This is a genomic window from Streptomyces xanthophaeus (genome assembly GCF_000725805.1).
Classification (GTDB): domain Bacteria; phylum Actinomycetota; class Actinomycetes; order Streptomycetales; family Streptomycetaceae; genus Streptomyces; species Streptomyces xanthophaeus.
Genome location: NZ_JOFT01000014.1, coordinates 220,599 through 383,849, shown reverse-complemented (window position 1 = coordinate 383,849; position 163,251 = coordinate 220,599). Strand labels below are relative to the sequence as shown.

Genomic DNA, 163,251 nt, shown 5'->3' with positions numbered 1-163,251 from the left:
CTGTTGAGTTCTCAAGGAACGGACGCTTCCTTTGTACTCACCCTCTCGGGCTTTCCTCCGGGCTTCGTTCTTCGTTTCCGACTCTATCAGACTCTTTCGGGCCTGACCCCCAGTCAGCGGGGTTTGTCTTCCGGGCTGTTGGGCCCTTCCGACTCCTGAACTCTAGCGGATTTCCGCGGCGACCGATAATCGGCCTTCGGAAATGAATTCGGGCATGCCGAATTCGATCCCGGTGGGAGATCGCGCTGAGTTTGGATGCCGCAACGAGGCGGCGGGATTCGTTGTCGTCAAAACCTTCCGGCTCTGGGACAACTCGAAGAACCTTACGGACCCGCGGCGTCCGTGTCAAACCCGCGGGTCAGCTCGGCGATTGGAGGTCTTCCACGCGCTCCAGGAGGCGGGCGAGCATGTCGCCGAGCACCCCCCGCTCCGCAGTGGAGAGGTCCTGGAGCAGGTCCTCCTCGAAGACCGTTGCGGCGCGCATCGCGTCGAGCCACTTGCTGCGGCCCTCATCGGTGAGCTCCACGATCACCCGCACCCGGTTGTTCTCGTCCCGCTCGCGGGTGACCAGGCCCTCCGCGGTCATGCGGTCGATCCGGTGGGTCATCGCCGCCGGCGTGAGGCCCAGCTGCTTCGCGAGCTCGCTCGGGCCCATCCGGTACGGAGCGCCGGAGAGGACGAGGGCCTTGAGGACCTCCCACTCCGCGTTGCTGATGCCCAGGGCCGCGGTCTGGCGTCCGTACGCGACGTTCATGCGGCGGTTCAGCCGGCTCAGCGCCGAGACCACCTTCTCGACCTGGGGGTCGAGGTCCTGGAACTCGCGCTGGTAGACGGCGATCTGCTCATCGAGGCTCGGCTCGTGGACGGGCGTAGTGCCGTCGGGGGTGTCACCCATGCGTCGAAGTATGGCACGAGACCCATTGGCATCTAACTCCTTCGATGTGTAGAGTTAAGGATCGAAGTTTAGGTGTGAAGTTCTGAAGTCTTCAGTCTTCGGCTCTCAAAGGCAGGTGAGAAGTGACCAAGGTGATGGGCGCTGCGATGCGGCGGATCCAGGCCGGGAACGCGCTGACCGCGTTCGGCATCGGTTTCACGGTTCCGTTCCTCTACATCTATGTGGCGCAGGTGCGAGGTCTGGGTTCCATGGCCGCCACGAGTGCATTCGTGGCCTTCGCCCTGGGCGCTCTTGTCGCGCTGCCCCTCACCGGACGGGTGATCGACCGACGCGGTCCGGTCCCCGTGGTCATCGGCGCGGCCGTCGCCGCCTCGGTGGGTGCGCTTTCCCTCGGGCTCTCCAGCGGTGTCGTGCCGATCCTGCTGTCCGCCCTGGCGCTCGGCGCCGGGCAGGCCGTCATGCAGCCGGCGCTCGCCACGATGATCGTGTGGTGCTCCACGCCGTCCACCCGGACCCGTGCCTTCGCCCTCCAGTTCTTCATGCAGAACCTGGGCCTGGGCATCGGCGGCCTCATCGGCGGCCAGATCGTCGACGAGACCCGGCCGGGCAGCTTCACCCTGCTGTTCAGCATCGAGGCCGTGATGTTCCTGGTGCTGGCGGGGGTCATCCTCACCGTGCGGATGCCGCACGCGCCGGTCATCAAGGACGCCGTGCCCAAGGGCTCCGCGCAGGCGGGCGGCGGCTGGAAGCGGCTGCTCCAGCACCAGGCCATGGTCAAGCTGCTGGTCCTCGGCTTCGTGATCTTCTTCGCCTGCTACGGGCAGTTCGAGTCGGGGCTCGCCGCCTTCGGCACCGAGGCCGCCGGGATCTCCCCGTCCACGCTGGGCTTCGCGCTGGCCGCCAACACCGGTGCGATCGTCGTCGCGCAGTTCGTGGTGCTGCGGCTCGTCGAGAAGCGCCGTCGCTCCCGGGTGATCGCGCTGGTCGGGCTGATCTGGACCGTGGCCTGGGTCATCGCCGGGTTCTCGGGGCTGGGGCACGGCAGCGCGACGATGGCCGCCGCAGCGTTCGTCACCACGTACGCACTGTTCGGCATCGGCGAGGCCATGCTGTCTCCGACGCTGGCGCCGCTGGTGGCCGATCTGGCTCCCGAGGGCTCGGTGGGCCAGTACAACTCCGCTTTCGCGCTGGTCAAGCAGATGGCGCTGGCGCTGGGGCCGCTCGGCGTGCCGCTGGGTGCGGGCGTTCCGATGCTCTACATCGGGATCTTCGTCGTGGTCTCCCTCGGCATCGCCTGGCTGGCTCTGCGGCTCGGCAAGCAGCTGAGCCCGGAGCAGGACAACCCGTCGCTGTCCCGGGTCGTGGCCCAGGGCGGTCCGGCTGTCGCGGCCAAGGCGGCGGTCGCGGAGCCCGCGCACGTGTGAGGCTCGTACCGCAGGCATGCGGAAGGCCCCGGTCCTTTTGGACCGGGGCCTTCCGCATGTCCGGACGTCCGGACGGCTGTGTCTGAGCGTCCTGCTACTTCTCCGGCTGTTTGTCCGGCAGGGCGAACTCGCACCAGACGGCCTTGCCGCCGCCCGGGGTGCGGCGCGTGCCCCAGGAGGAGGCGATGGTGGCGACGATCGAGATGCCCCGGCCGGTCTCGTCGGCAGGTTCGGCGCGGCGGCGGCGCGGAAGGTGGTCGTCGCCGTCGGTGACCTCGATGATCAGGCGGCGGTCGGTGCGGCGCAGGCGCAGCCGCATCGGCGGGGTGCCGTGCTGGAGGGAGTTCGCGACGAGTTCGCTCGCGGCCAGCACGCCGAGGTCGCACAGCTCGACCGGGAAGCGCCAGGAGGCGAGGACTCCCTGGGCGAAGGCGCGGGCGCGCGGGGCCGCCTCGATGCCGCCGAGGAGTTCCAGGGCGGCGTTGTGGAACAGCTCCGCGTCCTGCCCGGTGCGGGCCGGCTGCTGGAGGACCATCACGGCGACGTCGTCGTCGTGGTCGGCGTCCACGCCGAGGGCGCGCATCAGGCGGTCGCAGATGACCGCCGGGGTGCCCTGCGCGCAGGACAGCGCGCGTTCGAGGGCGGCGACGCCCTCGTCGATGTCCTCGCCGCGGCGTTCGACCAGGCCGTCGGTGTAGAGGACGGCGGTCGAGCCGGGGCCGAGCGCGATGGTGCCGGAGGTGTGCAGCCAGCCGCCGGTGCCGAGCGGCGGGCCGGTGGGGTCGGCGGCGCGGCGGACGGTGCCGTCCTCGTCCCGGACCAGGATGGGGAGGTGGCCGGCGGAGGCGTAGGCGAGCAGGCCCTCGTTGGGGTCGTGGACGGCGTAGACGCAGGTGGCGATCTGGCTGGCGTCGATCTCGGCGGCGAGCCCGTCGAGCAGCTGGAGCACCTCGTGCGGGGGCAGGTCGAGGCGGGCGTACGCGCGGACGGCGGTGCGCAGCTGGCCCATGACGGCGGCGGCGCGGACCCCGCGGCCCATGACGTCACCGATGACGAGCGCGGTGCGGCCGGCGCCGAGGGTGATGACGTCGTACCAGTCGCCTCCGACGGCGGCCTCGGTGCCGCCGGGCTGGTAGGTGGCGGCGACGCGGAGGTCGTCGGGCTGTTCGAGCTCCTGGGGGAGGAGGGAGCGCTGGAGGGTGACGGCGGCCTCGCGCTGGCGGCGTTCGCTGGCCCGGAGGCGTTCGGCGGCCTCGGCGTGGTCGGTGACGTCGGCGAGGTGGACCAGGACGCCGGTGGGGTGCGGGTCGGGGGTGCCCCCGGTGTCGGTCTTGGGGAACTCGACCGGGGTGCAGGTGACGGTGTAGGAGCTGGTGCCGCCGGGAGCGCTGCGGTTCTTGGCGGTACGGGGCTTGCCGCTGCGCTGGACCTGGTCGAGGAGGGGGAGGAGGCCGAGTTCGCCGAGCTCGGGGAGCGCCTCGTGGGCGGGGGCGCCGGTGGTGCGGGTGCCGAAGCCTGCGGTGTAGGCGTCGTTCACGTAGGCGACGCGGTGCTCGGGGCCGTGGACGAGGGCGACCAGGGCCGGGAGCCGGTCGAGGACCTCCCGTACGGGGAGCTCGTCGAGGGAGGGCACCGCGGCCGGGTCTTCCGGCCGCGCGGCCCGGGAGCTTCCGGTGCCGGTCGCGGCGGTGGTTCCGCTGCCGCTGCCGGATCCGCTCCCGCTCCCGCTCCCGGACGCGGACCCGGTGCCGGAGACCGTGGGGTCGGCGGGGCAGCCGTCCTCGGCCCGCTCGGTTCCGGGGTCGGCTCGGCCGCCGCGGGCTGCCGGGACGGAGCCTTCGCCCCGCTTGGCCTGGGCTGCGGCGTGTTCGGTCCGGGCGGCTGCGCGGCGCTGCGTTCCGGGAAACCGGGCGCTCCAGCGCGTGAAGTTCACTGCGTTCAAGCCTCGTGGTGTCGCAAGTGGTCGCTGTGTCGCTCGTGGTCGGTCACTGGACGATGTCACTCTGTGCAGGTGTGAGCCCACCTATGGTCACACGTCCAGTGTGGCCGACCGCACTGACAAATCAGCCCTGGCTGTCCTTCGGGGGGTCGGGGGCGGGGTGGGGTGGGTGGGCCTTGTGGCCGCCGCCTGCGGCCAGTTCGAACTCTGCCCTGGGGTGTTCGAGGGAGCCCAGGGAGACGATCTCACGCTTGAAGAGGCCGGAGAGGGTCCATTCGGCGAGGACGCGCATCTTGCGGTTGAAGGTGGGGATCCGGCTGAGGTGGTATGCGCGGTGCATGAACCAGGCCGGGTAGCCCTTGATCTTGCGGCCGTAGATGTGCGCGACGCCCTTGTGCAGGCCGAGGGAGGCGACGGAGCCCACGTACTTGTGGGCGTACTCCGTGAGCACCTCGCCGCGGAGGGAGGCGATGAGGTTGTCGGCGAGGACCTTGGCCTGGCGGACGGCGTGCTGGGCGTTGGGGGCGCATTCGAGGCCGGGGCCCGTGGTGCCTTCGGCGGCGGTGATGTCGGGGACGGCCGCCGCGTCGCCGGCCGCGAAGGCGTGCTCGACGCCCTCCACGGTGAGGAAGGCGGTGCAGGCGAGGCGTCCGCGTTCGTTCCTGGGGAGGTCGGAGGCGGCCAGGACCGGGTGCGGTTTGACGCCGGCGGTCCACACGACGGTGCGGGTGGGGAAGCGGGCGCCGTCGCTGAGCACGGCCACCCGGTTCTCGCAGGAGTCGAGGCGGGTCTCCAGGCGGACGTCGATGTTGCGGCGGCGCAGTTCGCGGACCGTGTAGACGCCCATCTCGGGGCCGACCTCGGGGAGGATCCGGTCGCTGGCCTCGACCAGCACCCACTTCATGTCCTCGGGCTTGATGTTGTGGTAATACCGCGCCGCGTAGCGGGCCATGTCCTCGAGTTCGGCGAGGGCTTCGACGCCTGCGTACCCGCCGCCCACGAAGACGAAGGTCAGGGCGGCGTCACGGAGGCCCGGATCGCGGGTGGAGGAGGCGATGTCCATCTGCTCGATGACGTGGTTGCGCAGGCCGATGGCCTCTTCCACGGTCTTGAATCCGATGGCGTAGTCGGCGAGTCCCGGGACGGGGAGGGTGCGCGAGACGGAGCCGGGCGCGAGGACGAGTTCGTCGTAGGCGAGCTCGACCGGGCCGGCGCCCTCGTCCTCGGAGGCGAGGGTGGTGAGGGTGACCGTCCGTTTGGCGTGGTCGATGTGGTGGGCCTGGCCGATGACGATGCGGCAGCCCTTGAGGACGCGGCGCAGCGGGACCACGACGTGGCGCGGGGAGATCGAGCCGGCGGCCGCTTCCGGGAGGAAGGGCTGGTAGGTCATGTAGGGCTCGGGGGTGAGCACCGTGACCTCTGCCTCGTCGGCTCTGAGCTTCCGCTGGAGCCGGATGGCCGTGTACATGCCGACGTAGCCGCCGCCGACGATGAGGATGCGCGTCCGGGGCGGGGTGCCGGGGGCCGTGCCCCGGGGGTTAGCAGCCTTCACCACCCCATGACGCAACGTGGCTGGGAGTTTGTCCACAGGCCCGACAAATTGTGTGACCGGAGATGGTGCTGGGACGGGGCTGTCGCGGGGCTTGAGGCGGAGTCGAAATCCGCAGGTCAGGCGGTACGGAGGAGGTGATTCCGCGAGCATTGGACGGAAAAGTGAGGGTGAATGCTCCGATCGGGCGGTGGTCCGTCCGGGGCTGCCTCTTCTGAATTGACTCTGGCTCAACTATGTTCGTAACTCGTCGAGGAGTAGGACCAGGGCCCACATGACCGTGGCCCCCCTCGATACGAAGGCGGGGAGTGTCTCCGGGGGGAGACAAATGATTACCGGGGGAAACATATGAACATTTCCGATTTCCATGGTTCTGCGACCGCACTCTCGGTCGAGAGCAACGGTCGTGTGGTCGCGGGCGGCGCCACGACGCACGGGGTGGGTCGCTCCACTCCGCTGCGCGTCGATGCCCAGCGCAATCTCGAGCACGTACTGCGAGCTGCACGTGAGGTATTCGGAGAGCTGGGCTACGGGGCGCCCATGGAGGACGTGGCACGCCGCGCACGCGTCGGTGTCGGCACCGTCTACCGCCGCTTCCCGAGCAAGGACGTACTGGTCAGGCGGATAGCGGAAGAGGAGACCGCCCGACTGACCGAGCAGGCCAGGACCGCGCTCGGCCAGGAGGAGGAGCCCTGGGAGGCGCTCTCGTGCTTCCTGCGCACCTCCGTCGCCTCGGGGGCCGGACGGCTGCTGCCGCCCCAGGTGCTCCGGGTCGGCTCGGCGAGCGAGGACGGTGCCGAGGAGGCCGGGGAGGTGCGGGTCCCGCACCAGCGCCAGGCCGTTGCGGCCGGGGCTCCCGAGCTGCGGGTCGTGGGTACGCGGGCTCCGCTGGAGGACGAGCCTTCGGAGGACTCCGGGGCGGGTGCGCTGCTCGAGGTCGTCGGCCGGCTCGTCGACCGTGCCCGGGAGGCGGGTGAACTGCGCGCCGACGTCACGGTGGCCGATGTGCTGCTGGTGATAGCGACGGCAGCGCCCGCGCTGCCGGACCCTGCCCAGCAGGCGGCGGCCTCGACCCGGCTGCTCGACATCCTGCTCGAAGGGCTGCGCTCCAGGACCGCGTGACGGGAGGCCCTTCCGGTCCGTGTGGAGTGCCTTCACGGGCCGGAGGGCCGAAAGGCCGGGTGTGGGGACGCTCAGGTGTGGGGGCGGTCGGGTGTGAGGACGTCTGACGTCTGACGTGTCCCTGGGCTGCGTGCCTGAACCGCTGGGCTCTCGGGCGGTCGGCTTCTCGAAGGGCCGGTCGCCCGGGGTCCGGTTTCTCGAACGGGTGAGGGACGGTGCGGTGTTGCCGCCGCGCAGTCGAAAGCTGCCCGGATGAGTGGATGGTGGAGAGAGCGCCTCGGCATGCGCCCGCTGTGTGACACGCTGGATCGGTGTACCGGTTGAGTGTGTCGTGCGGGGGCTTCCGCGATGGGCGTTGACGGGCGGGACGAGTCATTCGGTGGCGCCGGCGGCGAGGTCGAGGCGGGCAGCCTGCCCGCCCGGCAGGTCCCGGCGCAGCGCGAGCCCGGTGGGCGGCACGCCCGCTCCTCGGCACCTTCCGGCTCCGGGCCCCTCGCGGGCACCGGCGGCGATGTGCCGCCCTCCGATGCGGACTTGATCGCCCGGATGCGCGGTGGTGACGACGGCGCGTACGAGGAACTGTTCCGTCGCCATGCCGATTCCGTACGACGCTACGCGCGGACCTGCTGCCGGGACGGGCACACGGCCGACGACCTCACCGCGGAAGTCTTCGCACGGACCCTCCAGGCCGTACGCGGCGGGGCCGGTCCGGACCAGTCGGTGCGGGCCTACCTGCTGACCACGGTACGAAGGGTCGCGGCGGCCTGGGCGAAGACCGCCAAGCGGGAGCATCTCGTCGAGGACTTCGCGGTCTTCGCGGAGCAGGCGGCCACGGGCGCGGACAGCGGCGCGGGCATCTCCGGACTGTCGGGGGACGACACCCTCGAACTGGGCGCGGACGTCCGGGCGATGCGCGAGGCCGAGCAGTCGCTGGCCATGCAGGCGTTCCGGAGCCTGCCCGAGCGGTGGCAGGCCGTGCTGTGGCACACCACCGTCGAGGAGGCCTCGCCCAGTGCGATCGCCCCGCTCTTCGGGCTGAGCGCCAACGCAACTGCGGTCCTGGCCAGTCGGGCGCGGGAAGGGCTCAAGCAGGCGTATCTCCAGGCCCATGTGAGTTCCGCGCTCAGCGAGGGCGGGGACTGTGCCCGGTACGCGGACCGGCTCGGCGCCTATGCGCGGGGCGGGCTGCGGATGCGGGCGGAGCGGGGGCTGCGCAAGCACCTGGAGGAGTGCGTGAAGTGCCGGCTGGCCGCCGGCGAGCTCAAGGACGTGAACGCGGGGATTCCCGCGCTGCTTCCGGTCGCCGTCATCGGGTGGTTCGCCGCAGGGTACGCGGCCAAGGCGGCCGGGGTGGTGGCCGGCGGTGCCGTCGCCGCGGGCGGTGCCGGGGCGGCCGCGGCCGCAGCCGGCGGGTCGACCGCGGGAGCCGGGGCCGGGGTCGCCGGTGGAACCGCCGGAGCCGGGGCCGCCGGTGGCGCCTCGGGGGCCGGGGCCGCCGGTGGGGCGGGCGGGGCCGGGTCGGGGGCCGGCGGAGCCGTGGTCTCCGAGGGGCTCGGGCTGCCCGCCAAGGCCGCCATCGCCGCCGGCATCGCCGTGGCCGCAGCGGCCGGGGTGGTGTTCGCCCTGGCCGGGGACGATCCCGAGCCACAGGCCCAGGCGAAGCCCGCGCCCAGTGCGGCGGCGCCCGTGGTGCCCGTGGAACCCGCCCCGCCTGCGCCCGAGCCGAGTCCGCCCGGGGAGGAACCGCTGCCCGCGCAGGGCTCCGTAGCACCGCCGCGCAAGACGTCCCCGACGCCCTCGAAGCCCGCGTCCGCCGCTCCCCCGCCGTCCTCCTCACCCTCGGCGTCGCCCTCCCCCTCGCCGTCGCCGAGCCGAGAGAAGCCCTCGCCGACGCCGTCCCCGGCCGGGCCCTCGCCGAAGCCGAGTCCGCCCAGGCCGCCGGAGGGCTTCCAGCTGGCCCGGCTCGGACATTCGGTCTACGGGAACCACAGCGGCCCCGAAGTGCAGACGTGGCGCAGCAGCTGGGTGTGGCAGCGCTGGGGGCTGGAGGTCGGGGACCGGCGGTTCGAGCAGGGCATCACCGTGAACTCCCGTTCCTCGGTGGAGATCACCCTGAACCGGCAGTGCACCTCCTTCTCCGCGCGGGCCGGGGTGGACGGGCTGTCGCTGCTGACCGACGGCACCGTGCGGTTCTCCGTCTACGCGGACGGGGAGCGCCTGTGGCAGTCCGGGGCCCTCGGGTACCGGGACCCGGCCGTGGCGGTGCAGGTCCCGCTGTCCGGGCGCTCCAGCCTGCGGCTGGTGGTGGAGCGGGCCGGACAGGGCAGCCTGCCGACGCTGGCGAGCTGGGCGGACGCCGTGATCAGCTGCCGCTGAGCGGCGCGGCCGGGCCTGCCGGGGTGAGATCTGCCCCGGCCGCCCCCGAGCAGGAACGCGGCGGAGAGCCGTCCGGCGGTCTCGGCCAGGGCGGCCATGCGCGCTCTGCGCAGGCGCGGTGACGGCGGGCTGGTGCTCCGGCAGGACCGGAGGCATGGGGCCCCAGGGCCCAAGGGGTCGGGACATGGCTGGGCGGGCGGGCCCGAAGAAGAGACGCGGAGCCCGCGGCCCGGAGTCGGAGCACGCGGCCCGGAGTCAGGGGACGCGGCCCGGAGTTGCGGCCCGGGTCAGGACAGGGCTGGGCGGGGGGTGGGGACGCCTGTGGGGACGGCTCGGCGGCGGGCGTTCGTGGTGCCCGTCCAGCAGGTGCCGCGGCGGGCGAGCAGGCGGCCCAGCCACAGTTCCATCGAGACGAGTTCCGCGAGACCGTCGAGCGGGACCGGGCGGCCGTCCGCGGCGTCGAGCAGGGCCTGTTGGACGACGCGGGCATCGATCAGGCCTGCGTCCGCGAGCAGCGGGGAGGCGAACAGCGCCAGCAGCTCGGTCAGGGCGGAGCGCAGCCCCAGCCGGGTCGCGGTCTCGTTCGGGGTGTTGGCGGTGGCGCCCCAGCCCGGCGGGAGCTCCCGTACCCCGGCCGAGGACAGGACGCTGCGCAGGATCGCCGCCCGGGCCCCGGGCTGTACCCGCAGGGATTCGGGGAGGGCGCGGGCGGCCCGTACGACCTGGTTGTCCAGGAACGGGGCGTGCAGGCGCTGGCTGCGGACCTCCACGGCCTGTTCGAAGACCCGGTGGTCGGCGGCGTGCCGGGCGAGGACCGAGCGGGCGCGGGCCTCCCCGGGCCGCAGCGACAGCGGCGGCCGCCCCGCGGCGGCGGTCAGGCGGATCGATACTTCCGCCAGTGCCTCCCCCGTCAGCCAGCCCGCCGCCGGACCCGGCCGCGACCAGGTCAGGGCGGCCAGGGAGGCGTCCACCGGGCCGAAGGACCCTGCGGTGACGCCCCCTTCGCGCAGCCGGGCCGCAGCCGCCTCCATGCCCGCGCGGTACGTCGTACGGGCGAGGCGGCGGGCGGCGGAGTAGACGGTGAGCGGGACCAGCAGGGACTCCCCGGACGCCGAGGCCGACCGGGCCAGGGCCGCGACCGGGCGCAGCAGGTGGCGCCGGCGGCGGTCGAGGAGGAGGTCGGCCAGGCGGGCCGGGTGCGCGTCGAGGACCTGCCGGGCGCCGTGGCCGGTGAAGTGGTCGGCGGATCCGGCCGCCAGGCGGCGCCGCTCGCGGGCGGCGGAGACCAGGGAGGGGCCGGGTTCGTCGGTGAGGGGGCCGTCGAGGTCGGCGTACGGGAGGGCTTCCTCGGCCGCGGCCACCACGACGTGGTGCAGTCGCGGGTCGGCCGCGATGGCGCGGGCCCGTTCCAGTTCGGCCTCGCGGCCCTGCGGGGTGGCCAGGTCGTTGAAGGTGACCGCCAGCAGCCGGGCTCCGGCGGGGCTCAGCAGGGTGCCGGGGGCTCCGGGCAGTCCGGCGGCGAGCAGTGCCAGGGTCGCGGAGGCGCTGCCTCCGGAGAGGTCGGCGCCGACTCCGGGGGCCGGGGCGCCGCGGGCCGCGCGCCGGTCGGCGGGGCCCATTCCGGGGACGGGGCCGGGATCGTACGGCGCCACCGGGTCGGGAGCATGCCGCGGCGCCGTGAGCCGGGCGCGCACCGCGTCGACGAGTGCTTCGCGCACGCCCTCCACCGCCCGGTCGGCGTCCGCTTCGGGCGCGGCCACCGCGAGTGAGGCCACCGGCTCGTACCCGGTGATCTCGCGGGAGCCCTCGCGCAGGATCAGTGCGTGCCCGGGCGGGATCCTGCGGACCCCGGCGTACGGTGTGCCGTCGCCCAGTGCCTCGGGGCTGTCGGGGCAGGCCAGCAGGGCGGCGAGGTGGCCGATGTCGAGCTGCGCCTCGATGAGGTCGGCGAGCGGGAGGGCGGCGGTGGCGTAGGCGGTGCCGCTGGCCCAGGGGGTGTAGAAGACGGGCCGGGCGCCCGCGAGGTCGCCGACGACGGTGATCCGGCGGCCGGCCTGGACGACGGCGGTGTAGCTGCCGGACCACTGGGTGAGGTGGCGCAGGGCGCCGCCGCGGGCGGCGTAGAGGGCGCGGCGCAGTTCGGCGTCGGTGGCGCCGCAGCAGCCGAGGACGGCGAGCCGGGTGAAGGGGTCGGCCGGGTCGGCAGTGAGGGTGCGGATCTCGTCGGGCCGCCAGTCACCGACGGCCCAGAGCGGGTCGGGGTCGCCCCAGAGCAGCTGGGCGCCTACGGGGTGGACGGTGCGTTCGGCGTCCGCGCCGCCGGGGTCGTCCGGGTGGGCCGCGTCGGCGATGCCGCCGCGCAGGGGTCCGCCGGGGTCCCCGTGTCCGCCGGGGCCGAAGCCCTGGCCAGGGCCTTGGCCGGAGATCCGGCCGGCCGTGCCGAAGCTCGCGGCGATACTGCTCCAACCCACCAACCAGCGCACCGCCGCCTCCCCAGCCTGTGGGCACATGACCGGGGCACGGGCAGCACGGACGGCGCTGAGGGCGCGGCCGGCGGGACCCCGGGTGGCTCGGGACCATGCTGCCACGGGACAGGCGTACGAGAGGCGTTAAGGGGGGCGCACATGCAAACGAACACGCTGCGGCCACACAGTATTTGGCGTTCCGTTCCCACCGTCCCATAGGTCGCTTTCGGCCATTCTTCGGCCGTGCCGGGCGGCGGTGCGGGCCGCCGGCCGTCCGTGGGCGTGCGCGGTCCGGGAGGCGGGATGCGCCCCCCGGACCGTTCCGCCACCCGCGGGGATTGAGGCAGCGGCATCCCCCGGCCCACCCGATCCGCGCAGCGGGCCGACCCACGCACCGCACATCGAATCGCCGGGCCCCGCGACCGGCCAGAGCGCACGGGCGGGCGCACGGCCACACGGCCGGAGCACGCGATGACACGTGCGCCCCGGAGGCGGGCCCGGGCCGGACTGTGCAAACGGACAACAATCCCGCCATACGGAAGTCGGGGCCTTAACGCTTGGGAGGCGGGGAACTACGCTGGGTTTACGAAATGCCGGGCGCCTATGCCCCGGCGGCGTCTGCGTTCCGCGTGTGACGAGGGGTGGCGCATGTCCAGGGAGCTCCGCGAGCCCAATGAGAAGCTCGGCGCCGTCCTCGCCCTCGCGGGCATCAGCAACGCAGGACTGGCCCGTCGGGTCAACGACCTCGGCGCGCAGCGCGGTCTGACGCTGCGCTACGACAAGACTTCCGTGGCCCGTTGGGTGTCGAAGGGGATGGTGCCGCAGGGCGCGGCCCCTCATCTGATCGCGGCCGCGATCGGGGCGAAGCTGGGGCGGCCGGTGCCGCTGCACGAGATCGGCCTGGCGGACGCGGATCCGGCCCCCGAGGTCGGGCTGGCCTTCCCGCGGGACGTGGGGGCGGCGGTGCGTTCGGCCACCGACCTCTACCGGCTCGACCTCGCCGGCCGCCGTGGCGGTGGCGGGATCTGGCAGTCGCTCGCGGGTTCCTTCTCCGTGTCGGCGTACGCGACGCCCGCTTCGCGGTGGCTGATATCTCCCGCGGACGGCTCCGTGGCGCGGGAACCGGCGGGCCCCGCGCAGGGCGGCCCGGGCCAGGGCGCAGCGGCTCGGCCTCCCTCGAATCAGGCGGCGGCCGCCCCTACGACACCGGCCCAGACCGTTCCGGCCGCCGACGGGCCGGCGGCTGACATGCCGGCGCGCGAGGCGACGGCTCCGGGCCAGGGGCCCCCGGCCTCCCCGCAGGGCCGTACAGCAGGACCGGCAACCGGATCGGCGGGCGGCCTGACGGCTCCGCCGTCCACCGTTGTGCCCGCGCCGCCCGCTCCCGAAACGCCGCGCGACCACGGCCAGCGGGTGGGCCACAGCGATGTGACGAAGCTGCGCGAGGCCGCGGAGGACGCGCGCCGCTGGGACTCCAAGTACGGCGGCGGTGACTGGCGTTCGTCGATGGTGCCGGAGTGCCTGCGGGTGGATGCGGCGCCGCTGCTCCTCGGCTGCTACACGGACGAGGTGGGCCGTGCGCTGTTCGGCGCGACCGCCGAACTGACCCGGCTGGCCGGGTGGATGGCCTTCGACACCGGCCAGCAGGAAGCCGCCCAGCGGTACTACATCCAGGCGCTGCGCCTGGCCCGCGCCGCCGCCGACGTACCGCTCGGCGGGTACGTGCTGGCCTCGATGTCCCTCCAGGCGACCTACCGGGACTTCCCCGACGAGGGGGTGGATCTCGCGCAGGCGGCCGTCGAACGCAACCGGGGCCTGGCCACCGCCCGCACCATGAGCTTCTTCCGGCTGGTCGAGGCGCGGGCGCACGCGAAGGCGGGCGACTCGGTGGCCGCCGGGGCGGCGCTGCGGGCGGCGGAGGGGTGGCTGGAGCGGGCGCGCGAAGGCGATCCGGATCCGACCTGGCTGGGTTTCTACTCGTACGACCGTTTCGCGGCGGATGCGGCGGAATGCTACCGGGACCTCAAACTCCCCCGGCAGGTGCGGCGCTTCACCGAGCAGGCCCTGTCCCGCCCCACCGAGGAGTACGTGCGCTCGCACGGGCTGCGCCTGGTGGTGAGCGCGGTCGCGGAGCTGGAGTCGGGCAACCTGGACGCGGCGTGCGCGGCGGGCACCCGGGCGGTGGAGGTGGCGGGCCGGATCTCCTCGGCGCGCACGACGGAGTACGTACGGGACCTGCTGCACCGGCTGGAGCCGTACGGGGACGAGCCGCGCGTCGCGGAGCTGCGCGAGCGGGCCAGGCCGCTGCTGGTGGCACCCGCGTAGCGGCGGACGGCCCCGCATGGCCGCTTTGTCGGTGCCGGGGTGCAGTATGCAGGGGTGGGAGGTGTCGGCTTGGGCGGCGGCAGGGGCAGGCTGGGCGGCGTGGGACGTGTGGGCGGCATCGGCGCGGGCGCCGTGGACTGCGACGTACTGGTGATCGGCGGCGGGATCGTCGGTCTGTCGACGGCGCATGCCCTGTCGCGCCTCGCCCCGGGCACGCGGGTGGTCGTCCTGGAGAAGGAGGCCGGCCCGGCCCGGCACCAGACGGGCCGCAACAGCGGGGTGATCCACAGCGGGATCTACTACCGCCCCGGATCGCTGAAGGCGCGGTTCGCGGTGCGCGGCGCGGCGGAGATGGTGAAGTTCTGCGCGGAGCACGGGATCGCGCACGAGGTGACGGGCAAGCTGATCGTCGCCACGGAGCGCGAGGAGCTGCCGCGGCTGCACGCCCTGGTCCAGCGCGGACGGGAGAACGGCATCCCGGTGAGCGAGCTGGGCCCGGCCCAGATCGCCGCGTACGAGCCGCAGGTGCGCGGCCTGGCCGCCATCCACGTCGGCACCACCGGGATCGTGGACTACGGCCGGGTCAGCGCCCAGCTGGCGGAGTCCTCGGGCGCGGAGATCGTCTACGGCGGCGCGGTGGACCTGATCTCGCGGCGCCCCGACGCGGTGGCCGTGCGCACCACGTCCGGCCTGGTCGTCCGGGCCCGGGTGCTGGTGAACTGCGCGGGCCTGCAGTGCGACCGCATCGCCCGGCTGGCCGGTGACGACCCGGGCATGCGGATCATCCCCTTCCGCGGCGAGTACTACGACCTGGCCCGGCCCGAGCTGGTGCGCGGGCTGGTCTACCCGGTGCCCGACCCCGCGTTCCCCTTCCTCGGGGTGCACCTGACCCGGGGCATCGGCGGCGGGGTCCACGTGGGCCCCAACGCCGTGCCCGCCCTGGCCCGCGAGGGGTACGGCTGGTCCACGGTGCGCCCGCGCGACATCGGCTCCGAGCTGGCCTGGCCGGGCTCCTGGCGGATGGCCGCGCGGCACTGGCGGTACGGGGCGGGCGAGATCCACCGCTCCCTGTCGAAGCAGGCCTTCACCCAGGCCGTGCGCCGCCTCCTGCCGGCCGTCACGGCGGCGGACCTGCGTCCCGCCGCGGCCGGGGTCCGGGCCCAGGCCGTGCTGCGGGACGGCACCCTGGTGGACGACTTCCTGATCCGGGAGGCCCCGCGCACGGTCCACGTCCTGAACGCGCCGTCCCCGGCGGCCACGGCCTCGCTCCCCATCGGGCGCGAGATCGCCGCCCGGGCCCTGCGCACCCTCGGCTCGGCCTGACCGAGCCGCCGCGGCACGACGGCACGGGCGGAACAGGCACCACGACGGCACGGGCGGAACCGGCACCGCGGCACGGGCGGCCGCGCCGGACCCCCCGTCGTAGAATCTGGGCATTGTGTCTGAGTCCCGAAACCCCCAGCCGCCCAGCCTCCCGGATGCCGCGCCGGAGGCGCATTCGTACGTGCCGCCCAAGTGGCGCACCGAGCCCCGGTTCCCCGACGGGCCCTCGCCCGACCCGGCCGGGTCGCACCACGAGCGGCGGATCCGGAGCTTCCAGCCCCGGCGCAGCCGGGTCACCACCGGCCAGGGCGAGGCCCTGAAGCGCCTGTGGGGCACCTGGGGCCTGGACATCGACGGCCACGAGGTCATCGACCTCAAGGCGCTCTTCGACGGCCTCCCCGTCGTCCTGGAGATCGGCTTCGGCATGGGCGAGGCCACCGCCCAGATGGCCGCCGCCGACCCGGACACGGGCATCCTCGCCGCCGACGTGCACACCCCCGGCCAGGGCAACCTGCTCGCCCTCGCCGAGCGCGGCGGGATGACCAACGTCCGCGTGGCCAACGGTGACGCCATCATCCTGCTGCGCGAGATGCTGCCGCCGGACTCGCTGGCCGGGATCCGCGTGTACTTCCCGGACCCCTGGCCCAAGGCCCGCCACCACAAGCGCCGCCTGATCCAGCCCGAGTTCCTCACCCTGGCCGCCACCCGGCTGGCGCCCGGAGCCGTGCTGCACTGCGCGACCGACTGGGAGCCGTACGCCGAGCAGATGCTCGAAGTGCTCACCGCGCACCCGGACTTCGAGAACACACAGCCCGACGGCGGGTACGCGCCGCGTCCCGACTTCCGGCCGCTGACCCGCTTCGAGGGTCAGGGACTCGACAAGGGCCACGTCGTACACGACTTGCTCTTCCGTCGCGTACAGAACTGACAACGTCACCGCGCGTGTCAGAGCCGCTCGGTAGGGTCATGACGTGTTCCGAGCGCTCCTTGGTGTGCTCGCACGTCCGTCGGGCACGGTCCGCGCGCGCGTGCCCGTCGTCCTGCTCGCCGTGCTGGCCGTCTCGGGCCTGTGGATCCTCGAGCTCGTACGGGAACAGACCGGCACCCCCGGCTTCTTCGTCGGCCTCGGTCTGGCCCTGCTGCCGGTGCCGCTCCTCATGGCGGCCTTCCGGTGGCTGGGCCGGGCCGTTCCCTCGCCCTGGCCCCAGCTGCTCTTCTGCTTCGGCTGGGGGGCCTGCACCGCGGCGCTGATCGCCATACTGGCCAACAGCTTCGCCACCGAGTGGATAGCCGCGGCCACCGCCGACCCCTCGAACGCCGACCAGCTCGGCTCGGTGGCGATCGCGCCGGTGGTCGAGGAGAGCGCCAAGGCGGCTGCCCTGCTGCTGGTGTTCACCTTCCGAAGAGGCCATTTCACCGGCCCCGCCGACGGATTCGTGCTGGCCGGTTTCACCGCCACCGGCTTCGCCTTCACCGAGAACATCCTCTACCTGGGCAACGCCTTCGGCGAGGACCTGGCCGAGGGGACGGGCGTCCTGGACTCGGTGACGGCCGCGACCTTCTTCGTACGGGTCGTGGTGTCCCCCTTCGCGCACCCGCTGTTCACCGTGCTCACCGGGCTGGGCCTCGGGGCGGCCGCGCTCAGCGCGCGCCGCTCGCGCCGCATCGGCCTGCCCCTGCTGGGCCTGGCGCTGGCCATGGGCATGCACGCGCTGTGGAACAGCTCCTCGCGGCTCGGGGAGTACGGCTTCTACGTGGTCTACGGCTCCGTGATGGTCCCGGTGTTCGGGCTGCTCGTGTACACGGCCGTACGGATACGGCGCGGCCGGCTGCGGGCCGTCGCCGCGGAGCTCGCGGTGTACGCGGCCGCGGGCTGGTTCACCCGGGCCGAGGTCCCGGCCCTGGCGTCGATGCCGGCCCGGTCACTGGCCCGGGCCCTGGCGCGGCGCAGCGGCGGCCGGGCCGCGGGCCGCACCGTCGGCCGGTACGCGGCGGACGCGGCCACGCTGGCGCTGCTCCGGCACCGGGCGCGCCGGGGCGGTCCGGCCCGGGAGCCCGATTTCGCGGGGCAGGAGCTGGAGTTGCTGCACCGGCTGCGTTCGAGCAGGGCCACGGCGGCGCCCGCGCTGGCGCGGGCCGCGGTCATGGAGGAGCTGCTGCCCCCGTGGTCCGACCCCTTGGAGCACGCCGCCGGGCGGGGTCCCGCGGGCGCACCGCCCGGCCTGCCGGCACCGAGGCACGCGCACACCTGGCGGGCGGGGCCCGGGCGGCCGTCCCCCGGAGCTGCGGCCCCCGGGCCGTCTAGACGTTCAGACCCTTGGACTCCAGCCACGCCAGCGGATCCAGCGTCGAACCGCCCTTGCGCACTTCCAGGTGGAGATGCGGGCCGGTGACGTTGCCGGTGGCGCCGACGCGGCCGATGGTGTCGCCCGCGGCGACCGGGCCGGAGGTCACCGACATGGAGGAGAGGTGGCAGTACCAGACCTCGGTACCGTCATCGAGCTCCAGCACGATCCGGTAGCCGTACGCGCCGGACCAGCCGGCCGAGGTGATCTTCCCGGAGCCCACGGCCTTGACCGGGGTGCCGGTCGGGGCGGCGAAGTCCAGGCCGGTGTGGTGGCCGGAGGACCACATGGAGCCGGAGACGCCGTAGTGCGAGGTGAGGGTGTAGGCGGAGGTGGGCAGCGCATAGGAGCCGGCGAGTTTGGCGAGGCGCTCCTGCTCGGCCTTGGCATCGGCGGCGTCCTGGGCCGCCTTGGCCTCCTGGGCGGCCTTGGCCTCGGCCTTCGCGGCGGCCTCCTCGGCCTCCTTGGCCGCGGCCTCGCGCTTGTCCTTGGCCTCCTTGGCCGCGGCCTCCCGGGCGCTCTGCTCGGCCTCCGCCCGGGCCTGGGCCTCGGCGGCGCCCTGCTGGGACTCGGCCTGCTGGAGGATGCGGCCCAGGAGCACCTCCCCGGCGTCGGCGCGCCGGTCGGCCTGCTGCGGGATGATCCCGGTCCGCGCGGGCGCCGCCTCGCCGTCCGCCTGCTGCGCCTTGCCGCCGGAGGGGTCGCCTCCGAGCACCTCGGGGAGGTCGGGCAGCGAGGGCATGGATATCGCGACCTGGGGGCGGTCCTGCGCAGTGGCGATGCCGCCCGCTCCGACCGCCGCGATGACGCCGACGCCGAGCACGGTGGAGCTGCGGGCCAGTCCGCCGCGCTGCTTGGCCACGCGGTGCTTGCCGCGGACCGGACGGACCGAATCCTCGGTGGGATTCCACTCGCCCCAGGCGCCGGCCGTGGGCGGCTCCTGGATCTCGGTGCCTTCAGGGGCAGGCAAGTTGGAGGCCACCGGGGCACACTCCTCATTGACGCGCACGCGCACGGTGCCGTCTCGTACGACGGCTGGGACGACCGCGCTGCGTTATCGAAAGGTAATAGACACGGGGGAGTGATTCCAAGCTGTTGCGATTGATCGTTCCCACCAATCGGCTACTCCCTGACCGGCTTTGGCCTGCACTTTTCGCCGCGAAAAGGAGCCAAGTCGGGCAAAACTCAGCCGACACCCCTACCTCTTCAGCCACACGCGAGAAATGACGGATCGTCAATCACCTTGCGGAGTGCTCCCTTTCGATCACCGAGTGTCACTCGGCCTCGCTCCGGCGCACCACCGGCACCGTACGGCGACGCTCCGGCTGCCCCTCCCCCGGCCTGCCGACCGCGAGCAGCGCCATGTCGTCCGTCGCCCCGCCGCCCGTGTGGCGGCGTACGTCGCTGCTGAGCGCACCGAGCAGCGCGTCCGGCCCGGGGAAGACCCGCCCGCGCAGCCGGTCGGCCGGATCGTAGAAGACCCCCGCCCGGTCCCGGGCCTCGGTCAGGCCGTCCGTGTACAGCAGCAGCGTGGACCCGGCGGGGAAGCCCCACTCCTCGACCCGGTCCGGCCAGCCGCCCAACTCGCCCATGCCGAGCGGCAGCGCGGGCTCGGCGGGGGCGAGGACGGCCAGGCGCCCGTCCCCGTGCAGCAGCAGCGGCTCGGGATGACCCCGGTTCACCAGCCGCAGCAGCCCCGCGTCCGGCGGGATCTCCCCGAGCACGCACGTCGTGAACCCCTCCACCGCGTCCAGGCTGTCGCGCCGTACGCCCTCCCGGGCCAGGGCCCGTTCCAGCCTGTGCGCGACGCCCTCCAGGGTGGGTTCGGTCTCCGCGGCCTCCCGGAAGGCCCCCAGGACCACGGCGACGGCCTCGACCGCCCCCAGGCCCTTGCCCCGCACGTCGCCCACCGCCAGCCGCACGCCGTAGGGGGTGTCCTGGACGGCGTACAGGTCCCCGCCGATGAACGCGTCGGCCTGCGCGGCCTCGTACCAGGCGGAGACGTGCAGCCCCGCGATGCGCTCGGCGGGGGTGGGCAGCACCGCCCGCTGCGCGGCTTCGGCGATCCCGCGGGCCGAGGCCAGCCGCTCCCCGCTGCGCCGGACCACGCGGTTGATCAGGAGGGCCAGCCCGGAGACGGTCAGGACGGTGACGAGTTCGGTCAGTGCCTCGACCTTCCAGGTGGTCCCGTTCACGGCGTGCAGCAGGACCACCGCGAGCGAGGCCTGCACGCCGGTCAGGGCGGTGCCCAGCAAGGTGAACAGCGGGGCGGCGATCAGCGGGGCCGCGGAGAAGAAGGGGGAGCCCGTGAAGCTCGGCGGGGTCAGCAGGTCGAAGCCCAGCCCGAGGACGATCAGCACGGCGGGCAGCACGCGGGCGATCTGCCGGGCCGCCCCGTTGCCCACGCCGCCACCGGCGTTCCCGCCGTCCCGCTGGCCCAGCCCCACCACGCTGCTCTCCTGCCGCCCGGCCCTCGTACGGTCCCTTGCGCGGGTGCGGGCCCGACGCCTCGCCTCCCCAGGCTGACGGCGCAGCGGCCACGGGGCGAGCCGGCCCGGTCCGACCGGGTGAGGAGCGGGCGGGAGCGGGGAACGACGAAGGCCCGGTTCTCCATCAGGAGAACCGGGCCTTCGTACTGAGTAGCGGGGGCAGGATTTGAACCTACGACCTCTGGGTTATGAGCCCAGCGAGCTACCGAGCTGCTCCACCCCGCGTCGGTAAACACAACTCTACGCCATCCGGGGGGAGCCCTCCGCCAATTAAGCTCCCCACACCCCCTCAGATCGCCATCGCCGCAGGTCAGAGCCGTACAACTGGCCCTGGACGCCCCGGTTCGGGGCGTTCGGACGGGGCGGTCCGGGGACAGCAGAACGCCCCGTCCGAAAGAATCGGACGGGGCGCCTGTGAGCTGTAGGCCATGTCGGACTCGAACCGACAACCAACGGATTAAAAGTCCGCTGCTCTGCCAATTGAGCTAATGGCCCTCCATGTGCTCACCCCAGAGCATAGCCGCAGAGCGCCCGCAAGCCGATCGGGTATCGAGCGACCCGCCTGTCGGCCTCAGTTCGGGCCCGCCGTCGGATCCCGGCCACCGGCGGACGACGCAGAAGGGCCCGTGCGACACGAGGTGTCGCACGGGCCCTTCTCAGTCAGCCTGTCAGCCGGTCAGCCGTGGCGGACCGTCAGCCGTTGCGCTTCCAGCGCGGCTTGTCGTCGCGGCGGCCGCCACCGAAGGAGCCGGTGGAGCCGGTGGAGCCGGAGCCGGACGGACGGTGGTCGTCGCGGCGGCCGTAGGGACGGTCACCGGCGCCGCCGGAGCGGAAGCCACCGGACGGACGGTCGTCGCGACGGAAGCCACCGGACGGACGGTCGCCACCGGAGCGGAAACCACCGGACGGACGGTCGTCACGGTTGAAGCCACCGGACGGGCGGTCGTCGCGACGGAAGCCGCCGGACGGACGGTCGCCGCCACGGTCGTCACGGTTGAAGCCATCGCCACGGAAGCCACCGGACGGACGGTCGCCACCGGAGCGGAAGCCACCGGACGGACGGTCGTCGCGACGGAAGCCGCCGGACGGACGGTCGCCACCGCGGTCGTCACGGTTGAAGCCACCCGAGGGACGGCCACCACGGTCGCCGCCACGGTCGTCGCGGCGGAAGCCGCCACGGTCACCACCGCGGTCGCCGCCGCGGTAACCGCCACGGTCGCCACCGCGGTCGCCACCGCGGTTGTCGCGACGCTCGAAGTTGCCACGGTCGTCACGCTGGGCGCGCTGCTCCTCGCGGCGCTCCTGCGCGGCCAGCTCGGCGGCAGCGGCGGCGGCAGCAGCCGCGACCTCGGCCTCGGCGGCCTCGGCCACCTCGGCGACAGCGGCCTCCGGGTCCTCGCCGCGCTCACGGGCGGAACGGGCGACGAGGCGGTCGGCCTCCTCGCGCAGCTCCACGGCACGGCGCGACAGGCGCTCCAGCTGCTTGGTGAGCTCGGCGACCTCGCGCTCGGCCTGCTTGGCGGCGTTGTTCGCGGAGTCGGCCTGAACCTCGGTCAGCGAACGGGCACCGGTGATCTCGGCGACCTCCGGGTCGAAGGCGCCGACGCCCTGGACGATGTGACGCGTGGCGTCGACGCCCGCGTCCTCCATCAGGCGGAAGATCTGGCGGCGCTGGTGCGGGAGCGCCAGCGACACGACGACACCGGACTTGCCGGCGCGGGCGGTACGGCCCGAGCGGTGCAGGTAGTCCTTGTGGTCGCCGGCCGGGTCCACGTTCAGGACCAGGTCGATGCCGTCGACGTGGATGCCGCGGGCGGCGACGTCGGTCGCGACGAGCGCGTTGACGTAGCCGTCCTTGAAGTCCGCGAGGACGCGGGTACGGGCGCCCTGCGTCATGCCGCCGTGCAGCGCGTCGGCCTTCACGCCGGACTCGATGAGCTGCTCGGCGATGCGGTCGGCGCCCAGCTGGGTGCGGACGAAGATGATGGTGCGGCCCTTGCGGGCGGCGATGGCGGCCGTGACCGGCGCCTTGTCCTTCGGCTTCACGACGAGGACGTGGTGCGTCATGGTCGTGACGTTGCCCTGGGCGCTGTCGACCTCGTGCGTGACGGGGTTGGTCAGGTAGCGCTTGACCAGGGTGCCGATCTCGTTCTCCATGGTGGCGGAGAAGAGCATGCGCTGGCCGCCGCCGGGGATCTGGTCGAGCAGCTCGGTGACCTCGGGCAGGAAGCCCAGGTCCGCCATCTGGTCGGCCTCGTCGAGGACCGCGACCTGGACGTTCGCCAGGGAGCAGGCGCCACGGTTGATGATGTCGCGCAGACGGCCCGGGGTGGCGACGAGGACGTCGACACCGCGCTCCAGAGCGAAGATCTGGTTGCTCATGGAGGTACCGCCGCAGACGACCTTCATCTTCAGGCCGAGCACGTCGCCGTAGGGCTGGAGGGCGTCCGCGACCTGCATCGCGAGCTCACGCGTCGGCGTGAGGATGATCGCGCGGGGCTTCTTCTTCTCGGTGTGGCCGCCGGCCAGCGAGGCCAGGGTCGGCAGACCGAAGGAGAGGGTCTTGCCGGAGCCGGTGCGGCCACGGCCGAGGATGTCCTTGCCGGCCAGGGCGTCCGGGATGGTCGCGGCCTGGATCGGGAAGGGGGCGGTGACGCCGTTCTGCGCGAGCTTGCGCACGATGCCGTCGGGCAGACCGAGGTCGCCGAAGGTGATCGTGGGCTCGGCGTCAGCGTCGGCGTCGCCGTCGAAGTCGGTGTCGTCGAGGGAGTCCTCAAGGGACTCGATGATCTCGTCCGTCTCGATGGCCTCGATCGCCTCGTCGACCACAAGGGTCTCGATGTCGGCGACGATCTCGTTGGAGTCGTTCTCGGGCATGACGGAACGGTCAGAACTGGAAATGGACATGCGAAATGCGAAACCTTCCGGAGTCTCGGCACGCGCCCAAACTCCGTGAATCGCAAATCGACCGCCTCAATGCGGTCAGCCACGGCTAGGGAGAGTACGCGCCACACGGCGCTCTTCGGATTCGGCGCCGGGCAATGGGATCAAACGATCTATAACCATACGCACCCTCCCCGGGGTCTGGCAAGTCACTCCGGGCACTAGGCCCCTGACCTGCGAAGATTCCCCGAGGATGAGCGCCTGGGGCCGCACCTGAGACCGCGGCCGAAGCGCCCGCAGCCCTACGGCTGGGGCTGCGGCTGGGTGCTCGGCTCGGGCTGCGGCGAGGACGGCTGCGGAGTGGGTTCCGTCACAGGCGTCGGCGGAATCGAGGGTTCCGGAGCCGGGCTGGAGGTCTGCTGGCCGCCGCTGGAGCCACCCGCCGCCCCGGAACCGCCCGGGCCCCCCGGACCCCCCGCCCCACCGGAGCCCCCGGCAGCGCCGCCGGAAGGCTGCTGCGGCCCCTGGCCGCCCGCCCCGCCACCCGGTCCCGCCGACGGCGAGGGCGCCCCCGGCTGACCGCTCGGCGCACCCGGACTGGGGGTGGCTCCGGTCGCCCCGGAGGCCTTGCCGTCCTCCTTGGGCCTGCCGCTGCCCGTCCCGTCCTTCGTCCCGTGCCCGTTGCCGTGGATCCCCGAGCCCCGCCCGGTGACCGAACCCCCGCCCGTCCCGGCCGAGCCCTTCTGGTCCGCCGAGGACGAGGGCCCCGGCTTCGCGGCGTCCTCGCCGACACTCATGCAGCCCGCCGTCGCCGCGACCGCGAGCGCGGTGACAGCGAGTCGGAGGGAAGCGGACAACTGGCGCACGGATGGCACCTCCGGAACCTGGAGACCTGGGAACGAGCAGTCCGCATGAGCGGGTCAATGTGCCCAACTCCCCGTGACCCGTAAGGGACACGCCCCGGCGCGGACCGGCTCCGCCCGCGCCGCAGCCCCTCAGCCCAGCAGCAGCCGCGCCGCCTCGGACCCCAGGTGCACGGCTCCCAGCCCGACCAGCACCGACGCCGCCACGTTCGCCGCCGCCAGGAAGGTCCAGCCGCGCTCGGCCAGCCGCAGCGTCTCGTACGAGAACGTGGAGTACGTGCTCAGCGCCCCGCAGAGCCCGGTGCCCAGCAGCAGGCCCAGCTGCGAGGGGAGCGCCCCCGCCAGCAGCGCTCCGCTGAGCACCCCCAGCACCAGGCAGGCGGCCGCGTTGACCGTGAAGGTGCCCCAGGGGAAGACCGCGTCGGCGCCGCCGCGGCGGGACTGCACCGCACGGTCCGTCAGGTAGCGCAGGGGCGCGCCGACGGCCGCGCCGGCCACCACCAGCAGCCAGTTCACCCGCGCCCCCGGACCGCGCGGCGGGTCGCCGAGGACCCCGCCCACACCGCGCCGAGCGCGGCGGCCACCGTGAGCCCTGCGTAGGCCAGCGCGGTCCCCGCCTCCCCCTCGTCCAGGAGCAGGGAGATGTCGAGCGCGTACGTCGAGAAGGTGGTGAAGCCGCCGAGCACCCCCACCCCGGCGAAGGGCCGCACCAGGGGGTGCGCCGACCGGCCGCCCTCGCTGATCAGCACCATCAGGACGCCGATCAGCGCGCAGCCGCCGACGTTGATCCAGAAGGTCGCCCACGGGAAGGCCCCGGGCCCGGCCGGCCACAGCAGCGAGATCCCGTACCGCGCCGAGGCCCCGGCCACGCCGCCCGCCGCCACCGCGGCCAGCACCCGGCCCTGCGGCTCGGCCCGGTGGGCCGGCACGCGGAGGTCGACGTCCGGGTCGATCGCCTCGGCGCCGCCGTCCGGGCCGTCCGGGCCGGGAGCGGGACCGGGTGGGCTCATCCGTAGCCCAGGGCGTGCAGCCGGTCGTCGTCGATCCCGAAGTGGTGGGCGATCTCGTGCACCACGGTGACCTCCGTCTCCGCGACCACGCTCTCCCGGTCCTCGCACATCCGCAACGTGGGGTTGCGGTAGATGGTGATCCGGTCCGGCAGCACCCCGGCGTACCACTCGCCACGGTCCGTCAGCGGGGTGCCCTCGTACAGACCGAGGAGTTCGGGGTCGTCGGCGGGCGGCTCGTCCTCGACGAACACCGCCACGTTGTCCATCAGCCGCGTCAGCTCCGGCGGGATGCGGTCCAGGGCCTCTGCGACGAGCTCTTCGAACTCCTCGCGCGTCATCTCCAGCACCCCGCCATTGTCCCTCCGGAGGAAACCGTTTTGGCGATAGCTCTCCGGATCCCATATGCTTCTCACGTCCCCGACGCGCTGAGAAGCGCCCGGCGGGCCTTTAGCCCTCATCGTCTAGTGGCCCAGGACGCCGCCCTTTCAAGGCGGTAGCACGGGTTCGAATCCCGTTGGGGGTACGCAACACCATGTGCGAGACTTGTTCTCGCACAATGCAAGGACCTGTGGAGCAGTTGGTTAGCTCGCCACCCTGTCAAGGTGGAGGTCGCGGGTTCAAGTCCCGTCAGGTTCGCTGAAGCCGGAAACGGTTTCGTGGCTGGGTAGCTCAGTTGGTACGAGCGATCGCCTGAAAAGCGATAGGTCGCCGGTTCGACCCCGGCCCCAGCCACCATCAAGAAGGCCCCGTCCATCGGACGGGGCCTTCTGTGGTTACTCCGCCTCCGCCGCCGGTCCGGCAGGTTCCGTGGACCGGGCCCGGCGCCGCCACTGCACCAGGCCGACGGCCGTGGCCCCCGCGGCGACCAGGCCCAGCAGCGCCCAGTCCGGCACCGCGTCCGCGAAGGACCGCACCCACTGCTCCACGGCGAACGAGTCGTCCACGTCCAGCAGCCCCGGCAGCGCGCTCGCCCCGTCGTAGACCAGGAACAGCACGCCCAGGGTGATGAAGAACAGCCCGGACAGCAGCGAGGTGGTGTGCAGTTCGAGGCGGCCCACCGTGAAGGCCCGGCCGCGCAGCCAGCGCCTGCGGCCCAGCCCGAACCGTTCCCACAGCAAGGCCAGCACGAACAGCGGTACGGCCATCCCCAGTGCGTAGACGGCCAGCAGCAGGCCGCCGTAGACCGGGCTGCCGCTGACCGCCGCCACCGTCAGGACGCTGCCCAGGATCGGGCCCGCGCAGAAGCCCGCCAGGCCGTAGACCGCGCCGAGCGCGTACACCGACAGGGCGGTCGTCGGCCGGATCCGGCCCGAGAGCTCCGCGATCCGCTTCGAGGCGAAGCCCAGGCCCAGTACCTGCGCGCAGCCGAGCACGATGATCAGCCAGCCGCCCGCCAGCACCAGCTCGTCGCGGTTGCTGTGGAAGAACCGCCCGGCGTACGAGCCGGCCGCCCCCAGCGGTACGAGGGTGCTGGCGAGGCCCGCGTAGAAGATCCCGGTCCGCGCCAGCAGGCGCGAGGCGGAGTCGATCGAGTACGCGAAGAAGGCGGGCAGCAGCAGTGCGCTGCACGGGCTGAGCAGTGCGAGCAGGCCGCCCATCAGGGCGGCCAGGTATCCGATGCCGTTCACCGCTGCGCCGCGGCCTTGGCCTGGGCGATGGCGGCCGTGAAGGCGCTGAGGGGCTGGGCGCCCGCGATGGGCTTGCCGTTGATCAGGAAGGAGGGGGTGGAAGTGACGCCGATCCGGTACCCCTCCTCCTGGTCCTTCTGCAGGGCCGCCGCGGCCTCTTCCCCGGCCATGTCGGCCTTGAAGCGCTCCAGGTCGGGCACGCCGGCCTGCTGGGCCAGCTCGGCCAGGCGCGCTTCGCCGAAGCCCTTCTCCTTGGCCCCGTCGGCGTATGCGGCCGCGTGGAACTGCGCGAAGCGGTCCTGGCGGCCCGCCGCCCAGGCGGCCTTGGCGGCGGCCTCGGACTCGGCGCCGAAGATCGGGAAGTTGCGCCACTCGATGCGCAGGGTGCCCTCGTCGACGTACTTCTTCACCAGTTCGGGTTCGGTGTCCCGGGCGAACTTGCCGCAGTAGCCGCACTTGAAGTCGGAGTACTCGATCAGGACGACGGGGGCGTCGGCGCGGCCGAGGGCGAGCTTGTCGCCGGGCTCGCGGCGGGCCAGCGCCTTGAGTTCGGCAGCGGGGTCGGTGCGCGGGGCGGCCGAGGAGGCGGGGCCGGAGCCGGAGCCGACGAAGCCGCCGGCGTCCTTGTCGGCGGGGGCGGTGGCCTGCCAGGAGACGAGGCCGAGGGTGACGGCCGCGACGGCCACCCCGGCGCAGATCAGGAAGGTCCGGCGGGGGGAGGAAGGGGACGGGGAAGAAGAAGGGGAGGGCGACATTCGGGTGCGTTCTCCAGAGGTTCCGTGGGGCCGCGGGTCCGGGTCCGGTGGGTCCGGTGGGTCCGGGGGATGCGGGAAGGGCGGGTCCGGCCGGTGGGTGAACCGGTTCTCCTAGACCCGCAGCACGGAGAGCTCCACCGGGCCGGGCGCGGGCCGGTCGGGCCCGCGCACGAGGACCCGTACGGGCGCGGTCCCCTGCGGGCGGACCCCCTCCGGCGCCGGCCGGGCGGGCGGGAGCTGCGCGTGCTCGCCCCCGGTGCGCGGCGGGACCGCGGGAGGCCCGTCGCGGTCCGGGGCGGCGGGGGCGCAGGAGGGACCACTGCCGTCGGAGAACGCGGACGGGGCGGACGCGACGGCCGGGGCGCCGGCCGGGGCGGCCGGGGTCACCGCGGCCGGAGTCACCGAGGTCAGCGCAGCCGGAGTCACGAGGGTCAGCGCGGCGGCCGGGGCCGCAGGCGCCACCGGGCCCTTCCCCGGAGCCGCCGCCTGGACCGGTGCGGCCAGCAGCACCGCGAGCAGTGCCAGCACGGCCGGAACCGCCGCCCGCAGCCACCGCAGACCGCTACGGCACGTGCTGCTGGGCATACGTGGGGCCTCTCACGGAAAGCGGTCGGGGGACTCGTCCCGAAATGGTACGGGTCCACCCCACTAATGCGTTCGCCACCCGGAGGGCCCAGGTGAGATCCTCGATCAGGTATGTCTAATTCCTTCGCTGCCCTGCAGACGCTTCTCGGTGAGCTCTCCCTCCGTGACGCGCACCGCCTCGGCCGCCGCCTCGAGGGCGCCCGCCGCATCCGCAAGCCCGAGGCCAAGCAGGCCGTGCTCGACGAGATCGCCGCGGAGGCCGAGAAGGCCGCCGCGCGACTGGCCGGCCGTGCCTCGCGGATGCCGGAGGTCACGTATCCCGAGAACCTGCCCGTCAGCCAGAAGAAGGACGAGATCGCCGAGGCGATACGCGACCACCAGGTCGTGATCGTCGCGGGCGAGACGGGTTCCGGCAAGACCACGCAGATCCCCAAGATCTGCATGGAGCTGGGCCGGGGCGTCCGGGGCATGATCGGGCACACCCAGCCCCGCCGGATCGCCGCCCGCACGGTCGCGGAGCGGATCGCCGAGGAGCTGAAGTCCGAGATCGGCCAGACCGTCGGCTGGAAGGTCCGGTTCACCGACCAGGTGGACCAGGACGCGACCTTCGTGAAGCTGATGACCGACGGCATCCTGCTCGCCGAGATCCAGACGGACCGCGAGCTGCGCGCCTACGACACGATCATCATCGACGAGGCCCACGAGCGGTCCCTGAACATCGACTTCCTGCTCGGCTACCTGGCCACGCTGCTGCCCAAGCGTCCCGACCTGAAGGTCGTCATCACCTCGGCGACGATCGACCCGCAGCGGTTCTCCCGGCACTTCGGCGACGCGCCGATCGTCGAGGTCAGCGGACGTACGTACCCGGTGGAGGTCCGCTACCGGCCGCTGCTGGAGGAGGACGGCGACGGCACGGACGCGGCGGACTCCGACCGGGACCAGATCACCGCGATCTGCGAGGCCGTGGACGAACTCCAGTCCGAGGGGCCGGGCGACATCCTGGTCTTCCTCTCCGGCGAGCGCGAGATCCGCGACACGGCGGACGCCCTGAACAAGCGCAACCTCCGCTTCACCGAGGTGCTCCCCCTGTACGCGCGGCTCTCGCACGCCGAGCAGCACCGGGTGTTCCAGCAGCACACCGGCCGTCGGATCGTCCTCGCGACCAACGTCGCCGAGACCTCCCTCACCGTCCCGGGCATCAAGTACGTGATCGACCCGGGCACCGCCCGGATCTCCCGCTACAGCCACCGCACCAAGGTGCAGCGGCTGCCCATCGAACGGATCTCCCAGGCCAGCGCCAACCAGCGCAAGGGCCGCTGCGGGCGCACCAGCGACGGCATCTGCATCCGGCTCTACTCCGAGGCCGACTTCACCACCCGGCCCGAGTTCACCGACGCGGAGATCCTGCGCACGAACCTGGCCTCCGTCATCCTCCAGATGACCGCGGCCGGCCTCGGCGAGATCGAGAAGTTCCCCTTCATCGACCCGCCGGACCACCGCAACATCCGCGACGGCGTGCAGCTGCTCCAGGAGCTCGGCGCCCTGGACCCGGCGGAGAAGGACCACAGCAAGCGGCTCACCCCGATGGGCCGCAAGCTCTCCCAGCTGCCCGTGGACCCGCGCCTGGCCCGCATGGTCGTGGAGGCCGACAAGAACAACTGCGTCCGCGAGGTCATGGTCATCGCAGCGGCCCTGTCCATCCAGGACCCGCGCGAGCGGCCCTCGGACAAGCAGACCCAGGCCGACCAGAACCACGCCCGCTTCAAGGACGAGACCAGCGACTTCCTGGCCTTCCTGAACATGTGGCGCTACGTCCGCGAGCAGCAGAAGGAGCGGGGCTCCTCCGCCTTCCGCCGGATGTGCAAGCAGGAGTACCTGAACTTCCTGCGGATCCGCGAGTGGCAGGACATCTACTCGCAGCTGCGCACGGTCGCCAAGACCATGGGCATCCACGTCAACGAGACCGACGCCCCCGAGCACAGCGTGCACGTCTCGCTGCTGGCCGGGCTGCTCTCGCACATCGGCCTGAAGGACACGGACAAGAACGAGTACCTGGGTGCCCGGTCGGCGAAGTTCGCGGTCTTCCCGGGCTCGGCGCTGTTCAAGAAGCAGCCGAAGTTCCTGATGTCGGCGGAGCTGGTGGAGACCTCGCGGCTGTGGGCCCGGGTCAACGCCAAGGTGGAGCCGGAGTGGGTGGAGCCGCTCGCGCAGCACCTGATCAAGCGCACCTACAGCGAGCCGCACTGGGAGAAGGACCAGGCCGCCGTGATGGCGTACGAGAAGGTCACGCTGTACGGCGTACCGATCGTCGCCCAGCGGAAGATCAACTACGGCCGGATCGACCCCGAGGTCTCGCGCGAGCTGTTCATCCGCAACGCGCTGGTCGAGGGCGACTGGCGGACCCACCACAAGTTCTACGCCGACAACCGCAAGCTCCTCACCGAGGTGGAGGAGCTGGAGAACCGGGCCCGGCGCCGCGACATCGTGGTGGACGACGAGACCCTGTTCGACTTCTACGACGAGAAGATCCCCGAGCACGTGGTCTCCGGGGCGCACTTCGACTCCTGGTGGAAGCACAAGAAGCGCGAGGAGCCCGAGCTCCTCGACTTCGAGCGGGAGATGCTGCTCACCGAGAAGGCGGCCGGGGTCACCAAGGCCGACTACCCGGACTCCTGGCAGCAGGGCCCGCTGAAGTTCCGGGTGACCTACCAGTTCGAGCCGGGTGCGGACGCGGACGGCGTGACCGTCCACATCCCGCTCCAGGTGCTCAACCAGGTCACCGACGAGGGCTTCGACTGGCAGATCCCCGGGCTGCGCGAAGAGGTGGTCACCGAGCTGATCCGCTCGCTGCCCAAGCCGATCCGCCGGCACTACGTGCCCGCGCCGAACTTCGCCTCCCGCTTCCTGGCCACGTCGCACCCGCTCCAGGAGCCCCTGCACGTCACCCTGGCGCGCGAGCTCCAGCGGATGGTCGGAGTGCCGGTGTCGGCCGAGGACTTCGACCTGACCCGCATCCCGGACCATCTGAAGATCACCTTCCGGATCGTCGACGAGCGGCGCAAGAACCTCGCCGAGGCCAAGGACCTGGAGGCCCTGCGCCTGCAGCTGAAGCCCAAGGCCCGCCAGGCCCTGTCGAAGGCCGCGGCGGCCACCGCCGAGCGGGCGGGCGGGGAGTCGGTGGAGCGGACCGGGCTGACCGACTGGACGATCGGCACGCTGGACAAGGTCTTCGAGACCCGGCGGGCCGGCCAGCCGGTGAAGGCGTACCCGGCGCTCGTGGACCAGGGCACGACCGTGTCCGTACGGCTCTTCGACACCGAGGCCGAGCAGCAGCAGGCGATGTGGCTGGGCACCCGGAAGCTGATCCTGCTGAACATCCCGGTGAACCCGGCGAAGTTCGCCTCGGACCACCTGAGCAACCAGCAGAAGCTGGCCCTGTCCAGGAACCCGCACGGCTCCATCCAGGCGCTGTTCGACGACTGCGCCACGGCGGCGGCCGACAAGCTGATCGCCGACCACGGCGGGCCGGCGTGGGACGAGGCGGGCTTCCGCAAGCTCTACGAGGCCGTACGGGCCGACCTGGTGGACGCCACCGTGCGCACGGTGCAGCAGGTGCAGCAGGTGCTGGCCGCCTGGCAGTCCTGCGAACGGCGGCTGAAGGCCACCAGCAGCCTCGCCCTGGTCGCGAACCTCCAGGACGTGAAGACGCAGCTCGCGGCGCTCGTACCGGCCGGGTTCGTCACCCTGACCGGCGTACGCAGGCTGGCGGACCTGATGCGCTACCTGGTGGCGGCCGACCGGCGGCTCCAGCAGATGCCCACGGGCGTCCAGCGCGACACCACGCGCATGGAGAAGGTCCACGAGATGCAGGACGAGTACGCCTGGCTGCTGGAGCAGCTCCCCAAGGGCCGGCCGGTCCCGTCCACGGTGACCGACATCCGCTGGATGATCGAGGAACTCCGGGTCAGCTACTTCGCCCACGCGCTCGGCACGGCGTACCCGATCTCGGACAAGCGGATCGTGAAGGCGGTGGATGCGGCGGCCCCGTGATCGGGTTCGACCGCACCCCCTGAGCTGCTGTACAGTGTGATTCGCAGCCAAGCAGTCGGCCGCAAATCGAGGACCTGTGGAGCAGTTGGTTAGCTCGCCACCCTGTCAAGGTGGAGGTCGCGGGTTCAAGTCCCGTCAGGTTCGCAGCAACATCAGGGCCCGCATCCCCAGGGATGCGGGCCCTGATGCGTTTCCCGGGGACGGGAGCAACCCGGTCGCCCGCCGTCCCCCGCCGCCCCCGTTCAGGGCCCGTTGGCCCCCCGGGCGCCGCGCGTTCGCCCTTCCGGGCTCCTCCCCGCCCCCGCCGCCCCCTCCCGCGCGAGGCTCCGGCATCCCTCCCCGCGCGCCCTGAGGGCCCGTCTGGAGCCCCTGGAGGGGCATCGGGTCGCCGTCCTGGGCGACCCCGGCCCCCGGACCGGAGGATCCCCCGTTCGCATGATGCGGTGCGGGCCGAAGGTCCCCATTACGGGGTGCATTGCCCTGCATACAAGAGTGATCATCTGTGACGGGAGTCACCGCATGAGTTTTTGAGACTCATACTTTTATCGCACTCATACGCACGCTCGATTTAATATGTGCAATTGTACCCCCTCATGACAGGGGACCCGGAACCAGCCCCACCGCTCTGACCTGGGCATAAAAAAGATCGCGCTGGACCCGGCGGAGTCCAGCGCGATCGAACGACTGAAGAGCCTGTTGGGGCAGACTCGGTCGTTTGAAGCTATGTAGGTTTCATCGGATTGGGGGACCCGACATAAACCCTTTAAAGCGGGGTGTTACGAGGCCTCAGGCCTCGCTGCGCTGCTGCGGAATTCCCGCGAGCAGTGCGCGAACCTCAGCCTCGCGGTAACGGCGGTGTCCACCCAGGGTGCGGATGGACGTGAGCTTGCCAGCCTTGGCCCAGCGGGTGACCGTCTTCGGGTCCACGCGGAACATCGTGGCAACCTCAGCCGGGGTCAGCAGCGGCTCGGCATCAGGGGTGCGAGCGGTCATGAGCGGCCTCCTCGGGAGAACCGAACCATCTCGGTTCTTTCCTCTAAATTCTGCACCTTGGCCCGCGGTGCCCGAAATGGACATACGCGGGCCGAGTCGGTTATAGGACGAACGGCTTGTCCTCGGCACTACAACTACACCATCCGTCCAGCCCCAAGGGCCAAACCGACGGAATTGCCCTCCGAGGTGTTCATCAGCGGCGGAAGCCGATGGACCGCCCCATAACGGACAGTCACCCCACTGTGACGATCAGTCACAGAGCGATCAGGAGTCGTCAGACCCCCCGTAGAGCGCAATGCCGAGCATTCCGCCCTTAGTTGGACGGAAGGAACCCTCCCCGGACTCCTTGTCCTATTTTGGCACGAGGGTAGGGGAAGGGCGCAAGGGTGTAGTTAGTGCGGTCCGTCACGCTTGGGCCAATGGCCCGTATCGGGACGTAGGTCCTGGTACTAGGGCCCAAATGTAGTGATCAAGGCGCTGATCAGCCAGTTGTGGCCGATCGACCGATACGCAACGGTACGTTCCGGGTAGCCGGGACCTTATCCGGGTGAGCTTCGCTACTCCGGCGAGATCACCCGGATCGGGTGCAAGCCGTCCCTAGTTCGCGAAGAGCCGCTCCCGGACCGCCCGCCAGCGCTCCGCCAGCTCCTCGTACGTCTCGGCCGCCCCCGCCGCGTCCCCGGACCGCAGGGCCGCGAGCCCCGTCGCCAGGTCCTTGGCCGAGCGGTCGGCCGCCAGCCGGTCCGCCGGGAGGGCGTGGAGCAGCCCGCCGTAGTCGAGCTCGACCATCGAACGCGGGTGGAACTCCTCCAGCCAGCTGCCGACCTCCACCAGCCCCTCGGCGAGCATCCCGTAGCCCTCCGCCTCCCGCAGCGTCCGCAGGCCCCGGGCCAGGCGCCGCCTCGCCTGCACCATCGGCGTCCGGTAGCGCAGGCGTTCGCCCGGCAGGTACTCCCGCTCCTCGTCCGCGAACAGCACGAACCAGCGCAGCGGCACCTGCCACACCCCCGTACGGATCCAGGGGCGCGCGTCCGGGTTCCGCTCGCGCCAGCGCTCGTAGTCCTCGGCCGCCTGCCGGCGCACCACCGGTGGGAGGGCGGCGTCCAGCACCGGGGCGGGGAACCACTCCACGAGCTCCTGGAGCGCGAGCCAGCCGCGCAGCCTGGTGCGCCACGGGCAGACCAGCAGCACCCCGCCCACCTCGGCGGTGAAGGCGTCCGCGCTCTCCTGGGCCGGCACCCCCACCACGGGCACCCGGACCAGGTCCGCCAGCGAGCGGCGCAGTTCGTCCTGGGCCGTCGGGGTCACCTCGCGCCGGGCGTAGTCGGCCCAGTGCGTGCGCTCCGGCTCCGGGAAGGCCGCCAGGGGCTCGTAGACGCGCAGGTAGGAGGCGTAGGGGACGGTCGGCGCCGAGCGTGCGGCGGGCAGCAGCGGGTCAGGGGATTCGCTCACGCTCTCGTACTGCCCCTTCGAAGGGCCGGGTTCACCTCCGGGGCCCTGTTGCCCGCCCGCGCCTTCGCCCCGGCCCGCCCGTGCGGGCCCCGGACGGGGCCCGGACGGGGCCCTCGTACTCCGGGAGGGTTCCGATCCCCGGACAGGTCAACCGCACGCGCCCCGCAGGTCTTACGCTGCTCCCAGCAACGCCCTCCCCCACCCGCAGGGCGGGCGTCATTCCGCCGCATCTCACCCATGGGAGTCACCACCGTGACCGAAATGACCGACGGCGTCCTGCACACCCTGTTCCGCACGGAACAGGGCGGCCACGAGCAAGTCGTGCTGTGCCAGGACCGCGCCACCGGACTGAAGGCCGTCATCGCGATCCACTCCACCGCCCTGGGCCCCGCCCTCGGCGGTACCCGCTTCCACGCGTACGCCTCGGACGAGGAAGCCGTCCTCGACGCGCTGAACCTCTCGCGCGGCATGTCGTACAAGAACGCGCTCGCCGGTCTCGACCTCGGCGGCGGCAAGGCCGTGATCATCGGCGACCCCGACGTCCTCAAGAGCGAGGAACTCCTGCTGGCCTACGGCCGGTTCGTGGAGTCCCTCGGGGGCCGCTACGTGACCGCCTGCGACGTCGGCACCTACGTGGCGGACATGGACATCGTGGCCCGCGAGACCCGCTGGGCGACCGGCCGCTCCCCCGAGAACGGCGGCGCCGGCGACTCCTCGGTCCTCACCGCCTTCGGCGTCTTCCAGGGCATGCGCGCCAGCGCCCAGCACATCTGGGGCGACCCGACCCTGCGCGGCCGCAAGGTCGCCGTGGCGGGCGTCGGCAAGGTCGGCCACTACCTGGTCGAGCACCTGCTGGAGGACGGCGCCGAGGTCGTCATCACCGACCCGCGCCACGAGTCCGTGCAGCGGATCCTCGACAAGCACCCGGGCAAGGTCACCGCGGTCGTCGACACGGACGCGCTGATCCGCGTGGAGGGGCTGGACATCTACGCCCCCTGCGCGCTCGGCGGCGCCCTGAACGACGAGACGGTCGCGGCCCTCACCGCCAAGGTCGTCTGCGGCGCGGCGAACAACCAGCTCGCCCACCCGGGCATCGAGAAGGACCTCGCCGACCGCGGGATCCTCTACGCCCCGGACTACGTCGTGAACGCGGGCGGCGTGATCCAGGTCGCCGACGAGCTCCACGGCTTCGACTTCGACCGCTGCAAGGCCAAGGCCTCGAAGATCTTCGACACCACCCTGGCCATATTCGCTCGCGCGAAGGCGGACGGGATCCCGCCCGCCGCGGCGGCCGACAGGATCGCCGAGCAGCGCATGGCGGACGCCCGCGCCGCGCGCGCGGTCTAGGCCCCGGGGCGACCCGCCGGGGCTGCGGCGAGACGGAACTCACTGCACTTCGGCGGGTCGCCCGCCAGGAAAGGGTTAAAATCGCAGCTGACCAGCGAGGACGGGGCGCCTCGTTGGTTCTGCACCGGGGCACGTCATGCGGGCGGCGTACCGTATGGCCGCGGAAGCAGGTACCGTTAAACCCCTACGGACGGTCTCTCCACGGAGAGCCCGCTCCGAACCATGAACGCGTGTCAGACTCTGGGGCCGTCGAGCCCCGTCACCGAGGGGGTCGAGCCATGGGGCGCGGCCGGGCCAAGGCCAAGCAGACAAAGGTCGCCCGCCAGCTGAAGTACAACAGCGGCGGGACTGACCTCTCGCGTCTGGCCAATGAGCTGGGCGCATCGCCGACAGAGCCGCTGCCTATCAGCGAGCCGGTCGAAGTCGATGACGATCTGGACGACGACGACCCGTACGCCAAGTACGCGGATCTGTACAACAGCGATGACGACGACGAGGACGAGGAGTCCGGTCCGTCGGCACAGCGCCGCGGCGCTTGACGCCCTGAGGCGTCTGCCACATCAGGTCAAAGAACTGAAACCCGGTCCAGGGCATTGCCCCGGGCCGGGTTTCAGTGCTGCTCAGCTCGCGTAGGTACCGGTGAGGGTGGCGCCCTCGGTGTGGTCCGCGCGGTCCAGGATCTCGCCGGCGACCCAGGCGTCCACGCCGCGGTCGGCCAGCGCGGTCAGGGCCACGTCCACCGACTCGGCGGGCACGACCGCCATCATGCCGACGCCCATGTTCAGCGTCTTCTCCAGTTCCAGCTGCTCGACCTGACCCGCCTTGCCGACCAGGTCGAAGATCGCGCCGGGGGCCCAGGTCGAACGGTCGACCGTGGCGTGCAGGTGGTCCGGGATGACCCGTGCCAGGTTGGCCGCGAGGCCGCCGCCCGTGATGTGCGAGTAGGCGTGCACCTCGGCCGTCCGGGTGAGGGCCAGGCAGTCCAGCGAGTAGATCTTCGTGGGCTCCAGCAGTTCCTCGCCGAGGGTGCGCCCGAGCTCCGCGATCTCCTGGTCCAGCGACATCCCTGCCCGGTCGAAGAGGACGTGCCGGACCAGCGAGTACCCGTTCGAGTGAAGGCCGGAGGACGCCATCGCGATGACGGCGTCACCCGTACGGATGCGATCCGCGCCCAGCAGCCGGTCGTACTCGACGACACCGGTACCGGCGCCTGCCACGTCGAAGTCGTCCGGCCCCAGCAGGCCCGGGTGCTCGGCGGTCTCGCCGCCCACCAGGGCGCAGCCGGCGAGGACGCAGCCCTCGGCGATGCCCTTGACGATGGCCGCGACACGCTCGGGGTGGACCTTGCCGACGCAGATGTAGTCGGTCATGAAGAGCGGCTCGGCGCCGCAGACGACGATGTCGTCCATGACCATCGCGACCAGGTCGTGGCCGATCGTGTCGTAGACGCCCATCTGACGGGCGATGTCCACCTTGGTGCCCACGCCGTCGGTGGCGGAGGCGAGCAGCGGGCGCTCGTAGCGCTTGAGGGCGGAGGCGTCGAAGAGGCCGGCGAAACCGCCGAGGCCGCCGAGGACCTCGGGGCGCTGCGTCTTCTTCACCCACTCCTTCATCAGCTCGACGGCGCGGTCTCCCGCTTCGATGTCCACGCCTGCGGCTGCGTAGCTGGCACCGGTGGTCTTCTCTGTCATGACAGGAGAGAGCTTTCGTGTCGTTACTGCGGGTGGTGCAGGGCCCTGGGAGAAGCTTGAAAGACAGGGCCCCGCGCAGGTTGAGCGGGCCGCGCGGGGATCCGGCTACGGGCGGCGCAGCGCGTCGGCGGCGTCCGTGCCGCCGGCGAGCTCGGATTCCAGGAGCTGCTTGCCCAGGAGCTGCGGGTCGGGCAGCTCCATGGGGTACACGCCGTCGAAGCAGGCACGGCACAGGTTCGGCTTCTGGATGGTCGTCGCCTCGATCATCGCGTCGAGCGAGATGTACGAGAGCGAGTCCGCGCCGAGCGACGTGGCGATCTCGTCGACCGTCATGCCGTTGGCGATCAGCTCGGCCCGGGTGGCGAAGTCGATGCCGAAGAAGCACGGCCACTTCACCGGCGGCGAGGAGATCCGGATGTGGACCTCCGCCGCGCCGGCCTCGCGGAGCATCTTGACCAGGGCGCGCTGGGTGTTGCCGCGGACGATCGAGTCGTCGACGACCACCAGGCGCTTGCCCCGGATGACTTCCTTGAGGGGGTTGAGCTTCAGACGGATGCCGAGCTGGCGGATCGTCTGCGAGGGCTGGATGAAGGTCCGGCCCACGTAGGCGTTCTTGACCAGGCCGGAGCCGTACGGGATCCCGCTGGCCTCGGCGTATCCGACGGCGGCGGGCGTGCCGGATTCCGGCGTCGCTATCACCAGGTCGGCGTCGACCGGGGCTTCCTTGGCGAGGCGCCTGCCCATCTCGACACGCGAGAGGTAGACGTTCCGGCCGGCGATGTCGGTGTCCGGGCGCGCCAGGTAGACGTACTCGAAGACACAGCCCTTGGGCTTTGCTTCCGCGAAGCGCGAGGTGCGCAGGCCGTTCTCGTCGATCGCGATGAGCTCGCCCGGCTCGACCTCGCGGACGAAGCTGGCGCCGCAGATGTCGAGGGCGGCGGTCTCACTCGCGACCACCCAGCCGCGCTCCAGGCGGCCGAGGACCAGCGGGCGGATGCCCTGCGGGTCACGGGCGGTGTAGAGGGTCCCCTCGTCCATGAAGACGAGCGAGAAGGCTCCCTTGACCTGAGGAAGGACCTTGGCGGCCGACTCCTCGATGGTCAGGGGCTTGCCGTCCTCGTCGGTCTGCCCTGCGAGCAGGGCGGTGACCAGGTCGGTGTCGTTGGTGGCCGCCACCTGGGTGGCGCGGCCGTCCTGACGGGGCAGGTCGGCGACCATCTCGGCAAGCTCGGCGGTGTTCACCAGGTTGCCGTTGTGACCCAGGGCGATGGAGCCGTGGGCGGTCGCGCGGAAGGTGGGCTGAGCGTTCTCCCAGACGGAGGCACCAGTGGTCGAATAGCGGGCGTGACCGACCGCGATATGACCTTGGAGCGAGCCGAGAGAGGTTTCGTCGAAGACCTGGGAAACGAGGCCCATGTCCTTGAAGACGAGGATCTGGGAACCGTTGCTCACAGCGATTCCCGCGGACTCTTGTCCGCGGTGCTGCAGTGCATACAGTCCGAAGTAGGTGAGCTTGGCGACCTCTTCACCCGGAGCCCAGACACCGAAGACGCCGCAAGCGTCCTGGGGGCCTTTCTCTCCGGGGAGCAGGTCGTGGTTGAGTCGTCCATCACCACGAGGCACGCTTCGAGTGTAGGCGAGATCGACCACTGGTCCGAATTGGGGACGGCCGGGAAATGTCACAGCACAGAGGGTGACGGGACGCCTCCGTCTCGGTATTCGGATCACCTTGTTGACATGCACGAAGGCATTCGTACAGGCTCTCGGTCCATGCAGCCTCTCGGTGACCGCACCGTCACCCTCGTCGAGCGCCGGCACGTGGACCTGGTCCGTGTCGCGAGCGCCATCTGTCGCTGTTCCGCGTAGCCACAACTCTGCATCCCCCTTTCACCTTTCCGCTCCGCCCCGCCCTGCCCTGCCGTGCCCGCGCGCCGTCCCGCGCCCGCCCGGGGCCGGGGGTCGGACCGCGCCTTGGAGTACCTGTGTCTTCGTACGAGAACAAGCTGTCCCGCCGCGCCTTCGGCGGGGCCGTCGGCGTCACCGCCGCGGCCACCGCCGTGGGGCTGGGCGCCGCCCCCGCGGCCGCCTCGGAACCCCGCGACGCACGGGTCGCGGGCCCCCAGGAGCAGGAGTTCCGGGCCGCCCGGGGGCGTCGTTCGCGCCGCCCGAACATCCTGTTCATCCTGGGCGACGACCTGGGCTGGGCGGACCTCTCCTCCTACGGCTCCCCGCACATCAAGACCCCGAACCTGGACCGGCTCGCCCGCCAGGGAGTGCGGTTCACCGACGCCTACTCGGGCTCCGCGACCTGCTCACCGACCCGGTTCAGCCTGTACACCGGCCGCTACCCGGGCCGTACCAAGGGCGGGCTGGCCGAGCCGATCGCCGACAAGTCGGTGGGACTGGACCCGACCCACCCGACGCTGGCCTCGCTGCTGCGCGACTCCGGCTACTCCACGGCCCTGATCGGCAAGTGGCACGCGGGCTACCTGCCCGACTACAGCCCGACCCGGTCCGGCTGGGACGAGTTCTTCGGGAACTTCGGCGGGGCCCTGGAGTACTACTCCAAGCTCGGGCTCGGCGGCGAGTACGACCTCTACGAGGGCGACGCCGAGTACAAGGACCTGCGCTACTACACGCGGATCATCACCGAGCGGGCGAGCGAGTACGTCTCCCGCGACCACCACGGCAAGCCGTGGCTGCTGAACCTCAACTTCACCACCCCGCACTGGCCCTGGATCGCCGACGGGGACACCGAGGCGAGCGCCGAGATCGTCCGCCGGATCAAGGCGGGCGACGGGCGCGCCCTGTGGCACCAGGACGGCGGCTCGGTCGAGAAGTACAAGGAGATGGTCGAGGACCTCGACCGCTCGATCGGCGAGGTGCTGAAGGCGCTGAAGCGCTCCGGCCAGGAGGACGACACCCTGGTCGTCTTCTCCAGCGACAACGGCGGCGAGCGCTTCTCGTACAACTGGCCGCTGTCGGGCAACAAGGCCTCCCTCCAGGAGGGCGGCATCCGGGTCCCGAACATCGCGCGCTGGCCCGCCCGGCTGGACGGCGGCCAGGTCAGCCGCGTGCCGGTGTTCAGCCCCGACTGGACGGCGACCCTCCTGGAGGTCGCCGGGGCCCGGCCGCACCGGGCGTACCCGCTCGACGGGACGAGCCTGGCCGGATACCTGCTGCGCGGCGAGAAGCCGGCCGGCCGGGACCTGTTCTGGCGGGTGCGCGGGGAGCGGGCGCTGCGCCGCGGCGACTGGAAGTACTACCGCGGCAAGGCGGGCCGGGACCAGCTGTTCAACCTGGCCGGGGACATCCGCGAACAGGCCGACAAGGCCGGGGCCGAACCGGCCCGGCTGGCGGAGCTGCGGGCTGCCTGGGAGTCCGTGGACGCCGGGCTGCTGCCCTACCCGGCCTGACCCGGCCCGCCCCGCGCGGGGCGGCGCTCACTCCGCGGCGGAGGCCGCCGTGGCGCCCAGGCCCTTGCCGTCCGCCGCGGTGAGGGTCAGGGTCCGGCCCTGGACCTGCCAGCTGAGCGGACCGCCGGCGAACAGCGCGGTCAGCGTGCGTTCCAGCTCGCCGGCCGCGCCCTCGCAGGCCATCCGCGTGGCGGTGAGGGGCCCGAAGGTGACCGAAGGCCCCTCGACGGTCACCGGGGCGCTGAACCGGTTGCAGCCGAGACTGCCGCTCGCCGTGCCGTCGGCGGCGAGGGTGAACCGGGCCCGCCCGGCCTCCGCCTCGGGGACGGAGGACGCGCTCCCGCCGCTGACCAGGGAGTCGACCTTCCACTCGGTCGCGGTGAGCGGGGCGTCCGGGACCGGGGGCTTCGTGGTCATGGCGATGGTGCTCCCGTCGGCGCTCTTCAGGGTGAGCCGGTCCGGGCCGCGGTCGACGGTGAGCCGGCCCTGGAACAGCTTGGCGAAGGCGTTCTCGAACTCCGTGTTCTCGCAGGCCATGTCCGTGTTGATGCCGGGGGTGACGGTCAGTGCGGAGTCCCCGTGCAGGGCTACCTTCGCGGTGAAGCCGTTGCAGCCGTAGTTGCCCGTGGCCTTCTCCTGACCGAGGTCGACGCGGGCCGCGTCGGGCGCGTGCAGGGTGCGGCCGCCGGTGGTCAGGGACTCCACGGCCCAGGAACCGAGGGGCCCGTCGAGCTGCGGGCCGCCTCCGCTGCTCGTGACCCGGCCGCAGCCGGTGAGGCCGAGGGTGAGGACGAGGGCGACCCCGAGGGGTGCGCCGAGGATTCGGACGTTCCGGTAGGTACGCATGGTCCTGGGACGGAGCCGCGGCCGAGCCGGTTCCGTCGGCCGCACCGAGCCCCGGCCGGGGCTCAGCTCATCACCGGCAGCAGCGCCGACAGGTCCGCCCGCTCCCCGCTGGCCCGCACCCGCGCCCCGGAGAGGGACTCCGCCCAGCCGGTACGGCCCGTGGCCAGCCGGATCCAGGTCAGCGGGTCGGTCTCCACCACGTTGGGCGGGGTGCCCCGGGTGTGGCGGGGCCCCTCGACGCACTGGACCACCGCGAACGGAGGCACCCGTACCTCCACCGAGGCACCCGGGGCCTTGACCGCCAGGGCGTCCGCGAGGACCCGCGTGCAGGCGGCGAGGGCCTGCCCGTCGAAGGGGATCTCCAGCCCCGCGGCCCGGTTCAGGTCATCGGTGTGAACGACGAGTTCCACGGTCCGGGTGACCAGGAAGTCGGCGACGGTCATGCCGCCGATCCACAGGGGCAGCACCCGGTCCCCGGGCAGCACGTCCAGCAGCTCGGCGAGCCGGGCGCCCGTCCGCTCGTACAGCACGCCGAGCGGCTCCGCGTCCTGGCCGCGGTGCGCCTCGGCGATCTTGCCCGCGATCGGCTCGGTGGCGAACGGCCAGGTCGCCACGGTCACCTCCACACGTCCCGCCGACGGCCGGGCGGCGGCCCCGGCCAGCGAGCCGACCGCCCAGGCCAGGTGCGCAGCCAGGTCCCGTACGGTCCACTCGCCCAGGTGCGCGGGCTGCGCCAGCCGCTCCTCCTCCAGACCCCGGACGGCATCGGCCACCAGGCCGAACTGGGCCAGGACGGCCGTGCGGATCTTCGCGGGGTCGTACGTACGGGTCTTGGGTGCCATGCGGCGAGTCTGCCCGATCAGTCGCCGCCGCAGCCCCCGCCGCAGCTGCTGCCGCAACCGCTGTCCGCGCCGCCGCAGCCGCCCCCGCCGTCGCCGCCGCCGGAACGCGCCCGCTGCGCGGCGCGGCGGGCGGCCGCGGCCTCCGCCTCCTCCCGGCGCCGCACCCGGTACGAGCTGCCTGCCGGCGACCACGGCTTCAGCCCGGACCGGCGGCGCGCGAGCAGCGGGGCCGCCGTGATCTCGGTCGTGATGCTCCGGCCGTCGGGCGCGAACACGGCGAACTCGACCAGGACCTCGGCCCCTTCGCAGGGCACTCCGTACAGGAGCGCCTCGAAGGGCTCGCGGTGCGGGTCGATGTCGTGGTGCCTGACGCGCAGCTGTTCCTCGGAACCGCCGACGAGGGTCGGCCCGTGGTACCGCAGGGTGTCCTCGAAGCTCGTGCGGTAGGCGATCAGGGGCCGGGCTCCGGTCGTCCGGGCGTCCGTGTGCAGCCAGTTGAAATAGGCCGCGTCGCGCCGGACACCGATGCGGACCACCGGCTGCGGCCCGCGGTGCAGCTGCCGGGCGGCGCGCCGCAGGGCGAGACCCCGTCCGAGCAGGGTCGTACCGGGGACGAGCAGCAGCAGGGCGATGATCTGCTGGCCGATGGCGTCGTACGGGGCGCCCGGCTCGGCCCGCAGGTCCAGGGCGAGCCCCCACGCCAGCAGGGCGGCGGCGCCGGCCAGGCAGAACACGGCCCCGGCCACGATCAGGGAACGGCCGCGCTTCACGTGGGCGTCCGCGAGGCGCCCGGGGACGGGCCGGCGCCGGGTCCCGGCGGCCTCGGCGAGGAAGAGGGACCGCTGGCGGCGCCGGGCACGTACCCGGAGCAGCGCACCGGTGAAGGCCCAGGAGGACAGGGTCAGGACCACCACGCCACCGGCCCGGGCCGCGGTGCCGCCCGGAGCGGGGCCGGTCAGCAGGGCAACCGTCTCCCCGGCGATCAGGGGCGCGGAGACGAGCGTCGCGACCGGCAGGAACCGGTACCAGAAGGGGAGGGCGATCAGGAGGACCGCCGCGGGATAGCCGATCCAGTCGGTGCCACGGCCCGTCGTACCCGGATCGTTCCAGGCGAGCAGGACGACCGCCGACACCACCAGCGGCGCGAGGACGAGGGCGCCCGCGAAGGGCGCGAACAGTGCGGGGACGCGCGCGTCGAACCAGCGCTCCGCCTCGTCGGCCTTCCATCTGCGGGCGCCGCCGGCGGGTATCGCCGCGTCCGGCAGGTACTTGACGATGTCACTCACGGCGCCAGTATGCGGAGCCCCCGTGGCCCTCAAATAGTCCTGCGGGGCACGGAATGGCTACGGCCGCTTCGACCCTGACCGCCTGCGCCCCACCCGCCCCACCTGCACCGGGCAGCACCGGGCAGCACCGAGGCCCCGACCCGGAGCGGGTCGGGGCCTCGGCCGGGCCGGGTGGAGGATCAGGCCAGCAGGGCCGGGATCGTCCCCTCGTGGGCGACGCGGAGCTCGGCCAGCGGGAGGGTGAACTCGCCCTGGATCTCGATCTCCTCGCCGTCGACCACGCCGATGCGGGTGGCCGGCAGGCCCCGCGCACCGCACATGTCGGTGAAGCGGAGCTCCTCGCTGCGCGGGACGGCCACGATGGCGCGGCCCGCGGACTCGGAGAAGAGGAACGTGAAGGCGTCCAGGCCCTCGGGGACCACGACGCGCGCGCCGTTGCCACCCTTGAGGCAGGACTCGGTCAGCGCCTGGATGACACCGCCGTCGGAGAGGTCGTGCGCGGCGTCGATCATGCCGTCGCGCGAGGCCGAGATCAGGATCTCGCCGAGCAGCTTCTCGCGGCCGAGGTCCACCTTGGGCGGCATGCCGCCCAGGTGGTCGTGGACGACCTGGGACCAGGCCGAGCCGCCGAACTCCTCGGCGGTGTCGCCCAGCAGGTACAGCAGCTGGCCGGCCTCCGCGAACGCCATCGGCGTACGGCGGTTGACGTCGTCGATGACACCGAGGACCGCCACGACCGGGGTCGGGTGGATGGCCACGTCACCGGTCTGGTTGTACAGCGAGACGTTGCCGCCGGTCACCGGGGTGCCCAGCTCCAGACAGCCGTCGGCAAGACCGCGGCAGGCCTCGGCGAACTGCCACATGACGTCCGGGTCCTCGGGGGAGCCGAAGTTCAGGCAGTCGGAGATGGCGAGGGGCTTCGCGCCGGTCGCGGCCACGTTGCGGTACGACTCCGCGAGCGCCAGCTGGGCGCCCGTGTACGGGTCGAGCTTGGCGAAGCGGCCGTTGCCGTCGGTGGCCATGGCCACGCCGAGGTTGGACTCCTCGTCGATGCGGACCATGCCCGCGTCCTCGGGCTGCGAGAGCACGGTGTTGCCCTGCACGAACCGGTCGTACTGGTCGGTGACCCACGACTTGGACGCCTGGTTCGGGGAGGAGACCAGCGCCAGGACCTGCGCGCGGAGCTCCTCGGAGGTCTGCGGGCGGGGCAGCTTGCCGGCGTCGTCGGCCTGCAGCGCGTCCTGCCAGGAGGGGCGCGCGTAGGGGCGGTTGTAGACGGGACCCTCGTGGGCGACGGTGCCCGGGGGCACGTCCACGATCTGCTCGCCGTGCCAGAAGATCTCCAGGCGCTCGCCCTCGGTCACCTCACCGATGACGGTGGCGATGACGTCCCACTTCTCGCAGATCTCCATGAAGCGCTCGACGTGCTGCGGCTCCACGATCGCGCACATGCGCTCCTGCGACTCGCTCATGAGGATCTCCTCGGGCGAGAGCGTCGCGTCGCGCAGCGGGACGGTGTCCAGCTCGACCCGCATGCCGCCGGAACCGGCCGAGGCCAGCTCGCTCGTGGCGCAGGAGAGCCCGGCGCCGCCGAGGTCCTGGATGCCGGCGACCAGCTTCTCCTTGAAGATCTCCAGGGTGCACTCGATGAGGAGCTTCTCCTGGAAGGGGTCGCCGACCTGCACCGCGGGGCGCTTGGTGGGCTTGGTGTCGTCGAAGGTCTCGGACGCGAGGACCGAGACGCCGCCGATGCCGTCGCCGCCGGTGCGGGCGCCGTAGAGGATGACCTTGTTGCCGGGGCCGGAGGCCTTGGCGAGGTGGATGTCCTCGTGCTTCATGACGCCGATGCAGCCGGCGTTGACCAGCGGGTTGCCCTGGTAGCAGGCGTCGAAGACGACCTCGCCGCCGATGTTCGGCAGGCCCAGGCAGTTGCCGTAGCCGCCGATGCCCGCGACGACGCCCGGCAGGACGCGCTTGGTGTCGGGGTGGTCGGCCGCACCGAAGCGCAGCGGGTCCACGACGGCGACCGGGCGGGCGCCCATGGCGAGGATGTCGCGGACGATGCCGCCGATGCCGGTGGCCGCGCCCTGGTAGGGCTCGATGTACGAGGGGTGGTTGTGCGACTCGACCTTGAAGGTGACCGCGTAGCCCTGGCCGACGTCGACGACGCCGGCGTTCTCGCCGATGCCGACGAGCATCGCGTCGTTCTCGGGGGCCTTCTCGCCGAACTGCTTCAGGTGGACCTTGCTGCTCTTGTACGAGCAGTGCTCGGACCACATGACCGAGTACATGGCGAGCTCGGCGCCGGTCGGGCGGCGGCCGAGGATCTCCCGGATGCGCGCGTACTCGTCCTCCTTGAGGCCGAGCTCCTTCCAGGGCTGCGCGGCTTCCGGGGTCTCGGTGGCGTTCTTGACGGTGTCGAGGCTCATGCGCTGACCAGCTTCTTCAGGACCGAGGTGAAGAACGGGAGGCCGTCGGTGCGACCGGTCCCGATCAGCGGCTCGACCGCGTGCTCGGGGTGCGGCATGAGGCCGACGACGTTGCCCGCGGCGTTGGTGATGCCGGCGATGTCGCGCAGCGAGCCGTTCGGGTTGACGTCGAGGTAGCGGAAGGCCACTCGGCCTTCGGCCTCCAGTTCGTCGAGCACGCGCTCGTCGGCGACGTAGCGGCCGTCCATGTTCTTGAGCGGTACGGAGATCTCCTGGCCGGCGGTGTAGTCGCCGGTCCACGCGGTCTCCGCGTTCTCCACCCGCAGCTTCTGGTCGCGGCAGATGAAGTGCAGGTGGTTGTTGCGGAGCATCGCCCCCGGCAGCAGGTGGGCCTCGGTGAGGACCTGGAAGCCGTTGCAGATGCCGAGGACGGGCATGCCCGCCTTGGCCTGCTCGATGATGGTGTCCATCACCGGCGAGAAGCGGGAGATGGCCCCGGCGCGCAGGTAGTCCCCGTAGGAGAAGCCGCCCGCGAGGACGACCGCGTCGACCTGGTGCAGGTCCTTGTCGCGGTGCCAGAGCGAGACCGGCTCGGCCCCCGCGAGGCGGATGGCGCGCAGCGAGTCACGGTCGTCGAGCGTTCCGGGGAACGTGACGACTCCGATGCGAGTGGTCACCGTCAGGCCTCGACCTTCACGGTGAAGTCTTCGATGACGGTGTTGGCGAGGAAGGTTTCGGCCATCTTGTGGATGCGGTCGAGGGCGGCCTGGTCGACCGGTCCCTCCACCTCCAGTTCGAAGCGCTTCCCCTGGCGGACGTCGGCGATTCCCTCGAAGCCCAGCCGCGGCAGTGCACGCTGCACCGCCTGGCCCTGGGGGTCGAGGATCTCCGGCTTGAGCATGACGTCGACTACGACGCGTGCCACTGGCACTCCCGTGTGGTGGTTGGTGCGAAGGCGGTTCCATCAGCGTACCCGGCCAAAATTTCTACGCGGGTAGATATCCTCTGACCTTGATCGCCGACCGGTTTCGACTTCACCAACGCTTCGCAAAATCCGCCGGAAAACCGCGTACCCGGCATTGCGGCGGGACACGCGGAGAGAATTAACTGGGCTTCGCAATGCAATGCGAATCGGGGTACAAAGGAATCACCCGAGGCGTTGGCATTTGTCGCTTCGCGACGGGGGCAGAAAGACGCATTGCTCCGAAACATCCACACAGGCGACATCACCGCACGTCAACGGGTGACGGCGTCTCACGAAGGGACCGATATCCGTGGCGCAGCGCGTAGTAGTCACGCTCTCCGATGACATCGACGGCGGAGAAGCAGCGGAAACGGTCGCGTTCTCTCTGGACGGTAAGTCGTACGAGATCGACCTCAATGTGGCCAACGCAAAGAAACTGCGGAAGGGCCTGGCCCCCTTCGTCGCCGCCGGACGCCGCCAGTCCCGCTCGGGGAAGGCCTTCAAGCACACCTCCATCGCCCCCGACCCGGCGGTCGTCCGGGCCTGGGCCCGGTCCAACCAGTACGAGGTCCCGCCGCGCGGGCGCATCCCCAAGAAGATCTACGAGGCCTACAACGCGGCCCACTGAGGGCCGATTTGCCATCCACCCCCCTGCGTCGGCTAGTGTGTGGATCACGCCGAGGGGCCAGACCGCAAGTCGAAGCCCCGAAGTCGTGCGGGTGTAGTTCAGTAGCAGAACATCCCTCTTCCAGGGGGAAGGCGCAGTGTGCGATCCCTGTCACCCGCTCTGCATCGTTTGACCGACCACCACGGTGGATCGGGTAGAGTGATGCTCGCATTGCTCAGCAGAGTGCATGCGGACGTAGCTCAGTTGGTAGAGCACCACCTTGCCAAGGTGGATGTCGCGCGTTCGAGTCGCGTCGTCCGCTCAGATTGAAGAAGGCCCCGGTCATTGCGACCGGGGCCTTCTTCGTGTTTAGCGGAAGGCCGCCCCGGCCGTTCCGGGAGCGGTCGGCCTGACAAATGTCATCCGGGGCCGTGACGACGCTCACTGCCGCGCCGGTCCGGGGTCCGTGAGACTCGGAGCAGGCACCGTCCTGGCCTGCGTCATGATCACCGTGTTTGCTGTCCAGCGGTGGCCGCACCGGGAATCGCGCGGCCTGTGCGCAGGAAGACCCAGGGGGGCGAGGTCCGTGTCGAAGCTGACGGGATGGTGGAAGAACCGCAGCAGCGCGGAAAAGGTGGAGGTGTACACCCGCTGGTCGTTCCACTTCTTCGTGCTCATGGAGATCGGGGCCTTCGCGCTGGGTCCGCTGCTCGGGGTGCCCGAGTGGTCCTCCCCGCTGCTGCCGGTCCTGCTCTTCGTGCTGATGTGCGCCCATGCGGTGCTGTGCGGAGTGCTCTCGTCCAGGGCGCTCGGCTGGGTGGCCGGCAAGCGCGAGCGCCCCGACCGGCTGGCCGCGGCAACGGTCGCCGTGACCGCCGCCGCGACCCTGGGCGTCCTCGCGCTGCGGGCCGCCGGCGAACTCGACCCGAGCGTGGCGCCGATGCTGGTCTCGGGGCTGACCTGCTTCGTCACCGGTTCGCTGGTGCTGTGCCTGCGGACCGTCCGGCGCATCCGGTACGTCCCCCCGATCGCGGCGCTCGCCACGGGCACGGCCGTGCTCGCCTTCGGACTCCACCCGGGGGAGGCCCTCGGGTACGCCGTCGGGGTGCTGATCGGCAGCGTGTTCTTCGGCGCCACCTGCGGGTTCTCGGCCTGGCTGCTGGACGCCGTCTACGAACTCGACCGCTCGCGGGAGGCCCTGGCCCAGCTGGCGGTCGCGGAGGAGCGGCTGCGCTTCGGCCGGGACCTGCACGACGTGATGGGCCGCAACCTGGCGGTGATCGCCCTCAAGAGCGAACTGGCGGTCCAGCTGGCACGGCGCGAACGCCCCGAGGCGGTGGACCAGATGATCGAGGTCCAGCGGATCGCGCGGGAGTCCCAGCGGGAGGTCCGCGACGTGGTGCGGGGCTACCGGGAGGCAGATCTCGCGGTGGAGCTGGAAGGCGCCCGCGGCGTGCTCAGCGCGGCCGGGATGGACTGCCGGGTCGACCTGCGGGGCCGGCGGGACCTGCCGTCCGAGGTCCAGTCCGCGCTCGGCTGGGTGGTGCGCGAGGCGACGACCAACGTCCTGCGGCACGGGGACGCGCAGAGCTGTGTGATCCGTCTCACGGTGCCGGAGGGCGGCGCCGTGACGCTGGTGGTGGAGAACGACGGGGCGCCCGAGGTGCCTGCCGGGCCTCCGGGTTCGGGGCTGGCCGGGCTGCGCGAGCGGCTCGCGGCCCTGGACGGAACCCTGCAGGCCGGGCCGGTGGAAGGCGGCCGGTTCCGGCTGCGCGCCGAGATCCCCGGCCGACAAGCACAACGACTGGAGGTGCGGGCGTGAGCCCCGTACGCGTACTGCTCGCCGACGACGAACACCTGATCCGCGGGGCGCTGGCCGCGCTGCTGGGACTGGAGGACGACCTGCTGGTGATAGCCGAGGCCGCTTCGGGGCCCGAGGCGCTGGCGATGGCCCGGGCGCACCGGCCGGACGTGGTGGTGCTGGACCTGCAGATGCCGGGGGCCGACGGTGTGAGTGTGGCCACAGCGCTGCGGGCCGAACTCCCCGACTGCAAGACCATGATCGTGACGAGCCACGGCCGCCCGGGACACCTCAAGAGGGCGCTGGCGGCGGGGGTGCGGGCCTTCGCGCCGAAGACGGTGTCGGCGCAGCGGCTGGCCGAGCTGATCCGGACCGTGCACGCCGGAGGACGTTATGTGGACCCGGAGTTGGCGGCCGACGCGATCAGCGCGGGGGACTCCCCGCTGACCGCGCGCGAGGCGGAGGTGCTGGAACTCGCGGCCGACGGGGCGCCGGTGGCGGAGATCGCGGAGCGGGCCTCGCTGTCGCAGGGGACCGTACGGAACTACCTGTCCTCGGCGGCCTCGAAGCTCGGGGCCGAGAACCGGCACACGGCAGTGCGTCTCGCACGCGAGCGGGGTTGGGTATAGTAGGTCTCGCGTTACGGCGCATGCGGACATAGCTCAGTTGGTAGAGCACCACCTTGCCAAGGTGGATGTCGCGCGTTCGAGTCGCGTTGTCCGCTCAGAACGAAGAAGCCCCCGGTCCTCGACCGGGGGCTTCTTCGTGTCTCAGGCCCCGCTCTGCCAGGCCAGGCCGGTGAGCCGCTCGTAGGCCTCGACGTACTTGGCGCGGGTGCGCTCGACGACCTCCTGCGGGAGGGCCGGCGGCGGCAGTTCGCCCTTCGGGTCCCAGCCGGAGGCCGGGGAGGACAGCCAGTCGCGGACGTACTGCTTGTCGAAGGACGGCTGGGCGTGGCCCGGCTCCCACAGGTCGGCGGGCCAGAAGCGGGAGGAGTCAGGGGTGAGCACCTCGTCGGCGGCGACGAGCGTGCCGTCCTTGGGGTCGAAGCCGAACTCGAACTTGGTGTCCGCCAGGATGATCCCGCGCTCGCGGGCGATGTCCCGGGCGCGGCCGTACACGGCGAGGGTGGTCTGGCGCAGCAGCGCCGCGGTCTCGGCGCCGGTCGTGCGCGCGACCTCCTCGTAGGAGACGTTCTCGTCGTGCTCGCCGACCGCGGCCTTGGCGGCCGGGGTGAAGATCGGGGCGGGCAGCTCGGAGCCGTCCACGAGCCCCTCGGGCAGGGCCAGTCCGCAGACGGTACGGGTCTGGCGGTACTCGGCGAGGCCGGAGCCGGTGAGGTAGCCGCGGGCCACGCACTCGACGGCGACCATGTCGAGGTTGTGGCAGATCAGCGTCCGGCCGGCCCAGTCGGCGGGGGCGCCGACGGGCAGCTCGGTCGAGATGACGTGGTTCGGGACGAGGTCCGCGAGCTGGTCGAACCACCACAGGGAGAGCTGGGTGAGGACGCGGCCCTTGTCCGGGATCTCCGTGGGCAGCACCCAGTCGAAGGCGGACATGCGGTCGCTGGCGACCATGACGAGGCGGTCTTCCTCGTCGCGGTAGAGGTCGCGCACCTTGCCGGTGTGGAGGTGGACGAGGCCGGGAACCTCGACCGGCTCGGGCTTTTCGACGAATCCGGACACGGGTTCTCCCTGTGGTTCTGTACGAGCGCGAACCCATTCTCCCGCACGCGGCCCGCTGCGCCGCCCGGCGGGGTCTCAGTCGCGCTTGCAGATCCGGTCGAGGAGATTGGCGGTGGCCCGCTGCACCCGCTCGTCCACATGGCCGGGCCGGTCGAGGGCCGGGGACCAGGCGAAGGTGCCGGAGGCGAAGACCAGGGCGCCGCTGGGGGCCCGGTAGAGCGAGGTCTCCTGGTGCCTGCGGTGGCCCGTGGTGTCGAGGTACGGGGAGTGCGCGAGCAGGATCCGGTCCTGGTGCTCGGGGAGCTGGGTGCGCGGGAAGTACCGGTCGGCCTCGCCCGCGACCAGGCCGGGGAGCTCGTCGTTCTCGCCGGCTCCGGTGGAGTCCCACAGCCAGTGCGTGGCGTTGCGCACGATCAGGGGTGCGGGCTCGGGGACCCGGCCCGCGTACTGGATGCCGAGCAGCTGCTGCTCAGGGCGGTCGACCTCGCGCCACAGGCTGGGGCGGCCGGGGCCGCGGCGTTTTCGGCAGGTCAGGAGGCGGTCTTCGACCCCGGAGGGGGACGGGCCCAGCTCGACCTGCCAGTACATGGTGTTGGCGGAGAGGAAGACCAGGGAGGTGCCGTGGCCGCGGGCGCGCTCGACGGTGCGGCGCATCGGGCCCGACCAGTACTCGTCGTGACCGGGGAAGACCAGGCCCCGGTAGCGGGTCGGGTCCACGCGGCCCGCGTGCAGGTCGCGGGTGTCGGCGTAGGCCAGGTCGTAGCCGTAGCGCTCGGCCCAGCGGATGAAGTCGTAGGCGTGGCCGACGTGCAGGGGCAGGCCCGCGCCCGCGTAGGGGCGGTCGAAGGAGACGGTGATGGCCGCGTCCTGTTCGCCGAGTAGCCGGCCGTCCTCGTCCCAGGCGTGGTAGAGGCTGGCGCCGGTGCGGCCGTCCTCCGGGTAGAGGTTGTACGCCTGCCAGGTGATGTCGGGGAGCAGGAGCAGGAGGTCCGCGGGGTGGTCGTCGCGGACGGTGAAGGGGATGTGGGAGCGGTAGCCGTCGGCCGTGGTCAGGACGGCCACGTACGCGCCGACGCTCCAGTAGGACGGGACCTGCAGGCGCCAGGACAGCCACCAGTGGTGGCAGGAGACGGTGCGGTCCGCGGCCAGGGGGGGCGGCTGGACGATCCCGGAGAGCCGGGGGCTGGTGGTGATCTTGGAGGCCCCGTCGCCGCCGTAGTGGCCGATCCGGTAGACGTCGACGGAGAACTGCTGGGGCGGGTCCACGGTGATGTGGAAGTCGATGGCCTCACCGGGGGTGACGGCTCCGGTCGAGGCGAAGCCCTTGATCTGGCGGTGCACGTCGTCGGCGCTGCGCGGGCCGCCGTTGCAGCGGGCGCGGGGGAGCCGGCCGGGGCCGGCGGTCGTGGCGGCAGGGTCCACGTACCAGGGGACGACCTGCCCGGTGTCGCCGAAGTAGAGCTCGCTGCCCCGGAACCAGGGCAGGGGTCCCTGCCCGAAGGGGTCGTTCACCGCGTGCGCGAGCGCACCTGACTCCCAACGCCGGATCTGGTCCGCACCCATACCGCTCCCCTCCCTCGCTCCCCCGGACGACGCTTTCAGGACACCTGGTCAGGACATCCAGCCGCGACCGGTCCCAGCACATCACATTACGCACGCAGTCCGTCACCGTTCGTCGTGAATTGACGTGACCGGAACATTCGGATCCGTTTGTCCGTACGAGGAGTAGCCCGGACGGATGGCTCCTGACCTGGGAGAACGAGGCCTACGCGGGCACCTTGCGGAGGATTCCCTCACGCAGGCCGACCGCCCCGGGCCGGCTCGGGGCGGCCGCCAGGAGTGGCCGCCCGGGATCGCCGCCCGGGGTGGCCGTCAGACCAGCCGGACCGGCTTCTCCGGGCGGACGCCGATCTCAGAGAGCCAGGCCCGCAAGGGCGCCGGGTCCCCGTCCTCGACCAGGCACAGCACGCGCGGCGCCAGATCGGACCGCCGCTCACCGCCGACCAGCAGGACCGGTCCGTCCAGCCAGTCCAGCCCGGGCTCGGCACCGGCCGAGTCCACGGCCGCACAGCACACCAGCGCCGTCACGTGGTCGGCCAGCAGGTCCCGCGCGCTGCGCGGCGGCTGGAGGGGGAACAGCGGTACGGCGTCCGCGCCGCGGGCCTTCCCCTCGGCCGAGCCCGGACCGGTGGCCCGCTCCTCGCGGGCGAGGTCCCCGCTGAGCCGGCCGGCCAGAGCCTCACCGGCCGCGCCGTCACCGACGGGGTCCGAGAGGTGCCCGAGCACCCGCTCCAGCGTGGGCCCGCCGAGGCCGTCCCCGGGCGGGGGCAGGTCCACGGGCGCGGCGGCCACGGCGTCCAGCGCGGCATGCAGCCGGGCCGCCTCCGTACGCCACTTGCGGTCCACGACCTCCTCCGGGTACTGCGCCCAGTCCACCGGGGACCAGTCCGGTCCGGCCTCGGCCGGGCCGCCGTGGAAGAGCCGGGCGGCCAGCAGCGAGGCGGCCTCGTCGACCGCCCCCGGCTGCTCCAGCAGGTCGCAGGCGGGGCGCTCGCCCAGCCGCGAGGTGAACCCGTCGGCCAGCCGGTCCCGCCGGGACAGCTCGGTCAGCGCGGAGACCACTCCCGCATCGAGGTGCGCCGGCCAGCGGCCCATCCGCCAGGCGGGCAGCGCGACCCGGGTCAGGAGCCGGTCCCAGCCCGCGTACGCGAGGCCGACCTGCTCCTGGGCGACGATGCGCAGCCCGTAGTCCACACCCTGTGCACGGTCCGAGGCGGCCGCGGCCACACCGCGCTCCATCTCGGTGGCGTCCACGCGGCAGAGCCGCAGCAGGAACCGCGCGGGCGGGGCGATCCAGCCCAGGCCGGGCCGGCTGCCGACGTCCACGGCCGCGTCCAGACCGCGTACGAAGCCACGGGCATCGGCTATGTCCGGATGCGCGGAGGGTCCCGTGCCGGCGACGACCGGGGCGAGGACGGCCCGCAGCTCGGCGACCCGCATCCACCACAGGAAGGGGGAGCCGATCACGAGCACGGGAGCCGCTCCCGGTTCGGACTCCGGCCCCGTGGACAGGCATCCGCGGCGGTGGGCCGCATGCGTGCGGTCCTCCAGCCAGCTGTCGCAGTCCGGCGTCAGGGCTATCGCGGAGGGCGGCGGCACGTCCATCCGGTCCGCCAGGTCCCGCACGAGCCGGTAGAGATCGGGGGCGGCGGCCTCGGACAGCGCCACCGTCGGCGTCACGGCGGGGCCGGCGCGCAGCACCACCGCGGCGAAGGCCCCGCCCACCAGCAGGACGAGCACGGCGACCGCGCACACGGCCCAGGTCACCGCCGGCCAGGGGTCCCCGGCCAGCCGGCCGGTCATCTGCGCGGCGACGAGCACCACGGCGAGGGCGGCGGGCAGCAGCCCGACGGCCAGGGCCCTGCTGCGCACGCGCAGCACGGCCAAGGCGCGGGAACGTGCGGACGGCACGCCCGCATCGACGATCGAACCTGTTCCGGACACGGCCGGACCTCACCCCCTCTGCCCTGCGGCGGCATTGCTCACTCCCCCACTGTGACACCCGCCCCCGACATCGCAATGCCGGTGGGCCAAGTGCCGGAATGCTTGCGCCGCACCCTAGTTGGGGCGCGCCCGGCCGTCAGGCAGACCGGGTGACGATCACCCGATGGAATGGCTTTGGGTAAAGCTGGGTGCGTTCGAACGCGGCTGGATGCAGTCGCACGCGGACACGCCCGCGGGCCCGGGCGCATCTTCTGCGCACCGGGCCCGCGGGTTCGTGGAGCCGCAGCTCAGGGGCGCTCGGCCGCCTTCGCCGCGATGTCCGTGCGGTGCTGCGACCCGTCCAGCCGGATCCGCGCGACCGCCTTATACGCCTTGTCCCTGGCCTCTGCCAGATCAGAACCGGTCGCCGTCACCGACAGCACGCGGCCGCCCGCGCTGACGACCGCGTCGCCCTCGCGGCGGGTACCGGCGTGCAGCACGTACGCGTCGGGACCGTCCTCGGCGGCCACCTCGGCCAGGCCCTCGATCGGGTCCCCCGTACGCGGGGTCTCCGGGTAGTTGTGCGAGGCGATGACCACCGTGACGGCGGCGTCGTCGCGCCAGCGCAGCGGGGGTTCGGCGTCCAGGGTCCCCCGGGCGGCGTTGAGCAGGACGCTCGCGAGCGGGGTCTGGAGCCGGGCCAGGACGACCTGGGTCTCCGGGTCGCCGAAGCGGGCGTTGAACTCGATGACCCGGGTGCCGCGGCCGGTGATCGCGAGGCCGGCGTAGAGCAGGCCGGAGAAGGGAGTGCCGCGGCGGCGCAGCTCGTCGACGGTCGGCTGGAGGACCAGCTCCATGACCTCGTCGACCAGCTTCGGGTCGGCCCACGGCAGCGGGGAGTACGCGCCCATGCCGCCGGTGTTGGGACCCTCGTCGCCGTCCAGGGCCCGCTTGAAGTCCTGCGCGGGCTGGAGCGGCAGCACGGTGACGCCGTCGGTGATGGCGAAGAGGGAGACCTCGGGGCCGTCGAGGTACTCCTCGATGACCACGCGGTCGCAGGCGAGGGCGTGCGCCCGGGCTGCTGCCAGGTCCTCGGTGACCACGACGCCCTTGCCGGCCGCGAGGCCGTCGTCCTTGACGACGTACGGGGCGCCGAAGGCGTCGAGGGCCTCGTCCACCTCTTCCGGGGTGGTGCAGACGTAGCTGCGCGCGGTCGGGACCCCGGCCGCGGCCATCACGTCCTTGGCGAACGCCTTGGAGCCTTCGAGCTGCGCCGCCTCGGCGGACGGGCCGAAGACGGGGATGCCGACGGCGCGGACCGCGTCGGCGACCCCGGCGACCAGCGGGGCCTCCGGGCCGACGACGACCAGGCCGGCGCCGAGTTCGGTGGCGAGAGCGGCGACGGCAGCGCCGTCGAGGGCGTCGACCGGGCGGAGCTCGGCCACCTCGGCGATGCCGGCGTTGCCGGGAGCGCAGTACAGCGCGGAGACGTCGGGGTCGAGGGACAGAGAGCGGCACAGGGCATGTTCGCGGGCGCCGCCGCCGATGACGAGGACCTTCACGCCGCCCAGGGTAGCCCGGACGGAGCGGCCGGTTTCGTGCGGCCACCCAACTACGGGGCGCTACTCATTCGTGTATTCCTCCACAACGGTGGCTCCGAGCTCGCGCACGATCAGGTCGTGTCCGGTCAGGGCGTTCTCCACGAGGTCGGGGTCGTCCGCCTCAGCGACGTCGTCCTCGGGGGCCACCGGCGGCGGCGCCTGCCGTACGGGGGGCTGCGGGGCCGAATCCTGCTGCTGGGGCGACTGCTGGGACGGCTGGTACGGCTGCGCCCCGGGGGAGGACTGCGCCGGGGGCGGCGGGCTGTAGGCCGGGGCGGCGGGCGCGGCCGGGGCGTACGAGGACGTCTGGAGCGGGGCCGGGGCTCCGCCGCCCACCACGGCGTCGATCTTCCAGTTGACCTGGAACTGCTCGGCCAGGACCGCCTTCAGCACGTCCTCGCTGCCGCTGCTCGCGAAGTTGTCGCGGGCTCCGACATTGGGGAAGCCGAGCTGGAGGGTGGTCCCGTCGAAGCCGGTGACCTGGGCGTTCTGGCTCAGCAGGATCCAGGTGAAACGGCGGCGGTTCTTGACGGCCTCCAGGACGCCCGGCCACATCGCCTGGATCTGACCGGCGCCGGCGGCCATGCCGGGGGAGGGCGCGGGAGCCGCCGGGGCGGACGCGGCCGGCTGGGCGGGGGCTGCGGGCGCGGGGGCTGCGGGCGAGGGGGCGCCCTGGCCGGGTGCGGCCGCGCTCGGCCAGGCACCGGCCGCGGGGGCGGGCGCAGCTGCGGGGGCAGCCGGGGCCTGGGCTGCGGCGGCCGGGGCGGCGCTCGCTCCCGGCCAGGCGCCGGGGGCACCGCCGCCGGGCTGCGCGGCTCCGGGCCACGCCCCGGGAGCGGGGACCTGGGCCGCGGGAGCGGGTGCGGGTGCGGCCGGGGCCTGCGCCGCCACGGGCTGGGCGGGCGGGGCCACGGGCGGGGCTTCGGCCGGGGCGACCGGGGCGGCCGGCTCCGGCTCGGGGGCCCGTACGGCGGCGCGCGCGGCGGCCACGCCCCCGCCGGGCCCTGCGGGGGCCATGGCGTGGGCATCGGGCCCGGGCACGTACCCCATGACGGGCGGGGCCGCGGGCACACCGGCGGAGGCGGCGGCCGCGAAGGCTGCGGCCCCGCCCCGCTCCAGCCGGTCCAGCCGGGCCTGGAAGGACCGCTCGTCGTCGAAGGCGGCGGGCAGCAGCACGCGCGCGCAGATCAGCTCCAGCTGGAGCCGCGGCGAGGTCGCCCCGCGCATCTCGGTGAGCCCGGTGTTGACCAGGTCGGCGGCCCGCGAAAGCTCCGCGGCCCCGAACACCGAGGCCTGTGCCTGCATCCGCTCCACGACATCGGCGGGGGCGTCGATCAGCCCCTTCTCCCCGGCGTCGGGCACGGCGGCCAGGATCACCAGGTCGCGCAGCCGCTCCAGCAGGTCGGCGACGAACCGGCGCGGGTCGTTCCCGCCCTCGACCACGCGGTCGACGACCTCGAAGGCGGCGGCGCCGTCCCCGGAGGCGAAGGCGTCGATGACGGCGTCGAGGAGGGACCCCTCGGTGTAGCCGAGGAGGGAGGTCGCCATGGCGTATGTCACACCGTCGGCGGCGGCGCCCGCGAGCAGCTGGTCCATGACGGACATGGAGTCACGCACGGATCCGGCGCCGGCGCGCACGACGAGCGGCAGCACGCCGTCCTCGACGGTGGCGCCCTCGCGGCCGCAGACCTCGCCCAGGTAGTCCCGCAGGGTGCCGGGCGGAACCAGCCGGAAGGGGTAGTGGTGGGTCCGGGACCGGATGGTCCCGATCACCTTCTCCGGCTCGGTCGTGGCGAAGATGAACTTGAGGTGCTCCGGCGGCTCCTCGACCACCTTCAGCAGGGCGTTGAAGCCCGCCGAGGTGACCATGTGGGCCTCGTCGATGATGTAGATCTTGTAGCGGCTGGAGGCCGGTCCGAAAAAGGCCTTCTCGCGCAGGTCACGGGCGTCGTCCACACCACCGTGCGAGGCCGCGTCGATCTCGATGACATCGATGGAACCCGGCCCGTTGCGGGCGAGGTCGCGACAGGACTGGCACTCCCCGCAGGGGGTCGGGGTGGGGCCCTGCTCACAGTTCAGGCACCGGGCGAGGATGCGCGCGCTGGTGGTCTTGCCGCAGCCGCGCGGCCCGCTGAACAGGTACGCGTGATTGACCCGGTTGTTCCGCAGGGCCTGCATCAGCGGTGCAGTGACATGCTCCTGCCCGATGACCTCGGCGAACGACTCGGGGCGATAGCGGCGGTACAGCGCAAGGGACGACACGTATACGAGGTTATCCGGGCCCACCGACAACAACGGCCCGCCGACGCCTCCCGGACCCCCGGGAACGCAAAGCGCCCCCCACGCACCCGCCAGAGCCCACTTACCCTTGCTGCCTTCCGGCCCTGGGGGAGTTGGGTGAGATAGCGCCACGTGAGGGGCTGGCCCCACCCTAGCGGATGGACGGCCCCGGAATCGAGCCGGACCCGGACGCGGACCCCGGCGGACCCCTCGCCGGCCCTTCGCCGACCCCCGCCCGACGATCACGTTCGCGAGCACCCCTCAACGTCTTGTATTGTTTGCGGCGGAGGATTCGCCTAGTGGCCTAGGGCGCACGCTTGGAAAGCGTGTTGGGGGCAACCCCTCACGAGTTCGAATCTCGTATCCTCCGCCAGTGCCTCACCGGGCACGATGTCGAAGAGCCCCACCGCTTGCGGTGGGGCTCTTCGCGTTTCCCGTCCCGTGCCGGTCGTCCCGGGCCCTCCGTGTCGGCCGGCGTGCAGGAGGGCCGGGGCGCGCCTAACGTTTTCGCTGGCGGCTGCGGCGGAGGCGGGAGCGCGGATGGAGTGGTTCAGGGCGAACGTCTTCCGGCCCTACCCGGAACTCCTGATCTTCCTGACGATCGCCGTCGGCTTCCTGCTCGGGCGGCTGCGCTACCGCTCCCTCGCGCTCGGCGCCGTCACCGGCTGCCTCGTCGCCGGGCTCGTCATCGGCTCCCAGGCCAAGGTGGAGATCGACGGGCCGATCAAGTCCGTCTTCTTCCTCATGTTCCTCTTCGCCCTGGGCTACGACGTGGGGCCGCAGTTCTTCCGCGCCCTGCGCAAGGACGGCCTGCCCCAGGCTCTCCTCGCCGTGATCGTCTGCGTCACCGGGCTGGCCACCGCCTGGGCCTTCGCCACGCTCGCCGGGTACGGGCCCGGGCTCTCGGCCGGTCTGCTCGGCGGCGGGCTCACCCAGTCCGCCGTCATCGGCGTGGGCTCCGACGCCATCGCGCACCTGCCCGGGCTCACCCGCGCCGAGGCCCAGGACGAGTCCCACCTCGTCGCCGTCGCGTACGCCGTCACCTACCCCCTGGGCACGGTGCTGCCCGCGCTGCTCCTCGCGGGGGTGCTCCCCCGCCTCGTCCGCAGGGACCTCGCGGAGCAGAGCGCCGTCCTCGCCGCCGACCTGGAGGCGGTCGAGGAGGACCCGGACGCGGGCGAGGGCTACTACAAGCACGTGCTGCGCGCGTACGCCGTGGACGTACAGCGCATGGCGGGCCGCACGGTCGGCGATTTCGAGGCCGAGCAGAAGGCCGCCGGGCGCCGGCTCTACATCACCCGGATGCGCCGCGCGGGCGAGATCCTGGAGCACTCCCCCGGGACCCGCATCGAGCTCGGCGACACCCTGGCGATCAGCGCGGTCCGCGGCGACCTCGTCGCGTACGACGCCCGCAGCCACATCGGCATGGAGACCGACGACAGCGAACTGCTGGGATACCGCACCGAGACCCTGCACGTCGTGGTCACCACGCGCAGCCGCGACAGCGGGCGCACGATCCGGAGCCTGCGCCACGAGGAGTTCATGCCGGGCGTGTTCATCGAGGGCCACTGGCGGGCCGGCGCCGACCTGCGGGTCCGGCTCGACAGCACGGTGGAACGCGGCGACACCCTGGTCCTGACCGGGCCCCACCACCGGGTGGAGGCCGCGGCGGCCGTGATCGGCAAGCCGGTGCCGACCAGTTTCGCCACCGACATGGTGTGGATCGCCCTCGGCCTCTTCCTCGGCGGCCTCCTGGGCATCCCCGCCCTGCACGCGGCCGGGGCCCCGCTGTCCCTGTCCACGTCCACCGGGGCGCTGCTGATGGGTCTGGTCTTCGGCTGGATCCGGAGCAAGTACCCGACGTACGGGAACCTGCCCTCCGCGGCGCAGTGGCTGATGGGCACGCTCGGCCTGTGCGTCTTCGTCACCGTCGTCGGCCTGAACGCGGGCCCCAGTTTCGTCCCCGGTCTGCGGGAGGCCGGCTGGCCGCTGCTGCTGTGGGGCGCGGCCGTCACCACCGTGCCGCTGCTGGCCGGTTTCGCCTACGGACACTTCGTGCAGCGCGTGCCGCTGCCGATCCTGCTCGGCGCCCTCGCCGGGGCCCAGACCACCACGGCCGCGCTCGGCGCCCTCACCGAACGGGCCCGCAGCCAGATCCCCGCCCTCGGCACGACGGTCCCGTACGCGCTGGGCAACGTGCTGCTGACGATGTGGGGTTCGGTGATCGTGCTGCTCATGCGATGACCCGGCCCCTAAGCTGCGGGCGTGCCGTCGTACTCCATCGGGCAGGCCGCCGACCTGCTGTGCGTGAGCCCCGAGACCGTCCGCCGCTGGGCCGACGCGGGGCGGCTGCCCGCCCACCGCGCCGAGGTCCACGTCGACCTGGGCTGAGCGCGGAGCGCCCCCCTAGCGGCAGCGCAGCGCCGCGTACAGGTCCAGCTTGTGGTCGAGGCGGGACAGGTCACGGCCCGTCAGGACCTGCACCCGCTCGATCCGGTAGTGCACCGTGTTCACGTGCAGGTGCAGGGCCTCCGCGGTGCGCGCCCACGAGCAGTTGTTGGCCAGGAAGACCTCCAGGGTCTCGCGCAGCATCCCGTCCCCGAGCGCCCCGAGGGTGCGCGCCCCGAACACCGACCGCACCTCCGCCGGGACCCCGGCCAACAGCTCCGCCAGGGTGTCCAGTTCACCACGTGTTCGAAGGGCCGTTGCTCCGGGACGTGGTGGCGGACGCGGGCCCCGCCTTCGACGCGCGGCGCCGCAAGGACCGCAGCCGCTTCCTGCTCGCGGTCAGCGGCGGGGACGGCCACCACACCGTCCTGTCCTGGGCCGAGCTGGACGCCGACTTCGCAGCCGGCCCGGTCCTGCTGGCCACGCGCCTCGACGGGGAGGAACTCGACGAGGCCGTCAGCCAGTTGGTGGTCCCGACCGACCGGTGCGGGGCGCGCTACGTCAGTGCGGTCACGCACGTCTGGTTCGGCGCCCTGCCGACGCCGGACGTGGGGCTCTGACCGGGCCGGGAGGCGGTCAGCCGTCCGGTCACCCGTCCGACATCTGCGGCATCTCACCGACCGTCGTGGACATGTCGATCACCGCGAAGGCCGCCCCCTGCTGGTCCGTGACGGCGGCGAAGCGGCCGAAGGGGGAGTCCATCGGCCCGAAGAGGAGGGTTCCGCCGAGCTTCTTGGCCTTGGCGAGGGCCTCGTCGCAGTCGGGCACCGAGAAGTAGATCTGGATGTAGGAGGGGACCTGCGGCGGGAACTCGTCGCCCATCTTCATCCGGCCCAGCACCGGGTTCTCCTTGCCGCCCAGGCTGAAGACCTTGAAGTCCATGCCGGCCGTCTGGGGGTCGTCACCCGTCTCCATCTGCTGGGACTCGTACGGGAAGACCTTCGTCAGGAACGCGTCCGCCTTGTCAGGATCCCGCGTGAAGACCTCCGCCCAGGCGTAGGAGCCCGACTCGCCCATCTTCTCGAAGCCCTTGTGCTCGCCCGGCTGCCAGACCCCGAAGACCGCACCGCTCGGCTCCTTGGCGATCGCCATCGAGCCGAACGGGCCCACCTGCATCGGTTCCATCAGCAGGTCGCCGCCCGCCGCCTTGATCTTCTCGGCGGTGGCCGCCGCGTCGCGCGAGGCGAAGTACAGGCACCACTGCGAGGGGGCGTCGGTGCCCGGCATCGGCGGGACCACGGCCGCGACGGCCTTGCCGTCGGAGTAGGCCTGCGTGTAGCTGCCGAACTCGGTCGCGGACTCCCCGAAGGTCCAGCCGAGGACCTCGGCGTAGAAGCTCTTGGCCCCCTCCACATCGGTGAACATCGCGTCCACCCAGCACGGGGCGCCTTCCGTGTACTCGGCCATGATCGATCGACTCCCGGGTCGTGTGGCATGCCTGCGGTCGCTCTCGTACTCACGCTAGGCGCGCCGCGCGGCGACCGCGCGGGGAGCGCGGCGCCGGGGGAGGCTGGGGACATGGACAAGCACTTCACCATCCGGCTGGCCCAGCAGCCGGAGGCCGACGAGCTCCTCGGCCGGAGCCCGCTCGCCGCGCTCGTCGGCATGCTGCTCGACCAGCAGGTTCCGATGGAGTGGGCCTTCTCCGGGCCCTTCACGATCGCCCAGCGCCTGGGCTCGGACGACCTGGACGCGCACGCCGTCGCCGCCTACGACCCCGAGGCCTTCGCCGCGCTGCTCTCGCAGAAGCCGGCCGTCCACCGCTATCCGGGGTCGATGGCGAAGCGGATCCAGCAGCTGTGCGCGTACCTCGTGGAGCACTACGACGGGGACGCGGCGGCCGTGTGGGCCGATGCCGCGACGGGCGCGGAACTGCTCGCCCGGCTCAAGGAACTGCCGGGCTTCGGGGAGCAGAAGGCCCAGATCTTCCTCGCCCTGCTCGGCAAGCGGTTCGAGGTGCGCCCCAAGGGCTGGCGGGAGGCCGCGGGCGGCTACGGACCGGCGAACGTCTACCGCTCGGCGGCCGACATCACGGGCCCGGAATCCCTGGCCAAGGTCCGGGCCCACAAGCAGGAGATGAAGGCCGCGGCCAAGGCCGCCAAGGCCGCGGGCGGCTAGGGCACCGCAGGGCGGTCGGACGCCACTGGGCCTACGGAGCCTCGGGGGAGGCCGTGCGCGTGCGGTGGGCGAAGCGGTCGGCGGCGCGCCGGCCGCGGCTCTCCACCGGCAGCACCCCGGTGGCCGCGGCCAGGCCGTAGGGCGGCATGTCGGCGTAGATCGACTCGTACGACCCCTCGGGCACGACGTACGACTCGTGCCACAGGCCCACGTGCCCGCGCACCCTTCCCTCGCGCTCCTTGCGGTTGATGAGGGCCCACACCCGGTGGTGGAGCATGTCGGGCGCCTTGGCGTAGGCGTAGAGCTTCTCCTTGGACTCCCAGTACTGGACCACGTAGTACGTACGCGGCGAGCCGGTCAGCAGGACGTGCCCGAGCAGCCCGCGGCTCTTGTCCGCGGCCAGTTCGCGGAGCATGCGCGGCATGGCGAGGAGCACCGGCACCCAGTGGTGCACCGCCCAGAAGTGGTTGATGCGCATCCCGATCAGCAGGACCACCGCGTCCCCTTCGACCGCTGCGGTGGTGCGGCCCGGAATCGGCTTGGCGAACACAATGCCTCCAGGTCTCGTGCTCGGACGGCGGCGCCGTCCGGACACCGCATGATTGGATAGTGGCGCTCTCCAAGGAAAGGCACAAGAGATGCGGCTGGCCGAGCTGAGCGAGCGGAGCGGCGTCTCCACCGCGACGATCAAGTACTACCTGCGCGCAGGGCTGTTGCCCGCGGGCCGCAGGATCGGCGCGACCACCGCCGACTACGACGAGAGCCACCTGCGGCGGCTGCGGCTGGTGCGGGCGATGATCCAGGTCGGAGGGCTGCCGGTGGCCACGGCCAGGGAGGTGCTCCGGCACGTCGACGACGACTCGCTGGGCCGGACGATCCGCCTGGGCGCGGCCCTGTGGGCCCTGCCGCAGGGCCGCGAACTGGACGGCGCCGCGGGGGGCGAAGCCACTGCGGGCCGAGTCGCCGCGGGCGAAGGCGCCGTCCCGGGCGCGGGCACCGCGGACCAGGACGCCACGGAGCCCGAGGACCCGGCCCTGGTCACCGCGCGGCAGGAGGTGGACCGGATGCTGGAGACGCTGGGCTGGTCGACCGCCCGGGAGCTGGCGCCGCTCTCGCCCGTCCACCGCTCGCTGGTGGTGGCCGTGGCGGCCCTCATCCGGCTCGGCTACCAATGGGACGCCGAGTTCCTGGCCCCGTACGCCCGCCTCATGCACCAAGTGGCCGTCCGCGACCTGGACTTCGTGGACACCTATCCCACCGAGGCGGAGAAGGTCGAGACGGCGGTCGCGTCGGCCATCCTCTTCGAGCCCGTCCTGCGGGCCCTGCACCGGCTGGCCCAGGAGGAGGAATCGGCCCGCCGGTACGGTCTCTGACCTAGGCCGTCTCGGGAGCCGGGCGCCGCAGCGCGGAGCCGTAGACCACGTCCGCGTCGAGCCTGCGCAGTTCCTCCGCGATCAGCTCGGCGCCGCTGCGGATCTTCAGGGCGACCTTGCGGTCGGGGCTCCCCGGCAGGATCAGCGTGGCCAGCGCGCCCGCGGGCCGGTCCACCCGTATCTCGCCGCCCGCGGTCCGCAGGCTCACTCCGGTGATCACCGGGCCGTCGGTCGCCACCCGGTCCACCGGCACCCCCAGCCGGTCCTCCAGCCAGCGCGCCAGCAGCTCGGCGCTCGCGTTGTCGGGCTCGCTCTCCACCGCCGCGCCGGTCACCGCCAGCGGCTTCTGGTCCAGGGCCGCCGCCAGCAGGGCCCGCCACGGGGTCAGCCGGGTCCAGGCCAGATCGGTGTCCCCGGGCTGGTAGCCGCCCGCCCGGACGTCGAGCGCGCCCACCGGGTCCACAGCCGCGGCCGCGTCGGTGATCCGGCGCTGTGCGAGGGCGCCCAGGGGGTCGCCCGCGAGGTCGGCCGGGGCCTCGGCGGGCCACCACGCCACGACCGGCGCGTCCGGCACGAGCAGCGGCAGGACGACCGAACCCGCCTGGTCCGTGAGCGCACCGTGCAGGCGCAGCAGGATGATCTCGCCGGTCCCGGCGTCCGTCCCGACGCGCAGCTCGGCGTCCAGCCGGGTCGCCCGGCGCTGGTGCGGGCCCCGCGAGGTCCGCTTGATCACCGCGATGATGCGGCACGGGTGCTCGCGCGACGCCTCGGAGGCCGCGCGCACGGCGTCGTACGCGTTCTCCTCGTCGGTGACCAGGACGAGGGTCAGCACCAGCCCCATGGCGGGGCTGCCGATGGCCCGGCGGGCTTCGAGCAGGGCCCTGTTGACCTTGCTGGAGGTGGTGTCGGTGAGTTCGGTCCGCATGACCACGAGTCTGTCAGCGCCCGTAGCGGTCCCGGCACCCGGTGCGCTCGATTCCTCCTGGAGCGGCCGGCCCGGAACCGGGCCGCGTCATCTGCGCCGGCGCGCCGTGCCGAAGATCGACCGGGAGATCTCCCGGCCCAGCTGGGTGCCGATCGAGCGGGCCAGCGAGCGGAACAGTCCGCTGCCCACCACCTGTTCGGCCAGCGAGGGGTCCGGCTTCGGGGCGCTGCGCGCCGCCTTCTCGGCCTCCTTGGCCTGCTTCTCGGCCTCCGCGGCGGCCGCCGCGGCCTCCGCCTGCGCCTCGGCGGCGGCCTGTTCGGCGCTGATCTTCTCGTACGCCGACTCCCGGTCGACCGGTTCCGCGTACCGGGAGTACAGCAGCGAGGCCTTCACCGCCTGCTCCAGGGCCGTCGCCTCGACCGGCCCCATCAGCGACTGCGGGGCGCGCAGCCGGGTCGCCGCGACCGGGGTCGGCGCGCCCTTCTCGCTGAGCACGGTGATCACCGCCTCGCCGGTGCCCAGCTGGGTGAGCAGCTCCTCCAGGTCGTACTCGGAGCGCGGGAAGGTCTTCACCGTGGCCTTGAGGGCCTTGGCGTCGTCGGGGGTGAAGGCGCGCAGGGCGTGCTGCACCCGGTTGCCGAGCTGGGCCAGGACGTCCGCCGGCACGTCCTTGGGGGTCTGCGTGACGAAGAAGACGCCGACGCCCTTGGAGCGGATGAGGCGGACGGTCTGGGTGACGGAGTCCAGGAAGGCCTTCGACGCCCCGTTGAAGAGCAGGTGGGCCTCGTCGAAGAAGAAGACCAGCTTGGGCTTCTCCAGGTCACCGACCTCCGGCAGGTCGGTGTAGAGGTCGGCCAGCAGCCACATCAGGAAGGTGGAGAAGAGCTGGGGCTTGTCCTGGACCGCCGGGAGTTCCAGGACGGAGACCAGTCCGCGCCCGTCGGCGGCCGTGCGCAGGAACTCGCTGGTGTCGAACTCCGGCTCGCCGAAGAACTCCGCGGCCCCCTGCTGCTCGAAGGCGGTGAGCGCCCGCAGGATCACCCCGGCCGTCACCGTGGACAGTCCGCCGATGCCCTTGAGCTCGGGCTTCCCCTTGTCGGAGACGAGGAAGGCGACCACCGCCCGCAGGTCCTTGAGGTCGATCAGCTCCAGGCCCTTGGTGTCGGCGTAGTGGAAGATCAGGCCGAGGGACTGCTCCTGCGTCTGGTTGAGCTGGAGCACCTTCGACAGCAGCACCGGGCCGAAGGCGGTGACGGTCGAACGCACGGGGATCCCGGTGCCGATGCCGCCGAGCGAGTAGAACTCGCTCGGGCAGCCGGTGGCCTGCCACTCCTGGGCGACGTCCGCGGCGCGCTGCTCGACCGCGGCGCTGGGGGTGCCGGGTACGGAGATCCCCGAGACGTCGCCCTTGATGTCCGCGAGGAAGACGGGGACTCCGCCCGCCGACAGCTGCTCGGCGATGAGCTGGAGGGTCTTGGTCTTGCCGGTGCCGGTGGCGCCCGCGACGAGGCCGTGGCGGTTGAGCATGGCCAGGGGGATGCGGATCTGGTGTCCGGGCAGCACCTGGCCGTCCCAGAGCAGGGCTCCCAGGTCGAGGGCGGGGCCGGTGAAGGCGTACCCGGCGGCGATGGCGGCGGCGGGGCCGGCCGTGTCCGCGGGGCCGGCCGGAACCTCTGGGTCGGTGCTCTGGCTCATGCATCACTCCCGAATTGGTACCCGTTGCCACTTTTGCACCGACGCAGCGAGGCTGCGCCCGCAGGCACCGGCCCGGTAGGCTTTCCGTGTGATCTTCAAGCGCATCGGAAACGGGAAGCCCTACCCCGACCACGGCCGGGAAAGCACCCGCCAGTGGGCGGACGTCGCGCCGCGCCCGGTCCGGCTCGACCAGCTGGTGACGACCAAGGGACAGCTGGACCTCGAAACGCTGCTCGCCGAGGACTCCACCTTCTACGGCGACCTCTTCGCCCACGTCGTCAAGTGGCGTGGCGACCTCTACCTGGAGGACGGGCTGCACCGCGCCGTGCGCGCCGCCCTGCAGCAGCGCCAGGTCCTGCACGCCCGCGTGCTGGAAATGGACTGAACCCGGTGGCTCGGGCGGCTTCCGCTTCGCGAAGATTGCGCCTTTCGGGTCACCATTGACCTATCAGCAGATCATTTAGTAGGCATCGCCCCCGGGCCGCACTACGCTGCGCCCATGAGCATGCTCACTCCCCCCGGCATGGGCGGAAAGTACCGCGTCACGGGAGCCGCCTACCCCCGCATGAGCCGTAAGCGGAGTCGTCGACGCATCGTCTTCGCCGTGCTCGGTTCGGTCCTTGCGCTCGCCCTGCTCGGCTACGGGGCACTGCAGCTCATCGACGTGTTCCAGGGCGACGGCTCCAAACGGAACTCGGCTGCCGGCGCCAAGGACTGTCCGACCGCGGCGGCCGAACGGGCCGCCAAGGGCGCACCCGCGGCGGCCTCCGCCTCGGCCGCACCGGCGGTCAAGCTGCCCCAGCCCGCCGAGATCACGGTCAACGTCTACAACGCCACGCCGCGCGCCGGCCTCGCCAAGGCGGTCGGCGACGAACTGCGCAAACGCGGCTTCGTCGTCGGCAACGTCGGCAACGCCCCCGCGGGCTTCGACAAGAAGGTCCCGGGCACCGGGATACTGCTGGGCTCCCCCGCCACCGACAAGGCGGTCTTCTCCGTGCTCGGCACCCAGTTGCCCGGCACCACCCAGCAGACCGACACCCGCGAGGGTGCGGACGTCGACCTGATCCTGGGTGACGCCTTCAAGGAGCTCAGTACGCCGCAGGCCGCGGCCGACGCGCTGGCCGCACTGGCCAACCCCGTGCCCGCGCCCGCCAAGAACTGCTGAGGGGCCGAGCCGCCCCGGGCGGCTCGGCCGGGTCCTACTCGGCCGAGCCGTACATCCGGTCGCCCGCGTCACCCAGTCCCGGCACGATGTAGCCGTGCTCGTTGAGCCGCTCGTCGACCGCGGCCGTCACCACCGTCACCGGCGTGCCCGCCAGCTCGCGCTCCATGATCTCGACGCCCTCGGGCGCGGCCAGCAGCACCACGGCGGTCACGTCGTCGGCCCCGCGCTTGATCAGCTCGCGGATCGCCGCGACCAGCGTGCCGCCGGTGGCCAGCATCGGGTCCACGACGTAGACCTGCCGCCCGGAGAGGTCCTCCGGCATGCGCGTCGCGTACGTGGAGGCCTCCAGGGTCTCCTCGTTGCGGACCATGCCCAGGAAGCCCACCTCGGCGGTCGGCAGCAGCCGCACCATGCCGTCGAGCATGCCGAGGCCCGCCCGCAGGATCGGGACGACCAGCGGGCGCGGGTGCGAGAGCTTCACGCCGGTGGTCGGGCCGACCGGGGTCTCGATGTCGGCCTGCTCGGTGCGCACGTCCCGGGTGGCCTCGTACGCGAGCAGGGTCACCAGCTCGTCGGCGAGGCGCCGGAAGGTGGGGGAGTCGGTGCGCTTGTCGCGCAGCGTGGTGAGTTTGTGCGCCACCAAGGGGTGATCGACGACCTGCAAACGCACAACATCCTCCAAAACTCAGCCTGCGACCTGCAAAAACGGCCGCCGGACGCGACCTGCACCCAAAAGGCTACGCGCTGAGGCGACCCCTTCGCGTCCGAAGCGGCGGCCGCGCCCGCCGCTCCCTGCGGATGCGCCCCGCCCGGCCGCCCAGCACGCTGGACTGGTGAACAGCGCACCCGTGATCGCAGCCGTCGACGGATCCGACCACAGCCTCGCCGCCCTGGAGTGGGCCAGGGGCGCGGCCCTGCGGCACGGTACGGGGCTGCTGATCGCCCATGTGCTGCCCGACCACGCCCAGTTGTACGCGGGCCGCCGGGCCGCCCTGCACGACGCCTCCCAGCCGGAGAAGTTCGCCGACCCCGTGCTCGACCGGATCACCGCCCTGCTCGGCGGCGGTCCGGGGCTCCCGCCGGGGATCCGCTACGAGGCCCTGGAGGGCTCGGTCCCGGAAGCCCTGCGGGTGGCCGGGGCCGAGGCACGGATGCTCGTCATGGGCTCCCGCGGCCGCGGCGGCTTCGCCACCCTGCTCCTCGGCTCCAGCAGCCGCGCCGTGGCCGCCTCCGCGCCCTGCCCGGTGGTGGTGGTCCCGCACGCCGAGCGCCGCGCGGAGCCCGCCGACGTGGCCGACGAGCCGTCCGCCGGGCGGGTGGTGCTCGGACTGCACGCCGCGGAGACCCCGGACGACGTGCTCGACTTCGCGTTCGCCGAGGCCGCCGCACGGGGGACCACCGTCCAGGTGGTGTCGGCGTACACGATCCCGCCCTCGCCGACGGTGCTGGTGGACAGCCCCTTCGCGGTGATCCCGCCGGAAGGGCTCGCCGACGGCGGGGACGCCGTACCGGCCGAACGGGAGATGCTGCGGTCCCAGACCGAACGGATCGCGCCGTTGCGCACCCGCTACCCCGACGTGCCCGTCGAGCAGGCCGCCGTGCCCGGTGACCCTGCGGGACGGCTCGTCAGCGCCTCCCGGTCGGCCGCCCTGGTCGTGGTCGGCCGCCACCACCCCCGCGTCAGGTCGCTGTTCATGGGTTCGGTGGCGAACGCGGTCCTGCAGCACGCCCATGGCCCGGTGGCCGTCGTACCGACGCTCCACGACGACGCCTGAGCCGTCCGGCCGCCCCCGTCCGTGCCCGTCCGCGCCCCCACCTCTCTGACCTGCACGGGGGTGGCATCAAACGCACCGTCCGGGGGAAGGTGGGTGCAGGGGGGTCTGCTTCGCGCCGGCGGAGGAGGACGACCGGACCAGCCCGGGGTGGTGCTGATGCCCGAGACGCAGCCGAGCGAGAGCGAAGAGTACGAGACGCCGGAGACCGCGGCGCAGCGCAGGGCGCGGCGCGCGCAGTTCCTGCGCGACCTGAGCGAGGCGCGCGAGCTGCGGGACCGGGTCCAGCCCCGCCGCGCCCGGGCCGCCCGGATGCGCCAACAGATGCGGATGCGCACCTTCCGCTGGTGACCGGCTGATGGCCCGACCCGTGACCCGCCGCTGCCCCGGGCCCGGCGGCCGCGGGGAGCGCCACCCGGGCAGCGCGGGTCCGACCAGGTGAACGGGACACGCCAGCCCGCTCGGCCAATCCCGCCGCCTCCGCGCCCGGCCGCGCCGCCCTCGCCCCGGACCCCCGCGAGGCACCGCCCCGCCGCCCCGCAGCGCCACCCCCGCGGGCTCCGCCGGGGAGCCGGGAGCGCCGTGCACGGGCCCGCCTACGTGCCGCGCGCCGCACGGCACGGCACGACGCAAGCGCGGAAGACCTCTCGCAAAGCCGCCGTTTCTGCCACGATGCCGATTGGGCGGGGCACGGACGGCGAGCAGCAGGCCGTTCCACCCCATCCTCCGGCCGGGGGGACCTCCAACCGGCACGCCTAAGACCAGTGGGAGAGTCACGGTGTATTTCGCCGCACTGCTCGCGCGCACCGAAGACGGGTGGGAAGCGAGCGACATGGAACTCGACGACGTCGAGTCCCTCAGTGATCTGATCGATCTCGCCCGTTCCGCCGCTGTCGACGACGACACGGTGGTCGCCCTCATCGAGCAGGAGGACGCCTGGTTCGGCGTCGTCCGCGTGGACGGGGAGGAGGACCCCCGGTACTTCGTATCGAACGCCTCCCTCGCCGCCCGCAGCTCCTACGGCTCGATGCTTACCAAAGAGCTGCTGGGCAGCGACGAGGAGGACGACGAACTCGACGAACTGGACCTGGACGGCACCGAGGACGGCGAGGAGGAACCCGTCACCGCGTTCACGGACGAGGAGGACGACGAGGACCGGGCGGGCGGGACCGGCTCGGAACCGGTACCGGCCGGACCGCTCGGCGATCCCCGCCTGCTGGACGACCTCGGGGTGACCCACAAGCAGCTGATGACCCTGGACGGGGACGCCCTCTCGGAGATCGCCGACTCGCTCGGCGCCACCGAGGTCCTGGAGGCCGTCCGCTAGTGACCGGCCCGCACGTGACCCACGCACACGACACGCACGGCCCCGATCCCGTAAGGGACCCGTGGCGGGACTCCATGCGCCTGGCGCTCCAGGAGGCCGCCAGGGCGGTGCCGGCCGGCGACGTGCCGGTCGGCGCCGTCGTGCTCGGCCCGGACGGGGATCTCCTCGCCACCGGGTACAACGAGCGCGAGGCGTCCGGCGACCCGACGGCGCACGCCGAGGTACTGGCGCTGCGCCGGGCGGCCGCCGCGCTCGGGGAATGGCGGCTTCCGGGGTGCACCCTCGTGGTCACCCTGGAGCCGTGCGTGATGTGCGCGGGGGCGCTCGTGCAGTCGCGCGTGGCGCGCGTCGTCTACGGCGCGGACGACGAGAAGGCGGGCGCGGCCGGGTCGCTCTGGGACCTCGTGCGGGACCGCCGGCTCAACCACCGGCCGGAGGTGGTCCGCGGCGTCCTCGCCGAGGAGTGCGCGCGGCAGCTGACGGACTTCTTCCGGGGCCTGTGACGGGGCCGCGGGACACGGATTTCAGCACACGGGTCACCTTGGGCTAAGCTCTCTCTCGGTAGCGTGTCCGAGCGGCCGAAGGAGCACGCCTCGAAAGCGTGTGATGGTGCAAGCTATCCGTGGGTTCAAATCCCACCGCTACCGCTCTTGAACCGAGAGCCCCGCCCCGCAAGGGTCGGGGCTCTCGGCGTTTTCGCTCCCGTCCGGCGGACAGCCGCGTGACCGTGCGGTCGTGCAGCCGTTGTCACGGCATGACCAAGACCCAGCGCATGCTCGCCGCCATCGCCCTCGCGGGGGCCGCCGCGGGCCTCGCCGCTCCCGCCGCCTCGGCCTCCCCGATCGCCCCGCTCACCCTCCCGGACCTGCCGACGGCGGCCCCGGGCATGCCCGCGGGCGCCACGCCCGGCTCCGTCCAGGAGATCGGCGCGAAGCTCAGCGAGGGCGCCAACCAGCTCAACCAGCTGATGGAGCTGCCGAACCACCTCGCGCCCGTGATCGCCCCCGTCCAGCCCCTCACCGACCTGGCCGGCGCCATCCAGTAGGGGCATCCGGCAGGAGCATCCAGCAGAGGCATCGGGCCGACCGAGCCGGGGCCGCGCCCCGGGCACGCGAAGAAGGCCCCGACCGGAGTCGGGACCTTCATCGTGTGGGACGGGGGAAGTGGCATCGGGGGGACAAGCCACTTCCCCCGACGAACGCAGAACCTGCCAGTCCGGGCCGCAGTCAGGGGGAAGCTTGCGGCTCGGACCCCGCAGTGAGGTCCTGTCCCTCACCCACCGATTTCCTGCCAGAACCGGTGGGCTCACATCAATCCTGCGCCCACCGCAACCGCTCACGCAGCGGCAAAGGGCCCCTCGTACCGGGCCCTTGGTCCTTAAAGACCGGGTGAGTGTCCGAACATGACCGGTTAGACTCACCCGACTTTGCAGTACCGGTTGGGGAGGCCGACACCGTTCATGGACACCAAGAAGCTCATCACGGGCGTCCTCACCGTGTTCGTCCTCTTCGTGATCATCACCCAGCCCAAACGGGCGGCCGAGATGGTGGGAATAGGTTTTCAAGGCATATCGGATGCCGCATCCGGTATCGGCGAGTTCATGACCGAACTGGTGCGCTGAACCCGTACGCTGAGGCGGTTTCCTGACTTCCCAGCCCCCCACTCCGACGGGTGGGGGGCTTTTCGTGTCGCATTGCTGGGCATAATGCCCCGCTATGCCCAACTTGCCCTCAACACGGCGTTATACGGTGCTTGCACACAGTGCACATCTCTTGTGATGCTATGACCGCTTTTAACGGATGAGTTGACTGAAGGGGTGGCGTGACCGTGCCGGCCAGTACTGCGCCTCAGGTGCCCCCTCAGCAGGACCCCCAGCCCTACCGGCCGGGACTCCGGCCCGAAGTCCGGCAGGAGCTCAGGCCGGAACCCCGGCAGGAGCTCCGACAGGAACCCCGGCAGGAGCTCCGACAGGAACCCCGGCGGGAAGTCCTGCAGGAAGTCCGGCAGGAGGCCGGCCCCGAGCCGCAGCAGGAACCGCGGCAGGAACCCCGCCAGGACCCGCCCGAGGAGCCGCCGCCGCCCGCCCCTCGGCCCGCCGGCCGGGGCGCCGACACCCGGGCCCTCACCCAGGTCCTCTTCGGGCAGCTGAAGGGCCTGGAGCCGGGCACCAGCGAGCACAGCCGGGTGCGCGGCGCCCTGATCGAGGCCAACCTCCCGCTCGTCCGGTACGCGGCCGCCCGCTTCCGCAGCCGCAACGAGCCGATGGAGGACGTGGTCCAGGTCGGCACCATCGGGCTCATCAACGCCATCGACCGCTTCGACCCGGACCGCGGGGTGCAGTTCCCGACCTTCGCGATGCCCACCGTCGTGGGCGAGATCAAGCGCTACTTCCGGGACAACGTCCGCACCGTGCACGTACCGCGCCGCCTCCACGAGCTGTGGGTGCAGGTCAACGCGGCCACCGAGGACCTGACCACCCTGCACGGGCGCACCCCGACCACCCCCGAGATCGCGGAGCGGCTGCGGATCAGCGAGGACGAGGTGCTGTCCTGCATCGAGGCCGGGCGCTCGTACCACGCGACCTCGCTGGAGGCCGCCCAGGAGGGCGACGGGCTGCCCGGACTGCTGGACCGGCTCGGCTACGAGGACCCCGAGCTGGCCGGGGTCGAGCACCGGGACCTCGTACGCCACCTGCTCGTACAACTGCCCGAGCGCGAGCAGCGGATCCTCCTCCTGCGGTACTACAACAACCTGACGCAGTCGCAGATCAGCGCGGAGCTCGGCGTCTCCCAGATGCACGTCTCCCGGCTGCTCGCCCGGAGCTTCGCCCGGCTGAGATCCGCAAACAGGATCGAGGCGTAACCGGAACGAGTGGAGATCATCTACGCGTTTCCAGACAGAACGGTCTGATCACCCTTTGACCTCGTCTGTCGCTGGAGATATATGTCGACTTGGCGCTACAGCGTGTTGCCGACATGTGACATTCTGCTGGAACCGCGTTTGCCGCAGCCCCGCCTCCGGTATTCAGGTGGAGGCTGCGTTCCTCCGACGGGCGCGCCGTACGCGACCGTCCGCGACCTCAAGGGGGTGGCATGTCCGTAGACCAGGGCAGCTCCAAGGTGCTCACGCTCGTCAAGAGCCCGGCTCCGGCAGCACCTGCAGCGCCTGTCCGCTCGGAAGCCATCGACACCCGCACCCTCTCCCGCTCCCTCTTCCAGCGACTTGCCGCCCTGGACGCGGACAGCCCCGAACGGGCGTACGTACGCGACACCCTGATCGAGCTGAACCTGCCGCTGGTGCGGTACGCCGCAGCCCGGTTCCGCAGCCGCAACGAGCCGATGGAAGACATCGTCCAGGTCGGCACGATCGGCCTGATCAAGGCGATCGACCGGTTCGACTGCGAACGCGGCGTCGAGTTCCCGACGTTCGCGATGCCGACCGTCGTGGGCGAGATCAAACGATTCTTTAGGGACACCTCCTGGTCCGTGCGCGTCCCGCGCAGGCTCCAGGAGCTGCGCCTGGCGCTGACCAAGGCCAGCGACGAGCTCGCCCAGAAGCTGGACCGCTCGCCGACCGTCCCCGAGCTCGCGGCCGTGCTCGGCGTCTCGGAGGAGGACGTGGTCGACGGGCTCGCCGTCGGCAACGCCTACACCGCCTCCTCGCTCGACTCCCCCTCCCCGGAGGACGAGGGCGGCGAGGGCTCGCTCGCGGACCGTCTCGGCTACGAGGACACCGCACTGGAGGGCGTCGAGTACCGCGAGTCGCTCAAGCCGCTGCTCGCCAAACTCCCGCCCCGGGAACGGCAGATCATCATGCTGCGGTTCTTCGCGAACATGACACAGTCCCAGATCGGCGAGGAGGTCGGCATCTCCCAGATGCACGTCTCCCGGCTGCTCACGCGGACGCTCGCCCAGCTGCGCGTGGGACTCATCGGGGAGTGACACGGGACGGGCGCCCGGACGGGCTTCCCAATTGACGGAGCGTCAGGAAAACTGGCGCGATGCGAACGGGATCCCGTACGGCCGCCCTCCTCGCCCTGTGCTGCACGGCCACCGCCGCCGCCCTCACCGGCTGCGGCGGACCGCCGCAGGACGGCTACGTCGCCGTGGGCGCCGCCGCCCCGGGCCCCGAGCGGGGCGCGGGGGAGAACGTGGGGCCACAGGGCCCTGTGGAGTTCCAGCAGCTCGGCGGCCCGTCCGCGGCGGGCGGATCGTCGGCCTCCGCGGAGGCCCCGCCCGGACCCACGGACGGCGCACAGGCGGGTGCGCCCGCGGGCCGGCCGTCCGGCGGGTCGCCCGGCACCCCGGGATCCTCCGCCCCGGGCGGCTCCGCAGCCGCACCCGGCACCACGCAGGGACCCGGTCGCGGTACGGGCGGCTCCGGCGGTTCGGGCAGCTCCGGCGGTTCCGTGACCCCCGGCGCGTCCGGTGGGCCGGGCACTCCCGGCGCTCCCGGTACGCCTTCGGGCCCGGCCACCCGGCCCGGCACCACGCCGCCCGCGCCGCCACCGGCCACACCGGCCCGGCTGAGCCTGTCCACACCCGTGCGGTCCGCCGCGGCCGACCGCTGGTGCGAACTGGTCACCGTCACCTTCACCAACACCGGTACCACCGCGGCCCGTTCCGGCACGGTCAGCTTCGCGACGCACATCATCGGCGCCCTCGGGGTCGACTGGGCCACGATCACCACGACCCAGCCGCTCCCCGCACCCGTACCGGGCACGGGAGCCAAGACGCACACCTACACGGTGTGCGTGGAGGCCTGGCGCGTCCCGCTGGGCATGCACGTGGAGACCCGGAAGGTCACGGCCGCCTGGAGCTGAGGCGCCGCGCGGGTCAGTGCAGGACGACCCAGAGCGCGGCGCCGAAGAGCAGGGCCAGCCCGAGGGTCACCCCGAGCCACATGCCCTTCTTCGAGCCGGCCTGCTGCTCCGCGCGGCGCTGCTGGCGGGCTCCCGGGCCGGCCTGCCTGACCGGTGCGGCCTCCTCGACGAACGCCCGGAACATCTGAGTGCTGCCCGCCGGGTCGTGGTTACCCTCGGGGGCCTGTGAGTTGTGGTTCGCAGCCATGGAGCAGGACCCTAGCCGGTTTTCCGATTCCTTTACCGCCCCACCCCCCTGATTCATTTGCCTGTAGCAACCATCCGCTTCTATGGTTGCCCTAAGCAACAAGATGGAGGGCTGCCAGGTGACCGCTTCCCCTGCTCCGACCGCCGACGGCCGGTACCGGGAACTGGCCCGCCAGCTCACCGGCATCGGCGCGGTCAAGCGTGACCTCGCCCGCATCCTGCCCCCGGACTGCCCGCCCGGCGCCGCCGCCGTGCTCACCGTGCTCGACCGGCACGGCGAGATGCGGCTCAGCCGGCTGGCCGCGTACATGGCGATCGACATCTCGGTCACCAGCCGCCACGTGGCCCACGTGGCCGACCGCGGCTGGATCGAGCGTCAGGCCGACCCCGGCGACGGACGCTGCCGGATCCTGCGGCTCACCCCGGCCGGGCGCGCGCTCCTCACCGAGCTCGGCGCCCGCTACACGGACGCCCTGGAAAGAGCGCTGGCCGACTGGTCGGCCCAGGACATCGACGTACTGAACACCCTGCTGGCCCGACTCCGATCGAGCTTCTAGAACTGAGGAACCACATGGCTACGACCACCACACCCACCGGTGTGCGGGGAGGCGACGGCCGGTCGGAGACGACGTCCGACAGCACGTCCATGACCCACCCGCAGATCATGAAGGCACTGTCCGGGCTGATGCTCGGCATGTTCGTGGCGATCCTGTCGTCCACGATCGTCTCCAACGCCCTGCCCCAGATCATCGGCGACCTCGGCGGCACCCAGTCCTCGTACACCTGGGTGGTCACCGCCGCCCTGCTGTCGATGACCGCGGCCACCCCCCTGTGGGGCAAGCTGTCCGACCTCTTCAGCAAGAAGCTGCTGGTCCAGATAGCCCTGGTGATCTACGTCCTCGGCTCGGTCGTCGCGGGCATGTCCCAGAACACCGGCATGCTCATCGCCTGCCGCGTCGTCCAGGGCATCGGGGTCGGCGGCCTGTCCGCCCTGGCCCAGATCGTCATGGCCGCGATGATCTCCCCGCGCGAACGCGGCCGGTACAGCGGCTACCTCGGCGCGGTCTTCGCCGTCGCCACCGTCGGCGGCCCGCTGCTGGGCGGCGTCATCACCGACACCTCCTGGCTCGGCTGGCGCTGGTGCTTCTACGTCGGCGTGCCCTTCGCCGTCATCGCGCTGATCGTGCTCCAGAAGACCCTGCACCTCCCGGTCGTGCGCCGCGACGTGAAGGTCGACTGGCTGGGCGCCTTCCTCATCAGCGGGGCCGTCTCGCTGCTGCTGATCTGGGTCACGCAGGCCGGCGACTCCTACGCGTGGGTCTCCTGGCAGACCTGGGCGATGACGGGCGGCGCCGTGCTGCTCGGCCTGCTCTTCGTGCTCGTCGAGTCCCGGGCGAGCGACCCGATCATCCCGCTGCGGCTGTTCCGCAACAAGACCATCACCCTCGCCTCCGCGGCCTCGCTGTTCGTGGGCATCGCGATGTTCTCGGGGACCGTGTTCTTCAGCCAGTACTTCCAGCTGGCCCGCAACGAGTCCCCGACGATGTCCGGGGTCCTCACGATCCCGATGATCGGCGGACTCTTCGTCTCCTCCACCGTGAGCGGCCAGGTGATCACCAAGACCGGCCGGTGGAAGGCCTGGCTGGTCTCCGGCGGCGTGCTCCTGACGGCCGGACTCGGCCTGCTGGGCACTCTGCGCTACGACACCCCGTACTGGCACATCGCCGTCTACATGGCGCTGACCGGCCTCGGCCTCGGCATGATGATGCAGAACCTGGTCCTCGCCACCCAGAACCAGGTCGCGCCCGAGGACCTGGGCGCCGCCAGCTCCGTCGTCACCTTCTTCCGCTCGCTCGGCGGCGCCATGGGCGTCTCCGCACTGGGTGCGGTCATGGCCAACCGGGTCACCCACTACGTCCAGGACGGGCTGGCCGCGCTCGGCCCGAAGGCGGCGGCGATGGGCCACGGCGGCACCGCCGGGGGCGGCATCCCCGACCTCGACAAGCTGCCCGCGCCGTTCCGCGAGGTCGTGGAGTCCGCGTACGGGCACGGCGTCGGCGACGTCTTCCTGTACGCCGCACCCTTCGCGCTGCTCGGCCTGGTGCTGGTGCTGTTCATCAAGGAGGTCGCACTGAAGTCGAAGCCCTCGGCGCACGCCCCGGCGGCCGGTTCCGACGAGGAGCCTTTGACGGCACCCGCGGCGGCCGCAGTGCCGGCGGAAGTGACCGTGGCGGCGGCCACGGCCACGACGAAGGACGCGGCTCCCCGGAGCTGACCCGGGAACGTCCGGACCCTTGAGGCCACCGCCCGGCCCCGCGATCCGCGGGCTCAGGCGGTGGCCTTCGCCTCGATGCCCGCGACCAGGACGTCGACCGCGAAGCAGAATTCGGCCTCGGGAGCCCGCCGGGCCGCCCCTCCGCAGCCGTGCAGGAACTGCGAGACGGCCAGACGGGCGCCCGCCCGGGCGGCACCGGTCAGACCGGTGGCGTCGAGGAGCTGCTGGAGGGCTCCGTCGAAGGCGCGGGCGTGCGGGCCGAGGTTCGGGTAGGCCGCGGTGAGCGGAGCCACCCAGGGGTGGTCGGCCAGCAGCCTGCGGTAGCCGCGGGCGAGCGCCCGCAGTCCGCCGGGCCAGCCAGCGTCTCCCGCTCCCCCTGCGGTGCCCGGCTCGGGCAGGACCAGTTCGCCCAGGGCCCGGTCCAGGGCGAGTTCGAGCAGGTCGTGCTTGGTGTCCACGTACCAGTACAGGGACATCGCGGTCACCCCGAGCCCCGCGCCGAGCCGCCGCATGGAGAACCGGGTCAGCCCGTCGGTGTCGAGGAGCCGCACGGTGGCCTCGATGATCCGCTCCCGGTCGAGGCCGGAAGGTGCCTCGCTGCGGCGTCTGGTGGGGCGGGTCGCCAGCCACACGCTGGTCCGGGTCTCACCGGGATCGGCCGCGGTCACCATGGGGAAGCCCTCCTCAGATGCCCAGGATTGAGCCCGGAATGCCCGGGTGCGCCCCCTTGATCCTAGGGCGCGGGCCGGCACGAGGAGTGGGATCCGGCCTGGGCCGATGGGTCGCGCCCCCATCGGCCCGGACCGTCGGGCGGACCGCCCGTCAGGCCTTGGGTGCGGTGAGGTCGTAGAAGGTGGCTCCGCCGACCGTCCGCGCGGTGAAGTTCTCCTTCACCCAGCTCTCGATGGCGCTGCTGGTGCCGCCGCCGGGTCCGCCGCCGCCCTGGCGCACGGCGGGTCCGTTCCCCGTTGCCTGGCCGCCCTGTTCACCCTGGGCGCCTTGGCCGCCCTGATCTCCCTGGCCGATGAAGTAGTGGATCCGCCCGGCCTTCACGTACGCCTGGAACTGCTCCAGCGTCGGCGACGGGTCGCTCCCGTTGAAACCGCCGATCGGCATCACCGGTTCGCCGGAGGCCAGCTGGTAGCTCGCCGCGTTCTGCGAGCCGACTCCGGCCGCCGCCCAGGTGTACTGGTCCGCGTCGGCGCGCAGGGCCGCCACGGCCTCTGCTCCGACCCGGGTTCCGCCCAGCAGCCCGCCCGGGCCTCCCTGGCCGCCGCCGGCCCGCTCGAAGCCGCGCCCTGCCTGGCCGGCCTGCGCTCCCTGGCCGTCCCGGCCGCCGGGACCGCCCTGGCCGTCCGGGGCCGCCTGGCCGTCCGGGGCCGCCTGGCCGTTCGGCATCGCCTGGCCGGGCCGCCCCTGCGGTGCTCCGCCCGCGGCGCCCGCGGCGCCGGGGCCGCCCTGGCCGCCCTGGCCGCCCTGGCCGCCCTGCGGCAGCTCGCCTCCGGGGCCGCCGAAGCGCATCATCCCGCCGGGTCCGCCCCGGCCGCCCGCCACCGCCGGGCCCGCGGTCACGATGGACCCCGTGTGACCCGTGCTCACCGTGGTCAGGCAGTACGCGAAGGGGCCGGCCAGGGCCGCTGCCAGGCCGAGCGCGGCCACGGCGGGCAGTGCCCGTATCCCGCCCGCCCGGGAGCCCGCCGCCAGCGCGGCGGCCGCGAGGAGCCCGGCCGCCAGGACCGCCCAGCGCAGCCACGGCAGGTAGCCCTCGGCCCGGCCGAGCAGCACGTACGACCAGACGCTGGTCAGCACGAGCACGGCCGACAGGGTCAGCGCCGCGGCCAGGCTGCCCCGCTCCTCCCAGAGCACGGCGACGCCCATCCCGATCAGCGCCGCCACGAAGGGGGCCAGGGCCACGGTGTAGTACTCGTGGAAGATGCCCTGCATGTAGCTGAAGACGAGCACGGTGATCAGCAGCGAGCCGCCCCAGGCCAGGAAGGCCGCCCGCGCCATGCTCTCCAGCGAGTCGGTGGCCCGGCCCGCCCGCCAGGTGACCACGAGTCCGGCGACCAGCAGGACCAGGGCCGCGGGCAGCAGCCAGGAGATCTGACCGCCGATGTTGGCCGAGAACAACCGGTCGATGCCGGTCTCGCCCCACCCGCCGCCACCGCCGCCGCCGGGACCGCCGCCGCCTCCGACGCTGCCGGTCTCGTTGCCGTTGATCCGGCCCAGGCCGTTGTAGCCGAGGGTCAGCTCCAGGAAGGAGTTGGTCTGCGAGCCGCCGATGTACGGGCGGGAGTCCGCGGGCCACAGTTCCACCACGGCCACCCACCAGCCCCCGGCCGCCACCATCGCGCACCCGGCGAGCAGCAGCTGGCCCAGACGCCTGCGCAGCCGGGTCGGCGCGCAGACGGCGTACAGCAGGGCGAGCGGCGGCAGGATCACGAAGGCCTGGAGGGTCTTGGTGAGGAAGGCGAACCCGACCGCGACCCCGGCCCACACCAGCCAGCGGGTGTGCGCCCCGTCGAGGGCGCGCAGGAGGCAGTAGACCGTGACGGTCAGCAGCAGGGTCAGCAGCGCATCGGGGTTGTTGAAGCGGAACATCAGCGCGGCGACCGGCGTCAGCGCGAAGGCGGTCCCACTCAGCAGTGCCGCGGCCGGGCCGAACTGGCGTCGGACGGCGGCGTAGAGCACGCCCGTGGTGGCGACGCCCATCAGCGCCTGCGGCACGAGGATCTGCCAGGAGCCCAGTCCGAAGAGCCGGACGGACAGCATCATCGGCCACAGGGCGGCCGGGGGCTTGTCGACGGTGATGGAGTTCCCGGCGTCGGAGGAGCCGAAGAAGAAGGCCTGCCAGCTCTCGCTGCCCGCCTGCACGGCCGCGGAGTAGAAGGAGTTGGCGTAGCCGGAGGCTCCCAGGTCCCAGAGCAGCAGCACGGCGGTGCCGAGCAGCAGCGCGGCGAGAGCGGGCCGTTCCCAGGCGGGGCGCCCGACGGCCGCCGCGGTGGCGGCCCGGCGGGGCGCGGGTGGGGTGATGGCGGTGGGTACGGCCGTGGTCATCGGCCCTCCTCGGTGATCGACGTCTTCGGATGGGCCGTGCGGCGCTCGGGGAAGACCCAGGCGCGCAGAAGCAGGAACCGCAGCACGGTGGCTGCAAGGTTGGCGGTGATCAGGACGGCCAGCTCGGTGCTGTGCCCGGGGTCCGCCGTGGCCGCGTCGAGGGCGGCGAGGGAACCACTGGTCAGGGCCAGGCCGATGGCGAACACCACCAGGCCCTGGGCCTGGTGGCGTACGGCCCTGCGGCTGCCGCGGACGCCGAAGGTGAGCCGGCGGTTGGCGGCGGTGTTGGCGACGGCGGAGAGCAGCAGGGCGCCGGCATTGGCGAGCTGCGATCCGGTCCCGGCCCGGAACGCGGTGTAGAGCAGCAGGTAGAGCAGGGTGGACAGGACCCCGACGGCGCAGAAGCCGAGGAGCTGGCGGGGCAGCCCGCGCTCCACGTCGGGTACGGCGGTGCGGTCGCGCGGATCGTCGCCGAAGGGCCGTGCGAGCCGGTCGAGCGGGAGCGCGCCGACGGCGAGGGCCCGGCCGACGCGCCAGACGCCCTTGAGGTCCTCGGTGGCCGTCCGCACGATGTGGACGGTGGAGTCCGGGTCGTCCACCCAGTCCACCGGGACCTCGTGGATCCGCAGTCCGGCGCGCTCGGCGAGGACGAGCAGTTCCGTGTCGAAGAACCAGCCCGTGTCCTCCACCAGCGGGAGCAGCCGCTCGGCGACCTCGCGGCGGATGGCCTTGAACCCACACTGGGCATCGCTGAACCGGGCGGCGAGGGAGGAGCGCAGCAGGAGGTTGTAGGCCCTCGACACGAACTCCCGCTTGGCTCCGCGCACCACCCGTGAGGACCGGGCGAGACGGGTACCGATGGCGAGGTCGGAGTGGCCGGAGATCAGCGGCGCGACGAGCGGCAGGACGGCGTTGAGGTCGGTGGAGAGGTCCACGTCCATGTAGGCGAGGACGGGCGCTTCGGATGCGGACCACACGGTGCGCAGCGCCCTGCCGCGGCCCTTCTCCTCCAGCCGGGTGCTGCGTACGCCGTCGAGGTCGGCCGCGAGGGCGGCCGCGATCTCGGGGGTGCGGTCGGTGCTGGCGTTGTCGGCGACGGTGATCCGGAAGGGATAGGGGAAGGTCCGGCTGAGGTGCCCGTGCAGGCGGCGCACACAGGGGCCGAGGTCCTTCTCCTCGTTGAAGACCGGGATCACCACGTCGAGGACGGGCTCACCGGGCACGGGCGCGAGGGGCGCCCGTGCCGGAAGGGCACCGGGAGAGGCGTCGGTTGACATGCGTCGACCCTCGCGGGCCGCCCTGTCACCGCTGTGTGGTGAGCCTGTGCCCCGTCTGTGAGTCCGGGTCCGCGCAGGCCGGGTGCTGAGCGGCCAGCGGCAGCAGCACCTCGAAGCAGGTCCGGCCGGGCTCGCTCCGTACGTCGACCCGGCCGCCGTGTGCGCCCACCACGGCCTGGACGATGGCGAGCCCGAGGCCGGTGGAGCCCGCCGCCCGGGAACGGGAGGCGTCTCCGCGGGCGAAGCGCTCGAAGACGTGGGGGAGCAGGGCGGGCGGGATGCCGGGGCCGTCGTCCTCGATCCGCAGCCGGACGGCGGATGTTTCACGTGAAACATGGGCGGTGACCGTGGTGCCGGGCGGGGTGTGCGTCCGGGCGTTGGCAAGGAGGTTGACCAGGACCTGCTGGATCCCGGCCGGGTCGGCGCTCACCGGCGCGGGCTCGTCGGGGAGCCGCAGCCGCCAGTGGTGGCCGGGGCCGGCGGCCCGCGCATCGCTGAGGGCGTCGACGACGAGGGGCGCGAGGTCGGTGTCGACGCGGGACAGCGGGCGGCCGGCGTCGAGCCGGGCCAGCAGCAGCAGGTCCTCGACCAGGCCGGTCATCCGGGTCGCCTCGGACTCGATGCGGCCGAGGGCGTGCCGGGTGTCGGGGCCCGGCTCCTCCCGTCCCCGCCGGGTCAGCTCGGCGTATCCGCGGATCGAGGCGAGCGGGGTGCGCAGCTCGTGGCTGGCGTCGGCGACGAACTGCCGTACCCGGGTCTCGCTCTGCTGGCGGGCCGTGAGCGCGGAGGAGACGTGGCCCAGCATCCGGTTCAGCGCCGCGCCGACCTGGCCCACCTCGGTCCGGGGGTCCGCCTCGGCGTCCGGGACCCGTTCGTGGAGTGCGGGTTCGCCGCTGTGCAGGGGGAGTTCGGATACCCGGGTGGCGGTGGCGGCCACCCGGTGCAGCGGGCGCAGGGCCACCCCGACCAGCGCCTGCCCTGCCAGGGAGGCCGCGATCAGACCGGCCAGGGTGACGCAGACCTCCACCGCGACCAAGGTCCCCACGGTGCGGTCGACCCCGGCCAGCGGGAAGGCCAGGGCCAGGCTGCCGTCGGGAGCGGTGAGCAGCCGGTACGCGCCGAGCCCGGGCAGGTCCACGTCGGCCGGACCCCTGCCCGTGCCGGGGCCCAGCTTCTTGGCGGCCCGGACGAGGGCCTCGGTCTGGGCGGGCGTGAGCGACACCCGGTGGTCACGGTCGGGGCCCTCGGCCGGAACGCTGCGGGCGCCCGTGGCCTGGCCGTCCGGGTCGAGGCGGATCCCTGCGGTGCCCAGCGGGGTGCCGGGGGCCAGGACGAAGGCGAGGCTGCCGTCGCGGCCCGCCTTGGCCGCGCCGGGACCACGGGCGGCCATGCTCACGGCCGTGTGCAGCTCTTCGTCCAGCTGTCCCACCAGATAGGAGCGCAGGGCGAGGGTGGTGACCGTGCCGATGGCAGCGCCGACCACGGCGATCAGCGCGACCGCGGCGAAGACGAGCCGGGCCCGCAGCGACCAGGGCCGCCGCCACGGCAGCCGCCGAGACGGTCGCAGGCGGAACGTGCGGCCGCTGCGGAACGTACGGGCCCTGCGGGGCGTGACGGGGGCGCCGGGTGCGCGGGGCGTGCGGGGCCTGCCGGGCGGGCGGATCGGCACTAGTCGGCCGGCTTGATCAGGTAGCCGGCCCCGCGCCGGGTGTGGATCATGGACGGCAGTCCGGGGCCGCTCTCCAGCTTGCGCCGCAGGTAGGAGATGTACAGCTCGACCACGTTGGCCTGGCCGCCGAAGTCGTAGGACCAGACCCGGTCCAGGATCTGCGCCTTGCTGAGCACGCGCCGCGGGTTGCGCATCAGGTAGCGCAGCAGCTCGAACTCGGTGGCGGTCAGGTGGATCTCCTGGCCGGCCCGGGTCACCTCGTGGCTGTCCTCGTCGAGCCGCAGGTCACCGACGGCCAGCACCGAGCCTCCGCGCGCCGCCTGCGCCGCGCCCGAACGCCGGACCAGCCCGCGCAGCCGCGCCACGACCTCTTCCAGGCTGAACGGCTTGGTGACGTAGTCGTCGCCGCCCGCCGTCAGACCCGCGATCCGGTCCTCGACGGAGTCCCGCGCGGTCAGGAACAGCACGGGAACCTGCGGGAGCTCCCGGCGGAGCCGGCCGAGGACGGCCAGTCCGTCCATGTCCGGAAGCATGATGTCGAGGACCACTACGTCCGGCCGGAACTCCCGCGCCGCCCGCACCGCGGCCGCCCCGTCTCCCGCGCTGCGGACCTGGCAGCCCTCGTAGCGCAGGGCCATGGACAGCAGCTCGGAGAGCGAGGCCTCGTCGTCGACGACGAGCACCCGGCAGGGGCCGCCGTCCGGCCGCACCAGGGCCGCGGGGTTGCCGGTGGACGTGGACGCGTGGGAAGTGGTCGTCGCAGTCATGCGACCACGCTGGCCGGTACCTCTGAGAGCGTTCTTGTCCCTTCCTGTGAATCTCCTGAGAAAGGCCGCTCAGCCGTCGAGGCGGAAGAGGCGTGCTCCGTTGTCGTGGCAGACCGCGCGCAGCCAGTCGACCCCGAGGCCGAGCCGTTCGAGAGCGGCGAGCTGGTGCTCGTACGGGTAGGGGATGTTCGGGAAGTCGGTACCGAGGAGGATCCGGTCGCCGAGGTCCGCCAGCCTGCCGAGCTCTTCCTGCGGGAAGCCGCTGAACTGCTCGGAGAAGTCGGTGAAGGCCATGGTGGTGTCGAGGCGCACCTGGTCGTAACGGTCGGCGAGGTCGAGGAAGTCCGTGTACTCGGGCATGCCCATGTGGGCGATGACCAGCGGCAGCCGCGGATGGCGGGCCAGCAGCCGGGCGATCGGTTCGGGCCCGGTGTGCTTGCCCGGGACGGGTCCCGAACCGCAGTGGATCACCGTGGGGACCCCGGCGTCGGCGAGCAGCCCCCACACCGCGTCCAGCAGGCCGTCGTTCGGGTCGTACCCGCCGACCTGCAGATGGGACTTGAAGATCCTGGCCCCGGCGTCGACGGCGCGGCCGACGTACGCGCTCGCGCCCTCCTCCGGGTAGAAGGTCGCGGTGTGCAGGCAGTCGGGGGTGCGTGCGGCGAAGTCGGCGGACCAGGCGTTGAGCCAGGCGGCCATCGCCGGTTTGTGGGGGTAGAGCATGGCGGTGAAGGCCCGGACCCCGAACTCCCGCAGGAGCGCGACGCGCTGTTCTTCCTCGTGCCGGTAGGTGATGGGCCATTCGACGCCCGTCAGCGGGCCGACCGCGTCGAAGTAGTCCCAGACCTTGTCGAGGACCCGCTCGGGCATGAAGTGGGTGTGCACGTCGACCAGTCCGGGCAGTGCGAGCCGTTCCCGGAAGGCGCGGACCGCCTCAGCCGTTGCGGACAAAGCCGTGGCTCCGCTCGACGGTCGCGACGTGCAGGGTGTAGCTCTCGTACCACTGGGCGCGGCCCGCCTTCATGGCCGCCTGGTGCTCCAGGTCCTCCCGCCACTGCGTGAGGGAGGCGTGGTCGCGGAAGTAGGCGACGGTGATGCCCAGGCCGCCGGGGTTGCGCGCGGACTCGTAGCCGAGGAAGCCCGGGTTCGCGCGGACGATCTCGCCCATCCGGGCGAGCGTCTCCAGGTAGCCGCTGTCTGCGTCCTCAGAGGTGCGCACGCTGGTGAAGACCGCCATCAGGTACGGCGGTTCGAATGCCTGTACGGGCTGGATGCTCATGACCACCACCCTCAGCGGCGCGCCCCCGGCCTGTCCACAGGAATCCGGCCCTCACGCCCGAAGGGATCCAAGATTTGACCTTGCCCGGCCGTCTCCCGCCCGCCCGGACCGCTCAGAACAGCCCTTCCTGCCCGTCCGTCGTACCGACCGAGGGGATCTCCGCCACGGGGACCGCGGTGACCGGTTCGTCCCCGGGAGCCAGGAGTTCCCAGCCGGCCAGCAGCCGGGTGTCGACCACTAGCCCGTCCGCGAAGTGCAGATCGGGCCCGGCCGCACCCACCAGCTGCCCCGCCACCGCTCCGCCGGGCACCATGTGCGCGATCACCCGGGCGGGCAGGGGCAGTCCGTCCAGCCCGAACGGCTCGGCATGGTCGGTGATCTCGCACTCCAGCCGCTCCAGCGACTCCGGCCACCCCGCCAGCGCACCCGCCCGGGCGTGCAGCTCGGCGACCTCCCGGGCCCGTCCGGACGCGGCCGGCAGGTGTCCCCGTACGGCCCGCTTACGGGCGTAGGCGATCCGGTCGGGCACGCCGAGGGCCGCCCGCAGCAGTTCCTCGGTACGGCGGGCGGCCATCAGCGGCCCGCGCCCCAGCCACGTCCAGGTCACCGCACCCTGCTCCAGCAGCCGGGCCGGCCCCCGCTCCTCGGCGGTGATGCCGACCTTGACCATGCCGGGCCCGAACCAGGCCAGGTACACCCGGTAGGTGCGCGGATCCGCCGCGTTGGTGTCGGCGGCCACCGAGAACGACCGGTCCAGGCGGGCGCATTCGGGGCACTGCGCGTTCCCGGCCCGGGCGGGCACGGCTGCGGCCGTGGGACAGGCGGTGCGCTTGCCGGCCCGCCGTACGCCGAGGCAGTGCCGCTCGCCGCGCGCGACGAAGGCCAGCTGCCGGCCGTACGTGAGCACGCTCGCCCGCTCCTCGCGCCCCTCACCGAGCCACCCGATGGCGGGCCGGCCTCCCTGCCACCGGATCCCGGTGCACCACCAGCTCACAGCGGGAGCGGCCGCTCGAAGAAGGTCTCCAGGACGACGGTGGCATGCGTCCCACTGACCCCGTCGATGGCGTAGAGGCGGCGCAGGACGTCCTGCAACTGCCCGGTGGAGGCCGTACGCACCTTCACCAGCACCGAGGCACTGCCCGCGATGATGTGCGCCTCCTGGATCTCCGGGATCGCCTCGAAGGCCCCAGCGGACTCGCCCATCCAGGCGTTGGAATCGACCATCACATAGGCGAGGACCCCGCTCCCGACCGCGGCCGGGTCCACGTCGACGGTGGTCCGCAGGATGACCCCGCGCTCGCGCAGCTTGCGCACCCGCTCATGGGTGGCTCCGGCCGAGAGCCCGACGGCGGTGCCGAGAGCGGCGTACGACTGACCCGCGTCCTCCTGCAGGCGCAGGACCAGCGCCCGGTCGATGTCGTCCACGCGATCTTCCTCTCATGAGCCCGTTGGCTCTTGCGAGGAAGGTACCCGATCCGGCAATCTCACCATCACACCGAACAAGCTTCGGCTAAATACTCTCAGGGGGAACGATGTTTGGCATAGCCGATCTCACCTTGTACGAGATTCTGGACGACCGGTTCCGTACCGGACGCTGCGCCAACGGCGACGCCCGCCTGGACCGGCTGTACGACGACTGCCGCTGGGCCGAAGGGCCGCTCTACCTGCCGGCCTGGCGGCAGCTGGTGTGGAGCGACATCCCCAACGACCGGATGCTGCGCTGGGACGAGGCCACCGGAGCCGTCTCCGTCTTCCGCTCCCCGGCCGGCCACCCCAACGGCAACACCCTGGACCGCGAAGGCCGCCTGATCACCTGCGAGCAGGGCAACCGGCGCGTCACCCGCACCGAGCCGGACGGCACCCTCACCGTCATCGCCGACCGCTTCGACGGCAAGCGGCTCAACAGCCCGAACGACGCCGTGGTCCACTCCGACGGCTCGGTCTGGTTCTCCGACCCGGACTTCGGCATCACCAGCGACTACGAGGGCCTGCGCGCACCCAGCGAGATCGGCGCCTGCAACCTCTACCGGGCCGACCCCGCCACCGGCGCGGTCCGCATGGTGGCAGACGGCTTCCTCGGCCCGAACGGCCTCGCCTTCTCCCCCGACGAGAGCGAGCTCTACGCGGCGGACACCCGGGCCGGCCACATCCGCGCCTTCAAGGTCACCGACGACGGCTCCCTGACCGGCGACCGGGTCTTCACCGACTGCCCCTCGGTCGACAACATCCGCTTCGACGACCAAGGGCGCCTGTGGGCGGCCGCGATGGCCTCCGGCGTCCACTGCTACGCCCAGGACGGCACCTTGACCGGCCGCGTCCGCGTCCCCGAACCCGTCTCGAACATCGCCTTCGGCGGCCCCAAGAACAACCGCCTGTTCATCACCGCCACCACCTCCCTCTACTCCCTGGTGATGTCGGTGACCGGCCTCCCCCGGGTCCGCTAGCGGGCGACGAACTGCGTCAGGATCGCCTGGACCTCGTAGATGTCGACGCCCTTGGTGAAGGTCTTCTCCAGGGGCGTCGCACTGCCGGATATCCAGATCTTGAGCTCGGCATCGAGATCGAAGTGCCCCGCAGTCTCGACGGAGAAGTGCGTGATGCTCCGGTACGGGACGGAGTGGTACTCCACCTTCTTGCCCGTGATCCCCTGCTTGTCGACGAAGACCAGCCGCCGGTCCGTGAACAGGATCGTGTCCCGGATCAGCACGTACGCCGCATGCACCTGCTCCCCGTGCCCCAGCAGCCGCGCGTAGTCCCGCTGCGCCGACGCCTGGTCGACGGTGTGCGCATTCCCGAACAGCCCCATGGGAGCCCCCTCTTCCTCAGCTTCGGTCCATCTCCCGAAACACTAGCCAGGCCCCCCGCTGGTCCACGTCACCCCACAGAGCCAGATCACCCCTGACAACCTCCGGGGGACCCCCTCCCCACCAAGGAGGAGACCCGCCCGGCACCATCGCGCGCGGCTGACAGCCCCCGCGCGATCAGCCCCCCGTGAGCAGCTCCAGCACCTGGTCCGAGGTCCAGTTCCCAGCCGCCCCCGGGCAGGACGCCAGGTAGTCGGCGATGTCCCGCTCTGCCCAAGGACCCGATTCCAGCAGCCCCCCGGCCAGGTACCTCAGGTACGCGGCCGACGGCATGAGCGGATCGACCTCCCGGGAGCTCCACGGCGCGGTGAAGGTCAGCACGGGGATCCCCTCGATCGTCCCCGGGCAGATGAGCGTCTCGTACCGGCCCGCACCCAATCGGTCGCGCCCCTCACACAGCGCCCTGGTCAGGTCGACGTCCGCCCCCGGCTCCCGGTACATCTCCTGCGCCGCCACGTCCGACAGCTGGCCCACGGTCACCAGATGGGCGCGCGCCCTCATACGCCCGGGCGCCTCCGGGTCGTAGAAGCCCCTGCCGCCGGTCCACACGGGGGACTCCGTCGCGAAGTAGAGGCACCCGGCGAGTTCGACGGCGAGGGAACGCTCCGGCGCCCGGTGGTCCCGGCACCCCGGATACGTCCGCGTCGCGCCGGGCGGCGTCCCTCCCGCGAGGTACGCGGTCAGCCGGTCCATGTGCATGTTGGAGCCGTACGACGCGTACCAGACACGTTCGGGGACGGGGAGCTCGCCGGTCAGCGGCTCCGCGAGGTGGACGGTCACTCTCTGCTCCTCGCATGCGCGGGGCGGGAGGGCCACATGAGTGGGCCGGCCCCGCAGGAGCGAATCACGAACCGGTCACCCGGTGCGGGAAAACGCCAGAGGCCCCGGACTTTCGTCCGGGGCCTCTGGTCTGCTGTGCACTCGGCAGGATTCGAACCTGCAACCTTCTGATCCGTAGTCAGATGCTCTATCCGTTAAGCTACGAGTGCTTGGCTTGCTGGGGTTTTGCGCCCCGTTGGCCTTGCGAGAACAACAATACATGGACCTCGCCGGGACGCGAAATCCATTAGCTAAACCACCGCTGACCTGCGGAAACGGCCTGGAAGAAGATCGTCCAGTTGGGTCCGGCCAGGCGCCCTGGGTCGTACACAGGTCGCAGCCGGGCCGGAAACGCACCGAAGCCCCGGTCCATACGGACCGGGGCTTCGTGAAGTGCGGAGGCGGAGGGATTTGAACCCTCGATGGGGGGTAAGCCCCAAACCGCATTAGCAGTGCGGCGCCATAGACCGGACTAGGCGACGCCTCCAGCACACCCTCGCGTACGAAGGTGCGTGCAGATGATGACACAGGCGCAGGGCCGGTCACCAATCCGCTCCCACGGTACTAGGACGAGCGGGCGGAGAGCAAAGCCTTAATGCCCCCGGGACGCAACGTAGGCGGACGCCCGTCGTTGGGCACCGCGTACGACGTACGGACGACCTGGAGTGCCTCATGCTGCGTCTCGCCGCCTTCGCCGTCACCTCAGCCCTCGCCGCCGCGGCTGCCGGGCCACTGCCACCGCTGAGCCGGCTCGGAGAGCTGCTGGAGACCCCCGACCGCCTCACCATCGCCATGTCCGCCACGGGCAACCCCCGGCTGGACCGGGAGTACCGGCTGGAGTGCGATCCGGTGGGCGGTGACCACCCCTGGAAGGTGGAGTCCTGCGCCCGGCTGGACCAGCTGACCAAGGAGAGGAAGGACCCCTTCGCCCCCGTCTCCGACCGGCAGGCCTGCAGCCTCCAGCACGGGGGTCCGGCGACCGCCCGGATCACCGGAACCTGGGACGGACGCAAGGTGGACGCCACCTTCCGGCGGACCAACGGATGCGAGATCAACCGCTGGGACGAGTTGGAACCTCTGCTTCCGCCAGGGCGTTCCTGACCTGGGAGGATGCGCGGCCAGGGCGGTATCCGCACCGCATCCGCCCTACCGCCGCGGGGCTGTGGCCTTAGACTCCTCCCGTGACTTGCCGGTAGTTGTGGTCAGGGAGGAAGCTCGTCGTGAGCAGCAGGCCATCCCGAGGCGCTGCTCGCCTCGCAGCAATACTCGACGCTCTTCCGGACGCGCTGTTGCTCGTCAACGCCAACGGCACTGTCGTCAACGCGAATTCGATCGCCCTCGAGGTCATGGAGAGTCCCGGCACGGGGCTCGTCGGCCGGGGCGTGCTCGACCTCCTGCCCGAGTTCGACTCCAAGCTGATCCCCGGCTCGATGCGCCGGCCCGGCGAGGACGACGGAGGCCGGGCCAAGCCCGCGCGGATGGTCGCCCGCCGGACCGACGGCAGCGAGTTCCCCGTCGAGGTCACCAGCGCCCATCTCGACGGCCGCGACGCCTACCGGGAGCCGCAGCCTTCCTACACCGGTGACGAGCTGCTGATGCTCGTCGTACGGGACCTCTCCCAGACGGTGGACACCGAGGCCGAGCTGGCCCGCTCGCAGCGCCAGACGGAGATGATCCTGCGGGCCGCCGCCGAGGGCGTCGTCGGCACGGACACAGACGGACGTGTGGTGCTGGTCAATCCGGCCGCCGCGCAGATCCTCGGCTACCGCGCCACCGATCTCGGCAACCGCGAACTGCACGGCCTCGTCCAGCACTCGCGCGCCGACGGCTCGCCGTTCCCCTTCGAGGAGTCCCCGCTCGCCGACACCCTGCGCAGCGGACGCAAGCACCGCGTGCGCGGCCAGGTGCTCTGGAACAAGGCCGGCCAGCCGGTGGCCGTCGACCTGACCACTTCGCCCGTACGGGACGGGGAGCAGCTCGTCGGCGCCGTCATGACCTTCACCGACCGGCGGCCCTACGACGCGCTCGCCGCCCGCCACGCACAGCTGCTGGCCGTCCTCGGCGAATCGCTGCGCGGGCCGCTGGAGGAGCTGCGCGGGGAGCTGGCGACGCTCGCCGCCGATGACGCGGGACAGCTGTGGCCCGAGGCGAACCAACTGCTGCACCACCTGGCCGCCGGATACTCCCGGATGACCACGCTCGTGGACAACGTGCTCGGCTTCCAGCGGCTGGACGCGGGCAGCGACCGGCTCAGGAAGAAGAAGGTCCTGATCAACGGTGTCGTCACCGCCGGTGTCGACGGCGCGGTCGAGCTGATCGGCCCGGGGCGTGCGCAGTTCGCCGTCCACGCCCCGACGATCGAGGCCGAGGTGGACGCCGACCGCATCGCGACCGCGCTCGCGCACCTGGTCGCGGACGTCGCCGGGGTGGACGCCACCGGCAAGACACGTCAGGGCAGCGGCTACAGCGACTCGACGATCGTGGTGGCGGCCGCGCAGCGCGGTGACGTCGTACGGATCGAGGTCCGGGGGCCTTACGAGGGCGGGAACCCGGTGCACGAGCCGATCGTGCGGGGGATCGTGGCCGCGCACGGCGGCGTGCTGCAGACCGTGGAGGTACCGGGCGCGCCCGGCGGCGCGTACGTGCTGGAGCTGCCGCTGGGTGCGGGAGCCGGGACGGTGACCCTGCCGGAGCCCGAGCAGAAGCCGCCGGGCGACGCCGCCGAGTCCGACGCGGCCCCCGCGGGGAAGGTCTCCGGCGGCCGGCGCGCGCGGCGCGGGGTCGACGCCTTCCTGGACGACGAGGTTCCCGGCGGACCGGGGGCCGCCAAGGCGGCCGAGGGCGGCGCGGGCGCACTGGCGCTGCCCTCCGGACGGCGGCGAGGGGGCGAGGCGGGCTCCGACGACACCGACCCGGGATCGGGTCTGGCCCAGTCCCCGGTGAATCCGGCGGGGCTCGGTACCGGACGCCGCCGGGGCCGGGACGGTGACGGCAGCGGCGAGGGCGGTCAGGGCGGGGCCGGGCGGCCCGTGCCCCCGCAGGGCACCGGCATGCCCGCCCTGCCTCCCGTACCCACCGTGCCGACGGTCCCGGTGACCGAGCACCCCGCCGGACGGCGACGGGCTCTCGGCCCGGCCGCCCCGGCGCAGCCCGGGGGCCCCGTACCGGCGACCGGGCTGGGGCCGACGCCCGCGCCCGCCCAGGCACCCGTCCGGCAGATCGCTCCCGAGGGCGGTTTCGCGCTGCCCGCGGGACCGACCCCCGCTCCTGCGGCCCCGCAGGCGCACGCCATGGCAGGACCGGCTCCCGCTCCCGCCGAGGCCGAGGCGGACTCCGACGGCCCCGGCGGTCGCCGTGGGCGCCGGGTGCTCGGTGCGCCCGGCGGGGAGAGCGAGACCGCCGCACAGCCCGTGACGCAGCCCGCCGCGGAAGCAGCGGACTCCACGGATGCGGCGCACCCGACCGGGCGGCGTCGGGCGCTGCCCGCCACTCCGGCGTGGCCGGTCCCCTCGGCGCGGACGGCTCCCGAGGACGACGACTCCTCCGGCCAGGTCGCGGTGCCCGGGGCCCGGCAGCCGCAGGACGCCCCGGCGGAGGGCCAGCCCGGCCAGCCGATCAGCGTGCGCGCCCTCGGCACCCTCGGACAGGGCATCTCCGTGGACCCGGGTGGCTCGGGCGGCACGGGCGGATCGGGGTCCGGCCGCCGCCGCCGGCTCGCCGAGCCCGCGCCCCAGGGCCGGGCCTTCGCCATAGGAGCTCCGGAGGCGGGCTCCGACGAGGGTCCGGAGCCGCTGGACGGTCCCGGCGGGGCCGTAGAGGTGGTCAACCGGCCCGTACCGCGCCCGGTGGACGACGAACTCCCGCCGGAGCCCCTGGACAACCCGCGCCGGCTCCTGGTGTGGCCGGCACCCGACGTGCAGACGCAGCAGGCGCTCAGCGACCGCGGCTACCGCCCGGTGATCGTGCACTCCCGCGAGGAGGTGGACGCGCAGATCGCCGCGTTCCCCGCCGCGCTGTTCGTGGATCCGCTGACCGGGCCCATCACCCGGACCGCGCTCCAGTCCCTGCGTCAGGCCGCCGTGGCCGCGGAGGTCCCCGTACTGGTCACGGCCGGTCTGGGGCACGCCACGCGCGAGGCGGCGTACGGGGCCGATCCGGCCGTCCTCCTCAAGGCGCTCGCGCCGCGCGACAGCGAGCAGCACCCGTCCCGGGTCCTGCTGATCGAGGAGCACGAGGAGATCGCCACCGCGCTGACGGCCGCGCTGGAGCGGCGCGGTCTTCAGGTCGCCCGGGCCGGAGCGGACACCGACGCCGTGGAGCTGGCCACGAGGATGCGGCCCAACCTGGTGGTCATGGACCTGATGCAGGTACGCCGTCGGCGTGCCGGGATCGTGGACTGGCTGCGCGCCAACGGGCAGCTGAACCGCACCCCGCTGGTCGTCTACACGACGGCCGGCATCGACCCGGCCGAGCTGCCGCGGCTGGCCTCCGGCGAGAGCGTGCTCTTCCTCGCCGAACGGGCCACCACGACGGACGTGCAGGGCCGCATCGTGGACCTGCTGGCCAAGATCGGCACCAACTAGTAATCCTGGCCCGATGGCCATCATCAACGCGAGCGAGCAGACCGTACCCGCCGACAACGGGGAGGTGAACCTGCTGATCGCCCGGAAGGTGGAGCCGGGGCACGAGGAGAACTTCGAGGCCTGGGCCCACGGGATCCTGGAAACGGCCGCGGGCTTCCCCGACCACCTCGGGTACGGGCTGTTCCGCCCTGCGTCCGAGGGCGAACCGTGGTTCCTGGTCCACCGGTTCCGCAATCAGGCGGCGTTCCAGCGCTGGCAGGACTCCGCGGAGCGGGCGCAGTGGTTCTCGAACTGCCTCGGCCACCACCACACGGAGATAGCCCGCCGGGAGCTGCACGGCATGGAGACGTGGTTCGCCAAGCCGGGTACGACCCGGCCCGCGCCGCCGCGATGGAAGATGGTGATCAGCTCGGGGCTGGCCATCTTCCCGATCTCACTCGCCGGCAACGCGCTGCTCGGGCCGTACCTGGTGGATCTGCACTTCGTCCTGCGGACGGCCGCTTTCGCCGTCGTCTTCAGCACCCTGATGACCTACGTGGCCATGCCCGCCGTCAGCAAGCTGCTGCGGCCGTGGCTCACCAGGGGCTGAGACCTCCGGGCCGGGTCAGTCGAGCTTCGTGACGTCCAGGGCCCCGTCCGCGTACTGCTTGCGGATCACCTTCTTGTCGAACTTGCCCACGCTCGTCTTCGGCACCGATGCGATGACCGTCCAGCGCTCCGGCAGCTGCCACTTGGCGATCGACTGGGCGAGGAAGGCGCGCAGTCCCTCGTAGTCCACGGTCGCCCCCTCCTTGAGGACGACGGTGGCCAGCGGACGCTCGCCCCACTTGTCGTCGGGGACGGCGACGACGGCAGCCTCGGCGACCTCGGGGTGCGCCATCAGCGCGTTCTCCAGCTCCACGCTGGAAATCCACTCACCGCCGGACTTGATGACGTCCTTGGCCCGGTCCGTCAGCGTGAGGTACCCGTCGGAGCTGATGACCCCGACGTCGCCGGTCTTGAGCCAGCCGTCCGCGCTGAACTTGTCCTCGGGCCGGAAGGGTTCGCCGGACGCGCCGCCGTAGTAGGCACCCGCGATCCAGGTGCCGCGCACCTCCAGCTCGCCCGCGGACTCGCCGTCCCAGGGCAGGAAGCTGCCGTCGGGACCGACCAGGCGGGCCTCCACGCCCGCCGGGAAACGGCCCTGGGTGATCCGGTACGGCCACTCCTCCTCGGCGGTCAGGCCGGCCGGCGGGTGCGCCATGGTGCCCAGCGGGGAGGTCTCGGTCATGCCCCAGGCGTGACAGAGGCGGACGCCGAGCTTGTCGTAGGCCTCCATCAGGGAGGGCGGACAGGCCGCGCCGCCGATCGTGACCTGCTTCATCGAGGTCAGGTCACGGGGGTTCGCGGTGACCTCGGCCAGCAGTCCCTGCCAGATGGTGGGGACGGCCGCGGCGTGCGAGGGCTTCTCCCGCTCGATCATCTCGGCGAGCGGTGCGGGCTGCAGGAAGCGGTCCGGCATCAGCATGTTGATGCCGGTCATGAACGTGGCGTGCGGCAGGCCCCACGCGTTCACGTGGAACTGCGGGACCACGACCAGGCTGGTGTCCGCGGCGGTCAGACCCATCGACTCGGCCATGTTGACCTGCATGGAGTGCAGGTAGATCGACCGGTGGGAGTAGACGACGCCCTTGGGGTCTCCGGTGGTGCCGGAGGTGTAGCACATCGCGGCCGCCTGGCGTTCGTCCAGATCGGGCCAGTCGTAGCTGTCGGAGCGGCCTTCGAGGAGCTCCTCGTAGTCGTGGACCCGCACGTCCAGGCCCTCGAGCGCCGAGCGGTCGCCGATGCCGGCGACGACCACGTGCTCGACGGTCGGCAGGTGCGGCAGCAGCGGCACGAGCAGGGGCAGCAGTGTGCCGTTGACCAGCACCACCCGGTCGGCGGCGTGGTTGACGATGAAGACCAGCTGCTCCGGGGGCAGGCGGAGATTGAGCGTGTGCAGGACCGCGCCCATGGAGGGGATCGCGAAGTACGCCTCGACGTGCTCGGAGTTGTTCCACATGAGCGTGGCGACCCGGTCGCCCTGCTGGACTCCGAACTCGTCGCGCAAGGCGTTGGCGAGGCGGGTGGCGCGGGTACCGATCTCGGCGAAGCTGCGGCGATGCGGCTCGGCCTCCCCGGTCCAGGTGGTGACCTGGGACTTCCCGTGGATCGTCATCCCGTGCTGGAGTATGCGGGTGACGAGGAGCGGTACGTCCTGCATGGTGCTCAGCAAAGCGTCCTCCCGGTGAGCGCTGCGGCGCTGCGGCGGCTACGGATGCTGCCGATTCTGCGCACGTACCGGTCGGCATGTCACTACCCAGGAGTAGAACCGGCCCGTGTTTCACGTGAAACATCCGGCGGCGGGCGGGTGTGCTCCGGTTCAGGTGGGTCCGGGCGGTGTTTCACGTGAAACACCGAATGCCGCAGCGGCTCAGCGCACGGGAAGGAGCTCCGGGTCCTCGCGGAGCTTGCCGAGCGCACGAGAGACGGCGCTCTTGACCGTGCCGACCGAGACCCCGAGCAGTTCGGCGGTCTGCACCTCGCTCAGGTCCTCGTAGTAGCGCAGGACGACCATGGCCCGCTGCCGGTCGGGCAGCCGGGTCACCGCACGCCACATCGCGTCGCGCAGCGCCTGCGCCTCGGCGGGGTCGGCGGTCGGCGTCTCCTCGGCCTCCGGGATCTCCTCGCAGGAGAACTCGTCGACCTTGCGCTTGCGCCACTGGGAGGTGCGCGTGTTGACCAGGGTCCGCCGGACGTAACCGTCCAGGGCGCGGTGGTCCTCGATCCGGTCCCAGGCGACGTACGTCTTGGTGAGGGCGGTCTGGAGCAGGTCCTCGGCATCGCACGGATTGGCCGTGAGCGAGCGCGCGGTGCGCATCAGGACCGTGCCGCGGGTCCGGACGTACGCCGAGAACGACGGGTACGGCGTCGGATTCGAGGCGAGCGGGCACACAGGCGTGGTCATGTGTCCACGCTAGGAGCGCACGCCCGGCCTGGAATCGCCCGCAAGTGCTGAAGCCGGATCCGTCTCAGGTTGTAGGACCGACGCGGGCCTCACCTCCTGTAGGTGGAGGAGGCGGGGCCGACCGGCGGACCCCGCGCAGCCCGTGCAGCGGCCCTGACCTCAGCGTTCGACGCCGAGGACGAGTCCGGAGGTCGGTACCCCGGTACCGGCTGTGACCAGGGCGTGCGCGGCGCCCGCCACCTGGTTGACGGAGGCACCGCGCAGCTGCCGAACGGCCTCGGCGATGCCGTTCATGCCGTGCAGGTACGCCTCGCCGAGCTGGCCGCCATGGGTGTTGAACGGCAGCGCGTCCGCGGCCACGAAATCGGCGGCTTCGCCGGGGGCACAGAACCCGAACTCCTCCAGTTGCATGAGCACGAACGGGGTGAAGTGGTCGTAGAGGATGGCGACGTCGATGTCCGAGGGCCGCAGCCCGCTGGTCCGCCACAGCTGGCGCGCGACCACGTCCATCTCCGGCAGTCCGGTGAGCCCGTCGCGGTAGAAGGAGGTCATGCCCTCCTGCCGGCGCCCCGCGCCCTGTGCGGCTGCGGTGATCACCACGGGTGCCCGCCTCAGGTCCCGGGCCCGCTCGGTCGTGGTGACGACGATGGCCTGACCGCCGTCCGTCTCCTGGCAGCAGTCCAGCAGCCGCAGCGGTTCGACGATCCAGCGCGAGGCGGAGTGGTCGGCGAGGGTGATGGGCTGGCCGTAGAAGTACGCGGCGGGGTTGGTCGCGGCGTACCGGCGGTCGGTGACCGCAACGTGCCCGAAGGCCTCCGGGGTGAGGTTGTAGGTGTGCAGGTAGCGCTGAGCGGCCATGGCCACCCAGGACGCCGGGGTCAGCAGGCCCCAGGGCAGGGACCAGCCGAGCGCCGCCCCCTCGGCCGAGGGCTCGCGCTGCTGCACTCCCGAGCCGAAGCGGCGGCCGGAACGCTCGTTGAAGGCGCGGTAGCAGACCACCACCTCCGCCACCCCGGTGGCGACGGCCAGCGCCGCCTGCTGCACGGTGGCGCAGGCTGCTCCGCCTCCGTAGTGGATGCGGGAGAAGAAGGACAGGTCTCCGATGCCCGCCGCCTGGGCGACGGTGATCTCCGGGCTGGTGTCCATCGTGAAGGTGACCATGCCGTCGACGTCGCCGGGGCCGAGCCCGGCGTCGTCGAGCGCGGCGTGCACGGCCTCGACGGCGAGCTTGAGCTCGCTGCGGCCCGAGTCTTTGGAGAACTCGGTCGCCCCGATGCCTGCGATGGCGGCCCGGCCGCCGAGTCCGTCACGGGTCCGGGCGCTCATGCGGCGCTCCCCAGGGTGACGGTGACGGTTCCGGTCACGTGGTGTCCGATGCCGTTGGTGCCGACGACGCGGATCTCGGCGGTGTCCCCGTCGAGGCCGGTGACGGTGCCGGTCAGGGTCATGGTGTCGCCCGGGTAGTTGGGTGCGCCCAGGCGGATGGCCACCTTGCGCAGCACGCAGTGGGGGCCGAGACGGTCGGTGACGTACCGGCCGACCAGGCCGTTGGTGGTCAGGATGTTCATGAAGACGTCCGGTGAGCCCTTCTCCCGGGCCAAGGCGGCGTCGTGGTGAACGTCCTGGTAGTCGCGGGAGGCGATCGCGCCCGCGACGATCAGGGTGCGGGTGACCGGAATCTCCAGCGGGCCCAGTTCCGCGCCGACGCGCACCCCTCCCGATGCCATCCCGTCTGCTCCCGTCCTGTGTGCTCCCGTCCCGCCCGTTCCCGCCGAGTCCGCTTCCGTCGCGCCGGATCCCATCGCTCAGCCCTCCTGCGCCAGTACGGCGCCCAGTTCGGCCAGCAGCTCGCTGCCGCAGCCCAGGTACGCGTCCAGCTGGCGCCCCCACAGGAAGTGCCGGTGGACGGGGTGGTCCAGGTCGGCGCCCATCCCTCCGTGCAGGTGCTGGCCGGCGTGCACGACCCGTTTGCCCGCCTCCGAGGCCCACCAGGCCGCCGTGAGTGCGTGCTCGCGTGCAGGAAGCCCCTGGTCGAGGCGCCAGGCCGCCTCGTACGCGGTGACCCGGATGGCTTCCGTGTCCATGTAGGCATCGGCGGCCCTCAGCATCACCGCCTGGTTGGTGGAGAGCGGCCGGCCGAACTGCTCGCGCGTGGAGGTGAACTCGACCGCCCGGGCGAGCGAGCCCGCACAGACGCCCGCCTGGAGTCCGGCGAAGGCCGTGCGCGCCACGGCCAGCGTGTGCTCATAGGCATCCGGGACGGCGTTCACGGCGGAGCCTGCGCACCCGATGCGTTCGGCCTCGGCGCCCGTCAGGGTCAGGCTGCCCGCCGACCAGGGGGCGGTGGTCTCCACGGGGGACGTCCGCACGCCGGACGCGTCCACCCGTACGAGCCACAGCGTGCGGTCCGTGTCCGGGACCAGCACGTGCGTGGCGTCGCGCAGCCAGGGCACGGCGGGGGCCGTACCGGTAATCCGGGCGCCCTCGGACCTGAACCGGCCGCGGTCAGGGAAGGCTCCGCTGGCCACCGCTTCGCCCGTGGCGAGCGCGGGCAGCAGTCGGTCCCGCTGCTCGGCGCTCCCGTGGGCGGCGACGGGAAGGATGCCGTACGCGCAGGTGGCGGCGTACGGGACCTGTGCGGTGGTGCGCCCCTGTTCCTCCAGCAGCAGCACCAGGCCGAGCAGGCCTATGTCCTCGACGGCGGCGATGAGACCGGATGTCGTGAGGGCCTTCCACAGCTCGGTGTCGGTACCGGTGCCCGTGGCGGCGAGGCGTTCGTGGGTGGACAGGTCGCGGAAGATCCGCGCGGCGAGACCGGCGGCAGCGGCCTGATCCTCGGTCGGGTGGAAGTCCATCAGCCCTCTCCCCCGCGGAAGACGGGCAGTTCGAGGTCGTCGTCGACGCGCAGGAACTCCAGCCGGACGGGCATGCCGATGCGCACCTTGTCGTAGGGGATGCCGGTGATGTTGGTGACCATCCGGACGCCTTCGGCGAGCTCCACGAGGGCGACCGCGTAGGGCGGGTCGAAGGCCGGGAAGGGCGGGTGGTGCATGACGACGTAACTGAACACGGTCGCTTCGCCGGACGCCTCGACGGTGTCCCAGTCGGGCGAGGAGCAGGCGTTGCAGCCCGGGAGCCACGGGAAGCGGAGGGTGGCGCAGGCGGTGCAGCGCTGGATCAGCAGCCTGTGGTCCCTGACTCCGTCCCAGAAGCCCTGGTTGTCGCGGTTGACCACCGGGCGGGGACGCTGGGCCCTGGACTGCGCGGGCTTGCCGGCCGCGGGCCGGGGTGCGGCGGGGGTGTACTTGAGGATCCTGAAGCGGTGGGTCCCGGAGAGTTCGCCGTTCGCGTGGACGTCCATGCGGGTCGTCACGAAGTGCCCGGTGCCCAGCTTGGTCGTCTTGCGGGGGGACACGGCCTCGATGACGGCGTCGAAGGTGATCGTGTCGCCGGGGCGCAGCGGTCGCAGGTACTCCTGCTCGCAGTCGGTGGCGACCACCGAGGTGAATCCGGCGTCGTCCAGGAGGGCGGAGAGTTCGTCGTAGGCGGTGGAGCGGTCCGTGTGCCCCGAGAGGCCGCCCATCGTCCAGGCCTGGAGCATCGTGGGCGGAGCAATGGCATCCGGCCCGGTGTACGCCGGGTTGGCATCGCCCATCGCTTCGCACCAGTGGCGGATCATCGCCGCGTTGACGGGATCCTTGCCGCGCCCCCCGACGGCGGCGGGCCGGCCCTCGAAGTCCTTCAGCAGTGTGTGGAAGCTCTCCGCCTCTCCGCTCCCGTCCGGTCCGGTCGCCCCCCGGGCCTCCCCGGCCGCCCCGTCCGGTGTCATCGCTTCCTCCCTTTCATACCGAGCCGCATCATGGCGACGATCTCCCGCTGGACCTCGCTGACCCCGCCACCGAAGGTGTTGATCTGCGCGGCCCGGTTCATCCGCTCCAGCTCGCCCCCTTCGAAGGAGGCGGCCCCCGGGCCCCGGATCAGGCCCGCCTCGCCCACCACCTCCTGGCACATCCGGTACACCTCGACGGTGGACTCGGTGCCGAGGAACTTCACGCCGCTGGCGTCGCCGGGCGCCAGAGTGCCGCCGCCCACGTCCTGGACGAGGCGCCAGTTGAGCAGCCGTACGGCGGCCAGCCGGGCGTACGCCTCGGCCAGCCGGGACTGAACCCAAGGCCGGTCGGCGGGCCGGTCCCCGTTGTCCGGGTCGGGGGTGCGGGCATGGGCGAGCGCGGCCTCGTAGAAGTCCTCGGCCTGCATGCCGATGGCGGCGAGGGCCACGCGCTCGTGGTTGAGCTGGTTGGTGATCAGGCCCCAGCCGCCGTGTTCGGGGCCGACGAGGTTGCCCGCGGGCACGCGGATGGAGTCGTAGTACGTCGCCGTGGTCGTGAGCCCGCCGACGGTGTGAATGGGGGTCCAGGCGAAACCGGCGGCTTCGGTGGGCACCAGGATGATCGAGATGCCCTTGTGCTTGGGGGCCTCGGGGTCGGTGCGGCAGGCGAGCCAGATCCAGTCCGCGTTCTGGGCGTTGGAGGTGAATATCTTCTGCCCGTCGATCACCCAGTCGTCGCCGTCGCGTACGGCTCGGGTGCGCAGGGAGGCGAGGTCGGTGCCGGCCTCGGGCTCCGAGTAGCCGATGGCGAAGACGATGTCGCCCCGGAGGATGCGGGGCAGGAAGTAGTCCTTCTGCGCCTGCGTCCCGTACTTCATCAGGGTCGGGCCGACGGTGTTGAGCGTGACCATCGAAACGGGTGCGCCCGCCCGGTAGGCCTCGTCGAAGAAGACGAACTGCTCGTCCGGGCCGCGGCCCTGGCCGCCGTACTCGACCGGCCAGCCGAGCCCCAGCAGTCCGTCGGCGCCGAGGCGGCGCAGCAGTTCGCGCTGGCCGGACGGGTCCTCGGGCACTCCGTCCGGCAGTAGTTCCCTGAAGTACTCCCGCAGTTCGGCGCGGAGCCGCAACTGGCCTTCGGTCGGGGCGAGGTGCACGGCGCTGGCCTCCCGGCATCACATCATCGAGTGAACCTGACTGTCCGTCAGATTCACCCGTGATGTCAAGGTCGGAAAGCGCCCGAGGATGCGACGGGCAGGCCGGCAGGCCGGGGACGCGCGCGAGGGCGCCTGCGCTACCGGACCCCAGCCGGTCCGGTCGCACAGGCGCCCTCAAGAGTTCGAGCGGTTTCGGACCGCGGCTACCACCAGGGGTAGAAGTTCACCGCCACGTGCGAGTTGGACTGGTCGATGGCCGTGAAGGCCGATCCGTTGACCTGCGCGGTGTTGTTCTGGTTGGACGCGCCGGAGCCCGTGGCCACCTGCTGCGAGGTGGAGGAGTTCCCGTTGTTGTTCCCGCCCACGCCGCTGCCGATGATGCTGGCGACGCTCGCATTCGACCCGTCGTTCGCGAAGGAGCCGTTGTCGGCCGACGCCACTCCCCCGAAGAGGGCGGCGGTGAGGGGGAGAGCGGCGACGGCGGCGATGACGCGGGCGGTGCGGATGCTTGCCATGTCTGAATCCTCCATAAAACCGAAGTGGGACTTCTTCCAAGGCAGTTGGCCGACCGCCCCGGTCGTTGCGTGTGCTGACGACGTCGCGAGACCAGAGTTGCCCACCGAATCCCCGGCGAACCACCCCGGAGTCCCCGATTCCCCCGCAAGTATGACCAACATCGGATAAACCTGATTCACGCCCCCGAAGGCCCAGGTCAGCACTCCGCGAACCGCCGAAACCCGCGCCCCGCAAGCGCTGAAGCGTTCCGCCAGACCACTTCGTCCGGACATGCCAAAAAGGGCCGCGTCGTCCGGGAACCCCACCGTCTCCCGGTCCTGCGGCCCTACGATCCCAAGCTTCGCGCCCCCTGCGCGCCCCCGGCGCCCGCCGGGGCAAACCATCCGTGCCCCGCCCCGGGGCACCGTGCGGCGCGATCCACGGTCATGACCGACCGGGCTCGAGCGCCTGCGTCTGAACTGTCTTCGGACCTGCTCCTGAATCCGTTCCTGGACGTGCTTCTCCTGCGCGTATCGCTCGTACTGCTCGTGCCGCTCGTACTGCTCGTGCTCTTCGTCGCGCTCGCATCTCTGCGTGGCGCTCTCACTCTTCGTCGTGCTCGTGCTCTTCGTTGCGCTGGGCTCTTTGTCGTGCTGCTGCTCTTCGTCGTGCTCGTGATGCCGTACGCGTGCTGCCTGGACCGATAGGTGTTACGGAACTACGCGGCAAGCGCCAGCACTTCCCGGGCGGCTCCGACAGGGGCTCCGACAGCGGCTGCGGTCAGGTCCAGGTCTGCCGATACGGAACCGGCCCCCATGGCCGCGGCAGTGGTCGAGCGGCGGACGGACGGGGTCTTGCCGTGGGCCTCGGCGCGGATCCGCTGCTTGATGGTCGGCGGGAGCGAACCGCCCCGCATCATCGCCCGCCACGTCCGTCGGGCCGTCACCGCCTGCCGGCGCGCACCGGTGGCCGCAGCCGGAGCGGCGGGGGCGGAGAAGGAGGCGGCGGCCGGAGCAGCCTTCCCGCCGAACCCGAAGGCTCCGAGGAGGGCCACGAGAGCGGCGAGGACGGCGGTCCAGATCGAGGTGAAGGTGGTGCGGTGTGCCATGACGGGATGCCTCATTTCGCGATGTTCCGACGGGCGGATCTGCATACATTCGTCATGATGTGGTCGCAACCGCACGACCCCCACCACGCGCGCCGATCTTCCGACAAACACCACTCAGAAGGCCTAAAGAGCCCTAAATCGTTGGATTCTCCTCAGCTTTTTCGGCCCTGCGACGGACGGCCCGGACCCCGATGTCGTACGCCAGGAAGCCGAGGGCGAGGACGACGAGCGGCCACACCAGCCGCGAATCGGGCGGCACTGCGCCGGTGAGCAGCGCAGTGAGGACCGTTCCGGTGCTCACTGCCGCTGTGGTCTCCGGAAGGCCGGGCAACTGCAGCCGGACGGTGCGCCCGGCTCCGTCGCGGCTCACCGGGCCCCGCCACCCTGCGTCTCCACGGCAGCTTGGGCGCGCACGGTGTACCGGGTCCCGAGGCGCTTGAGCTTGCGGCGGACCCGTTCCCCGTACGAGGCCGGATGCCCTGCGGCTACCGCGGCCCGGTCCCAGCCGGCCCCGTCCTCGGCCCAGGTCCAGGCCGTGGATTCCTCGTCGGGGTGCAGGGCGCGCAGGACGACGGCGAGGCGGCTGTCGGACCGTTCGGCCGCCAGTGTCTGGGACTCCGGGGTCCGGTGGTCGACGAGCAGGTCCTCCAGCGTCCAGGTGCCGCCGACCGGCTGGCCGAGCAGCGCCGTGCGCCTGCCCTGCACCCTGCGTTCCCAGAGCGGCTGCAGGCGCCGGTGCTCGGTTTCCACATCGTGTCTGAGCAGGGAAACGACCGTCGTGGCCGGGGCCGCGCCGTCTCCGAGGGCGGACACCCAGTCCCCGAGCAGCGCCATTTCCACCGCCTCCCGCCAGCGCTCCGGCTGCGCGAGTCCGAGCCAGGTACGGCTGAAGGTGTCCACCGCGTCCGTGTCGCCGTGCACGGCGCCGGCGCGTGCGGTGAGCGCCGCCCCGAGTGCGAGACGGACGATCGTGTGCTCCTCCTTGGGCCTGCAATGGCGGGCGAGCATCAGGAGCCACTCACCGACCACCTTCCTCATGAGCGTCAGGTCCGTGTCGGCCTCGGGCTCCTTCGAGGAAAGCCGCAGCAAGCCGCACAGGCTGTAGAGCCCCAGCGAGACCGCCATGTCCTTGTCCATGCGGAGCTCGCCCGGGGAGTCCGGAAAGGCTGCGACGGCCGCCGAATGGGGTACGCGGCGGTACGAGGCAGGGCGGCAGGCAGGGCCTCGGCCGCCTTCGGACACCTTCTCCAGCGGCGGGAGAAGCGGGTCCGGGCACGTGCCCGGACCCGTCGCGGGCCGCGAGGGGGTGGTGGCCGGGGGGATGTGGCGCGGTGCCATCAGTACTCCTGGTCGAAAGGGTGAAGCCTCCGTCATCTACGGGCGCGGCACGGGCTTCGACCGGCAATAAATCTTCCGGGCCGTCGACGGCGTACCGGAACGAAGACGGCCCCCGACCGGTCATCTCGGTCAGGGGCCGCTCAACTGCGGTGGGTGTGGGATTTGAACCCACGGTGACATCGCTGCCACGACGGTTTTCAAGACCGTTCCCTTAGGCCGCTCGGGCAACCCACCTGGCCGGTACAGAGTACCGGGCGGTGGGGTGCCGTGGGCGGGGCTGGGGTCAGGAGGTCTGGGCCTTGTCGTAGGCCGCCTTCGCCTCGTTGCCGAAGTACGGGCCGTACATCCGGTTCGGCAGGAAGGTGTAGCCGAAGCTGTTCACCGAGACCTGGGTGCCCAGGCCCGTGGCCTCGTTGAAGTCCTGGAACCAGGGGCCGCCGCTGGAGCCGCCGGTCATGTTGCAGGACAGGCTGTGGTCCTTGGTCAGCAGGAAGTCCTTGCCGCTGTTGCCGCTGCAGTAGACCAGCTTGCTGCCGTCGTACGGGGCGGCCGCGGGGAAGCCGAAGGAGTACATCTTCTTGTTGTAGCCGCCGTTGAAGAGGATGCCCTGGGCTCCGACGGCCTGCGTGAGCGTCTGGCCGTTCAGCGGGGCGACGACCGCGAGGCCGACGTCCATGTTCATGTCCTCGCTCGCGGCCCACTGGTCGGTGGCAAAGGTCTTGGTGGCCGGCCACTGGCCGTAGGGGGCGTTGCCGTTGCTGTAGGCAGGGACGAAGACCCAGTTGGTGTGCCAGGCGCCCTGGTACTTCACGCAGTGGCCGGCCGTGATGACCGTGCTGCCGTTGGCGCTGGTGACCGAGTCGCCCGAGCAGGAGGCGGTCCGGTCGCCCATGGTGAAGAAGACCCGGCCCGAGGTCTTCACCACGGCGCCGCCACCCGTCCAGGCGCCTCCCGCCTGCGGGAACGCCGTGGGGGACGCGGCGGCCGTCGGGGGGATGCTGGTGGGGGACGCCGAGGTGGCGACCGGGGTACGGGCCGCTCCCGGGACCGCCGTGACGTCGAGCGGTACGGCGGTGCGCATCCGGTCAGCGGTCCAGAAGCCCCGGGTGTGCTGCTGCCCGAACGAGGCTGAGGCGTCGGCGGCGGCCGAGGGGATGGCCGCCGTCAGCGCACCCGCGATCAGGGCGCCGGTGCTCACGAGGACGGATATGGCCCTGCGATGACGATTCACGCATGACTCCTTCTGCCGGCCCGGGCGTCCTGTCGGTCCCGGGCAGGGTGGGGTGAAGAGCTGTCGGTGCGGATCGGCTGTTCCGTTGTCGGGTTGTCCGGTGGTTCTGCAGTCCGGCGGTTCGGCTTGCGGGGGCAGAGTGGCACGGCAGCCCATCGATGTCAGGGGGCAGTCGGAACGTTCGGTCGGTTCCGGCCAGGAATTGGCCAACTCCCTTCCTCCGCAGCGTCATACGGTGAGCAGTACACCCGCGTACGAGACCCCGGCCACCACCGCCCAGGCGCCCAGCCCCAGCAGCGCGGCCCGCCCGCCGGTGCGCGCCAGCGTCGGCAGGTGCACCGCACTGCCCAGGCCGAACAGGGCGGCCGCCAGCAGGGCCTCCTGCCCCGTGTGGGCCCATTCCAGGGCCGCGTCGGGCAGCAGGCCGGTGGCCCGTACCGCAGCCGCGGCCAGGAACCCGGCCACGAAGAGCGGTACGGGAGCGGGCCGGCGCCCCGAGGCCGTACGCACCCCGCGCCGCCGGGCCCGTACCGCGAGGGCCACGGCGGCCACCAGCGGCGCCAGCATCGCGACGCGCATCAGCTTGACCAGCACCGCCTCGCCGAGTGCGTCCGGCCCCGCCGTCTGCGCGGTGGCCACCACCTGGCCGACGTCGTGCACGCTCGCCCCCACCCAGCGGCCGAAGGCCGGGTCGGTGAGTCCCAACGGGCCTTGCAGCAGGGGGAGGACCGCGATGGCCAGAGTTCCGCACAGGGTCACCAGTGCCACCGAGGCGGCCACGTCCTCCTCGTCGCTGCCGGAGACCTCGCTCACCGCACCGATCGCCGAGGCCCCGCAGATCGAGTAGCCAGTGGCGATCAACAAGGGCTGGTCGCCGGGCAGTTTGAGCCTACGGCCCAGCCAGAGGGTGCCGCAGAAGGTGGCAGCGACCACCCCGGCCACCATCGCCACCGTGCCCCAGCCCAGCCGGAGCACCTGGTCCAGCCCCAGACCGAGACCCAGCAGGACGATGCCCGCCCGCATGAGGCGCCGGCCCGCCAGGGACAGGCCTGGACGGGCGGAGCCGCGGACGAGGCTCCGGAGGCCGGGAAGGTGCGCCGCGGCGATGCCCAGGACCACAGACGCCGTCAACAGAGGGACGGCAGGGACGATGCGGTGCACGCACCACGCCAGGAGAGCGCCCGCGGCCGCGAGCGCCAACCCGGGCCAGGAAGAGGATGTTTCACGTGAAACACGGACCCCCCGCGCCGCCCGTGGCACCCGGGTGCCGGGGCGGTGCAGCAGGGCCATCAGTGGGCCGGGAGCGTGTAGACCCGGCGGATACTGCTGCCCAGACGGGCGACGTCGGCGCCGTAGACGTGAATCGAGATCGCCGTCGTACGGCAGGAGTTGCGGACCTTGTGGATGTCGCCGGGCGGTGCGAACCCGCAGACGTCGCCGGGGCCGTTGACCACCTCCTCGGTCGCCACCAGCCGGGCACCTGCTGCCGCCGTGGCGGGGGCGAGCCGGTAGCGGAGCTCGCTCTCCTCGCCCTCGTGCACCCCGGCCACGCACCACGAGACGTGGTCGTGGATGGGGGTCTCCTGACCGGGCAGCCACACCAGCGCGACCACCGAGAAACTGCCGTCCGGCTCGGTGTGCAGGATGTGCTGCCGGTAGCGGTCCGCCCACCCCTCACGCTGTTCGGGCGTGAGCAGATCGGGCGCCCCCAGGTGAGGGGCCACGCGCTCACCGACGAGGTAGGCCGTCAGATCGGGGGCCAGCCCCCGATCCACGACCGTGCGTATCTCCCGGACGAGGCCAGCCGTCCTCGTGGTGATGCGGGCCGGTGTCGTGGTGGTCATACCGGCAGCGTCCTGCCGTCGTTCCATCACGTCCAACGACAGTTCTTACCCGAAATCCCAAGCACAACTTATGGATTGAAGGGGGAGGACCGGGGTGGGCCGGGCCGGAGGGTCAGCACCCGATGCGGTTCGCGGCCACCTGCTTCAGCGCGTCGAGGACCACGGCCGTAGCCGGGACCCGCAGATGGTCGCGGTAGACGTACGCGGATATGTGGCGGCGCGCGGCAGGCTGGAGCGCGCGCCCGCAGACCCGGTTCAGGGAGAGGGAGGGCAGCACGAGCGCGGGCATCATGGCCACGCCCAGACCCTGCGCCACCAGGCTCTGCACCACCAGGTTGTCGTCGGTGGCGAACCGGATGTCGGGGACGAAGCCCAGCTCGGCGCACTCGTGCAGCAGGTTGGCCCGGCAGCGCGGGCAGCCCGCGATCCAGCGTTCCTCGGCCAGGTCGGCCAGGTGCACGGCCCGCCTTCGGGCCAGCGGATGCCCGGTCGGCAGGAGCACCGTCAGCTGGTCCTCGAGCAGCCTGACCTCGGTGACCTCGTCCGGGATGTCCTCGTGCAGCCCGGGATAGGTGAAGGCCAGGGTGATGTCGCATTCCCCCCGCTCCAGCCTGCGCAGGGAATCCGGCGGCTCCCCCTCCAGCAGTTCGACCTGCACCCCCGGATGCTCCTTGGCCAGGCCACTGAGCGCCTCTGGGACGAGCGTGACGTTGGCGCTGGGAAACCCGCACAGCTTGACCCGTCCGGTGCGCAGGCGGGCGTAGGCCTTGAGCTGGGCCTCGGCGGCGGACAGGCTGCCGAGGATGGTCTCGGCGTGCCGGGAGAGCGATTCCCCGGCCTCGGTGAGCTGCATCCTGCGGCCGAGGCGGGTGAACAGGGGCGTACCGACGGCACGTTCGAGTGCCTTCATCTGCTGGGTGATCGCGGGCTGGGTGTACCCGAGGACGCGGGCCGCCGCCGAATAGGACCCGGAGGCGACGACCGCGTGGAAGGTCCGGATGTGCCGGGAATCGAACACCGGAGAAGCATAAGCGGACGTTGGGAGGGGCCGTAGGCACAATCGCGCCTACGGCCCCTCCCAACAAGCCAGCACTGACGGCAGCTGCTTGGCGCAGCTACTTGTCGCCCACCCGCGAGCCGAGCGTGATGTCCACGGTGGTCGGCTTGCCGCCGCGCTGGTAGGTCAGCTTCACCGTGTCGCCGGGCTTGTACGTCCAGATCATGCTGATCAGGCTCGGGCCGCTGTCGACCGGCTTGCCGCCGAACTCGGTGATCAGGTCACCCGGCTTGAGGCCCGCCTTGCCGGCCGGACCGTTGGGGTCGACCAGTTCGTTGGCGGCCGCGCCCTGCTCGGAGATCTTCGCGCCCTCCGCCTTGGCCTGGAGGTCCACGGAGACCGAGATCACCGGGTAGACCGGCTTGCCGGTCTTGATCAAGGACTCCGCGACGTTCTTCGCCTGGTTGATCGGGATGGCGAAGCCGAGGCCGATCGAACCGGCCTGGCCACCGCCGAAGCCGCCGTTGCCCGCCGACTGGATCGCGGAGTTGATGCCGATGACCGCGCCGCGGCCGTCGAGGAGCGGGCCGCCGGAGTTGCCCGGGTTGATCGAGGCGTCGGTCTGGAGCGCGCTCATGTAGGAGTTCTTGCCGCCGGAGCCGTCACCGGAGGCGACCGGACGGTTCTTCGCGCTGACGATGCCGGTGGTGACCGTGTTGGACAGCCCGAAGGGGGCACCGATCGCGATCGTCGAGTCGCCGACGGCGACCTTCTCGGAGTCACCGAGCGGCAGCGGCTTGAGTCCCGCCGGCGGGTTCTTCAGCTTGAGGACGGCCACGTCGTAGCCCTCGGCCCGGCCGACCACCTCGGCCTCGTACTTCTTGCCGTCCGAGAAGGTCGCGGTGAGCTTGCCGCCGTTGGCCGCGGAGGCGACCACGTGGTTGTTGGTGAGGATGTGGCCCTGCTGGTCGTAGACGAAGCCGGTGCCGGTGCCGGCCTCGCCGTCGCCGGCCGAGGCCTCGAGGGTGACCACGCTGGGCAGGGCGCCCGCGGCGAGGCCCGCGATGGAGCCGGCGTCGCGCTTGAGCTCCTTGGGGGTGGCGGCGCTGATCGTGGTCGAGCCACTGCCGTTGTCGCTGCGGTCCGCGGCCCAGTAACCGATGCCGCCGCCGATGCCGCCCGCGAGGAGGGCCGCCACGAGCACGCCCGCGATGAGAGCGCCCCTGCCCTTCCGCTTGGGCGGCGGGGTGCCGTCGGGGGTCGGGTGCGCGCCCCAGGCACCGCCGCCGTGGCCCCCGGCGCCGTACGCAGGCACCGCGGGCGGCGGGGGCGGCCAGCCCTCGGCGCCGTGCGGGGCCGGGCCCTGCGGAGCGGGATCGTGCGGCGCAGGAGCCTGGGCATAGGCCGGGGCGGGGGCCTGGGCGGGCGGCGCGGGCGGGGCAGCAGGGGTGGGCGGCAGCTGCTGGGTCTGCTCGGCGCCCGGCACGGGCGTCGGCGGGAGCTGCTGCGTCACCGGCTCCGCAGGCGCGGCAGGCTGCCCGGCCGGAGCGGGCGCGGCAGAAACAGCGGGGGCAGCGGGGGCAGCAGCCGCCGGGGGTGCGTCGGCCGGCTGCGGAGCCGCTGCCGGGGCCTGCGTCTCGGAGGCCGGAGCAGGGGGTGCTGACGGGGCCGCGGGGGGCGTGTGGGCCGCGGTGCCCTCGTTCTCGGTGCTCACAGCGCTCTCTCCTCGTCACACACGGCTTCAGAAATCTCTGGCGATATCGGTCCGACTGAACGTTCGACGTGCCGCACAAGTTCCTGAGCAAAGCCTTTCCCATGGCCCGTCAGAGCACTGTAAGCCGCACCTGTGTATCTCCTGGCATCCTTTATATCCGACATTTCGGACGCACCTGTCGTACCCGTCCCCTTCGCCCGGGCCCCCGGCGGTGGCACCATGACCCGGTGACCCACGCAATGCCGCGCCCCATCCAGGTCGTCGCCCACCGCGGCGCCTCGGAGGACGCCCCCGAGCACACCCTGGCCGCCTACCGCAAGGCCATCGAGGACGGCGCGGACGCGCTCGAATGCGATGTCCGGCTCACCGCCGACGGCCATCTCGTCCTGGTGCACGACCGCCGGGTGAACCGCACCTCGAACGGCCGCGGCGCCGTCTCCGCCCTTGAGCTGGCGGACCTCGCCGCCCTGGACTTCGGCTCCTGGAAGGACCGCGAGGAGTCCCCCGACTGGGACGCGGACCCGGAGCGCACGTCCGTCCTCACCCTGGAGCGGCTGCTGGAGCTGGTCTCCGACACCGGGCGGCCGGTGCAGCTCGCGATCGAGACGAAGCACCCGACCCGCTGGGCCGGACAGGTGGAGGAGCGCCTCCTCTTCCTGCTCAAGCGGTTCGGCCTGGACGCACCGCCCGCCGAGGGACCTCACCCGGTCCGGGTCATGAGCTTCTCGGCCCGCTCCCTGCACCGGGTGCGCGCGGCCGCGCCGACGATCCCGACCGTGTACCTGATGCAGTTCATCTCGCCCCGGATGCGGGACGGGCGACTGCCGGCCGGGGTGAAGATCGCCGGTCCGGGGATGCGCATCGTGCGCAGTCATCCCGGCTTCATCCGCAAGCTCCAGGGTGCGGGGCACTCCGTGCACGTATGGACCGTGAACGAGCCAGAAGACGTTCAGCTGTGCGCTGATCTGGGTGTGGAAGCGATCATCACGAACAGGCCGCGACAGGTTCTGTCACAACTAGGGCGCTGACGTCCCTATTTGCCCACCCGTCACGCGCGACCCGGGCGTCACGGGGTGTGCTCCGGCGCATCCACTCCGCATTCGTTCGTCATGAATGCGTCAGAGTGCTCCGCCCCGGCGGTTTCCGGTCCAGGCCATTGGGGCATCCAGACCATGCGTGGGGCTAAGGAGGTTCCGGGGGTGGCGTTGGTGGTGGCACAGGAAGTGCCCACGTCGTCGTGCATGGACGTACGCCATGGTCCTGCGGGCGTGGGCGAAGCGAGACACCGCATGCGTGAACAACTGCGCATCAGCGGGGTGTCCGAAACGGTCGTGGACGATGCCGTTCTGATCCTTTCCGAACTGCTCAGCAATGCCTGCCGACATGGCAGACCGCTGGGCGCGGGAGAAGTCGGGGACGGGGAGATACGCGCCGCATGGCGCGTCGACAAGGCGGGACGACTCACGGTCGAGGTCACGGACGGCGGCGGGCCCACCCGCCCGGTTCCGGCCACGCCGTCGGTCACCGCACGGGGCGGCCGGGGGCTGAACATCATCAGCGCGCTGGCCCAGGACTGGGGTGTCCGGGACGGAGCGGCGGGTGAGGTCACCGTATGGGTGGTCGTTGCCTGTGGGCCCCGGCACGAGGATTTCGCTACGCGCGTTGCGCCCCCGGCGATCGACTTCAGCACCGCCTTCGACGACCTGGATCCCTGAGCGTCCGACGGGATCCCCGACAGCAGTACCGGTCATCCGCACAGGCGGCCGTCCGGGAGCGCACGCCGACCGTGCTCCCGGCCGCACCCCACCGGTTCCGGCGGTACGAACGGCTAGGCTCGCGCCCAGACACGACGCCGTACCGCCGCAACCGGGAGACACCCACGATGGCCAAGAAGCGCCCCGCAGCGAAGACTGCAAAGCCGCAGCTCAACAACGGTGAGATCCCGGTGGTGGGCGCTCGCGAGCCCTGTCCCTGCGGCTCCGGGCGCCGATACAAGGCCTGCCACGGCGCAGCCGCCGCGCACGCCGTCACCGAGCACGTGCAGCGCCCGTTCGAGGGACTGCCGGGCGAGTGCGACTGGGTCGCGCTGCGCGAGCTCGTACCGGCCGCCACCGTCCCGCTGTCCCTCAAGGGCGGCCTGCCCGAGGGCGTTCCCTCGGTCACGCTGGTGACCGTACTGCCCATGGCCTGGCCGGCCCTGCGCCGCGAGGACGGGTCCGTCCTGATCGGCCTGCAGAACGAGTCCTCCACCGGGGACCTCGGCCGCGACATGGCCGACACCCTGGAGCGTGCCCTCGTAGCCGATCCGGGGACTCCCGTTCCGGCCCGCCGCGTTCCCGCCGAGGGGCCCCGACTTCAGGATCTCCTGGACTCCGACGGCGGTTTCGAGCCGGTTGTGCACAGCGGCTTCGAATTCTGGATTCCGGAATCGGAGAGCGCGCAGAGCGCCTCCCCCGAGATCGCCGCCTCGCTCGAACGCGCCAACGCAGCGGCCATTCCCACGGTCAAGCTCTCCGGCGTGGACGCGGCGTACTGGTGCGAGACCCCGGAGAAGAACCACCTGCGCTGGGTCATGCCGCACCCCGAGGAGAAGCTGCTCGACGCCCTCGCCCGGCTGCACGCCGCGGGCACGTCCTCGCTCGGCGAAGGCACCCGACTGGTCGGTTCCTTCCGTGCACACGGCCTCATGGTCCCGGTCTGGGACCTGCCCACCGGAGTCACGGCCGACGATGTCGAGAAGCCCGCGGCCGAGTTCGCGGAGCGCCTGGCCGGAGCCCTGGCCTCGGACGCACCGCTGACCACCGAGGAGCGCCGGGCGCGCGGCGGGCTCACCAACCGCCAGGTGACCCTCAGCTGACCTGCACGCACGCGGGATCGCGGTGACCGGAGTCACAACTCCCGCTAATCGCCTGCAAATCGATGTCCGAATTTCAGAGATCGAATTTGCGAACAGGCGATCTCTTGTTACGGTTCTTGTAGCCCGGTCGCTGGTGCATCCCCCGTCGCCAGCGACCGGGCCCTTGTTTTTCGGCGGTTCTCAACCGTCACCCGGTGCCGGTGAGTTGCTCCCGGACCGCAGGAGCAGCGCACCTTCATCATCCGGAACTGCAAATTCCGCAACAGCCGAGTAGTCGTCCGGCTCACCCGCCGAAAGCTCCCTCGGCGTCTCACACAGCCCCGGCTCGTCCCCCGCGCCGACCGTGCACCGGATCTGCACCGTCCGCCCGGCCGGCCCCATCACGGTCAGCACGGCGTCCAGTGGACGGCCGCTCGTGTTCCGGTAGTAACTGCGGCCCCACGTACGGCCCTCCCCCTCCAGAACGCACGTCTGGGCCTCCACGCCGTGCGGCGAGGACAGTTCGGGGCCGCACCGGGAATCCGTACGGGCCTGCTCGGGCGGGCCGGGCTGCTGGGGCGAGGGCGGGGAAGACTCGGGCGACGCAGGCGCGGGCGATGGGCGCGATGGCTCCGTGAGGCCGAGGGTCGAGAACAGGCCGCCGCCTTTTCCGTCGTCCTGACCAGCGAAATCCGGTCCCGCGATCGCCCCGGCGAGCGGGAGCGACAAGATGATCAGCACACCGGCACCGATACCGATCAGGCGGAGATTCATTCGCCGAAGATAGCGACGCGGGAATGGGGCACGGAGATCCCCGCGCCCAATTCCCTTGGAAACCGGCCCAGCTGGCACCCGTACGAGTGATCCGCCGACGCCGGCCCGCCCCGTAGGTCAGTACGCCAGCCGGCTGCCGCCGCCGGGCGCTCCGCTGCTCGCCTCGACCAGTGCGTCCACGACCGCCTCGACCTCGGGCAGCCAGATCCTCGCGCCGTCCGCCGGCCGCTGCCGGGACTGGCTCCGCGACAGCAGTTGGAGCCCGGGTTCGCGCTCCCAGCGCACCTGCCCGCCGCTGGACGCGGCGGAGGGCGGCAGGAGCACGTAGCCGCCCTCACCGTGGAAACGCAGCGACGAGGGGACGTGGTCCTTCGCGTAGAGGAGCTCGCCGAGCCGTTCCAGCGAGTACGGGGCCACCAGCAGCGACCAGCGGGTGGGCGTGGCCAGCACCGGGCCGAGCCGCATGCCCTGCGCGTCCAGCCGTACGAGGGCCCGCGCCGCCGCGGCGGCCGGCAGGCTCACCGCGCACGGGGCGGCCCCGCCGGTGGCCAGGAGGACGGGTGCGGTGGGCCGGTTGGTCCACCACCAGGTCACCATCCGGGGGTCGGTGGTGGCGGCGAGCAGTCCCGGGTCGAAGGGGTGCGCGCCGGGGACGACGCAGTCGGGGTCGGGGCATGCGCACTTCGAGCTGTCCGTGCCGGACCGGCCGACTCCGGGCAGTACGGGCCACTGCCACACGGCGGCGCAGGTGAGGGCCGCGTCGAGGAGGGCGGGCGGGCGGCCCGCTCCGGCAGCGGAACGCCGGGGCCGGGACCGGGACTGGAGGCGCTTGCGGAGCCGCTGGAGACGCCTTCCGAGGATCTCGCGCATGAGCGCTCGTTCCTTTCCGTTGAACGCCGAGGGCCACATCACACCATGTAACAGGTGCATCACTACACGTACACGTTTCGCGTCACTGTCCGCTTGAAGCAGGTTCACACGGTTCGTGCAGTTTTCTTATCGGGTCCATCAAACGCCCGGCGGGGGCGGAACGCGACCCGCGCCGGCACCGGGAGCGGCTTCCGCCGCTAAGGACGACGGCCCGCGCCGGGCGGTTCCCGACAGGTGCGGGCGGCGCCAACTGACCCCGGACACTGCGGAGTACGTACCCGTGCTCTCTGGAACGCCCGCCCAGTCGACCGCAAAAACCGTCGGCTTCCAGCTTTTTCCAGCCAAGTTCTAGCCTTGGCTGGACAGTGAGTTGCCGTCCCACGGACACCAGGATTCCCACCTGGGCAATGCTGGACATGGATCCACGTGTGCGTGTAGATGTGGATTCCTTGATGGCGGCGCAGCACGGTCTGGGGGTTTGCGATGCTATTCGGCGAATCGCACCAGGTGGAAAGGCGGACGCCATGAGCGCCCCGCATCTGCCGAAAGTGGCTGGAATCGATCCAGCAGTTACCACGTCACCGCACACTGTGGCGCCCGCACCCGCCCTGAGCACCCCCCGGCCCGCCCCTCCGCCAGGCCCCGGCAGCCTGATCCAGGACCGGCTCGCAGGAATGGTCTCGGACCTCACCACCCTCCACGAGCTCACCGAGCGCCTGGCCCGCGCCGATGACCTCGACTCCTCCCTCCACGAGTTCCTGCGGGCCGGAGCCGCCCTCGTCGGCGCCCGCCGCGGACTGCTCGTCCTGGAACCCTCCGACGGCCTCGGGCCCAGCACCACGATCGGCCTGGGCCTCGGCCGCGCCGACCTCGGCCACATCGAGACCGTGCCGCGCAGCGCGACCTCCTACGGCCGCATCCTCGACGGCCTCCCCGACGCCCAGGGCGGCTCCGAGGTGCTCCCCGAACCGGGCGCCCCCGCCGGGACCGGCGGTTTCGCCGCTCCCGTGGACCCGCGCCACCGCGAGGTCGCGGCCCGCCTCGGCTACGCCGCCAGCTACGCGCTGCCGCTGACCGCCGAAGCCACCGGCCGGCTCGGCGCGGCCGTCTGGCTCTACGACGAGCAGGCCGAGCCGAGCGACCGCCAGCGCGACCTCGCCGGGCTCTACGTCCGGCACGCCTGCGAGCACCTGGCCCGGATGCTGGAGGTCGAGCGCTCCCGCTCGCGCCTGGCCACCGTCGCCGAGGAGCTGCTGCCCAGCCGGCTGCCGCGGGTCCCGGGAGTCCAGCTCGCCGCCCGCCACCACACCGGCCCGCACGGCGGAGGCGACTGGTACGACGCCCTGCCACTGCCCGAGGGCGCCCTGGGGCTGGCCGTCGGCTCGGTGACCGGCTCCGGCCCGAGCGCCGTCGCCGCGATGGGCCGGCTGCGGGCATCGCTGCGCGCCTACGCCGTCATGGAGGGCGAGGACCCCGTCGCCGTCCTGTCGGACCTGGAGCTGCTGCTGCGCCTGACCGAGCCCGCCCGGGCGGCCACCGCGCTCTTCGCCTACTGCGAACCGGCCCAGCGCAAGATCATCCTGGCGGGCGCCGGGCACACCCCGCCGCTGCTCATCGGTGATCGCCGCACCGAGTACGTGGAGACCTCGCTGTCCGCACCGCTCGGCATGCTGGCCTGCTGGGAGGCCCCGAGCGTGGAGATCGAGCCCGCACCGGGAGAAACGGTGCTGCTGTACACCGACGGGCTCCTGCGCCGCACCGGCGACCCCATGGACCGGGCCTACGCCCGGCTGCACGCCGCGGCCGCCGGAGTGCCCCGTAGCGCCCGGGACGACCCGGCCGCGATCTGCGACCACGTCCTGCGCACGGTGCTGCCCGACGGGGATCCGGCCGAGGCCCCCGAGGACATCGTGCTCCTGGCCGCCCGATTCGAGTGAGCTGAGGCCTTTGGTGCTGTTTGTGCGATAGCGCACACGACCCTCCGGGCTTCTTCCGGTCGCACATACGATGGACGAGGTCCACACCCAGGTCCGTGTCTGTCGTAGCTGAGGAGAAGACGTGGCTGACGAGCTCACCCCGGAGACCCCGGAAGAAGAGCAGCCCAAGAAGACGCACAAGCAGCGCAAGAACGGTCTGTACCCGGGCGTCAGCGACGAACTCGCGGAGAGCATGCGCACGGGCTGGGCCGACACCGAGCTGCACGGGCTGGAGCCCATCGCCCAGGCCGCGCACACCGCCGCCCGGCGCGCCGCACTGTCCGCGCGCTTCCCCGGCGAGCGCCTCGTCGTCCCCGCGGGCCGTCTGAAGACCCGCTCGAACGACACCGAGTACCCCTTCCGCGCCTCCACCGAGTACGCGTACCTCACCGGCGACCAGACCGAGAACGGCGTGCTGGTCCTGGAACCCACCGGGGAGACCGGCCACACGGCCACCATCTACCTGCTGCCGCGCTCCAACCGTGAGAACGGCGAGTTCTGGCTGTCCGGCCAGGGCGAGCTCTGGGTCGGCCGCCGGCACTCCCTCGCCGAGGCCGAGCAGCTCCTGGGCATCCCCGCCAAGGACGTCCGCGAGCTCGCCGAGGCCCTCACCGAGGCCGAGGGCCCGGTCCGCGCCGTCCGCGGCCACGACTCCCACATCGAGTCCGCCCTCACCGACAAGGTGACCAAGGAGCGCGACGAGGAACTGCGCGTCTACCTCTCCGAGGCCCGCGCCGTGAAGGACGACTTCGAGATCGGCGAGCTGCAGAAGGCCGTCGACTCCACCGTCCGCGGCTTCGAGGACGTCGTGAAGGTCCTGGACAAGGCCGAGGCCACGTCCGAGCGCTACATCGAGGGCACCTTCTTCCTGCGCGCCCGGGTCGAGGGCAACGACATCGGCTACGGCTCCATCTGCGCAGCCGGCCCGCACGCCTGCACCCTGCACTGGGTCCGCAACGACGGCGACGTCCGCTCCGGGGACCTGCTGCTGCTCGACGCGGGTGTGGAGACCCACTCCCTCTACACCGCCGACGTCACGCGCACGCTGCCGATCAACGGCACGTACACCGACATCCAGCGCAAGATCTACGACGCGGTCTACGAGTCCCAGGAAGCCGGCATCGCGGCCGTCAAGCCGGGTGCGAAGTTCCGTGACTTCCACGACGCCTCCCAGCACGTGCTGGCCGAGAAGCTCGTCGAGTGGGGCCTGCTGGAGGGCCCGGTCGAGCGCGTCCTGGAACTCGGGCTGCAGCGCCGCTGGACCCTGCACGGCACCGGCCACATGCTCGGCATGGACGTCCACGACTGCGCCGCCGCGCGCACCGAGGCGTACGTCGACGGCACGCTGGAGCCGGGCATGTGCCTCACCGTCGAGCCCGGTCTGTACTTCCAGGCCGACGACCTGACCGTGCCCGCGGAGTACCGCGGCATCGGCGTCCGGATCGAGGACGACATCCTCGTCACCGAGGACGGCAACCGGAACCTGTCGGCCGGGCTGCCCCGCACCTCGGTCGAGGTCGAGGCCTGGATGGCGCGCCTCAAGGGCTGACGTACCTCCGCGGCCACAGCCGTCTCACGAAGGGCGGGATCCCGGTACGGGGTGCCGCCCTTCGGCGCGTCTACGACACCTTGAGCAGCGCGTCGTCACGCCACTTCAGCATCTTGTCGAAGCTCACCACCGCGCCCCGCCCGGGGCGGTTGCGCAGGCGGACGTGGTCGGCGAGCTCGGCGATCAGGTGCAGGCCCCGGCCGTGCTCGGCCAGGGCGGGTCTACGGCGGGCCACCGTCGCGGGCGGGAATCCCGGACCCGAGTCGGTCACCTCGATGCGGCAGCAGTCCCCGTCCAGATAGGCCGTGACGTGGTACGCCTCGGTCTCCTCCAGGGCATCGCCGCAACCGCCGTGCTCCACCGCGTTGGCACAGGCCTCGCTCAGCGCCACCGAGAGATCGAAGGAGATGTCCGGGTCCACCCCCGCGGTGTCCATCGTCCCCAGCAGCAGTCGCCTGGCGAGCGGCACGCTCGCGGCTTCGCGCCTCAAGTGGAGAGACCACCAGATGCTCATACGGTTACCTATTGCCGCCCTCGGGGGGCCGTAAGCGCCCGGACGTCCCTCGGCGTCCTCAATGCCCTCGTTCGGCCGATGTGGCACTCCCGGACAGCGGTGTATGCACGATGCCCGTGGCACGGAACCGCAGGCACGCGCGACCTGCCGTATGCAGGGCATGACCCCAGTGCGATGATGGCCCGGCCATGACTGCCCCCCACGCCCAGCACGCCGGAGCCGGACCCCGGCTCGTACGGACCGCGGTTTTCACCGCGGTCTGCGTCGTGCTGGCTGCGATCGGGCACGCCCTGGCATCCTGCGCCACCGTGCCCTGGTGGTCCCTCGGAATCGGCTTCCTGGCCGTCTTCGCGGCCGCGGCCCCGCTCGCGGGACGCCGCCGTACGCTACCGGGCATCGCCGTCGGGCTCACCGCCGGACAGCTGGCGCTGCACACGCTGTTCGGCCTCGGCCAGCACGGCAGCGCGGCCGCCCAGGCCCCGGCCGGATCCTCCGACACCTCGGTCGCGGCCCTCGCCGCGCAGCTGGTGTGCGGGGGCAACTCCGTCCCGCTCGACCCCGCCTCGGCCCGGCAGATCGTGGAGGCCGCCGGACTGGACCCGGCAGCCCTGGCCGCCCGGTCCCTGGACGAGGGCCAGGCGGTCCACGCCCACCTGGCACACGCCGCCGGACCGGCTCCCGAGACCGGCCTGTTCAGCCCTGCCATGCTGATCGGCCACCTGCTGGCCGCGCTCGCCGCCGGCTGGCTGCTCGGTCGGGGCGACGCCGCGCTCGGCCGGCTCGTCGAGCTGTCCCGGCTGTCCACCGAAGCCACCCCGGTACGGGCCCTGCGCACCGCGCTGGCCCTCGTACGCATCCTCGGAACCGGGCTGCCCGGCGCGCCCGCCCGTGACCCGCGGGCTCCGCGGACCGTCGCCGGTCCTGCTCCCGCCACCGGGCGGGAGGCACTCCAGCACGCGGTGATCAGGCGCGGGCCGCCCCCGGCCCTCGTCCTCGCAGCCTGACGCGGCACCCCCTTCCCCGGAGACACCGGGAGCAGCCCGGTGCCGCGAACTCCGCGCGCGCCCGTGCGCGGACCCACCGTCACCCCTGCTTCCGTGGAGTGTTTCTGCCATGAAGACCTCTCGCGTCTCCTTCGCCGCCGCCCTCGCCGCCGGCACCGTCCTCCTGTTCTCCGGCACCGCCTTCGCCCACGTCAGCGTGCAGCCCGGCGATGCCACCAAGGGCGGCTACGCGACGATCAACTTCAAGGTCCCCAACGAGCGCGACAACGCGTCGACGACCCAGCTCGAGGTCAACTTCCCGATCGACCAGCCGCTCACGTCCGTGATGCCGCAGGACGTCCCCGGCTGGACCGTGACGGTCGAGAAGAGCAAGCTCGACAAGCCGCTCACCGTGCACGGCAAGCAGATCAACGAAGCCGTCACCAAGGTGACCTGGTCCGGCGGGAAGATCGAGCCCGGCAAGTTCCAGCAGTTCCCGCTCTCCGTGGGCAAGCTGCCGGAGAACGCCGATCAGATGGTCTTCAAGTCCCTGCAGACGTACGACAACGGCGAGGTCGTCCGCTGGATCGAAGAGGCCAAGGAAGGCGCCGCGGAGCCGCAGAACCCTGCGCCCGTGCTGAAGCTGACCGCCGCCAAGGGCGACGACCACCACGCGGCCGACGCCAAGAACGCCGGTGACAAGAACGCCCAGGACGCGAAGGACGGCCACGCCGAGGCCGCCGCCGAGCACGGCTCCGACACGACCGCTCGCATCCTCGGCGTCGCCGGCATCGTCGTCGGGCTCGGCGGTGTCGCCTTCGGCGTCGCCTCGCGCCGCCGCTCCGCCTGACCTCGCGCCCTCGGGCAGCGTCGTTCCGGAACCCACTCGTATCCCCGATCCCAGGGACATTTCCATGCGCACCACACGTGTGACGGTCGCCGCGCTCGTCGCGGCGGCCGCCCTCACCCTCTCCGCCTGCGGCGGCGAACCCGTCAAGCCGGATTCGGTCACCCAGATCGCCGGCGGCCAGAGCGGCGCCAAGGCCGCGACCGTCCTGGACCGCCCCTTCACCAAGCCGGAACTCGTCCTCACGGACACCACCGGCAAGCCGTGGAACCTGCGTGAGCAGACCAAGGGCAAGCCGACGCTCATCTACTTCGGCTACACCAACTGCCCCGACGTGTGCCCGCTGACGATGAGCAACATCGCCGTCGCCAAGAAGGCGCTCCCGAAGGCCGACCAGGACAACCTCCGGGTCGTCTTCGTCACCACCGACCCCGAACGGGACACTCCCGCATCGCTCGGCCCGTGGCTCAACGCCCAGGACCCGGCCTTCGTCGGACTCACCGGAGACTTCGCCACCATCCAGGCCGCCGCACGCACGCTCGGCATCGGTATCGAGGCCGCCAAGAAGGAGGCCGACGGAAGCGTCGTCTCCATGCACGGCGCCCAGGTCATCGCGTTCTCGCCCAAGACCGACGAGGGCTACGTCCTCTACAGCGAGGGCGCCACCGTCGACGACTACACCAAGGACCTGCCGAAGCTCATCAAGGGAGAGAACCCGTGACCGCCCGCACCACCCGCACCCTCGCCGCCGCCGTCTCCCTGGCGGCAGCGCTGGTCATATCCGGCTGCTCCTCCTCCGGCTCCGACTCCGGATCCGCCTCCGGCGACGGTGCGGACAAGCCGAAGCTGACGGTCAGCGGTGCCTTCATGCCCGAGCCCGTCAACGACAAGATGGCCGGCGCCTTCATGGTCATCAAGAACGACTCCAAGACCGCTGACAAGCTCACCGGCGTGACGTCCCCGCTCTCGGACGATCTGCAGATCCACGAGACCAAGGACCAGAAGATGCAGCAGGTCCCCTCCAAGGACGTGCCCGCGAACGGTGAGCTGAAGCTGGAGCGCGGCGGCGACCACGTCATGTTCATGGGGCTCAAGAGCACCCCGAAGGTGGGCGAGAAGGTCACCGTCGAGCTGCACTTCGAGAAGGCCGGTGACGTCGAGGTCGAGCTCGACGTGAAGGAACGGACGTACACCGCTCAGCACTCCAACGCCCACTGACGGACCGAGGGACTGACACGCCATGACGGCCACCGCCCCCGCCCCATCCGCGGCCCGCGTCCGCGCCACGGCACTCCTGCCGCGGCTGGCGCTGGTCCTCGCAGCCCTGCTGGCAGCCCTGTTCACCGCGGCCTCCCCGGCCACGGCACACGCCGCACTCACCGCGAGCGACCCCAAGGACGGGGCGGTGGTCGCCACGGCCCCCTCCCAGGTCACCCTCTCCTTCTCGGAGCAGGTCGCCATGGGCGACGACTCCATCCGCGTCCTGGACCCGCAGGGCCGCCGCGTCGACACCGGTGAGCTGCGCGACATGTGCAGCGGGAACGTCATCCGCTACGGCACCGCTCTGCACTCCGGCCTGCCGAACGGCACGTACACCGTCGCCTGGCAGGCCGTCTCGGCCGACAGCCACCCGATCTCCGGGGCGTTCACCTTCTCCGTCGGCGCGCCCTCGGCCACCAGCGTCACCCTCCCCGCCCAGCAGGCGGGCGGTGGTCCCGTCGGCATCGCGTACGGGATCGCCCGCTACGCCGCCTACGCCGGCTTCACCGTCCTGGTCGGCGGCTCCGCCTTCATCCTGCTGTGCTGGCGGCGGGGCGCGGCGCAGCGCCCGCTGCAGCAGCTCGTCGTGGGTGCCTGGGTCACCCTCACGGCCGCCACCCTCGCGATGCTGGTGCTGCGCACCCCGTACACGGGGTCCGGACGGTTCGCCGACGCCCTCGACCTGGACGGGCTGAAGGCGGTCCTGGAGACCAAGACCGGCGCCTCCCTCGTCTCCCGGCTGCTGCTGCTCGGCGCCGCCGCCCTCTTCATCGCGGTCCTGTTCGGCGCCTACGCGCGGCGTCTGCCGGCTTCCGGTGCGGCGGAGCGGGTCAGGGGAGGCAGCGGGAGCAAGGGCGGCCCGGAGAGCGCCCGGGACCAGAGGGACGAGGACACCAGCGACCTCACCTTCGGCCTGGCCATCGGCGGCTCCGTCGTGTCCGCGGGCATCGCCGCCACCTGGGCCCTGTCCGAGCACGCCTCCACCGGGATCCAGTCCGGCATCGCGATGCCGGTCGACATCCTGCACCTGCTGGCCGTCGCCGCCTGGCTCGGCGGTCTCGCCGCGCTGCTGCTGGCGCTCCACAAGGTCCCCGGGATCGAGCGCTCGGCCGTCCGCCGGTTCTCCACCGTCGCCCTCGTCAGCGTCACCGTGCTCGCCGTGACCGGTGTCTACCAGGCCTGGCGTCAGCTCGGCAGCTGGTCCGCCCTCACCGGTACCGACTACGGGCGGCTCCTGCTCCTCAAGATCGGCCTCGTCGCCGTCCTGCTCGCCATCGCCTACCTGTCGCGGAAGTGGACCGCCAGGCTCGCCGCCGGCGCCACCGCACAGCAGCCGGTGAAGGTGATCGCCCCTCGCGATGTTTCACGTGAAACAGAGCCCGTCACCGTCCCGGCCGACCCCAAACGCGCCGCGCAGCTCGCACGGCAGCGTGCCGCCCGCGAGAACGCCCAGGAGAAGCGGGTACGCAACGCCGATCCGGACCGCGCCGGGCTGCGCCGCTCGGTCCTGGCCGAGGCGGGCGTCGCCGTGGTCCTGCTCGCCGTCACCACGATCCTGACCAGCACCGAGCCGGGCCGGGCCGTGGAGCAGGAGGTGGGCCGGGGCTCCACCGCGACCGCCGTCCCCGACCGCGCGGTCAAGATCACCCTGCCGTTCGACACCGGCGGCCAGAACGGCAAGGGAGAGGTGCGGCTCGAGCTCGACCCGGGCCGGGTGGGCGCCAACACCCTGCACGTGTGGGCCGAGTCCCCGGACGGCAAGCCCCTCGACCTCCCCGAGGTCAAGATCGCCTTCACTCTGCCCGCCAAGGACATCGGTCCCCTGCCGCTCGTCCCCGACCGCGCCGCTGCCGGGCACTGGAGCTCTTCGGGGGTCCAGCTGCCGCTCGCGGGCGAATGGCGGATCGACGTGACCGTCCGCACCTCCGACATCGACCAGACGACCGTCCAGAAGACCGTGAAGATCGGCTGACCAGCGTGACCGAGAGCAACACCGACATCGACATCTCGCGGCGCCGGCTGCTGGGCACCGTCGGCGCCGCGGGCGCCGCGGGGCTCGCGCTCGGGGCCGCCGGAGGCGCCCTGGGGCACTCCGCGTTCACCGGATCCGGGAGCGGCTCCGGCAACGGCTCCGGCGGCAGCGCGTCCGCGCTGGGCGCCGTCCAGGTCTCCTTCCAGGGAGACCACCAGGCCGGCATCACCACACCCCTGCAGGCCAAGGGACACCTGGTCGCCTTCGACCTCGTCCCCGGGGCGGGCCGCACGGAGGCTGCCGCCCTGCTGCGGCGCTGGTCCGAGACGGCCCGCCGGCTGATGGCGGGTGAGACGTCCCCGGACGGGGACACGGGCATCGCGCTCGACGCCGGGCCCTCCTCCCTCACCGTCACCTTCGGCTTCGGCCACTCCTTCTTCGACCGCACCGGCCTCACCGCCCGCCGCCCCGTGGCCCTCGACCCGCTTCCGGCGTTCTCCGCCGACCGGCTCGACGAACGGCGGAGCAACGGCGACCTCTGGGTCCAGATCGGGTCGGACGACGGGCTGGTGGCCTTCCACGCGCTGCGCGCCATCCAGAAGGACGCCGGGGAGGCCGCCCGCGTCCGCTGGCAGATGAACGGCTTCAACCGTTCGCCCGGCGCCACCGCCTCCCCGATGACCGCCCGCAACCTCATGGGCCAGGTCGACGGCACCGGGAACCCGAAGCCCTCGGAGCCCGACTTCGACAAGCGGATCTTCGTCCCCGGAACGGGACCGGGCCCCGCCGAACACGCCTGGATGGCCGGGGGCTCGTACGCGGTCGTCCGCCGGATCCGCATGCTTCTGGACGACTGGGACAAGCAGTCCCTCGCGCAGCAGGAGCAGGTCATCGGCCGCACCAAGGCCACGGGCGCCCCGCTGACCGGTGGCAGCGAGACCACCGAGATGGCGCTCGACAAGTTCGGCCCCGACGGCAAGCCGGTCATCGCGTCCAATGCCCACGCGCGGATCTCCGCACCGGAGCAGAACGGCGGAGCCGCCATGCTCCGGCGCCCCTTCTCCTTCCATGACGGCATCGGCCCCGACGGCGTCCCCGACGCCGGGCTCCTGTTCGTCTGCTGGCAGGCCGATCCGCTGCGCGGATTCGTCCCCGTCCAGCGCAAGCTCGACCGCGGCGACGCCCTGTCGGAATTCATCCGCCACGAGTCCAGCGGTCTGTACGCGGTCCCGCCCGGCCCCCGCAGCGGGGAGTACGTCGGGCAGCGGCTGCTCGATGGGTGAACAGCAACCCGGCAGTGGGTGCCCCGGCATTAGGCTGATCACATGTCGGCCACCCGCTTCACCTATCTCGGCCCCGAGGGCACGTTCACCGAAGCCGCCCTCCGCACGCTGCCGGAAGCCGCTACCCGGGAGCTCGTCCCGATGGTGTCGGTCCCGGCCGCTCTGGATGCGGTGCGCAACGGTGAGGCCGCTGCCGCCCTGGTCCCGATCGAGAACTCGGTGGAGGGCGGTGTCACCGCCACCCTCGACGAGCTGGCCTCCGGCGAGCCGTTGATGATCTACCGCGAGGTGCTGCTGCCCATCGCCTTCGCACTGCTGGTCCGTCCCGGGACCGCCCTGTCGGACGTCAAGACCGTCACCGGGCACCCGGTGGCCCAGCCGCAGGTGCGCAACTGGCTGCGGGCCAACCTTCCCGACGCGGTGTGGGAGTCGGCCGCCTCGAACGCCGATGGCGCCCGGCTGGTCCAGGAGGGCCGCTTCGACGCCGCTTTCGCCGGTGAGTTCGCGGCCACCACCTACGGGCTCGTCCCCCTGATCACGGAGATCCACGACGCGGAGAACGCGGAGACCCGGTTCGTCCTCGTCGGGCGTCCGGCCCGCCCCTCCGCCCCGACCGGTGCCGACAAGACCTCCGTCGTGATCTGGCTCGGTGACGACCACCCGGGTGCGCTGCTGGAACTGCTCCAGGAGTTCGCGGTGCGCGGGGTGAACCTGATGCTGATCCAGTCCCGGCCGACCGGCGAGGGGATCGGCAACTACTGCTTCGCGGTCGACGCCGAGGGCCACGTCTCCGACCGCCGGGTGAGCGAGGCCCTGATGGGCCTCAAGCGCACCTGCCCGCAGATCCGCTTCCTCGGCTCGTACCCGCGGGCCGGTGTCGCTCAGGGTGACGTCCAGGCCGCCCGGCAGGGAACGTCCGACGGCGATTTCACGGCAGCCTCCGACTGGCTGGCGCGCTGCCTCGACGGCCGGTCGTAGGGCTCCGTCCATTGTCCACAGAGTTATCCACAGGCCTGGGGGCCGACCTGGGGACAAGTCGACACGACGGCGCGACAAGGTCGACAAATCGGCCCACTGACCCGGGTTTCGCGCTGGGGAGCGGTAGGTGAACACCGTCACCCACGTATCACCGATCAACTCTTTGGGGCGAGTCATTCCCACCCGAATGAGTGTGTGAGGGTGGTTTGAACCCTGATTGCCTCCGGGCGGCAACCGATCGGGAATGATCTATTCCTGTGTCCACAGAGGTAGCACACAGCCTGTGGATAAGCTGGTGGTAGCGGCAATTCCTGTGGACAAGGAAGGCTTCCCGGCCCTGCTCAGGGCGCGCCCGGCCGACACGCCTGTGCCCCATTTCGGCGAATGGCACCACTTTTATTGACTACCCGAGAACGACCACTTCCGGTCAGTCACCGAGACTTATCCATTAGCCGCAATCGGGACATAGTGACACGCAGCGTGATATCGATGTGATCCCCGGAACCCCAGCCCGGTAGCCTGGGAGGCGTGATTGACCTCCGGCTGCTCCGTGAAGACCCTGACCGTGTCCGCGCCTCGCAGCGCGCCCGTGGAGAGGACGTCGAACTCGTCGACGCACTGCTCTCCGCCGACGAGCGCCGCAGGTCCTCCGGCATGCGCTTCGACGAACTGCGCAACGAGCAGAAGTCGCTCGGCAAGCTCATCCCCAAGGCCTCCCCGGAGGAGCGGGCCGAGCTGCTGAAGAGGGCCGAACAGCTCAAGCAGGACGTCAAGGCCGCCGAGGCCGAGCAGAACGAGGCCGACGAGGCCGCCAAGCAGCTGCTCCTCCAGCTCGGGAACATCGTCCACGAGGACGTCCCGGTCGGCGGCGAGGAGGACTTCGCCGTCCTCGAGACGCACGGCACCATCCGTGACTTCGCCGCCGAGGGCTTCGAGCCCAAGGACCACCTGGAACTCGGTGAATCGCTCGGCGCCATCGACGTCGAGCGCGGCGCCAAGGTGTCGGGCTCGCGCTTCTACTACCTGACCGGTGTGGGCGCACTGCTGGAGCTGGCGCTGGTCAACGCGGCGATCGCGCAGGCCACCGAGGCCGGGTTCATCCCGATGCTGACCCCCGCGCTGGTCCGCCCGCGCGCCATGGAGGGCACCGGCTTCCTCGGCCAGGCCGCGGAGAACGTGTACCACCTGGAGAAGGACGACTACTACCTGGTCGGCACCTCCGAGGTCCCGCTCGCGGCGTACCACATGGACGAGATCATCGACGCCGACAAGCTGCCGCTGCGGTACGCCGGCTTCTCGCCGTGCTTCCGCCGCGAAGCCGGTACGTACGGCAAGGACACCCGGGGAATCTTCCGCGTCCACCAGTTCGACAAGGTCGAGATGTTCTCGTACGTCGCGCCGGAGGAGGCCGAGGCCGAGCACCAGCGGCTGCTGGACTGGGAGAAGCAGTGGCTGACCAGCCTGGAGCTGCCGTTCCAGGTGATCGACGTCGCCACCGGTGACCTCGGTTCGTCCGCCTCGCGCAAGTTCGACTGCGAGGCCTGGATCCCGACCCAGGGCAAGTACCGCGAGCTGACCTCCGCATCGAACTGCAACGGCTTCCAGGCCCGCCGCCTGTCGATCCGTTACCGCGACGGCAAGAAGACCCAGCCGCTGTCCACGCTGAACGGCACCCTGTGCGCGGTTCCCCGCACGATCGTCGCCATCCTGGAGAACCACCAGCAGGCCGACGGCAGGGTCCGGGTGCCCCAGGTGCTGCGTCCGTACCTCGGCGGCCGCGAGTTCCTGGAGCCGATCTCCAAGTGAGCCCGGCCCCGTTCCCGTACAAGCTCGTCGCGACCGATCTCGACGGCACGCTGCTGCGTGGCGACGACACCGTCTCGGAACGCACCCGTGAAGCGCTCCTCGCCGCCACCGCGGCGGGGGCTGCGCACATCATCGTCACCGGCCGGTCCGTGCCCTGGACCCGGCACGTACTCGACGACCTCGGCTACAAGGGGATCGCCGTCTGCGGGCAGGGCGCTCAGGTCTACGACGCGGGCGCGCACCGGCTGCTGACCTCGGTGACCCTGGACCGGCAGCTCGCCGGTCTGGCGCTGTCGAAGATAGAGGCCGAGATCGGTCCGCTGGCCCTGGCCGCCAGCCGCGACGGCCTGGACGGCGAAGTCCTGATAGGGCCCGGCTACAAGACGCAGGAGGGTCTGCCCGCCGTCCATCTGGACGACCTCACGGCGGTGTGGACGGCGCCGCTGAACAAGCTGTACATCCAGCACCCGGGGCTGGACGACGACGCGCTGGTCAAGGTGGCGCGGCAGACCGTGGGCAGTCTGGTCGACATCGTGATGGCGGGTCCCGGCATCGTCGAGATCCTGCCGCTGGGGCTGACCAAGGCCACCGGCCTGTCGCTCGCGGCGCGCCGGCTCGGCGTGAAGGCAGCCGAGACGATCGCCTTCGGGGACATGCCCAACGACATCCCGATGTTCGGCTGGGCCGCGCACGGAGTGGCGATGGCCAATGCCCATGCCGAACTCAAGGCCGTGGCCGACGAGGTGACGACCTCCAACGAGGAGGACGGCATCGCCGTGGTGCTGGAGCGTCTGCTCGGCGCCGCGTAGCGGACACGACGTACGAGAGGTCCGGAGCAGCCCGCGCCAGATGGCGCGCTCGAAGTGGCTGCCCCGGACCTTTTGTTGCTCCCCGCACTGCTCACTCTGCTCCTAGTGCAGTCCCCGTACCAGCGATTTTCCGTGGGTCGGCCGCGCCTCAGCCGTGCATCCGGCGGCGCCGCCAGTAGGCGGCGGTCACCACCGCGAGCAGCGGGCCCCAGAGCACGAGCGGGGCGTAGCAGAGGGTCATGAGCCACCAGCCGGCTCCGGTGGGTGCTCCCGGCGCCGCCATGGAAGTGCTCCAGTGGAAGGCGCTGGGGACGGCGATCAGGGTCAGGGCGACGGCCCCGAGGGCGGCGGGTACGACGGCCGCGAGAGGTGGGATCCGCCGGCCCCGGAGCCCGGGGACCCAGCTCGGGACCACCTCGCCCCAGCGCTGCACGAGACCGAGGGCGAGCAGGCCGAGGCACTCGGCGAAGGCGCTGAGGCCCAGCAGGTAGAAGGACCACCTGCCGGGGAAGAGTTCCGCCTCCAGTCCGCTGCCTGCTCCCCAGCCGACGGGTATGCCCACCGCGATGGCCAGCCTCCACAGGCCGCTGGGCAGGACGGTGAGGGCGGTCGCGTGGGCGGCCCAGCGGACCGGGCGGCTGACGGCCGGGCCGGACCGAGCGCCTGGTGCGGCGGCGGCTCCCGGGGCGGTGGGAGCTGTGGGGGTGGAAGATATGGGGGTGGCGGTGAGTGCGGTCATCGTCCGAAGTCCTTTTCGGCAGGGGGTCGGTGATGTCCCCAGCCTGGTCCGGTGGACGCCGCGGAACCATCCGCCGATCAGCAGGTCTGCTCGGGCGGCGGAAGCGATCCGCCTCTGCCGAACGGCAGATGCCCCGGCGCGGGAGGGGCTCGTAGGGTCGGGTGGTGACCTTGATACCGAGCGCGCTGTACGCCCCTGCCCTGGCCGTCGCGAGCCTGTTGTCCCTGATCGGTTCGGCCGTGCCCGTGCGCAGCTCCTGGACGCTGGCGGGTATGGGGGTACTGCTTCCGCTGCTGGGCCTGGTGGCCCGCTGGTCCCCTGCACGGTCCGGCGGCCTCGCGGGCGCCCTGGGCGTGGCAGCGGTCGCTGTGTGGCCGGTCCCGCTGGTGTGGGAGAACGGTTCGTGGCTGGAGGCGATCGGTGCAGCCGCCTTCTGGTCCTTGCCCGCCTTCGGCTCGGTGGCCGCGGGCGCCTTCCTGCGGCGCCAGGCGGACCGGGTGGGCCGGGCCGTCCGGGACGCCCGCCGCGACCAGCAGCTGGAACTGGCGCGGGACCTGCACGACTTCGTGGCGCACGACGTGAGCGCGATCGTGGTGCAGGCGCAGGCGGCGCGGTTCGTGGCCGCACAGGACCCCGAGCAGGCGGTCCGCGCGCTGGAGCGGATCGAGGCGGCGGGGCTGAGTGCGCTGGAGTCGATGGACCGCACCGTGCACGCGCTCAGGGAGGCGGCGGGGCCGACCGCTCCGGTGCCGGGGCCCGCGCAACTGCCGGACCTGGTGGACCGGTTCGAGGGCGGTGTGCTGGAGGCCGACGCGGAGGCCGTGCGGCACCTGTCTCGCGAGGCGGGCAGCACCGCGTACCGCGTGGCCGTCGAGGCCCTGACGAACGTACGCCGGCATGCGCCCGGGGCGGCCGTGGTGCGCGTCGCCGTACGCCGGGCCGGACCGGGGATAGAGCTCAGCGTGGCCAACTCCGCTGCCCCGGGCCCGATCGGGCGCCTGCCCCGCCTGCGCCGGAGCGGGACCGGTCTGGCAGGCCTGCGCGCACGGGTGGAGGGCGCGGGCGGAACACTGTGGGCCGGGGCGGATGCGGACGGCGGATGGCGGGTTTCCGCGGTCTTCCCGGCGCAGGAGGACCCTCTCAGGTGATCATGGCGGACGTGACCACACGCATCCTGATAGCCGATGACCAAGAAGACATCCGCAGCGGTTTCCGGCTGATCCTCGATTCGCAGCCGGACATGACCGTGGTGGGCGAGGCTGCGGACGGGGAGAGCGCGGTGGCCTTGGCCGGGGAGCTCCGGCCGGACGTGGTGCTCGCGGACATCCGGATGCCGAAGCTGGACGGGCTGGAGGTGACCCGGCTGCTGGCGCCCCGGACGCGTGTGGTGGTGGTGACGACGTTCGACCTGGACGAGTACGTGCACACCGCGCTGCGCAACGGTGCCTGCGGCTTCCTGCTGAAGCGGTCGGGGCCCACGCTGCTGATCGAGGGGGTACGGGCGGCGATGGCCGGGGACACGCTGATCAGCCCGCAGATCACCGTACGGCTGCTCAGTCGTCTCACGGGAGCCGGACCCGACGGCTCGCCCGCGCCCCCGGTGTCCCAGGCCCATCCGCTGACCGGCCGGGAGGTGGACATCGTGCGGCTGGTGGCCCGGGGGCTGACCAATGCCGAGATCGGCGCGGAGCTGTTCATCAGCGCGGGGACCGCGAAGACCCACATCGCGAACGTCCAGGCGAAGCTGGGAGCCCGGAACCGGGTGGGTATCGCCGCGTGGGCGTGGGAGCACGGCATCGCGCAGGCAGCGGGCGACTAGTGCCGGTGGACCTTTCCGGCCACAGCACTAGCTACGTTTCACGTGAAACAGGGGTTGTGTTTCACGTGAAACAACGTTGCGGGTCAACGGCCAGGCGAGCAGGCCGACGGAGAGCGCGATGGCGTGTCCGAGGTCGGTGAAGGTACCGCCGCTGACGAGCGGGAGCCCGAAGAACAGCAGCAGCCCAGCGAGGTAGAACCATTTCCAGGGACCGGGGAGCCGGTAGGTGAGCACCCCTGCGGCGGCCGCGAGTCCGTAGCTGACGCCGATGTCGACCACATGGGTCATGCTGCGCGGAGCCCGGTGGTCCTCGATGGCGTCCAGGAGGACCTTCTGGCTGACGAGGGTGGCGACGACATGGGCGGTCGCGACGATCACGAGCCAGCGCAGGGTGCCGAGCCATCGTTCGACGGGGGCGTGGAACACCTCGAACATGACGGCGTAGAGGGCGAGCGAGGCCGGGTTCTCGATCCAGAAGGCACTGCTGAGCAGTGCCCGCACCGGGTGTTTGACGAGCTCGTGGATGTTGCTGCTGTTCCGGTGGAGCAGGACGTGCTCGACCCGGTCGGGGGCGATCACGACGATGATGCTGGTCACGGCGATGATCAGGAGCCAGATGTGCGTACCGGGCGAGGAGCGTATCCAGGACCGCAGGGGCCTGGACGGCTCCGGCTCGGTGTGCTCGATCATGCCCCGATGATGCCGCGCGAAGCTGTGCCCCGCCTGGCCGGTGGGCCGGGCGGGGCACAGCTTCCTGAAGTGGTGCGGCAGAGCGGGGAGCAGGCCTACTCCTCGCCCGCCAGGGTGAGGCGGCGCAGCCGCTGGCCGGCGTAGACGGTGGCCCCGACGGTGACCGCGCACAGCAGGACCACGGCGGTGGGCAGGCCCACGGTGGCGTCCACGTACCCTTCGCCGGCGATCTTCTCGGCGAGGGTGAGCGCCCACTGCTGGACGCTGAGGGTCTTGGCTCCGGAGACCAGGCTCCCGAAGAGCGACTCCCAGATCAGGGCGTAGACCAGGCCGAAGACGACCGCGTGCCGGCTGACGGTGCCCAGCAGCAGGAACAGAGCGCTGTAGGCGATCGAGGCGACGAGAGCGGCGACGGTGTAGGCAACGGCGATCTGCTGGCCGTTGCCGTTGAGGATGAAGCCGGCGATCAGGGTGGGGATCGCCGAGAAGGCCATGGTGACGGCGATCGCGACGATCAGCTTGGTCATGATGATCGTCGGCCGCTTCACCGGCTTGGAGAGCAGGTAGACGATCGAGCCGTCGTCGATCTCCGGTCCGATGGCTCCGGTGCCTGCGATGACACCGATCAGCGGAACCATGGTGGCGAGGGCGAAGCCCCCGAGGAGGTCGGCTGCCACCTTGTCGTCCACACCCGTGAGGGCGCGTACGGCGATCGAGATGAGGATCAGCAGGGCGGGCAGCAGGAAGAGGATCAGTGCGCGGCGGCGGCCGAGCAGGGCCCGGTAGGTGAGCCGGGCGACGGTGGGGTTGTACATGGTGTGCCAGCTCCTTTCAGGCCGCGACGAGGTAGGAGAAGACCGATTCGAGCGACTCGTCGGAAGGCGAGACCGTCATCAGCCGGATGCCGTGCTCCCGGGCCACACGTGGCAGCAGCTCGGTGAAGCGGCCGAAGTCGACGGCCTGGATGCGCAGGGCGCCTTCCTTCAGGTCGACCTCGATACCGGCGGTGGAGGGGTCGGCGATCAGGGCCGCGGCGAGGGCCCGGTCGTCGGAGGAGCGGACGAGGTAGCGGTGCGGGCGGTCCGTCATCAGGCGGCGGATCTTGCGGAAGTCACCGGAGGCCGCGTGCCGTCCGGCGACCACGACCTCGATGTGCGAGGCGAGCTGCTCGACCTCCTCCAGGATGTGGGAGGAGAACAGGACGGTGCGCCCCGAGTCGCCCATGCGACGCAGCAGGTCCATCAGCTGCATGCGCTGGCGCGGGTCCATGCCGTTGAACGGCTCGTCCAGGAGCAGCACGGACGGGTCGTGGACGAGGGCGGACGCCATCTTCACGCGCTGGCGCATGCCCTTGGAGTAGGTGGAGATCTTGCGGTCCTGGGCGTACTCCATCTCGACGGTGGCCAGGGCCCGCCGGGCGGCCGCTTCGTCGAGGCCGTGGAGTTCCGCGTTGGCGACGACGAACTCCTTACCGGTGAGGAAGTCGTACATGGCCTCGCGCTCGGGCACGACGCCGACCTGCTTGTAGACCTGCTCGTTGCGCCAGATCGGCGTGCCATCGAGGGTGACGGTGCCGGTCGAGGGGGCGAGGAAGCCGCCCATCATGTTGATGAGCGTGGACTTGCCCGCGCCGTTGGGACCCAGCAGACCGGTCACTCCGGGGCCGATGCGCATGGTCACGTCGTTGACGGCGACGACGTTCCCGAACCAGCGGGAGGTGTGGTCGATGTCGATGATGGTCACAGCCCGGCCTTCCGGTAGCGGGCCATCAGGGCGGCGTAGGAGCCGACGATGAGGCCGAGGGCGACGAGCAGGTAGACGAAGCCGATGCCGGCCGAGGGGCCCTCTCCGCCGGGGAAGGCGGAGGTCGCTCCGAGGAAGGCCGTCTGGAAGCCGTCGATCAGGGTGATCGGGGAGAACAGCCCCATCCAGTCGATGGCCCCGGCGTTCCCGGTGCTGTAAGCGATGCCCTGGACGGCGGTCACCGCACCGTAGGGGATCAGAAGCACGGCGATGATGGCGGCGACACCGAACCCGCGGCGCGGGGTGAGCGCGGCCATGACCAGCCCGAGGCCGGCGAAGAGCAGCGACAGAAGCAGTACCGACACCAGTCCCTGCCCGAATCCCTTGGTCTGGTCACCGAAGTCGAACTTCGCCAGCAGCGCACCGATCCACATGATCAGCAGCGGGGTGGCGGTGAGGATGAACAGGGCCGAGGCCATGGCCGCGTACTTGGCCACGACGTAGTCGACGCGTTCCACGGGCCGCGAGAAGTAGAGCGGCACGGTCTTGAAGCGCAGGTCACGGGAGACCGACTGGGGTGCCTGCGACGCGAGGTAGAGGCCGATGATCACCTGGGTGGTCAGGGCGTACGTCGTGTACTTGATCGGCAGCTCGGTGGAGCCGGGGACCGCGATGGCGACGGCGACGATGATCAGTGCGGGGACGCACATCACCGCGAACAGGAGCATCGGCAGCACCTTGGACTTGGCCGAGCGGCCGAGTCCGTAGGCCCCGCGCAGGGACTGCGAGAACAGCGACTTCCGGGCGTACGCGCGGCCGAGCCGGGCCCCGTCGTAGGACCGGTAGCCGATGTTGTGGATCTGGGTCGAGGTGTCAGGCGCCATCGGAACCGGCTCCCTTCTGCTGGACGGTCGGGTCGTTGTCGCGGAAGACCTCCGCGATGTGGTGGCGGCGCTGCTCCATGCGGACCAGACCGATGCCCAGGTCCGCGACGGTGTCGCGGACGATGTCGTACGTCTGCTCGCCGGTGGCCTCGACGAGGAGGATGTGGCCCGCTCCGGGCAGGCCCTGCTCCCCGGCCGTGAGGAAGGTGACGCCGGCCTCGGCGAGCGCCTTGCGCAGGGCGGCGGCGCCGTCCGGATGGGCGTCCGAGTCGGTGACCTCGACCGCGAGGGTGGTGGTGATCTGGGTGAAGTCGCTGGTGGAGCTCGAACGCAGCAGCTTGCCGCCGTCGACGACCACGACGTGGTCGCAGGTGCGCTCCAGCTCTCCGAGGAGGTGCGAGGTGACCAGGACGGAGATGCCGAAGTCGGTGTAGACCCGTCGGATCAGACCGAGCATTTCGTCACGGCCGACCGGGTCGAGCCCGTTGGTGGGCTCGTCGAGGAGCACCAGCTGGGGGTCGTGCACGAGCGCCTGAGCGAGTTTGACGCGCTGCTTCATGCCCGTGGAGTAGCCGCCGATGGGCCGGTAGCGCTCCTCGTACAGCCCCACGTGACGCAGGGTGTCGGCGGTGCGCTCGCGGGCGGCGGTCGGCGGGAGCCCGGACATGCGTGCCATGTGGACGACGAACTCGGTGGCCGAGACGTCGGGTGGCAGGCAGTCGTGCTCGGGCATGTAGCCGACGCGTTCGCGGATGGCGTTGCCGTGTGTGGCGACGTCGAGGCCGAGAACGGCGGCGCTGCCCTCAGTGGCGGGGGACAGTCCCAGCAGAATTTTGATCAGCGTGGACTTGCCGGCTCCATTGGCACCCACGAGGCCGGTCACACCAGGCCCGATGTCCAGGGAGAGCCGGTCGAGGGCGGTCACTCGGGGGTACCGCTTGCTCAGGCTTTCGGTCGCGATGACAGTCACGAGCTCGACGTTAGTGGCGCGGTCGGCCGGAAACGTCAGACCTGGAGCTGGATCCTCTCTCAGCCTTCCGGCGTACGGACCCGTACTGGAGGCTGATGTGGCCCGGACAAGTTTGTCCACAGGTGCGTGCACGGGCCTTGACGTGATCTCCGGTCATTGTCACATTCATCAGTGTCAACTTACGGGCGCGTACGGCTACAGGGACGGACGGCTGGCATGGCTGGGGACACCAAGCAACGCACCGCGCAACGCACCGACCTGAGCGGGTTCAGGGAGGTGCAACGCCTGTCCTACGCGTGCGCGGAGGCCGTCGCCGCGCAGCTGCGGCCCGGCGTGACCGAGCGCGAGGCGGCGCGGATGCAGCGCGAGTGGCTGCGCGAGCGAGGGGTGCGGGACTGGTTCCACCTGCCCTTCGCCTGGTTCGGGGACCGCACCGCCTTCGCGAACTTCAAGATCCCGCTCCAGTTCTTCCCGACGAACCGGAAGCTGGAGCCGGGGATGCCGTTCATCCTCGACATGGCACCGGTCTACAAGGGGTACGCGGCCGACATCGGCTACTCCGGCAGCCTCGGCCTCAACCCGGTGCAGGACCGGCTCATGTCGGATCTGCGGGCGCACCGCGAGCTGATCCTCGACCAGGTGCGCGAGCGCCGCTCCCTGCGCGAGATATACGAGAACGTCGAGCAGCTGATGAACCGGCAGGGGTACGCCAACCGGCACCGTGCCTACCCCTTCGGCGTGATCGCGCACAAGATCGACCGGGTCAAGGAGCGCCGCTGGTCGCCGACCGCGTTCGGGTTCGGCACCCAGTCGCTGAAGGGGCTGGCGAGCGACGTCCTGCACGGGCACCGCGACGGATGGTCCCCGCTGTGGAGCCCGTACCGCTTCTCCGACCACCCGCCGCAGCCGGGGCTGTGGGCCGTGGAACCGCATCTGGGCTTCCGGGGCACCGGAGCGAAGTTCGAGGAGATCCTCGTCGTCACCGACTCCCGGGACCCCGAGGAGAGCGCGTACTGGCTGGACGACGATCTGCCGCACGTGCGGCGCTGGGCCGAGGAGAAGGCAGCATGAGCGGCATGAGCGACAAGGACGGAGCTCCGGTGGCGGGACTGGCGGGGGCGCGTGAGCGCCGGGTGAGCACCGGCGGCGTCGAGCTGTGCGTCGTCGAACTGGGCGAGACGGACCGGCCGACGGTCCTGCTGGTCCACGGCTACCCGGACAGCAAGGAAGTCTGGTCGGAGGTGGCCGAACGCCTCGCCGCACGGTTCCACGTGGTGCTGTACGACGTACGCGGCCACGGCCGTTCCACGGCGCCGCAGCCACTGCGCGGAGGCTTCACCCTGGAGAAGCTGACCGACGACTTCCTGGCCGTGGCGGACGCGGTCAGTCCGGACCGGCCGGTGCACCTGGTCGGCCATGACTGGGGTTCCGTACAGGGCTGGGAGTTCGCTACGGTCGCCCGCACCGAGGGGCGGATCGCCTCCTTCACCTCGATGTCGGGGCCCTCCCTGGACCACTTCGGCCACTGGATCAAGAAGCGGATGACGCGGCCGACCCCGCGCCGGGCGGCGCAGCTGCTGGGGCAGGGAGCCAAGTCCTGGTACGTCTACATGCTGCACACGCCCGTGCTGCCGGAGCTCGCCTGGCGCGGACCGCTCGGCAAGCGGTGGCCCGGGATCCTCCAGCGCGTCGAGAAGGTGCCGGCCGGCGACTACCCGACGGCATCGCTGCCTTCGGACGCTGCGCACGGCGCGTGGCTCTACCGCGACAACGTACGGCCCCGGCTGCGCCGGCCGCGCCCCGACGCGTACGCGCACGTACCCGTCCAGCTGATCACCCCGACCGGGGACGCGTTCCTGTCCGAGCGGCTCTACGACGGTCTGGAGCAGTGGGCCCCGGACCTGCTGCGACGGACGCTGCCCGCCAAACACTGGGTGCCGCGCACCCGGCCGGACCAGCTGGCCGCCTGGATCACCGAATTCGTCACCTCCCGGGAGGAACCCGCGGTGCGGGCGCCGGAGCAGAAGGCTCCGGGCAAGCACGCCGACCGCTTCGGCGGCCAGCTGGTCCTGGTCACCGGCGCGGCCAGCGGCATCGGCCGCGCCACCGCCTTCGCCTTCGCCGAGGCGGGAGCCCGCGTGGTGGCCGTGGACCGGGACGCCGAAGGCGCCGCGCGCACGGCCGACATGGCGCGCCTCGTCGGTGCGCCCGAGGCCTGGGGCGAGTGCGTCGACGTGAGTGACGAGCAGGCGATGGAGAAGCTCGCGGTGAAGGTCGCCGCCGAGTACGGGATCGTGGACGTCCTGGTCAACAACGCCGGGATCGGACTGTCGGGGCCCTTCCTGGAGACCACCTCCGAGGACTGGAAGAAGGTCCTCGACGTGAACCTGTGGGGTGTCATCCACGGCTGCCGGATCTTCGGCAGGCAGATGGCCGAGCGCGGCCAGGGCGGGCACATCGTCAACACCGCCTCCGCCGCCGCCTACCTGCCTTCCAAGACCCTGCCCGCCTACAGCACCTCGAAGGCGGCGGTGCTGATGCTGTCGGAGTGCCTGCGCGCGGAGCTGGCGTCGAAGTCGATCGGCGTCTCCGCGATCTGTCCGGGCATCGTCAACACCAACATCACCGCCACGTCCCGGTTCGCCGGGGTGGACGCGGCCGAGGAGAAGCGCCGCCAGGAACGCTCCTCGAGGCTGTACGGGATGCGCAACTTCCCCCCGGAGAAGGTCGCCGAGGCGGTCCTGCGGGCCGTGGTGCGCAATGAGGCCGTGGTCCCGGTGACCCCCGAGTCCAAGGGCGCCCTGTGGATGTCCCGGTTCGCGCCGCGCACGCTGCGGGCGATCGCGAAGCTGGACCCCCCGTTGTGAGCCCGGGCGCTCCGGAGCCGGGGCCGGACCTGGCCGGGGACGCGCACCCGATCGTCCCGCGCAGGGTGGCCTTCGACTGGGAGGCCACCCCGCTGCACTGGATACCCGACGAGCCGACCGCCACCCACGTGATCAATGTGCTGCACCTGCTGCTGCCGGCCGGGGAGCGGTGGTTCGTGAAGGTCTTCAAGGAAGGCCTGCCGCTCGTCACCGACCCCGAGCTGCGCCGCGACGTGAAGGGGTTCATGGGCCAGGAGGCCACGCACAGCGTGCAGCACGCGTACGTACTGGACCACCTCGCGCAGCAGCAGCTGCCGACGGAGGCTTACACGAAGCACGTGGACTTCCTCTTCGAGAAGCTGCTGGGGGAGCGCCCGCCGTTCAAAGTGCCCGTCACGGCACAGGAGTGGCTGCGCTTCCGGCTCTCCCTGATCGCCGCGATCGAGCAGTTCACGGCCGTCCTCGGGGACTGGGTCCTGCGCGCCGAGACGCTGGAGCGGGCCGGTGCGGACGAAGTCATGCTGGACCTGCTGCGCTGGCACGGCGCGGAGGAGGTGGAGCACCGCTCCGTCGCCTTCGACATGTACCAGCACTGCGGGGGAAGCGGCCTGCCCCGCTACGCACGACGCGTCGAGGGCATGGTCGTGGTCGCACCGGTGCTGGCCTGGCTGTGGATATGGGGTGCCTCGTACCTGATCCGCAACGACCCCCGGCTGGGCGGCCGGACGCGCTATTCGCTCCGCGGGCACAACCGGGCCGTGGCCAAGGGGCTGCTGCCCACGTGGAGAGAGCTCGGCACGGCCATACCCCGCTACTTCCGGCGGTCGTACCATCCCTCGCAGGAGGGCTCGCTGCGCAGGGCGGTCGAGTACCTCGCGGCCTCACCTGCCGCCCGGGCCGCGGCCGGCGCGGTCGGCCGAGCCGCGATGTCGTAGGGAGCCGGGATTGTCCGATCAGGCAGTAGCCGAGTACCGGATCGAGGATCTGGCACACCACAGCGGAGCGACGGTACGCACGATCCGGGCGTACCAGGACCGCGGTCTGCTGCCGAAGCCGGAGCGCAGAGGCCGCTCCAACGTGTACCGGGACACGCATCTGGCGCGCCTGCGCCAGATCGCCGACCTGCTGGACCGTGGCTACACCCTGGCCTCCATCAAGGAGCTGCTGGAGGCCTGGGACGCCGGGCGCGGGCTGGGCGGCGTCCTGGGGCTGGTCGCCGAGGTGCACGGGCCGTGGACCGACGAGGAAGCGGTCCGGATCAGCCGGGAGGAGCTGAACGAGCGGTTCGGCGGCAAACCCGACGACTCGGCCGTGGGCGAGGCCTGCGAGCTGGGGGTGCTGGAGCGGATCCCCGGGCGCCCCGAGGAGTTCCTCGTCCCCTCGCCGCAGGAACTGGCGGTGGCCGCCGAGCTGTACGCGGCCGGGGTGCCGCTGTCGGCGATCACCGGGCACCTGCGGGAACTGCGCGGGCAGGTGGAGCACATCGCCTCGCGGTTCCTGGAGTTCACCACCGAGCACGTCTTCGCCCGCTACCTGGGGCAGGTGCCTCCGACCGACGCGGACGCCGCGGAAGCAGCCACCCTGGTACGGCGGCTGCGGCCGCTGGCCCAGCAGACGGTGGACGCCGAGCTGGCTCGCGCGATGCAGCTGTTCGCCACCCGTCACCTTCAGCGGCACCTGGGCGCGGCCGGAGCCTCACAGCCCTCCGGGCCCGCGCCGGTGTCCCTCCCCGCCGGGACGGTCCGTGCGGTGCAGGAGCTGGTGGGGGCCGAGCACGTGGCGGAATTCGTCCGGGCCGCCACGGAACGGGAACTCCAGGCCCGGACGATGAACGACCTGGCGCGCCGCGGCGAGCAGTAGCGCTCGGTCAGTAGTCCACAGGGCGGATCACGCGTTTGCCTCCGAAACCATCCCAAACAGCTGTGGACAACTCCCTTGCCTCTGTGGACAACAGGGGCTGCGGCCGCCGACTGCCTTCGGCCGGCGGCCTCAACCGATGGTTTCGTACGCCGCCTTGGTGGGTCCCGCGTCCTCCACCGGGCCGCTGCCGGCCACGGCCGCGGCACCGGGGACGGACACGACCTCCGACACCAGCACGACCTCCGCCGCGGCGCCGGGCACGGCGACCGCCGTGACCTCCCCCTCCGCCTTGCGTACGGCCCGCGGGCTCCCGTACAGCAGGGAGGCGAGGAGCAGGCCCAGGACCCCGCCGACCAGCTGGGCGGCGACGAATCCCGGCAGCGACTGCGGGGCTATGCCCGTGAAGGAGTCGCTGAAGCTGCGCCCGAGCGTGCCGGCCGGGTTGGCGAAGGAACCCGAGGAGGTGAACCAGATCGCGGCTGCGATGTACGCGGCGACCGCGCCCGGTATGAGCCGGGGCCGCCCGATGCGCTCGAGGCCCTGAATGAGGAGCACGAGTCCCGCGGTGGCGACCACCTCTCCGACGAGCAGGTGGCCCCCGTCGCGCACCTGGGTGGCGAAGGTGCCGGGGGTGCGGCCGAACATGGTGTCGGCGAGAACGGCGCCGCCCACGGCCCCTGCGGTCTGGGCCGCGGTGTAGACGAGGACCTCCCGGCCACTGAGGCCGGCGCCGCCGGTGCGCCGCGCCCACCAGGAGGTGAGGGTGACCACCGGATTGAGGTGGGCGCCCGACAGCGGCCCGAAGAGGGTGATGATCAGGCCGAGCCCGATGGCGGAAGCGAGCGAGTTGGCGACGAGGGCGACACCGGTGTCGCGGGTGAGCGCGGTGGCCTGGATCCCGGACCCGATCACGACCACGAGCAGGCCCGCGGTACCGATGAGCTCGGCGGCGGCGCGGCGTGGAAGGGAAGCGTTGACTGTCATGATTTCTCCCCATGGGCAGACGTAGCAGCGGAAAATGTATTCCGTATCTCGGAAACGCGGTAGGGGGTGTCCAGCTCCGTCGGTGCACCGAAAATCCCTGCCGGAAGGCCGTACGACCCGGCACCCTGGGGGCATGGACGACAGACGCACCGTGAAGGTGTCCAAATACGTCTCGAAACACCTGCGCCATCAGCCCGAACGCATCGGACTGGTGCTCGACCCGAACGGCTGGGTGGAGATCGAGGACCTCCTGAGCGCGGCCGCCGGCCATGGTTTCGCCATCAGCCGCGCCGAGCTCGACCACGTCGTGGCCGCGAACGACAAGCAGCGCTTCGCCGTCGACGGCACCCGGATCCGGGCCAACCAGGGGCACACCGTCTCCGTGGACCTCGACCTGCCGGAGGCCGAGCCGCCCGCGTACCTCTACCACGGCACCGTCGCCGCCGCCCTGGAACCGATCCGCGCCGAAGGGCTGCGCCCGATGGCCCGCCACCACGTGCACCTGTCCCCCGACCGTGAGACCGCGAACCGGGTGGGCGCACGGCGCGGCCGGCCGGTCGTGCTCAGCGTGGACGCGGCGGCGATGCGTGCGGCCGGGCACGTCTTCCGGGTCAGCGCCAACGGGGTATGGCTCGTCGACGCCGTGCCGCCGGAGTTCCTGCGCTTCCAGTAGGGCTCTGCCAGGGGTCTGCGCACCACCGGCGGAGCTCCGGATTCGGGCGGAGATTGTCCGGCCGCCCCCCTACGCTGTTGCCACTCAGGGATCAGTGAGGGGGGACCTCGCGATCGCCGAACCATCCATGCGAGTACGCGAGGTGCCGCCCCATGACGTCCACACCCACGCCCACAACCGCACCCACGCCCCATAGCTTCCAGGTCGACCTGCGCGGTCTGGTCGACCTCCTGTCCCACCACCTCTACTCGAGCCCCCGGGTCTACGTCCGCGAGCTCCTGCAGAACGCAGTGGACGCGGTCACCGCCCGCCACGCCCTCGACCCGGCCGCGGAGGTCCGCATCCGGCTGTCCGCCACCGGCGACCGGGTGACCATCGAGGACAGCGGCATCGGCCTGACCGCCGACGAGGCGCACTCCCTCCTCGCCACCATCGGCCGCAGCTCCAAGCGCGGCGGGGACAGCGCCGACGAGCAGATCCGCGGCCTGGAGAACACCCGCCAGGACTTCCTCGGCCAGTTCGGCATCGGGCTCCTCGCCTGCTTCGTCGTCGCCCGGCAGATCCGCGTCATCACCCGCTCCGCCCGCGACCCTCAGGCAGCGCCCGTCGAATGGCTGGCCACGGACGACGGTTCGTACACCGTGCGCGAGCTCCCCCACGAGGCACGTACGGAGCCCGGAACCACCGTCGTCCTCGAGCCCCGCCCCGGGGCCGAGGAGTGGACCGCTCCGGCGAAGGTCGAGCAACTGGCCCGCGACTACGGCTCCCTGCTGCCCTATGCCGTCAGCTTCGACGACGGACGGGGCGGCGAGCCCCGTCCCGTCACCGACCGGCCTCCCGTGTGGGACCGTGCCTTCCCCACCCCCGCCGCCCGCCGCGTCGCACTCGCCGGGCACTGTGCGCAGCTCTTCGGCTTCACCCCGCTCGACAGCATCGACCTCGACCTCCCGGTGGCCGGGGTGCGCGGGGTGGCGTACGTCCTCCCCGACCCCACCAGCCCGGCCCACCGGGCCGGACACCGCGTGCACCTGAAGGGCATGCTGCTGACCGACGGGGCCGACAACCTGCTGCCGGACTGGGCGTTCTTCGTCCGCGCCGTCATCGACACGGACACCCTGCGCCCCACCGCCTCCCGCGAGAACCTGTACGACGACGAGACCCTGTCCGCCGTCCGCGATGCGCTCGGCGCCCGCGTGCGGACCTGGCTCGCCGAACTCGCGGCCAGTGAACCGGAACGCCTGGCGGCCTTCCTGCGCGTCCACCACCTCGGCGTGAAGTCCCTGGCCCGGCACGATGCCGAGCTGCTCGGCCTGATGCTTCCGTGGCTGCCGTTCGAGACCAGCGACGGTTCGATGAGCCTGGAGGAGTTCACGGCGGCCCACACCGAGGTCCACTTCACCCGCACCGTCGAGGAGTTCCGCCAGATCGCGCCCATCGCCGCGGCCCACGGCCTCGGCGTCATCAACGCCGGTTACACCTACGACGCCGACCTGCTGGCCCTGCTGCCCCTCGTACGGCCGGAACTCAAGGTCACCGAACTGGACGCGGGAGCCGTCACCGAGCGCCTCGACCCGGTGCCGACCGCCGACGAACTCGCCCTCTCCGCCTTCCTGTCCACGGCACGCACCCGGCTTCAGGCACAGGGCTGCGACGTGGTGCTGCGCGCCTTCCAGCCCGTCTCCGTTCCCGCCCTCTACCTCGACGACCGTCAGGCCCGGCAGGAACGGGACCGCACCGCCGCCCTGGAGGGAGCCGACTCCCTGTGGACCGGCATCCTCGGCGCGCTGCGCGGCTCCGCCCCCCGCGCCCGCCTGGTCCTCAATCACAACAACCCGCTGATCCGCCGGATCTCCGCGCTCCCCGACGAGGCCCTGACCGGCACCGCCGTCGAGTCGCTGTACGGACAAGCCCTCCTGATGGCGCAGCGGCCGCTGCGCCCCTCCGACTCCACCCTGCTCAACCGGGCCTTCCTCGGGCTCCTGGAATGGGCGACCCACTCCACCGAGACCCAGGAGAACGGCAAGTGAGCAGCATGACGGCGGAGGAGATCCGGCAGGCTCTGTACGACAATTCCGCCCTTCCCCACGGCGCTGCGCGCAACGCGCAGGCCGAGGTGCTGACGGCCGCGGCCGAGACCTGTGGTGACCCCGAACTGTTCCGGCTCGCCCTGGTCAGCCAGATCGACGCCTACGAGTACAGCGCCGAGCGGACCCGCATGGTGGTGCCCTTCGCCCGGCTCCTCCAGGAGTACGACCGCGATCCGGGCGCCTTCGACAGCAACGACACCTACGCGCTGTTCTGGCGGTTCAAGTGGGTGTCCGGCCGGATCGTCGAGTCCCCCGAGATCCCCATCGGGTCCGTGACCCGCTGGCTCGACGACATGGAGCGGCGCTATCGCATCGCCGGATACAGCGAGCGCGCCGTGCGTCAGGCCGAGTTCTATCTCGCGCACGCCATCGGCGACGACGAGCGGGCCGAACGGGCCGTCGAACGCTGGCAGGCCGCCGAGCGCGACGGGATGAGCGACTGCCACGCCTGCGAGACGCACACCCAGGGCTGGTTCTGGGCGAACAAGGGCCTGGACGCGAAGGCGATCGACATCTGGGAGCCGGTCCTCGCCGGCCGGCAGGTCTGCAGGGAGGAACCGCACCGGGTGCTCGCCCGGTCGCTGCTCCCCCTGCTCCGCCTCGGCCGCGCCGACGAGGCCCGCGCCCACCACCTGCGCGGCTACCGCATGGCGCGGGGCAAGGAGAGCCTGCTGCGCTCGATCGGTGAGCACATCGAGTTCTGTGCCCTCACCGGCAACGAGTCGCGCGGTCTGGAGATCCTCTCGGAGCACACCGGGTATCTGGGGCCGCTCGCCGACGTGGACGCGCAGATAGAGTTCTACGGCGGGATCCTGGTCTTGCTACGGCGGCTCACCCGGCTCGGGCACGGCGCCGCCCCGTCCGTGCCGTACGACGGCAGCCCTCGGACGGTCGACGAGCTGTACGGGATCCTGCACGCCGACGCGCTGGCCATCGCGCACCGCTTCGACGTCCGTAACGGGACCACCCGCGTCTCCGACGAGCTCCTCGAGCGCATCGACCGTGCCCCGCTGGCCGAGGTGCTGCCGCTGGGGGTGCGGAGTGCCGCCCTGCCCGGGTCGGATCCCGCCGTACCCGTGTCCGCCGTACCCATATCAGCCGGGTCCGCTCGCATCGGGTCCGTTGCCGTCGGGTCCGCTGCCGCCGCCCCGGCCGCCGGGTTCGAGTTCGCCGAGCTGGTGGAGCGGGCCCGGCAGGCGCGCGACCTGGGGCACCCTTCCGCCGACGGGCTCTGGGCCGAGGTGGCCGTGCGCGTGGACTCCGAGCCTGAGGCGGGGTCCGATCCGCTGGTCGCGGCCGACGTCGCGGACCACCGCGCCCTGGCCGCTGCACGCCTCGGTTCCGAGGACGCGCCCGGTCTGCTGACCGCCGTCCGGGACGGCTACCGGGCCCTCGGGCAGGACGAGCGGGCGGCTCTGGCGGAACTGCGACTGGCGAGCGTGGCCGCACAGTCGGGCGCTGCTGCCGAGGCGATCCGGAAGCTGCTGGCGGTGGCCTTGCGGGCCGCCGAGGCGCTGGACACGGCCGAGCCGCTGCGGGCCCGGCGGATCGCGCTCGCGGAACTGTCCACGATCCGCGTGGAGTCGTACCTGCGCTCGGTCGAGGCCGCCGGTGACGGGCATCCGCACGAACACGACCACGTCCACGATCACGGAAGCGGCAGGGAGCACGGACACGCCGCACTCGTCGCCGAGCTCACCGGCTTTGCCGCCGCCCACAGGGAGGAACTTCCGGACCTGGCGGCGGAGGCCGAGGAAATGCTCGGCAGGCTGGCCCTGTCGCAGGGTGACCCGGAGCGGGCACTGCCGCTGCTGGCCTCGGCGGCCGCCCGCGCGATCGCTGCGGGTCTGTCGTGGCAGGCGGTGGACCCGCTCGTCCTGCAGGCCGGGGTCCTGATGTCCCTGGACCGGCCCGAGGACGCGCTGGAGGCGGCGCGCTCCGGGCTGGAGCATGCCGCCGAGGTGACCGACGCCGAGACCCAGGGGCTCGTACGGCTCACCCTCGCGGACATCCTGCTGCGACGGCCGGACGGCGCGGTGGAGGCGGCGGAGCTCGCACTGACCGGGGCCCACTGGTTCGACCAGGCCGGCCTCGCCGCCGACGGAGGGGCCCAGGCCCGGCTGACGCTGGCCCGGGCCTACGGGCAGGTCGGCCGTACCGCGGAGGCGGCGGAGGTCCTGCAGTCTTCGCTGCCCGACCTGCTGGAACATGGTGAGGGCCAGGCCGTGGCCGCACGGGAGCTCCTGGGCGGCCTGCTCGGCCAGTTGCGGGAACCGCGCGCCGCGGCGGAGCAGTTCCTGCTGGCGGCGGAGGTGGCCAAGGGATGGGAGAACCCCCGCGCACAGGCGAGCCTGGCCCAGGCGGCCGCCGACCAGCTCTCGGAGGCCCAGCTGGTACCTGAGGCGGTCGCCGCCTACGAGCGAGCCCTCGAGCTGCACCGGCTGACGGGCGCGGCCCCGGGCTCCGAGGTGCGGATCCTGCGTTCGCTGGCCTGGCTTGCCCTGCGCGAGGACGTCACGGAAGCGGCCGTGGGCACGGCACGGGCCCGCATGGACGAAGCGGCTGAGGTCTTGGAGACCGCGCTGCTCGCACGTCCAGGGGACCCGGAGCTGCAGTCCGAGCTGGCCCAGACCTGGCACCAGCTGGCGCAGGTCCTCGACCGATGGGTCACCCAGGCCGAGGAGCCCGGCCGCGGAGACGCGAACGCAGAGGGGGACGCAGACGGCCACCAGGAGGACTCGGGCGCCTCGGCCGAGCCCAGCCTGCTGACCGGGACGCAGATCACCGCCTTGCGTCAGGAGGAGATCCTGCTCTGGGACCGGGCGGCCGGCATCTACGCGGAACTCGGTCCTGAGTACCTCAAGGACCGGTTCCAGTGCCTGAACAACGCCGCCTGGACCGAGCAGGAGCTCGGCCGGCCTGCGGCGGGCGCGGCCCGGATCTCCGCCCTGGCCGACGAGGTGCGGGAGTTGCCCGAGGGCACCGCACCGGAGTGGCTGCTGTCCAGTGCGGAACGCGTTCTGCGGGCCCTGACGGATTGACCCGCACGCCTCCCTTCACCCCCATCGCCTCGTGGCGGGGGTGAAGGGAGGCGCCGTCGGGCTCAGCCCAGCTGCGCGAGGGCCTCGGTGGCGATCTTCTCGAAGACGGCTTCGTCGGCGGCGAAGTCGGAGTCCGGGATCGGCGCGTGGATCACCAGCTCGGTGAAGCCCAGAGCGCGGTGCCGGCCGGCGAAGTCGACGAACGCGTCCACCGACTCCAGCAGCGTGTTGCGCTCGGGCGTGAAGCCGGTCAGCAGGACCTTCTCCATGGGCCCGGCTTCCCTGCCGATCTCCGCGCAGGCCTTCTCGAGCCGTCCGAGCTGACTCCGCATCGCCTCCAGCGACTGCTCGGGGGTGCCGTCCTCGAAGAGCTTGGGATCCCCGGTGGTGACCCAGGCCTGTCCGTGCCGGGCGGCGAGCTTCAGACCACGCGGACCGGTCGCGGCGACCGCGAACGGCAGCCGGGGCCGCTGGACACAGCCGGGGACGTTACGGGCCTCTTCGGCCGAGTAGAAGGTGCCCGACTGGCTCACCGCACCCTCGGTCAGCAGCCGGTCCAGCAGCGGCACGAACTCGGCGAAGCGGTCCGCGCGCTCGCGCGGGGACCAGGACTCCTGGCCCAGTGCCGTCGCGTCGAAGCCGTTGCCGCCCGCTCCGATGCCGAGGGTGATCCGGCCGCCGGAGATGTCGTCCAGGCTGATGAGCTCCTTGGCGAGGGTCACCGGGTGCCGGAAGTTCGGCGAGGTGACCAGCGTTCCCAGGCGCAGCCGCTCGGTGGCGGCCGCTGCCGCGGTCAGCGTGGGGACCGCACCGAACCACGGTCCGTCCCGGAAGGTCCGCCACGACAGGTGGTCGTAGGTGTAAGCGGCGTGGAAGCCGAGCCCCTCGGCCTGTACCCACTGGTCGCGGCCTCCCTTGTGCCACGGGCGGACAGGAAGGATCACTGTGCTCAGGCGCAGATTCATGCTCCCGAGCCTACGGCGGCCCATGGACCGACGGCGCGCGCTCCTGGCCCGGCGACCCCACCGGCCGGTCGTGTTTCACGTGAAACATCGACCTCGCCGCCGCCAGTCCCGTGTTGATGTTTCACGTGAAACATCAGCCACTCGGCCAGGTCTTGCCGATCATGGTCCGGTGGTCCGGGCCCATGGGCGAAGATGGAGCGTGACCTCGGCTTCCCAGCGCCCGGACGGGCCAATCCCCGCACCCCGGCTCATCGCCACCGACCTCGACGGCACCCTGCTGCGCGACGACAAGTCGGTCTCGCTGCGCACCGTCGCCGCGCTCGCCGCAGCCGAGGAGGCCGGGATCGAGGTCTTCTTCGTCACCGGACGCCCGGCCCGCTGGATGGACGTGGTCAGCGACCACGTCCACGGCCACGGCCTGGCGATCTGCGCCAACGGCGCGGCGGTGGTCGATCTCCATGCCGGACGGGAGTTCGTCCAGGTCAGGGCCCTGCCCCGGGAGGCCGCGCTGGCCGTGGTGGATGCTCTGCGCAGCGCTGCCCCCGGCACGTCCTTCGCCGTGGAGCTGACCACCGGGATCAACTACGAGCCCGAGTACCCGCCGTTCTTCAAGGACTCCGGAGCGAACATCGCCACCGCCGAGAAGCTGCTGCACGAGGTCTCGGACGACAGTGCCGCGCCCGTGCTCAAGCTGCTTGCGCACCACTCCGAGCTCGCGCCCGACGAGTTCCTCGCGCTGGCTCGCTCCGCCGCCGGTGAGTACGCCTCCATCACCCGCTCCAGCCCGACCTCCCTGCTGGAGATCAGCGGCCAGGGTGTCTCGAAGGCGAGCACCCTGGCCCTGTGCTGCGCAGAACGTGGAATCTCCCCTGCCGAAGTGGTCGCCTTCGGGGACATGCCGAACGACGTGGAGATGCTCGACTGGGCGGGCACCTCTTACGCCATGGGCAACGCCCACCCGGATGTGATCGCCGCCGCCTCGGGCCGTACGACCGCGAACAACGAGGACGGGGTCGCCGTGGTCATCGAGCGCATCCTGGCGGAACGCATCGCCCAGCGGCAGACACAGGCCCAGCAGCAGGCCTGACGGCAGGCTCCTCCTAGAGCGGCGCCTCCCACACCAGGGTGGTGCCGCCGCCGTCCTCTCCGATGCCCGGGCCGTACGAACTCGCGCCCCCCAGGGACTCGGCACGGCGCCTCAGGTTCCGCAGTCCGCTGCGCCGACCTCCCTCGGGAATGCCCACGCCGTCGTCGGCGACCTCGAGCCGTACGCCGGGGCGCCCGTCGGCCAAGGTGACGGTGGAGTCCAGCACCACCTCGATCCGTCCGGCCTCGGAATGCCGGAAGGCGTTCGACAGGGCCTCCCGGAGCGCTGCGATCAGGTTCTTGCCCACCAGCTCGCCGACCACCGCGTCGATGGGTCCGATGAAGCGGTGCGCGGGTTTGAAGCCGAGCGGTACGGCCGCCATGTTGATCTCCCGCAGGACCCGGGTGCGCAGTCCCGAGGGGGCTTCTGCCGGGCCCTGCTGGAGGGCGAAGATGGCGGTCCGGATCTCCTGGATCGTCACGTCCAGCTCGTCCACGGCCTTGCCGACCCCGTCACGGACCTCGGGGACGACGGACCGCCGCTGGGCCCCTTCCAGCATCATCCCGGTGGCGAACAGCCGCTGGATGACCAGGTCGTGGAGGTCGCGGGCGATCCGGTCGCGGTCCTCGAAAACGGCGAGCCGCTCCCGGTCGCGCTGGGCCTCGGCCATCATCAGGGCGAGCGCGGCCTGGGAGGCGAACTGCGTGGCCAGGGTCCGCTCCGCCTCGGTGAAGGGGCGCTGTCCCCGGGCCCTGGGCGTGACCAGGGCGCCCAGTACCCGCCCGCCGCTGTGCAGCGGCAGCATCATGCACGGCCCGTACTGGCTGGTGAGCTTGCTGATCATGCGGGGGTCGGACGCGGCGTCGTCCACGAAGACCGGCTCGCCGTGCAGCAGGCTGTCCACCACCGGGCTCTCGGCCGGGATCACCACGCCCAGCGAGGTGGCCGGGTTCTCGGCGGAGACGGCGACGATCTCCATTCCGCCCTCCTCGGCAGGCAGCATCACGATGCCGGCGGAGGAGTCCGCCAGCCGGCGGGCCTGTTCGGCGACCACCACGAGGGCGTCGTCCGCGTCCCCGCCGGACAGCAGGGCGGTGGTGACGGCGACCGAGCCGTCGATCCAGCGTTCCCGCTGGGTGGCGGCCTCGTAGAGCCGCGCGTTGCCGATGGCGATGCCCGCCTCGGTGGCGAGCACCCTGACCATGTGGACGTCGTAGTCGTTGAACTCGTTGCCGGTGTTCTTCTCCGCCAGGTAGAGGTTGCCGAAAATCTCGCCCTGCACCCTGATCGGAACGCCGAGGAAGGTCCGCATCGGCGGATGGTGCGCCGGAAATCCGGCCGAGCGGTGGTCCTTGGTCAGATCGGCGAGCCGCACCGTGTCCGGATGCGAGATCAGGGCCCCGAGCAGCCCCCGCTTCCCGTCGGGACGGTGGCCGATCTTCCGCGCCGTCTCGGAGCTGATGCCGTAGGTGACAAAGTCCGAGAGCCCTCGGCCCTCGGTGTCCACGACGCCGATCGCCGCGTAGCGGGCGTCCGCGAGCTCGGCGGCGGTTTCGCAGATGCGGTCCAGTGTGGAGTGCAGTTCCAGGCCGGTACCGACCGACCTCATGGCTTCCAGGAGTTGCGGCACACGGGCGGTGAGCTCGGTGGAGAGGCCCTGGAGACTCCTGGTGGCCTGGGTGGCGGCCTCGAGGGGGTCCGGCGTTCCGGGTGACGGTTCCGACGGCTGCGGCGACTCCTGCACTGACATGCCCTTGAGACTAGTTAGTCCGCTTTAGCGAGGAAAGTCGGCCTGCTGGAAGTCGGCCACCGTCCCGTCCGCCGCTCGTTCCCGGTCGAGCAGCCGTCGCAGCGGCCCTTCCGTCGCGGCGAGCTCCTCGTACGCACCACGCTGCACGACCGTGCCGTGGTCCAGTACGAGCACCTCGTCCACGGCCTCCAGGCCTGCCAGCCGGTGCGTGATCAGCACCGTGGTACGACCCTCGGTGGCGGCCAGCAGGTCCGCCGTCAGGGCGTCGGCCGTGGCCAGGTCCAGGTGCTCGGCGGGCTCGTCCAGGACCAGGACGGGGAAGTCGGCGAGCAGCGCACGGGCCAGGGCCAGACGCTGGCGCTGACCGCCGGAGATCCGCTCACCGTGCTCGCCGACCAGGGTGTCCAGCCCGTCCGGCAGCCCGTCGGCCCATTCCAGCAGCCGGGCGGCGGCCAGGGCTTCCCTCAGCTGCTCCTCGCTCGCGCCGGTTCGGGCCAGGCGCAGGTTCTCCCGTACCGAGCTGTCGAAGAGGTGCGCGTCCTGGGCGCAGAGACCGACGACGGTCCGTACGTCGTCGCCATCGAGCAGCCGCGCGTCCGTCCCGCCCAGGGTGTACGCACCCTCGCTGGGGTCCAGGAAGCGCAGCAGGACCTGCGCCAGTGTGGTCTTGCCCGAGCCCGAGGGGCCCACGACGGCGATGCGGCGGCCTGCTTCCAGGGTCAGGTCCAGCCCGTGCAGCGCGTCCCGTTCCTGGCCCGGGTGCCGCGCGCTGAGTCCGGTCAGCCGCAGCGGGAAGGCTTCGGCGGGCAGCGGCTGCGGCGCTTCGGGTTCGGCGACCGGGACCGGCGCGTCGATGACCTCGTAGACCCGCTCGGCGCTCCGGCGGACCCGCTGGCGGTACTGGACGGCGAGCGGGAGCCCGGCCACCGCTTCGAAGGCGGCCAGCGGGGTCAGCACGGCGACGGCCATCGCCACGCCGGACAGCCGCCCCTCGTGCACCGCACCTGCGGCGACGGCCGCGGAAGCCACCACCGTCAGCCCGCACACCAGCGCGGACAGCCCGCTGCCCAGCCCGGTGGCGGCCGCCCCGCGCGCGGCGATGCCCGTGAGCACCCCGTCGCTCTGCCGCGCACGGTTCTTCCTGTCCTGCAGGGCTCCGGCGACGGTCAGCTCCGCAGTGCCGCTGAGCAGATCGGCGACCCGGGTGGCGAGCTCGCCCCGTGCGGGCGCGAGCCTGCGCTCCGCGCGGCGGGCGCACGCACCGCTGACCAGCGGTACCCCGACGCCCGCGGCCAGCAGCCCGGCGGCGAGGACGGCTCCTGCCTCGGGCAGCAGCCATGTGGTGAAGGCGACCGATCCGGTGCCGACCAGGACCGCGGTGCCGAGCGGCAGGAGCCAGCGCAGCCAGTAGTCCTGCAGGGCGTCTGCGTCGGCCACCAGCCGGGCCAGCAGGTCCCCGCGCCGGTGCTCGCGGAGCCCGGCGGGCGCGATGCGCTCCAGCCGCCGGTACACCGCCACCCGCAGGTCGGCGAGCATACGCAGCACGGCATCGTGCGATACGAGCCGCTCGGCGTACCGGAACACCGCCCGGCCCATGCCGAAGGCGCGAGTGGCGGTGACGGCCACCATCAGGTAGAGCACGGGCGGCTGTTCGGAGGCCCGCGAGATGAGCCACCCGGACACGGCCATCAGCCCGACGCTGCAACCGACGGCCAGCGCTCCGAGCAGCAGTCCGAGCCGGAACCGGCCTTGCCACGCCTTGGCCACCGCCCGCACCCGGCTCAGCGGATCGGCCCCGCCCGAGTCAGCCCCTCCGGCCTTCCGCACCCGCTCGGGCGCGGCGCCGAGGATCCACTCCCCGGGATCCTGCGCGGCCGAGGATCCGGTCGCCGCGGCTGTGGAGAGGGTTCGCTGCGGGCGTTCCGCCCCGGGCCGCGGTCCGGCAGAGGTGACGGCCGTCATGGCCACCACCCGGTCGGCGACGGCGAGCAGCGCCGGCCGGTGCACCACGAGCACCACAGTCCGGCCCACGGCCAGCCGCCGCACGGCGTCCACGATCCCGGCCTCGGTCTCCCCGTCCAGCGCCGCCGTCGGCTCGTCCAGCAGGAGCACCGGCCGGTCGGCCAGGAACGCCCGGGCCAGGGCCAGGCGCTGGCGCTGTCCGGCGGACAGCCCCACGCCTCCCTCCCCCAGCAGGGTCTGCGCCCCACGCGGCAGGGCGGACACGAACTCCCAGGCTCCAGCGTCCCTCAGGGCCTCGTCCACCTCGGCGTCGGAGGCAGCGGCCCGGGCGAGGCGGACGTTCTCCGCGATCGTGCCCGCGAACAGGTGCGGGCGCTGCGGAACCCACGCAATCCGTTCGTGCCACTGCGCCGGGGCCAGATCGGCCAGGTCCACGCCTGCGACCCGGACCTGCCCCGCAGTGGGTGTCACGAAGCCCAGCAGCACCTGGAGCAGGGTGGACTTGCCCACTCCGCTCGGGCCGGTGAGGGCCAGGCACTCCCCGGGCTCCACGGTCAGGGAGACGGGCCCGGGGGAGTCCTCGCCCCGCCCCTCGTACCGGACGGCGACCCCGTCGATCTCGATCCGCAGCGGGGTGCCGGCCGGCAGGACCGCCGTACCGGCCGGGCGCGCGACCGGGGTCTCCAGGACGGCGAAGACCTCCTCCGCGGCCGAGAGCCCTTCGGCGGCGGCGTGGTACTGCGCTCCCACCTGGCGCAGCGGCAGATACGCCTCGGGCGCCAGGATCAGGATGACCAGGCCCGTGTAGAGGTCCAGTTCGCCGTGGACCAGTCGCATGCCGATGGTCACGGCCACCAGCGCAACGGAGAGGGTCGCCAGCAGCTCCAGCGCGAAGGAGGAGAGGAAGGCGATGCGCAGGGTGCGCATCGTGGCACGCCGGTAGTCGTCAGTGATCTTCCGGATGGACTCGGCCTGTGCCTTGGCCCGCCCGAACACCTTCAGTGTGGGCAGTCCGGCGACGACGTCCAGGAAGTGCCCCGACAGCCGGGACAGCAGACGCCACTGACGGTCCATACGGGACTGGGTGGCCATCCCGATGAGGACCATGAACAGGGGGATCAGGGGCAGTGTGACCACGATGATGGCCGCCGACACCCAGTCCTCGGTGACGATCCGGGCGAGCACCGCCACCGGTACGACCACCGCGAGCCCCAGTTGGGGAAGGTAGCGGGAGAAGTAGTCGTCGAGGGCGTCGACCCCCCGGGTGGCCAGGGCCACGAGGGATCCGGTCCGCTGCCCGGTCAGCCAGCCGGGGCCCAGGTCCGCGGCCCGCTCCAGCAGCCGTCCCCGCAGTTCGGACTTGACGGCGGCGCCCGCCCGGTGCGCGGCGAGCTCCGTCAGCCAGGCGACCAGTGCGCGCCCCAGAGCGACCGCTGCAAGGAGCAGGAGGGGTGTTCGCAGCGCCTCGCCGTCCAGGCCCTTCTCGAAGGCGCCGACCACGACCTCGGCGAGCAGCATCGCCTGACCGACGACCAGTCCCGCCCCGACCAGCCCCAGGGCCACCACCGCCGCCAGGAAGAGGCGGGTGGAGCGGGCGTAGCGGAGCAGACGCGGGTCGATCGGTTTCACGTGAAACATCTCCCAGGGGCAGGCAGGGCCGGACCGGCAGGTGAGTCGTCCGGGGGCCCTCGGCGAGGCGAGGGCCCCCGGGTACGGAGCAGCTCAGTGCACGTCGACGATGTGCTGCGTGCCGATGCGCTTGCGGAATACCCAGTACGTCCAGCCCTGGTAGAGCAGGACCAGCGGCGTGGCCACGGCCGCGCACCAGGTCATGATCTTCAGGGTGTACGGGCTGGACGAGGCGTTGGTGACCGTGAGGTTCCAGGCGTCGTTCAGCGAGGAGGGCATGACGTTCGGGAAGAGCGTCAGGAAGAGCATCGCGACGGCTGCCGCGATGGTGACCCCCGACAGCGCGAACGACCAGCCCTCGCGGCCCGCCAGGTTGAAGGCGAGGGCGGCGACCAGCGCCACCACGGCGACGATCATCGCGATCAGGCTCTTGCCGTCGCCGCGCGAGACCTGGGTCCAGACCAGGAAGACCAGGGCGAGCACGGCGGTGACCGCACCGAGCCGGGTGGCCAGCGCACGCGAGCGCTCCCGGATGTCACCGACCGTCTTGAGCGAGGCGAAGACCGCGCCGTGGAAGGTGAACAGGGTGAGCGTGACCAGGCCGCCGAGGACCGAGTAGACGTTGAGCAGGTCGAAGAGGGTGCCGACGTACTCCATGTCCTGGTCGATCTTCACTCCGCGCACGATGTTGGCGAACGCCACACCCCACAGGAACGCGGGGATCAGCGAGGTCCAGAAGATCGCGTGTTCCCAGTTCGTCTGCCACCTGTCCTCGGGGCGCTTGTGCCGGTACTCGAAGGCCACGCCCCGGATGATCAGGCAGACGAGGATGAGCAGCAGCGGCAGGTAGAACCCGGAGAAGAGGGTGGCGTACCAGTCGGGAAAGGCGGCGAAGGTCGCACCGCCCGCAGTGAGCAGCCAGACCTCGTTGCCGTCCCAGACGGGTCCGATCGTGTTGATCAGGACCCGCTTCTCCGTACGGTCGCGGGCGAGCAGCTTGGTCAGGACACCGACCCCGAAGTCGAAGCCCTCCAGGAAGAAGTAGCCGATCCACAGGACGGCGATGAGCACGAACCAGACGTCATGGAGTTGCATGGTGTGGTCCCCTCAGCCTCAGTACGAGAAGGCCATCGGCCGGTCGGGGTTCTTGTCGTCCCCGCCGATCTTGGTGGGCGGGTTGAGATCGGCCTCTGTGAGCTCGGGCGGCCCGGCCTTGACGTACTTCACGAGCAGCTTGACCTCGATCACCGCGAGTACGGCGTAGAGCAGCGTGAAGCCGATCATCGAGGTCAGCACCTCGCCCTGGCTCACGCCGGGCGACACGGCGTCCCGGGTGCGCAGCACTCCGTAGACCACCCAGGGCTGGCGGCCCATCTCGGTGAAGATCCAGCCCCAGGAGCTGGCGATCAGCGGGAAGCCCATGGTCCACACCGCGAGTATCCAGTACCACTTGGCGAACCTCGGGCTCAGCGCGCCCTTGAAGAGGACCAGGTGCGGAACCTCGTTCTCCCCGGTGCGCAGGCCGGGCGACAGCAGGAACTTCTTGCGGGTCAGCCACAGGCCCAGCGCCCCCACGCCGACCGAGGCCATGCCGAAGCCGATCATCCACCGGAAGCCCCAGTAGGCGACGGCGATATTGGGCCGGTAGTCGCCGGGGCCGTACTTCTCCTGCTCGGCCTTGTTGACGTCGTTGATGCCCGGGACGAAGGAGGTGAAGTCGTCGTTGGCCAGGAAGGACAGCAGGCCGGGGATCTCTATCGCGACCTTGTTGTGGCCCTTGTCTACGTCTCCGTAGGCGAAGACCGAGAAGGGTGCCGGCGCCTCGCCGTCCCAGAGCGCTTCGGCGGCGGCCATCTTCATCGGCTGCTGCTTGTACATGACCTTGCCGAGCAGGTCACCGCTGATGGCGGTGCCCAGACCGGCAATGATCATGACGATCAGGCCGAGCCGCAGCGAGGTACGCATCACCGGGACGTGCCGCTTGCGGGCCAGGTGGAAGGCTGCGATGCCGACCATGAACGCGCCACCGACGAGGAAGGCGGCCGTGATGGTGTGGAAGAACTGGGTGAGCGCCGTGTTCTGGGTGAGCACGAGCCAGAAGTCGGTGAGCTCGGCCCGGCCGCGCTCCTCGTTGATGCGGTACCCGACCGGGTGCTGCATCCAGGAGTTGGCCGCGAGGATGAAGTAGGCCGACAGGACGGTGCCCATCGACACCATCCAGATGCAGGCCAGGTGGATCTTCTTGGGCAGCTTGTCCCAGCCGAAGATCCACAGGCCGATGAAGGTCGACTCGAAGAAGAAGGCGATCAGCGCCTCGAAGGCCAGCGGGGCCCCGAAGACGTCACCGACGAACCGCGAGTAGTCGGACCAGTTCATGCCGAACTGGAACTCCTGGACGATGCCGGTGACGACACCCATCGCGATATTGATCAAGAAAAGCTTTCCCCAGAACTTCGTCGCCCTGAGGTACTTCTCCTTCTCGGTGCGCACCCACGCGGTCTGCAGGCCTGCCGTGAGAGCGGCAAGGGAGATCGTCAGCGGGACGAACAGGAAGTGATAGACGGTGGTTATACCGAACTGCCATCGCGCCAAGGTCTCCGGCGCCAAAGCTAGGTCCACGTCGTCGTCTCCTTCGGGTCGCCGTGGTCACAGCAGCAGCTTGCCTCCCACATCCGACCCATTCCGGGAGGAAGTAGGACACGCTTGTGAACGCGTTCACATTCACAAGCATTATGTCCTACCGGCATCCGACGCAATCAGGCGGGGTACCTCTAGCCAATAAATTCAACAGATTGTTGAATTAGCTCATGCAGATACGAATCTCCTGGCCCGCGGGCCAGCTCACCGCAACCCTCGACGAGACCCCGACCAGCAAGGCGCTGGCCGAGGCCCTTCCGATCTCCGCCTCGGCGAACACCTGGGGCGAGGAGGTCTACTTCGACACCGGCGTCTCCGTGGCGCTGGAGCACGACGCCCGGCAGGTCGTCGAACCCGGCACGGTCGCCTTCTGGACCGAGGGCGACGCGCTGGCGCTCCCCTACGGCCCGACGCCCATCTCACGCGCAGGCGAGAGCCGCCTGGCGAGCCCGTGCAACGTACTCGGCTCGTTCGACGGCGACGCCCGCCTGCTGTCCACCGTCCGCGACGGCGACCCGATCCGCGTGGAACTGGCCTAGCAGCCTCACAGCTCCTTGAAGAACGCCTCCGCCGTGTGCAGGAAGAGGTCGTTCGCCTCGGTCTCACCGATCGTGACCCGCAGGCCCTCGCCCGCGAAGGGCCGGACCACCACACCGGCCTTCTCGCAGGCCGCCGCGAAGTCGGCGGTCCGCTCCCCCAGCCGCATCCACACGAAGTTCGCCTGCGTGTCCGGGACCGTCCAGCCCTGCGCGAGCAGCGTCTCGTGGACCCGGTTGCGCTCGCACACCAGCGCACCGACGCGGCCCATCAGCTCGTCCTCGGCACGCAGGGAGGCGACCGCAGCGTCCTGGGCGAGCTGGCTGACGCCGAAGGGCACCGCGGTCTTGCGCAGCGCCGCCGCCACCGGCTCGTGCGCCACGGCGAAGCCGACCCGCAGGCCGGCCAGCCCGTACGCCTTGGAGAACGTGCGGAGCACGGCCACGTTCGGCCGGTTGCGGTAGAGCTCGATGCCGTCCGGGACGTCCGCGTCGCGCACGAACTCGCGGTAGGCCTCGTCCAGCACCACCAGGATGTCGGAGGGCACCCGGTCCAGGAACCGCTCCAGCTCGGCACGGCGCACAGCGGTACCCGTGGGGTTGTTGGGGTTGCAGACGAAGATCAGCCGGGTCCGCTCGGTGATCGCGTCCGCCATCGCGTCCAGGTCGTGCACGTCCCCGTCCGTGAGCGGGACCCGTACGGAGGTCGCACCGGAGATCTGCGTGATGATCGGGTACGCCTCGAAGGAACGCCAGGCGTACATGACCTCGTCGCCCGGGCCGGCCGTCGACTGGATCAGCGACTGGGCCACGCCCACGGAGCCGGTGCCGGTGGCGATGTGCTCGACCGGCACCCCGAACCGCTCCGCGAGCTCGTTCACCAGGCCGGTGCAGGCCATGTCCGGGTACCGGTTGAAGTTCCCGGCCGCCGCGACCGCGGTCTCCAGCACACCGGTCAGCGGCGGGTACGGGTTCTCGTTCGACGACAGCTTGTAGGCAACGGCCCCGCCCGCAGCCGCGGGCTTGCCGGGCTTGTATGTCGGAATGCCGTCCAGCTCGGCGCGCAGCTTCGGGCTCTTCTCGCTCACCGCAGGTCCTCCTCGACCGTCCCGTACGACGTCGCCGTCGACTCAATACTGCTCACCTTATGAGGATTCCGCGCTCCCGAGAATGGGGGCGCCTGGAATGCGGGGGAGCGCGCGCATATATGCGCGCGCCGGTGGCCTGCGCCGTGGCGCGCATCCCTCGTGCAGGTGAGTTGAGACCGGTCCGAGACCTTGCCGTTTTGGCATGCCCGTACCCGACGACAAGGGGCACGGTCACCCGGAGCCATGAAACCCCTTCATTTCCAAGGTCATTGGGGGTGGCGAACCATGCAGAAACGTGCCTGTCAATGCGTGCATATGCACCCGGACCACCCACCCCACCGAGCCCTACTATCGGCTCGCCATGACAGCAGCAGGGAAGCATCAGGTGAGCCGGACCGAGACCACCCGGCGGGCCGCCGGCCGACAGGGCCGGGCCGGCATCAGGGATGTCGCCGCCGCGGCGGGCGTCTCCATCACAACCGTCTCCGACGCGCTCAATGGCAAGGGGCGGCTGCCGGACGCCACCCGCCGCCACGTTCGCGAGGTCGCCGACCGGCTGGGCTACCGCCCGTCCGCCGCCGCTCGCACCCTCCGTACCGGAAAGTCGGGCCTGATCGGCCTGACCGTGACGACGTACGGGGATGAACCTTTCACCTTCACCGAATTCGCCTACTTCGCCGAGATGGCAAGGGCCGCCACCTCAGCCGCGCTGGCCCGTGGCTACGCCCTCGTCATCCTCCCAGCCACCTCCCGACACGACGTGTGGTCCAACGTCGCCCTCGACGGCACCGTCGTCATCGATCCCTCCGACCATGATCCCGTCGTCAGCGAACTCGTCCGCCAGGGCCTGCCCGTGGTCTCCGACGGCCGTCCGGCCGGCTCGCTCCCCGTCACCGCCTGGGTGGACAACGACCACGAGGCCGCCGTACTGGGCCTCCTCGACCACCTCGCTGCCGCCGGCGCCCGCAGGATCGGGCTGCTGACCGGCACCACCACCGACACCTACACCCGGCTCTCCACCACCGCCTACCTCAACTGGTGCGAGCGCGTGGGCCAGGACCCCGTCTACGAGTCCTACCCCGCCCACGACCCGTGCGCGGGCGCCGTCGCGGCCGACCGGCTGCTCGCCCGCCCCGACCGCCCGGACGCCGTCTACGGTCTCTTCGACCCCAACGGCACCGACCTGCTCGCCGCCGCCCGGCGCTACGGCCTGCGGGTACCCGAGGACCTGCTGCTCGTGTGCTGCAGCGAGTCCACCGTGTACGCCAACACCGAACCGCCCATCACCACCCTCTCCCTCAAACCACGCCGCATCGGCACCGCCGTCGTGCAGTTGCTGATCGACGCCATCGAGGGAGTGGACACCGGACGCCCCGTCGAACAGGTCGTCCCGACCGAGCTGATCATCCGCACCTCATCGCAGCGCAGGCAGCCCCGTACGACCGTCAGCCCACCCCGCTCCCCGGCGAAGGACTGACCGCCACATCGCCTCACCAGCCCGACCGAAGGCCCCACTCAAGATTTCCGCAACACCGATATCGGGAGAAAACGGCAGGAAGGAACGGCTCCGCAAAGGATTCACCACCCCTGGTGCGTCACAGAGCGCGAACCGCATTCCTATGATGGGCGCACGACATCACGGACCCTCCGCCCTGGAGGTCAGGAGGGTCCGCAGGTGTACGGCAGCGCGACGGTGGTGGAGGGGTCGATGACTCAGGGGGCCGGTCAGGGACCCGCGATGCGGACGGAAACGCTGCGGGACTTCCGGGTTCCGGTCAACGAACCCGGTCCGTACGCCGTATCCACCGGGCTTTCCGGCGAGCCGCCCGTCTACGGCGAGGCACCCGTCTACGGCGAGTACCCGGCGTACTACGACGAGGGCGCCCTCTCCGTACCCGCGCAGCCCCGCTACGCGCCGGAGGCGAGCGGTCCCCCTGCCCCGCAGCCCGTCACCCAACCCGTCTACTCCATGAGCAAGGACCCCGAGGAGTCCGAGCCCGAGGGGTACACGCAGACCCAGCGCGACCTGCCCGTCATCGGCCGGGGCGCGCTCGGCGGGCCCGGCGACACCGTCCAGGTCCACTACGTCCCCCAGGACGCGGAGGCAGCCGGTCCGGGCCCCCTCTACGTCGTCGGTGACGTCCACGGTTACCTCGACGAGCTGGTCAACGAGCTCCAGGCCCAGGGACTGATCGACGCCGACCGGCGCTGGTCCGCAGGCAATGCCCGGCTCTGGTTCCTCGGCGACTTCACCGACCGGGGCCCCGACGGGATCGGCGTCATCGACCTCGTCATGCGCCTGTCCGCCGAGGCCGCGGCCGCCGGCGGCTACTGCAAGGCCCTCATGGGCAACCACGAGCTGCTGCTGATCGGCGCCAAGCGCTTCGGTGACACTCCTGTGTCGTCCGGCGCCGGGACCGCCACCTTCCAGGCCGCCTGGCTCCTCAACGGCGGCCAGCGCACCGACATGGAGCGCCTGCAGGACGTACACCTCCAGTGGATGTCCCGCCTGGACGCGGCCGTGCTGGAGGAGGACCACCTGCTGCTGCACTCCGACACCACGGCCTACCTCGACTACGGCGATTCCGTCGAGGACGTCAACGACACCATCCACGAGCTACTCAACCGCAACGACGCCGACATCACCTGGGACCTCTTCCGCAAGTTCACCAAGCGGTTCGCCTTCCGCGACGAGGGCACCGGCCCGCAGGCCGTCCGGGAACTGCTCGGCACCTACGGCGGCAGCCGGGTCGTCCACGGGCACAGCCCCATCCCCTACCTGCTCGGCGAAGTGGGCACCGAGGACGGGGACGAGAGCCGTGGACCGGAGGCGGTGGACGGGCCGCACGTGTACGCG

140 protein-coding genes, 14 tRNA genes, 1 other RNA gene and 3 pseudogenes (1 of these 158 cut by a window edge) are annotated in these 163,251 nt (G+C 71.9%); 73 read left to right on the top strand and 85 right to left on the bottom strand.

The genetic code is table 11. The features are described 5' to 3' along the window. Positions 1-358: 358 nt before the first annotated feature. Positions 359-895, bottom strand: coding sequence for a MarR family winged helix-turn-helix transcriptional regulator (locus tag IO30_RS0110660; protein WP_031141624.1), 537 nt, complete (start codon positions 893-895; stop codon positions 359-361). Between the two features lie 134 nt (positions 896-1,029). Between IO30_RS0110660 and IO30_RS0110655 the strand changes: the two genes are divergently transcribed. Next, entirely contained in the window at positions 1,030-2,319 is a 1,290-nt protein-coding gene (locus IO30_RS0110655) for an MFS transporter (protein WP_031141623.1), read from the top strand. Between the two features lie 94 nt (positions 2,320-2,413). Here IO30_RS0110655 and IO30_RS0110650 read toward each other — a convergent pair whose 3' ends face one another. Then, positions 2,414-4,252, bottom strand: coding sequence for an ATP-binding SpoIIE family protein phosphatase (locus IO30_RS0110650; protein WP_031141621.1), 1,839 nt, complete (start codon positions 4,250-4,252; stop codon positions 2,414-2,416). 130 nt (positions 4,253-4,382) lie between these two features. Beyond that, a complete protein-coding gene (locus IO30_RS0110645) occupies positions 4,383-5,813 on the bottom strand; it encodes an NAD(P)/FAD-dependent oxidoreductase (RefSeq protein ID WP_031141619.1) in 1,431 nt (476 codons plus the stop codon). 342 nt (positions 5,814-6,155) lie between these two features. Here IO30_RS0110645 and IO30_RS0110640 point away from each other — a divergent pair, with 342 nt between their 5' ends. Both IO30_RS0110640 and IO30_RS0110635 read left to right on the top strand, forming a co-directional pair. Next, positions 6,156-6,929 (top strand): TetR/AcrR family transcriptional regulator, encoded by a 774-nt coding sequence (locus tag IO30_RS0110640; RefSeq protein WP_031141617.1) that lies wholly within the window; start codon positions 6,156-6,158, stop codon positions 6,927-6,929. A gap of 348 nt (positions 6,930-7,277) precedes the next feature. Then, positions 7,278-9,305 carry a sigma-70 family RNA polymerase sigma factor gene (locus IO30_RS0110635; protein WP_031141615.1) on the top strand — a complete coding sequence of 676 codons (2,028 nt, stop codon included), beginning with the start codon at positions 7,278-7,280 and terminating at the stop codon, positions 9,303-9,305. A gap of 287 nt (positions 9,306-9,592) precedes the next feature. Here the strand turns inward: IO30_RS0110635 and IO30_RS0110630 are convergent, their stop codons facing one another. Beyond that, positions 9,593-11,788 carry an asparagine synthase-related protein gene (locus IO30_RS0110630; protein ID WP_237403437.1) on the bottom strand — a complete coding sequence of 732 codons (2,196 nt, stop codon included), beginning with the start codon at positions 11,786-11,788 and terminating at the stop codon, positions 9,593-9,595. 630 nt (positions 11,789-12,418) lie between these two features. Between IO30_RS0110630 and IO30_RS0110625 the strand changes: the two genes are divergently transcribed. The 4 genes from IO30_RS0110625 (at position 12,419) to IO30_RS0110610 (ending at position 17,811) form a co-directional block, all read left to right on the top strand. Further along, positions 12,419-14,095 carry an NsdA family TPR-like regulatory protein gene (locus tag IO30_RS0110625; protein WP_031141609.1) on the top strand — a complete coding sequence of 559 codons (1,677 nt, stop codon included), beginning with the start codon at positions 12,419-12,421 and terminating at the stop codon, positions 14,093-14,095. A 99-nt stretch (positions 14,096-14,194) separates the two neighbouring features. Next, entirely contained in the window at positions 14,195-15,418 is a 1,224-nt protein-coding gene (gene lhgO / locus IO30_RS0110620) for an L-2-hydroxyglutarate oxidase (RefSeq protein ID WP_202205113.1), read from the top strand. 115 nt (positions 15,419-15,533) lie between these two features. Next, the gene (gene trmB / locus IO30_RS0110615; protein WP_037893608.1) at positions 15,534-16,346 is read left to right on the top strand and encodes a tRNA (guanosine(46)-N7)-methyltransferase TrmB; all 813 of its coding nucleotides are present in this window, start codon (positions 15,534-15,536) and stop codon (positions 16,344-16,346) included. A gap of 64 nt (positions 16,347-16,410) precedes the next feature. Then, entirely contained in the window at positions 16,411-17,811 is a 1,401-nt protein-coding gene (locus IO30_RS0110610) for a PrsW family intramembrane metalloprotease (RefSeq protein WP_234321739.1), read from the top strand. Here the strand turns inward: IO30_RS0110610 and IO30_RS0110605 are convergent. The 9 genes from IO30_RS0110605 to IO30_RS0110565 all read right to left on the bottom strand — a co-directional run bounded on the left by IO30_RS0110605 (position 17,720) and on the right by IO30_RS0110565 (position 25,355). Continuing rightward, complete coding sequence (locus IO30_RS0110605) at positions 17,720-18,745, bottom strand: M23 family metallopeptidase (protein WP_031141601.1); 1,026 nt, start codon at positions 18,743-18,745, stop codon at positions 17,720-17,722. The genes IO30_RS0110610 and IO30_RS0110605 overlap by 92 nt on opposite strands. Before the next feature lie 292 nt (positions 18,746-19,037). Further along, on the bottom strand, positions 19,038-20,210 hold the full coding sequence (locus tag IO30_RS0110600; RefSeq protein ID WP_037893605.1) for a PP2C family protein-serine/threonine phosphatase: 1,173 nt from the start codon (positions 20,208-20,210) through the stop codon (positions 19,038-19,040). A gap of 193 nt (positions 20,211-20,403) precedes the next feature. Beyond that, positions 20,404-20,477: transfer RNA gene (locus IO30_RS0110595), tRNA-Met, on the bottom strand. A 197-nt stretch (positions 20,478-20,674) separates the two neighbouring features. Further along, positions 20,675-20,747, bottom strand: a tRNA-Lys gene (locus IO30_RS0110590). Positions 20,748-20,945: 198 nt separating this feature from the next. Continuing rightward, a complete protein-coding gene (locus tag IO30_RS0110585) occupies positions 20,946-23,159 on the bottom strand; it encodes a DEAD/DEAH box helicase (protein WP_031141597.1) in 2,214 nt (737 codons plus the stop codon). Positions 23,160-23,437: 278 nt separating this feature from the next. After that, complete coding sequence (locus IO30_RS46330) at positions 23,438-24,001, bottom strand: hypothetical protein (protein WP_199921053.1); 564 nt, start codon at positions 23,999-24,001, stop codon at positions 23,438-23,440. A 129-nt stretch (positions 24,002-24,130) separates the two neighbouring features. Then, positions 24,131-24,514, bottom strand: coding sequence for a fluoride efflux transporter FluC (locus IO30_RS0110575; protein WP_031141593.1), 384 nt, complete (start codon positions 24,512-24,514; stop codon positions 24,131-24,133). Continuing rightward, positions 24,511-25,008 carry a FluC/FEX family fluoride channel gene (locus IO30_RS0110570; RefSeq protein WP_051902100.1) on the bottom strand — a complete coding sequence of 166 codons (498 nt, stop codon included), beginning with the start codon at positions 25,006-25,008 and terminating at the stop codon, positions 24,511-24,513. Before IO30_RS0110570 ends, IO30_RS0110575 begins: the two co-directional genes overlap by 4 nt. Continuing rightward, positions 25,005-25,355, bottom strand: coding sequence for a metallopeptidase family protein (locus tag IO30_RS0110565; RefSeq protein WP_030726307.1), 351 nt, complete (start codon positions 25,353-25,355; stop codon positions 25,005-25,007). Before IO30_RS0110565 ends, IO30_RS0110570 begins: the two co-directional genes overlap by 4 nt. Before the next feature lie 103 nt (positions 25,356-25,458). Here IO30_RS0110565 and IO30_RS0110560 point away from each other — a divergent pair. The 3 genes from IO30_RS0110560 to IO30_RS0110550 all read left to right on the top strand — a co-directional run bounded on the left by IO30_RS0110560 (position 25,459) and on the right by IO30_RS0110550 (position 25,743). Then, positions 25,459-25,531, top strand: a tRNA-Glu gene (locus IO30_RS0110560). Positions 25,532-25,570: 39 nt separating this feature from the next. Beyond that, positions 25,571-25,644 (top strand) — tRNA-Asp (locus tag IO30_RS0110555). Positions 25,645-25,666: 22 nt separating this feature from the next. Beyond that, positions 25,667-25,743 (top strand) — tRNA-Phe (locus IO30_RS0110550). 38 nt (positions 25,744-25,781) lie between these two features. Here the strand turns inward: IO30_RS0110550 and IO30_RS0110545 are convergent. From IO30_RS0110545 to IO30_RS44515, 3 genes are all read right to left on the bottom strand, one after another. Continuing rightward, a complete protein-coding gene (locus tag IO30_RS0110545; protein ID WP_031141590.1) occupies positions 25,782-26,606 on the bottom strand; it encodes a cytochrome c biogenesis CcdA family protein in 825 nt (274 codons plus the stop codon). A gap of 26 nt (positions 26,607-26,632) precedes the next feature. Beyond that, complete coding sequence (locus IO30_RS0110540) at positions 26,633-27,391, bottom strand: DsbA family protein (RefSeq protein ID WP_031141589.1); 759 nt, start codon at positions 27,389-27,391, stop codon at positions 26,633-26,635. A 111-nt stretch (positions 27,392-27,502) separates the two neighbouring features. After that, positions 27,503-27,976: a hypothetical protein gene (locus IO30_RS44515; protein ID WP_031141588.1), complete on the bottom strand. Its 474-nt coding sequence runs from the start codon at positions 27,974-27,976 to the stop codon at positions 27,503-27,505. Positions 27,977-28,087: 111 nt separating this feature from the next. Here IO30_RS44515 and hrpA point away from each other — a divergent pair, with 111 nt between their 5' ends. After that, positions 28,088-32,026: an ATP-dependent RNA helicase HrpA gene (gene hrpA, locus IO30_RS0110530; RefSeq protein ID WP_031141587.1), complete on the top strand. Its 3,939-nt coding sequence runs from the start codon at positions 28,088-28,090 to the stop codon at positions 32,024-32,026. 70 nt (positions 32,027-32,096) lie between these two features. Next, positions 32,097-32,170, top strand: a tRNA-Asp gene (locus IO30_RS0110525). Positions 32,171-32,812: 642 nt separating this feature from the next. On the opposite strand, the gene bldC is transcribed toward IO30_RS0110525, so the two are convergent. Continuing rightward, a complete protein-coding gene (gene bldC, locus IO30_RS0110520; RefSeq protein ID WP_003949541.1) occupies positions 32,813-33,019 on the bottom strand; it encodes a developmental transcriptional regulator BldC in 207 nt (68 codons plus the stop codon). Positions 33,020-33,616: 597 nt separating this feature from the next. Next, a complete protein-coding gene (locus IO30_RS0110515) occupies positions 33,617-34,471 on the bottom strand; it encodes a DUF8083 family protein (protein ID WP_234321732.1) in 855 nt (284 codons plus the stop codon). Positions 34,472-34,723: 252 nt separating this feature from the next. On the opposite strand from IO30_RS0110515, the gene IO30_RS0110510 reads away from it, so the two are divergent. Both IO30_RS0110510 and IO30_RS0110505 read left to right on the top strand, forming a co-directional pair. Next, a complete protein-coding gene (locus IO30_RS0110510; RefSeq protein ID WP_031141584.1) occupies positions 34,724-35,818 on the top strand; it encodes a Leu/Phe/Val dehydrogenase in 1,095 nt (364 codons plus the stop codon). A 278-nt stretch (positions 35,819-36,096) separates the two neighbouring features. Next, the gene (locus IO30_RS0110505) at positions 36,097-36,357 is read left to right on the top strand and encodes a DUF3073 domain-containing protein (protein ID WP_031141582.1); all 261 of its coding nucleotides are present in this window, start codon (positions 36,097-36,099) and stop codon (positions 36,355-36,357) included. Positions 36,358-36,438: 81 nt separating this feature from the next. Here the strand turns inward: IO30_RS0110505 and purM are convergent, their stop codons facing one another. Both purM and purF read right to left on the bottom strand, forming a co-directional pair. Next, positions 36,439-37,509, bottom strand: coding sequence for a phosphoribosylformylglycinamidine cyclo-ligase (gene purM / locus IO30_RS0110500; RefSeq protein WP_031141580.1), 1,071 nt, complete (start codon positions 37,507-37,509; stop codon positions 36,439-36,441). Between the two features lie 105 nt (positions 37,510-37,614). Next, positions 37,615-39,132, bottom strand: coding sequence for an amidophosphoribosyltransferase (purF, locus tag IO30_RS0110495; protein WP_031141578.1), 1,518 nt, complete (start codon positions 39,130-39,132; stop codon positions 37,615-37,617). Between the two features lie 114 nt (positions 39,133-39,246). On the opposite strand from purF, the gene IO30_RS48085 reads away from it, so the two are divergent. Together IO30_RS48085 and IO30_RS0110490 are read left to right on the top strand one after the other, a co-directional pair. Continuing rightward, on the top strand, positions 39,247-39,375 hold the full coding sequence (locus IO30_RS48085) for a putative leader peptide (protein ID WP_398563683.1): 129 nt from the start codon (positions 39,247-39,249) through the stop codon (positions 39,373-39,375). 116 nt (positions 39,376-39,491) lie between these two features. After that, positions 39,492-40,925: a sulfatase family protein gene (locus IO30_RS0110490; protein ID WP_031141576.1), complete on the top strand. Its 1,434-nt coding sequence runs from the start codon at positions 39,492-39,494 to the stop codon at positions 40,923-40,925. 27 nt (positions 40,926-40,952) lie between these two features. On the opposite strand, the gene IO30_RS0110485 is transcribed toward IO30_RS0110490, so the two are convergent. From IO30_RS0110485 to purS, 6 genes are all read right to left on the bottom strand, one after another. Then, positions 40,953-41,771, bottom strand: coding sequence for an META domain-containing protein (locus tag IO30_RS0110485; protein ID WP_031141574.1), 819 nt, complete (start codon positions 41,769-41,771; stop codon positions 40,953-40,955). 62 nt (positions 41,772-41,833) lie between these two features. Then, entirely contained in the window at positions 41,834-42,613 is a 780-nt protein-coding gene (locus IO30_RS0110480; RefSeq protein WP_031141572.1) for a maleylpyruvate isomerase family mycothiol-dependent enzyme, read from the bottom strand. 17 nt (positions 42,614-42,630) lie between these two features. Next, positions 42,631-43,899, bottom strand: coding sequence for a hypothetical protein (locus tag IO30_RS0110475; RefSeq protein WP_051902098.1), 1,269 nt, complete (start codon positions 43,897-43,899; stop codon positions 42,631-42,633). A gap of 179 nt (positions 43,900-44,078) precedes the next feature. Beyond that, entirely contained in the window at positions 44,079-46,328 is a 2,250-nt protein-coding gene (gene purL / locus IO30_RS0110470; protein ID WP_031141569.1) for a phosphoribosylformylglycinamidine synthase subunit PurL, read from the bottom strand. Beyond that, the gene (gene purQ, locus IO30_RS0110465) at positions 46,325-47,005 is read right to left on the bottom strand and encodes a phosphoribosylformylglycinamidine synthase subunit PurQ (RefSeq protein WP_031141567.1); all 681 of its coding nucleotides are present in this window, start codon (positions 47,003-47,005) and stop codon (positions 46,325-46,327) included. Before purQ ends, purL begins: the two co-directional genes overlap by 4 nt. Before the next feature lie 2 nt (positions 47,006-47,007). Continuing rightward, positions 47,008-47,259: a phosphoribosylformylglycinamidine synthase subunit PurS gene (gene purS, locus IO30_RS0110460; RefSeq protein ID WP_008740952.1), complete on the bottom strand. Its 252-nt coding sequence runs from the start codon at positions 47,257-47,259 to the stop codon at positions 47,008-47,010. A gap of 343 nt (positions 47,260-47,602) precedes the next feature. On the opposite strand from purS, the gene IO30_RS0110455 reads away from it, so the two are divergent. From IO30_RS0110455 to IO30_RS0110430, 6 genes are all read left to right on the top strand, one after another. After that, positions 47,603-47,920 carry a histone-like nucleoid-structuring protein Lsr2 gene (locus tag IO30_RS0110455; protein WP_031141564.1) on the top strand — a complete coding sequence of 106 codons (318 nt, stop codon included), beginning with the start codon at positions 47,603-47,605 and terminating at the stop codon, positions 47,918-47,920. An 87-nt stretch (positions 47,921-48,007) separates the two neighbouring features. Continuing rightward, a tRNA-Gly gene (locus tag IO30_RS0110450) sits at positions 48,008-48,079 on the top strand. A gap of 69 nt (positions 48,080-48,148) precedes the next feature. After that, positions 48,149-48,221: transfer RNA gene (locus IO30_RS0110445), tRNA-Gly, on the top strand. A gap of 264 nt (positions 48,222-48,485) precedes the next feature. After that, positions 48,486-49,721, top strand: a complete 1,236-nt coding sequence (locus tag IO30_RS0110440) for a sensor histidine kinase (RefSeq protein WP_031141562.1) — start codon at positions 48,486-48,488, stop codon at positions 49,719-49,721. Further along, positions 49,718-50,329 (top strand): response regulator transcription factor, encoded by a 612-nt coding sequence (locus IO30_RS0110435; RefSeq protein ID WP_031141560.1) that lies wholly within the window; start codon positions 49,718-49,720, stop codon positions 50,327-50,329. The genes IO30_RS0110440 and IO30_RS0110435 overlap by 4 nt, the downstream gene beginning before the upstream one ends. 22 nt (positions 50,330-50,351) lie before the next feature. After that, positions 50,352-50,424: transfer RNA gene (locus IO30_RS0110430), tRNA-Gly, on the top strand. A 46-nt stretch (positions 50,425-50,470) separates the two neighbouring features. Here IO30_RS0110430 and IO30_RS0110425 read toward each other — a convergent pair. The 6 genes from IO30_RS0110425 to ffs all read right to left on the bottom strand — a co-directional run bounded on the left by IO30_RS0110425 (position 50,471) and on the right by ffs (position 58,894). Continuing rightward, positions 50,471-51,385 carry a phosphoribosylaminoimidazolesuccinocarboxamide synthase gene (locus IO30_RS0110425; protein WP_031141558.1) on the bottom strand — a complete coding sequence of 305 codons (915 nt, stop codon included), beginning with the start codon at positions 51,383-51,385 and terminating at the stop codon, positions 50,471-50,473. A 75-nt stretch (positions 51,386-51,460) separates the two neighbouring features. Continuing rightward, positions 51,461-52,948, bottom strand: a complete 1,488-nt coding sequence (locus IO30_RS0110420; RefSeq protein ID WP_031141556.1) for a N,N-dimethylformamidase beta subunit family domain-containing protein — start codon at positions 52,946-52,948, stop codon at positions 51,461-51,463. 309 nt (positions 52,949-53,257) lie between these two features. Next, positions 53,258-54,889, bottom strand: a complete 1,632-nt coding sequence (locus IO30_RS0110415; RefSeq protein WP_031141554.1) for a M48 family metalloprotease — start codon at positions 54,887-54,889, stop codon at positions 53,258-53,260. Between the two features lie 287 nt (positions 54,890-55,176). After that, complete coding sequence (gene purD / locus IO30_RS0110410) at positions 55,177-56,430, bottom strand: phosphoribosylamine--glycine ligase (protein WP_031141552.1); 1,254 nt, start codon at positions 56,428-56,430, stop codon at positions 55,177-55,179. A gap of 60 nt (positions 56,431-56,490) precedes the next feature. Beyond that, positions 56,491-58,731: a DNA polymerase III subunit gamma and tau gene (locus tag IO30_RS0110405; RefSeq protein ID WP_031141549.1), complete on the bottom strand. Its 2,241-nt coding sequence runs from the start codon at positions 58,729-58,731 to the stop codon at positions 56,491-56,493. A 64-nt stretch (positions 58,732-58,795) separates the two neighbouring features. Next, positions 58,796-58,894, bottom strand: an RNA gene (gene ffs / locus IO30_RS42600) — signal recognition particle sRNA small type. A gap of 140 nt (positions 58,895-59,034) precedes the next feature. On the opposite strand from ffs, the gene IO30_RS0110400 reads away from it, so the two are divergent. The 3 genes and pseudogenes from IO30_RS0110400 to IO30_RS43265 all read left to right on the top strand — a co-directional run. Continuing rightward, positions 59,035-59,122 (top strand) — tRNA-Ser (locus IO30_RS0110400). A gap of 167 nt (positions 59,123-59,289) precedes the next feature. Beyond that, positions 59,290-60,993: an aspartate:alanine exchanger family transporter gene (locus IO30_RS0110395; protein WP_031141547.1), complete on the top strand. Its 1,704-nt coding sequence runs from the start codon at positions 59,290-59,292 to the stop codon at positions 60,991-60,993. A gap of 21 nt (positions 60,994-61,014) precedes the next feature. Further along, positions 61,015-61,113 (top strand): annotated as a pseudogene (locus tag IO30_RS43265) (helix-turn-helix domain-containing protein); the annotation flags it as partial. Between the two features lie 42 nt (positions 61,114-61,155). Here IO30_RS43265 and IO30_RS0110385 read toward each other — a convergent pair. Further along, positions 61,156-61,380, bottom strand: a complete 225-nt coding sequence (locus IO30_RS0110385; RefSeq protein WP_373316476.1) for a PucR family transcriptional regulator — start codon at positions 61,378-61,380, stop codon at positions 61,156-61,158. A 47-nt stretch (positions 61,381-61,427) separates the two neighbouring features. On the opposite strand from IO30_RS0110385, the pseudogene IO30_RS0110380 reads away from it, so the two are divergent. Further along, a pseudogene (locus tag IO30_RS0110380) lies at positions 61,428-61,757 on the top strand (molybdopterin-dependent oxidoreductase); the annotation flags it as partial. Between the two features lie 28 nt (positions 61,758-61,785). On the opposite strand, the gene IO30_RS0110375 reads toward IO30_RS0110380, so the two are convergent. Beyond that, entirely contained in the window at positions 61,786-62,604 is an 819-nt protein-coding gene (locus tag IO30_RS0110375; RefSeq protein ID WP_031141543.1) for a VOC family protein, read from the bottom strand. Between the two features lie 111 nt (positions 62,605-62,715). On the opposite strand from IO30_RS0110375, the gene IO30_RS0110370 reads away from it, so the two are divergent. Further along, entirely contained in the window at positions 62,716-63,315 is a 600-nt protein-coding gene (locus tag IO30_RS0110370) for an HhH-GPD-type base excision DNA repair protein (protein ID WP_031141541.1), read from the top strand. A gap of 31 nt (positions 63,316-63,346) precedes the next feature. Here IO30_RS0110370 and IO30_RS0110365 read toward each other — a convergent pair whose 3' ends face one another. Next, complete coding sequence (locus IO30_RS0110365; protein ID WP_031141539.1) at positions 63,347-63,865, bottom strand: DUF4188 domain-containing protein; 519 nt, start codon at positions 63,863-63,865, stop codon at positions 63,347-63,349. An 88-nt stretch (positions 63,866-63,953) separates the two neighbouring features. Between IO30_RS0110365 and IO30_RS0110360 the strand changes: the two genes are divergently transcribed. Continuing rightward, a complete protein-coding gene (locus IO30_RS0110360; protein ID WP_031141537.1) occupies positions 63,954-64,688 on the top strand; it encodes a MerR family transcriptional regulator in 735 nt (244 codons plus the stop codon). A gap of 1 nt (position 64,689) precedes the next feature. Here the strand turns inward: IO30_RS0110360 and opcA are convergent, their stop codons facing one another. After that, on the bottom strand, positions 64,690-65,613 hold the full coding sequence (gene opcA, locus IO30_RS0110355; RefSeq protein ID WP_031141534.1) for a glucose-6-phosphate dehydrogenase assembly protein OpcA: 924 nt from the start codon (positions 65,611-65,613) through the stop codon (positions 64,690-64,692). 87 nt (positions 65,614-65,700) lie between these two features. Continuing rightward, positions 65,701-67,308 (bottom strand): helicase HerA-like domain-containing protein, encoded by a 1,608-nt coding sequence (locus tag IO30_RS0110350; RefSeq protein WP_031141532.1) that lies wholly within the window; start codon positions 67,306-67,308, stop codon positions 65,701-65,703. An 88-nt stretch (positions 67,309-67,396) separates the two neighbouring features. On the opposite strand from IO30_RS0110350, the gene IO30_RS0110345 reads away from it, so the two are divergent. Both IO30_RS0110345 and IO30_RS0110340 read left to right on the top strand, forming a co-directional pair. After that, complete coding sequence (locus IO30_RS0110345; protein WP_017240525.1) at positions 67,397-67,693, top strand: type II toxin-antitoxin system VapB family antitoxin; 297 nt, start codon at positions 67,397-67,399, stop codon at positions 67,691-67,693. A gap of 114 nt (positions 67,694-67,807) precedes the next feature. Next, the gene (locus tag IO30_RS0110340; protein ID WP_078904065.1) at positions 67,808-68,473 is read left to right on the top strand and encodes a LytR C-terminal domain-containing protein; all 666 of its coding nucleotides are present in this window, start codon (positions 67,808-67,810) and stop codon (positions 68,471-68,473) included. Between the two features lie 34 nt (positions 68,474-68,507). Here IO30_RS0110340 and upp read toward each other — a convergent pair whose 3' ends face one another. Then, on the bottom strand, positions 68,508-69,143 hold the full coding sequence (gene upp, locus IO30_RS0110335) for a uracil phosphoribosyltransferase (protein ID WP_031141526.1): 636 nt from the start codon (positions 69,141-69,143) through the stop codon (positions 68,508-68,510). 163 nt (positions 69,144-69,306) lie between these two features. Between upp and IO30_RS0110330 the strand changes: the two genes are divergently transcribed. From IO30_RS0110330 to IO30_RS0110285, 10 genes are all read left to right on the top strand, one after another. Beyond that, entirely contained in the window at positions 69,307-70,248 is a 942-nt protein-coding gene (locus tag IO30_RS0110330) for a universal stress protein (RefSeq protein ID WP_037893592.1), read from the top strand. 156 nt (positions 70,249-70,404) lie between these two features. Continuing rightward, on the top strand, positions 70,405-70,596 hold the full coding sequence (locus IO30_RS0110325) for a hypothetical protein (RefSeq protein WP_031141522.1): 192 nt from the start codon (positions 70,405-70,407) through the stop codon (positions 70,594-70,596). Positions 70,597-71,023: 427 nt separating this feature from the next. Further along, the gene (locus IO30_RS0110320; protein ID WP_031141521.1) at positions 71,024-71,572 is read left to right on the top strand and encodes a tRNA adenosine deaminase-associated protein; all 549 of its coding nucleotides are present in this window, start codon (positions 71,024-71,026) and stop codon (positions 71,570-71,572) included. A gap of 74 nt (positions 71,573-71,646) precedes the next feature. Beyond that, the gene (tadA, locus tag IO30_RS0110315) at positions 71,647-72,075 is read left to right on the top strand and encodes a tRNA adenosine(34) deaminase TadA (protein WP_051859380.1); all 429 of its coding nucleotides are present in this window, start codon (positions 71,647-71,649) and stop codon (positions 72,073-72,075) included. Between the two features lie 57 nt (positions 72,076-72,132). Then, a tRNA-Ser gene (locus IO30_RS0110310) sits at positions 72,133-72,219 on the top strand. Positions 72,220-72,326: 107 nt separating this feature from the next. Continuing rightward, a complete protein-coding gene (locus IO30_RS0110305) occupies positions 72,327-72,617 on the top strand; it encodes a hypothetical protein (protein ID WP_031141517.1) in 291 nt (96 codons plus the stop codon). A gap of 414 nt (positions 72,618-73,031) precedes the next feature. Next, a complete protein-coding gene (locus tag IO30_RS45915) occupies positions 73,032-73,193 on the top strand; it encodes a hypothetical protein (protein WP_167347253.1) in 162 nt (53 codons plus the stop codon). 368 nt (positions 73,194-73,561) lie between these two features. Then, a complete protein-coding gene (locus tag IO30_RS0110295; RefSeq protein ID WP_031141515.1) occupies positions 73,562-74,434 on the top strand; it encodes an RNA polymerase sigma factor SigF in 873 nt (290 codons plus the stop codon). A 230-nt stretch (positions 74,435-74,664) separates the two neighbouring features. After that, positions 74,665-75,513: an RNA polymerase sigma factor SigF gene (locus IO30_RS0110290; RefSeq protein WP_031141513.1), complete on the top strand. Its 849-nt coding sequence runs from the start codon at positions 74,665-74,667 to the stop codon at positions 75,511-75,513. 59 nt (positions 75,514-75,572) lie between these two features. Next, a complete protein-coding gene (locus IO30_RS0110285; RefSeq protein ID WP_031141511.1) occupies positions 75,573-76,394 on the top strand; it encodes a hypothetical protein in 822 nt (273 codons plus the stop codon). 13 nt (positions 76,395-76,407) lie between these two features. On the opposite strand, the gene IO30_RS0110280 is transcribed toward IO30_RS0110285, so the two are convergent. Next, positions 76,408-76,641: a hypothetical protein gene (locus tag IO30_RS0110280; RefSeq protein ID WP_031141509.1), complete on the bottom strand. Its 234-nt coding sequence runs from the start codon at positions 76,639-76,641 to the stop codon at positions 76,408-76,410. A 103-nt stretch (positions 76,642-76,744) separates the two neighbouring features. On the opposite strand from IO30_RS0110280, the gene IO30_RS0110275 reads away from it, so the two are divergent. Both IO30_RS0110275 and IO30_RS0110270 read left to right on the top strand, forming a co-directional pair. Then, positions 76,745-77,197 carry a MarR family winged helix-turn-helix transcriptional regulator gene (locus IO30_RS0110275; RefSeq protein ID WP_051859374.1) on the top strand — a complete coding sequence of 151 codons (453 nt, stop codon included), beginning with the start codon at positions 76,745-76,747 and terminating at the stop codon, positions 77,195-77,197. Positions 77,198-77,286: 89 nt separating this feature from the next. Further along, positions 77,287-78,894 (top strand): annotated as a pseudogene (locus tag IO30_RS0110270) (MDR family MFS transporter); the annotation flags it as partial. A 74-nt stretch (positions 78,895-78,968) separates the two neighbouring features. Here IO30_RS0110270 and IO30_RS0110265 read toward each other — a convergent pair. From IO30_RS0110265 to IO30_RS0110225, 9 genes are all read right to left on the bottom strand, one after another. After that, entirely contained in the window at positions 78,969-79,586 is a 618-nt protein-coding gene (locus tag IO30_RS0110265) for a TetR/AcrR family transcriptional regulator (RefSeq protein ID WP_051859373.1), read from the bottom strand. Between the two features lie 151 nt (positions 79,587-79,737). Continuing rightward, positions 79,738-81,972: an ArnT family glycosyltransferase gene (locus IO30_RS0110260; RefSeq protein WP_031141501.1), complete on the bottom strand. Its 2,235-nt coding sequence runs from the start codon at positions 81,970-81,972 to the stop codon at positions 79,738-79,740. Continuing rightward, entirely contained in the window at positions 81,969-83,249 is a 1,281-nt protein-coding gene (locus IO30_RS0110255) for a bifunctional glycosyltransferase family 2/GtrA family protein (protein ID WP_031141498.1), read from the bottom strand. Before IO30_RS0110255 ends, IO30_RS0110260 begins: the two co-directional genes overlap by 4 nt. Positions 83,250-83,274: 25 nt before the next feature. Then, positions 83,275-84,918 carry a sensor histidine kinase gene (locus tag IO30_RS0110250; protein WP_373316477.1) on the bottom strand — a complete coding sequence of 548 codons (1,644 nt, stop codon included), beginning with the start codon at positions 84,916-84,918 and terminating at the stop codon, positions 83,275-83,277. Beyond that, entirely contained in the window at positions 84,918-85,685 is a 768-nt protein-coding gene (locus IO30_RS0110245; RefSeq protein WP_031141494.1) for a response regulator transcription factor, read from the bottom strand. Before IO30_RS0110245 ends, IO30_RS0110250 begins: the two co-directional genes overlap by 1 nt. A gap of 69 nt (positions 85,686-85,754) precedes the next feature. Next, positions 85,755-86,636: an amidohydrolase family protein gene (locus tag IO30_RS0110240; protein WP_031141492.1), complete on the bottom strand. Its 882-nt coding sequence runs from the start codon at positions 86,634-86,636 to the stop codon at positions 85,755-85,757. After that, complete coding sequence (locus tag IO30_RS0110235; protein ID WP_031141489.1) at positions 86,620-86,964, bottom strand: antibiotic biosynthesis monooxygenase family protein; 345 nt, start codon at positions 86,962-86,964, stop codon at positions 86,620-86,622. Before IO30_RS0110235 ends, IO30_RS0110240 begins: the two co-directional genes overlap by 17 nt. Positions 86,965-87,076: 112 nt before the next feature. Beyond that, on the bottom strand, positions 87,077-87,958 hold the full coding sequence (locus tag IO30_RS0110230) for a DUF2797 domain-containing protein (RefSeq protein WP_031141487.1): 882 nt from the start codon (positions 87,956-87,958) through the stop codon (positions 87,077-87,079). Then, positions 87,955-88,389, bottom strand: a complete 435-nt coding sequence (locus IO30_RS0110225) for an Lrp/AsnC family transcriptional regulator (protein WP_031141484.1) — start codon at positions 88,387-88,389, stop codon at positions 87,955-87,957. Before IO30_RS0110225 ends, IO30_RS0110230 begins: the two co-directional genes overlap by 4 nt. A 107-nt stretch (positions 88,390-88,496) precedes the next feature. Between IO30_RS0110225 and IO30_RS0110220 the strand changes: the two genes are divergently transcribed. Next, positions 88,497-89,408, top strand: coding sequence for an SMP-30/gluconolactonase/LRE family protein (locus tag IO30_RS0110220; RefSeq protein ID WP_031141482.1), 912 nt, complete (start codon positions 88,497-88,499; stop codon positions 89,406-89,408). Here IO30_RS0110220 and IO30_RS0110215 read toward each other — a convergent pair. From IO30_RS0110215 to IO30_RS0110200, 4 genes are all read right to left on the bottom strand, one after another. Further along, positions 89,405-89,770, bottom strand: coding sequence for a PH domain-containing protein (locus IO30_RS0110215; RefSeq protein ID WP_031141480.1), 366 nt, complete (start codon positions 89,768-89,770; stop codon positions 89,405-89,407). The genes IO30_RS0110220 and IO30_RS0110215 overlap by 4 nt on opposite strands. 175 nt (positions 89,771-89,945) lie before the next feature. Beyond that, the gene (locus IO30_RS0110210) at positions 89,946-90,527 is read right to left on the bottom strand and encodes a hypothetical protein (RefSeq protein WP_051859379.1); all 582 of its coding nucleotides are present in this window, start codon (positions 90,525-90,527) and stop codon (positions 89,946-89,948) included. Positions 90,528-90,744: 217 nt separating this feature from the next. Further along, a tRNA-Arg gene (locus tag IO30_RS0110205) sits at positions 90,745-90,817 on the bottom strand. A gap of 226 nt (positions 90,818-91,043) precedes the next feature. Continuing rightward, a tRNA-Ser gene (locus IO30_RS0110200) sits at positions 91,044-91,134 on the bottom strand. A gap of 185 nt (positions 91,135-91,319) precedes the next feature. Here IO30_RS0110200 and IO30_RS0110195 point away from each other — a divergent pair. From IO30_RS0110195 to IO30_RS0110185, 3 genes are all read left to right on the top strand, one after another. After that, entirely contained in the window at positions 91,320-91,748 is a 429-nt protein-coding gene (locus IO30_RS0110195; protein ID WP_031141476.1) for an SSI family serine proteinase inhibitor, read from the top strand. Positions 91,749-91,867: 119 nt separating this feature from the next. Continuing rightward, positions 91,868-95,230, top strand: coding sequence for a response regulator (locus IO30_RS0110190; protein ID WP_031141474.1), 3,363 nt, complete (start codon positions 91,868-91,870; stop codon positions 95,228-95,230). A 13-nt stretch (positions 95,231-95,243) separates the two neighbouring features. Then, positions 95,244-95,819, top strand: a complete 576-nt coding sequence (locus IO30_RS0110185; protein WP_031141471.1) for an antibiotic biosynthesis monooxygenase — start codon at positions 95,244-95,246, stop codon at positions 95,817-95,819. Positions 95,820-95,834: 15 nt separating this feature from the next. Here IO30_RS0110185 and IO30_RS0110180 read toward each other — a convergent pair whose 3' ends face one another. From IO30_RS0110180 to IO30_RS0110095, 17 genes are all read right to left on the bottom strand, one after another. Further along, a complete protein-coding gene (locus tag IO30_RS0110180; protein ID WP_031141469.1) occupies positions 95,835-97,484 on the bottom strand; it encodes a long-chain fatty acid--CoA ligase in 1,650 nt (549 codons plus the stop codon). 198 nt (positions 97,485-97,682) lie between these two features. Next, positions 97,683-98,216 (bottom strand): SigE family RNA polymerase sigma factor, encoded by a 534-nt coding sequence (locus IO30_RS0110175; RefSeq protein ID WP_031141466.1) that lies wholly within the window; start codon positions 98,214-98,216, stop codon positions 97,683-97,685. Positions 98,217-98,375: 159 nt separating this feature from the next. Next, the gene (locus tag IO30_RS0110170) at positions 98,376-99,542 is read right to left on the bottom strand and encodes a lipid-transfer protein (RefSeq protein WP_031141464.1); all 1,167 of its coding nucleotides are present in this window, start codon (positions 99,540-99,542) and stop codon (positions 98,376-98,378) included. Beyond that, entirely contained in the window at positions 99,539-99,928 is a 390-nt protein-coding gene (locus tag IO30_RS0110165) for a MaoC/PaaZ C-terminal domain-containing protein (protein WP_199921057.1), read from the bottom strand. The genes IO30_RS0110170 and IO30_RS0110165 overlap by 4 nt, the downstream gene beginning before the upstream one ends. Before the next feature lie 93 nt (positions 99,929-100,021). Beyond that, positions 100,022-101,071: an acyl-CoA dehydrogenase family protein gene (locus tag IO30_RS0110160; protein ID WP_031141460.1), complete on the bottom strand. Its 1,050-nt coding sequence runs from the start codon at positions 101,069-101,071 to the stop codon at positions 100,022-100,024. Continuing rightward, positions 101,071-102,045 carry a bifunctional MaoC family dehydratase N-terminal/OB-fold nucleic acid binding domain-containing protein gene (locus tag IO30_RS0110155; protein WP_078904624.1) on the bottom strand — a complete coding sequence of 325 codons (975 nt, stop codon included), beginning with the start codon at positions 102,043-102,045 and terminating at the stop codon, positions 101,071-101,073. The genes IO30_RS0110160 and IO30_RS0110155 overlap by 1 nt, the downstream gene beginning before the upstream one ends. Continuing rightward, positions 102,042-103,199, bottom strand: coding sequence for an acyl-CoA dehydrogenase family protein (locus IO30_RS0110150; RefSeq protein ID WP_031141457.1), 1,158 nt, complete (start codon positions 103,197-103,199; stop codon positions 102,042-102,044). The genes IO30_RS0110155 and IO30_RS0110150 overlap by 4 nt, the downstream gene beginning before the upstream one ends. Before the next feature lie 203 nt (positions 103,200-103,402). Next, positions 103,403-103,714 (bottom strand): hypothetical protein, encoded by a 312-nt coding sequence (locus tag IO30_RS0110145; RefSeq protein WP_031141455.1) that lies wholly within the window; start codon positions 103,712-103,714, stop codon positions 103,403-103,405. 698 nt (positions 103,715-104,412) lie between these two features. Next, positions 104,413-104,802, bottom strand: a complete 390-nt coding sequence (locus tag IO30_RS44510; RefSeq protein WP_031141452.1) for a DUF6344 domain-containing protein — start codon at positions 104,800-104,802, stop codon at positions 104,413-104,415. 133 nt (positions 104,803-104,935) lie between these two features. After that, positions 104,936-105,172 (bottom strand): hypothetical protein, encoded by a 237-nt coding sequence (locus IO30_RS44505; protein ID WP_031141451.1) that lies wholly within the window; start codon positions 105,170-105,172, stop codon positions 104,936-104,938. Beyond that, the gene (locus IO30_RS41840; protein WP_157853175.1) at positions 105,169-105,939 is read right to left on the bottom strand and encodes a hypothetical protein; all 771 of its coding nucleotides are present in this window, start codon (positions 105,937-105,939) and stop codon (positions 105,169-105,171) included. Before IO30_RS41840 ends, IO30_RS44505 begins: the two co-directional genes overlap by 4 nt. Before the next feature lie 348 nt (positions 105,940-106,287). Further along, positions 106,288-106,374: transfer RNA gene (locus IO30_RS0110120), tRNA-Ser, on the bottom strand. Positions 106,375-106,423: 49 nt separating this feature from the next. Beyond that, the gene (locus IO30_RS0110115; RefSeq protein ID WP_031141449.1) at positions 106,424-107,371 is read right to left on the bottom strand and encodes a trypsin-like serine peptidase; all 948 of its coding nucleotides are present in this window, start codon (positions 107,369-107,371) and stop codon (positions 106,424-106,426) included. A gap of 228 nt (positions 107,372-107,599) precedes the next feature. Then, positions 107,600-108,661 (bottom strand): YeiH family protein, encoded by a 1,062-nt coding sequence (locus IO30_RS0110110; protein WP_031141447.1) that lies wholly within the window; start codon positions 108,659-108,661, stop codon positions 107,600-107,602. Further along, positions 108,661-109,215 carry a cysteine dioxygenase family protein gene (locus tag IO30_RS0110105; RefSeq protein ID WP_031141445.1) on the bottom strand — a complete coding sequence of 185 codons (555 nt, stop codon included), beginning with the start codon at positions 109,213-109,215 and terminating at the stop codon, positions 108,661-108,663. The genes IO30_RS0110110 and IO30_RS0110105 overlap by 1 nt, the downstream gene beginning before the upstream one ends. Positions 109,216-109,327: 112 nt before the next feature. Beyond that, positions 109,328-110,233 (bottom strand): LysR family transcriptional regulator, encoded by a 906-nt coding sequence (locus tag IO30_RS0110100; protein ID WP_031141443.1) that lies wholly within the window; start codon positions 110,231-110,233, stop codon positions 109,328-109,330. 97 nt (positions 110,234-110,330) lie between these two features. After that, positions 110,331-111,926, bottom strand: a complete 1,596-nt coding sequence (locus IO30_RS0110095; protein ID WP_031141441.1) for a S1C family serine protease — start codon at positions 111,924-111,926, stop codon at positions 110,331-110,333. A gap of 239 nt (positions 111,927-112,165) precedes the next feature. Here IO30_RS0110095 and IO30_RS0110090 point away from each other — a divergent pair, with 239 nt between their 5' ends. The 3 genes from IO30_RS0110090 to IO30_RS0110080 all read left to right on the top strand — a co-directional run bounded on the left by IO30_RS0110090 (position 112,166) and on the right by IO30_RS0110080 (position 114,783). Beyond that, positions 112,166-112,954 carry a glycerophosphodiester phosphodiesterase gene (locus tag IO30_RS0110090; RefSeq protein WP_199921056.1) on the top strand — a complete coding sequence of 263 codons (789 nt, stop codon included), beginning with the start codon at positions 112,166-112,168 and terminating at the stop codon, positions 112,952-112,954. Positions 112,955-113,125: 171 nt separating this feature from the next. Next, positions 113,126-113,641 (top strand): ATP-binding protein, encoded by a 516-nt coding sequence (locus tag IO30_RS0110085; RefSeq protein WP_031141439.1) that lies wholly within the window; start codon positions 113,126-113,128, stop codon positions 113,639-113,641. A gap of 167 nt (positions 113,642-113,808) precedes the next feature. Next, complete coding sequence (locus tag IO30_RS0110080; RefSeq protein ID WP_031141438.1) at positions 113,809-114,783, top strand: DUF5926 family protein; 975 nt, start codon at positions 113,809-113,811, stop codon at positions 114,781-114,783. 180 nt (positions 114,784-114,963) lie between these two features. Here IO30_RS0110080 and IO30_RS0110075 read toward each other — a convergent pair whose 3' ends face one another. Then, positions 114,964-115,536 carry a hypothetical protein gene (locus IO30_RS0110075; protein WP_037893583.1) on the bottom strand — a complete coding sequence of 191 codons (573 nt, stop codon included), beginning with the start codon at positions 115,534-115,536 and terminating at the stop codon, positions 114,964-114,966. Positions 115,537-115,653: 117 nt separating this feature from the next. Then, positions 115,654-116,406, bottom strand: a complete 753-nt coding sequence (locus IO30_RS0110070) for a bifunctional DNA primase/polymerase (RefSeq protein WP_031141436.1) — start codon at positions 116,404-116,406, stop codon at positions 115,654-115,656. A gap of 407 nt (positions 116,407-116,813) precedes the next feature. Between IO30_RS0110070 and IO30_RS0110065 the strand changes: the two genes are divergently transcribed. Further along, the gene (locus tag IO30_RS0110065) at positions 116,814-118,343 is read left to right on the top strand and encodes a PP2C family protein-serine/threonine phosphatase (protein WP_078904063.1); all 1,530 of its coding nucleotides are present in this window, start codon (positions 116,814-116,816) and stop codon (positions 118,341-118,343) included. 121 nt (positions 118,344-118,464) lie between these two features. Next, positions 118,465-119,931 carry an aminopeptidase P family protein gene (locus IO30_RS0110060; RefSeq protein WP_031141433.1) on the top strand — a complete coding sequence of 489 codons (1,467 nt, stop codon included), beginning with the start codon at positions 118,465-118,467 and terminating at the stop codon, positions 119,929-119,931. Between the two features lie 70 nt (positions 119,932-120,001). Here the strand turns inward: IO30_RS0110060 and IO30_RS0110055 are convergent, their stop codons facing one another. Beyond that, positions 120,002-120,445, bottom strand: a complete 444-nt coding sequence (locus IO30_RS0110055) for an ATP-binding protein (protein ID WP_031141432.1) — start codon at positions 120,443-120,445, stop codon at positions 120,002-120,004. 188 nt (positions 120,446-120,633) lie between these two features. Between IO30_RS0110055 and IO30_RS0110050 the strand changes: the two genes are divergently transcribed. From IO30_RS0110050 to IO30_RS0110010, 9 genes are all read left to right on the top strand, one after another. Beyond that, positions 120,634-121,449, top strand: coding sequence for a hypothetical protein (locus IO30_RS0110050; protein WP_031141431.1), 816 nt, complete (start codon positions 120,634-120,636; stop codon positions 121,447-121,449). A 109-nt stretch (positions 121,450-121,558) separates the two neighbouring features. Then, positions 121,559-122,278 carry a YcnI family copper-binding membrane protein gene (locus IO30_RS0110045; protein WP_031141430.1) on the top strand — a complete coding sequence of 240 codons (720 nt, stop codon included), beginning with the start codon at positions 121,559-121,561 and terminating at the stop codon, positions 122,276-122,278. Between the two features lie 64 nt (positions 122,279-122,342). Then, positions 122,343-122,996 carry an SCO family protein gene (locus IO30_RS0110040; RefSeq protein WP_031141428.1) on the top strand — a complete coding sequence of 218 codons (654 nt, stop codon included), beginning with the start codon at positions 122,343-122,345 and terminating at the stop codon, positions 122,994-122,996. Continuing rightward, a complete protein-coding gene (locus tag IO30_RS0110035; protein ID WP_031141426.1) occupies positions 122,993-123,493 on the top strand; it encodes a copper chaperone PCu(A)C in 501 nt (166 codons plus the stop codon). The genes IO30_RS0110040 and IO30_RS0110035 overlap by 4 nt, the downstream gene beginning before the upstream one ends. Before the next feature lie 22 nt (positions 123,494-123,515). After that, positions 123,516-125,507 carry a copper resistance CopC/CopD family protein gene (locus IO30_RS0110030; RefSeq protein WP_031141424.1) on the top strand — a complete coding sequence of 664 codons (1,992 nt, stop codon included), beginning with the start codon at positions 123,516-123,518 and terminating at the stop codon, positions 125,505-125,507. Continuing rightward, positions 125,432-126,790, top strand: coding sequence for an iron uptake transporter deferrochelatase/peroxidase subunit (gene efeB, locus IO30_RS0110025; protein ID WP_078904062.1), 1,359 nt, complete (start codon positions 125,432-125,434; stop codon positions 126,788-126,790). The genes IO30_RS0110030 and efeB overlap by 76 nt, the downstream gene beginning before the upstream one ends. 42 nt (positions 126,791-126,832) lie before the next feature. Next, entirely contained in the window at positions 126,833-127,768 is a 936-nt protein-coding gene (pheA, locus tag IO30_RS0110020; protein ID WP_031141421.1) for a prephenate dehydratase, read from the top strand. A gap of 528 nt (positions 127,769-128,296) precedes the next feature. Beyond that, positions 128,297-129,574, top strand: coding sequence for a serine--tRNA ligase (gene serS, locus IO30_RS0110015; RefSeq protein ID WP_031141420.1), 1,278 nt, complete (start codon positions 128,297-128,299; stop codon positions 129,572-129,574). Continuing rightward, the gene (locus tag IO30_RS0110010; RefSeq protein WP_031141413.1) at positions 129,571-130,383 is read left to right on the top strand and encodes an HAD family hydrolase; all 813 of its coding nucleotides are present in this window, start codon (positions 129,571-129,573) and stop codon (positions 130,381-130,383) included. The genes serS and IO30_RS0110010 overlap by 4 nt, the downstream gene beginning before the upstream one ends. 148 nt (positions 130,384-130,531) lie before the next feature. Here the strand turns inward: IO30_RS0110010 and IO30_RS0110005 are convergent, their stop codons facing one another. Next, positions 130,532-131,122 carry a hypothetical protein gene (locus IO30_RS0110005; protein ID WP_051902092.1) on the bottom strand — a complete coding sequence of 197 codons (591 nt, stop codon included), beginning with the start codon at positions 131,120-131,122 and terminating at the stop codon, positions 130,532-130,534. Positions 131,123-131,286: 164 nt separating this feature from the next. On the opposite strand from IO30_RS0110005, the gene IO30_RS0110000 reads away from it, so the two are divergent. Beyond that, a complete protein-coding gene (locus tag IO30_RS0110000) occupies positions 131,287-132,270 on the top strand; it encodes a sensor histidine kinase (protein ID WP_272933195.1) in 984 nt (327 codons plus the stop codon). Positions 132,271-132,272: 2 nt separating this feature from the next. Continuing rightward, positions 132,273-132,941 (top strand): response regulator, encoded by a 669-nt coding sequence (locus IO30_RS0109995; protein WP_031141400.1) that lies wholly within the window; start codon positions 132,273-132,275, stop codon positions 132,939-132,941. A 27-nt stretch (positions 132,942-132,968) separates the two neighbouring features. Here IO30_RS0109995 and IO30_RS0109990 read toward each other — a convergent pair whose 3' ends face one another. From IO30_RS0109990 to IO30_RS0109970, 5 genes are all read right to left on the bottom strand, one after another. Next, a complete protein-coding gene (locus tag IO30_RS0109990) occupies positions 132,969-133,631 on the bottom strand; it encodes a rhomboid-like protein (RefSeq protein ID WP_037893579.1) in 663 nt (220 codons plus the stop codon). A 95-nt stretch (positions 133,632-133,726) separates the two neighbouring features. Further along, positions 133,727-134,446: an ABC transporter permease gene (locus IO30_RS0109985; protein WP_031141396.1), complete on the bottom strand. Its 720-nt coding sequence runs from the start codon at positions 134,444-134,446 to the stop codon at positions 133,727-133,729. A gap of 16 nt (positions 134,447-134,462) precedes the next feature. Next, positions 134,463-135,374 (bottom strand): ABC transporter ATP-binding protein, encoded by a 912-nt coding sequence (locus IO30_RS0109980; protein ID WP_031141394.1) that lies wholly within the window; start codon positions 135,372-135,374, stop codon positions 134,463-134,465. Next, positions 135,371-136,258, bottom strand: coding sequence for an ABC transporter permease subunit (locus IO30_RS0109975; protein ID WP_031141392.1), 888 nt, complete (start codon positions 136,256-136,258; stop codon positions 135,371-135,373). Before IO30_RS0109975 ends, IO30_RS0109980 begins: the two co-directional genes overlap by 4 nt. Beyond that, positions 136,248-137,228, bottom strand: coding sequence for an ABC transporter ATP-binding protein (locus IO30_RS0109970; protein WP_078904061.1), 981 nt, complete (start codon positions 137,226-137,228; stop codon positions 136,248-136,250). Before IO30_RS0109970 ends, IO30_RS0109975 begins: the two co-directional genes overlap by 11 nt. A gap of 216 nt (positions 137,229-137,444) precedes the next feature. On the opposite strand from IO30_RS0109970, the gene IO30_RS0109965 reads away from it, so the two are divergent. The 4 genes from IO30_RS0109965 to IO30_RS0109950 are packed head-to-tail and all read left to right on the top strand — an operon-like array spanning position 137,445 to position 141,955. Further along, complete coding sequence (locus tag IO30_RS0109965) at positions 137,445-138,299, top strand: M24 family metallopeptidase (protein WP_037893577.1); 855 nt, start codon at positions 137,445-137,447, stop codon at positions 138,297-138,299. Next, a complete protein-coding gene (locus IO30_RS0109960; RefSeq protein WP_234321731.1) occupies positions 138,296-140,095 on the top strand; it encodes an SDR family oxidoreductase in 1,800 nt (599 codons plus the stop codon). Before IO30_RS0109965 ends, IO30_RS0109960 begins: the two co-directional genes overlap by 4 nt. Then, positions 140,092-141,030 (top strand): metal-dependent hydrolase, encoded by a 939-nt coding sequence (locus tag IO30_RS0109955; RefSeq protein WP_234321730.1) that lies wholly within the window; start codon positions 140,092-140,094, stop codon positions 141,028-141,030. Before IO30_RS0109960 ends, IO30_RS0109955 begins: the two co-directional genes overlap by 4 nt. A 10-nt stretch (positions 141,031-141,040) precedes the next feature. Further along, positions 141,041-141,955 (top strand): MerR family transcriptional regulator, encoded by a 915-nt coding sequence (locus IO30_RS0109950; RefSeq protein WP_031141383.1) that lies wholly within the window; start codon positions 141,041-141,043, stop codon positions 141,953-141,955. A gap of 129 nt (positions 141,956-142,084) precedes the next feature. Here the strand turns inward: IO30_RS0109950 and IO30_RS40325 are convergent, their stop codons facing one another. After that, the gene (locus IO30_RS40325) at positions 142,085-142,939 is read right to left on the bottom strand and encodes an aquaporin (protein WP_078904622.1); all 855 of its coding nucleotides are present in this window, start codon (positions 142,937-142,939) and stop codon (positions 142,085-142,087) included. Between the two features lie 133 nt (positions 142,940-143,072). On the opposite strand from IO30_RS40325, the gene IO30_RS0109940 reads away from it, so the two are divergent. The 3 genes from IO30_RS0109940 (at position 143,073) to IO30_RS0109930 (ending at position 148,740) form a co-directional block, all read left to right on the top strand. Next, the gene (locus IO30_RS0109940) at positions 143,073-143,612 is read left to right on the top strand and encodes an RNA 2'-phosphotransferase (RefSeq protein WP_031141378.1); all 540 of its coding nucleotides are present in this window, start codon (positions 143,073-143,075) and stop codon (positions 143,610-143,612) included. 152 nt (positions 143,613-143,764) lie between these two features. Further along, entirely contained in the window at positions 143,765-145,639 is a 1,875-nt protein-coding gene (locus tag IO30_RS0109935; RefSeq protein WP_031141376.1) for an HSP90 family protein, read from the top strand. Continuing rightward, entirely contained in the window at positions 145,636-148,740 is a 3,105-nt protein-coding gene (locus IO30_RS0109930) for a hypothetical protein (RefSeq protein WP_051902090.1), read from the top strand. Before IO30_RS0109935 ends, IO30_RS0109930 begins: the two co-directional genes overlap by 4 nt. A 62-nt stretch (positions 148,741-148,802) precedes the next feature. Here the strand turns inward: IO30_RS0109930 and IO30_RS0109925 are convergent, their stop codons facing one another. Continuing rightward, positions 148,803-149,705 carry an LLM class flavin-dependent oxidoreductase gene (locus IO30_RS0109925; protein ID WP_031141372.1) on the bottom strand — a complete coding sequence of 301 codons (903 nt, stop codon included), beginning with the start codon at positions 149,703-149,705 and terminating at the stop codon, positions 148,803-148,805. A gap of 199 nt (positions 149,706-149,904) precedes the next feature. Here IO30_RS0109925 and IO30_RS0109920 point away from each other — a divergent pair, with 199 nt between their 5' ends. Then, the gene (locus tag IO30_RS0109920) at positions 149,905-150,792 is read left to right on the top strand and encodes a Cof-type HAD-IIB family hydrolase (protein WP_037893574.1); all 888 of its coding nucleotides are present in this window, start codon (positions 149,905-149,907) and stop codon (positions 150,790-150,792) included. 13 nt (positions 150,793-150,805) lie between these two features. Here IO30_RS0109920 and IO30_RS0109915 read toward each other — a convergent pair whose 3' ends face one another. From IO30_RS0109915 to IO30_RS0109900, 4 genes are all read right to left on the bottom strand, one after another. After that, positions 150,806-152,542, bottom strand: a complete 1,737-nt coding sequence (locus IO30_RS0109915) for a GAF domain-containing sensor histidine kinase (protein WP_031141368.1) — start codon at positions 152,540-152,542, stop codon at positions 150,806-150,808. 24 nt (positions 152,543-152,566) lie between these two features. Continuing rightward, on the bottom strand, positions 152,567-156,133 hold the full coding sequence (gene cydD / locus IO30_RS0109910; RefSeq protein ID WP_031141366.1) for a thiol reductant ABC exporter subunit CydD: 3,567 nt from the start codon (positions 156,131-156,133) through the stop codon (positions 152,567-152,569). Positions 156,134-156,226: 93 nt separating this feature from the next. After that, a complete protein-coding gene (cydB, locus tag IO30_RS0109905) occupies positions 156,227-157,228 on the bottom strand; it encodes a cytochrome d ubiquinol oxidase subunit II (protein ID WP_031141364.1) in 1,002 nt (333 codons plus the stop codon). An 18-nt stretch (positions 157,229-157,246) separates the two neighbouring features. Then, a complete protein-coding gene (locus tag IO30_RS0109900) occupies positions 157,247-158,752 on the bottom strand; it encodes a cytochrome ubiquinol oxidase subunit I (RefSeq protein WP_031141362.1) in 1,506 nt (501 codons plus the stop codon). Positions 158,753-158,940: 188 nt separating this feature from the next. Between IO30_RS0109900 and IO30_RS0109895 the strand changes: the two genes are divergently transcribed. After that, entirely contained in the window at positions 158,941-159,309 is a 369-nt protein-coding gene (locus tag IO30_RS0109895; protein ID WP_031141360.1) for a cyclophilin-like fold protein, read from the top strand. Positions 159,310-159,314: 5 nt separating this feature from the next. Here IO30_RS0109895 and hisC read toward each other — a convergent pair whose 3' ends face one another. Continuing rightward, positions 159,315-160,394 (bottom strand): histidinol-phosphate transaminase, encoded by a 1,080-nt coding sequence (gene hisC, locus IO30_RS0109890; protein ID WP_031141358.1) that lies wholly within the window; start codon positions 160,392-160,394, stop codon positions 159,315-159,317. A gap of 361 nt (positions 160,395-160,755) precedes the next feature. Here hisC and IO30_RS0109885 point away from each other — a divergent pair, with 361 nt between their 5' ends. Beyond that, entirely contained in the window at positions 160,756-161,871 is a 1,116-nt protein-coding gene (locus tag IO30_RS0109885) for a LacI family DNA-binding transcriptional regulator (protein WP_031141356.1), read from the top strand. Between the two features lie 216 nt (positions 161,872-162,087). Further along, positions 162,088-163,251 carry the 5' portion of a metallophosphoesterase gene (locus IO30_RS0109880; RefSeq protein WP_031141354.1) on the top strand. Its footprint extends 81 nt past the window's final position, so the window shows 1,164 of its 1,245 coding nt (coding positions 1-1,164); it begins with the start codon at positions 162,088-162,090; the stop codon falls past the right edge of the window.

Coding starts and splice junctions, on each gene's coding strand:
- IO30_RS0110070 (WP_031141436.1), bottom strand. CDS start 116,406: ATGCGCGAGATCCTCGGAAGGCGTCTCCAGCGGCTCCGCAAGCGCCTC.
- IO30_RS40325 (WP_078904622.1), bottom strand. CDS start 142,939: ATGACAGTCAACGCTTCCCTTCCACGCCGCGCCGCCGCCGAGCTCATC.
- IO30_RS0110185 (WP_031141471.1), top strand. CDS start 95,244: ATGGCCATCATCAACGCGAGCGAGCAGACCGTACCCGCCGACAACGGG.
- IO30_RS0110040 (WP_031141428.1), top strand. CDS start 122,343: ATGCGCACCACACGTGTGACGGTCGCCGCGCTCGTCGCGGCGGCCGCC.
- IO30_RS0110145 (WP_031141455.1), bottom strand. CDS start 103,714: ATGGCAAGCATCCGCACCGCCCGCGTCATCGCCGCCGTCGCCGCTCTC.
- IO30_RS0109985 (WP_031141396.1), bottom strand. CDS start 134,446: ATGTACAACCCCACCGTCGCCCGGCTCACCTACCGGGCCCTGCTCGGC.
- IO30_RS0110540 (WP_031141589.1), bottom strand. CDS start 27,391: ATGTCGCCCTCCCCTTCTTCTTCCCCGTCCCCTTCCTCCCCCCGCCGG.
- IO30_RS0110245 (WP_031141494.1), bottom strand. CDS start 85,685: ATGACTGCGACGACCACTTCCCACGCGTCCACGTCCACCGGCAACCCC.
- IO30_RS0110420 (WP_031141556.1), bottom strand. CDS start 52,948: ATGGGTGCGGACCAGATCCGGCGTTGGGAGTCAGGTGCGCTCGCGCAC.
- IO30_RS0110235 (WP_031141489.1), bottom strand. CDS start 86,964: ATGAGCATCCAGCCCGTACAGGCATTCGAACCGCCGTACCTGATGGCG.
- IO30_RS0109940 (WP_031141378.1), top strand. CDS start 143,073: ATGGACGACAGACGCACCGTGAAGGTGTCCAAATACGTCTCGAAACAC.
- IO30_RS0109995 (WP_031141400.1), top strand. CDS start 132,273: ATGGCGGACGTGACCACACGCATCCTGATAGCCGATGACCAAGAAGAC.
- IO30_RS0110160 (WP_031141460.1), bottom strand. CDS start 101,071: ATGGACTTCCACCCGACCGAGGATCAGGCCGCTGCCGCCGGTCTCGCC.
- IO30_RS0109990 (WP_037893579.1), bottom strand. CDS start 133,631: ATGATCGAGCACACCGAGCCGGAGCCGTCCAGGCCCCTGCGGTCCTGG.
- IO30_RS0110260 (WP_031141501.1), bottom strand. CDS start 81,972: ATGACCACGGCCGTACCCACCGCCATCACCCCACCCGCGCCCCGCCGG.
- IO30_RS0110585 (WP_031141597.1), bottom strand. CDS start 23,159: ATGTCCATTTCCAGTTCTGACCGTTCCGTCATGCCCGAGAACGACTCC.
- IO30_RS44515 (WP_031141588.1), bottom strand. CDS start 27,976: ATGCCCAGCAGCACGTGCCGTAGCGGTCTGCGGTGGCTGCGGGCGGCG.
- IO30_RS0110075 (WP_037893583.1), bottom strand. CDS start 115,536: ATGAATCTCCGCCTGATCGGTATCGGTGCCGGTGTGCTGATCATCTTG.
- IO30_RS0110210 (WP_051859379.1), bottom strand. CDS start 90,527: ATGCACATGGACCGGCTGACCGCGTACCTCGCGGGAGGGACGCCGCCC.
- IO30_RS0109975 (WP_031141392.1), bottom strand. CDS start 136,258: ATGGCGCCTGACACCTCGACCCAGATCCACAACATCGGCTACCGGTCC.
- IO30_RS0110110 (WP_031141447.1), bottom strand. CDS start 108,661: ATGGCCCTGCTGCACCGCCCCGGCACCCGGGTGCCACGGGCGGCGCGG.
- bldC (WP_003949541.1), bottom strand. CDS start 33,019: ATGACCGCTCGCACCCCTGATGCCGAGCCGCTGCTGACCCCGGCTGAG.
- IO30_RS0109965 (WP_037893577.1), top strand. CDS start 137,445: ATGGCTGGGGACACCAAGCAACGCACCGCGCAACGCACCGACCTGAGC.
- IO30_RS0109960 (WP_234321731.1), top strand. CDS start 138,296: ATGAGCGGCATGAGCGACAAGGACGGAGCTCCGGTGGCGGGACTGGCG.
- IO30_RS0110360 (WP_031141537.1), top strand. CDS start 63,954: ATGCGGCTGGCCGAGCTGAGCGAGCGGAGCGGCGTCTCCACCGCGACG.
- IO30_RS0110635 (WP_031141615.1), top strand. CDS start 7,278: ATGGGCGTTGACGGGCGGGACGAGTCATTCGGTGGCGCCGGCGGCGAG.
- IO30_RS0110055 (WP_031141432.1), bottom strand. CDS start 120,445: ATGAGCATCTGGTGGTCTCTCCACTTGAGGCGCGAAGCCGCGAGCGTG.
- IO30_RS0110395 (WP_031141547.1), top strand. CDS start 59,290: ATGGAGTGGTTCAGGGCGAACGTCTTCCGGCCCTACCCGGAACTCCTG.
- IO30_RS0110045 (WP_031141430.1), top strand. CDS start 121,559: ATGAAGACCTCTCGCGTCTCCTTCGCCGCCGCCCTCGCCGCCGGCACC.
- pheA (WP_031141421.1), top strand. CDS start 126,833: ATGTCGGCCACCCGCTTCACCTATCTCGGCCCCGAGGGCACGTTCACC.
- IO30_RS0110050 (WP_031141431.1), top strand. CDS start 120,634: ATGACTGCCCCCCACGCCCAGCACGCCGGAGCCGGACCCCGGCTCGTA.
- IO30_RS0110265 (WP_051859373.1), bottom strand. CDS start 79,586: ATGGTGACCGCGGCCGATCCCGGTGAGACCCGGACCAGCGTGTGGCTG.
- IO30_RS0110375 (WP_031141543.1), bottom strand. CDS start 62,604: ATGGCCGAGTACACGGAAGGCGCCCCGTGCTGGGTGGACGCGATGTTC.
- IO30_RS0110215 (WP_031141480.1), bottom strand. CDS start 89,770: ATGGGGCTGTTCGGGAATGCGCACACCGTCGACCAGGCGTCGGCGCAG.
- IO30_RS0110220 (WP_031141482.1), top strand. CDS start 88,497: ATGTTTGGCATAGCCGATCTCACCTTGTACGAGATTCTGGACGACCGG.
- purL (WP_031141569.1), bottom strand. CDS start 46,328: ATGAGCCTCGACACCGTCAAGAACGCCACCGAGACCCCGGAAGCCGCG.
- IO30_RS0110655 (WP_031141623.1), top strand. CDS start 1,030: ATGGGCGCTGCGATGCGGCGGATCCAGGCCGGGAACGCGCTGACCGCG.
- IO30_RS0109935 (WP_031141376.1), top strand. CDS start 143,765: ATGACGTCCACACCCACGCCCACAACCGCACCCACGCCCCATAGCTTC.
- opcA (WP_031141534.1), bottom strand. CDS start 65,613: ATGCGGACCGAACTCACCGACACCACCTCCAGCAAGGTCAACAGGGCC.
- IO30_RS48085 (WP_398563683.1), top strand. CDS start 39,247: ATGCACGAAGGCATTCGTACAGGCTCTCGGTCCATGCAGCCTCTCGGT.
- IO30_RS0110105 (WP_031141445.1), bottom strand. CDS start 109,215: ATGACCACCACGACACCGGCCCGCATCACCACGAGGACGGCTGGCCTC.
- IO30_RS45915 (WP_167347253.1), top strand. CDS start 73,032: ATGGACACCAAGAAGCTCATCACGGGCGTCCTCACCGTGTTCGTCCTC.
- IO30_RS0110080 (WP_031141438.1), top strand. CDS start 113,809: ATGGCCAAGAAGCGCCCCGCAGCGAAGACTGCAAAGCCGCAGCTCAAC.
- IO30_RS0110005 (WP_051902092.1), bottom strand. CDS start 131,122: ATGACCGCACTCACCGCCACCCCCATATCTTCCACCCCCACAGCTCCC.
- IO30_RS41840 (WP_157853175.1), bottom strand. CDS start 105,939: ATGGACAAGGACATGGCGGTCTCGCTGGGGCTCTACAGCCTGTGCGGC.
- IO30_RS0110065 (WP_078904063.1), top strand. CDS start 116,814: ATGCTGGACATGGATCCACGTGTGCGTGTAGATGTGGATTCCTTGATG.
- IO30_RS0110340 (WP_078904065.1), top strand. CDS start 67,808: ATGAGCATGCTCACTCCCCCCGGCATGGGCGGAAAGTACCGCGTCACG.
- IO30_RS0110505 (WP_031141582.1), top strand. CDS start 36,097: ATGGGGCGCGGCCGGGCCAAGGCCAAGCAGACAAAGGTCGCCCGCCAG.
- efeB (WP_078904062.1), top strand. CDS start 125,432: ATGGCGGATCGACGTGACCGTCCGCACCTCCGACATCGACCAGACGAC.
- IO30_RS0110030 (WP_031141424.1), top strand. CDS start 123,516: ATGACGGCCACCGCCCCCGCCCCATCCGCGGCCCGCGTCCGCGCCACG.
- IO30_RS0110325 (WP_031141522.1), top strand. CDS start 70,405: ATGCCCGAGACGCAGCCGAGCGAGAGCGAAGAGTACGAGACGCCGGAG.
- hrpA (WP_031141587.1), top strand. CDS start 28,088: ATGTCTAATTCCTTCGCTGCCCTGCAGACGCTTCTCGGTGAGCTCTCC.
- IO30_RS0110290 (WP_031141513.1), top strand. CDS start 74,665: ATGTCCGTAGACCAGGGCAGCTCCAAGGTGCTCACGCTCGTCAAGAGC.
- IO30_RS0110350 (WP_031141532.1), bottom strand. CDS start 67,308: ATGAGCCAGAGCACCGACCCAGAGGTTCCGGCCGGCCCCGCGGACACG.
- IO30_RS0110480 (WP_031141572.1), bottom strand. CDS start 42,613: ATGGCACCCAAGACCCGTACGTACGACCCCGCGAAGATCCGCACGGCC.
- IO30_RS0109885 (WP_031141356.1), top strand. CDS start 160,756: ATGACAGCAGCAGGGAAGCATCAGGTGAGCCGGACCGAGACCACCCGG.
- IO30_RS0110280 (WP_031141509.1), bottom strand. CDS start 76,641: ATGGCTGCGAACCACAACTCACAGGCCCCCGAGGGTAACCACGACCCG.
- IO30_RS0110625 (WP_031141609.1), top strand. CDS start 12,419: ATGTCCAGGGAGCTCCGCGAGCCCAATGAGAAGCTCGGCGCCGTCCTC.
- IO30_RS0109915 (WP_031141368.1), bottom strand. CDS start 152,542: ATGTCAGTGCAGGAGTCGCCGCAGCCGTCGGAACCGTCACCCGGAACG.
- cydB (WP_031141364.1), bottom strand. CDS start 157,228: ATGCAACTCCATGACGTCTGGTTCGTGCTCATCGCCGTCCTGTGGATC.
- IO30_RS0110170 (WP_031141464.1), bottom strand. CDS start 99,542: ATGAGCGCCCGGACCCGTGACGGACTCGGCGGCCGGGCCGCCATCGCA.
- IO30_RS0109895 (WP_031141360.1), top strand. CDS start 158,941: ATGCAGATACGAATCTCCTGGCCCGCGGGCCAGCTCACCGCAACCCTC.
- IO30_RS0110195 (WP_031141476.1), top strand. CDS start 91,320: ATGCTGCGTCTCGCCGCCTTCGCCGTCACCTCAGCCCTCGCCGCCGCG.
- IO30_RS44510 (WP_031141452.1), bottom strand. CDS start 104,802: ATGGCACACCGCACCACCTTCACCTCGATCTGGACCGCCGTCCTCGCC.
- IO30_RS0110305 (WP_031141517.1), top strand. CDS start 72,327: ATGACCAAGACCCAGCGCATGCTCGCCGCCATCGCCCTCGCGGGGGCC.
- IO30_RS0109925 (WP_031141372.1), bottom strand. CDS start 149,705: ATGAATCTGCGCCTGAGCACAGTGATCCTTCCTGTCCGCCCGTGGCAC.
- IO30_RS0110175 (WP_031141466.1), bottom strand. CDS start 98,216: ATGACCACGCCTGTGTGCCCGCTCGCCTCGAATCCGACGCCGTACCCG.
- IO30_RS0110640 (WP_031141617.1), top strand. CDS start 6,156: ATGAACATTTCCGATTTCCATGGTTCTGCGACCGCACTCTCGGTCGAG.
- IO30_RS0110090 (WP_199921056.1), top strand. CDS start 112,166: ATGCCGCGCCCCATCCAGGTCGTCGCCCACCGCGGCGCCTCGGAGGAC.
- IO30_RS0110485 (WP_031141574.1), bottom strand. CDS start 41,771: ATGCGTACCTACCGGAACGTCCGAATCCTCGGCGCACCCCTCGGGGTC.
- IO30_RS0110570 (WP_051902100.1), bottom strand. CDS start 25,008: ATGAGCCCACCCGGTCCCGCTCCCGGCCCGGACGGCCCGGACGGCGGC.
- IO30_RS0110285 (WP_031141511.1), top strand. CDS start 75,573: ATGCGAACGGGATCCCGTACGGCCGCCCTCCTCGCCCTGTGCTGCACG.
- IO30_RS0110275 (WP_051859374.1), top strand. CDS start 76,745: ATGGAGGGCTGCCAGGTGACCGCTTCCCCTGCTCCGACCGCCGACGGC.
- purM (WP_031141580.1), bottom strand. CDS start 37,509: ATGACAGAGAAGACCACCGGTGCCAGCTACGCAGCCGCAGGCGTGGAC.
- IO30_RS0110545 (WP_031141590.1), bottom strand. CDS start 26,606: ATGGGCGGCCTGCTCGCACTGCTCAGCCCGTGCAGCGCACTGCTGCTG.
- IO30_RS0110370 (WP_031141541.1), top strand. CDS start 62,716: ATGGACAAGCACTTCACCATCCGGCTGGCCCAGCAGCCGGAGGCCGAC.
- IO30_RS0110155 (WP_078904624.1), bottom strand. CDS start 102,045: ATGACACCGGACGGGGCGGCCGGGGAGGCCCGGGGGGCGACCGGACCG.
- IO30_RS0110660 (WP_031141624.1), bottom strand. CDS start 895: ATGGGTGACACCCCCGACGGCACTACGCCCGTCCACGAGCCGAGCCTC.
- IO30_RS0110255 (WP_031141498.1), bottom strand. CDS start 83,249: ATGTCAACCGACGCCTCTCCCGGTGCCCTTCCGGCACGGGCGCCCCTC.
- tadA (WP_051859380.1), top strand. CDS start 71,647: ATGCGCCTGGCGCTCCAGGAGGCCGCCAGGGCGGTGCCGGCCGGCGAC.